Origin of the sequence: Citrobacter sp. wls706, from assembly GCF_005281305.1 — a bacterium.
Lineage (GTDB): Bacteria > Pseudomonadota > Gammaproteobacteria > Enterobacterales > Enterobacteriaceae > Citrobacter > Citrobacter werkmanii.
The window spans coordinates 228,524-459,209 of sequence record NZ_SZXG01000030.1 but is presented as its reverse complement, the minus strand read 5'-3'; the positions used below and the strand labels follow the sequence as shown (position 1 = coordinate 459,209).

222 protein-coding genes, 3 tRNA genes, 3 other RNA genes, 2 pseudogenes and 1 other annotated feature (1 of these 231 only partly in view) are annotated in these 230,686 nt (G+C 50.9%); of the genes and pseudogenes, 97 read left to right on the top strand and 133 right to left on the bottom strand.

Features of this window, described 5'->3' with window-relative positions; all coding sequences use genetic code 11:
• The 3 genes from aldA to hrpA all read right to left on the bottom strand — a co-directional run.
• A protein-coding gene (aldA, locus tag FDW92_RS10145; RefSeq protein WP_042308228.1) for an aldehyde dehydrogenase crosses the window boundary here: on the bottom strand, positions 1–1,225 show its 5' portion. 215 nt of this gene lie to the left of the window's left edge; 1,225 of the gene's 1,440 nt are visible here — the first part of the coding sequence; it begins with the start codon at positions 1,223–1,225; the stop codon falls past the left edge of the window.
• 199 nt (positions 1,226–1,424) lie between these two features.
• Positions 1,425–2,222 carry a YdcF family protein gene (locus tag FDW92_RS10140; protein WP_170976158.1) on the bottom strand — a complete coding sequence of 266 codons (798 nt, stop codon included), beginning with the start codon at positions 2,220–2,222 and terminating at the stop codon, positions 1,425–1,427.
• Positions 2,223–2,302: 80 nt separating this feature from the next.
• Entirely contained in the window at positions 2,303–6,205 is a 3,903-nt protein-coding gene (hrpA, locus tag FDW92_RS10135) for an ATP-dependent RNA helicase HrpA (protein WP_042308223.1), read from the bottom strand.
• A gap of 201 nt (positions 6,206–6,406) precedes the next feature.
• Here hrpA and azoR point away from each other — a divergent pair, with 201 nt between their 5' ends.
• A complete protein-coding gene (gene azoR, locus FDW92_RS10130) occupies positions 6,407–7,012 on the top strand; it encodes an FMN-dependent NADH-azoreductase (RefSeq protein ID WP_006684422.1) in 606 nt (201 codons plus the stop codon).
• Positions 7,013–7,054: 42 nt separating this feature from the next.
• On the opposite strand, the gene FDW92_RS10125 is transcribed toward azoR, so the two are convergent.
• From FDW92_RS10125 to FDW92_RS10060, 14 genes are all read right to left on the bottom strand, one after another.
• A complete protein-coding gene (locus FDW92_RS10125; protein ID WP_042308220.1) occupies positions 7,055–7,246 on the bottom strand; it encodes a hypothetical protein in 192 nt (63 codons plus the stop codon).
• A gap of 98 nt (positions 7,247–7,344) precedes the next feature.
• Positions 7,345–7,746 (bottom strand): hypothetical protein, encoded by a 402-nt coding sequence (locus tag FDW92_RS10120; protein ID WP_042308219.1) that lies wholly within the window; start codon positions 7,744–7,746, stop codon positions 7,345–7,347.
• Entirely contained in the window at positions 7,722–8,873 is a 1,152-nt protein-coding gene (locus FDW92_RS10115; RefSeq protein ID WP_042308217.1) for a phosphatase PAP2/dual specificity phosphatase family protein, read from the bottom strand. The genes FDW92_RS10120 and FDW92_RS10115 overlap by 25 nt, the downstream gene beginning before the upstream one ends.
• Positions 8,863–10,623, bottom strand: coding sequence for a bifunctional alpha/beta hydrolase/class I SAM-dependent methyltransferase (locus tag FDW92_RS10110; protein ID WP_042308215.1), 1,761 nt, complete (start codon positions 10,621–10,623; stop codon positions 8,863–8,865). Before FDW92_RS10110 ends, FDW92_RS10115 begins: the two co-directional genes overlap by 11 nt.
• Positions 10,616–11,257 (bottom strand): lysophospholipid acyltransferase family protein, encoded by a 642-nt coding sequence (locus FDW92_RS10105; RefSeq protein ID WP_042308214.1) that lies wholly within the window; start codon positions 11,255–11,257, stop codon positions 10,616–10,618. Before FDW92_RS10105 ends, FDW92_RS10110 begins: the two co-directional genes overlap by 8 nt.
• Positions 11,258–11,260: 3 nt before the next feature.
• Complete coding sequence (locus FDW92_RS10100) at positions 11,261–12,178, bottom strand: phosphatidate cytidylyltransferase (RefSeq protein ID WP_042308212.1); 918 nt, start codon at positions 12,176–12,178, stop codon at positions 11,261–11,263.
• On the bottom strand, positions 12,175–12,780 hold the full coding sequence (locus tag FDW92_RS10095) for a CDP-alcohol phosphatidyltransferase family protein (RefSeq protein WP_042308211.1): 606 nt from the start codon (positions 12,778–12,780) through the stop codon (positions 12,175–12,177). The genes FDW92_RS10100 and FDW92_RS10095 overlap by 4 nt, the downstream gene beginning before the upstream one ends.
• Positions 12,781–12,889: 109 nt before the next feature.
• Complete coding sequence (locus FDW92_RS10090) at positions 12,890–13,213, bottom strand: YdbL family protein (RefSeq protein ID WP_042308209.1); 324 nt, start codon at positions 13,211–13,213, stop codon at positions 12,890–12,892.
• 7 nt (positions 13,214–13,220) lie between these two features.
• Positions 13,221–13,412 (bottom strand): YnbE family lipoprotein, encoded by a 192-nt coding sequence (locus FDW92_RS10085; protein ID WP_042308207.1) that lies wholly within the window; start codon positions 13,410–13,412, stop codon positions 13,221–13,223.
• Positions 13,409–16,048, bottom strand: a complete 2,640-nt coding sequence (locus FDW92_RS10080; protein ID WP_042308205.1) for a YdbH family protein — start codon at positions 16,046–16,048, stop codon at positions 13,409–13,411. Before FDW92_RS10080 ends, FDW92_RS10085 begins: the two co-directional genes overlap by 4 nt.
• A 229-nt stretch (positions 16,049–16,277) precedes the next feature.
• Positions 16,278–16,613, bottom strand: coding sequence for a hypothetical protein (locus FDW92_RS10075; protein WP_042308203.1), 336 nt, complete (start codon positions 16,611–16,613; stop codon positions 16,278–16,280).
• A 10-nt stretch (positions 16,614–16,623) separates the two neighbouring features.
• Positions 16,624–17,076 (bottom strand): hypothetical protein, encoded by a 453-nt coding sequence (locus tag FDW92_RS10070; RefSeq protein WP_042308202.1) that lies wholly within the window; start codon positions 17,074–17,076, stop codon positions 16,624–16,626.
• A 3-nt stretch (positions 17,077–17,079) separates the two neighbouring features.
• Positions 17,080–18,459, bottom strand: a complete 1,380-nt coding sequence (locus tag FDW92_RS10065; RefSeq protein WP_072014742.1) for a DUF2272 domain-containing protein — start codon at positions 18,457–18,459, stop codon at positions 17,080–17,082.
• Between the two features lie 39 nt (positions 18,460–18,498).
• Complete coding sequence (locus FDW92_RS10060) at positions 18,499–19,446, bottom strand: hypothetical protein (RefSeq protein ID WP_042308200.1); 948 nt, start codon at positions 19,444–19,446, stop codon at positions 18,499–18,501.
• 313 nt (positions 19,447–19,759) lie between these two features.
• On the opposite strand from FDW92_RS10060, the gene FDW92_RS10055 reads away from it, so the two are divergent.
• A complete protein-coding gene (locus FDW92_RS10055) occupies positions 19,760–20,749 on the top strand; it encodes a 2-hydroxyacid dehydrogenase (protein ID WP_042308196.1) in 990 nt (329 codons plus the stop codon).
• 112 nt (positions 20,750–20,861) lie between these two features.
• Complete coding sequence (gene hslJ / locus FDW92_RS10050) at positions 20,862–21,281, top strand: heat shock protein HslJ (RefSeq protein WP_042308195.1); 420 nt, start codon at positions 20,862–20,864, stop codon at positions 21,279–21,281.
• 13 nt (positions 21,282–21,294) lie between these two features.
• Here hslJ and FDW92_RS10045 read toward each other — a convergent pair whose 3' ends face one another.
• Positions 21,295–21,561: a DUF333 domain-containing protein gene (locus FDW92_RS10045; RefSeq protein WP_003833199.1), complete on the bottom strand. Its 267-nt coding sequence runs from the start codon at positions 21,559–21,561 to the stop codon at positions 21,295–21,297.
• A 274-nt stretch (positions 21,562–21,835) separates the two neighbouring features.
• On the opposite strand from FDW92_RS10045, the gene nifJ reads away from it, so the two are divergent.
• From nifJ to ttcA, 5 genes are all read left to right on the top strand, one after another.
• Positions 21,836–25,360: a pyruvate:ferredoxin (flavodoxin) oxidoreductase gene (gene nifJ, locus FDW92_RS10040; protein WP_042308192.1), complete on the top strand. Its 3,525-nt coding sequence runs from the start codon at positions 21,836–21,838 to the stop codon at positions 25,358–25,360.
• A 367-nt stretch (positions 25,361–25,727) separates the two neighbouring features.
• Positions 25,728–26,882 (top strand): porin OmpC, encoded by a 1,155-nt coding sequence (gene ompC / locus FDW92_RS10035; protein WP_042308189.1) that lies wholly within the window; start codon positions 25,728–25,730, stop codon positions 26,880–26,882.
• A 146-nt stretch (positions 26,883–27,028) separates the two neighbouring features.
• On the top strand, positions 27,029–27,241 hold the full coding sequence (locus tag FDW92_RS10030; RefSeq protein ID WP_072014741.1) for a KTSC domain-containing protein: 213 nt from the start codon (positions 27,029–27,031) through the stop codon (positions 27,239–27,241).
• An 81-nt stretch (positions 27,242–27,322) separates the two neighbouring features.
• Positions 27,323–27,757 (top strand): universal stress protein UspF, encoded by a 435-nt coding sequence (uspF, locus tag FDW92_RS10025; RefSeq protein WP_006684401.1) that lies wholly within the window; start codon positions 27,323–27,325, stop codon positions 27,755–27,757.
• A gap of 197 nt (positions 27,758–27,954) precedes the next feature.
• A complete protein-coding gene (ttcA, locus tag FDW92_RS10020) occupies positions 27,955–28,890 on the top strand; it encodes a tRNA 2-thiocytidine(32) synthetase TtcA (RefSeq protein ID WP_042308186.1) in 936 nt (311 codons plus the stop codon).
• 48 nt (positions 28,891–28,938) lie between these two features.
• Here ttcA and dbpA read toward each other — a convergent pair whose 3' ends face one another.
• The 4 genes from dbpA to FDW92_RS10000 all read right to left on the bottom strand — a co-directional run bounded on the left by dbpA (position 28,939) and on the right by FDW92_RS10000 (position 33,047).
• A complete protein-coding gene (gene dbpA, locus FDW92_RS10015; protein WP_042308184.1) occupies positions 28,939–30,312 on the bottom strand; it encodes an ATP-dependent RNA helicase DbpA in 1,374 nt (457 codons plus the stop codon).
• 28 nt (positions 30,313–30,340) lie between these two features.
• On the bottom strand, positions 30,341–30,523 hold the full coding sequence (locus FDW92_RS10010; protein WP_072014740.1) for a hypothetical protein: 183 nt from the start codon (positions 30,521–30,523) through the stop codon (positions 30,341–30,343).
• Positions 30,524–30,797: 274 nt separating this feature from the next.
• On the bottom strand, positions 30,798–31,781 hold the full coding sequence (gene zntB / locus FDW92_RS10005) for a zinc transporter ZntB (protein WP_042308182.1): 984 nt from the start codon (positions 31,779–31,781) through the stop codon (positions 30,798–30,800).
• A gap of 156 nt (positions 31,782–31,937) precedes the next feature.
• Positions 31,938–33,047, bottom strand: a complete 1,110-nt coding sequence (locus FDW92_RS10000; RefSeq protein ID WP_042308181.1) for a methyl-accepting chemotaxis protein — start codon at positions 33,045–33,047, stop codon at positions 31,938–31,940.
• Positions 33,048–33,746: 699 nt separating this feature from the next.
• Here FDW92_RS10000 and FDW92_RS09995 point away from each other — a divergent pair.
• Positions 33,747–34,979: a sensor domain-containing diguanylate cyclase gene (locus tag FDW92_RS09995; protein ID WP_042308179.1), complete on the top strand. Its 1,233-nt coding sequence runs from the start codon at positions 33,747–33,749 to the stop codon at positions 34,977–34,979.
• Positions 34,980–34,991: 12 nt separating this feature from the next.
• Here FDW92_RS09995 and smrA read toward each other — a convergent pair whose 3' ends face one another.
• Complete coding sequence (smrA, locus tag FDW92_RS09990; RefSeq protein ID WP_042308178.1) at positions 34,992–35,555, bottom strand: DNA endonuclease SmrA; 564 nt, start codon at positions 35,553–35,555, stop codon at positions 34,992–34,994.
• Positions 35,556–35,769: 214 nt separating this feature from the next.
• Here smrA and ogt point away from each other — a divergent pair, with 214 nt between their 5' ends.
• The 3 genes from ogt (at position 35,770) to uspE (ending at position 38,334) form a co-directional block, all read left to right on the top strand.
• A complete protein-coding gene (gene ogt / locus FDW92_RS09985; RefSeq protein WP_038640835.1) occupies positions 35,770–36,285 on the top strand; it encodes a methylated-DNA--[protein]-cysteine S-methyltransferase in 516 nt (171 codons plus the stop codon).
• 194 nt (positions 36,286–36,479) lie between these two features.
• The gene (fnr, locus tag FDW92_RS09980; protein WP_003020397.1) at positions 36,480–37,232 is read left to right on the top strand and encodes a fumarate/nitrate reduction transcriptional regulator Fnr; all 753 of its coding nucleotides are present in this window, start codon (positions 36,480–36,482) and stop codon (positions 37,230–37,232) included.
• A gap of 151 nt (positions 37,233–37,383) precedes the next feature.
• Positions 37,384–38,334 carry a universal stress protein UspE gene (uspE, locus tag FDW92_RS09975; protein ID WP_042308175.1) on the top strand — a complete coding sequence of 317 codons (951 nt, stop codon included), beginning with the start codon at positions 37,384–37,386 and terminating at the stop codon, positions 38,332–38,334.
• 47 nt (positions 38,335–38,381) lie between these two features.
• Here the strand turns inward: uspE and FDW92_RS09970 are convergent, their stop codons facing one another.
• Positions 38,382–38,642 (bottom strand): DUF2534 family protein, encoded by a 261-nt coding sequence (locus FDW92_RS09970; RefSeq protein ID WP_042308173.1) that lies wholly within the window; start codon positions 38,640–38,642, stop codon positions 38,382–38,384.
• Positions 38,643–38,886: 244 nt separating this feature from the next.
• Here FDW92_RS09970 and FDW92_RS09965 point away from each other — a divergent pair, with 244 nt between their 5' ends.
• A complete protein-coding gene (locus FDW92_RS09965; protein WP_042308171.1) occupies positions 38,887–39,918 on the top strand; it encodes a mechanosensitive ion channel family protein in 1,032 nt (343 codons plus the stop codon).
• Positions 39,919–39,957: 39 nt separating this feature from the next.
• On the opposite strand, the gene FDW92_RS09960 is transcribed toward FDW92_RS09965, so the two are convergent.
• The 3 genes and pseudogenes from FDW92_RS09960 to FDW92_RS09950 all read right to left on the bottom strand — a co-directional run bounded on the left by FDW92_RS09960 (position 39,958) and on the right by FDW92_RS09950 (position 42,236).
• Positions 39,958–41,010, bottom strand: a complete 1,053-nt coding sequence (locus tag FDW92_RS09960) for an NAD(P)-dependent alcohol dehydrogenase (protein WP_137400612.1) — start codon at positions 41,008–41,010, stop codon at positions 39,958–39,960.
• Between the two features lie 40 nt (positions 41,011–41,050).
• A pseudogene (locus FDW92_RS09955) lies at positions 41,051–41,695 on the bottom strand (carboxymuconolactone decarboxylase family protein); the annotation flags it as partial.
• Positions 41,696–41,852: 157 nt separating this feature from the next.
• Positions 41,853–42,236 carry a VOC family protein gene (locus FDW92_RS09950; protein WP_042308166.1) on the bottom strand — a complete coding sequence of 128 codons (384 nt, stop codon included), beginning with the start codon at positions 42,234–42,236 and terminating at the stop codon, positions 41,853–41,855.
• A gap of 116 nt (positions 42,237–42,352) precedes the next feature.
• Here FDW92_RS09950 and FDW92_RS09945 point away from each other — a divergent pair, with 116 nt between their 5' ends.
• Positions 42,353–43,123, top strand: a complete 771-nt coding sequence (locus FDW92_RS09945) for a DeoR/GlpR family DNA-binding transcription regulator (RefSeq protein ID WP_042308165.1) — start codon at positions 42,353–42,355, stop codon at positions 43,121–43,123.
• Between the two features lie 29 nt (positions 43,124–43,152).
• On the opposite strand, the gene FDW92_RS09940 is transcribed toward FDW92_RS09945, so the two are convergent.
• Complete coding sequence (locus FDW92_RS09940; RefSeq protein WP_042308163.1) at positions 43,153–43,422, bottom strand: Rho-binding antiterminator; 270 nt, start codon at positions 43,420–43,422, stop codon at positions 43,153–43,155.
• Positions 43,423–43,488: 66 nt separating this feature from the next.
• On the bottom strand, positions 43,489–43,719 hold the full coding sequence (locus FDW92_RS09935; RefSeq protein WP_032939694.1) for a glutaredoxin domain-containing protein: 231 nt from the start codon (positions 43,717–43,719) through the stop codon (positions 43,489–43,491).
• A gap of 116 nt (positions 43,720–43,835) precedes the next feature.
• On the opposite strand from FDW92_RS09935, the gene FDW92_RS09930 reads away from it, so the two are divergent.
• On the top strand, positions 43,836–44,399 hold the full coding sequence (locus FDW92_RS09930; RefSeq protein WP_042308161.1) for a MarR family transcriptional regulator: 564 nt from the start codon (positions 43,836–43,838) through the stop codon (positions 44,397–44,399).
• An 85-nt stretch (positions 44,400–44,484) separates the two neighbouring features.
• Here the strand turns inward: FDW92_RS09930 and FDW92_RS09925 are convergent, their stop codons facing one another.
• From FDW92_RS09925 to FDW92_RS09915, 3 genes are all read right to left on the bottom strand, one after another.
• Positions 44,485–45,354 (bottom strand): aldo/keto reductase, encoded by an 870-nt coding sequence (locus FDW92_RS09925; RefSeq protein WP_042308158.1) that lies wholly within the window; start codon positions 45,352–45,354, stop codon positions 44,485–44,487.
• A 406-nt stretch (positions 45,355–45,760) separates the two neighbouring features.
• Positions 45,761–47,170: a hypothetical protein gene (locus FDW92_RS09920; RefSeq protein ID WP_042308156.1), complete on the bottom strand. Its 1,410-nt coding sequence runs from the start codon at positions 47,168–47,170 to the stop codon at positions 45,761–45,763.
• Between the two features lie 613 nt (positions 47,171–47,783).
• Positions 47,784–48,386 carry a helix-turn-helix transcriptional regulator gene (locus FDW92_RS09915; protein ID WP_038640863.1) on the bottom strand — a complete coding sequence of 201 codons (603 nt, stop codon included), beginning with the start codon at positions 48,384–48,386 and terminating at the stop codon, positions 47,784–47,786.
• 43 nt (positions 48,387–48,429) lie between these two features.
• Here FDW92_RS09915 and FDW92_RS09910 point away from each other — a divergent pair, with 43 nt between their 5' ends.
• Positions 48,430–49,125: a B3/4 domain-containing protein gene (locus FDW92_RS09910; protein WP_042308153.1), complete on the top strand. Its 696-nt coding sequence runs from the start codon at positions 48,430–48,432 to the stop codon at positions 49,123–49,125.
• 21 nt (positions 49,126–49,146) lie between these two features.
• Entirely contained in the window at positions 49,147–50,040 is an 894-nt protein-coding gene (locus FDW92_RS09905; protein WP_042308151.1) for a dihydrodipicolinate synthase family protein, read from the top strand.
• Between the two features lie 207 nt (positions 50,041–50,247).
• Here the strand turns inward: FDW92_RS09905 and mppA are convergent, their stop codons facing one another.
• Positions 50,248–51,861, bottom strand: a complete 1,614-nt coding sequence (gene mppA / locus FDW92_RS09900) for a murein tripeptide ABC transporter substrate-binding protein MppA (protein ID WP_042308149.1) — start codon at positions 51,859–51,861, stop codon at positions 50,248–50,250.
• A 184-nt stretch (positions 51,862–52,045) separates the two neighbouring features.
• Between mppA and mpaA the strand changes: the two genes are divergently transcribed.
• Positions 52,046–52,774, top strand: a complete 729-nt coding sequence (mpaA, locus tag FDW92_RS09895; protein ID WP_042308148.1) for a murein tripeptide amidase MpaA — start codon at positions 52,046–52,048, stop codon at positions 52,772–52,774.
• Here mpaA and ycjG read toward each other — a convergent pair.
• Positions 52,749–53,714 carry an L-Ala-D/L-Glu epimerase gene (gene ycjG, locus FDW92_RS09890; protein ID WP_042308147.1) on the bottom strand — a complete coding sequence of 322 codons (966 nt, stop codon included), beginning with the start codon at positions 53,712–53,714 and terminating at the stop codon, positions 52,749–52,751. The genes mpaA and ycjG overlap by 26 nt on opposite strands.
• A gap of 115 nt (positions 53,715–53,829) precedes the next feature.
• On the opposite strand from ycjG, the gene tpx reads away from it, so the two are divergent.
• Complete coding sequence (tpx, locus tag FDW92_RS09885; protein ID WP_042308146.1) at positions 53,830–54,336, top strand: thiol peroxidase; 507 nt, start codon at positions 53,830–53,832, stop codon at positions 54,334–54,336.
• Between the two features lie 53 nt (positions 54,337–54,389).
• Here the strand turns inward: tpx and tyrR are convergent, their stop codons facing one another.
• From tyrR to pspE, 4 genes are all read right to left on the bottom strand, one after another.
• A complete protein-coding gene (gene tyrR, locus FDW92_RS09880) occupies positions 54,390–55,934 on the bottom strand; it encodes a transcriptional regulator TyrR (protein ID WP_042308144.1) in 1,545 nt (514 codons plus the stop codon).
• A gap of 146 nt (positions 55,935–56,080) precedes the next feature.
• Positions 56,081–57,142 (bottom strand): YcjF family protein, encoded by a 1,062-nt coding sequence (locus FDW92_RS09875; protein WP_042308142.1) that lies wholly within the window; start codon positions 57,140–57,142, stop codon positions 56,081–56,083.
• The gene (locus FDW92_RS09870) at positions 57,139–58,536 is read right to left on the bottom strand and encodes a YcjX family protein (RefSeq protein ID WP_042308522.1); all 1,398 of its coding nucleotides are present in this window, start codon (positions 58,534–58,536) and stop codon (positions 57,139–57,141) included. The genes FDW92_RS09875 and FDW92_RS09870 overlap by 4 nt, the downstream gene beginning before the upstream one ends.
• 142 nt (positions 58,537–58,678) lie before the next feature.
• Positions 58,679–58,996: a thiosulfate sulfurtransferase PspE gene (gene pspE, locus FDW92_RS09865; RefSeq protein ID WP_042308140.1), complete on the bottom strand. Its 318-nt coding sequence runs from the start codon at positions 58,994–58,996 to the stop codon at positions 58,679–58,681.
• Positions 58,997–59,226: 230 nt separating this feature from the next.
• Here pspE and FDW92_RS09860 point away from each other — a divergent pair, with 230 nt between their 5' ends.
• Positions 59,227–60,237: a LacI family DNA-binding transcriptional regulator gene (locus FDW92_RS09860; protein ID WP_042308138.1), complete on the top strand. Its 1,011-nt coding sequence runs from the start codon at positions 59,227–59,229 to the stop codon at positions 60,235–60,237.
• A 31-nt stretch (positions 60,238–60,268) separates the two neighbouring features.
• On the opposite strand, the gene FDW92_RS09855 is transcribed toward FDW92_RS09860, so the two are convergent.
• The 15 genes from FDW92_RS09855 to pspA form a co-directional block, all read right to left on the bottom strand.
• Positions 60,269–61,174: an OmpG family monomeric porin gene (locus FDW92_RS09855; RefSeq protein WP_042308136.1), complete on the bottom strand. Its 906-nt coding sequence runs from the start codon at positions 61,172–61,174 to the stop codon at positions 60,269–60,271.
• 65 nt (positions 61,175–61,239) lie between these two features.
• On the bottom strand, positions 61,240–62,322 hold the full coding sequence (locus tag FDW92_RS09850) for an ABC transporter ATP-binding protein (protein WP_042308134.1): 1,083 nt from the start codon (positions 62,320–62,322) through the stop codon (positions 61,240–61,242).
• Positions 62,323–62,332: 10 nt separating this feature from the next.
• Positions 62,333–63,001, bottom strand: a complete 669-nt coding sequence (gene pgmB, locus FDW92_RS09845; protein WP_042308133.1) for a beta-phosphoglucomutase — start codon at positions 62,999–63,001, stop codon at positions 62,333–62,335.
• Complete coding sequence (locus FDW92_RS09840; protein ID WP_137400611.1) at positions 62,998–65,274, bottom strand: glycoside hydrolase family 65 protein; 2,277 nt, start codon at positions 65,272–65,274, stop codon at positions 62,998–63,000. The genes pgmB and FDW92_RS09840 overlap by 4 nt, the downstream gene beginning before the upstream one ends.
• Positions 65,271–66,326: a Gfo/Idh/MocA family oxidoreductase gene (locus FDW92_RS09835; RefSeq protein WP_042308130.1), complete on the bottom strand. Its 1,056-nt coding sequence runs from the start codon at positions 66,324–66,326 to the stop codon at positions 65,271–65,273. The genes FDW92_RS09840 and FDW92_RS09835 overlap by 4 nt, the downstream gene beginning before the upstream one ends.
• A 10-nt stretch (positions 66,327–66,336) precedes the next feature.
• Positions 66,337–67,125 (bottom strand): sugar phosphate isomerase/epimerase, encoded by a 789-nt coding sequence (locus FDW92_RS09830; protein WP_042308128.1) that lies wholly within the window; start codon positions 67,123–67,125, stop codon positions 66,337–66,339.
• Positions 67,126–67,141: 16 nt separating this feature from the next.
• Positions 67,142–68,194: a zinc-binding alcohol dehydrogenase gene (locus tag FDW92_RS09825; protein ID WP_042308127.1), complete on the bottom strand. Its 1,053-nt coding sequence runs from the start codon at positions 68,192–68,194 to the stop codon at positions 67,142–67,144.
• A gap of 27 nt (positions 68,195–68,221) precedes the next feature.
• Entirely contained in the window at positions 68,222–69,064 is an 843-nt protein-coding gene (locus FDW92_RS09820) for a carbohydrate ABC transporter permease (RefSeq protein WP_003020474.1), read from the bottom strand.
• On the bottom strand, positions 69,051–69,932 hold the full coding sequence (locus FDW92_RS09815; RefSeq protein WP_042308518.1) for a sugar ABC transporter permease: 882 nt from the start codon (positions 69,930–69,932) through the stop codon (positions 69,051–69,053). The genes FDW92_RS09820 and FDW92_RS09815 overlap by 14 nt, the downstream gene beginning before the upstream one ends.
• A gap of 20 nt (positions 69,933–69,952) precedes the next feature.
• Positions 69,953–71,245: an ABC transporter substrate-binding protein gene (locus FDW92_RS09810; protein ID WP_042308124.1), complete on the bottom strand. Its 1,293-nt coding sequence runs from the start codon at positions 71,243–71,245 to the stop codon at positions 69,953–69,955.
• Positions 71,246–71,258: 13 nt separating this feature from the next.
• Positions 71,259–72,968: a sugar phosphorylase gene (locus FDW92_RS09805; protein WP_042308122.1), complete on the bottom strand. Its 1,710-nt coding sequence runs from the start codon at positions 72,966–72,968 to the stop codon at positions 71,259–71,261.
• A 164-nt stretch (positions 72,969–73,132) separates the two neighbouring features.
• Positions 73,133–73,363 (bottom strand): phage shock protein PspD, encoded by a 231-nt coding sequence (pspD, locus tag FDW92_RS09800; RefSeq protein WP_038640914.1) that lies wholly within the window; start codon positions 73,361–73,363, stop codon positions 73,133–73,135.
• An 8-nt stretch (positions 73,364–73,371) separates the two neighbouring features.
• Positions 73,372–73,731 (bottom strand): envelope stress response membrane protein PspC, encoded by a 360-nt coding sequence (pspC, locus tag FDW92_RS09795; protein WP_004193243.1) that lies wholly within the window; start codon positions 73,729–73,731, stop codon positions 73,372–73,374.
• Positions 73,731–73,955: an envelope stress response membrane protein PspB gene (pspB, locus tag FDW92_RS09790; RefSeq protein ID WP_004193245.1), complete on the bottom strand. Its 225-nt coding sequence runs from the start codon at positions 73,953–73,955 to the stop codon at positions 73,731–73,733. The genes pspC and pspB overlap by 1 nt, the downstream gene beginning before the upstream one ends.
• Positions 73,956–74,009: 54 nt before the next feature.
• Positions 74,010–74,678 carry a phage shock protein PspA gene (pspA, locus tag FDW92_RS09785; protein WP_003020532.1) on the bottom strand — a complete coding sequence of 223 codons (669 nt, stop codon included), beginning with the start codon at positions 74,676–74,678 and terminating at the stop codon, positions 74,010–74,012.
• A gap of 155 nt (positions 74,679–74,833) precedes the next feature.
• Here pspA and pspF point away from each other — a divergent pair, with 155 nt between their 5' ends.
• Positions 74,834–75,823: a phage shock protein operon transcriptional activator gene (pspF, locus tag FDW92_RS09780; RefSeq protein WP_169742010.1), complete on the top strand. Its 990-nt coding sequence runs from the start codon at positions 74,834–74,836 to the stop codon at positions 75,821–75,823.
• Positions 75,824–75,905: 82 nt separating this feature from the next.
• The gene (locus FDW92_RS09775; RefSeq protein ID WP_042308119.1) at positions 75,906–76,550 is read left to right on the top strand and encodes a quinolone resistance pentapeptide repeat protein QnrB69; all 645 of its coding nucleotides are present in this window, start codon (positions 75,906–75,908) and stop codon (positions 76,548–76,550) included.
• A 95-nt stretch (positions 76,551–76,645) separates the two neighbouring features.
• On the opposite strand, the gene FDW92_RS09770 is transcribed toward FDW92_RS09775, so the two are convergent.
• The 4 genes from FDW92_RS09770 to FDW92_RS09755 form a co-directional block, all read right to left on the bottom strand.
• The gene (locus FDW92_RS09770; protein ID WP_042308117.1) at positions 76,646–77,554 is read right to left on the bottom strand and encodes an SDR family oxidoreductase; all 909 of its coding nucleotides are present in this window, start codon (positions 77,552–77,554) and stop codon (positions 76,646–76,648) included.
• Between the two features lie 176 nt (positions 77,555–77,730).
• A complete protein-coding gene (locus tag FDW92_RS09765) occupies positions 77,731–78,246 on the bottom strand; it encodes a 2-oxo-tetronate isomerase (protein ID WP_042308115.1) in 516 nt (171 codons plus the stop codon).
• A 10-nt stretch (positions 78,247–78,256) separates the two neighbouring features.
• A complete protein-coding gene (locus FDW92_RS09760) occupies positions 78,257–78,703 on the bottom strand; it encodes a YetF domain-containing protein (RefSeq protein WP_038640925.1) in 447 nt (148 codons plus the stop codon).
• Positions 78,704–78,712: 9 nt separating this feature from the next.
• Positions 78,713–79,216: a hypothetical protein gene (locus tag FDW92_RS09755; protein WP_042308111.1), complete on the bottom strand. Its 504-nt coding sequence runs from the start codon at positions 79,214–79,216 to the stop codon at positions 78,713–78,715.
• Positions 79,217–79,347: 131 nt separating this feature from the next.
• Here FDW92_RS09755 and FDW92_RS09750 point away from each other — a divergent pair, with 131 nt between their 5' ends.
• From FDW92_RS09750 to sapF, 6 genes are all read left to right on the top strand, one after another.
• Positions 79,348–79,740: a YdeI family stress tolerance OB fold protein gene (locus FDW92_RS09750; protein ID WP_042308109.1), complete on the top strand. Its 393-nt coding sequence runs from the start codon at positions 79,348–79,350 to the stop codon at positions 79,738–79,740.
• Positions 79,741–80,081: 341 nt separating this feature from the next.
• Positions 80,082–81,725: an ABC transporter substrate-binding protein SapA gene (gene sapA / locus FDW92_RS09745; RefSeq protein ID WP_042308107.1), complete on the top strand. Its 1,644-nt coding sequence runs from the start codon at positions 80,082–80,084 to the stop codon at positions 81,723–81,725.
• On the top strand, positions 81,722–82,687 hold the full coding sequence (gene sapB, locus FDW92_RS09740; protein ID WP_042308105.1) for a peptide ABC transporter permease SapB: 966 nt from the start codon (positions 81,722–81,724) through the stop codon (positions 82,685–82,687). The genes sapA and sapB overlap by 4 nt, the downstream gene beginning before the upstream one ends.
• Entirely contained in the window at positions 82,674–83,564 is an 891-nt protein-coding gene (gene sapC / locus FDW92_RS09735; RefSeq protein ID WP_016156640.1) for a peptide ABC transporter permease SapC, read from the top strand. The genes sapB and sapC overlap by 14 nt, the downstream gene beginning before the upstream one ends.
• On the top strand, positions 83,564–84,556 hold the full coding sequence (gene sapD / locus FDW92_RS09730) for a peptide ABC transporter ATP-binding protein SapD (protein ID WP_003020556.1): 993 nt from the start codon (positions 83,564–83,566) through the stop codon (positions 84,554–84,556). Before sapC ends, sapD begins: the two co-directional genes overlap by 1 nt.
• 1 nt (position 84,557) lies before the next feature.
• Entirely contained in the window at positions 84,558–85,364 is an 807-nt protein-coding gene (gene sapF / locus FDW92_RS09725; protein WP_042308101.1) for a peptide ABC transporter ATP-binding protein SapF, read from the top strand.
• Between the two features lie 40 nt (positions 85,365–85,404).
• Here sapF and FDW92_RS09720 read toward each other — a convergent pair whose 3' ends face one another.
• Complete coding sequence (locus FDW92_RS09720; protein ID WP_042308099.1) at positions 85,405–86,094, bottom strand: EAL domain-containing protein; 690 nt, start codon at positions 86,092–86,094, stop codon at positions 85,405–85,407.
• 443 nt (positions 86,095–86,537) lie between these two features.
• On the opposite strand from FDW92_RS09720, the gene fabI reads away from it, so the two are divergent.
• The 7 genes from fabI (at position 86,538) to osmB (ending at position 94,647) form a co-directional block, all read left to right on the top strand.
• Positions 86,538–87,326, top strand: coding sequence for an enoyl-ACP reductase FabI (gene fabI / locus FDW92_RS09715; RefSeq protein WP_042308097.1), 789 nt, complete (start codon positions 86,538–86,540; stop codon positions 87,324–87,326).
• Between the two features lie 211 nt (positions 87,327–87,537).
• On the top strand, positions 87,538–88,680 hold the full coding sequence (locus FDW92_RS09710; protein WP_042308095.1) for a carboxymuconolactone decarboxylase family protein: 1,143 nt from the start codon (positions 87,538–87,540) through the stop codon (positions 88,678–88,680).
• Positions 88,681–88,769: 89 nt separating this feature from the next.
• Entirely contained in the window at positions 88,770–90,704 is a 1,935-nt protein-coding gene (locus tag FDW92_RS09705; protein WP_042308094.1) for an exoribonuclease II, read from the top strand.
• A 264-nt stretch (positions 90,705–90,968) separates the two neighbouring features.
• A complete protein-coding gene (gene pdeR / locus FDW92_RS09695; RefSeq protein WP_042308093.1) occupies positions 90,969–92,960 on the top strand; it encodes a cyclic di-GMP phosphodiesterase in 1,992 nt (663 codons plus the stop codon).
• A 183-nt stretch (positions 92,961–93,143) separates the two neighbouring features.
• Positions 93,144–93,326 (top strand): hypothetical protein, encoded by a 183-nt coding sequence (locus FDW92_RS09685; RefSeq protein ID WP_042308514.1) that lies wholly within the window; start codon positions 93,144–93,146, stop codon positions 93,324–93,326.
• Positions 93,327–93,407: 81 nt separating this feature from the next.
• Positions 93,408–94,160, top strand: a complete 753-nt coding sequence (locus tag FDW92_RS09680) for a DNA-binding transcriptional regulator YciT (protein ID WP_042308090.1) — start codon at positions 93,408–93,410, stop codon at positions 94,158–94,160.
• 268 nt (positions 94,161–94,428) lie between these two features.
• Complete coding sequence (osmB, locus tag FDW92_RS09675; RefSeq protein ID WP_038640946.1) at positions 94,429–94,647, top strand: osmotically-inducible lipoprotein OsmB; 219 nt, start codon at positions 94,429–94,431, stop codon at positions 94,645–94,647.
• 88 nt (positions 94,648–94,735) lie between these two features.
• Here osmB and yciH read toward each other — a convergent pair whose 3' ends face one another.
• The 5 genes from yciH to pgpB all read right to left on the bottom strand — a co-directional run bounded on the left by yciH (position 94,736) and on the right by pgpB (position 98,388).
• Positions 94,736–95,062 (bottom strand): stress response translation initiation inhibitor YciH, encoded by a 327-nt coding sequence (gene yciH / locus FDW92_RS09670; RefSeq protein ID WP_042308087.1) that lies wholly within the window; start codon positions 95,060–95,062, stop codon positions 94,736–94,738.
• On the bottom strand, positions 95,063–95,800 hold the full coding sequence (gene pyrF / locus FDW92_RS09665) for an orotidine-5'-phosphate decarboxylase (RefSeq protein ID WP_137400616.1): 738 nt from the start codon (positions 95,798–95,800) through the stop codon (positions 95,063–95,065). It abuts the gene before it with no gap.
• A gap of 189 nt (positions 95,801–95,989) precedes the next feature.
• Complete coding sequence (lapB, locus tag FDW92_RS09660) at positions 95,990–97,159, bottom strand: lipopolysaccharide assembly protein LapB (protein ID WP_038640951.1); 1,170 nt, start codon at positions 97,157–97,159, stop codon at positions 95,990–95,992.
• 6 nt (positions 97,160–97,165) lie between these two features.
• Positions 97,166–97,474 carry a LapA family protein gene (locus FDW92_RS09655; protein WP_006684318.1) on the bottom strand — a complete coding sequence of 103 codons (309 nt, stop codon included), beginning with the start codon at positions 97,472–97,474 and terminating at the stop codon, positions 97,166–97,168.
• 149 nt (positions 97,475–97,623) lie between these two features.
• Positions 97,624–98,388: a phosphatidylglycerophosphatase B gene (gene pgpB, locus FDW92_RS09650; RefSeq protein ID WP_042308084.1), complete on the bottom strand. Its 765-nt coding sequence runs from the start codon at positions 98,386–98,388 to the stop codon at positions 97,624–97,626.
• Positions 98,389–98,589: 201 nt separating this feature from the next.
• Here pgpB and ribA point away from each other — a divergent pair, with 201 nt between their 5' ends.
• Complete coding sequence (ribA, locus tag FDW92_RS09645; protein ID WP_038640958.1) at positions 98,590–99,180, top strand: GTP cyclohydrolase II; 591 nt, start codon at positions 98,590–98,592, stop codon at positions 99,178–99,180.
• A gap of 52 nt (positions 99,181–99,232) precedes the next feature.
• Here the strand turns inward: ribA and acnA are convergent, their stop codons facing one another.
• From acnA to topA, 5 genes are all read right to left on the bottom strand, one after another.
• The gene (gene acnA, locus FDW92_RS09640) at positions 99,233–101,908 is read right to left on the bottom strand and encodes an aconitate hydratase AcnA (RefSeq protein ID WP_042308081.1); all 2,676 of its coding nucleotides are present in this window, start codon (positions 101,906–101,908) and stop codon (positions 99,233–99,235) included.
• 308 nt (positions 101,909–102,216) lie between these two features.
• The gene (locus FDW92_RS23045; protein WP_167371244.1) at positions 102,217–102,384 is read right to left on the bottom strand and encodes a hypothetical protein; all 168 of its coding nucleotides are present in this window, start codon (positions 102,382–102,384) and stop codon (positions 102,217–102,219) included.
• A gap of 3 nt (positions 102,385–102,387) precedes the next feature.
• Positions 102,388–102,528 (bottom strand): YmiA family putative membrane protein, encoded by a 141-nt coding sequence (locus FDW92_RS09635; RefSeq protein ID WP_213083790.1) that lies wholly within the window; start codon positions 102,526–102,528, stop codon positions 102,388–102,390.
• A gap of 314 nt (positions 102,529–102,842) precedes the next feature.
• Positions 102,843–103,817 (bottom strand): HTH-type transcriptional regulator CysB, encoded by a 975-nt coding sequence (gene cysB, locus FDW92_RS09630; protein ID WP_042308079.1) that lies wholly within the window; start codon positions 103,815–103,817, stop codon positions 102,843–102,845.
• A 208-nt stretch (positions 103,818–104,025) separates the two neighbouring features.
• The gene (gene topA / locus FDW92_RS09625) at positions 104,026–106,623 is read right to left on the bottom strand and encodes a type I DNA topoisomerase (protein WP_042308078.1); all 2,598 of its coding nucleotides are present in this window, start codon (positions 106,621–106,623) and stop codon (positions 104,026–104,028) included.
• 398 nt (positions 106,624–107,021) lie between these two features.
• Between topA and FDW92_RS09620 the strand changes: the two genes are divergently transcribed.
• Positions 107,022–107,273, top strand: coding sequence for a YciN family protein (locus FDW92_RS09620; RefSeq protein ID WP_003020616.1), 252 nt, complete (start codon positions 107,022–107,024; stop codon positions 107,271–107,273).
• A 54-nt stretch (positions 107,274–107,327) separates the two neighbouring features.
• Here the strand turns inward: FDW92_RS09620 and sohB are convergent, their stop codons facing one another.
• Entirely contained in the window at positions 107,328–108,374 is a 1,047-nt protein-coding gene (sohB, locus tag FDW92_RS09615; RefSeq protein WP_042308076.1) for a protease SohB, read from the bottom strand.
• 222 nt (positions 108,375–108,596) lie between these two features.
• On the opposite strand from sohB, the gene FDW92_RS09610 reads away from it, so the two are divergent.
• Positions 108,597–109,358 (top strand): YciK family oxidoreductase, encoded by a 762-nt coding sequence (locus FDW92_RS09610; protein WP_042308073.1) that lies wholly within the window; start codon positions 108,597–108,599, stop codon positions 109,356–109,358.
• On the top strand, positions 109,355–109,945 hold the full coding sequence (cobO, locus tag FDW92_RS09605; RefSeq protein WP_042308071.1) for a cob(I)yrinic acid a,c-diamide adenosyltransferase: 591 nt from the start codon (positions 109,355–109,357) through the stop codon (positions 109,943–109,945). The genes FDW92_RS09610 and cobO overlap by 4 nt, the downstream gene beginning before the upstream one ends.
• An 83-nt stretch (positions 109,946–110,028) precedes the next feature.
• On the opposite strand, the gene rluB is transcribed toward cobO, so the two are convergent.
• From rluB to rnm, 3 genes are all read right to left on the bottom strand, one after another.
• A complete protein-coding gene (rluB, locus tag FDW92_RS09600; protein WP_038640972.1) occupies positions 110,029–110,904 on the bottom strand; it encodes a 23S rRNA pseudouridine(2605) synthase RluB in 876 nt (291 codons plus the stop codon).
• Between the two features lie 100 nt (positions 110,905–111,004).
• Complete coding sequence (locus tag FDW92_RS09595; protein WP_042308069.1) at positions 111,005–111,625, bottom strand: L-threonylcarbamoyladenylate synthase; 621 nt, start codon at positions 111,623–111,625, stop codon at positions 111,005–111,007.
• Entirely contained in the window at positions 111,622–112,500 is an 879-nt protein-coding gene (rnm, locus tag FDW92_RS09590; protein WP_042308068.1) for an RNase AM, read from the bottom strand. Before rnm ends, FDW92_RS09595 begins: the two co-directional genes overlap by 4 nt.
• A gap of 135 nt (positions 112,501–112,635) precedes the next feature.
• Between rnm and trpL the strand changes: the two genes are divergently transcribed.
• From trpL to trpA, 6 genes are all read left to right on the top strand, one after another.
• Positions 112,636–112,680, top strand: coding sequence for a trp operon leader peptide (gene trpL, locus FDW92_RS09585; RefSeq protein WP_012905981.1), 45 nt, complete (start codon positions 112,636–112,638; stop codon positions 112,678–112,680).
• Positions 112,657–112,751 (top strand) — a sequence feature (Trp leader region). Its footprint overlaps the gene before it by 24 nt.
• A gap of 23 nt (positions 112,752–112,774) precedes the next feature.
• Entirely contained in the window at positions 112,775–114,337 is a 1,563-nt protein-coding gene (locus tag FDW92_RS09580; RefSeq protein ID WP_042308066.1) for an anthranilate synthase component 1, read from the top strand.
• Positions 114,337–115,932 (top strand): bifunctional anthranilate synthase glutamate amidotransferase component TrpG/anthranilate phosphoribosyltransferase TrpD, encoded by a 1,596-nt coding sequence (gene trpD, locus FDW92_RS09575; RefSeq protein ID WP_038640980.1) that lies wholly within the window; start codon positions 114,337–114,339, stop codon positions 115,930–115,932. The genes FDW92_RS09580 and trpD overlap by 1 nt, the downstream gene beginning before the upstream one ends.
• Positions 115,933–115,935: 3 nt before the next feature.
• Positions 115,936–117,294, top strand: a complete 1,359-nt coding sequence (gene trpCF / locus FDW92_RS09570; protein ID WP_042308511.1) for a bifunctional indole-3-glycerol-phosphate synthase TrpC/phosphoribosylanthranilate isomerase TrpF — start codon at positions 115,936–115,938, stop codon at positions 117,292–117,294.
• Between the two features lie 10 nt (positions 117,295–117,304).
• On the top strand, positions 117,305–118,498 hold the full coding sequence (gene trpB, locus FDW92_RS09565; protein WP_042308063.1) for a tryptophan synthase subunit beta: 1,194 nt from the start codon (positions 117,305–117,307) through the stop codon (positions 118,496–118,498).
• Positions 118,498–119,304: a tryptophan synthase subunit alpha gene (gene trpA / locus FDW92_RS09560; protein WP_042308062.1), complete on the top strand. Its 807-nt coding sequence runs from the start codon at positions 118,498–118,500 to the stop codon at positions 119,302–119,304. The genes trpB and trpA overlap by 1 nt, the downstream gene beginning before the upstream one ends.
• Positions 119,305–119,336: 32 nt before the next feature.
• Here the strand turns inward: trpA and FDW92_RS09555 are convergent, their stop codons facing one another.
• Both FDW92_RS09555 and FDW92_RS09550 read right to left on the bottom strand, forming a co-directional pair.
• The gene (locus FDW92_RS09555; RefSeq protein ID WP_042308061.1) at positions 119,337–120,809 is read right to left on the bottom strand and encodes a GGDEF domain-containing protein; all 1,473 of its coding nucleotides are present in this window, start codon (positions 120,807–120,809) and stop codon (positions 119,337–119,339) included.
• 194 nt (positions 120,810–121,003) lie between these two features.
• Entirely contained in the window at positions 121,004–121,276 is a 273-nt protein-coding gene (locus tag FDW92_RS09550) for a hypothetical protein (RefSeq protein WP_042308060.1), read from the bottom strand.
• Positions 121,277–121,975: 699 nt separating this feature from the next.
• On the opposite strand from FDW92_RS09550, the gene FDW92_RS09545 reads away from it, so the two are divergent.
• The gene (locus FDW92_RS09545) at positions 121,976–123,556 is read left to right on the top strand and encodes a phosphoethanolamine transferase (RefSeq protein ID WP_137400610.1); all 1,581 of its coding nucleotides are present in this window, start codon (positions 121,976–121,978) and stop codon (positions 123,554–123,556) included.
• 65 nt (positions 123,557–123,621) lie between these two features.
• Here the strand turns inward: FDW92_RS09545 and ompW are convergent, their stop codons facing one another.
• The gene (gene ompW / locus FDW92_RS09540; RefSeq protein ID WP_042308058.1) at positions 123,622–124,260 is read right to left on the bottom strand and encodes an outer membrane protein OmpW; all 639 of its coding nucleotides are present in this window, start codon (positions 124,258–124,260) and stop codon (positions 123,622–123,624) included.
• Positions 124,261–124,543: 283 nt separating this feature from the next.
• On the opposite strand from ompW, the pseudogene FDW92_RS23200 reads away from it, so the two are divergent.
• The 4 genes and pseudogenes from FDW92_RS23200 to yciA form a co-directional block, all read left to right on the top strand.
• Positions 124,544–124,630, top strand: a pseudogene (locus FDW92_RS23200) (YkgJ family cysteine cluster protein); the annotation flags it as partial.
• 28 nt (positions 124,631–124,658) lie between these two features.
• The gene (locus FDW92_RS09535; RefSeq protein WP_042308057.1) at positions 124,659–125,402 is read left to right on the top strand and encodes a YciC family protein; all 744 of its coding nucleotides are present in this window, start codon (positions 124,659–124,661) and stop codon (positions 125,400–125,402) included.
• A 54-nt stretch (positions 125,403–125,456) separates the two neighbouring features.
• On the top strand, positions 125,457–125,996 hold the full coding sequence (locus FDW92_RS09530; protein ID WP_042308056.1) for a septation protein A: 540 nt from the start codon (positions 125,457–125,459) through the stop codon (positions 125,994–125,996).
• Between the two features lie 164 nt (positions 125,997–126,160).
• Positions 126,161–126,562 (top strand): acyl-CoA thioester hydrolase YciA, encoded by a 402-nt coding sequence (gene yciA / locus FDW92_RS09525; protein WP_038640996.1) that lies wholly within the window; start codon positions 126,161–126,163, stop codon positions 126,560–126,562.
• An 87-nt stretch (positions 126,563–126,649) separates the two neighbouring features.
• Here yciA and tonB read toward each other — a convergent pair whose 3' ends face one another.
• Entirely contained in the window at positions 126,650–127,366 is a 717-nt protein-coding gene (gene tonB / locus FDW92_RS09520) for a TonB system transport protein TonB (protein WP_042308509.1), read from the bottom strand.
• A gap of 224 nt (positions 127,367–127,590) precedes the next feature.
• On the opposite strand from tonB, the gene FDW92_RS09515 reads away from it, so the two are divergent.
• Positions 127,591–127,887, top strand: coding sequence for a YciI family protein (locus tag FDW92_RS09515; RefSeq protein WP_042308055.1), 297 nt, complete (start codon positions 127,591–127,593; stop codon positions 127,885–127,887).
• A gap of 308 nt (positions 127,888–128,195) precedes the next feature.
• Complete coding sequence (locus tag FDW92_RS09510; protein ID WP_052511174.1) at positions 128,196–128,510, top strand: hypothetical protein; 315 nt, start codon at positions 128,196–128,198, stop codon at positions 128,508–128,510.
• Positions 128,511–128,577: 67 nt separating this feature from the next.
• Here FDW92_RS09510 and FDW92_RS23040 read toward each other — a convergent pair whose 3' ends face one another.
• Together FDW92_RS23040 and FDW92_RS09505 are read right to left on the bottom strand one after the other, a co-directional pair.
• Entirely contained in the window at positions 128,578–128,739 is a 162-nt protein-coding gene (locus tag FDW92_RS23040; protein ID WP_169742009.1) for a hypothetical protein, read from the bottom strand.
• Positions 128,740–128,962: 223 nt separating this feature from the next.
• Positions 128,963–129,136: a YciY family protein gene (locus FDW92_RS09505; protein WP_094301000.1), complete on the bottom strand. Its 174-nt coding sequence runs from the start codon at positions 129,134–129,136 to the stop codon at positions 128,963–128,965.
• Positions 129,137–129,278: 142 nt separating this feature from the next.
• Between FDW92_RS09505 and cls the strand changes: the two genes are divergently transcribed.
• Complete coding sequence (gene cls, locus FDW92_RS09500; RefSeq protein WP_042308054.1) at positions 129,279–130,739, top strand: cardiolipin synthase; 1,461 nt, start codon at positions 129,279–129,281, stop codon at positions 130,737–130,739.
• Positions 130,740–130,773: 34 nt separating this feature from the next.
• A complete protein-coding gene (locus FDW92_RS09495; RefSeq protein WP_003020691.1) occupies positions 130,774–131,103 on the top strand; it encodes an HI1450 family dsDNA-mimic protein in 330 nt (109 codons plus the stop codon).
• Positions 131,104–131,136: 33 nt separating this feature from the next.
• On the opposite strand, the gene FDW92_RS09490 is transcribed toward FDW92_RS09495, so the two are convergent.
• The 7 genes from FDW92_RS09490 to ychE all read right to left on the bottom strand — a co-directional run bounded on the left by FDW92_RS09490 (position 131,137) and on the right by ychE (position 139,064).
• Positions 131,137–131,973, bottom strand: coding sequence for an ion transporter (locus FDW92_RS09490; RefSeq protein WP_042308053.1), 837 nt, complete (start codon positions 131,971–131,973; stop codon positions 131,137–131,139).
• Between the two features lie 46 nt (positions 131,974–132,019).
• Complete coding sequence (gene oppF / locus FDW92_RS09485) at positions 132,020–133,024, bottom strand: murein tripeptide/oligopeptide ABC transporter ATP-binding protein OppF (protein WP_042308052.1); 1,005 nt, start codon at positions 133,022–133,024, stop codon at positions 132,020–132,022.
• The gene (gene oppD / locus FDW92_RS09480) at positions 133,021–134,034 is read right to left on the bottom strand and encodes a murein tripeptide/oligopeptide ABC transporter ATP-binding protein OppD (protein ID WP_042308051.1); all 1,014 of its coding nucleotides are present in this window, start codon (positions 134,032–134,034) and stop codon (positions 133,021–133,023) included. The genes oppF and oppD overlap by 4 nt, the downstream gene beginning before the upstream one ends.
• Before the next feature lie 11 nt (positions 134,035–134,045).
• Complete coding sequence (gene oppC / locus FDW92_RS09475; RefSeq protein WP_003020701.1) at positions 134,046–134,954, bottom strand: oligopeptide ABC transporter permease OppC; 909 nt, start codon at positions 134,952–134,954, stop codon at positions 134,046–134,048.
• A gap of 14 nt (positions 134,955–134,968) precedes the next feature.
• Positions 134,969–135,889: an oligopeptide ABC transporter permease OppB gene (gene oppB / locus FDW92_RS09470; protein ID WP_042308050.1), complete on the bottom strand. Its 921-nt coding sequence runs from the start codon at positions 135,887–135,889 to the stop codon at positions 134,969–134,971.
• Positions 135,890–136,010: 121 nt separating this feature from the next.
• On the bottom strand, positions 136,011–137,642 hold the full coding sequence (gene oppA, locus FDW92_RS09465) for an oligopeptide ABC transporter substrate-binding protein OppA (protein WP_042308049.1): 1,632 nt from the start codon (positions 137,640–137,642) through the stop codon (positions 136,011–136,013).
• Between the two features lie 774 nt (positions 137,643–138,416).
• Positions 138,417–139,064, bottom strand: coding sequence for an NAAT family transporter YchE (gene ychE / locus FDW92_RS09455; protein WP_042308505.1), 648 nt, complete (start codon positions 139,062–139,064; stop codon positions 138,417–138,419).
• Positions 139,065–139,551: 487 nt separating this feature from the next.
• Here ychE and adhE point away from each other — a divergent pair, with 487 nt between their 5' ends.
• Positions 139,552–142,230: a bifunctional acetaldehyde-CoA/alcohol dehydrogenase gene (adhE, locus tag FDW92_RS09450; protein ID WP_137400608.1), complete on the top strand. Its 2,679-nt coding sequence runs from the start codon at positions 139,552–139,554 to the stop codon at positions 142,228–142,230.
• Between the two features lie 239 nt (positions 142,231–142,469).
• Here adhE and tdk read toward each other — a convergent pair whose 3' ends face one another.
• Positions 142,470–143,087 carry a thymidine kinase gene (gene tdk / locus FDW92_RS09445; RefSeq protein ID WP_042308040.1) on the bottom strand — a complete coding sequence of 206 codons (618 nt, stop codon included), beginning with the start codon at positions 143,085–143,087 and terminating at the stop codon, positions 142,470–142,472.
• Between the two features lie 629 nt (positions 143,088–143,716).
• Here tdk and hns point away from each other — a divergent pair.
• Positions 143,717–144,130, top strand: coding sequence for a histone-like nucleoid-structuring protein H-NS (gene hns, locus FDW92_RS09440; RefSeq protein WP_003020723.1), 414 nt, complete (start codon positions 143,717–143,719; stop codon positions 144,128–144,130).
• 137 nt (positions 144,131–144,267) lie between these two features.
• Here the strand turns inward: hns and galU are convergent, their stop codons facing one another.
• From galU to rssA, 3 genes are all read right to left on the bottom strand, one after another.
• Positions 144,268–145,176: a UTP--glucose-1-phosphate uridylyltransferase GalU gene (gene galU, locus FDW92_RS09435; protein ID WP_038641107.1), complete on the bottom strand. Its 909-nt coding sequence runs from the start codon at positions 145,174–145,176 to the stop codon at positions 144,268–144,270.
• 204 nt (positions 145,177–145,380) lie between these two features.
• Positions 145,381–146,394, bottom strand: coding sequence for a two-component system response regulator RssB (rssB, locus tag FDW92_RS09430; protein ID WP_038641109.1), 1,014 nt, complete (start codon positions 146,392–146,394; stop codon positions 145,381–145,383).
• An 89-nt stretch (positions 146,395–146,483) separates the two neighbouring features.
• A complete protein-coding gene (gene rssA / locus FDW92_RS09425; RefSeq protein ID WP_042308038.1) occupies positions 146,484–147,395 on the bottom strand; it encodes a patatin-like phospholipase RssA in 912 nt (303 codons plus the stop codon).
• A 111-nt stretch (positions 147,396–147,506) separates the two neighbouring features.
• Here rssA and FDW92_RS09420 point away from each other — a divergent pair, with 111 nt between their 5' ends.
• The 8 genes from FDW92_RS09420 to FDW92_RS09385 all read left to right on the top strand — a co-directional run bounded on the left by FDW92_RS09420 (position 147,507) and on the right by FDW92_RS09385 (position 149,875).
• Positions 147,507–147,962 carry a YchJ family protein gene (locus FDW92_RS09420; RefSeq protein WP_042308037.1) on the top strand — a complete coding sequence of 152 codons (456 nt, stop codon included), beginning with the start codon at positions 147,507–147,509 and terminating at the stop codon, positions 147,960–147,962.
• Positions 147,963–148,017: 55 nt separating this feature from the next.
• Positions 148,018–148,860, top strand: coding sequence for a formyltetrahydrofolate deformylase (purU, locus tag FDW92_RS09415; RefSeq protein ID WP_003020737.1), 843 nt, complete (start codon positions 148,018–148,020; stop codon positions 148,858–148,860).
• 167 nt (positions 148,861–149,027) lie between these two features.
• A non-coding RNA gene (locus FDW92_RS09410) (RtT sRNA) lies at positions 149,028–149,165 on the top strand.
• A 33-nt stretch (positions 149,166–149,198) separates the two neighbouring features.
• Positions 149,199–149,283, top strand: a tRNA-Tyr gene (locus tag FDW92_RS09405).
• Positions 149,284–149,319: 36 nt separating this feature from the next.
• Positions 149,320–149,404, top strand: a tRNA-Tyr gene (locus FDW92_RS09400).
• Between the two features lie 36 nt (positions 149,405–149,440).
• Positions 149,441–149,525, top strand: a tRNA-Tyr gene (locus tag FDW92_RS09395).
• A 43-nt stretch (positions 149,526–149,568) separates the two neighbouring features.
• Positions 149,569–149,699: non-coding RNA, RtT sRNA (locus FDW92_RS09390), on the top strand.
• A 45-nt stretch (positions 149,700–149,744) separates the two neighbouring features.
• Positions 149,745–149,875: non-coding RNA, RtT sRNA (locus tag FDW92_RS09385), on the top strand.
• A 211-nt stretch (positions 149,876–150,086) separates the two neighbouring features.
• Here the strand turns inward: FDW92_RS09385 and narI are convergent.
• The 5 genes from narI to FDW92_RS09360 all read right to left on the bottom strand — a co-directional run bounded on the left by narI (position 150,087) and on the right by FDW92_RS09360 (position 158,655).
• Entirely contained in the window at positions 150,087–150,764 is a 678-nt protein-coding gene (gene narI, locus FDW92_RS09380) for a respiratory nitrate reductase subunit gamma (protein ID WP_038641116.1), read from the bottom strand.
• Complete coding sequence (gene narJ, locus FDW92_RS09375; RefSeq protein WP_042307968.1) at positions 150,764–151,474, bottom strand: nitrate reductase molybdenum cofactor assembly chaperone; 711 nt, start codon at positions 151,472–151,474, stop codon at positions 150,764–150,766. The genes narI and narJ overlap by 1 nt, the downstream gene beginning before the upstream one ends.
• Positions 151,471–153,009 carry a nitrate reductase subunit beta gene (gene narH, locus FDW92_RS09370; protein ID WP_042307967.1) on the bottom strand — a complete coding sequence of 513 codons (1,539 nt, stop codon included), beginning with the start codon at positions 153,007–153,009 and terminating at the stop codon, positions 151,471–151,473. Before narH ends, narJ begins: the two co-directional genes overlap by 4 nt.
• A complete protein-coding gene (locus tag FDW92_RS09365) occupies positions 153,006–156,749 on the bottom strand; it encodes a nitrate reductase subunit alpha (protein ID WP_042307966.1) in 3,744 nt (1,247 codons plus the stop codon). The genes narH and FDW92_RS09365 overlap by 4 nt, the downstream gene beginning before the upstream one ends.
• A 514-nt stretch (positions 156,750–157,263) precedes the next feature.
• The gene (locus FDW92_RS09360) at positions 157,264–158,655 is read right to left on the bottom strand and encodes a NarK family nitrate/nitrite MFS transporter (RefSeq protein WP_042307965.1); all 1,392 of its coding nucleotides are present in this window, start codon (positions 158,653–158,655) and stop codon (positions 157,264–157,266) included.
• A 339-nt stretch (positions 158,656–158,994) separates the two neighbouring features.
• On the opposite strand from FDW92_RS09360, the gene narX reads away from it, so the two are divergent.
• Positions 158,995–160,791 carry a nitrate/nitrite two-component system sensor histidine kinase NarX gene (narX, locus tag FDW92_RS09355; protein WP_042307964.1) on the top strand — a complete coding sequence of 599 codons (1,797 nt, stop codon included), beginning with the start codon at positions 158,995–158,997 and terminating at the stop codon, positions 160,789–160,791.
• Positions 160,784–161,434 (top strand): two-component system response regulator NarL, encoded by a 651-nt coding sequence (gene narL, locus FDW92_RS09350; protein ID WP_038641125.1) that lies wholly within the window; start codon positions 160,784–160,786, stop codon positions 161,432–161,434. The genes narX and narL overlap by 8 nt, the downstream gene beginning before the upstream one ends.
• 21 nt (positions 161,435–161,455) lie before the next feature.
• On the opposite strand, the gene FDW92_RS09345 is transcribed toward narL, so the two are convergent.
• A complete protein-coding gene (locus tag FDW92_RS09345) occupies positions 161,456–162,799 on the bottom strand; it encodes a YchO/YchP family invasin (protein WP_227255175.1) in 1,344 nt (447 codons plus the stop codon).
• A gap of 250 nt (positions 162,800–163,049) precedes the next feature.
• Between FDW92_RS09345 and FDW92_RS09340 the strand changes: the two genes are divergently transcribed.
• Together FDW92_RS09340 and FDW92_RS09335 are read left to right on the top strand one after the other, a co-directional pair.
• Complete coding sequence (locus FDW92_RS09340; RefSeq protein WP_042307957.1) at positions 163,050–163,403, top strand: DsrE/DsrF/TusD sulfur relay family protein; 354 nt, start codon at positions 163,050–163,052, stop codon at positions 163,401–163,403.
• A 260-nt stretch (positions 163,404–163,663) separates the two neighbouring features.
• Entirely contained in the window at positions 163,664–163,909 is a 246-nt protein-coding gene (locus FDW92_RS09335) for a DUF1883 domain-containing protein (protein WP_038641131.1), read from the top strand.
• A gap of 54 nt (positions 163,910–163,963) precedes the next feature.
• On the opposite strand, the gene FDW92_RS09330 is transcribed toward FDW92_RS09335, so the two are convergent.
• Positions 163,964–164,659: a gamma-glutamylcyclotransferase gene (locus tag FDW92_RS09330; RefSeq protein ID WP_042308012.1), complete on the bottom strand. Its 696-nt coding sequence runs from the start codon at positions 164,657–164,659 to the stop codon at positions 163,964–163,966.
• A gap of 196 nt (positions 164,660–164,855) precedes the next feature.
• Positions 164,856–165,086, bottom strand: a complete 231-nt coding sequence (gene chaB / locus FDW92_RS09325; RefSeq protein ID WP_038641135.1) for a putative cation transport regulator ChaB — start codon at positions 165,084–165,086, stop codon at positions 164,856–164,858.
• A 274-nt stretch (positions 165,087–165,360) separates the two neighbouring features.
• On the opposite strand from chaB, the gene chaA reads away from it, so the two are divergent.
• Positions 165,361–166,461 (top strand): sodium-potassium/proton antiporter ChaA, encoded by a 1,101-nt coding sequence (gene chaA, locus FDW92_RS09320; RefSeq protein WP_042307955.1) that lies wholly within the window; start codon positions 165,361–165,363, stop codon positions 166,459–166,461.
• A 56-nt stretch (positions 166,462–166,517) separates the two neighbouring features.
• Here the strand turns inward: chaA and FDW92_RS09315 are convergent, their stop codons facing one another.
• Together FDW92_RS09315 and FDW92_RS09310 are read right to left on the bottom strand one after the other, a co-directional pair.
• Positions 166,518–168,209 (bottom strand): amidohydrolase, encoded by a 1,692-nt coding sequence (locus FDW92_RS09315; protein ID WP_052511170.1) that lies wholly within the window; start codon positions 168,207–168,209, stop codon positions 166,518–166,520.
• Positions 168,210–168,237: 28 nt separating this feature from the next.
• Complete coding sequence (locus FDW92_RS09310) at positions 168,238–168,828, bottom strand: TetR/AcrR family transcriptional regulator (RefSeq protein WP_042307954.1); 591 nt, start codon at positions 168,826–168,828, stop codon at positions 168,238–168,240.
• Between the two features lie 72 nt (positions 168,829–168,900).
• Here FDW92_RS09310 and bdcA point away from each other — a divergent pair, with 72 nt between their 5' ends.
• Positions 168,901–169,614, top strand: a complete 714-nt coding sequence (gene bdcA / locus FDW92_RS09305) for an SDR family oxidoreductase (protein ID WP_042307952.1) — start codon at positions 168,901–168,903, stop codon at positions 169,612–169,614.
• Between the two features lie 46 nt (positions 169,615–169,660).
• Here the strand turns inward: bdcA and kdsA are convergent, their stop codons facing one another.
• From kdsA to hemA, 6 genes are read right to left on the bottom strand one after another with little or no spacing between them, the layout of a single operon-like run.
• The gene (gene kdsA, locus FDW92_RS09300; protein ID WP_038641145.1) at positions 169,661–170,515 is read right to left on the bottom strand and encodes a 3-deoxy-8-phosphooctulonate synthase; all 855 of its coding nucleotides are present in this window, start codon (positions 170,513–170,515) and stop codon (positions 169,661–169,663) included.
• Between the two features lie 35 nt (positions 170,516–170,550).
• A complete protein-coding gene (gene sirB1 / locus FDW92_RS09295; RefSeq protein ID WP_006684256.1) occupies positions 170,551–171,360 on the bottom strand; it encodes an invasion regulator SirB1 in 810 nt (269 codons plus the stop codon).
• Positions 171,361–171,363: 3 nt separating this feature from the next.
• Entirely contained in the window at positions 171,364–171,756 is a 393-nt protein-coding gene (gene sirB2 / locus FDW92_RS09290) for an invasion regulator SirB2 (RefSeq protein ID WP_042307950.1), read from the bottom strand.
• Positions 171,753–172,586, bottom strand: a complete 834-nt coding sequence (prmC, locus tag FDW92_RS09285) for a peptide chain release factor N(5)-glutamine methyltransferase (protein ID WP_042307948.1) — start codon at positions 172,584–172,586, stop codon at positions 171,753–171,755. Before prmC ends, sirB2 begins: the two co-directional genes overlap by 4 nt.
• Complete coding sequence (gene prfA, locus FDW92_RS09280; RefSeq protein WP_003020786.1) at positions 172,586–173,668, bottom strand: peptide chain release factor 1; 1,083 nt, start codon at positions 173,666–173,668, stop codon at positions 172,586–172,588. The genes prmC and prfA overlap by 1 nt, the downstream gene beginning before the upstream one ends.
• A 41-nt stretch (positions 173,669–173,709) precedes the next feature.
• Positions 173,710–174,966 carry a glutamyl-tRNA reductase gene (gene hemA / locus FDW92_RS09275; protein WP_042307946.1) on the bottom strand — a complete coding sequence of 419 codons (1,257 nt, stop codon included), beginning with the start codon at positions 174,964–174,966 and terminating at the stop codon, positions 173,710–173,712.
• Between the two features lie 211 nt (positions 174,967–175,177).
• On the opposite strand from hemA, the gene lolB reads away from it, so the two are divergent.
• The 4 genes from lolB (at position 175,178) to dauA (ending at position 179,669) form a co-directional block, all read left to right on the top strand.
• Positions 175,178–175,801, top strand: a complete 624-nt coding sequence (gene lolB, locus FDW92_RS09270; protein ID WP_003020792.1) for a lipoprotein insertase outer membrane protein LolB — start codon at positions 175,178–175,180, stop codon at positions 175,799–175,801.
• Positions 175,798–176,649 carry a 4-(cytidine 5'-diphospho)-2-C-methyl-D-erythritol kinase gene (gene ispE, locus FDW92_RS09265; protein WP_042307945.1) on the top strand — a complete coding sequence of 284 codons (852 nt, stop codon included), beginning with the start codon at positions 175,798–175,800 and terminating at the stop codon, positions 176,647–176,649. Before lolB ends, ispE begins: the two co-directional genes overlap by 4 nt.
• 265 nt (positions 176,650–176,914) lie before the next feature.
• Positions 176,915–177,862 carry a ribose-phosphate diphosphokinase gene (gene prs, locus FDW92_RS09260; RefSeq protein WP_001518537.1) on the top strand — a complete coding sequence of 316 codons (948 nt, stop codon included), beginning with the start codon at positions 176,915–176,917 and terminating at the stop codon, positions 177,860–177,862.
• A 124-nt stretch (positions 177,863–177,986) separates the two neighbouring features.
• The gene (gene dauA, locus FDW92_RS09255; protein WP_072014732.1) at positions 177,987–179,669 is read left to right on the top strand and encodes a C4-dicarboxylic acid transporter DauA; all 1,683 of its coding nucleotides are present in this window, start codon (positions 177,987–177,989) and stop codon (positions 179,667–179,669) included.
• 96 nt (positions 179,670–179,765) lie between these two features.
• On the opposite strand, the gene FDW92_RS09250 is transcribed toward dauA, so the two are convergent.
• The gene (locus tag FDW92_RS09250) at positions 179,766–181,238 is read right to left on the bottom strand and encodes an aspartate aminotransferase family protein (protein ID WP_169742007.1); all 1,473 of its coding nucleotides are present in this window, start codon (positions 181,236–181,238) and stop codon (positions 179,766–179,768) included.
• A gap of 6 nt (positions 181,239–181,244) precedes the next feature.
• Complete coding sequence (locus tag FDW92_RS09245; protein ID WP_042307938.1) at positions 181,245–182,630, bottom strand: diaminobutyrate--2-oxoglutarate transaminase; 1,386 nt, start codon at positions 182,628–182,630, stop codon at positions 181,245–181,247.
• Between the two features lie 608 nt (positions 182,631–183,238).
• On the opposite strand from FDW92_RS09245, the gene lysC reads away from it, so the two are divergent.
• Positions 183,239–184,600 (top strand): lysine-sensitive aspartokinase 3, encoded by a 1,362-nt coding sequence (lysC, locus tag FDW92_RS09240; protein ID WP_042307937.1) that lies wholly within the window; start codon positions 183,239–183,241, stop codon positions 184,598–184,600.
• 124 nt (positions 184,601–184,724) lie between these two features.
• Here the strand turns inward: lysC and ychH are convergent, their stop codons facing one another.
• Entirely contained in the window at positions 184,725–185,006 is a 282-nt protein-coding gene (gene ychH, locus FDW92_RS09235; protein ID WP_003833480.1) for a stress-induced protein YchH, read from the bottom strand.
• A gap of 274 nt (positions 185,007–185,280) precedes the next feature.
• Between ychH and pth the strand changes: the two genes are divergently transcribed.
• A complete protein-coding gene (gene pth, locus FDW92_RS09230; protein WP_042307935.1) occupies positions 185,281–185,865 on the top strand; it encodes an aminoacyl-tRNA hydrolase in 585 nt (194 codons plus the stop codon).
• A 115-nt stretch (positions 185,866–185,980) separates the two neighbouring features.
• Positions 185,981–187,075, top strand: a complete 1,095-nt coding sequence (gene ychF, locus FDW92_RS09225) for a redox-regulated ATPase YchF (RefSeq protein ID WP_042307933.1) — start codon at positions 185,981–185,983, stop codon at positions 187,073–187,075.
• Positions 187,076–187,165: 90 nt separating this feature from the next.
• Here the strand turns inward: ychF and FDW92_RS09220 are convergent, their stop codons facing one another.
• The 5 genes from FDW92_RS09220 to ycgZ all read right to left on the bottom strand — a co-directional run bounded on the left by FDW92_RS09220 (position 187,166) and on the right by ycgZ (position 188,939).
• Positions 187,166–187,714, bottom strand: coding sequence for a LuxR C-terminal-related transcriptional regulator (locus tag FDW92_RS09220; RefSeq protein WP_227255169.1), 549 nt, complete (start codon positions 187,712–187,714; stop codon positions 187,166–187,168).
• Positions 187,668–187,961, bottom strand: a complete 294-nt coding sequence (locus FDW92_RS09215) for a hypothetical protein (RefSeq protein ID WP_042307929.1) — start codon at positions 187,959–187,961, stop codon at positions 187,668–187,670. The genes FDW92_RS09220 and FDW92_RS09215 overlap by 47 nt, the downstream gene beginning before the upstream one ends.
• A 122-nt stretch (positions 187,962–188,083) precedes the next feature.
• Positions 188,084–188,350, bottom strand: a complete 267-nt coding sequence (locus FDW92_RS09210; RefSeq protein WP_042307927.1) for a biofilm/acid-resistance regulator YmgB/AriR — start codon at positions 188,348–188,350, stop codon at positions 188,084–188,086.
• 34 nt (positions 188,351–188,384) lie between these two features.
• A complete protein-coding gene (locus tag FDW92_RS09205) occupies positions 188,385–188,657 on the bottom strand; it encodes a hypothetical protein (RefSeq protein WP_042307926.1) in 273 nt (90 codons plus the stop codon).
• A gap of 45 nt (positions 188,658–188,702) precedes the next feature.
• Positions 188,703–188,939 carry a regulatory protein YcgZ gene (gene ycgZ / locus FDW92_RS09200; RefSeq protein ID WP_042307924.1) on the bottom strand — a complete coding sequence of 79 codons (237 nt, stop codon included), beginning with the start codon at positions 188,937–188,939 and terminating at the stop codon, positions 188,703–188,705.
• Between the two features lie 311 nt (positions 188,940–189,250).
• Here ycgZ and FDW92_RS09195 point away from each other — a divergent pair, with 311 nt between their 5' ends.
• The 3 genes from FDW92_RS09195 to FDW92_RS09185 all read left to right on the top strand — a co-directional run bounded on the left by FDW92_RS09195 (position 189,251) and on the right by FDW92_RS09185 (position 193,020).
• Complete coding sequence (locus tag FDW92_RS09195) at positions 189,251–190,462, top strand: diguanylate phosphodiesterase (protein ID WP_042307923.1); 1,212 nt, start codon at positions 189,251–189,253, stop codon at positions 190,460–190,462.
• A 221-nt stretch (positions 190,463–190,683) separates the two neighbouring features.
• Complete coding sequence (locus FDW92_RS09190) at positions 190,684–191,415, top strand: MerR family transcriptional regulator (protein ID WP_042307920.1); 732 nt, start codon at positions 190,684–190,686, stop codon at positions 191,413–191,415.
• A gap of 330 nt (positions 191,416–191,745) precedes the next feature.
• A complete protein-coding gene (locus FDW92_RS09185; protein WP_042307917.1) occupies positions 191,746–193,020 on the top strand; it encodes a Glu/Leu/Phe/Val dehydrogenase in 1,275 nt (424 codons plus the stop codon).
• Between the two features lie 48 nt (positions 193,021–193,068).
• On the opposite strand, the gene FDW92_RS09180 is transcribed toward FDW92_RS09185, so the two are convergent.
• The 6 genes from FDW92_RS09180 to FDW92_RS09155 are packed head-to-tail and all read right to left on the bottom strand — an operon-like array spanning position 193,069 to position 199,068.
• The gene (locus FDW92_RS09180) at positions 193,069–193,764 is read right to left on the bottom strand and encodes a helix-turn-helix transcriptional regulator (protein WP_042307915.1); all 696 of its coding nucleotides are present in this window, start codon (positions 193,762–193,764) and stop codon (positions 193,069–193,071) included.
• An 18-nt stretch (positions 193,765–193,782) separates the two neighbouring features.
• Entirely contained in the window at positions 193,783–194,298 is a 516-nt protein-coding gene (locus FDW92_RS09175) for a fimbrial protein (protein WP_042307914.1), read from the bottom strand.
• A 13-nt stretch (positions 194,299–194,311) separates the two neighbouring features.
• Positions 194,312–195,241, bottom strand: coding sequence for a fimbrial protein (locus FDW92_RS09170; RefSeq protein ID WP_042307912.1), 930 nt, complete (start codon positions 195,239–195,241; stop codon positions 194,312–194,314).
• Positions 195,242–195,268: 27 nt separating this feature from the next.
• Entirely contained in the window at positions 195,269–197,779 is a 2,511-nt protein-coding gene (locus FDW92_RS09165; RefSeq protein WP_042308009.1) for a fimbria/pilus outer membrane usher protein, read from the bottom strand.
• A gap of 29 nt (positions 197,780–197,808) precedes the next feature.
• The gene (locus FDW92_RS09160; RefSeq protein WP_042307910.1) at positions 197,809–198,486 is read right to left on the bottom strand and encodes a fimbria/pilus periplasmic chaperone; all 678 of its coding nucleotides are present in this window, start codon (positions 198,484–198,486) and stop codon (positions 197,809–197,811) included.
• Positions 198,487–198,537: 51 nt separating this feature from the next.
• Positions 198,538–199,068: a fimbrial protein gene (locus FDW92_RS09155; RefSeq protein WP_042307908.1), complete on the bottom strand. Its 531-nt coding sequence runs from the start codon at positions 199,066–199,068 to the stop codon at positions 198,538–198,540.
• Between the two features lie 357 nt (positions 199,069–199,425).
• Between FDW92_RS09155 and FDW92_RS09150 the strand changes: the two genes are divergently transcribed.
• From FDW92_RS09150 to FDW92_RS09125, 6 genes are all read left to right on the top strand, one after another.
• Positions 199,426–200,088, top strand: coding sequence for a winged helix-turn-helix transcriptional regulator (locus FDW92_RS09150; protein WP_042307907.1), 663 nt, complete (start codon positions 199,426–199,428; stop codon positions 200,086–200,088).
• Positions 200,089–200,127: 39 nt separating this feature from the next.
• The gene (locus tag FDW92_RS09145; protein WP_227255168.1) at positions 200,128–200,778 is read left to right on the top strand and encodes a winged helix-turn-helix transcriptional regulator; all 651 of its coding nucleotides are present in this window, start codon (positions 200,128–200,130) and stop codon (positions 200,776–200,778) included.
• A gap of 323 nt (positions 200,779–201,101) precedes the next feature.
• A complete protein-coding gene (dhaK, locus tag FDW92_RS09140; protein ID WP_042307903.1) occupies positions 201,102–202,172 on the top strand; it encodes a dihydroxyacetone kinase subunit DhaK in 1,071 nt (356 codons plus the stop codon).
• 11 nt (positions 202,173–202,183) lie between these two features.
• Complete coding sequence (gene dhaL, locus FDW92_RS09135) at positions 202,184–202,816, top strand: dihydroxyacetone kinase subunit DhaL (RefSeq protein WP_042307902.1); 633 nt, start codon at positions 202,184–202,186, stop codon at positions 202,814–202,816.
• Positions 202,817–202,826: 10 nt separating this feature from the next.
• Complete coding sequence (dhaM, locus tag FDW92_RS09130; RefSeq protein WP_042307901.1) at positions 202,827–204,257, top strand: dihydroxyacetone kinase phosphoryl donor subunit DhaM; 1,431 nt, start codon at positions 202,827–202,829, stop codon at positions 204,255–204,257.
• Between the two features lie 167 nt (positions 204,258–204,424).
• A complete protein-coding gene (locus FDW92_RS09125; RefSeq protein ID WP_042307899.1) occupies positions 204,425–206,137 on the top strand; it encodes an alpha,alpha-trehalase in 1,713 nt (570 codons plus the stop codon).
• Between the two features lie 45 nt (positions 206,138–206,182).
• On the opposite strand, the gene FDW92_RS09120 is transcribed toward FDW92_RS09125, so the two are convergent.
• On the bottom strand, positions 206,183–206,437 hold the full coding sequence (locus FDW92_RS09120; protein ID WP_006684222.1) for a GlsB/YeaQ/YmgE family stress response membrane protein: 255 nt from the start codon (positions 206,435–206,437) through the stop codon (positions 206,183–206,185).
• Positions 206,438–206,635: 198 nt separating this feature from the next.
• On the opposite strand from FDW92_RS09120, the gene FDW92_RS09115 reads away from it, so the two are divergent.
• Positions 206,636–207,370: a flagellar brake protein gene (locus FDW92_RS09115; RefSeq protein WP_042307898.1), complete on the top strand. Its 735-nt coding sequence runs from the start codon at positions 206,636–206,638 to the stop codon at positions 207,368–207,370.
• An 11-nt stretch (positions 207,371–207,381) separates the two neighbouring features.
• On the opposite strand, the gene emtA is transcribed toward FDW92_RS09115, so the two are convergent.
• Positions 207,382–207,993 carry a membrane-bound lytic murein transglycosylase EmtA gene (gene emtA, locus FDW92_RS09110; protein WP_042307896.1) on the bottom strand — a complete coding sequence of 204 codons (612 nt, stop codon included), beginning with the start codon at positions 207,991–207,993 and terminating at the stop codon, positions 207,382–207,384.
• A gap of 98 nt (positions 207,994–208,091) precedes the next feature.
• Between emtA and ldcA the strand changes: the two genes are divergently transcribed.
• Both ldcA and FDW92_RS09100 read left to right on the top strand, forming a co-directional pair.
• Positions 208,092–209,006, top strand: coding sequence for a muramoyltetrapeptide carboxypeptidase (gene ldcA / locus FDW92_RS09105; protein ID WP_042307895.1), 915 nt, complete (start codon positions 208,092–208,094; stop codon positions 209,004–209,006).
• A gap of 97 nt (positions 209,007–209,103) precedes the next feature.
• Complete coding sequence (locus tag FDW92_RS09100; protein ID WP_042307893.1) at positions 209,104–210,837, top strand: potassium/proton antiporter; 1,734 nt, start codon at positions 209,104–209,106, stop codon at positions 210,835–210,837.
• A gap of 101 nt (positions 210,838–210,938) precedes the next feature.
• Here the strand turns inward: FDW92_RS09100 and dadX are convergent, their stop codons facing one another.
• Entirely contained in the window at positions 210,939–212,009 is a 1,071-nt protein-coding gene (dadX, locus tag FDW92_RS09095) for a catabolic alanine racemase DadX (RefSeq protein WP_042307892.1), read from the bottom strand.
• A gap of 12 nt (positions 212,010–212,021) precedes the next feature.
• Entirely contained in the window at positions 212,022–213,320 is a 1,299-nt protein-coding gene (locus FDW92_RS09090; RefSeq protein WP_042307891.1) for a D-amino acid dehydrogenase, read from the bottom strand.
• 322 nt (positions 213,321–213,642) lie between these two features.
• Here FDW92_RS09090 and FDW92_RS09085 point away from each other — a divergent pair, with 322 nt between their 5' ends.
• Positions 213,643–215,175, top strand: a complete 1,533-nt coding sequence (locus FDW92_RS09085; RefSeq protein ID WP_006684212.1) for a SpoVR family protein — start codon at positions 213,643–213,645, stop codon at positions 215,173–215,175.
• Between the two features lie 31 nt (positions 215,176–215,206).
• On the opposite strand, the gene fadR is transcribed toward FDW92_RS09085, so the two are convergent.
• Positions 215,207–215,926, bottom strand: a complete 720-nt coding sequence (gene fadR / locus FDW92_RS09080; RefSeq protein WP_038641229.1) for a fatty acid metabolism transcriptional regulator FadR — start codon at positions 215,924–215,926, stop codon at positions 215,207–215,209.
• A gap of 236 nt (positions 215,927–216,162) precedes the next feature.
• Between fadR and nhaB the strand changes: the two genes are divergently transcribed.
• The 3 genes from nhaB (at position 216,163) to FDW92_RS09065 (ending at position 218,831) form a co-directional block, all read left to right on the top strand.
• Entirely contained in the window at positions 216,163–217,707 is a 1,545-nt protein-coding gene (gene nhaB / locus FDW92_RS09075) for a Na(+)/H(+) antiporter NhaB (RefSeq protein WP_042307887.1), read from the top strand.
• A 141-nt stretch (positions 217,708–217,848) separates the two neighbouring features.
• The gene (dsbB, locus tag FDW92_RS09070) at positions 217,849–218,379 is read left to right on the top strand and encodes a disulfide bond formation protein DsbB (protein WP_042307884.1); all 531 of its coding nucleotides are present in this window, start codon (positions 217,849–217,851) and stop codon (positions 218,377–218,379) included.
• Positions 218,380–218,489: 110 nt separating this feature from the next.
• Complete coding sequence (locus FDW92_RS09065) at positions 218,490–218,831, top strand: DUF1971 domain-containing protein (protein ID WP_042307882.1); 342 nt, start codon at positions 218,490–218,492, stop codon at positions 218,829–218,831.
• 29 nt (positions 218,832–218,860) lie between these two features.
• Here FDW92_RS09065 and FDW92_RS09060 read toward each other — a convergent pair whose 3' ends face one another.
• The 3 genes from FDW92_RS09060 to FDW92_RS09050 all read right to left on the bottom strand — a co-directional run bounded on the left by FDW92_RS09060 (position 218,861) and on the right by FDW92_RS09050 (position 220,422).
• Positions 218,861–219,307, bottom strand: a complete 447-nt coding sequence (locus tag FDW92_RS09060) for a YcgN family cysteine cluster protein (protein ID WP_003020944.1) — start codon at positions 219,305–219,307, stop codon at positions 218,861–218,863.
• Between the two features lie 92 nt (positions 219,308–219,399).
• Positions 219,400–220,059: a fumarylacetoacetate hydrolase family protein gene (locus tag FDW92_RS09055; protein ID WP_042307880.1), complete on the bottom strand. Its 660-nt coding sequence runs from the start codon at positions 220,057–220,059 to the stop codon at positions 219,400–219,402.
• 69 nt (positions 220,060–220,128) lie between these two features.
• A complete protein-coding gene (locus tag FDW92_RS09050) occupies positions 220,129–220,422 on the bottom strand; it encodes a YcgL domain-containing protein (protein ID WP_006684203.1) in 294 nt (97 codons plus the stop codon).
• A gap of 126 nt (positions 220,423–220,548) precedes the next feature.
• On the opposite strand from FDW92_RS09050, the gene minC reads away from it, so the two are divergent.
• Genes minC through minE form a run of 3 tightly spaced genes read left to right on the top strand, consistent with a single transcriptional unit; the run spans position 220,549 to position 222,362 of the window.
• Entirely contained in the window at positions 220,549–221,256 is a 708-nt protein-coding gene (gene minC, locus FDW92_RS09045) for a septum site-determining protein MinC (RefSeq protein ID WP_042307878.1), read from the top strand.
• Between the two features lie 23 nt (positions 221,257–221,279).
• A complete protein-coding gene (gene minD / locus FDW92_RS09040; protein ID WP_042307876.1) occupies positions 221,280–222,092 on the top strand; it encodes a septum site-determining protein MinD in 813 nt (270 codons plus the stop codon).
• Between the two features lie 3 nt (positions 222,093–222,095).
• Positions 222,096–222,362 carry a cell division topological specificity factor MinE gene (minE, locus tag FDW92_RS09035; RefSeq protein ID WP_003833739.1) on the top strand — a complete coding sequence of 89 codons (267 nt, stop codon included), beginning with the start codon at positions 222,096–222,098 and terminating at the stop codon, positions 222,360–222,362.
• A gap of 86 nt (positions 222,363–222,448) precedes the next feature.
• On the opposite strand, the gene FDW92_RS09030 is transcribed toward minE, so the two are convergent.
• Positions 222,449–223,366 carry a LysR family transcriptional regulator gene (locus FDW92_RS09030; RefSeq protein ID WP_042307874.1) on the bottom strand — a complete coding sequence of 306 codons (918 nt, stop codon included), beginning with the start codon at positions 223,364–223,366 and terminating at the stop codon, positions 222,449–222,451.
• A 103-nt stretch (positions 223,367–223,469) separates the two neighbouring features.
• On the opposite strand from FDW92_RS09030, the gene FDW92_RS09025 reads away from it, so the two are divergent.
• Positions 223,470–224,555, top strand: a complete 1,086-nt coding sequence (locus FDW92_RS09025; RefSeq protein WP_042307872.1) for a tartrate dehydrogenase — start codon at positions 223,470–223,472, stop codon at positions 224,553–224,555.
• Between the two features lie 48 nt (positions 224,556–224,603).
• On the opposite strand, the gene rnd is transcribed toward FDW92_RS09025, so the two are convergent.
• From rnd to FDW92_RS09000, 5 genes are all read right to left on the bottom strand, one after another.
• Entirely contained in the window at positions 224,604–225,719 is a 1,116-nt protein-coding gene (rnd, locus tag FDW92_RS09020; protein ID WP_042307871.1) for a ribonuclease D, read from the bottom strand.
• Between the two features lie 84 nt (positions 225,720–225,803).
• The gene (fadD, locus tag FDW92_RS09015) at positions 225,804–227,489 is read right to left on the bottom strand and encodes a long-chain-fatty-acid--CoA ligase FadD (RefSeq protein WP_123261005.1); all 1,686 of its coding nucleotides are present in this window, start codon (positions 227,487–227,489) and stop codon (positions 225,804–225,806) included.
• A gap of 204 nt (positions 227,490–227,693) precedes the next feature.
• On the bottom strand, positions 227,694–228,278 hold the full coding sequence (locus FDW92_RS09010; RefSeq protein WP_042307869.1) for a Slp family lipoprotein: 585 nt from the start codon (positions 228,276–228,278) through the stop codon (positions 227,694–227,696).
• 94 nt (positions 228,279–228,372) lie between these two features.
• Positions 228,373–229,068 carry a tRNA (adenosine(37)-N6)-threonylcarbamoyltransferase complex dimerization subunit type 1 TsaB gene (tsaB, locus tag FDW92_RS09005; protein ID WP_042307866.1) on the bottom strand — a complete coding sequence of 232 codons (696 nt, stop codon included), beginning with the start codon at positions 229,066–229,068 and terminating at the stop codon, positions 228,373–228,375.
• Between the two features lie 58 nt (positions 229,069–229,126).
• Positions 229,127–230,686: ATP-dependent DNA helicase (locus tag FDW92_RS09000; RefSeq protein WP_249357164.1), on the bottom strand; the 1,560-nt coding region annotated here is incomplete at its 5' end.

The following is a 230,686-nucleotide window of genomic DNA, read 5'->3' as shown; positions in this document are numbered from 1 at the left end:
AATCGCTGTCGTTGGCCATCGTCAACGCCTCTTCCAGCGTATTAAACGCCACCACAGGCAGCACCGGACCAAATGTCTCCTCGTGCATAATCGCCATCTCCTGGCGAACATCTAACAGTAATGTCGGTGGATAGTAATAGCCTTTGCCTTCTACCGCCTTACCGCCCAGCACCACTCTGGCCCCCTCCTGCACCGCTCGCGCAACTTTCTGCTCTACTCGTTCCAGCGCAGCGGCGTTAATCAACGGTCCCATCGCAATGTCATTGCGCTCAGCCGGATTGCCGAACTGTACGGCTTTCATCGCTTCCCCCAGGCGATTAACGAACTGGTCATAAATACCTTTCTGGACGTACACACGTTCGGCACAGTTGCATACCTGTCCGGTATTGATCACCCGTGAGTCAACAATTGCCTTCACGGCCAGTTCAAGGTCAGCATCATCCATCACGATCGCCGGGGCTTTCCCCCCCAGTTCCAGGCAGACTTTAGTGATGTTTTTGGCCGCTGCAGCCATAATTTTCTCGCCCGCGCCAACGCTACCGGTCATGCTGACCATTGCGACTTTCGGGTTTCCGGCCAGTTCCTGGCCGACCGTTTCACCGCGTCCAAGGACCAGATTAAATACCCCGCGCGGCAAGCCGATATCATCAACAATTTTGGCAAAAGCGATGGCATTGTTGGGCGTAAACTCACTCGGTTTAATAACAATGGTATTGCCCGTCAACAGCGCGGGGGCCAGTTTGCGAGCAATCAGGAAGAACGGAAAATTCCACGGTAGAATGCCCGTCGTCACGCCCAGAGCGCGCTTAAACAGCAGGATATTTTCGCCCGGGCGATCGCTTTGCAGGATCTCGCCTTCATAACGACGTGCCCACTCCGCCATGTAATCGATATAATCGGCGGTAAATGCGACTTCAACATCGGCCAGTTGCTGTATTTTCCCACCTTCAGCCACTATCAATGCGCTGATTTCGCTGGCGCGTTGACGGATACCCGCAGATATTTTGCGTAGCCAGTTCGCCCGTTCAATGGCAGGCAGCGCTTCCCATTCAGGCTGAGCGCGCTGGGCGGCGTCTATCGCTTTACGCGCATCTTCGGCACGTCCATCCGGAATACGTGAGATAACCTCTTCCGTGGCCGGATTGACGACATCAATCCAGGCGTCATCGTGCCAGGTCACAAACTGCCCATCGATATACATAGGATGTTGTACGGGTACTGACATGCGCTTCTCCTGTGATTGATTTGTTTTTAACAAGTAAAACTATTGTTAATTAATATCAATCATGCCTGACGAATTATCACGACAGTGACTGTTCTGTGAGCGGCTTCATAAAAGCGCCTGGCAAAGCGATAATGAAAGGAAAAAACGGGCGGGATTTATGCCCGTTTGCAGCAAAACGCTTACAAACGGGCAGCGGAGATCACAGAGAGCGGCTCTCCAGTAAGTCTGACAACGCGGTATCGCTTTTCAGTTGCTGCCAGGCTGCCTCAACGTTACCTGGAATATCCACATGCACGATAAAATCGCGGCCACAGGGACCATAGCCATTAACATCGTCCCGCAGGCGCGGCAACTCTCCGGTAATGAGCGAAAGATAGCGATCTACCGACCATAGTCCTTCGACCGTTGGCGCAAAGTCCACGCCGTCGCGCTGTTGGACCAACTCCGGGACGAATCCCGGGAAACCCAACCAGCGCGGTGCATGCGGCTCATCGCGGGTTACGCGCTGAAACGTGGCCATCGTGCGGCGTTGCATGGTCGGATCCTGTACCACAATGACGGTATGAATGCTTTCTGTCGCCTGGCTCAGTAACGCACAGCTAAATCGGGCATTCTCACCGCAGTTTGTTGACTGGTCTTCCACCCAAATCTTCTCCCCCGGAATGTGCCAGAACTGGTGAGCGATATCGGCAAGGATCGCCGCTTCTGCACGTCCGGTGGTTCGAATAATATTGTAGCGAGGATGTCGGGCAATCGCGTCATACAGAAAGCGCGTGGAATGGCCGATGCCCCCACTAATCAATAAGGGAACCTGTTGGTCTTTCGCGATCCGACAGGCGGCGTCGATGGTCGGGATCACCGCGTTCCCCGCCAGAATTACGCAATCTGACTGAACCGTGATGCCCCCCGTAAAATCGCTCTGCGCCAGCCATTGCCCTACAGTATTAATCGCCGCCAGCGTGGTCGCGGAAAGCGTCGGAAACTGACTCATATTCATGACTCCTGGTGTTTATTCTTTACCGGGTACAGAGGCCGGATGGCGGCTACGCCGTGTCCGGCCTACAGTCCCGCACAGCGTTATCCCGTGATCTGATCCATCGCCTGCAGAATACGTTTATCTGAAATAGGATACGGCGTACCAAGCTGCTGAGCAAAGTAGCTGACGCGCAGCTCTTCTATCATCCAGCGGATCTCTTTGACGTCGTCATCTTCACGGCGTGCAGGCGGCAGTTTATTGAACCATTGCTGCCAGGCCTGCTGCACACTATCCACTTTCAGCATCTGTGCGCGGTCGCGGTGTGGATCGATGGCCAGTTTTTCCAGACGCTTTTCAATAGCCTGCAAATAGCGCAACGTATCGCCGAGACGTTTGAAACCATTGCCGGTAACAAATCCGCGGTACACAAGCCCGCTCATTTGCGCTTTGATATCTGAAAGCCCTAACGCCATGGTCATATCCACACGCCCTTTCAGACGTTTATTGATATTAAACACCGCGGTCAGGATCTGTTCGACCTGCTTCGCGATATCCACCACCGTATCGTTCAGTTCAGCCCGCACCTTCTCATGCAACGCCGCAAAGCCCTCTTCCGTCCACACGGGACCACCATGGGCGTCGATCAACCGATCCACACCGCAGGAGATACAGTCGTCAATCAAATCCAGCACTTTGCCATACGGGTTAAAATACAGCCCCAGCTTGGCTTTGTTAGGCAACTTCTCGTGTAAGTATTTAATCGGCGAAGGAATATTTAACAGCAACAGGCGGCGTAAACCGCACCACATGGCCTGTTGCTGCTCCAGCGGATTATCAAACAATTTGATGGCAACGCTGTCACGCTCATCGACCAGCGCTGGCCACGCTTTTACCTTATAGTTGCCGCGTTTTTGCTCGTAACTTTCCGGAAGCTGCCCGAAGCTCCAGATATGCAACCCGCTCTGTTCGATACCGTCATCCGCCACCGCGGACAGCGTTTCCTGAACCTTACCCTTCAAGGCGTCTTTCAGATCCTGTAGCGAACGCCCTTCCTGTAGCTTCTTGTTCTTATCATCCACCACCCGGAAGGTAATTTTTAGGTGATCGGGTACCTGATCCCAATGCCAGTCATCGCGGTCAACGGTGACACCGGTCATCCGGCGCAGTTCACGTTCCAGCGCGTCCAGCAGCGGCAGTTCCAGCGGCGTCACGCGGCCTAAAAATGCCTCAGCATAGTTCGGAGCAGGCACAAAATTACGTCGTACCGGTTTCGGCAGCGACTTAATCAGGGCGATCACCAGCTCGCGGCGCAGGCCTGGAATTTGCCATTCAAAACCGCTTTCGTCGATCTGATTGAGCAGCGGCAGCGGAATATGCACGGTCACACCGTCCGCATCGGCTCCCGGTTCGAACTGGTAGCTCAAACGCAGTTTGAGATTGCCCTGGTGCCAGAAGTTCGGATAATCCAGCTTACTGATTTTTTCCGCGCCCTCTTTGATAAGCATGCTCTTTTCAAAGTTGAGCAGGTCCGGGGTCTCGCGGGAGACTTTCTTCCACCAGCTATCGAAGTGGCGGGCAGAAACCACATCATGGCTAATACGCTGGTCGTAAAACTCAAACAGCGTCTCATCATCGACCAGGATGTCGCGACGGCGCGATTTATGTTCTAACTCTTCCACCTCCGCCCGCAGCTTCAGGTTGTCACGGAAGAAAGCATGGCGCGTTTGCCAGTCCCCCTCCACCAGCGCATGACGAATGAACAGTTCACGTGACAGCGCCGGGTCGATCTGGCTGTAGTTCACCTTACGGGCGGCAACAATCGGTAAGCCGTAGACGGTGACCTTTTCTGTCGCCATGACCGCGCCCTGCGCGCGTTCCCAGTGCGGTTCGCTGTATGAACGTTTAATCAGATGCTGCGCAACTGGTTCCACCCACTCGGGATCGATACGTGCGGCAATACGTCCCCACAGGCGACTGGTTTCCACCAACTCCGCTACCATCGTCCACTTCGGCGGTTTTTTAAATAGACCGGAGCCCGGAAAGATCGAGAAGCGGGCGTTACGCGCACCGGTAAACTCCTGTTTATCGGCATCTTTCATCCCGATATGCGACAGTAAACCGGTCAACAATGCGACGTGGATTTCCCGGTATTCAGCAGGTTCGCTGTTAACCGGGATCCCTAACTCTTTTACCACCTGGCGCAGTTGCGTGTAGATATCCTGCCATTCACGTACGCGCAGATAATTAAGAAAGTCGACTTTACACTGACGGCGGAACTGGTTTGACGACAACGCTTTTTGCTGCTCGCCGAGGTAATTCCATAAGTTCACAAACGCCAGGAAATCAGACTCTTTGTCATGGAAGCGGCGGTGCTTCTCGTCGGAAGCTTGCTGCTTGTCCATTGGGCGCTCGCGCGGATCCTGAATGGACAGCGCCGAGGTGATGATCATTGCCTCACGCACACAGCCATGTTTTTGCGCTTCCAGCACCATACGCGCCAGACGCGGATCCACCGGCAGTTGCGACAGCTGACGGCCCAACGGCGTTAACTTATAAGCGGTTGCCTGTTCGTCGGTGGTTATCGCCCCCAGCTCTTCGAGCAGGCGCACCCCGTCCTGAATATTGCGTTTATCCGGCGCTTCAACAAACGGGAACGCCGCGATATCCCCCAGCCCCAGCGCGGTCATCTGCAAAATAACGGACGCCAGGTTGGTACGCAGGATCTCCGGATCGGTAAACTCCGGACGCGACAGGAAGTCGTCCTCAGAATACAGACGAATACAGATCCCTTCCGAAACACGACCGCAGCGGCCTTTACGTTGGTTAGCGGAAGCCTGTGACACCGGTTCAATCGGCAAACGCTGGACTTTAGTGCGGTAACTGTAACGACTAATACGCGCAGTGCCCGGGTCAATCACATACTTGATGCCCGGTACGGTCAGAGACGTTTCCGCCACGTTGGTGGCCAGCACAATACGACGACCGCTGTGTGACTGGAATACACGGTTCTGCTCGCTATTGGAGAGACGCGCATACAGTGGCAGCACTTCGGTGTGACGCAAATCCAGCTTATTCAGGGCATCGGCGGTGTCGCGGATTTCACGCTCGCCGCTCATGAAGATCAGTATGTCGCCCTGACTTTCACGCCCTAACTCGTCTACGGCATCAAAAATTGCCTGCAGTTGGTCACGTTCGGTATCATCTGCGTCTTCAACAATCGGTCGATAGCGTACTTCCACCGGATAGGTTCGGCCAGAGACTTCGATAATCGGCGCATTATTGAAATGCTTAGAAAAACGCTCCGGGTCGATAGTCGCCGAAGTGATGATAATCTTTAGATCCGGACGACGCGGCAGAAGTTCTTTCAGGTAGCCAAGCAGAAAATCAATGTTCAGGCTGCGTTCATGCGCTTCATCGATGATGATGGTGTCGTACTGCATTAGCAGCCGATCCTGCTGGATTTCTGCCAGCAGGATACCATCCGTCATCAGCTTAACCATGGTGTTGTCACTAACATGATCGCTAAAACGGACTTTATAACCGATACAGCCGCCCGGCTCGGTTTGCAGCTCTTCCGCGATACGGTTCGCCACAGTACGCGCCGCCAGACGACGCGGCTGGGTATGGCCGATCAGCCCTTTTACCCCGCGTCCCAGCTCCATACAGATTTTCGGCAACTGGGTGGTTTTACCTGAACCGGTCTCACCAGCCACAATCACCACCTGATGGTCGCGAATGGCTTCCAGAATATCCTGTTTTTTCTGGCTGACGGGCAGGTTTTCCGGGTAGCTGATGACCGGACGCGCCGCTTCACGCAGCACAACTTTACCGGCTGCCTGGTCGATCTCTTTTGCCATCTCCTGGTAAATGGCCTGTTGTGCATCAGGATTTTTAACCTTCTTCACGCCGTGCAAACGGCGCGCAAAACGCTGCCTGTCGCGCAGCATCAGCGAGTCCAGCTGTTGTTGCAGCATGTTGAAGGTTAATTTTGGTTGTTCTGTCATAGCGTTAAAAGGCAGAGTTCTGCCGGGTTAAATCTCTTTTAGATGATAGATATAGAGTACCACATCGGGGCTTTTTATGTGTTGTTCAATAATTTCGAACATAGGATTCGATATATTGCGCTATCACTGCGACAGGATTGTGAATAAAGTGTCAACAAGCAACGGGGCACTACCCCTTCAAACACATAAAAGGAAACACCCATGAGCAAGGTATTAGTTCTTAAATCCAGTATTCTGGCAGGGTACTCTCAGTCTGGTCAGTTGTCTGATTATTTTGTTGAACAGTGGCGTGAAAAGCACTCTGCTGATGAAATCACCGTCCGCGACCTGGCTGCAAATCCTGTTCCGGTGCTGGATGGCGAACTGGTGGGTGCGCTGCGCCCAAGCGATGCGCCGCTGACGCCGCGTCAGCAAGAAGCGCTGGCGCTGTCTGACGAGTTGATCGCTGAACTGAAAGCGCATGATGTGATTGTTATCGCCGCGCCGATGTATAACTTCAACATTCCGACGCAACTCAAAAACTACTTTGACCTGATTGCCCGTGCTGGCGTGACCTTCCGTTATACCGAGAAAGGTCCGGAAGGTCTGGTGACCGGTAAACGCGCAGTGGTGCTGACCAGCCGTGGTGGTATTCATAAAGATACGCCGACTGACCTGATCACACCGTACCTGAACGTGTTCCTGGGCTTTATCGGTATCACCGACGTGAACGTTGTCTTTGCTGAAGGTATCGCTTACGGCCCGGAAGTGGCATCTAAAGCACAGTCCGATGCGAAAGCCGCTATCGACAGCGTGGTTGCTGCCTGATAATTCACCCTCTCACCATCCGGTGGGAGGGATTCTCGGTACCTACTTCTTTGCCCGCACATGTACCTGCTTGCCGTGAATGCGATTAATATCACGCCAGATGGTGGCATATTCCCTGCACTTCGCCAGATTTTCTTCCCAGCAATGAAGTAAAAATTGTTCCGGCTCCGCGACATCCCGGCTTAACAGCTTGAACACCCAACGATTCCAGACATACCACTTGAGAAGCCACATGATTTCACTCCACGACGCGACCGGTGTTGAACTATATCAACATCAGTTTGATGCCGTGTGGCAACTATTGCGATGTCGATGAATAATCCGAATGAATGCTATACCAACTGCACGAGCCAGAAAGCCCACTGAACCGCAACCATGCAGAGCGTATGTCGATACTGTTTTAATGCGCCTGACTGGCGATCGGCCAGCGTGAGTGTCTTCAGTCGTTCACGTCGCCAGATAAAGTACAGCGCCTCTCCAGCCTGCGTATTGTTTTGTGCGGTGATCAGCGAAAAATAACGTTCGTCGAGCCATAATCGCCAACAGCCAAACCAGACTATGGCGCATAACAGGGCGATAACGGCTCGCAGTATTCCTGGCGGCGCGACAAAAAGCACCCACGCCAGCGGCGGCAGGGAAAAAAGCAGGATGAAGCGCCAGCTCGCTAACGTATGTCGCAACAAACCACTCTGAAGATCTTCACTTTCTGTTACGTCGTCACTTTCTGTTGCCATTGTTGCAGCATCTCCAGATGTTTATCTGTCAGTACCACCTGTGGCCGACTCGCCCGAATCTGCGCCACGGCGTGCCCTACCGTCGCCGCATGACCGTAACGTAACAACCACGCCGCAACCACCATCGCACTGCGCGAGAGACCTAAGGCACAGTGAACTAGCACCGCATTTTGCGCAGGCACGCTGTGCGGGTAACAGCCGAGATACACGCCAGCCACCACCGGGCTTATCGCAGGCAGACGTCGGGTAAACCAGCGCATCGACAGCCACATTCCCGCTCGCCACGGTAATGACAGCCAGTAAACGGCGGGAGGCAGTTGGCCCTGCGGATCTTTAGCCGTCACCGCTGCGCCGAATCCAGCGTAACCCCACGCAACCATCAGCAATGCCAGCGCAGGCCATAACAACCACGGCGTCAGCAATGCGGCGGTGATAAAACATAATGCTGATCCAAACAGATAACGACGCATCAGCCTCAGGCGAGCAGCATCCGGCTTACACCAGCGCCAGCGGTGTTGTTCCGGGACCAGCCAGTCAATCAGCATCCCTGTCGCCAGACCGGTAATAATATCGATAAAATGATGCTGCCAGGTGGTCAGCACGGATATAGCGATCAGTAAAAACCAGCTATCACATAGCCTGCGCCAGCCGCCGGACAGATAGCGACTGAAGTGCCGCCACAGCAGCCAGCAGAGTATGATATGCAGTGACGGCGACTGGTTATAGGGTAGATCGAACTGTTCCAGTTGTGCGAACAGCCACCCTGCCGCACCGGTCACCTCAGGACGCGTAAAACTAAACTGCAACGGAAACAGTAAAAAGCCGCCGCAGGCAATTATTGATGCCAGCACCAGCCGGAGCACCAGTCGACGCTGCTCGAAACGTGTAGTGCAAACAAACAGAGATAACCCGTAAAAAAGATCCAGACTCCAGTACGGGATGATGGTCCACGGAATAAAAGGAATGGCAGATTCCCAGGCAAAAACGATGCTGCCAACGTTGTGAAATTGAGCATCCTGCCAGGCGGTAAACTGATTCACCTTGCCGTACGTAAGGAAAAAAAAGGGGGCCAACAGCAGTAACCACCCCAGCGCCTGCCCCGTCACTTTACGCTGTTCAGGAAGCACGACGCACCGCCATGGAAACGGTAAAAATACCCCACTCATCAATCAGCTGCGCACACTTCTCAAAGCCCGCTTCGCGGACCAGCGCATCCATTTCACCCTGCGTACGCACACGCATAACCCACGCTTTACCGTCTTTATGACTGGTCAGCGACCAGGCTATCGTTTTAAGCTGCGGGTGCCAGGGCTGTCCGGTGTAAATCAATATTCCGCCCGGCGCTATCGCCTCAGCCAGCCCGGCCAGCGAATTTTTGACCAGTGAATTCTCAGGAAAAAGCTCATACAAACCGGAGACAATCCCCAGAGCAGGACGAGGTTCAAGCGCCGCCAGCTGTTCGCGGTTGAAGGCGTCGCCTTGTTCAAAACGAGCAATCTCAGCCATGCCTCTGCTGGCGATCATTTCCCGGCCTTTATTCACATTCAGTTCGCTGTAATCGCGCAGTAAAATTGAACGTACTGCCTTTTCTCCCTCCAGCGCGTCGAGCACATAACGTCCGTGTCCGGCAGCAATATCCACCACATGCACCGACATGCCCTGCTCCGCCAGCTGTGCAACCGCCTGACTAATCAGCATTTGCAGATGAATTTTACGCTGACGGATCCCTTTCCAGCCTACGCTGTTAAGGTAATTTTTATCGATTAAACGCCCCAGTGCGCTACTGCCCTGCGGCTGATTGCGATAGACGTAATCCAACGTGCTGCCAGAATCAAAACCGGTGTCAAACCCCAGACGAACACCTGCTGATTGCGTCCCCAACAGCTTCATGCCATAGCGCAAACCACGGTAGGCAATGTCGTCAAGAGAATATCGCGCAGGTCCCCCGCTGAGCATCCGCCAGGTATCTGCGCCAGGGCTCCAGCGATCTTCGTTACTGTAATCAAAACGCTGCGGCGGCATGGCGTATAGCGTAGAAATGAAGTCACGCATTTTATCGAACGCCAGATGCCGATCTTTTTCGCCCAGCGTGTCGTGGTAAAACCCCGGCAACACGTGCAGTTCCTTGAGGGGATTTCTCAGGCGCTGATAAAAATCAATTTGCGGCTGGCGATGCACAACGAAATCATCTCCGGACACCAGTAACTGCACTGGTAACGAAATGGCGGCAGCATCGCTGACAATGCGTTCCGCCGTTTTGTAGAGATCCAGCAAGATGTTCACCGCAATAGCCCGGGTGATCTGGGTATCAAGGTTAAAGCTCGCCACACGATCGACGTCATGCGTCAGGTATTTACCCTTAACATAAGAGTTGACGAAAAACAGGCCGCGCAACTGGTGCATCAATGCCAACCCCTGACGGGCAAACGGCACATACAATTTCACTTTGAAGGCCGGAGATGCCAGTACGAGTCCACGAATAGCGGGTGCGTAGTCATGTACCCAGATCGCGGCCAGTACCGCGCCAACGCTCTGCGCCACGACCACCACATCTTCCATTGCGGCATGGCTGTCTGCGGCGGCGAAACGCACAAACTCTTCGACATCCTGAACTGAACGCGCCAAAGAAGGACTATAGCCACGTTGGCCCGGAGAATGGCCATGACCTCGCGCATCCCAGGCATAAAATGTGGTATCCGGCATCGCTAACTCATCCACAATATGCTGTAGGCGCCCGGAATGTTCATGACCACGATGGAACATAACAATCACTTTTGATATCACGCCTGGGGCAGTTGCCGGCCAGTAGCGATAAAACAGTTCGGTACTGTCGCTGGTCAAAAAATGTCGTTCGTCTGGCACGCGTATATCACTCATGCAAATGTAATCCTTTAGTTTGTTGCGCCAACAGCAACAGTTGCTGTCTGAGTTCGTCCATGAAGAGAGATTTATCCCCATGAAAATACAAAGCACTGCCAATATTGACATCAATAAACAGCGGGAGCGGTATACGATTCCCTTTCGCCATGACAGATTCTGTGCCACGTAGCCAGACGGGAATAATCGGTACCTCAGGTACGTGCTGGCTCAGATGCCATAACCCTGACTTCAACGGCGATAATTTTCCAGGCTCTCCCCGCGTCCCTTCCGGAAAGAGGATCAGGATCTTTCCGTCGCGTAATGCCTGTTCACACTGCGCCAGCGGATTGGTTTCTCCGCCCTTTCGCGAGATAGGAATAATGTTGAGAATATTTAGCGCAAACCAGGCCATTGCTTTATTACGCAGGAAATAGTCAGCGGCAGCCACCGGATGAACCAATGACTGCCGGCGCAGCGGAAAGAGCGAAAGCAACGCAAACACATCCATATGGCTGTTGTGATTGGCGACAATAATTGCCGGTCCGCGGGTGGGCAAACGCTCCCGATGTCTGATACGCAGCCCCAGCCACAGCCAAATCACCGGCCAGACGATACACAGCGTAAACAGCGTTCGCAGAATTGAACTCAGCATAAGTTAGTAGCAAAAGTAGCGAATGAAATGGAAAAATACGGGGGCGGTGAAGATCAGAGAGTCAAGCCGATCGAGGATACCGCCATGGCCAGGCAGCAGTGTTCCACTGTCCTTCACGCCAATATCACGTTTGATAGCCGACATCACCACATCGCCACAAAAACCGCTAATACCGATAATAAAGCCAGCCAGTAGCGACAGCGGTATGCTTAGCGGCGTCATCAACGGTCCTAACAACGCGGCCAACAGCGTGGTGGTCGCTACGCCGCCAACCAGTCCCGCCAGCGTCTTATTAGGGCTGACTGTGGGCATCACTTTGATCCGCCCAATCGATTTGCCCCACAGGTACTGCGCGATATCGTTGAATTCCGTTAAGCCAACCAGGAACAGCACCAGCAATGCGCCGGTTTGTTTGCCGTCATCCGGCAGAACCAGCAAAAACGCGACATGGCTGAAGGCAAAAACGGTGGTCATCAGGCTCCAGTGGTGCTGCGAAGCGTAGCGCAAGAACCCCTGCGTATCGCCCGCAATGACCATTCGTACGGGTAAGAATAAGAATGCGTATACCGGGATAAACACCACAAACATGCCGTACCAATTGATGCCAATCAGCCAGTAGTTAATCGGGATAGCAATAAACATCCACAGCAGTGGCATGCGATCGGTTTGGCGCGAAGGCGTCAGCGTCAAAAACTCTTTTAGCGCCATAAAACTTACCAATGCGAAAAAAGTTAACGCCAGCCAGTTTGGGCTTAAAATAGCCAGAGAAAACAGTACGATGATTATCCACCAGGTGCGAATGCGTAGCGTCAGCTCCCGCCAGTCTTTGCCTGGACGTAGCCACACCAGCAAACCATTCACCGCTGTTGCGACCAACAACAGCGCGAAAATAACCGCGAGGGATTTTTCCAGCAGCATCATTTCACGCCCTCTTCGCGTAATGCACTTTTACAGCGGTTAATCACTGTCCAGATCAGCAAAAATATGGCTACCCCAAAGAGGATATTGTTCCACTGCACTAGCTGCGGCCAAAGCGAGAGCGCCAGCCCCCACGTACCAAATACCAGCGCTCTGTCGCTTTTACCCAACGGCCCGGCATAGCTGCGGACGCCATTAATCGTTTGCGCCAGAACGCCACAGAACTCCGTCATCACCGTACAGAACAGCATCACGATAACCATCAGTCCGTTGCTGCCTGGAAGCAGCATAAATGGCAGATAAAGCGCAAGATCGGAAAGAATATCTCCACTCTCATTAAGAATGGCCCCAAGGCGTGATTGTTGATTGCATTCACGCGCCAACATGCCGTCCAGCGCGTTAAGCGCCATCCGTATAAACAATACGCCAGGCAAGAGAATAAAATATTGAGGATGGGGAAAAACGACCAGCACGGCGCCGGTCACAATAGAAAGCGCCATCGCGGCAAGAGTAACGTGATTTGCTGTGACGCCTTTTTTATGAAGCCTGAACATTAATGGGCGTAAAAGCGCCTGAAAAGCGGGCTTTATCTGATAAAGCGTCATCATCACTCCTTGATAATAATTGAGTGAACTATAGTGTATTAATTAATCGCTGCCGCCTATTACTTTTTAGCGAGACAATTGAAAATCGGATTTTATAAACAACAATCCATTATTTTTTCAACCACTTACCGTTTATACCTTGCACATACTCCCCCGGTTTAGCGCGAGCAACTAACTTCTGCCCGGCCATTTTTGCCACTTCGTCTGGCGGAATATTATTGCTCTCAGCCAGCTGCTGATAACTGGCGCTTCGCGCCTTATTAATCTCACTCACCAGCGCCTGCGTTTCAGCATCGGTTTGTAATGCCACCAGATAACCATTAAGTGTTTCCCCCACCCGCCCCTGGGTTCTGGCTTCATTCAGGGTCAACGCCCACGCATTGCTGGTGATAAAACTCAGCGCCACCAGGATCGCTGCAAGCTGTTTTTTCATCATTACCTCAGAACAGATCGCTGCGCGATTTCAATAAGCTCTCAACGTCTTTATCAACTTTGATATGGATTTCATGCTCAATTTTGACGTTCATATTAATCGTGATCGGCTCTTTTGGCGCAGCCACTTCGATTCTTGGGGTACAACCTACCACCAGAGATGAAGCCAGCAAACTCAGCATGGCGGCTATCGTTTTCATTGTTGTTCCTCACATTCCTTGCCTTCCAGGCAATGGGTTTCCGGCAGCGCTGCATTTTGCTCAAGCCATGCCTGTAAATTGTCACCAAAACGCAAACTGCGCCATAGCGTAAAGATGTTTTCCTCGTGGGTGTAATTCAAATTAACCGTACCCACTTTGCCATCGACTCGACTATTGCCAGTAACGGTTGCCTGCATCGTTAAGACGCCCAGGTTATCCAGGTTTATTTTCGTCCAGGAATGGGTTATTTCCATATAGCGCAGCCAGTTAATTGCCGCGCCAGCCGCCATATTATCTTTAACGACGGCATCCGCCGTGTCTTTATCAATGCGCAGCGTCATTGGGCCTGGGTTGGTTAACCAGCCGTCTTTGATGATCCACTTTTCGTTATCTAACCATAATGGCAACGCGCCACTGACCGGACCCGACATGGCGAATTGCTTGGGGTTAACCGCGCTAATAAACTCGCTGGAGGAGATATTCTGCACCCGTAATAAGGCTGGGTCGTGCTGTGGCATCCGCAGTTGCTGCATGATGACTTTGCCTCCCAGCAGTTCGGCGCTGACATCGCTCAGCAGTAATGGATTGCCTTCACTCCAGGGGTACGCGCCCTGCAGATCGGCAGTAATATTTTTCACCGTCACCTGATTCACGACTTCCGCAATACGCAGTGAAACAGGCCCACGCGTACCCAGTTGCCATGCGCCTTCGCTAAACCGAAACGGCAAGATAAAATCGACGCCATTAATTTGGTTATCAGGCATCCAGGCGCTACCGCCTTTTAATACCCCATGACCGCCTGCTTCAAAGCCCTGTTCCGGCGCGGCCGAGAATGCGACCTGCGCATAGAGATCACCTTCACGCAGTTTCATTTTCCAGTCAGGCGGGATCAGCGGCTGGAACACGGTGAGTGATTGTTTTGGCCACCAGGCCTGCCCGCGCAGACGGATCCCGTCCCAACGACCATTTAGCTGTACGGGGCCAATCGCACCCGCATGAAGCTGGCCCTTGAACTGGAAAATCGTCGGGTCGCTGCCTTCCACGCTGAACTTTAGCGTTGAGGGAGGTAAGACGCTTCCGCCGGTGAAGACGGTTTTTCCTGCGTCCAGTGATAGTGCGCCGCTAAACGTCGGTTTGGTCGCGTCCCGTACCCAGACGATCGGCTCATCCATTACCAGGCGTGGATTTTCCACCGTCATGGTGCCGTATTGCAGGTGATCAAATCCGGTGGAGAGATCAAAGAGCTTCAGCGTGTTGTCATGCCATTCCCCCTTACCCGCCACGTCCCAGCGAGCATGCATCGGCGTAAAGCTGCCTTCGCCCCAGTAGCGCCATTGCCAACGACCGGCATCAGGAAGAAAATCATTTGCCAGACCATCCAGATGCAGTTCAAAGCCCCCCATCAGGTTTTCATGCGCACGCAAAATAGCCTGTAGACGGCCATCCACCCCGCGTTGTGTTACCTTTACGCCCGCCAACGGCCAACGAATCTCGTCAATATCCAGCGAATCAATTACCCGCCCCCGCGAACGCAACAGCGCCCCTGGCTCAAACGCCAGTTGTGGATCGTTCAGGCTACCGGTGAGTTTGGCGGGTAATTTTGCGTAGAAGATCAGATCGCCCTGTTTCGCTTCGCCGATCAGCTGTAACGGCATCTCGTTATTATCGATACCCAACTTACCTGGCCCCAGCGTTAAAACGGCATTTCCTTTACCTGCATCGCCTTGCGTCAGAATGTTCAGACGCCCGCTCACCACGGCGTTTTCCAGCCCTGCCTGCCAGTTTTCAACTTTCATGCCCAGCCGCCCGCTTAGCGGGAATCCCTGATAAGGCCAGTTCCAACGACCATCGCTGATGGTCAACTGCTGGCGGGTTATTTCCCACGGAAGATCGAGCAGTGGATCGGCACTATCCCGCGCCATGACGATCAGTTGTCCGCTGTTTTCTTGCCACTCCAGTTCGGCATCCACAAGCGTGGGTTCCTGCGGCAAGCTCAGCGTCGCAACGGCATGACCGCTCACTGGTAACCCATCCGGAACCAGCGGCATAGTAAATTCACCGACCAGTTTTACCGGCGGTTGCCCTTCAAATGCAGCGACATCCAGCTCATTTACCGTGAGATTTTGCCCATGCAGACGCCCCTGGAATTTAACCTTTTCACCCTGGTAGCGCAGTTGCTGAGTGGCGGGCGTTAGCGAAAGCGACAGTTTCCCCTGCCATTCCTGCCAGGGAGAAAGAATAAGTTTGTCGATGTTAATCCAGGTATTGGGCAGCATCGATTGCCATTCAGCCAGCGTTTTGGGTGCTGCCGGAGACGCTTCTGTCTGCGGTAATTTGGCCAGGCAAGCGGAATCCAGCTCAATTGTCCCAACATTGAGCAACCAGCGGCTGGGATGGGACAGGTCCGCCTGAGTAATGCGCGCCAGCGGGCAATCATCGACCAGATAGCGGAGTTCCGGGATATGCAGCCCATGCCGTGTCAGCCGTGGACTCTCATCCAGCGCGATACGTGTCCCCACAGGTAACCAGACGCCCACCAGGGTCGGGACCCACAAGCCAAGCGTCATCACCAGCGTCAGCGGCACGAGAATCAATAATAAAAGGAGTGCCAGAACGGCTTTATATTTACCCTTCATGGGTAGTTAATATCCTGATTTAGCAAAATTTAAGCCGGTTTAGGCCTGTATTGTGGCATGTTTAACTAAACATGCCCACCTTAAGAATAGATGCCATTGAAATATATGTAATATTTATAGGTTGTGGGTAATAAAAAATAGTGGTCTCTCAGGGAGGTACTCCTGTACCATATCCGTCAGTAACGCAGAAAACCGACCATTTTTTTCCCTATTCGTCCTATGCCGTGCCTCATTTCTGGTGAAAGGCAATGCCCAATAATTTGTCGAGTACAATATTAACCAGCGAAATAGCAATCTTCTCAACCTGAGCTCTTGCTGTAATTGCCACCGTATTTTTATATTGTCGCAGTAGTTGATCTCTGGCGTAGAGCAACGCCTCCAGTTCACTGTCACTCAGTTTTCCCTGCCCACGAAGACGCAGCCAGTATGCAACTTTCTTACCGGTATCGTTTATTACCTCATTCGTATCTTTTGCAGCTGAGAGCAAGAGCGCTTTCAGTTGTTCTTTAATGGATTCAGCAACCTCATTTTTAATCGCATTCATGGCATCATCAATATCTGACATTTTTCATCCCCTATTTTACAACAGACCCCACGCGGGAGCTTTCTCCCCGAATGGCCAGATCGTAGTTCAACTTAACTACATCGATTTTTTCGTTCACATAGGCGACGCTAAATAACTTTTTATCCTTCATCGCCATTCGGCAATCACTCTCAAAGACATTATCGAGGTAATGAATAGCCCGTACACGTGAGTCATCATGCTTGCCTGCAGCATATTCAGTCGCTTCACGGAACTTGAGGTCCCCGGTATCGCAGGTAGCCTTTACCTTAGTTTCATCAAAGGTATTCCCGGGTTTAGCTGTATTATCTTCGAGAAATTTAAGGTGGAACGCCTTCAAATTTGTGAAGTTCTGGTACGCTCCTGCATCGTAGTGTGAAACGAATAAGGCACACCCACTCAGTAAAAGGAAAGTGCACAACATCATCCGGGCAGCGGAATTAAGCACTATATTAGATCGTTTCATTTTTCACTCTCCGCGATACCCCATGATGGCAAACAGCGTTTCCCCTCCTTGTACATCGCTGGCAAGGAACCCGTCGGCGGTGAGCGCCAACGGGCGTCGCGTCACCGAATTACCAACATTACCGCCAATAATTTCAATCTCATTAGTGCCAACGGAAACAACTAAGTCGGTGTGACTACTGTAGTTGCCCAGATGCTGATGATCGTAATCAACGACTTTGTCGGGATCTCTGTCCCAACAGACTAAATCCCCCACCTGCGGTTTATGCTCATTCAGCCTGTATCCCCAGTACAACGCTTTGGCATTGCCCTGATTTCTGTCGCGAATCGATTTGCTGATGTACGTCGCATGCGAAGCGGAGTAGGAAAAACGCTCCCCCGCGCCAGCCTGACGCATGGCCCATGAAATAAACGCCGCCGACCACGGCCAGTCATGATCTCGCCCGTCCAGATCGTCCCGCCCGATTTTTGCCCAATACAGGCCAACACGTTGCCACCAGCCATCCTCACCCTCTTTGTGTCCGGAATGAAGAAGGCCACCATTGCGGTTGTAGCGCTGCTCGCCAAAAAACAGCCACTCGTCAGTTGCGATCGACGCGGCGTTATCCGCAAAACCAGAGACGGGTGTTTCCTCGCCAAAATACGGAACGCTGGGTTGTTCCACCGGAGGTAGCGACGTCTGAGTGATTGATATATCAGGTGATGGCCCGACGAGTATACCGTTGGCATTAATGGGGACCTGTGAAAGATCCCAGTTGCCGCGATCTATTTCAAATCGCAAACATTTTGTACGATAAACGGTAGGATGAAGTTCGGGGTTGCTATGGTTGGCTAACCATGAATTTCTCACTTCAACATACTGGGAAATCCAGGTATGTTCATCACCCCCGCTGGCTGGAGGCACTTCACGAAACTGGGCGCGCAAGAACGTCAAAATAGCGCCGCTATGAACAAATGAGTCATAGATGACCAGAAGTGAAAGCGCATCTTTAAAACCAAAGTCCTGTGCCCATTTCAGCGCAGGCAGATAGTAGCGCTCATCAAAGAACCGATCCTGTACCGATTTCATTATCGGATCATCGCGCCCTGCTCGTCGTAATAAGTCTTTAAACGGTTCATTGTCAACCAGTGCGATATTACCTATCTTTGGAACAAACGGAGCAATATCGGCACTGAATCGCCCATTTTCATTAACGTAACGGGTCACCAGATCCTGCAATTTGCTGTATTCCGTAGTTTGTGAACGACCGTAAGTGATCTGCCTGATCCCGTGAGGGCCATCATGGAATATCGCGATAGCCGAGTAATCACCTTCGGCCGAGCCGGTTTCAAACGCATTCAGGACTCGTTCACAGAGACTTTTCTGTGCTGGCGTAAGTATCATAAAACCACCCTTTATCGATATTAATGGCTGTTCTTACCGCTATTTTTTCGTACTGTCGGGTTTATCCGGTTCCGCTGGCTTTGGCCCAGTGGAACGGACCTGCATTACGCGTTGAAGAATGTCGAACCAGAAAGGACCGCCGAGAGAGACAGCGAAAACAGTGATCAGTAAACCCACGACTTTCGTAAGCCAGGCCTTCCAATCGTCCGGCCACGTCTTCCATCCCAGTTCGAGTCCAGCAGATTTCAAATCTGCAACGGCATCGTCATATTTTTTAGAGGCTGTTTTTACTGCTGCTGTTGGCAGTTGTGTACAGTAATCCGTCATGTTGTTATTCACGCATTGAGTTTGTTTTTTTGCCTCATCGACTTTTTGTTGGGCGAGTGTCACCAATTTTTCTCGTACTGCAGAATCGGAGGCCAGCACCATCGAAAGATTCAGGCTGTCAATATTTCCGCCTGCCACGAGGAGTACAGCGATGATGAAAGTCATGAATTGAGTTCTGCGTTTGTACCAGCCGGAGGAACGGTCCATTACCGCATCAAACTGTTTTGCAACCGCATCGCGAAAGCTGACTGCATCATTGCCTGCCTGAGCCACCAATGTTTCGAGAATGCCTTTAATACGATTACTTTCCGCAGTACCCGGCAGTGAACTGATTCCGGAAGAAATCGTTGTCATTGCGTTTTTCCCCACCACCAACGCTTCCACAACCCGGGCAACTATTTCAGAGGGAATATAAGAAGGACGCCCATGTTTGCCTTGGCTAAGCGATTGAACCATTGGATGCTCAAAAAATTGGGTAATAAATTGCTCATCAGGCGCTAACTCTCCTGAAAACAATTCATCCAGTGCCGCGACAAGGTTTTTACTACGCAGATTGGTCCAGGCTGAAATCGCTTCAACAATGGCGGTGCATGCTATTGCAAAGACGAAATAAATGGTCATCAACCCAATCAGAACATCGAGTGTCTCAAGCCCAAACATACCGTTTTCCTCACTACCACAAGTGTCAGGTCAACCGGAAGCTGAAAGTCGCGCAGATTCCTCCCTGAGAATATGGCTCTCATGCGGTGAATGATCGGTAAGAGGTTCGTCGTAAATGAAGATGACAAATCACTCAGAAGTCGCACGCCGTCCGGGGAAGTAAAAACAGTTGTTGAAATCGCGTAACCTGCCCACACTAACAAAAGATACGCTTCCAACATTCATTACTTCTATGACTATCAATAACTTTTTAGATTTTGTAAAATAATTTGAATTGAACTAATGTGACGTCAAAATCACTGGAGAAAGTCTTATGAAACTCGCCATCTATAGTACAAAACAGTACGACAAAAAGTATCTGCAGCAGGTTAACGAGGCTTTTGGTTTTGAACTTGAATTTTTTGACTTTCTGCTGACGGAGAAAACAGCTAAAACAGCCCATGGTTGCGAAGCGGTATGCATCTTCGTCAACGATGATGGCAGCCGACCGGTTCTGGAAGAACTGAAAAAGCTGGGTGTGAAATATATCGCCCTGCGCTGTGCCGGGTTCAATAACGTCGATCTCGACGCGGCAAAAGAGCTGGGTCTGCAGGTGGTACGCGTCCCGGCCTATTCGCCTGAAGCCGTCGCTGAGCATGCGATTGGCATGATGATGACCCTGAACCGCCGTATTCATCGCGCGTATCAACGTACCCGTGATGCCAACTTCTCTCTTGAAGGGCTGACCGGCTTTACCATGTATGGCAAAACGGCTGGGGTGATCGGTACCGGTAAAATCGGTATTGCTGCGCTGCGGATCCTGAAAGGTTTTGGTATGCGCCTGCTGGCGTTCGATCCCTACCCAAGCGCCGCGGCTCTGGAATTAGGCGTGGAATATGTCGATCTTAAAACGCTGTTTGCTGAGTCCGACGTTATCTCCCTGCACTGCCCGTTAACGCCGGAAAATTATCATCTGCTCAATCAGGAAGCCTTTGAGCAAATGAAAAACGGCGTGATGATTATTAACACCAGTCGTGGGGCGCTGATCGATTCACAAGCGGCTATCGATGCTCTGAAAAACCAGAAAATTGGCTCTTTGGGAATGGACGTATATGAAAACGAACGCGACCTGTTCTTTGAAGATAAATCCAATGATGTGATACAGGATGATGTGTTCCGCCGTCTGTCAGCCTGTCATAACGTGCTATTTACCGGGCATCAGGCGTTTCTGACCGCCGAAGCGTTGACCAGCATTTCTGAAACGACTCTGCAAAATCTGAAACAAATCGCCAAAGGCGAAACCTGTCCAAATGCCCTCTTCTAATCCTTGTGCCCCCCTGGCTTTAGGGGGGCATTTTCAGATAATTGCCGATGATAAAATAGTCAGTATCATTATTATATTAAATGTATTCCGGTCACGAACTTAGAGAATTTTAATGAAGAAAGTTGTCACGTTAATTGCCCTCAGCACGCTGATGGCCGGCTGTGTGAACAGTGGAAAAGTTTCCGTCAATCGCGACCAGTTACAGCATCACCGTTTCGTTTTGCAGAGCGTGAATGGTAAAGCTGTTACCGTCGCCAACAACCCACCCGAATTGAGTTTTGGCGAAAACATGACGGTATCGGGAAAGATGTGTAATCAATTCCACGGTCAGGGCAAGCTGTCCGACGGCGAGTTGAAAGTGAAAGATATGGCAATGACCCGCATGATGTGCGCCGATCCACAGCTTAACGCGCTCGACGGCATCGTCAGCGAAATGTTTAAGCAAGGCGCACAGGTCGATTTGACTGCTGACCAGTTGACACTGGCGACGGCAGAACAAACGCTGACGTATAAACTTGCGGATTTAATGTAATAAACGCGGTGGCTCAATAGCTCCCGCAGCTTCCGGCGGCAAGCGACTGTTCACTACAGCGTTTGCCGTTGGGTAGCGCACACATCCCGATGGCTGAGCCATCCAGTTGACGGGCCACGGAGAGCGAACCACCAATCATGGCGCAATTTGCCTCTCCGGAACTGGACATTGCTGCCTTCATGCCCGGTGCGACATGTGCTGCGGTTGCCTGCTGAACAGGTTCACTGCTACACGCCGATAATAATAACGCGGCACACCCTACCCAAAACGCTGCGCGCATCTTACTCCCCTCTGAATATTAACCAAACGACACAGCCATAAATAATAGGCAGCAGACACACTGCCGTCGAGAGGCAAACCACGCATTTATGCGCGCTGTTTACATTTTCTGGCAATTTTTTGCCTGCTCCTTTGATCAAATCATTCATTCTCTTTATTCCAGGGACACAAAAGCGAAAATGCGCCTGAATGGCTTTTGCTAAAATAGAAGGATAATTACAGGATTCGCCGCTGTTACGCGAGTCCCTCTTTTTGCGCAATGTAAGGGTGTCAGTATGCAAACAATTGACGGTAATGGTGCGGTTGCTTCGGTCGCATTTCGTACCAGCGAAGTTATCGCCATCTACCCGATTACGCCCAGTTCGACGATGGCTGAACAGGCGGATGCCTGGGCTGGAAATGGGCTGAAAAACGTATGGGGGGATACTCCTCGCGTCGTAGAAATGCAGTCAGAAGGCGGTGCGATTGCGACCGTTCACGGCGCGTTGCAGACCGGTGCGCTCTCTACGTCCTTTACCTCATCGCAGGGCCTGTTACTCATGATCCCAACGCTGTACAAACTGGCCGGTCAGTTGACCCCGTTTGTACTGCACGTTGCGGCACGTACGATTGCGACTCACGCGTTATCGATCTTTGGCGATCATTCCGACGTGATGGCGGTACGTCAGACGGGATGCGCGATGCTGTGCGCCAGCAGTGTTCAGGAAGCACAGGACTTTGCGCTAATTTCGCAAATGGCCACCCTCAAAAGCCGGGTCCCGTTTATTCATTTCTTTGATGGTTTCCGTACATCGCATGAGATCAACAAAATTGTGCCGCTGGCCGATGACACGATCCTCGGACTGATGCCTCAGGCGGAGATCGATGCTCACCGCGCTCGGGCGCTAAATCCAGAGCATCCGGTTATCCGCGGTACATCAGCGAATCCGGACACCTACTTCCAGTCACGCGAAGCGACCAACCCGTGGTACAACGCGGTTTACGATCATGTAGAACAGGCGATGAACGACTTCGCCGCAGCAACGGGTCGCCAGTACCAGCCATTTGAATATTACGGCCATCCGCAGGCAGAACGCGTCATTATTTTGATGGGCTCGGCGATTGGCACCTGTGAAGAAGTCGTCGAAGAACTGCTGGCTCGCGGCGAGAAAGTTGGCGTGCTGAAAGTGCGCCTGTTCCGCCCATTCTCTGCCAGACATTTGCTGCGCGCCCTGCCGGAAACCGTACGGAGCATCGCCGTTCTGGATCGCACCAAAGAACCCGGCGCGCAGGCAGAACCATTATACCTGGATGTCATGACCGCACTGGCGGAAGCGTTTAACTGCGGCGCGCGAGAAACCTTACCGCGAGTGATTGGCGGACGCTATGGTCTTTCGTCCAAAGAGTTTGGACCCGACTGCGTCATGGCGGTCTTTAATGAGCTGAATAGCGCGAAACCAAAACCACGCTTCACGGTCGGTATCTATGATGATGTCACCAACCTGTCATTGCCTTTGCCAGAAAACACCCTGCCCGGCACCGCTAAGCTCGAAGCGCTGTTTTACGGCCTGGGTAGCGATGGCAGCGTGTCGGCCACCAAAAACAATATCAAGATTATCGGTAACTCTACGCCGTGGTATGCGCAGGGTTATTTCGTCTATGACTCGAAAAAAGCAGGCGGCCTGACCGTTTCCCACCTGCGCGTCAGCGAACATCCCATTCGCTCAGCGTATCTGGTTTCACAAGCCGATTTTGTCGGCTGCCACCAGTTGCAATTTATCGATAAGTATCAAATGGCCGAGCGCCTGAAACCAGGCGGTATCTTCCTGCTTAATACCCCGTATAACGTGGATGAAGTCTGGTCGCGTTTGCCGCAGGAAGTTCAGGCTGTACTGAATCAAAAGAAAGCCCGTTTCTACGTCATTAATGCGGCCAAAATCGCCCGTGAGTGTGGTCTGGCGGCGCGTATAAACACCGTGATGCAAATGGCGTTCTTCCACCTGACGCAAATCTTACCCGGCGACAGCGCGTTGATCGAATTGCAGGGTGCGATTGCGAAAAGCTACAGCAGTAAAGGACAGGATCTGGTCGAACGTAACTGGCAGGCATTGGCTCTGGCGCGTGAATCCGTCGCCGAAGTGGTCCTGCAGCCGGTTGATCCGCATAGCGCCAACCGCCCACCGGTGGTTTCTGATGCCGCACCAGATTTCGTGAAAACCGTCACCGCAGCAATGCTCGCCGGTCTGGGTGATGCGCTTCCCGTTTCCGCGCTGCCGCCAGACGGTACCTGGCCAATGGGCACCACGCGTTGGGAAAAACGTAATATCGCCGAAGAGATCCCCATCTGGAAAGAAGAGCTGTGTACGCAATGTAACCACTGCGTTGCCGCTTGCCCGCACTCGGCAATCCGCGCCAAAGTGGTTTCCCCAGAAGCGATGGAAAACGCCCCTGCCAGCCTGCACTCTCTGGATGTGAAATCACGCGATATGCGTGGTCAGAAATATGTTCTGCAGGTCGCGCCAGAGGATTGCACCGGTTGTAATCTGTGCGTCGAAGTGTGCCCGGCGAAAGATCGTCAAAATCCAGAAATCAAGGCCATCAATATGATGTCGCGCCTTGAGCATGTTGAAGAAGAAAAAGTTAACTATGACTTCTTCCTCGATCTGCCGGAAATTGATCGCACCAAACTGGAACGTATTGATATTCGCACCTCGCAGCTGATTACGCCGTTATTTGAATATTCCGGCGCCTGCTCTGGCTGTGGTGAAACGCCGTATATCAAACTACTCACTCAGCTGTACGGTGACCGGATGTTGATTGCGAATGCCACCGGGTGTTCATCAATTTATGGCGGTAACCTGCCCTCAACGCCCTACACCACAGACGCCAATGGGCGTGGGCCAGCATGGGCAAACTCGCTGTTTGAAGATAACGCCGAGTTTGGCCTGGGCTTCCGTCTGACGGTGGATCAACACCGAGTGCGCGTTATGCGTCTGCTGGAGCAGTTTGCCGATAACATCCCGGCTGAACTGAATGACGCGCTGCATGCAGAAGCCACGCCGGAGGTTCGTCGTGAGCAAGTAGCGGCCCTGCGCCAGCACCTGAAAGATGTCGAAGGCGCACAGCAGTTGTTAACCGATGCCGACGCGCTGGTTGAGAAATCCATCTGGCTGATTGGCGGTGATGGCTGGGCCTACGATATTGGCTTCGGCGGGCTGGATCACGTCCTGAGTCTGACCGAGAACGTCAATATTCTGGTGCTGGATACCCAGTGTTACTCCAACACGGGCGGACAAGCATCAAAAGCCACGCCTCTTGGGGCTGTCACTAAATTTGGGGAGCACGGCAAACGTAAGGCTCGTAAAGATCTTGGTGTCAGTATGATGATGTACGGGCATGTTTATGTCGCGCAGATTTCCCTGGGTGCCCAGTTGAACCAGACGGTGAAAGCTATTCAGGAAGCGGAATCCTATCCGGGGCCGTCGCTGATTATCGCGTATAGCCCTTGCGAGGAGCATGGTTATGATCTCGCGTTGAGCCACGATCAGATGCGTCAGCTCACGGCAACCGGATTCTGGCCGCTGTATCGCTTTGATCCGCGTCGTGCTGACGAAGGTAAACTGCCGTTGGCGCTGGATTCTCGCCCGCCGTCAGATGCACTGGCTGAAACTTTACTTAACGAGCAGCGCTTCCGCCGCTTAAATGCCCAACAGCCTGAAGTCGCTGAACAGCTGTGGAAAGACGCAACAGCCGATCTGCAAAAACGCTACGATTTCCTGGCGCAACTGGCAGGTAAAGCGGAAAAGAGCGGAACCGAGTAATACGCTTAGCTCAGCGTTAAAGTGGAACGAAAAAAAAGCCCGAACAGTTGTTCGGGCTTGTCAATTTATTCGCTGGCTAATTAATATTGGCTATCAATACGTCAACGAAAAAATAAAACGTGACAATAAAGGCATATAACACGCGCAGAATAGCTCAACAAAATTCACTTGTATAATTTTTATTTTATATATTTTTAATAAACACATTCATTGAAATTATCACTGTTTCTGTGGAATTATTTATTTAAGGTTTTACTTAAGACGTAACAATTCATATTTATCTCTTTACGGAACTTCTCCTTTAGCATGCTTTTACTCCCTACATGGGTAGTCACAGGTTAAATAAAAAAACTAAAGGATTATTTCAATGAACAGAAAAGTACTGGCTCTCGTAATTCCTGCCCTGCTGGCTGCAGGCGCGGCTCACGCTGCTGAAGTTTATAATAAAGACGGCAACAAATTAGACCTGTATGGCAAAGTAGACGGTCTGCATTACTTCTCTGACGACGCGAACAGCGATGGCGATCAGACTTATATGCGTATGGGCTTCAAAGGCGAAACCCAGGTTAACGATATGATCACCGGCTATGGCCAGTGGGAATATCAGGTGCAGGCTAATACCACAGAAAATGATAAAGGTAACTCCTGGACTCGTCTGGCCTTCGCAGGTATTAAAGTTGGTGACTATGGCTCATTTGACTACGGTCGTAACTACGGCGTACTGTACGACGTAGAAGCCTGGACCGATATGCTGCCAGAATTCGGCGGTGACTCCTACACCAAAGCGGATAACTTCATGACCGGTCGTGCGAACGGCGTAGCGACCTACCGTAACACCGACTTCTTCGGTCTGGTTGACGGTCTGAACGTTGCGCTGCAGTACCAGGGTGCCAACGAAAATCAGGTTACCAACGAGCAGGAAGGCACCAATAACGGTGGCGACCGTAATGTGAAGAATTCCAACGGTGACGGTTTCGGTATCTCCTCTACCTACGATCTGGGTATGGGCGTAAGCTTCGGTGCTGCCTATACCTCTTCTGACCGTACCAACGAGCAGGTGAACCATTCTACCGCAGGCGGCGATAAAGCTGACGCGTGGACTGCTGGCCTGAAATACGATGCGAATAACATCTACCTGGCAACCATGTACTCCGAAACCCGTAATATGACCCCGTACGGCGGCTCTAACGGTAGTGATTACACTATTGCCAACAAAACTCAGAACTTTGAAGTTACTGCGCAATACCAATTCGATTTCGGTCTGCGTCCGGAAGTGTCTTTCCTGATGTCTAAGGGTAAAGATCTGAATATGCCTGGTAATGCTGCAAGCCCTGCTGGAACTACTGGCGATAAAGATCTGGTTAAATATGCTTCCGTTGGTGCTACTTACTTCTTCAACAAAAACTTCTCCACCTATGTTGATTACAAAATCAACCTGCTGGACGAAGACGACAGCTTCTATGCTGGCAATGACATCTCTACCGATGACACTGTAGCTCTGGGTATGGTTTACCAGTTCTAATTTTGTCAGCCCGCCGGCAACGGCGGGCTTTCTTTCTGTTATCGCAATTCTGTTTTATCCAGATCAAAACATTATATCTGTTGCTTCAAAACACATCCCTGATAGATGATATATTGCATAAAGACCTGTAGTAGAGGATACCTGCAATGAATCATCACCCTGTAAAATCATCCCGTATTGCATCCGTCGGTTATGACGAATCCTCTCACACGCTTGAAATTCGCTTTCATCAATTGTCTACCCTGCAATACCAGCATGTTCCTGCCCGTATTTTTCGTGATTTCCTGAGCGTCGTCTCTAAAGGTCGATTTTATGATGGGGTAATAAAAGGAAAATTCCCTGAAATCAAAATAAAGTGATGCCAAAATGTGATCTTTGTCATTGTACATAAAGTGCCATTACGCGGTAAGCTTTAGATGGATACTTAAACAGGAGGTTTTATGAACAGAACGATTCTTGTACCCATCGATATTTCAGACTCAGAATTAACTCAACGCGTTATTGCCCATGTTGAAGCAGAAGCAAAAATTGACGATGCGCAGGTCCATTTTTTGACCGTTATTCCGTCACTGCCCTATTATGCTTCCCTGGGACTGGCCTACTCGGCAGAGTTGCCGGCCATGGACGATCTGAAAGCCGAAGCGAAATCTCAACTGGAAGAGATTATCAAGAAGTTCAATATCCCAACGGACAGAGTGCACGTTCATGTCGCGGAAGGTGCGCCGAAAGATAAAATTCTGGAGATGGCTAAAAAATTACCGGCTGATATGGTCATTATCGCTTCTCACCGACCTGACATCACCACTTACCTGCTGGGTTCTAACGCCGCAGCCGTGGTGCGTCATGCGGAGTGTTCAGTTCTGGTTGTCCGCTAAGCTGTCTGGCCCGCACATCGTGGCGGGCTTTTTGTTTTCCCCTTCATACCCCACGATTCCTGTCCTAAATGTGCTGACATTTTTCCCGCTTATCCGTACCATACACGCCACAGTTTTTATATCAGACTTCTTTTGCCGGACTATCCGGCGTGATGCATACTCTTCTGATGCCACAATATGAATTGAGCCTCTATTAAATGTCGCAAAATCAAGATATTAGCAAGAAAGAACAATACAACCTGAACAAATTGCAAAAACGTCTGCGTCGCAACGTGGGCGAAGCGATTGCCGACTTCAATATGATCGAAGACGGCGATCGCATTATGGTGTGCCTTTCCGGAGGGAAAGACAGCTATACCATGCTGGAGATCCTGCGTAATTTGCAGCAAAGCGCGCCGATCAGTTTTTCCTTAGTTGCGGTTAACCTCGATCAGAAACAACCTGGCTTCCCGGAGCATATTCTGCCGGAGTATCTGCAACAGTTGGGCGTTGAGTATAAAATCGTCGAAGAAAATACCTACGGGATCGTCAAAGATAAAATTCCTGAAGGTAAAACGACCTGCTCGCTCTGCTCTCGCCTGCGTCGCGGCATTCTGTACCGCACGGCAACCGAGTTAGGCGCCACCAAGATTGCGCTCGGCCACCATCGTGATGACATCCTGCAAACACTGTTTTTAAACATGTTCTACGGCGGGAAAATGAAAGGTATGCCGCCGAAGCTGATGAGTGATGATGGTAAGCACATCGTGATCCGTCCACTGGCCTACTGCCGTGAGAAAGATATTGAGCGTTTCTCTGAAGCGAAAGGTTTCCCGATTATTCCGTGTAACCTGTGTGGCTCACAGCCTAACCTGCAACGTCAGGTCATCGCCGACATGCTACGCGACTGGGACAAACGCTATCCAGGCCGCATTGAAACCATGTTCAGCGCAATGCAGAACGTTGTACCTTCTCATTTGAGTGATATCAATCTGTTCGATTTTAAAGGCATTAAACACGGCTCAGAAGTTGTGGACGGTGGTGATTTAGCGTTTGACCGCGAAGAGATCCCGCTGCAACCCGCGGGCTGGCAGCCAGAAGAGGATGATACCCAACTGGATGAGTTGCGCCTGAACGTTGTGGAAGTGAAGTAACTTATCATGCCAGATAAGCGGAGCGCCATCGGGCGCTCCAACGCGCATTTATTTCAATAAACGAACGCGGCAGGTCTTGCCTTTAATCTTTCCGTTTTGCAATTTTTTCCATGCCTTATGCGCCACAGTCTGGCGTACTGCGACATAGACATGCGCCGGATGGACGGCGATTTTGCCGATATCAGCCCCATCCAGACCAATGTCGCCGGTCAGAGCGCCGAGAACATCGCCGGGACGCATTTTAGCCTTTTTACCGCCATCAATGCACAACGTAGCCATCTCAGCTTCCAGCGGCAGGATTGAACCATTGCCTGGCGCAGGCAACCAGTTCAGTTTGAGTTGCAGCATTTCAGCCAGGATATTGGCACGTTGCGCTTCTTCCGGCGCGCAGAAACTAATCGCCAGACCGCTGTTACCAGCGCGAGCAGTACGTCCAATACGATGGACATGGACTTCAGGATCCCACGCCAGCTCGAAGTTAACCACCAGTTCCAACGACTTGATATCCAGACCACGCGCGGCCACATCGGTAGCAACCAGTACACGTGCGCTACCGTTGGCAAAACGTACCAGCGTCTGATCGCGATCGCGCTGTTCAAGATCACCATGCAACGAGAGTGCGCTTTGCCCTGCCGCATTCAGTGCGTCGCAAACGGCCTGGCAATCTTTTTTGGTATTACAAAAAACCACGCAGGATGCGGGCTGATGCTGACTGAGCAATTTTTGCAGTAGCGGGATTTTACCGTGGCTGGACGTTTCAAAAAATTGCTGTTCAATCGCCGGCAGCGCATCCACCGTATCAATTTCGATCGTGAGCGGATCTTTCTGTACCCGACCGCTGATGGCGGCAATCGCCTCCGGCCAGGTCGCAGAAAACAGTAACGTCTGACGTGATGCTGGTGCAAAGCGAATCACCTCATCAATCGCATCGCTAAAGCCCATATCCAGCATGCGGTCGGCTTCATCCATCACCAGCGTATTCAGAGCGTCCAGAGAAACGGTGCCCTTTTGCAGGTGGTCAAGTAAACGCCCCGGCGTGGCGACAATAATATGTGGCGCATGTTGTAGGGAGTCACGCTGTGCGCCAAAGGGCTGCCCGCCGCACAGGGTTAAGATCTTGGTATTTGGCAGAAAGCGCGCTAAACGACGCAGTTCCCCTGCCACCTGGTCGGCAAGCTCACGCGTTGGGCACAGCACCAGAGACTGCGTCTGAAACAGCGCGGCATCAATATGCTGCAACAATCCAAGACCAAAAGCAGCCGTTTTGCCACTGCCGGTTTTAGCCTGCACGCGAACATCTCTCCCCGCCAGGATTGCCGGTAACGCAGCAGCCTGAACAGGCGTCATTTCAAGGTAGCCCAGCTCGTTGAGGTTCTCGAGTTGGGCGGCAGGTAAAACATTCAGGGTCGAAAAAGCGGTCACAATTTAATCTCGCGGTAAAAACTCACATTCAGCAGGCGCGTATCCTCGCAGATCTGCGCTCGCGATGCGACAATTTAATCGGCTCTTCATCCGGTGGCGGATCCGGCATAGGCTGCGGACGAGGTAGCGGATCGGGAACAGGAACCGGGTCGGTGGGTAGCGAATCAGCGTTTAGTACTTGCCGCTGTAGCATTGCAATCAGACAGGTCATATAGCCCTCCAGTCATCAGGTTGACTCTTTTAGGGTAGACGCTGATTTCCTGCAGGCAAAAAAAAGCCGACTAATCTAAGTCGGCGTCGTACGAATCAATTGTGCTATGCAGTAATTCAAAAAAGGAAGTAAGACAATATGGAGCGCAACGCCCATCGCTTGACGTTGCATTCACCTGCGAGTGAGATATTGCCCCGAATAGGTAGATGGTTTATTGACTTCGCTCAAAAACCTGGCCGTTTTCATGCGCAAAAGTCGCTAAAAAATGTTGTTGTTACAACCATTTACTACGATGCAACCATAAAGTAACACCACCAATCAGGACCACTAACAGAATACAGAAAAGTGAGAAGCCAAACTGCCAGCCTCCGCCGGGGATACCACCGAGGTTAACGCCAAATAGCCCGGTTAAAAATGTACTGGGTAGAAAAACCATCGCCATCAAGGACATTGTATAGGTGCGGCGCGCCAGAGACTCCTGCATAACCTGCGCAATTTCGTCCGCCATGATACCGGTCCGGGCGATACAGGCGTCTATCTCATCCAGCCCTCTTCCCAGCCTGTCGGCGATATCCTGCATCCGTCGCCGATGATCGTCGGTCATCCAGGCTAAACGCTCACTCGCCAGGCGCGCATAGACATCCCGCTGAGGAGCCATATAGCGGCGCATCACAATCAGTTGCTTGCGCAGTAATGCCAGGAATCCGCGTGGGGGGATTTGCTGATCGAGCAGGTTATCTTCCAGGTCTATAATCTTGTCGTGCAGTTGCTCGATAAACTCGCTGGCATGATCGGTTAACGCATCGCAGACATCCACCAGCCAGCTACCGCAGTCAGCCGGCCCTGTACCTTCCTGGAGATCGCTGACCACATCATCCAGTGCCAGTACTTTGCGCTGGCGCGTTGAGACAATCAGACGTTCATCCATATATAGGCGCATAGCGACCAGCTGATCAGGTCGCTCGTCGGTGCTGCCATTAATACAGCGCAGCGTGATCAACGTACCTTCCCCGACTCTGCTTACGCGTGGACGCGTACTTTCACCCGCCAGCGCATCACGCACATTATTAGGAAGCAGAGGCGTGGTCGCCAGCCATTGCGCACTTTCAGAATGGGTATAATTAAGATGCAGCCAGCAGGGATGCTGAGCGTCGATAACATCGTTATTTTCCAGCGGTTTCACCCCACCACGGCCATCCAGCAGCCAGGCAAACACGGCATCTGGCACATTAACATCCGTTCCCTTAATGGCTTCCACAACGCCTCCACAAACATTCAGCTTTTTTCGATAGTCTAGCCGTCAGAATAGGTTAAGCAATATCTCATTGTCCCATTGCGCTGAAATGATTCATAAAAGTATCCGATAACAGAAAAAGCGTCGACGAATGCGACGCTTGTGGTGAGAGAGATCCTGTTATGCTCGCTGGTGTATTGCGGGCTCAAGTGTCTTACTTAAGCGAAATTGATGGGTCCGGGACTGGAGATCAATAACCTGGTTTTTCAGGATGCCAGAGGAATCAGAAAGCTCATCCACCATAACGGCATTACTTTGCGTTACGTTCTCCAGTTCGGCCAGAGCATGCGTGATCCTGATGATCCCTTTCTCCTGCTCCTGGGTAGTTGTTAATATCTCGCCCATTAACTGGCTTAATTGCCCGGCGCCCCCGACGATATCCTGCATATTTTTTTCTGCTTCGCGTACGATAGCCGCGCCTTGCTGAACATTTTGATGAGTCTGGGCAATCAGCTGTTTAATATTTTTAGCTGCATCTGCGCTACGGTGCGCCAGCTTTCTTACCTCACCAGCCACCACGGAAAACCCTTTGCCATGTTCCCCGGCCCTCGCCGCTTCCACAGCTGCATTCAATGCCAGAATATTTGTCTGGAATGCGATACCATCTATCAGCGTAATAATTTCAGTCATCTGTTCCGCGCATTCGGTAATTGATCGCATATTTGTCGCCACCTGCACCATTAATTCGCCCCCCTGTCGGGCGCACTGCGTAGCAATTGTCGCCTGGGCGCTGGCTATTTGCGTGTTATCAGCATTGTTTCGCGTATTCACCGCGATCTCATCCATGTTGGCAGCCGTCTGCATTAATGCTCCGGATTGCTGTTCTGTTTTCACTGAAAGCTCGGCGCTACGTTCTGCAAGCTGTTCTGAGAGCGCCATCGCCGTTTGTGAAGATATCCTTATCTCATTCACAAGTGTTGAAATATTATTGGATAAGCTATTGATGCCCGGAATAAGTCTACCCGCGCAGTTATTACCAAATTCTGGAATGCTGATCGCCAGATTCCCGGATGTAACCTCTTCAATACTTCTTTTAACCGTATTAATCGGCATCACCAGATATTTGGTCATGTATCCCCACAGACATACTATAGAAATAAAGCTTACTAAGTTGGCACCAATAATAACATCAACGCTAGCTGAAAGTATTATTTCCACCACATTGAGAGCCACTGCCGTAATCACCAAAAATAAAACAATAAAGGTCCTGACGCTAATATCATTTAACATTTTAGCCCTGTTTACCAAGAAAACGAGGAGAATATTATTTTTTATAGCACCTGCAATATAAATTGCCATAGCTCGGATACGAAAAATGAATATTCAATAAGAGTCGATAACCTTTTTACTTAAAGCACACAATGGCGCTATTTATTTGCCTTAATCCAGTGATTTACTCCACCAAAGGTGATGGCCAGGTATGTTATCAGATTATTGTGATGGTGAGCACGCAGCGAATGTAAAACGTACAGAGTTATAATTATCATGAATACATATATAAGCACTATTGCAGCATTCTTAATATTTTGTGGTTCTAACTAATACACAGTGTAAAAATATGAGTACAGTCAAGGTGGCGATCTCTGGCTGACATTGAGCTGCCTTCTGGCGATTATCTGGTGGCGTGACCCAATGTATGGGATCACCATTTTTGTTGATGATTCCAGCCCGATTCATTCAAATATATTGATGTTGAAACCGCGTCTGGCACTAGAATTAAAAATTGAAAGTATATTTTAGCGATAACGGTAAACATGCCAAAATAGTGTCTACTATTATTGGCATAGCCAGTACCATGAATTGCAACCAACATCAAAAAAAACCAGTTGTACCCCCTTGTCTCACCGACAATCAAAACATTATGAGACGGTAATATAAAAAATTCGCCATTAAATGGGCAACACAGCAGATAAGATAACGGGATTATCGATGAATATAACCGCGCTGCATTCACTGGATTTATTAACTCTTCCGGTTTGGATAGTTTCACCACATACCGAAGAACTTGTGTTCGCAAATGCCGTTGCACGGGAGCTAATGCAGGATCCCTGTTTTTCTCCACTGCGAAAAGGCATATTCTCAACATATGCACAAAATGATTTAACCATGTATCTCAGCGACTTGAAAAATCATCACTATATTGTGGAAATTCTCACGGTTTATCGCAACGGTGAGGAAGCTGCGATGGCCAGCCGCCTGTCCATTAACTCGCTCCCGGATATTGGCGATATCATCGTTTTCGAAGGCATTGAAACACCGACCGCGCAGGGACTGAAAGCCAGCCGTTCTGCGAACTATCAGCGAAACAAGCAGGGATTTTACGCGCGCTTCTTCCAGACTAATTCCGCGCCGATGTTACTTATCGATCCATCTCGAGATGGTTTGATCGTCGATGCGAATCTCAGTGCCCTGAATTTTTATGGTTACAGCCATGATGTGATGTGCCAGAAACATACATGGGAAATCAACATGCTGGGCCGTCATATCCTACCAGTGATGCATGAAATCGCCCATCTGCCCGGCGGCCATAAGCCCTTGCATTTTGTTCATAAGCTTGCTGATGGTTCCTCACGTCACGTACAAACTTATGCCGGGCCGATCGAAATCTATGGCAATAAGCTCATGCTGTGCATCATTCATGACATTACCGAACAAAAAAGGCTGGAGCAGGAACTTGAACAAGCGGCCCTGCGTGATGCCCTGACCGGATTACTGAACCGCCGACATTTTTATCAGGTAACCGAACCGCAACAGACGCACGCGATGTCATTAACGCAGGACTACAGCCTGCTGTTAATCGACACCGATCGCTTTAAAAGCATTAACGATCTCTTCGGTCATTTAAGAGGTGACGATGTGCTTTGCGCTCTGGCACGAACGCTGGAGTCCTGTGCAAGAAAGGACGACCTGATTTTTCGCTGGGGAGGTGAAGAATTTGTGCTCCTTCTGCCACGAACCTCACTGGAGGTTGCCCTTAATCTCGCAGAAGTAATACGCGCGGCGGTGGCCAAGGTGACGCTCCCTGGCCTTCCCCGCTTTACCGTCAGCATCGGCGTTGCGCGGCACGAAACGAATGAAAGCATCGATGAGCTATTCAAACGCGTTGACGACGCGCTGTACAAAGCCAAAAACGAAGGGCGGAACCGGGTGCTGGCCGCCTGATGTTTATGTCGGTCAGCGACTGCGCTTAGCGTGACGCTCCCAGTTATCCTGTTTTGCCTGCGCGGTTTTACGTAATGCCACATAGCATGCCCCGCTGCCGCCGTGATGCGGCAGTGCGGCGCAGTAGGCTTGTACATCTTCAAATTCCGTCAGCCAACGCGCTACATAGCTGCGAACAATGTTGGCATGAGAGTTATCGTCGCGCCCCTTGCCGTGTATCACCAGCACGTTACGCAATCCTTCTTGCTGTGCCTGCAGAATAAAACTGAAGAGCATCTGACGGCAGGTTTCAACGGGCTGACGGACGAGATTGAGACTCGCCTGCTGCGGATATTTGCCGGTTCGTAGCTTGTCAGTCACGCCGTGCTGCAAACCTTCGCGACGAAATTCCAATGGTACGCTTAACGGGACAATATCGAGAAAACCCGTCGAGAGAAAATTATCCAATTGGAGCGTATCAATACGTGCCGGAGCGCGGAGATTGCGCGTGGGCTGCCAGTGCACCTCGGTGCAGCCTTTCAGCGGTTGAACATCCCCCATCGCGTCAAGAAACAACGATGCGTCATCAAGGTTCATGTTTCATCCTCCAGCGTATTACGACGGGTCTTATCATAACCGCGCACTGTTATACCGACAACGGTTTACGATTATTTCCAATAATTCACCAGATTCACGCCGTGAAAGCGATCTACTTCCAACAAACTGATATCCATTTTTAGAGGTATAGCTGCGACGATAACTGGCGTGATAATGTGTCACCTTGCCTGTAATGCTGTAATGAGAGAAACGGATGCTGAACTTACTGGAAGACACCATCGCCACACCGTTGGGCCCGCTGTGGATTATTTGCGATGAGCAATTTCGTCTGCGCGCGGTCGAATGGGATCAACACAGCGATCGTATGGTGCAGTTGCTGGACATTCATTATCGCGCTGAAGGTTATCAGCGTATCGCTGCCAAAAACCCTGGCGGATTGAGTGATAAGCTGGCTGAATATTTTGCCGGAAACCTTAGCATTATTGACACACTGGAAACCGCCACCGCGGGGACACCTTTCCAGCGTGAAGTCTGGCAAGCGTTACGTACCATTCCCTGTGGACAGGTCATGCATTATGGTCAACTGGCCGAACAACTGGGACGTCCTGGTGCTGCCAGAGCCGTCGGGGCGGCGAATGGATCAAACCCGGTAAGCATTGTCGTCCCTTGTCATCGCGTCATTGGGCGTAACGGTACCATGACCGGATATGCCGGTGGTGTGCAACGAAAAGAGTGGCTATTGCGTCATGAGGGCTATTTGCTACTCTAGAATCTAGGCAATTAATGCCTTATTCATCACACTTCCACATAATACAGCCTTAAATAAAGTGCGGTTAATCAGGTAGATACAAACATTCAACCCAGTTATGCCTGAATTATTCTCTATTGGGAGTAGCTCAGGCTTACGTGCTCACCAAAAAGATGTTAAAATTGACAAATATCAATTACGGCTTGAGCAGACCTATGATCCCGGAAAAGCGAATTATACGGCGCATTCAGTCTGGCGGTTGTGCTATCCATTGCCAGGATTGCAGCATCAGCCAGCTTTGCATCCCGTTCACACTTAACGAGCATGAGCTTGACCAGCTCGATAACATCATCGAGCGCAAAAAGCCTATCCAAAAGGGGCAGACGCTCTTTAAAGCAGGTGATGAGCTTAAATCACTTTATGCTATCCGCTCCGGAACGATTAAAAGCTATACCATTACCGAGCAAGGCGATGAGCAAATCACCGGTTTCCATCTGGCAGGTGACCTGGTAGGTTTTGACGCGATTGGCAGCGGTCATCACCCCAGCTTTGCCCAGGCGCTGGAAACCTCAATGGTATGCGAGATTCCTTTCGAAACTCTGGATGACCTGTCCGGCAAAATGCCGAATCTGCGTCAACAGATGATGCGTCTGATGAGTGGCGAAATCAAAGGCGACCAGGACATGATCCTGCTGTTGTCGAAGAAAAACGCTGAAGAACGCCTGGCGGCCTTTATCTACAATTTGTCCCGCCGCTTCGCCCAGCGTGGATTCTCGCCTCGTGAATTCCGCCTGACCATGACCCGTGGCGACATCGGTAACTACCTCGGTCTGACGGTTGAAACAATTAGCCGTCTGCTGGGTCGTTTCCAGAAAAGCGGTATGCTGGCGGTAAAAGGCAAATATATCACTATTGAGAATAGCGACGCTCTGGCAGTTCTTGCTGGTCACACGCGTAACGTTGCATAATCGTTCTGCAAATATCTCTGTTATCCTTCTGTCAAATCACTAAATTTTCCCGATTTATTGATCTGGCAGGAGGTTCTCCCCTGTTTCAATCCACATTATTGGGTTACTCTTTTAATTACAAACTGCGATGACAGTTGTAAGGAGACCCTGTATGGCTATGTATAAAAATATGCTGGTCGTCATCGACCCTAACCAGGACGATCAACCAGCATTACGGCGAGCTGTTTATTTGCATCAACGGATTGGTGGCAAAATTAAAGCCTTTTTGCCGATCTACGACTTTTCCTATGAGATGACCACCCTGCTGTCGCCCGATGAGCGTACGGCAATGCGTCAGGGTGTCATCAGCCAGCGAACGGCGTGGATACGTGAACAAGCGAAATACTACATCGAAGCAGGGATCCCTCTTGAGATAAAAGTAGTCTGGCACAACCGCCCCTTTGAAGCCATCATCCAGGAAGTCATCAGCGCCAGGCATGATCTGGTGCTAAAAATGGCGCACCAACACGACCGTCTGGAAGCCGTGATTTTCACCCCGACCGACTGGCATTTATTGCGTAAATGTCCAAGCCCGGTGTGGATGGTTAAAGACCAGCCGTGGCCTGAGGGCGGTAAAGCGCTGGTTGCGGTGAACCTCGCCAGTGAAGAGGCCTATCACAACTCCCTCAATGAAAAACTGGTTAAAGAAACGCTGCAACTGGCGGAACAGGTTAACCATACCGAAGTGCATTTGGTTGGCGCCTACCCTGTTACCCCCATCAACATTGCGATTGAACTCCCTGAATTTGATCCCAGCGTATATAACGATGCGATCCGTGGACAGCATCTGCTGGCCATGAAAGCCTTACGCCAGAAATTCAGTATCGATGAGAAAGTAACGCATGTTGAAAAGGGATTACCTGAAGAGGTTATTCCTGATTTAGCCGAACACTTACAGGCGGGCATCGTGGTCCTGGGCACCGTTGGACGTACCGGCATCTCTGCCGCGTTCCTGGGAAATACCGCGGAACAGGTTATCGATCATCTACGCTGTGACCTGCTGGTTATCAAGCCGGATCAGTATCAGACGCCCGTTGAGCTGGACGACGACGAAGACGACTAACCACACCATACAATGCCGGATGGATATTCATCCGGCATAACAAATAATTAGTGTTTCTCGTCGCCACCGAGGAAGTAGATGCCCAGAGGGATGGCAAGCAGAATGGTAAACACCATGCTGTAGACACAAATCATTGCAGATTGAATGGCATACATTGAGGCGGTCCAGTCGGATAGCGGAATGCCATACTGTTCAATAACGCCGCCGATCGTCGCTCGCGTGACTACCGATGCAGCGATAATAAACACCCCAAGCAGGCACAACAAAAACTTTCGTCCCTTCGCTGTCTTCAGCTTAGCCATGATCATAGTACTGTCCTTTTGCAGATGAAAAGCTTGTTACTTTGCGCTAACAATACCATGACATCAACTTACTGTCTGCCACATAACGCTCCTTCACGAGTGACACCTGCGCGATTGCGCTGAAATTAGCGCTGATTGCATTATTTCTCTCGCCCTTTGGTTAATGATCTGAGCGCCAAAACTGCGTAAAATATCCGATGAGCAGAATGTCAGATGATATTTAGCAACCACGGAGCTGCCAGGAAGGATCATGATCGCTGAACTGTTTATGAATAATGCGTTTAATTTGACGGTAATTCTCAGTTGTTTTACCGCACTGGTGCTGATGAGCGTTTGGTTTCACCGTGGCGAAAGACGTTGCAAAGGATTCATATTTCATGCGGCACAATTTTTCGTCTATGCCATTATCATTGGAACGTTCGGCAGTATTGCCAATAACGTGATCGAGAGTTACAACCTGAAATTTATCTCTCCCAGCGTAGTCGATTTTATCTGCACCTCGTTGATTGCGCTGATTCTGACGATCAAACTCTTTCTGGTGATTAATCAGTTTGAAAAAACGCAGATTAATAAAGGCAGAGATATTACCAGCGCGAGGATCCTGTCGCGGATCATTAAGATTACCATCGTGGTCGCCATCATTTTGCTGTATGGCGAACATTTCGGCATGAGCTTATCTGGTCTGCTAACCTTTGGCGGCATCGGTGGTATCGCTGTAGGTATGGCAGGTAAAGACATCCTGAGCAATTTTTTCTCCGGCATTATGCTCTATTTCGACAGACCGTTTAGCATCGGCGACTGGATCCGTTCCCCGGACCGTAATATTGAAGGCACTGTGACAGAAATTGGCTGGCGAATGACCAAAATTAACACCTTCGATCATCGTCCGTTATATGTACCCAACTCGATTTTCTCCTCTATCAGCGTAGAAAATCCAGGGCGTATGACCAACAGAAGAATCAAAACGGTGATCGGGTTACGATATGAAGATGCCGATAAAATTGAGGCTGTTGTCGAGGCGGTCAGGCAAATGCTGCAAAATCATCCAGGGATAGACCAGAAGCAAACGCTACTGGTCTATTTCAATGAATTTGCAGATTCATCATTAAATATCATGGTGTATTGCTTCACGAAAACTACCGTATGGCAGGAATGGCTTACAGTACAACAAGACGTTTATTTGAAAATTATTTCGATAGTCCAGGCAAACGGCGCCGACTTTGCATTCCCCAGCCAGACGCTGTATATGGATAATCCTGAAGTATCGCCATCGGCACACTAACAAAAAGTAAAGACGCGGAAATCCGCGTCTTTTTTACCGTTATTTCAGCGAGGCAATATCAATTACAAAGCGGTATTTCACATCGCTTTTCAACATCCGCTGCCAGGCGTTATTAATATCCTGAATATTGATCACTTCGACATCGGCTGTAATACCGTGCTGGCCGCAAAAATCCAACATCTCCTGCGTTTCTGCAATCCCGCCGATAACCGACCCCGCAACAGATTTCCGCCCGAGAATCAGGGGAACCGTATTCAGGAACGGATCCAACGCGCCCAGATAGCCAACCAGCACCAGCGTACCGCTTAGCGCCAACGTTGGGATATAGGGATTCAGGTCATGAACGTACGGGACAGTATCAATAATCAGGTCAAACTGATTAGCTGCGGCCTTCATCTGCTCAGGGTCAGTGGAAAGCACAACGTGACTGGCACCCAGACGTCTGGCATCTGCTTCTTTGCCCTGCGAACGCGTGAACAGCGTAACTTCAGCCCCCAACGCATTAGCGAGTTTGATGGCCATATGCCCAAGGCCGCCCAACCCAACAACCGCGACTTTACTGCCCTCACCAACCTGCCAGTGACGCAGCGGCGACCATGTGGTGATCCCGGCACAAAGCAGCGGCGCGGCACCGCGTAAATCTATCCCTTCTGGCACCTTCACCACAAACTTTTCGGTAACGACAATCTTGTCGGAATAGCCCCCGAAGGTAGGCAGCCCGTCATGACGATCGATATCGTTATACGTGAGCGTGTTACCCTCTTCGCAATATTGCTCCAGCCCCTGTTTGCAGGCGCTACAATGCTGGCATGAGTCAACCATACAGCCAACCCCGGCGAGATCGCCTACGGCAAATTTGGTCACCGACTTCCCGACATGCACCACACGGCCAATGATTTCGTGTCCCGGAACCATCGGATACTTAGCGCTGCCCCAGTCATTATAGGCGTTGTGGATATCTGAGTGGCAAACACCGCTATACAAGATATCAATCACCACATCATCTTCGCGCGGATCGCGACGAACAAAGCTGTGTGGAACTAAATCTTCTTTCACCGCCAGAGCGGCATAACCCTTCACGTTCATGACCATTATGATTTCCTCAGGGATTAGGTACTACCTTAACCAGCATTCATAAGCGACATTCATCAAGAACCGCGCGGGCATTAGTCGCGATCTCAGCACCACAATGCTGTTCAAGTATTGCAATAAATTCAATCAGTTGATCAGTAGTCATACCGATATTCAGACTGATAGCAAAATGGCTCTTCAGTTGACTGTTCACACCGCCTAATACCGCTAACGCAGAAACCGTCGCCAGCTCCCGCATCTTCCAGTTAAGGACGTCACGCTGAAAAATATCGCCAAATAAATGTGCCTTTAGCCAGACATCAATGACAGGGGCAAAGTCGAACAGCGGCCCACTGACCTGATGCCCAACGAGCTGGGTCTGTGTGCGACTCCCCGCCTGGAAGCTGTCCCAGCCCTCCGTCGGCGGCGTGGCCGGATTTCCCTCTGCGTCGGTAATTCCTCTTTCTCTACGGCGTTTAACCACAGACATTAAACAAGCAAGTCCGTTCAGGCTGCGGGGGAAACCGCAGTAAGCATAAAGCTGTTGTAGAATTTCCTTCACTTCATTGAGGGTGAGTCCCGCATCCAGCCCGGCATTCAACGCCGCGTCCAGGTTTTCGCCCTGGCCTGTAGCGGTAAACGCGGCAATAGGTATGATTGCCTGCTGTCTGGCATCCAGTTGATGTTGCATGTATGACTCTCCAAAATAACGCCAGCGTACTGCCGCCGGATACTGAAAACAGTAAAATTATAGAGGCCTAACGCACCGCTGATTAGAGGATTAAATAAGAACGAACCTATGAACAATACTCATCAATGATCAGTCCCCGATGCCATTTATCAGCAGGGAAATTTGTACAACGTTAGGCAACAATCTCAATTAAATTGCCGTCAGGATCTTGTATTACCGCTTCGTAATAGCCATCACCGGTGGTTCGTGGAGCAGAAATTAAAATCCCCTGTTCCTGCGCGAGTCTCGCGATGGCATCAACTTTTTCCGCGCAGCCTGCGGAGAGCGCAAGGTGTACCCATCCACAGGTGTTATTGTCTGGCTGTCGTCTTGTAAGGCCCGGTTTGGTCATTATTTCAATCGCAACCTCATCGCCAATACGAACAAAATAAGATTCAAATCCAGGATTGGTTTTACTGCAGTATTTTTCGTTAATCTTGCCGTCAAAGAACGTGACCCAGAAACGAGCTTGCTGCTCGAGATCCTGTGTCCATAAAGCCATATGCGCAATCTTCATCACGAACCTCTTCTCGTAGTATTCCGAACAATACGTTCTCAAGGGTGTTGACATCGTTAATCATCATGCACGATCATGCTCATTATTGCTCGTTATTTGTTTTATCTGGAGTATTTATGCTTGATTATGCTGCCTTCCCGGAACAGCGCCAGGCGCTTATCTATCAGATCTTGCAGGAAAACGGCAGAGTCATTTGTTCCGAGCTCGCCAGTCGGCTAGGCGTTTCTGAACATACGATCCGCCGCGACCTACATGAGCTAAGTAAAGATGGCGTGTGTAAAAAGGTTTATGGCGGCGCGGTCATTGCCCTTCCTGAATCCGAAGACATCGCCGTACGCAAGAACATTAATGTGGCGAAAAAAAACAGTATCGCGCAGAGGTGCGCCCGGTTGGTCAAATCCGGCAGCTGCATTTTTATCGACACGGGCAGCACAAATTTAGCGATGGCTGAAGCTCTGCCCGCCGAACTGGCGTTAACCGTAGTGACCAACTCCCCAGAGATTGCCGCCGTTTTGCTGGAAAAACCGCTGTTTGAGGTCATCATGTTAGGCGGCGCGGTACAGAGATCCTCGGGTGGATGTGTGGGGGCCGCCGCCATCGCCCAAGTGCAGAACATCTTATTCGATCAGGGTTTTATTGGCGGTTGCGCGATGTCGCCAGAATCCGGCTTAACCGGATTTGATTATGCGGATTGCGAGTTCAAAAAAGCGGTAATCAAACAGTGCAATGAAACTATCGTCGCACTGACGGCGGAAAAGATCCCAGCCGTCGCCCGCTATGTCGTCGCCGAAAGCAGCAATATTGATGTGATTGTCGTGGAGGAAAATATCAGCAAAGAGTATGCCACGGCTTTCCAGGCGCATGACATTCGTATTTATACCGTATAACAGCGGCGGCGCGTTCGTTGCGTCGTTACTCAACGAAAGCTGACGACGCTAAACGTCGCCCCGGCCGTCAGCGCGGCGATCGCAGACAAACGATCCAGACGAATTTTTAGCGGATTGCCATTGTATTCCACCACCAGAAACTCTTCTTTATCTCTGGTGGTGCAGGTCGTCAACGCTGTGGCATTCATACACGAGCCATCGGTTAGCTCAATACGTAACCAATAATGGTACAGACAGGCGATCTCCAGATAATCGTGAAGTTCGCAATCTATAGGATGGTATTTTCCCGTCACATTCATAACGCCTCTTCCTTATTGCCGCGGATGTTCGGGAAATTGCTTACGCCACTTCCCGAACGCACCAGGTTATTTCAGCGCTTCAATGGGCGCGCCAAAATTGATATGCAGCACATTGCCGTCGATCACCAGCGCCGGAACGGACTTCACGCCAGCCTGTTCTGCTTCCGTAACCCGGCCAGGTTGCTCTCCCAGGTGAATAACATCGATTTCAACATCGGAGGACAGATGCTGAAGCAGCGCTTGTTCTGCGGAAACGCAAACCGGGCAACCGGCATGATAAAAACGGGCTTTAGTCATGATATATCTCCTTTTAAATTATGGTATCGATTCGATACTATAATTGATGCTATGCCACTTTTATGCTTTGTCAATATAGTTTTTAATCGATACTATATGTCGAGGAGGAAGTTGTTATGCACGACATGTCACTTTTCGATGTCCTGGACAGGCTTTCCAGCCTGACACGGATGTGGTTTCGCCAACATCCATTACTGGCGGATCTGCAACCGGTACAACTCAGCGCGTTAATGTATCTGGCCCGTTGCAACCGTTATTCCAATACGCCGCTTGGCGTAACGGACTACCTCGGCCTCACCAAAGGCACCGTATCGCAATCGCTGAAGCTGCTGGAAAGCAAAGGACTGATTGTTCGTAAGCAGGATGCCCGCGATAAACGCAGCGTACATTTACAGTTAACTGAATCAGCCGGTACGTTACTGGACGCCCTGCTCCCGCCAACGTTTTTGGTGGCGGGTGAAACGGCGATGGGTGAACGCGCGACTGTACTTAAGGAGCTACTGCTTGAACTTTTACGTGGGATCCAGCGGACCAACAATGTGCCTGGCTTTGGACTTTGCCATAGCTGTCGCTTCCACCAAAAAACGGGTGGTCAGGGATATTGTAATCTGACGAAAGAGAGATTGAGTGAAGAGGATGCGTTGCTGATTTGCCGGGAGCACCAGCCCCCGGAAACTTAAAATGGCTGGAGGAAAATCACACCAGCCATTTTAACGTAGGTAAAAAAGTTGTCCGTTTTACGAGCTCGCGACGTTTTCTCCAAGCTCAGTCATGGATTTTAACGCCAAGGCAGCCGCGAACGAATTCAGGGTTAAAGTGCTTCACCGCCTCACCCACATAGCCTAAATCCAGCGCACTGATTTGCGCCATTTCGCTATCCGTGAGTGAGAAATCCCAGATGGCAAAATTCTCTGCAATACGCTCCTGCCGGGTGGATTTAGGAATCACCGTGACGCCGCGCTGCACGTTCCAGCGCAGAACGACCTGAGCAACGGTTTTTTGGTGGGCATCCGCAATCCCCTGGAGCATTTCATCTTCATACGGTTTATGCCTGCCACCGCCTAACGGCGCCCAGGCTTCAGGCTGAACGTTGTAGCGCTTCATGGTTTCGATAGCTACAGGTTGCGCAAAGTAAGGATGTAATTCGACCTGGTTCACCATCGGCTTAATTCTGACGGTTTCACAGAAGTTAGCTAATACATGCGCATAGAAGTTGGAGACGCCAATGGCCTTCAGTTTACCGACTTCATAAGCCTCTTCCAGCGCGCGCCAGGCGCTGAAATAATCGCCCATGGCCTGATGCAATAAATAAAGATCAAAATATTCCAGGCCCGATTTTTTCAGCGACGCCTCAATACCGGCTTTAGCCATATCGTAGTTGGCCATATCCTGGACCCACAGCTTAGAAGTGATAAATAACTCCTCGCGGGTACACAGACCTTCGGCAATGGCTGCACGAACCGCCTCACCCACGGCATCTTCATTGCTGTACACGGCTGCGGTATCGATGAGGCGGTAACCGGTACGAATAGCGCTTAATACCGACTGCTTACACTCTTCTTTATCGGTGACCTTAAAAACGCCAAAACCAACCATCGGCATTTTGCGGTTGTTACTTAGTACTGAGTATTCCACGGCCAAGCCCCTGTCATGTTAAAACACCATATTAGGCCAGAACCCCCGCCGTGATTAGCCTGTAATCTCTGATTTGACCTATGCATGGAATTCATTAATACAGACGAGGTTGTTCTGTTAAAGATGAGGATAAGAAAGGATAAAGGCTGCGATATCAGACTCTATAACGCATCAGGACAGGACTACTCTACGGAACCAACATGGCATATGAACCTAATTCATGGTTTCGGACATAGCTCCTTCAGGTCGACACTATAAATTCTGAGTAATGTTGTAGTCTGCATAACAGACTACAACATTCAGGTGAGATCAAACTAATGATGCCACCTTTAATGGTGGCACCTGATCTGTAATACGTAACCATCAGCCATCGTCTGTATCCGTTTAAAGGATCCAGATGATGGTTTTACTGATTAAATCTTTCTTTAATGTGATTATCGCTTTTAACAAAAAAGTAGCACATCCCCATTACAACAAATATGAAACCGGAGCCGACGACCCAGTAACCGGGACCAAAGGCCTGGGGGTTCAGTATCATGTATATCAGGGATCCAATAGAGCAAAGCAAGACACCTGTGCGTAAAACCCATTGGATAAGTTTTGTCTGTTCATCCTTCAGCAGATGCTGGGCAAACAACATAACAACCATAATAGCCGGAAATAATATCAAACTGACATCAAGATGCAGCATGCGGAATGCAAAACCATACTCCCCTAGTGGCACAGGGTTAGCTGAGTTATAAAGATCGGCTCGATACTCTTCCAGGAACCCCATACCTGCTACGGTAATCACTATGCTACACCATGTAAGGAAGATCCCCATAAGAGTGTACTTGCTGGATTCGTTTAGTTTGACGCCATTTTTCCCTTTTCCGAAAAGTATTGAGCCAATCAGAAGTAAACCGCCACATAAAATAAAGGTACCGATTGTAAAATCACCTAAATCAATACCAGCCACACTATGGCCTCTGGGTTCAAAGAATCCTTTTTCTGTAAAAATATGAGGGATCTGTAAAAGAGGACCACCGAAACCTGATACTACTAAAATAATAACAACAGCAACCAGCCCCAAAATAACCAGCCATTCACCAGTTGCTTTTATCTTTGCAGCATATCCGGATAAATATCTCCCGTATCTCCAGGTCACTGCCGACAGTATAAGACCAATGACAGCCACTACCATCATGTCAGAGTGAGAGCGTAGTAAATTGTCCTGCCATTCCGGTAGGGTATAACCAATCTTACCAGCATACCAACCTAATATTCCCAGCCAGTCGCCAAAATCAAGAATGAACCCGGCTAAATCGCCAATCAGTGCGGCAATGACAGCTGTGCAGGATGCGGCTATAACCAGATAATATGTTCGTGATGACTTTAATTCTTTATTTTTTGACAGAATAAGTCCTGATAACATTGTTATCAGTATCACATCAAGCGATAAAAAAGAAAGAATTTGGTACCACAATGCAAGCTTGCTGGATTCCATAGAACGATTGATCGCACCACCACTTACACTAATTAAAATTGTGGCGATTGTGCAATAGAAAATAATTTTTTTGAATTTTCCGTCAAGACCATAAATCTGACTAACCAGTAGAGCAGTCAGACCAGCAAGACCTACAGACAAGCCATGAAAATACATTATTCTTGAGTAATCTACGGGAGTTACTCTGTCCACAAAAATAGAAAAAGGATTTGAAATAAAAACACTGCATACTGCATAAATGACCAGAATGATGAGTAGCCATTTGATTACCTGTGGCCAGCTATGTTTCCCCAGACCTGGTTCAGGTTCATAGTCCGTTGGTTTTATCATGTATGTTATCTCTGTTATGGCTTTTGCTGAGATTTTTGAACACGTGCCAGTGAGTCAAACTGACAGAGCAGTAAGGCCAGTGGCCGCGTTTTCTTCTTCAAATTGCCTTATTAGTCCAAATATCTTTGTATAAAGTACCTTGATCCTGGGGTTCAGCCAGTGTGATCGTCAGGATCTGCCGGTCATATCATTGGCATAATAAGGTCATTATATTGACCAAGATCTATAAATCTTTTGAAAGGTGAACCCAAAAAACGCAGATTATGTATGTATGACTCAGCAAGTCAGAGACGCTAATGACAGAATAGGTATAACGATGAAAATCTATAAAATCAGATGGTTATATTCATCATCACAGCTATAAGGGAGGTACTGTTGTCTGAGGATAGTCAAAACAAAGCAGGTCAGTGATTGAACAGCATCGCTATGCGATGAAAATGCCCGAGAGGCTGGTATCCTTCACCAGCCTTCAGTTTCCGGAGATAACAAAGCACGGGATCTGACAGACAGGTATATCGGGAACAAAGTTAGCCCGTAGTTATCTCTGAGAAATAGATCTTGAGCATATGTCCGGACGATTTTTATCCCTACACATCTCACTCTTACGAGTTACTCAGGATGCTTTCTCATTCACTGTCATGATAAATATCAGTGGGCTCTCACCCCGGTTTTCATAGAAATGAGGGACATCCGTTCTGGCCGTTGCAGAACAACCGGAATTAACCAGATACAGATGCTCTTGTACGCCAAGCGTGAGCGTCCCCGTTTGTACATAAAACAATTCAAGTGTTCCCGTAGAGTGACCGGGAGAAGCAAACTTTTCTCCTGGCTGCATTTCCCACATCCAGAGCTCTGTCATATCCGGCCCCCCGGAACCAGCAAGAAGCCTTGCTCTTCCTCCTTTGTCGCCTTTCCAGAGTTCAGGGATCTCACCTTCAGCAATAAGATGGACGGTTGGTTTTGTCCCTACATCGACAAAATCAGCCACCGATACCCCCATTGCGGCTGCCAGACGGCATAACAGCGCAATACTGGGATTGGCCTTACATCCTTCAATCTCGACCAGCGCTCCCTTACTGACATTTGCCTGCCTGGACAGCTCATCAAGCGACATTTTTTTTTGTTTACGGTACTGCTTAATTCGCTGCGAAACAGCTTCATTGACGGTGCTGACATCCGCACCCGCATCGGTCATTAAGTTGACTTTTTTGGTCATTGGTCGATATCATAAAATAAATTGGTCATTACAGGATTATCCCGTGTTAACACATTCTCCGTCAATTGCCCCGGAAGTTTATCGTACTGCTCCCTGTTTTCGAGCGCTTAGTATCTACGTAAAAGCCGCGCCGGTACTGAATCCTGACGTTGGCAGGGCCGCCTTGCTGGAAGCTTGTGAGGCGGTTCTGGCAGGCAGACCGGAATGGGCGGAGTCTCATCTGGCCGCATGGGCTGGCGTTTTTCAATCATTTGGCGCCAAACCAAAGCGTACGCCTTGTTCAGCTGATGCGCTACGTAAGCGCGTGCTTCGTGATGGCATGATGCCAGCACTGGATCCTGTTGTTGATCTTTATAACGCCGTCAGCCTCCGCTATGCCGTTCCGGTTGGTGGCGAGAATATTTCCGCTTACCAGGGTATTCCGCGTCTGACCATTGCGGAAGGTACCGAGCCCTTTGACACGATGAAAGAAGGCGCACCTGTTATCGAGTATCCCTCCCCCGGAGAGGTTATCTGGCGTGACAATGCTGGCGTCACCTGCCGTCGCTGGAACTGGAGGCAAGGGATAAGGACACGTTTAAATGTTGAAGCGCAGCAAATGTGGTTTATTCTGGAAAGTCTGCCACAGATGCCGCTGGAAAAGCTTCATGAAGCAGGAAGAATGCTGACTGACGGTCTGGAAGAAATGATGCCGGGTCTGTGGTTTGAAATTACTCTCATCGAAGATCAGCACCAGTAATCTTATTCAGGACAAACACCTATGTTTACTGGCTTGTCTGCGTTTCCCTTAACTCCAGTTACCACCAGCGGCGTGGATGAAAAGGGCTTCAGTCATATTCTTTCTCGCCTAACAGAAGCCCAGGTTGATTCTATGGGTATCCTGGGATCAACCGGAAGCTACGCTTATCTGACCCGAGAGCAACGCAAGCGCATCGCGATTCTGGCAACACAGCACGCCGGAGAGATCCCTGTCATGGTGTGTGTGGGTGCTGTCAGCACGGAAGCCATCCTGCATCTGTCAGACGATGCGCAAGCCGCGGGCGCAAATGCCCTGCTGCTCCCGGCTGTCAGCTACCAGCCGCTCCGTGACGAAGAAGTCTTCGCACTATTTGAGACCGTTACCCGACACGCGTCTGTGCCGGTGTGCATCTATGATAACCCGGGCACCACACATTTTACCTTTACGGATGAACTGCACGGGCGTCTATCCTCACTGGAGGGGGTTCGCTCGGTCAAGCTCCCTGGTGTCCCGGATAGCCCGACTGCAGCGAGAGAGCGGGTAGAGGCATTGCGTCAACACCTGCTCCCTGACGTAACCATCGGTATCAGTGGGGATGCTTATGCCGGGCTGGGATTAAACGCCGGCTGTGAAGTGTGGTACTCCGTTAGCGGTGGTTTGTTTCCGGTGATGGCGAAACAAATTACTGACGCAGCGGCGGCGAACGATCATGAACGCGTTACTGCCCTGACAACGCGCCTTGAGCCATTGTGGGCGCTTTTCCGTAAACATGGCGGAAGCGTCCGCGTTATTGCTGCTGCCGCAGGCGTGCTTGGACTTACCGATACGGACTGCCTCCCTCGCCCCCTGCAGCCTTTGTCAGCAGGTGATATCGCGGATATTGCCAGTGTGATAACCACACTGGAGTTGAAATAACCGCCCTTGAGGACCGGCTGTCTGCCGGTCCTTATGAAACCTGACCGGGCAATAACCTTCATGACGATCCTTCGGTGTACAAACGCTCCTGCAAAGGCAACTCTCGCACGCTATGCTCTGGCCGTAACGACCAGCGGGTCACCGCCTGACCGCCCTCAATACAGAAAACCTTCTCCCCGATAAGCAATTCCCGCTATTTCACCAAGTTTAGTGCTTCACAATATACATTGTGCGACTGTATGCGACATCTTCCGGGTTAGTAATCGGGTACCCTTTCAGCCACGGTTTAATTAACCGCCCGTTGGTATACTGATAAATTGGCGCAATAGGTGCCTGTTCCATCAGAATTTTCTCTGCCGTATTATAATCCGCATTCCGCGCCTTCTCGGTATTTTCCAACGTAGCCTGAGTTAAAACTTTATCGTATGCCGGATTATTAAAGCGGGAGATATTGCCCGTATGGGTCGATGTTAATAGCGACAGGAACGTCGAAGGCTCATTGTAGTCCCCCACCCAGGAAGCGCGGATCACATCAAAATTGCCGGTATTACGGCTGTCGATATAGGTTTTCCACTCCTGATTCTGCAGTTTTACGTCAACGCCGAGATTCTTCTTCCACATAGAAGCCACAGCGATAGCAATCTTTTGGTGGTTTTCAGAGGTGTTGTACAGCAGCGTCAGTTTCAGCGGCTTCTGCGGACCATAGCCTGCCGCACGCAACAGCGTTTTCGCCTGAGCATTCAACTCTTCCTGACTCATTTGCTCAAACGGAGAAGGTTCAGGTACAAATCCTGCCGTAACATCCGGCGTAAAATGCCATGCGGGCTTCTCGCCGGTACCCAATACTTTCTCCGCCATCAAACGACGATCGATCGTCATGCTGAGCGCCAGACGCACGCGGGAATCAGCAGTCGGTCCCTTCTGGGTATTGAAGGCATAATAGTAAGTGCCAAGCTGAGGCGGGGTATAAACCTGGCCCGGAATATCCTTCAACAGTTTCTGATACATGTTTTTCGGAAAGGATTCAGTGATATCAATATCACCCGCAAGGTAGCGCTTGGTGGCTGCCGATTCCTGATTAATGGGCAGGAAGGTAACTTTCTGCAGAACCGTTTTGCCGTTGTCCCAGTAATGCATATTCGGTACAACGACCAGTTTTTCATTTACGACGCGATCTTTGAGCACATAGGCGCCGTTACCAATCAAATTCCCCGGTTTGGTCCACTCTTTGCCGCTTTCGACGTTGGCTTTTTGTACCGGATAAAATGCAAAACTTGCCGTCAGGTTGGCAAACCAGGGGAGCGGTTTATCCAGCTGAACTTTCAATGTACGCGCATCGACTGCGCTAACGCCAAGCTTATCAGGCGTTGCTTTGCCATCGATGATCGCCTGAGCATTGCTAATACCCGCCAGCGCAGCAAACCACGCAAACGGTGATAGTGTTTTGGGATCAACCAGACGCTGCCAGCTGTAGACAAAATCCTGCGCCGTTACCGGTGTACCATCGGACCATTGCGCGTTGTCGCGTAGCGTAAACGTCCAGATGCGGTTATCGTTACTTTTCCATTGGGTGGCGACGCCAGGAACAATTTCTCCCTTCTCATTCTGATTGACCAACCCTTCAAATAAATCACGAATAACCTGAATTTCAGGAAGTCCGACGGCCTTTGCCGGATCAAGTGACGCCGGTTCATCTTTTATATGCCGCACCAGTTCTTGTTTCTCTGCCAGTACCGTTCCGCTGGGAACATCAGCAGCCCAGGATAAGGAAATGCTGCTAACCAACAGCGCACAACAGGTTACTGAAACAGAATGCTGCATAAAATACCCTCAATTCCGGCTACTAAGTGAATGTGTAATTATTTGTATCGCCAGCAGGAAATGCAATTAACTTCCGACAAGAAAGTGATATTACACCTGAAAAGATAAGTGTGTGAAAACGATTTGATTATCCATACATTTTGCACAACACTGCGAGTAACTATTCGAGCATTCAGAGATGACTATGACCGCTACCCGTCCCCGTGCCGAGCGCGGCGCATTTCCGCCAGGAACCGAACATTACGGACGTTCATCGTTAGGCGCACCGCTAATCTGGTTTCCTGCGCTGGCAGCCGATCGTGAAAGCGGCCTGATACTGGCAGGTACACACGGTGATGAAAACTCATCGGTCGTCACCCTTTCCTGCGCATTGCGTACGCTTAACCCTTCCCTGCGTCGTCATCATGTTGTGCTGGCGGTGAACCCCGACGGTTGCCAGCTTGGGCTACGCGCAAATGCTAACGGCGTAGATCTTAACCGTAACTTTCCTGCCGCAAACTGGAAAGCGGGTGAAACGGTGTATCGCTGGAACAGTAGCGCAGAAGAACGCGACGTGGTATTGCTGACCGGCGAGCATCCGGGGTCAGAACCGGAAACCCAGGCGCTGTGTCAGCTTATTCACCGGATTCATCCCGCCTGGGTGGTGTCTTTCCACGATCCGCTGGCCTGTATTGAAGATCCCAGACGCAGCGAATTGGGCGCGTGGCTGGCGCAGTCATTTGAGTTGCCCCTGGTTACCAGCGTAGGTTATGAAACGCCCGGCTCGTTTGGTAGCTGGTGCGCCGATCTGAACTTGCACTGTATCACCGCCGAATTCCCGCCCATTTCATCCGATGAAGCGAGCGAGAAATACCTGCTGGCCATGTCCAATCTCCTGCGTTGGCACCCTAGAGATGAAGCTGTCCGGTCGTAAAATGCAGGGCTGGCTCCGCATCGCTGGCAAGCCAGGTAGGTCCATCGAGATCGGCAAAACTGACCTGCGGCGTGAGGGGTAACGCCGCACCAATCGCCCGGGATGTACACAGCATGCAGCCCAGCATCAGCGCAAATCCTTGTTCGCGAGCATCAACGGCCAGCGCCAGCGCTTCGGTCAGGCCACCCGTTTTATCCAGTTTGATATTGACCATTTCATAGCGCCCGTGCAGCGCTTTCAGGCTGCTGCGGGTGTGGCAGCTTTCATCTGCGCAGATCGGTAGCGGATGCACAAAATTCTCCAGCGCGGCATCATCCTGCGCCGGGAGCGGTTGTTCCAGCATCGCAACCCCTAAATCAGCCAGAAGCTGACAGCGCGCGGCCAGCCCCTCTGCCCGCCAGGATTCGTTAGCGTCGACAATGATCGTGGCATCAGGAACAGCCGCACGAATGGCAACCATCCGTTCGCTTATTAAACGCTCATCCAGTTTGACTTTCAGCAGTCTCGCCCCCTTCTCCCACAGTGCTGCCGCGCTCGCCGCCATCTGTTCGGGCGTTCCAATCACCACCGTTTGCGCTGTCGTCACCACCTCCGCCAATTCGCAACCCACCAGTTCAGCCAGAGACTGCTGCTGTTGACGCGCACTCAGATCCCACAACGCACAGTCCACGGCGTTACGCGCCGCTCCCGCTGGCAACAGCTTTTGCAGTTCTTCGCGCGTCAGTCCATTTTCCAGTTGTGGCGCAATGCTCATAATTTGCGCCAGCACTGAGGCATCACTTTCACCGTAGCGCGGATAAGGCGTACACTCTCCGATGCCTGTGACGCCATTTTCTTCCACTTCGACAACCACCACATGCGCTTCGGTTCTGCTCCCACGGGCAATAACAAAGGGAGTGTGCAGCGGCCAGGCTTCCTCATATACCTTTACTGTTCTCATTCGTTTTCCTTAGTGCAGTCCCTGAAGCGGATATCCACAAATAGCGTTTGCCGTGTTAACTGCTGATAGCATAAACTAGCCTCGACGTTAACTATATGTAAACAGGAAGATAACCATGTCACAAACCGTTCATTTCCAGGGCAACCCGGTTGCAGTCGCTGGCTCCATTCCTCAGGCAGGAAGCAAAGCTCAGGCTTTTACCCTTGTGGCTAAAGATCTGTCTGACGTTACGCTGGGCCAGTTTGCAGGCAAGCGCAAAGTACTGAATATTTTCCCAAGCATCGATACTGGCGTTTGCGCGGCATCGGTACGTAAGTTTAACCAACTGGCGACAGAAATCGACAATACCGTCGTACTGTGCATTTCAGCCGACCTGCCATTTGCCCACTCACGTTTTTGCGGTGCGGAAGGTCTGAGCAACGTTATCACGCTGTCCACCCTGCGCAATGCAGAATTCCTGAAAAACTACGGCGTTGAAATCGCTGAAGGCCCGCTGAAAGGCCTGGCCGCTCGTGCCGTGGTCGTTATCGATGAGAATGACAACGTCGTTTTCAGCCAGTTAGTTAATGAAATCACCAACGAGCCGGACTATGATGCGGCGCTGGACGTACTGAAAGCTTAAGCTGCGTCTGCATACAGAAATGCCTCCAGATGGAGGCATTTTCATTATCATCGTTACTCTTCGCTTTTTTTCTGCTGGCTCAGGCCATACTCGCGCAGTTTATTGGCTATTGCGGTATGGGAAACGCCAAGCCTTTTCGCCAGTTTGCGCGTGCTGGGATAGTTCATATACAGCTGCGTCAGCACCGAGCGTTCAAAGCGGCTGGTAATTTCATCCAGCGAGCCTTCCATCACATCTTCTCCGACCGCAACCGTTGCCGCATCGTAATCCGGCAATAAAATATCCTGTGGCCGCAGCTCATAACCCTCTAACTGGGTCAACGCCCGATAGATGGCATTTTTAAGCTGGCGTACGTTACCTGGCCAGCCGTAGCGGGTTAATACCGTACTGAGATCGGCGGACAGTTTCGGACGCGGTACGCCCTGTTCGTCGGCAAAACGCGCCACAAACAGTTCGGTAAGCGGCATGATATCTTGCGGACAATCGCGCAGCGGCGGCAGATTGAGGGTCAGCACATTCAGACGATAATACAGATCTTCACGGAACAGTCCTTTCTGCACCAGCTCCACCAGGTTCTTTTGCGTGGCGCAAATCACACGTACATCGACATGGACTTCATGATCTTCGCCAACCCGGCGGAAGGTCCCGTCATTGAGGAAACGCAACAATTTGGTCTGCATGCTCGGCGACATTTCGCCAATCTCATCCAGCAACACCGAGCCGCCGTTAGCCTGCTCGAAGAACCCTTTTTTACCTTCCCCTGCGTGACCAAACAGCTCGCTTTCGACCGCGTCTTCAGGGATCGACGCACAGTTCAGCGCCAAATACGGCTTCGCCGCGCGCGGGCTCGCCAGATGACAGGCGTGGGCAAAGAGATCCTTACCCGTACCGGTATTACCGGTGATTAGCAGGGGTGCGCTCAGCGTCGCCAACTTACGGGCCTGTTCTACGACATGCTTCATTTTGGCGCTGACGGCAATAATCTGGCTAAACGCGCTCAGATCCTGCGTGGTCATATTTTGCAGCTGACGCCCCATCCGGATGGTGGAACGCAGCATAACGACGGCTCCCGTCAGCATTTGCTCCTGATTTTCACCCTGCAAATGGACTGGCGTAATTTCCATCAGGAAATTCTGTCCGTTAATCACGACATGCTCGCTATGCGAATCCTGCGGATTGCTTTCGAGCCAGCGCTGGAAGTTAAAGCCATTGATTAACTGGGCGGCCGTATGATTACGCATCCGCTCCTGAGTGTGAGCAAAAAGCTGGCAGCTCGCAGGGTTCGCCATCTCAATTTTGCTTTTCATATCCAGAGAAAGAACGGGTTCAGGCAATGCCTCAAGCAGCGCGCTCAGTGCCAGATGTTCACGTTCGGAAGGCATCCAGGGCACGGTACGTACATCCGTAACCCCTGAAATACGGCGGATTTCAGCCATCAGGCTACTGAAGTTGGTGAACTCCAGTTCCGCAAAATTAAGGTAAATACGCCCGATGGGGTCAATCTCGATACCGCGTAAATCAATGCTTCTCAGCACCAGTAAATCGAGCAATTCGCGGGTCAGACCAAGTCGGTCTTCACAAAAGACTTCCAAACGCATAGGAACCTTCACCTGGACAAGGGATTATGTGTTAAATGATAAGACAGTATTTGGTTTGCAGGAAGAACTCTGTCAACAAATATTGACAGCACGCCGGAAAATAGGGGGCCGCGGCGTAAAGTTATACGATCGGCACCCTCTTCTGGCTAACTTTCACGCGGAGACTTGTTCTTTTGTAAGGTCTCTTTGACCTGACCAATCAACTGGCGGCGAAAATCCCCAAGGCGTGGTTTATCGTCATCGATCCACGGGAGCGGACGGCAGAGTTCCATCGCTTTAATACCCAGACGCGCCGTTAACAGCCCGGCACCAATACCCTGCGCAGCACGTGTGGATAAGCGCGCCGCCAGATCTTGCGACATCCAGTCCATGCCAACCTCGCGGACCAATTCGCTGGCGCCGGCAAAGGCGATATTCAGCAGCACCAGCCGGAACAGACGCAGACGACTGTAATACCCGAGCTCAATGCCATATAGCGAGGCGATACGATTAATCAGCCGCAGATTGCGCCAGGCGATAAATGCCATATCCACCAGCGCCAGCGGGCTGACGGCAATCATCAGCGTGGACTCCGCCGCAGAACGACTGATCTCTCGTCGCGCCTGCGCGTCCAGCACAGGTTGCACAAGATGGGCATACAGGCTGACGACTTCACGATCGTTTTGCGTTTCGTGGATAGAGGCATACCAGCGCTGTAAAGCCGGATGCGACTGATCGATACCCGCCTGCTGCGCCAGCTTTTCACAAAATGCGCGCCCTTTTCCGGTTCCATGGCTGTGAAGCAGGTCTCGCGCTTCATCACGTTCATGAGCTCGCTGGCGCAAACGCCACAACCTGCGCCACTCGGTCGCCACTGAACCCACGCCCGCGCCGACGATCAGCGCACCCGCTGCGCACCCTCCCAACGCGACCCAGTCCTGAGTCTGCCAGGCGTTCATAGTCCACTGTACGCCCTGTGCGACAACGCTCACGCCAAACAGCGCCAGCCCGCCCATCACCATTTTACGCCACAGACTGCGTTTAGGACGCAAGGCAGCATCAATCACCGCTTCTGCCTGACCTTCGTCTTCCAGAGGCTCATCCAGTGTCGCCGGAGCAAAGGTCTGCGCTTCCGTTTCATTGAACATTTGCTGCGCTTTAAACGCCGGGTTTTGTTCCACGTCCAGCGGACCTGAGAAATCGATACGCGGTTTTAACGGCTCGCTCATCGCAATTTATCTCCTATTAAAAACTCCAGCGCGGCATCAAGACGGATATGCGGTAAGGGTTTATCAACATCCATCACCTGCGGGCGAAATGCTTCAAACTGAAATCCCTGGCTGTCCCAGAATGCCTGTCCTGGCAGTCGTGCGGGCACTTCACCAGGATAGACGGTCAGCGGTTCGCCATCGCTCAGGCGATTGCCACGCAGCGCCGGGATCTTTTCGCCTTTCACATCAATCAGGCCGCTGGTGGTTGCCTGTACCGATGCCAGGCCCAGACAATCCATGCTAATACCTTCGAACGCGGCGTTTTGCCAGGCATCCTGAATCAGTTGCTGGAGCAACGACACCATATTGGCGTGCTGATCGACCGTGACATGGTCAGCTTTGGTGGCGGCAAACAGCAGTTTGTCGATCACCGGAGAGAACAGCCGACGAAACAGCGTACGCTGCCCGTAATGGAAGCTTTGCATCAATTGGGTCAGCGCCAGACGCATATCATTGAACGCCTGTGGCCCGCTGTTGAGCGGTTGCAGGCAATCCACCAGTACAATCTGGCGATCAAAACGCAGGAAGTGATTCTTATAAAAGCCCTTCACAACCTTTTCGCAATAGTAATTAAACCGCTCGCGCAACATGCCTGCGTTGGTGTGTTTGTCCGCCTGCGCCAGCTTAGATTCGCCATATTCTTCCACATCCGGCCACGGGAAGAATTGCAGCGCGGGCGCACCCGCCATATCTCCCGGCAGGACAAAGCGTCCTGGTTGAATAAAATGCAGTCCCTGCTGTTTGCACTGATGCAAATACTCCGTCCACGCGGCGGCGATTTCCGCCAGACGGTTTTCATCGGCAGGCGCTAACGGATCTAATCCTTGACTGAGCTGTCGCCATCTGGTCGACCATTCGCCCCGCTGACCTTGTAATAATCCGGTCATTTGCCGCGACCAGCTCAGGTAATCCTGCGCCAGCATCGGTAGATCGAGCAGCCACTCGCCCGGATAATCAACGATCTCCAGGTACAGCGTGGAAGTGTCTTTGAAGTGGCGCAGCAAAGAGTCATTTGACTTATAGCGCAGGGCCAGGCGAATCTCACTCACCCCGCGCGTTGGTGTCGGCCAGGCTGGCGGAGAACCATACAGCTGAGCCAGTCCCTCATCATAGGTAAAGCGCGGAATGCCAAAATCACGTTGAGGAACCCGTTTAACGCCGAGCAGACGCTCTTCGCGCACGCAGCTGAGCAACGGCAGGCGCGCACCGGCATGAATATTGAGTAACTGGTTTACCATCGCGGTGATAAACGCCGTCTTACCGCTACGGCTAAGCCCGGTGACAGCCAGGCGCAAATGTCGATCTACACCGCGATTAACCAGCGAATTGAGTTCATTTTTAAGTCGCTTCATCGCCATCCCGTTATGCTGAAGGAACCGAAGAAATTATAACAAACAGGAAGTAAAGATTGGGGGCAATTCTTATTTATCAACTACCTGAGCGGTGTCAGACGGCATTATTCCTGCCGCCTGTTGCAGAAGAAATGCGGGTGGTTTAGTTCTTCTCTACTTTTGGCAGCGCAATCTGGTTGATCCCACCTTCATTCGTCACCTGCGTGTAGCCCATTTCAACAAGCATATCCTTCGCCTGTCCCGATTGACGCCCGGAGTTACAATACAGCTTCACGGTGTCGGTCTTATCAGGCACTTCTGTTGCGATACGCGCCTTCATCTCTTTTAACGGAATGTTGACGGCACCCTGAATATGCTGCTGTTGGTATTGCTCAGGAACACGAACATCAATCCAGTGTTCGGCAGCGTAAACCGGCATACCAATGACCAGTGCCAACGCTAATACGCCTTTTTTAAACATAATATCTTCCTGATCGAGAGTTGGATTTCACTACAACACTATACGCTAGTTCTTAAGAAAATATTGCGACTCCATTATCATCGCACACGCCAGCAGATCACATTGCTCTTCAGGTAACACATTGTGCGGTGTGCCTTTTGATTTTTCTGTCTGCATTCCGTGATTGTTGTCATTCGGCAGTGAACTCCATAATATGTCCGCCATTGACTCTCGGACGGAGCTTGGGATCTATGTCTCCTACCATTTATGATATTGCACGAGCCGCTGGCGTATCAAAATCTACGGTATCGCGCGTGCTGAATAAGCAAACCAACATCTCGCCGGAAGCGCTGGAAAAAGTGCTGCGTGCGATTGATGAGTTACAGTATCAGCCTAATAAACTGGCTCGGGCACTCACCTCTTCCGGCTTTGACGCAATAATGGTGATATCGACTCGTTCTGCCAAAACAACCGCCGGTAATCCCTTTTTCTCTGAAGTGCTGCATGCTATTACGGCCAAAGCCGAAGAAGTTGGTTTTGATGTCATATTACAGACGTCGCGAAGCACCGAAGATGATTTACAAAAATGTGAGAGTAAAATTAAGCAAAAATTGATCAAAGGCATCATTATGCTGAGTTCTCCCGCTGATGAATCATTTTTTGCAAGACTGGATAAATACAACGTTCCGGTCGTGGTTATTGGTAAAGTGGAAGGTGAGTACGCCAATGTCTATTCTGTAGACACTGATAATTATCGCGACAGCATTACATTGACAAATGCGCTTATTGAGAGCGGCCACAGTAATATTGCCTGTTTACATGCCCCGCTTGACGTTCATGTTTCCATTGATCGCGTCAATGGATATAAAGCCAGCCTTCAGGAACATAACATTCAAATACGCGATGAGTGGATTATTGATGGGGGTTATACTCATGAAACAGCCCTGCTCGCTTCGCGGAAATTACTGAGTCAACAACCGTTACCCGACGCAGTATTTGCCACCGACAGTTTAAAATTAATGAGTTTATATCGCGTGGCGGCTGAGAAAAATATCGCCATTCCGCAACAGCTTGCCGTTGTAGGCTACAGTAATGAACTGCTGTCATTTATGCTGACACCCGTGCCGGGAGGCATTGATGTCCCAACTCAGCAGCTCGGCGAACAAAGCTGTAATTTATTATTTAATCTGATTGCCGGTGAGAAAGGATTGCAGAACATCACCGTGAGCACGCAAATATCGTTAGCCGACTCACTGGTGTAAAAACAGGGGCATAACAATGCCCCTGCACATTTTAGAATGCGTAATTCACACCAATACCCGCATAATGGAATCTGTCGCTTTCACCTTCGTCATGATCTTCCCATTCATAGGCATATTCCAGGGTCATTGATAAACCATTCTGGAAATCATAGGCATACAGTAAACCAAGACGATTGAAATCATGCCCTTCGCGTTCCGGATCATCCTGCCAGTCCCAGTTTGACCAACGATCAAGTCCAATACGGGTGTACGGCGTCAGGGTGGTATTGCCGAAAGATAACGGTAAGTAAGCACGAATTTCCTGGGTTGAGAACTCACCATTATTACGCGATTCCGCCAGATTAAAGCCGCGTTCGAGATAATAGTTGACCGTTAAGCCCACCGTATCGTTGAAGGTATAATTCAGACCGGTTTCGCTTTCAACGCGACTATCGGAGTAACCTGTGGTACTCAAGTCATTGACGAATTGATACATTGCCAACCAGCCGCTAAAACGCAAATCGTCAGTAAGTTTAATATCCCAGTCCGGCTGAACTTTCCAGCGCTGCATATTTGCAGTGTCTTTTCCTGGTTCATTAACATAGTGATAGCCGTAATTACGGAAACCACCGGTCAATCCGAAATTAACATCCTCGCTTTCGAGGAATTGATAGCGAACTTCCAGTTCCGGGCGATCAAACCAGGTACCGCGTTTACCCTCGCTATAATCAACCGGGCCTTCCTGATAATAGGCCAGAGATATTTTCCATGGCCCATTGGACGCATTAAAATAGACAGACGGCTCAGCCAGTCCATCCATATCTTCGCCCTGACCTTCAACGTTTTCTATTTCGTACATGGCACCAATATTAAAGTGCCACTCATTCTTTTCAGCGGCCTGCGCGCAGGCCACTCCTGCGCTCATCATCAGCGCAGTAGCGGACAGTAGGGTTTTCATTATTATTCCTTGTTAAAATACTCGCAAAAATGCCCCAAGGTTTGGGGGGGTATCCCCCCGGAGTTTTATTGAATAGCCACTTCAGTTTCAGCATCAAAGAAATGGCATTTCGCCATATCAAAATGAATAGTGATATTTTCTCCTGCGTGATAATCATTCACTGCCCCGGCACGGACCACCAACTCATGCCCCCCAATAACGGTATAAAGCATAAACTCAGCGCCAGTTAGTTCTGCCACACTAATTTTTGCCGATACATTATTTTCATTATTAAGCTGCGGATGTATATCTTCAGGACGAATACCCAGTATAACGGCCTGATGCTCATAACCCTGAGCTTTTAACTGTGCTAATTTATTTTCGGGAATGGTTAACTTCAGCGTTTCGGTAACAAATTTATTACCATCAATCGCGCCACGAATAAAATTCATGGCCGGTGAACCAATAAATCCGGCGACGAACATATTTGCCGGGTGGTTATAAACCGTTTTAGGTGCGCCAACCTGTTGAACAATGCCATCCTTCATAATCACAATACGCGTTGCCATCGTCATGGCTTCGGTTTGATCATGGGTAACATATATCATGGTGGTATTCAGTTTCTGATGCAGTTTGCTAATTTCTGCCCGCATCTGCACGCGAAGTTTGGCATCGAGATTCGATAAAGGCTCATCCATCAGGAAGACCCCAGCCTCACGAACAATCGCACGTCCCAGCGCCACGCGCTGACGCTGACCGCCAGATAACGCGCCAGGTTTACGCTGCAGATAATCGCGCAGGCCAAGGATTTGCGCCGCCCAGTTCACGCGCTCCTCAATCACCGCCGGAGCAATTTTCTGCATCTTCAGGCCAAACGCCATATTGTCATAGACGGTCATGTGCGGGTACAACGCGTAGTTCTGAAAAACCATCGCAATATTGCGCGATTTCGCCGGCACATCATTCATCCGTTTACCGTCAATCAGCAGATCGCCGCCGCTGATCTCTTCCAGGCCGGCGATCATGCGCAACGTCGTTGACTTCCCGCAACCGGAAGGCCCAACAAAAACAATAAACTCTTTGTCTTCAATTTCCAGATTGAAGTCTTTAACGACGTGCACCTGGTTGTCGTAAATTTTTTGAATATGCTGCAACGAAAGCTGTGCCATGTTGAATCCTTTACTTGTCGTGTTGCCAGAAAGCCGATAAGCACGGCCACGTCAAAAATTCGGTTGAAGGAAGCTGCAAGCTTGCCCCGTTCAGCCCCGTACCGATGCCAACGGAGAGCATGCCGCAGGCGTTGATCGCATCAACGCCCGCTTGTGCATCTTCTATGCCAATGCACTGCTGCGGGTCAACGCCAAGCCCCGCACAGGCCGCCAGAAATATTTCCGGATCCGGTTTTGAATGGGTTATCAGCGCTGCATCCGCACAAAAGTCAAAACAAGCGCTAAGATCAAGCGCCTGTAAAATAGTGGGCGCATTGAGCGACACTGAGGCCAACCCAACCGGAATCCGCTCTTCCCGTAACGTCATTAACAGCTCGCGAATCCCAGGCAATACTGAGTCGACCGTTAACTGGCGCAAAGAATGGACGTACAGCCGGTTCTTTCTCTCAGCCAATTGTGCGCAAGTCTCCGGAGTAAACTCCCCCGCCTTCCCGCCGTGGTGCAAAATACGTTGCAGTGATTCGCTGCGACTAATCCCTTTCAGGCTGTCATTAAATGCTTCGTCGATCGCAATCCCTACTTCGTTGGCTACCTGCCGCCATGCCAGAAAATGCAAATGTGCGGTATCGGTAATCACGCCGTCCAAATCAAAAATGATGGCCTGTGGTTTGAGTATCATTCATCATCCCTTTTTGTGGTAGCGGTCCCATAAATAGACGTAATAACACCGTCATAAGTAATCGCTGACGCCCCCTGGACGGCGATCTTTTCGCCATTAACCCACAAGGTAATACGCTCAGTGGTGCTAATGCGGATTTCAGCTTTATTGATAGTGACCTGCATATCAACGCCCTGCCAACGCAGTGGGAAAGACAGAGTTTGCCAATGCTCAGGTAATACAGGGGTAAGATGTAACTCCCCGTGGCGAACATTCACTCCGGCAAATCCCTGGATTGCACCCAGCCAGATGGCCCCCGTCGCCGCTGCGTGAATACCGTCATCACAGCTATGTGGATCGTCTCCGAGATCGATAAGCGATCCTTCACGCCAGAAGCGATATCCCTGCTCTGAATCACCACAACGCGCAGCCACAATCCCATGGATAGTCTTACTCAAAGACGAGTCATGAATGGTGCGCGGCTCGTAAAACCGCAGGTTCGCCAGACAGATTTGCGGGGTAAATTGCTCCGGCAGCATATAGGTCAGCATCACCACATCGGCCTGTTTGAGAATTTGCATCTCATTGACCTCTGCGCGGGAGTAATCGAGCAAAATCGTCTGCTTGCCCGCTTTCGCTTTGTAACTGGACAGATCGATAACCGGTTTGCTCAGGAAGGTGTCATCCTGAGGTAACACACCATCGGACAACGCTTCCGGACGCCAGAGATGGCGTAAAAAATGCTCAGCACGATGAATAAAGGTCTCATCGTTACAGCCCAGGCGACGCGCAAAATCCAACGCCTGCTCCACGTTGTACCAGGCCATGTAGTTGGTGAACGCATTATTGTTCACATGCTCGGTGTATTCATCCGGGCCAATAACATCGTGGATCTCTAAACGGTCATTAACCATGACGGCTCTGCTGATCCAGAACTTTGCTGTTTCCAGAAGCAGCGTTATACCTTCACGGGACATAAAGTTCATATCCCCGGTGGTATGCCAGTAATTGATCACCGCCCAGGCAATATCCGCCACGAGATGATGCTCAGCCTGTGCGGAGGCCACTTTCTGCCGCAGCCCGGTGCGGATGTTGATCGCCGCGAATTCAGGCGTCTCCTCCTCACCGCTGCGCGCGCTCTCCCAGGGAAACAGCGCCCCCTGCCAACCGTTGCGGCGGGCTTTCTCACGCGCGCCCGACAAATTATGCCAGCGGTAACGCAATAAACTTCTTGCGGTTTTCGGCTCGGTGAAGAGATGGAACGGTAACAGAAAGACTTCGGTATCCCAGAAAACGTGGCCTTTATACCCTTCTCCCGTCAGACCTTTCGCCGCAATACTACTGCGCTCATCGTGATCTGGCGTCATTACACGCAAATGATAGAGCGCATAATCCAGCGCTCGCTGATCGCTCATATCATTACTGGTGACCTGAACACGATGGCTTTGCCACCAGGCATGCCAGTTGGCGGTCGATTCCGCCAGCAGCGCGTCATATCCCTGCTGGGCGCACGCTTCCAGATTACGCAGCGACTGGCGTCCCCAGGTTTCCAGCGACAGGCTGCGCTCGCTCGCCCAGTCGATCCAGCTAATTTTCGTCAGCGTAACGCGTTGTCCGGTTTTCGCCTGCACGCTATTGTGTTGTAACAACCGACGTTCTTTCGCGGTGAAGCAGCGCTGCGCCGCACCGTCTACGTCGCAAAACGTCGTGATCGCGATATCGTTGCGATTGTCCTGGGTGGTGTAAATGCCTTGCAGAAGATGCTGACCAAATACCCGGACCTGCGTTTCATCCAGATGCTGACGTCCGTGATTGGTGATCGTGGCATCAATCCCGGTTGAGATGCCAATGCAGGCATCACCATCCAATGGGGTAACGGCAACTTCCATAGCAAACAGCGGCAATTTTTGCGCCGAGACAAACCGCCGACTCTCAATGGCAAAACGTGCGCCGCCAGACGCTCGCCAGACCAGGGCACGGCGTAATTCACCGCTGGTAAAATCCAGTTCTCGGTGCCAGCTCTCAATCACGCCGCTGGTTAGCGAGAAAATCTCGCCATTAAGCGTAATCTCCACGCCCACGACATCCGGCAGATTAACCAGTTCATTAATTTCGCCTTTCCCTGCCCGATGATACAGTCCCGCAATATACATGCCGCGAGTCTGTAAAGTGTAGGCTTCTTCATGGCTGGCGCGAATTCCCATATAACCGTTGCCGGTCGTCATGAGTGAAGCGAATTTATTCAGACTGTGTGGGCAAAAAGCCGGTTCGGTTAGCATTACTGGCTTCGTCATAAGTCTACATATGTTCCTGTTTCAGCCGATTCATACAGTGCGGCAACCAGTTGTTGAATAACGACGCCCTGCTCTGCGTCCGCAATAGCGACAGGCTCGCCCTGTACGTGATTTACGAAAGACTCCATGCTGCGAAAGTGACGATTGTCATCGGCTATTTCGCGCTGGAACAGCACATCCAGCGTTCCGTCACGATCGGTATAGACCTGCGCCGGAAATAAGGTCGCCCCGGCAAGATCGCCACAGAAATTGACGTTCATAATCGATTGTTCAGGAATATTCAGCGCGAAAGAGGTCTCAAGGCGCAGGATCCCGCCGTTATGAAATTCGATCGTGCCGAACAGAGAATCCTCAACGGTGTACGTCGCGGGATCCCATGCCCCAAACTGGCCGCTGCTCTTACGTGTGCCAATACGCTGATAGCTGTGCGCGTTAACGCGCTTTACCGCCGGGAAGCCCAACACATACATCGCGGCATCAAGCATATGGATACCGATATCAATCAGCGGCCCGCCGCCCTGCAGTTCCTTGTTGGTAAAAACACCCCAGCCGGGTACGCCGCAGCGGCGCAAGGCGCGGACATTAGTGACATAGATTTCACCCAGCACGCCGCTCATTACCTGTTCGCGAAGCAATTGTGTATCCAGTGCGAAACGATGATGAAAATCGTAAGCCAGTACCTTCCCCATCCGCCGCGCCGTTTGACACATCTCCAGCGCCTCGTCTGGCGTCATGGCTGGGGGCTTTTCGCACATCACATGGCAGCCAGCGTTCAGCGCCAACATGGTGTGTTCATAATGAAAACGATTGGGCGAACAGATGCTGACGATATCTGGCTTAGCCTCGCGTAACATCGTCTGAGGATCGTCCCAAACCTGCGGATTACCATATTTCTCTGCCAGCACCTGCGCCTGTGACAGGCGGCTGTCACAGACAGCCACCAGTTCCAGATCGTTGCGGGTGCAGTAGTACGAAGCATGAACTTTATCCGCTACCTGCCCGGCGCCGATAATGGCGACACGTAGCGGAGCGCTTGTCAGTGCACTTTTCACGGAAATCCTCTTAGCAGGTACGCAGCCAGGCCAGCGACTGACGGTATGCTTCCGGCAGGTTCTCCGCCCGTACGCGCCCTTCATACACTACATAGCCCTGATAATTATCTTCACGCAGTTGGTCAAAAAGCGCAGAGAAATCCAGCGTACCGCTCCCCGGCTGATAACGATGGTTATCCGCAATATGCACGTGTCCCAACAGATCGCGATTGTCATGCAGCGCCTGTGCCATATCGTCTTCTTCGATATTCATATGGTAAAAATCACCAATGATTTGCACATGCTTCAGGTTGTTTTCCACGATATAGCGGCGAGCATCCGACAGGGTGTTGATCATATGATCCTGATAGCGGTTGAGCGGCTCGAGATACACCACCGTCCCCGTACGCTCGGCAACTTTATCGAGATAAATCAATGAATCACTGACGGCTTTGCGATCGCCGTCCAGGCTACGCGGAGAGGTCATCGGCGGTAGGCGGAAGGTAAACATGCCCCAGGCGGCAGGGACAATAATGCCTTGCCCGCCTACTTCGGACAGCGCTTCGAGAATGCGTGTAATCTGCTGTAAACCATTCAAACGACGTTCTTCGATAAAATCACCGATCCAACCGTCATACCCCCCGCAGGCGGTGGTCACGGGCAGACCCGTTTCTTTGATCGCCGCTTTCACTTCCTCAAGATTGTTGACCAGCAATTTGCCGTCAATTTCAAAACCGTCAAAACCCATCTCTTTGATGTAACGGAATTTCTCGAGAATATTTTCCGGGAAAAAAGCCTGATTCTGTGTTCCGATTTTCATTTTCTGTATTCCTTAATTAAAACGTCACGCCCATTTTGATGCTCTGTTCCGGATGGCGATCGACATACTGCATATAGCTTTCCGGGCTGCTGGCGAAGGTGACTACCGGATCGATAAGCTCTTCACAGTTCAGATAACCGTTCATCAACAGTTCCCAGCAGGTCTCCTCAATGCGCTTGCGATTCCAGCGCGGATAATCTGGATTTGGTTCACTGCAGGCGCGGGAGAAGACGATTTTGGCGTTGTTGAAGTGCGCTTCACGGCCCAGGTTAAACCCTTCAGCAAAAGGTTTGGCGAAGGCGACATAGGAAATGGTTCCGCCATAGGCCAGACCGCGTAGCGCCGATTGCAGCGCATCCGCATAGCCGCTGGTTTCGATAATCACATCCGCGCCCTGTTTGCCGGTCAGCTTTTTAATTTCCATGCCCACGTCGGTGCCAATCGGATCCAGACAGAAATCAGCCCCATGGCGACGCGCGATATCACAACGATGGGCAATCGGATCCACGCCAATAACCACTGACGCACCCCCTTTCTTAGCCAGTTGTACGGCGATCTGGCCAATTGCCCCTAATCCGACGATGACAACAAAGTCGCCGACGCGCACATTGGCATCGCGCACACCGCTCATGGCGAACTGTGCAGGGTCATAGCACACGGCATTTTTCCACGAACTACCTTCTGGCATTTTGCGCAGTTTGTAGTTGTTTACGGCGTTAAAGATTACCGTTTCTGCCAGTGGGCCGTAGCCGCATACAGAATCGCCGACGGCGTAATCGGTCACATCACTACCACACTCAATGACATCGCCCACCACCATGTTGCCAAGCTGGAACTTACCGAACTCAATTCCGCGCGGCGCCCCTTCCGGACGCGGCATAAACATTTGCCATTCGCCGTTAAAATCTTCATCAATAAACGGACTGGCCGCGCGAAAATCGACGACTTCCGTGCCATGTTTCGGCGCGCCAAAGCGAACGCGAACTTTCACTTCATTGGCGGAAACTGCTCTGTCTTCATATTCCACCAGCGCCGCAACGCGCGGTTCTGTGGCAACTAACTTCTTCATTTACAACTCCTTAATTAAACTGGCCGCTTAGCCTTTCACGCCGCCTGCGGTCAAGCCACTTTTAATAAAACGTTCGGAAAGCGCATACATAATGACCACCGGCAATGCGGTGACTAACGATGCGGCCATCATGCGTCCCCAGATATAGTCAGGCGTACTGAACAGCGCGTTCAGACCGACCGGTAAGGTAAAATTGCTGGCGCTGGAGAGGAAAATCGAGGCGAACAGATAGTCATTCCACGCAACCATAAAGCAGTACACAAAGACTGAAACCAGACCGGACATGGCCAACGGCACGGTGATGCGAAAGATAATTTGCAGACGATTTAATCCATCCATCATCGCGGCCTCTTCTATCTCATCCGGAATGGTGTCGAAGTAGCTTTTCAGCATAAACACGGCTGTCGGCAGCGTTTGGGTCACCATGGTGATAATCAACGCCATTTCGGTGTCATAAATGCCGAGGGCCGTAATGATTTTGAACAACGGCACCACCAGCAAAATCCCCGAAAACATGTACACCGTGTAAAAACTGGCATTGATGGTCATCCGTCCCTTAAAACGCAGACGGGAAAGCGCATACGCCCCAAGCACGCCGAGAAACACCGCCACCACCGATGACGTGACCGATACCACCAGGCTATTACGGAAGTAGTCAACAAACGGGAAGATCATCGGGTTAAAAATGTCGATGTAATGTTCCAGCGTCCATTGCTGAGGTAACAGCGTGGGATGCAGCGAGATCGCCTCTTTTGCGCTTTTGAATGAGGTCATCAGCATCACAAAAAACGGAAATAACGTGATGCCCAGGAAGACAATTAATCCACAGTAAAAGCCGATGCGGCCAAGCGTGCGTTTATTTGTTGCCATTGAGGTTCACCCGTTTTCTGGTCAGCAGGATAACAGCGAAAATGATGACGAAGAGGACGACAGAAATAGCGGCCGCTTTGCCTAAGTCATTAAATGCAAACGCTGTTTTATAGAGATAGACCCCGAGAATATCGACTTTAGTGGTCAGCAGATAAACATCGGCGAACATATAGAACATCCAGATCGTACGCAGCGTGACTACGGTCGCCAGCACCGGCATGATCGCTGGCAGCGTGACGATACGAAACCGTTGCCAGGCGTTCGCGCCATCCATTTCCGCCGCTTCATACAGCGATTTATCAATAGTCTGTAAAATCGCCAGAAACGAGATAAAGGCATACGGAAAGTAGCGCCAGATGGCGAACAGCACGACCAGTGCGAAGCTGCTGCCTGGATTGTCGAACCATAACGGCGCCTGCTCAAACAGATGCAGCAGATCAACGCCGAGATAGTTCACAATGCCGTAGCCGTTGTTGAACATGTATTTCCAGGCAAACACCAGCGAAATAGATGGCGTTACGTAAGAGAGGATCACCAGTGAGCGCGCCGTTTTCCGCAGACGAAACTCACGGTTAAAAAACATCGCCACTCCCAGCCCCAGCACCGTGCTCCCGGCAACAACCAGCGCGGTATACCAGACCGTCATCCACAGCGAATGCCAGAATCCGGGATCGGTTAAGATACGGATATAGTTACTCAGGCCGACAAATGTTGACTCAATTTGCGGATTGAGCGGCAGACGCATAAAGCTGATTTCGATGTTAGATATCATCGGCCACGCAACTAAACCACCCAGCAAGAGCAAACTGGGCGCCAGCAGCAGCATGGCAAATGGCATATCCGATCGACCTGAAAAGAACTTATTCATCACGGCTTTCCATTTCCCCATTAGCGCTGTTCAACAAGGTCATCCAGTTTGGTCTGGCTGGCCTTCATCGTCGTTGAAAGGTCAGCTTTTCCTACCGTGACGTTGTGCACCATGGTGCTTATGACGCCGGAACCCGTAACGTCACCCATGCGGGTAAAGTTCTTATCGCCGACTGCGCCGAAGACCTGAATATTCGGCAGTTCGGCAATCAGCTGATTGGGTAACTCACCCAGCGCTTTAATGACGGCGTTATCTTTCCACGTTGAGGTGTTCACCACCGCTTTATTAACCGGGAGCGCGGCACCTGGGGACATCATTACCCAGTCAGCAATGTTGTCGGCCTGCTCCATAAAGGTGACAAATTTTTCTGCGGCTTCTGTCTCTTCGGTTTTTTGTCCTGCGGTTATGGTCAGCGACGTCAACATGCCATATACAGCAGAGGTTTTTTCCGTCGGTACCATAAAGCCAACATTTTGAGGATCCCCCTCCTTAATCACCGCCGGGAGGATATAGGTGGAATAAATAGCCATTGGTGCAGTGCCGTTCATGAAAGCGTCTTTGACCTCCATGATGTCGTTAGAACCCGGCATCGTGTTTGCCGCAAGCGAGCGATAGTATTCCAGCGCCTGCGCCATCTCTGGCGTATCAAGGGTTATCTTTCCCTGCGCATCGAAAACGTTAGCCTGGTTAGAAAGCGCGAACTGGGAGAAGGACTGTTCGGTCAATACGCTTTCCGCCGTAGGGAGCGCAATACCATATTTTTTGCTGGCAGGATTGTTTAGCTTTTGCGCCACGTCGAGCAATTGCTGCCAGTCTTTCGGTTCTTCAAGGCCTGCTTTTGCCAGTACATCTTTGCGATACCAGACCCCGCCAATCCAGGCGCTGACCGGAACCCCGGTCCATGCAGAGCCATCTTCGGTGCGTACAATACGCAGTACGCCATCATAAAACGCGTCTTCACCTACACCGTTAATGACCTGCGCCACCGCTTTACGATCGATAAGCGATTCTTTGTCCATGACTTTCGCGTAGTCATGGCTGGTTTCAATAACTTCCGGAAGTGAACCGCTACGCGCGAGGGTAATCACTTTGGTGTTGTAAGCATCCTCTTCAACAGGAACCTGTTTGACGCTGATACCGGGGTTCTCTTTTTCAAAGCGCTCAATCAGTTTGGCAATAACCGCCTGCCGCTCCTGCTCTACAGAAGAGTGCATAAATTCAATTGCGACAGAGGATTTTTTATCATCCTTACACCCAGAAACCAGGGCGCAGGACACCAGTGCTGAAATCAGCACAATTTTAGCTTTAAGCATGAAATGTTCCTTTTTATTTCTTAACCCACATAACCTGCCAGGCGTGTAGTGTTAATTCCTTACCCGAAATACTTTCTTCGCTAATCAAATCAAATCCATTTTCAATATCAATATTAATGGTTTGTGTCTGACCGCTGACATTAAATAAACCGGTAATTTCTTCGCCTGTCTCTGCCGTACGCTTAATTTGCATAACGGCCGGTGTAACACTGTAAATCTTAAAATTACTATCAGGATGGAATGCTTTATTATTACGTCGTAGAACAATCAATCGGGATAACTCATGGTAAACGGCGTGACGCAAACAGGTTTCATCAGCCAGTTCCGTTTCTATTTGTCTGATATGATATTTTTTACGGTTGATCGCCCGGTTATACCCCAGTTCCTCCACACCTTTATAGTCATTACGTGACCCGAGGATACTTTGAATGTAAATCGCCGGTACGCCTGGAAAACTCAGCAAAATGGCATGGGCGAGAATAAAGCGGGCAAATCTTTCAGTATTACTGCTATTACCCGGCGTTAACGCATCCATATACGTGACGTTAATTTCATACGGACTTCGACTACCATCAGGATTATTCTTCCAGTTAACCAGGGCGCCTTCTTGTTGTAATTCCGTCACCAGTCGCATGATTTCATCTTCAGGTAACAGGCCCCGTAACGGGTTGAGGCCAATTCCGTCATGCGATGCGAGGAAATTAAACCATGTGGTCTCAGTCGATGGCAGTTCCAGTGATTGCGCCCACTGACACAATGTCGTTGTATCCTGGCGTTGTACCGCATGCAGCACCAGCGGCGGCAGCGAGAACTGGTACACCATGTGAGCCTCATCGCGGCCATTACCGTAATAGGAAATGTTATCCTTATGCGGAACGTTCGTTTCAGTAATGATCGCTGTACCAGGTGCCGCGCAATCAGCAATAGCGCGGAACAGTTTGATAAGCTGATGCGTTTTTTCCAGGTGAATACAGGTTGTCCCTGGCTCTTTCCACATAAAACCAACCGCATCCAGGCGGACATAATCAGCGCCCTGCTCCAGGTAACTCAGTAGTACATCGATCATCGCCAGTAATACTAATGGATTGGCATAGTTGAGATCGATCTGGTCGTCGCTGAACGTCGTCCAGAGATGACGCACTGTATTATCTTTCAACGTAAACGGGGTCAGTAACGGTAATGCGCGCGGGCGCGTGACGTTGCTCAGGTCCGTATCAGGATCCATCGCAATAAAGAAATCTTCATAACCGTCAAGCTGTTGCAAATAGTTATTAAACCATTCGCTTTTAGCTGACATATGGTTACAAACAAAATCAAACATCAGTCGACTGGATTCAGCTAATTGCTTAATATCATTCCAGTCACCGGTTTCTTCGGCAACCTGATAGTAATTAATTACTGAAAAACCATCATCCGATGACCACGGATAAAATGGCAACAGGTGCACATGAGAAAATATCGACTTAAGCCATTCATTATAAAACTGATTAAACGTTGGCAGCGGTTTTTTATCTTCCGCGTAAAATTGATCGGCGTAAGTGATCAGAACGACATCGCCCTCATCCCAATGCGCTTTACGGTTTTTTTTAATTAATTTTCGTGCTTTTTCTAAACGTGCAACCAGCGCTTCATAGTGAAGTGAAGAAAATGTGTCTCCATAGACTTCACTCAGACATTTTTGGATTTTTTGGTTCACCTTCATTTCTCGTGGTAGCGGTCCCATGACGCAAGAGACTACTCTGCCGGAAATAAGCTGTCAATCAGCTGAGGTGGCCTGGAGGGGGGTTATAAAAGAATTTTGGCAGCCAAAAAATCGTATTTGTGAGCTGCCGCAAATTAACTGAGGGAATGTTGATTAATTGTTGCTTGCTTTTGTTGTTTCGGATATCAGGGTTGATTACCTGAATAGCGTTTCGACAATTTTGTCGCTGCCCGGCTCAACAAAGGTTCAAGTACTAACGCCAGCAACATTTTTAGCGGACGTCGGGCCACGGACTTCACCGCCCACCCTGCTACCCCTGCCGGGCCATAGCGCAGCGCAGTCAGCAGCACCAGCTTACCTGCTATTTTAAAGCCCGGCTTTACCTTTTGCCCGGCACGTTGCCAGCGATTATTCATTTTTAACCTCACAATTGGCGGAAGCGGCTGCGTAATGTGAAGGTATCAGATGTCACATAACGCTCCATCTCACGCAAACGCTTTTCACTTGCAGCCAGCTCACGATCGACAGCATCCAACAGCTCACCGCTTGATGGCTGCTGTTCTCCGGAAACCACGTTGTCCGGCATCGGATCCAACACAAACGTCAGTACGATGTAGGCGACAAAGGTGAAAAAGGCCAGACCAAAAAAGATGGACAGTACCACCAGGATCCGCACCAGTTTCACAGGAACATCGAGATAATGCGCAATACCCGCGCAAACCCCTTTCACCATGCCCTGCTGCGGTATACGCCACAGTTTTTTATTCAGATTAACGCCCCCCATTAGCGGTCCCTCCAGTTTGGATGTTCAGCATCAAGGATATCTTCCAGCGCTTGAATGCGCTCACGCATCCTCTGTGCATCCTGGTTAAGTTCTACCAGACGCTGTTGTTCACTTTGCGCCAGCTCGCCGCGACTGGAACGATTGCTGTAATGCAGCCAGAGCCAAATCGGTAAGACGAAAAGCACAAAGATGGTTAACGGGATGGCCAGAAATAGCGCGCTCATGAGTACTCCTTACAGGTGATGAACGGCGGCGCGTTCGGGCACCGCCAGATATTATTATTGCTTGTCTTGCTGCATTTTGGCTTTCAATTGCGCCAACTGCTCGCTGATTTCATCATCTGCTTTCAGGTCAGCAAATTGCTGATCCAGAGACTTCTGCTTACCGAAGTTATGGCTTTCAGCTTCAGCTTCCATTTGATCGATACGGCGCTCAAAAGATTCAAAGCGCGCCATCGCTTCATCCAGTTTGCCGCTGTCCAGTTGACGACGAACATCACGGGAAGAACTCGCCGCCTGGTGGCGCAGCATCAACGCCTGCTGACGAGCACGGGTTTCACTAAGTTTGTTTTCCAGCTCACCGATCTCTTTTTTCATACGCGCCAGCGTATCGTCAACCAGCGTCACCTCATGCTCCAGCGAGGCAATCAGATCAGTCAGTTTCTGTTTTTCGATTAACGCAGAACGCGCCAAATCTTCTTTTTCTTTACGCAGCGCCAGCTCTGCTTTTTCCTGCCACTCTGCCTGTTGGGCGCTGGCCTGTTCGATACGACGCGATAACTGTTTCTTTTCTGCCAGAGCGCGTGCGGAGTTGGAGCGCACCTCAACCAGCGTGTCTTCCATTTCCTGGATCATCAACCGCACCAGCTTCTGCGGATCTTCAGCCTTTTCCAGCAACGCATTAATGTTGGCGTTCACGATGTCGGCAAAACGAGAAAAAATACCCATAATGTAATCCTCACTTACTGTTCTGATATCGGGCAATGCCCTGCTGCTGTTCTAATGCACTTCGCATGCCAACTTTTTAATTCATTGAATTATATGAAAATATCCAATTTTACCTGCCGGGATAAATAGGGTAAATTGGTGAATAACACTAACAAATGGTGAATTTCATCATGGCAGGATACAAAGATAATCTTCTGGGCGAAGCGAACAGCTTTATTGAAGTTCTGGAGCAGGTTTCTCATCTCGCGCCGCTGGATAAACCTGTGCTGGTCATTGGGGAACGCGGTACGGGGAAAGAGCTTATCGCCAACCGCCTGCACTATCTCTCCACCCGCTGGCAAGGCCCGTTTATTTCACTTAACTGCGCGGCGCTCAACGAAAATTTACTCGATTCTGAACTCTTCGGTCACGAAGCTGGCGCCTTTACTGGCGCACAGAAACGTCATCCGGGTCGTTTCGAGCGCGCCGATGGCGGCACGCTGTTTCTTGATGAACTGGCGACCGCCCCGATGCTGGTACAGGAAAAACTGCTGCGCGTTATTGAGTACGGAGAGCTGGAACGCGTAGGCGGTAGCCAGCCGCTGCAGGTCAACGTACGACTGGTTTGTGCAACCAATGCCGACCTGCCGCGCATGGTGAATGAAGGCACGTTCCGCGCCGACCTGCTGGATCGTCTGGCTTTTGATGTGGTGCAACTCCCACCGTTACGCGAACGTCAAAGCGATATCATGCTAATGGCTGAACATTTTGCCATTCAGATGTGCCGTGAGATCGGGTTACCGTTGTTTCCAGGGTTCACCGACGAGGCCAAAGAAACGCTCCTCCACTACCGTTGGCCGGGCAATATTCGTGAGCTGAAAAACGTCGTGGAGCGTTCAGTTTACCGACACGGGACCAGCGATTACCCGCTGAATGAGATTGTGATTGACCCGTTCAGGCGTCACACCACACCGCCGCTGGTGCAAGAAACCAGACACACATCAGTAGCCTTACCGCTGGATCTGCGTGAATTCCAACAGCAGCAGGAAAAGGAATTTTTGCAAACCAGCTTACAGCAAGCGAAATTTAATCAGAAAAAAGCCGCTGAATTATTAGGTCTGACCTACCATCAGCTCCGTGCGTTACTCAAGAAACACCAAATTTAGCGTACAGGGGCAGACGTTGGACGCGAGGGTTAAAACAGTTTACCATGTTGCAATCACTGTATAAAAAAACAGGTTAATCATGATGACTCTGGCGTTAGTTGGCGAAAAAATTGACAGAAACAGGTTCACCGGTGAGAAAGTCGAAAATAGCACATTTTTCAACTGTGATTTTTCGGGTGCCGACCTTAGCGGTACTGAGTTTATTGGCTGCCAATTTTATGATCGAGAGAGCCAGAAAGGGTGTAATTTTAGCCGCGCTATCCTGAAAGATGCCATTTTCAAAAGTTGCGATCTCTCCATGGCGGATTTCAGGAATGTGAGTGCGCTGGGAATCGAAATTCGCCACTGCCGTGCACAAGGTTCAGATTTTCGCGGCGCAAGCTTTATGAATATGATTACCACACGCACCTGGTTTTGTAGCGCCTATATCACCAATACCAACTTAAGCTACGCCAACTTTTCAAAAGTCGTACTGGAAAAGTGCGAGCTGTGGGAAAACCGCTGGATGGGTACTCAGGTACTTGGCGCAACGTTCAGTGGATCGGACCTCTCTGGCGGCGAGTTTTCATCGTTCGACTGGCGGGCAGCAAACTTTACGCACTGTGATTTGACCAATTCAGAACTGGGCGATCTCGATGTCCGGGGTGTTGATTTGCAAGGCGTTAAACTGGACAGCTACCAGGCATCGTTGATCCTGGAACGTCTTGGCATCGCTGTCATTGGTTAATATTCAGGGAGCGGTACATGCCGCCCCCTGCCCTTATACAGTATTGTCCGCGCTGGTTTTCCCCCGCGGACGTTTCGACTCAGCGAACATAGACGTCAGAGGGTTCCGGTCCCCCCGTCAGAACACCATACCTGACCGGATGTATAGCTATTCTCTTCAGCCGCTAAAGTGACATACAGCGGAGCAATTTCTACCGGTTGGCCTGGCCGACCGAGCGGCGCATTTGCGCCAAATTTCTCAATTTTTTCCTGTGGTTGGCCGCCGCAACACTGCAATACCGTCCAGTACGGTCCAGGCGCGACAGCATTCACACGGATCCCTTTGGGTGCCAGTTGCTTTGCCAGCGATTTAGTAAATGCCACTATCGCCGCCTTGGTCTGAGCATAATCAAGCAGGATCTCACTTGGCTCATAAGCCTGTACCGACGAGGTGTTAATAATCACGCTGTCTCGTGAGAAATGAGGAACAGCCGCTTTGGTGATCCAAAACATGGCGTAGACATTGGTCTTGAATGTCGCATCAAACTCTTCTGTGGTGAGGTCTTCGATCGATTCGCAAAATTGCTGACGACCGGCGTTATTCACCAGAATATCCAACCCTCCCAGCGCTTCTACCGCCTGTTTTACCAGATGGTTACAGAAAGTTTCGTCACGAATATCACCGGGAATCGCCGCGACTTGTCTCCCTGTTTTTTTTATCAATTCGACAACTTCGCGCGCATCGTCCTCTTCTTCAGGTAAGTAATTAATCGCGACATCGGCGCCTTCGCGGGCATAAGCAATGGCAACTGCACGCCCAATACCTGAATCACCTCCGGTAATTAATACCTTGCGACCATTTAACCTGCCGCTTCCCTGATAGCTTTCTTCGCCATGATCGGGACGCGGTTGCATTTTTCCAGCCAGACCCGGAAAAGGTTGTTTTTGATGTGGAAAAGGCGGCTGCGGAAAACGTTCTGAATTAGTTTTATTGGTGGTCTGTTTTCCTTTATTTAGGTCAGTCATTCAATCACCTCTCATGAGTCATCATTCATCGCAAAGACTAATAAGCGTAGAACAAAATGAATGACATGACCTTTATAATTTACCCACAACTTCATTTTTGCCAAATATTAACCTGGTCCTTACGATGATAACTTCACATTGCGTTGAGATATTTACTCGGATAAGTCCTGGTTTATTTATTTGTTCTTCCAGACTGAAACTTCTTCAACCAATACCGCCAGGCTAAAACGTACCGCCTTTTCTATAACGTCCTGGCAATCACCGGAAAAATATTCCCGTTTTGTTATTATCCGCCCGCGGAAATTCCACGCAAACCACACCGTTCCTGCGGGAGTACCATCCTCCCCACCCTCCGGCCCCGCATATCCGCTAATGGCTATGCTGATATCGGTTCCGGCTTGCTCACGTATCCCTACAGACATCTCACTTACCGTTTGCTCACTAACGGCGCTATATTTCTCCAGCGTACTGGCCCGCACGCCGAGCATTTTCTGCTTGGCACGATCGCTAAAGGTTATAACGCCGATATCATAAAATTCTGCGGTATCCGCCTGTGCACAAAGCGCGGCGGCCAAGTTTCCTCCTGTACAAGATTCTGCGGTAGTCAACGTTAAACCGCGATCAATAAGCGTTTTTGCAACCCGTTTCGTCAGTTCATTGCGTGTTTTTGCGTCATTGTACTCCGTGTTCATTACCGCCTCGCTAATTCTCTTCAGGAATGACAGAAATATGTCCGTTACGTTCCAGAATGGCATACTTGATTTTACTGGATTCGGTAATCCCCTGATTTTGTCGTGCAGCGACTAATATATCGTCAAGAGAAACATCCACTTTCTTCATTTTATCCAACAAAGGTATCCCGTGATCAAGCAGGATAACCGGAGAGCCATCCAGCACGGATTCTGCCCCACCTACCTTTTTCTTAATGAAACCAAACAGAATATCAATAGTAACCAGTGTGACAATCGTGATCATGGCGCCGGTTAGCGAAAAATCATTACCCAATAAGGCTTGTTGAGTTGCTTCACTGATAATCAGTAATAAAATCAGATCGAAGCTGGTCATTTGTAACAATGCCCGGCGACCTGCAATTTTGAAAACTACCAGCAAAATAAGGTAAATGGCTAATGCCCGGAAGACCATCTCCATACTCACCTCCTAGGGATAAATAAATTGTCTGAAGCGGATTTCAGGTTCGCCATTTAGCTGGAGAAAACTCATTACACTTCCTGGCTTCACGGGCGTAACCTGCAGCCAGATAGTAAAGTCCTGCGTTGCTTCAGAATCATTGTAGACAAGGTAAAGATCATTACCCTTGCTGTACATGCTGTCTGGCTGCGGCCAAATATTTTCCATCTCATAAAATTTGTTGAAATCGCCGCCAATGCGCAACGTCTTGTTCACAGAATCATACTTTTGTGCAGAGATGTTAATTTTAAATTCCGTTTGCAAACGCCCAAACCTTTCGTATTGTAACTCTGTTGTCTTTAAGCTATTTTTTCTCGTTACCTCACTTAAATATCCCTTGGAAAACGATCCCTCCATAGCAAGTAAAACAATGCAGAGCAAACAGATAAAACCAATCTTGTGAAAGCCAGATTCAAAATTCAGAAAACGCTGGCTCTCTTTTACGCCTTGCAAATGGGCTTTCTCTCTGTTCATCTCCCCGCCTCGCTTATATAACACCAAGCCGTTGTTTTATTGAAAAATTACAATTTGAGACTTATCCCACTCGCCAAATTAATAAATAGCTACAAAACTTAATAAGTCAAATCAATTTTAATGGAGGCTCTATGAAAATATCTCTCGCCCCCTTACTGTGTTGTTTTTTATTGCCCACAGCGTTTGCCGATGATAATGGCGGATTAAAAAAAGATACCGCCCCGCCACCTGCGCACGCACTGGATGAAGGGTATCGTGGCACTGAAGATGCAAGAATCATGACCGTCCAACAAGCTAAAACCATGCATGACGGTGCGACCATCTCTTTACGAGGTAATCTCATTGAGGCTCAAGGAGGAGATAAGTTTATCTTCCGGGACAAAACCGGCACTATCAATACGCTAATCCCGCTTGCCGTCTTTGATGGCCGAACGGTAAAACCCGATCAAATGATCAGGATTAACGGTAGCCTTGACGCTAAAATGCAACCGCCGGTGGTACGCGTTAATAAAATCCAGAAGTAATTCGACATCCGGGAAGATATTCACTCTTCCCGGCCTCATTCTTGTTACTTTTCCGCTGATTCTCTGGACGCCCCCTTCCATTCAACAGATTCATTTTTCCCGTCAGACACCTCACATAATCTCTCTCCCAGTGAATCCGGCGTTTAAGCGAGTCAGAGGGGCCATGAAAATGCTAAGATAGCTAATAGAGTATATGCAAAGTGGATAGCAGGTATGAATTTTGACCAACTGACGATGTTGAATTCGCGGTCATCACCCCTGCAGCCCCAAACACAAACGGTAATGGCAAATGTCATTAAGTATTAGTAAGATAGCTTCTTTATATATAACCCTTTAAAATTATGCGCCTGGTTTTATCATCTCTGATCGTGATGGCTGGATTTCTGAGTGGTCAGGCTGTAGCTGCGCCTGAGCAGGCCCCGTACGCTGATATTCGTGACAGTGGCTTTGTCTATTGCGTTAGTGGGCAGGTCAATACGTTCAATCCACAAAAAGCGAGCAGCGGTCTCATCGTAGACACATTAGCGGCCCAATTGTATGACCGACTACTTGATGTCGATCCCTATACCTATCGCCTGGTGCCAGAACTGGCTGAAAGCTGGGAAGTCATGGATAACGGCGCAACCTACCGCTTTCATTTACGTCGCGATGTTCCGTTTCAAAAGACAGCCTGGTTCACGCCCACCCGCAAACTGAATGCGGACGATGTGGTATTTACCTTCGAGCGCATCTTTGATCGCCAGCATCCGTGGCACAATGTCAATGGCAGCAGTTTTCCTTATTTTGACAGCCTGCAGTTCGCCGATAACGTCCAAAGCGTGCGCAAGCTGGACAACAACACCGTTGAATTTCGCTTAAATCAACCCGACGCTTCTTTCTTGTGGCACCTTGCCACACATTATGCCTCTGTGATGTCGGCTGAATATGCTGCCAAATTAGCAAAACAGGATCGCCAGGAATTACTCGACAGACAACCCGTCGGCACTGGACCGTACCAACTTTCAGAAAATCGTGCAGGCCAATATATTCGCCTACAACGGCATGAAAAATTCTGGCGTGGTACCCCCTTGATGCCGCAGGTCGTGGTGGATCTCGGCTCTGGCGGAACCGGACGTTTATCGAAATTACTGACCGGCGAGTGCGATGTCCTGGCCTGGCCCGCTGCCAGCCAGCTCAGCATATTGCGTGATGATCCTCGACTGCGTCTGACGCTGCGTCCGGGGATGAATATCGCCTATCTGGCGTTCAACACGGATAAACCGCCGTTGAACAATCCTGCCGTACGACATGCGTTAGCGCTGGCTATTAACAACCAACGGTTAATGCAATCTATTTACTACGGTACGGCGGAAACCGCGGCATCTATTTTGCCTCGCGCCTCGTGGGCTTATGACAACGAAGCTAAAATTACCGAGTACAATCCGGAAAAATCGCGCGAGCAGCTAAAAGCGCTGGGGTTGGAAAACCTGACGTTACAACTTTGGGTCCCCACCAGCTCTCAGGCCTGGAACCCCAGTCCCCTGAAAACCGCGGAGCTGATTCAGGCTGATATGGCTCAGGTGGGTGTGAAAGTGAAGATCATCCCGGTAGAGGGTCGTTTTCAGGAGGCGCGATTAATGGATATGAATCATGATCTGACGTTGTCCGGTTGGGCAACTGACAGTAACGATCCTGACAGTTTTTTCCGACCGATGCTCAGTTGTGCCGCCATTAACTCACAGACCAACTTTGCCCACTGGTGCAATCCGGAGTTTGACAGCATTTTGCGCAAAGCCCTCTCTTCGCAACAACTCTCCTCGCGGATTGATGCCTACGACGAAGCACAAAATATTCTCGCACGCGAGTTGCCGATCCTGCCGCTGGCCTCTTCGCTCCGTTTGCAGGCTTACCGCTATGACATCAAAGGGCTGGTGCTCAGTCCATTCGGCAACGCTTCTTTTGCCGGGGTTTCCAGGGAAAAGGCTGAAGAGGTGAAAAAACCATGATTATCTTCACCCTGCGCCGATTTTTATTACTGCTGGTCACCCTGTTCTTCCTGACTTTTATTGGGTTCAGCCTGAGCTACTTCACACCTCATGCGCCGTTACAGGGCGCATCGCTGTGGAACGCCTGGGTATTCTGGTTCAATGGCCTGATTCACTGGGATTTTGGTGTGTCCAGTATTAACGGCCAGTTAATCTCAGAACAACTCAAAGAGGTGTTTCCGGCGACGATGGAGCTGTGCATTCTGGCCTTTGGTTTTGCACTGATGGTCGGGATCCCGATAGGCATGTTAGCGGGCATAACACGTAATAAATGGCAGGACCGTTGCATCAGCGCATTGGCTCTGATGGGCTTTTCTATTCCGGTTTTTTGGCTGGCGCTGCTGCTGACGTTGCTCTTCTCACTGACCCTCGGCTGGCTGCCCGTTTCCGGGCGTTTTGATCTGCTCTACGAAGTTAAGCCCGTTACCGGATTTGCCATTATTGATGCGTGGATCACCGACTCGCCCTGGCGCGATGAAATGCTGGTCAGTGCGATCCGTCATATGGTGCTTCCGGTATTAACGCTCTCCGTGGCACCGACGACGGAAGTTATTCGTCTGATGCGTATCAGCACCATTGAGGTCTTTGATCAAAACTATGTTAAAGCGGCGGCTACTCGTGGTCTGTCACGGTTAACGATTTTACGCCGTCACGTACTGCACAACGCACTTCCACCGGTTATCCCGCGCCTGGGTTTACAGTTTTCCACCATGCTGACGCTGGCGATGATCACCGAGATGGTCTTTAGCTGGCCAGGTCTTGGCCGTTGGCTGATTAACGCGATTCGCCAGCAAGATTACGCGGCTATTTCGGCGGGTGTGATGATAATAGGCTCATTGGTTATCATTGTTAACGTCATCTCTGATATTTTGGGTGCTATGGCTAACCCTCTGAAACATAAGGAATGGTATGCCTTACGATAGCGTCTACAGCGAAAAGCGCCCGCCTGGTACGCTGCGCACCGCATGGCGCAATTTTTACGGCGATGCAACCGCAATGATCGGCCTGTATGGCTGTGCGGGACTGGCGATTCTGTGTATTTTTGGTGGTTGGTTCGCGCCTTATGGCATCGACCAACAGTTTCTCGGCTACCAGCTTTTGCCACCGTCATGGTCGCGCTATGGCGAAGTCTCTTTCTTCCTCGGGACTGATGATCTGGGGCGTGATGTTTTAAGCCGCCTGCTCAGCGGTGCGGCCCCAACCGTGGGCGGCGCGTTTGTCGTCACCCTTGCCGCCACGCTGTGTGGTTTATTGCTTGGCGTGGTTGCCGGGGCAACACACGGTTTGCGTTCCGCGGTGCTCAATCACATTCTGGACACCCTGCTGTCGATCCCTTCACTGTTGTTGGCGATTATTGTGGTGGCTTTTGCCGGTCCGCATCTGACTCACGCGATGTTTGCCGTCTGGCTGGCGCTGCTGCCGCGGATGGTTCGTTCCGTCTACAGCATGGTGCATGACGAACTGGAAAAAGAGTATGTCATTGCCGCTCGCCTTGATGGCGCAACCACGCTCAATATCCTGTGGTTCGCCGTTCTGCCCAATATTACCGCCGGGCTTATCACTGAAATTACCCGTGCGCTGTCGATGGCGATTCTGGATATCGCCGCGCTGGGTTTTCTCGACCTGGGCGCACAATTGCCATCACCGGAATGGGGAGCCATGCTCGGCGACGCGCTGGAACTGATTTATGTCGCACCGTGGACTGTCATGCTGCCAGGGGCGGCGATCATGATAAGCGTGCTGTTGGTTAACCTGCTGGGTGATGGCGTGCGCCGCGCAATTATTGCGGGGGTGGAATAATGCCATTACTCGATATTCGCAACCTGACCATTGAATTCAGAACCGGTGACGACTGGGTAAAAGCAGTTGACCGCGTCAGCATGACCCTCAATGAGGGTGAAATCCGCGGACTGGTTGGCGAGTCTGGCTCCGGCAAGAGCCTGATCGCCAAGGCCATTTGCGGCGTCGCTAAAGATAACTGGCGCGTAACCGCCGACCGTATGCGCTTTGATGATATCGATCTCCTGCGCCTTTCCGCGCGTGAACGACGCAAGCTGGTCGGTCATAACGTTTCCATGATCTTTCAGGAACCGCAATCGTGTCTTGATCCGTCCGAGCGTATTGGACGACAGCTGATGCAAAATATTCCAGCCTGGACCTACAAGGGCCGCTGGTGGCAGCGCATCGGCTGGCGTAAACGCCGGGCGATTGAGCTTTTGCACCGCGTCGGGATAAAAGACCATAAAGATGCCATGCGCAGCTTCCCGTATGAACTGACCGACGGCGAGTGTCAGAAGGTAATGATCGCTATCGCACTGGCTAATCAGCCGCGCTTGCTGATTGCTGATGAGCCGACGAACGCGATGGAGCCAACGACCCAGGCGCAAATATTTCGCCTGCTGACCCGGCTGAACCAAAATAGCAATACCACCATTTTGTTGATCAGCCATGACCTGCAAATGCTCAGCCAGTGGGCAGACAAAATCAACGTAATGTACTGCGGACAAACGGTGGAAACCGCGCCCAGTAAAGATCTGGTGACGATTCCACATCATCCTTATACGCAGGCGTTGATCCGCGCCATTCCTGATTTTGGTAGCGCCATGCCGCATAAAAGTCGTTTGAATACCATGCCAGGAGCGATTCCATTGCTGGAACAATTACCCATCGGCTGCCGTCTGGGGCCGCGCTGCCCTTATGCTCAACGTGAATGTATTGAAACCCCACGACTGACCGGAGCAAAGAATCATCTCTACGCCTGTCATTTCCCGCTGAATATGGAGAGAGAGTGAGATGGTAGAAACCCTGCTCGAAGTTCGCAATCTGAGCAAAACCTTTCGCTACCGGACGGGTTTATTTCGCCGACAGACCGTTGAGGCCGTTAAACCACTCAGCTTTACCCTGCGCGAACGTCAGACGCTCGCCGTCATTGGCGAGAATGGTTCCGGTAAGTCCACGCTGGCAAAGATGTTAGCTGGCATGATTGAACCCACCAGCGGTGAACTGCTGATTGACGATCACCCGCTAAAGTATGGTGATTACTCATTCCGTAGTCAGCGGATCCGCATGATTTTTCAGGATCCGTCAACATCGCTTAACCCTCGTCAGCGTATTTCACAGATCCTCGATTTCCCGCTGCGTCTGAACACCGACCTGGAACCTGAACAGCGTCGCAAACAGATAATAGAAACGATGCGCATGGTCGGCCTGCTGCCTGACCATGTGAGCTATTACCCGCATATGTTAGCGCCGGGGCAAAAACAGCGCCTGGGGCTTGCCCGCGCGCTCATTTTGCGACCTAAAGTGATTATCGCCGACGAAGCCCTTGCCTCTCTCGACATGTCGATGCGTTCGCAGCTCATCAATTTGATGCTGGAATTACAGGAAAAACAGGGGATTTCATATATCTATGTGACTCAGCATATCGGCATGATGAAGCACATTAGCGATCAAGTATTAGTCATGCATAAGGGGGAAGTTGTTGAGCGCGGCAGTACCGCGGATGTTCTGGCCTCCCCACTACATGAGCTGACTCGTCGTCTGATTGCAGGGCATTTTGGCGAGGCGCTTACCGCGGACGCCTGGCGGAAAGATCGCTAATAAAGCCGCAGCCCTCCGTAGCCGGAGGGCAATTACGCCATCAGTGACAAACACCGGGTAAGAGCAGAGTCTCAACCTCGTTAAACACGACTGACGGAAAAACGCTCCCCTGTATCGCCCAGACACCTGCGGCGCTGACGTCATTGATAAGTCGTGATGTTTCGACCCCCTCCACCGCAATGCGATCGCAATATTCCCGAATGTTTTTGATAAGCACCGGAAACATCGGCTTTTCTACCTGTTCAAGGAAAAAACCGCGATCCAATTTAACCACGTCAAAATGACCGCAAACCAGTGGAGTTGCCCCGACGTTACCGGAGCCGAGATCGCCCAGCCATAGCGCGTTTGGGCCATCACAGAGTGAATTAATCAGCAGATTATTCAGGCAAATCGTACTCGACAGAAAACGCTCTGACAGCTCCAGTGCAATAAAGGGCATTGCGTGTAGGGCCGACTTGATGACCGGATCACCTATCGCCAGAAGCGCCATTTCATCAATAAGATGAAGGGTGCAGAGCAGATTGTTGCTCTCAAACCAATCACGCTTTTCGGCAATTAATTGAATTTGCTTGAGCATGAAATTACGCTTTTGTTCGCTATCCCACGCTGAAACGATGATATCTGCATGCAATGGGCGAACCGTATCTGCAGCAAACCGGGCGATCATCTCCACACCCAGCAACTTATTTGTTGTGTCTCTCATCGGTTCCGCGATGAAATGATAGTGCATAAGACCACTCCAATTGATCATAACTTCCTGATAATGCACTTTTAATCACAATCAATCAATAATATCGATCAATGTATCGATATTGATCGATAAAAACAATATATCATAACAATCTGAATATATGCATGTTTTTTGTTTTAAGAAAGTTCTTACCTTGCTATGTTTATTAACATCAGCTAGCGCCTTAATAATACCATTTTAATGCCTTTAAATCCTTGTATTTTCTCATTGTCTTCAATGGAATACGGGTCGGGCAAGGCACAACCAGGGGAAGTAATATCCTCGCCATTTGCAATGAATGGCAAGAGTCATTTAGGGTTGATAACCATTCAAAAAGGAACAATGAGTAGGATATAATTTCAGACCAATTTCGCGCGTTTTTGAGATGGCAATCATCACGCATTGATTGCTACGAAGAAGCACTGATCATAAGGATTAAAGCTATGGGTTTTCTTTCCGGTAAGCGTATTCTGGTGACGGGTCTTGCCAGTAAATTGTCCATTGCCTGGGGAATCGCTCAGGCCATGCATCGCGAAGGCGCTGAGCTGGCGTTCACCTACCAGAACGACAAACTAAAAGGCCGTGTGGAAGAATTTGCCGCTCAACTGGGGTCCAGCATCGTACTACAATGTGATGTTGCCGAAGACGCCAGCATCGATGCGATGTTCGCTGAACTGAGCCAGTCCTGGCCGAAATTCGACGGATTCGTGCATTCCATCGGTTTCGCGCCTGCTGACCAGTTGGATGGCGACTATGTGAATGCGGTCACCCGCGAAGGTTTTAAAATTGCTCATGACATCAGCGCTTACAGCTTTGTTGCGATGGCAAAAGCTTGCCGCTCTATGCTGAACCCAGGCTCTGCGCTACTGACGCTATCCTACCTGGGCGCAGAACGCGCGATCCCTAACTACAACGTGATGGGTCTGGCAAAAGCCTCTCTGGAGGCAAACGTCCGTTACATGGCTAACGCAATGGGTCCTGAAGGTGTACGAGTGAACGCCATTTCCGCAGGTCCTATCCGCACTCTTGCCGCTTCCGGCATTAAAGATTTCCGTAAAATGCTGGCGCATTGTGAAGCGGTGACGCCGATTCGCCGCACCGTGACGATTGAAGATGTGGGCAATTCCGCAGCATTCCTGTGCTCCGATCTGTCTGCCGGCATCTCTGGTGAAGTCGTTCACGTTGATGGTGGCTTCAGCATTGCAGCGATGAACGAGCTGGATCTGAAATAATCGTTTAGTCCTCTATGGGCGGCCTACCGTCGCCCATGATTTTCACCGCCTCCGCTACTGCCCAGCGCCATATATACTTTTCCGATATTTATTATCACGTAACAATCTTTCATCCCCCCATCGGCTTACGTCAGGATATTGCAGCGCAAACGATCCGGCGCAGGTGTATGACGACGTGTCCGGGTCGCCACTTTTAGACCAAGGAACGCCCATGGAACAACGCCGAATTGTAGGCAAAAGCCACTGGTATCATGAGACGCAATCCAGCACGTATCCGCAAGATGTTCTGCCGCTGGTGCCGGAGGCCGCTCATGTTGACGACAGCTTTTTACTGGACCTGGCGATATCTCATGACGTACTTTTACCCTTTCAATCCTGGTTAACCCCTGCCCGTAAACTTGCCCAACTTCTTTTCCCTGCTCATGTCGTACTGGATCGGATGCATACGTTCAGCGCCTATGAACGGATGAGTACCGCCCTGACCGTCGCTCAGGTGTATGGTGTGCAGCGATTGTGTAATCACTATGCCGCACGTTTAACGCCGCTACCGGGTCCTGATTCGTCTCGTGAAAGTAATCACCGACTGGCGCAAATCACCCAATATGCGCGCCAGCTCGCCAGTTCACCTGCCGTGATCGGCGAGCGTGATCGTCAGCACCTTGATGCGGTCGGGCTGACCACCTGCGATAACATACTGATGAATCAAATCATCGGCTTTGTTGGTTTTCAGGCGCGGGTAGTCGCATTACTTCAGGCCTGGTGCGCCCACCCGGTACGTCGAATACCGGGTCTGGATATACAGCAATTCGCGCACGCTTCGCCATTTAGCGCCGCAAACTCAATCTGGCACCCTGCGCCATTATCGCTCGAAAAACAGTATGCCTCCGTTAAACCAATAGCGGGTTACCCCAACGAACTGCACGCGCTGCTCCCCTTGCTAACACATTCACCTGACGTATTAGATGTACTCAGTTCACTGATTTCCAGCATACAACGCAGCGATAAGCCGGCGCGGGCATTTTCTCTGACGACACTGATGACATCACGCATTAACGGCAGCGTGGCCTGCTTTAATGAACACGCGCATACCGCACATGAATTAACTGACATCATCACTGTCCTTCGTCAGGATGAACGTGAATTGCAGCGCTGGGAACAACGACATCCGGTTGAGCGCGTCACCCTGCAGGCGGTACAATGGCTTACCCGAGCGCCCGACCGCTTTAGCGCCGCACTGTTAACACCGTTGTTCGATCAGGGTATCTCTTCAGAACAGGCGATTAACCTGCTGGCCTGGAGTGGATTATGCGGATGGTTAAATCGCTTGAAAATCGCGCTGGGCGAGACGTATTAACCGATCCACTTACTTAAAGAGCGCTTGCTGCAACTGGCAGAATCGCGTAAAACTGTCAGCCGCTCTTTTAGCCACGAAAATAGACAATTATGCTTCAGGACAACCCGCTGCTAGCGCAGCTTAAACAGCAACTACATTCCCAGACGCCGCGTGCTGAAGGGGTGGTAAAAGCCACGGAAAAAGGCTTTGGCTTCCTGGAAGTCGATGCACAAAAAAGCTATTTTATTCCACCGCCGCAGATGAAAAAAGTCATGCATGGGGACCGTATTGTTGCGGTGATCCATACGGAAAAAGATCGTGAGTCTGCGGAGCCGGAAGAACTTATCGAACCCTTCCTGACGCGCTTCGTGGGTAAAATTCAGGGTAAAAATGACCGTCTGTCGATTGTGCCGGATCATCCGTTACTGAAAGATGCGATCCCTTGTCGCGCCGCCCGTGGCGTTGAACATGAATTTAAAGAAGGTGACTGGGCCGTGGCAGAAATGCGCCGCCATCCGCTAAAAGGCGATCGCACCTTCTACGCTGAATTAACCCAATTTATCACCTTTGCGGACGATCACTTTGTCCCGTGGTGGGTCACGCTGGCGCGCCATAATCTCGAAAAAGAAGCCCCGGACGGCGTAGCGACTGAAATGCTGGACGAAGGTCTGGTGCGTCAGGACTTGACCGCCCTCAATTTCGTCACCATCGACAGCGCCAGCACCGAAGATATGGACGATGCGCTGTATGCCGAAGAACTGGCCGATGGCACGCTACAGTTAACCGTCGCTATTGCCGATCCTACCGCCTGGATTGCAGAAGGCAGCAAACTGGATAAAACGGCGAGAATTCGTGCCTTTACCAACTATCTTCCGGGGTTCAATATCCCGATGCTGCCACGTGAGCTGTCTGACGATCTGTGCTCTCTGCGCGCTAACGAAGTGCGCCCGGTTCTGGCTTGCCGTATGAGCATTACCGCCGACGGTACGATTGAGGATAACATCACCTTCTTTGCAGCGACTATCGAGTCTAAAGCGAAGCTGGCCTATGATAACGTCTCTGACTGGCTGGAAGGCACCGGCGACTGGCAGCCTGAAAATGACGCAATTGCTGAACAAATCCGTCTACTGCATCGTATTTGTCTGAGCCGTGGTGAATGGCGTCACAACCACGCGTTGGTATTTAAAGATCGTCCGGATTACCGTTTTGTCCTCGGTGAAAAAGGCGAAGTGCTGGATATTGTGGCGGAACCGCGTCGCATAGCTAACCGTATCGTGGAAGAGTCAATGATTGCGGCAAATATTTGTGCTGCACGCGTACTTCGCGACACGCTGGGCTTCGGCATTTATAACGTCCATATGGGATTTGATCCGGCAAACGCCGACGCACTGGCTGCGCTGCTGAAAACCCATGGTATGCACGTAGATGCCGAAGAGGTTCTGACGCTGGAAGGCTTCTGCAAACTGCGCCGCGAACTGGATGCGCAGCCTTCCGGTTTCCTCGATAGCCGTATTCGCCGGTTCCAGTCGTATGCTGAAATCAGTACCGAGCCAGGTCCGCACTTTGGGCTGGGTCTGGAAGCCTATGCCACCTGGACCTCTCCTATTCGTAAGTATGGCGACATGATCAACCACCGTCTGCTTAAGGCGGTCATCAAAGGCGAAACGATTGCCCGTCCGCAGGATGATACGACCCTGCAAATGGCCGAACGTCGTCGCCTGAACCGCATGGCCGAACGCGATGTGGGTGACTGGTTATACGCCCGCTTCCTGAGCGACAAAGCAGGCACCGACGCCCGCTTCGCTGCCGAGATCGTTGACGTCAGCCGCGGCGGTATGCGAGTGCGTTTAGTGGATAATGGTGCAGTCGCATTTATTCCAGCCCCGTTCCTGCATGCTGTTCGTGACGAACTGGTATGCAGCCAGGAAAGCGGTACCGTACAAATCAAAGGTGAAGTGGTTTACAAAGTCACAGATGTGATTGATGTCACCATTGCTGAAGTGCGGATGGAAACCCGCAGCGTTATCGCTCGTCCAGCCGCGTAACATCGATGAAGCTAACGGCCTTTCTCTTCTTGTGAAAGGTCGTTTTCTTTTCTCTCCCAAATCTCCACCACGCACTACACTTCTTTCATCCGGTCTAATTTATTTTTTTACTATTTTCAGTTCCGCTAGCTTTGCTTTTTTTAGATTCTGGATTACATATCAATATATAAATAAAACAATACGTTCAGCCATAATCACCCTGTATGAATCATGGCTACCTATACTTTTGAGGCTCTATGCGCTTTAAGCGGGATAGTACACATCATGAAAGACGTCCGGGAGCGGGTTACGTTGTATAGCTATGTGGGCACTCATAACCCCTACTGGCGCCTGTCAGAGGATTGCAACATCCTGCATTTCTCTATCGACGAAGCGTCAGCAGCCGATCAGACCGTCGAATTGTCAGTTGAGCAAGCCGACCGCATTCGTGAAATGACTGTGATTACGTCGAGCCTGTTGATGACACTCCCCATTGAAGATGACGACATTCCCGTCCATCTGGTCGGCAGGAAAATCAATAAGCGCGAATGGGCCGGTAGCGCATCCGCCTGGGATGACACCCCTTCCGTCGCGCGCGACCTGGCTCACGGCCTCTCCTTCGCTGAGCAGGTTGTTTCTGAAGCTAACGCCGTCATTGTCATTCTTGACCGTATGGGCAACATCCAGCGCTTTAATCGCCTGTGCGAAGAGTACACCGGTCTCAAAGAGCGTGAAGTGATTGGCCAAAGCGTTTTCACGCTATTTATGAGCCGGCGCGAAGCCGCAGCCTCAAGACGCAACATTGAGGTGTTTTTTCGCGATGGTAATTCTTATGAGGTCGAACGTTGGGTTAAAACCTGCAAAGGCCAGCGTCTGTTTCTGTTCCGCAATAAGTTTGTGCATAACGGTAGCGGTAAGAACGAAATATTTCTGATCTGTTCCGGTACCGATATCACTGAAGAGCGCCGCGCGCAGGAACGTCTACGGGTGTTGGCAAATACCGACTCCATCACCGGTTTACCGAATCGCAACGCAATTCACGAGCTGATCAGCAACGCCATCGAAAACGCGGGTGAAACCCAGGTCGGGATTGTATATCTCGATTTAGATAACTTTAAAAAAGTTAATGATGCCTACGGACATATGTTTGGCGATCAGCTGTTACAGAGTGTATCGCTGGCAATCCTCAGTTGCCTCGACGACAACCAACTACTGGCAAGATTTGGCGGTGATGAATTTATTGTCCTTGCCACCGAAACGTCTCAGGGCGCGCTGGAGGCTACGGCATCGCGTATTCTGACGCGCCTGCGTCAACCTTTTCGCATTGGACTAATAGAGGTCTATACCGGATGTTCAATCGGTATTTCTCTCGCACCACAGCATGGACAGGATGGCGAGAGCGTCATCCGTAACGCGGATACGGCCATGTATACGGCAAAAGAAGGCGGTCGTGGTCAGTTTTGCGTCTTCTCTCCGGAAATGAATCAGCGGGTTTTTGAATATCTGTGGCTGGATACCAATCTGCGTAAGGCGCTGGAAAACGATCAACTGGTTATCCACTATCAGCCCAAGATAACCTGGCGCGGTGAAGTACGGAGTCTTGAGGCTTTAGTTCGTTGGCAGTCCCCGGAACGTGGCCTCATACCGCCGTTAGAGTTTATCTCTTACGCCGAAGAATCAGGGCTCATTGTTCCACTCGGCCGATGGGTTATTCTGGACGTTGTGCGCCAGGTGGCAAAATGGCGTGCCAAGGGAATAAATCTACGCGTGGCGGTAAACGTGTCTGCGCGCCAGCTCGCCGACCAGACGCTTTTTACCGCTCTCAAGCAGGTGCTTCACGATCTCAACTTTGAATACTGCCCCATCGATGTTGAATTAACGGAAAGCAGTTTGATTGAAAATGAGCAGTTGGCGCTATCCGTCATTCAGCAATTTAGCCAGTTGGGGGCACAAATCCATTTGGATGATTTTGGCACCGGCTATTCGTCGCTGTCTCAACTGGCCCGCTTCCCGCTTGATGCCATAAAACTGGATCAAACCTTTGTCAGAGATGTGCACAAGCAACCTATTTCGCAGTCGCTGGTGCGGGCCATTGTCGCGGTTGCGCAGGCGCTCAACCTACAGGTCATCGCCGAAGGCGTTGAAAGTGCAAAAGAGGATGCGTTTCTGACCAAGAATGGCGTCAATGAGCGTCAGGGATTTTTATTCGCCAAGCCCATGCCTGCAGCGGCGTTTGAACGATGGTATCGACGACACCTGAACAAAAATACGCGATAATGCAGAAAGATTAATCGAGGAAAATAGCCATAAATGGACAATTCGTGATGTTCCTATCTGTATGTAATCACAGAATATATAATATTCTTCAATCATTCAGGTTAATACTATTTTTCCCTTCTCTTTTGCCATGAAATTCTGCATCATGAAATTCAAACTCTATTTGCCCTTTGGATGATGATCATGTCTGATATCGACGCTCAGCGTCTGGCCGAACGCATTGATACCGTGCTGGATATCCTCGTTGCAGGTGATTACCACTCAGCCATCCACAATCTCGAAATTCTGAAGGCTGAACTGTTAAACACGGTCAAAGAAGATACTCAATCTTTGTCAACAAAACAGAAAGCTCCGTGGGAGATCTGATGACATCGCTCTCTTGATGTTACTGCTATCAGCAGACTTCCGTTTATTTTCCGATACGACATTGCTATAAAAATTAATACTATGAATTCCCGACAACAATCTATTTTGCAGATGGTGACCGATAAAGGTCAGATGAGCGTCGCCGATCTGGCAAAGATCACCGGCGTTTCAGAAGTGACGATTCGACAGGATCTGAATACGCTGGAAAAACAGAGTTATTTACGCCGTGCGCACGGATTTGCTGTTTCGTTAAACAGCGATGATGTGGAAACGCGTATGATGACCAATTTCACGCTAAAACGTGAGCTGGCTGAATTCGCTGCATCGCTGGTCAGCCCCGGCGAGTCTGTATTCATTGAGAACGGCAGCAGCAACGCGCTCCTGGCCAGAACGCTGGCGGAGCAAAAAGATGTCACTATCATTACGGTGAGCAGCTACATCGCTCACCTGCTCAAAGAAACGCCCTGTGAAGTGATTCTCCTTGGTGGGATTTATCAGAAAAAAAGTGAGAGCATGGTCGGCCCCTTAACTCGCCAGTTTATCCAGCAGGTACACTTCAGTAAGGCCTTTATCGGCATTGATGGCTGGCAGGCAGATACCGGCTTCACCGGACGCGATATGATGCGTTCTGATGTGGTTAATGCGGTACTGGAAAAAGGCGCAGAGGTTATTGTGCTTACCGACAGCTCAAAATTCGACGCTATTCACCCTTACACCCTGGGGCCTTTAGAGCGGTTCAGCCGCGTCGTGACGGACTCTAAGCTCAGCGCCAGCGTACAAATGCAGCTTGAGCATTCAGGATTAACCGTCAATATCATTGATACCAACGCATAATACCTGCGCAAGATGATTTGTCGGCAGGCAAATCATCTCTTCTCTGAGAGTTATCTGACAACCCAATTAAGACTTTTTACCTGTTGTTAACAGGATAAACTCGTAAAATTAATGTTAGCGATATAACAGGAGCGAACATCCAACTGCAGGATATTGGTTGTCATGCTTTCGCTAAACGGTTACACGGAAATATCTTTGATAGTCACGATTTAGCGCTATCCTTAAAGAACACTGGATTCCGTGAATCAATAATTCAGGAGAAAGTATTATGTTAGTAACGAGCAAAAAAATGACCGCAGCCATTCTGGCGCTTACTCTGGCAATGTCTCTGAGCGCCTGCTCTAACTGGTCCAAACGCGACCGTAACACCGCTATCGGGGCTGGTGCGGGTGCAGTAGGTGGTGCAGTCCTGACGGATGGCAGCGCGCTGGGTACGCTGGGTGGTGCTGCTGTCGGTGGTATTATTGGCCATCAGGTAGGTAAATAATTTACGGTTGACCAGCTCGATATAATTAAACGTTTACTTTTTCAGCTCTGTATTTTAAAAAGCCACGGATTATCTCCGTGGCTTTTTATTAACCGCCAGCCAGTTTAACTTTCATGCCTTTGGCTTCCAGCAATGATTTTATCAGGTCACGTTTATCGCCCTGAATTTCAATCACACCATCTTTTACCGCCCCACCGCAACCACATTTTTTTTTCAGTTCCGCGGCTAATTTAGCCAGTTCAGCATCATCCTGATCAATACCGATAATCAGGCACACGCCCTTCCCTTTGCGGCCACTGGTCTGGCGTTGAATGCGGACAATACCATCACCCTTTGGACGCTCAGGGGCGGCCTTCGGTTCTTCAATTCGCCCGGAGTCGGTTGAATAGACCAGGCGAGAGTTTGAATCGCTCATTTACACACCTCTTTTCAGAGAGGCATTGATCATCTTCAGCGTCTGCGCCGGGTCAGCAGACTGCGTGACCGGACGACCAATCACCATGTAATCCACACCGGCTAACTGCGCCTGCTCTGGCGTCATAATACGACGCTGATCGCCCGCTTCGCTGCCTTCAGGGCGAATACCCGGCGTCACTAACTTAAATGCCTGTCCAAACGCCTGTTTGAATAGTACCGCTTCCTGCGCTGAGCATACGACACCGTCCAGCCCGCAATGTTGAGTTAAACGCGCCAGTCTTTCAGCATGCTCTGCTGGTGACAACGTCACACCGAGATCGGCGAGATCGCTGGCTTCCATGCTGGTCAGAACCGTCACAGCAATTAGCAATGGCGCATCCTTACCAAAAGGCTCCAGGGCCTCACGGGCAGCCGTCATCATGCGCGCCCCGCCAGAGGCGTGTACGTTAACCATCCACACGCCGAGGTCGGCAGCTGCAGCTACGGCATGTGCAGTTGTATTGGGAATATCATGAAATTTCAAATCAAGAAAGACATCAAAACCACGTTGTTGTAGTTCACGAACCAACTGAGGTCCACAAAGCGTGAACATCTCTTTGCCCACTTTCAAACGGCAATCACGAGGATCAATTCTGTCGACAAAAGCTAATGCTTTATCACGATTTGCGTAATCAAGAGCGACAACGACAGGAGAATCAGTAACAGCACGAGAAGAAGATGAAGCAGTAAACGTCATGACCAGACCTTCCTGAGGATGGGCGCCACCGGTGGCGCAAAATGGGTAAACGGCGTGCATTCTACCTGCGGCAATAGAAAATTAACAGGCACGATTACATTTCTGCCCGGCGAGCTGGCAGCGGAGGTTGATGATGGGATGGTTATACTTCATTAGGATGTTGTAACTAAATTGAATGTTTTTTAAAAATTACAGTCCATCAAGCCCGCGAATAGGTTTAATGGTTGACCATGAACGACAGGATGGACAATGCCAGTACAGCGTATAAGCCGTGAACCCGCATTTCTGACAGCGATAGCGCGGCTTACTACGTACCTGCTCCCCGACCATATCGCGCAGCACCATCAGGCTCTCTTTGGCACGCCCTTCTTCCGCTTCGTTAAGATGATAATCCATCAGCTTGTGGAATACACGCATCGTAGGATGGCGTTGCAGCTGACGAGTGATATAAACCTGAGCGGTATCAGTCCCCTCACGCGCCTCAAGGATATCTGCAAGCATCAGTTCAGCGGCGGCACCTGTGTTTTCCTCAACCGCACGGCGTAAAAACTCTGCCCACTCATCGTTTTTGCCCAAATGCTGGTAGCAGCTTTGCAGCATTTCCAGCGTTTCACTGACCAGCTCTTTATCCTGAGAAATCACCCGTTGCAGACTTTCAACCGCCCTGGAGTAATCGCCGTTCAGCATATATACGCGCCCCATCATGATGGAAACGCGGGCGCTGTTTTTGTCTGCTGCCGCCCCTTTTTTCAACAGCGTCATGGCACGATCCATATCGTCGTTGCCCATTTGCTGTAACGCCAGTTCGCAGTAAAAATGCGCTATCTCAATGCGTTGTTTGTCTTTGCCAAGCTTTACCAGACGCTCTGCAACGTCAATGGCTTTTTGCCATTCGCTGGTTGCCTGATAAATTTGCAGCAACTGCTGTAATGCGCCAACGCGAAAATCGGTTTCATCGGTCAGCTGATTGAACATATCTTCCGCACGGTCATACAGGCCGGCGGCCATGTAATCGCGGCCCAGTTGTTGCACTGCCAGCAAACGCTGTTCGTAGGTCAGCGAGGCGCTTTCCATAAGGGTTTGGTGGATGCGGATTGCACGATCGACTTCACCGCGCGAACGGAACAGGTTTCCGAGGGTGAGATGAGCCTCAACGGTGCCCGTATCCTCTTTCAGCATATCGAGGAACAGATCCACCGCTTTATCTTGTTGGTTGCTCAGGAGGAAGTTAACCCCGGCGACATAGTCACGGGAAAGTCGGTTAGCTTCATCCTGCTTTGTTTGTTGCGCACTTCTGCGACCCATATACCACCCATAGGCAGCGGCTACAGGTAAAAGCAGAAACAACAACTCCAACATAAATAATTATTCCTTTACAACCGACGAATCGGCGGATACCGCAACGTCGGTCGCAGGCGCAAGCTGGTTTTCCAGTCGTTTGATTTTACGTTCGGCGCGCGCAAGAGACACTCGAACCTTCAGCCAGAAAAGGCCGCAAATTAGCCAACCAATCGCAAAACCTGCGGCAAACAATACAGCAAGCAGCGTAGAGATACGATACTCACCCTGAGCCAGCAGGTAATTAAACGTAACCTGTTGATCGTTTTGCGCACCTAATGTCACCGAAATAACAAAAATCGCCAACACCAGTAAGAAAATGAGTAAATATTTCACATTACTTCCCGTTATGTGGTTTGAGCGAATAAATCGTGTCCAACTTACCGCGTTGAGCCCTTTAAATTACCATTTTCACACCGAGTGCGAAATGGAAAAGCGCTTTATGCCTTCTGATTTAAGGGCAAAATTCGAAAAATCAATCATAGCTAACTTTCTTGTTCACGCTGCGCAATTTCTTTTGTCTCCTGTACTGGCGGTGTTAAAGGCCCGCATATCCGCTGCGCAAGCCAGGTTGCCAGGGTCACCAACAGCCAGGAAATCAGCGTTGCGACCACCAAATCACGGGGCCAGTGCATTCCGAGCAGCAAACGGCTCCCCATCACACCCGTTGCCCAGATGAGCAAGAATGCAATAGTCAGCGTACGTCTGCGTGGCCACAGCAATCCTACCGCCAACAAAGCCCAACTGGCAGCAAACATCGTATGTCCGGATGGAAAAGCAAACCCTGTTTCTTTTTGCCAGTGCTTACGTAGGAACGTTGGCACGTCCCGCTGTTCGGCTAATTGTTCTTTGACTAAGTTCCCACGATCTTTACGTTTTAAAGTGTAGAACTCATCAACCGGAATATGGTGCGTTTTTTCCAGCCATACGACAAATGGCCGCGGTTCCTGCACCCTGTCTTTAACCCAGGACTTCACGCCCTGCCCAACTAAAATCGCTGCTGCCAAGATCGCAAACAGCATTACCGCTGCTTTCAGACGAAAACGCAAACACCACAAAAACCATGCACAGAGCGCTACATGAGTGATAATTCCCCATGGCTGTGTCACCGTTTCCGTTACCCAGTACAAGGATTTTAACCACCAGACATTATGCCCTGGTTGCCAACTCCAACCTGATACCCATACAGCAACCGGCATGATAAGCAGCAGCCCGGCGCCGACTGCGGTGCGCTTTGCAATTGAAAGCATTGCCTCTCCTTTCGTCGATAAGTCTCACAATCATAACTGAAAAATGCGCACGCCGGAAAAATTGACAATTTTGTGCCATTCCAAAAGCGAATCCGTTGTCGCAATTAGGTGAACATCGCTGGCTTATGGCAAAATAGTGCAATACAGAACAGAAGCCAACAGGCGACGGCACGACAGTGCCAGCATAATCTGGAGAATTACATGCAGCTTAAACGTGTGGCAGAAGCCAAACTGCCAACCCCCTGGGGCGATTTCCTGATGGTGGGATTTGAAGAACTGGCAACCGGACACGATCATGTCGCGCTGATTTTTGGCGATATTACAGGCCAAACGCCTGTCCTGGCGCGTGTCCACTCTGAGTGTCTGACTGGCGATGCGCTGTTTAGCCTACGTTGCGATTGCGGTTTCCAGCTCGAAGCGGCCCTGTCCCACATTGCTGAAGAAGGGCGTGGCATTCTACTCTATCATCGTCAGGAAGGACGCAACATTGGCCTGCTAAATAAAATCCGCGCCTATGCGTTGCAGGACCAGGGTTATGATACGGTTGAAGCCAATCATCAGTTAGGATTTGCGGCAGACGAGCGTGATTTCACGCTGTGTGCGGACATGTTCAAGCTGCTGGGCGTTGACGAGGTACGTTTGTTGACCAATAACCCGAAGAAAGTGGAAATTCTGACCGAAGCGGGTATCAATATCGTTGAACGCGTACCGCTGATTGTGGGTCGTAATCCGAATAATGAACATTATCTGGATACCAAAGCCGCGAAGATGGGCCATTTGTTAAATAAATAATTTCCGTTTACCTGGCACATAAAAAAGCCTGCTAACGCAGGCTTTTTATATGTTATTTCAACATATTACGAATGACATAGTGCAGAATACCGTCGTTCTGATAGTAAGTTAACTCCGTCGCGGTATCGATGCGGCAACGACACAAAATCACCTCTTTACGCCCATCAGTCCGAGACAAACTCACCGGAACTGTCGCCCCCGGTTTAATGTTTTGCAGGTCCGTAATATCAATCGCTTCCTCACCGGTTAATCCCAGCGTTTTACGCGTAATCCCCTGAGGGAACTCAAGCGGTAGAATCCCCATGCCGATCAGGTTAGAACGGTGAATTCGCTCAAAGGACTCAGCAATAACCACGCGCACCCCCAGCAAGCGTGGGCCTTTCGCAGCCCAGTCACGACTGGAGCCAGAACCATATTCCTTACCGGCAATGATCGCCAGTGGAACATTCTCCTGTTGATACTGCATGGCGGCATCATAGATTGCCACCACTTCCGTCCCCGGTAAATGCCGCGTCATCCCGCCTTCCACGCCTGGCACCATCTCATTACGAATACGAATATTGGCAAAAGTACCGCGCATCATCACTTCATGGTTTCCGCGTCGGGAGCCGTAGGAGTTAAAGTCTTTGCGCTCAACGCCGTGGCTTTGCAAATACCGACCGGCCGGGCTATCCGCTTTAATGCTACCTGCCGGAGAAATATGGTCGGTGGTCACCGAGTCGCCTAACATCGCCAGAATGCGGGCGCCATGAATGTCCTGCACCGGATCCGGCGTAGCCTGCATACCATCAAAGAACGGCGACAAACGGATATAGGTCGAGTCCGACTGCCAGCCATAGGTGTCAGCCCGATCAACTTGAATCGCTTTCCATTCCGGCGTGCCTTCAAACACTTCGGCATACTCTTTATGGAACATAGCGGTAGACACCTGCTCAACGGCTCGGGCGATTTCCTGCGCAGTTGGCCAGATATCTTTCAAGTAAACGGGATCGCCTTTTCTGTCATGACCTAACGGATCTTTCGTCAGGTTGATATTCATATTCCCCGCCAGCGCGTAAGCTACTACCAGCGGCGGAGACGCCAACCAGTTCGTCTTGACGAGCGGATGGATGCGTCCTTCAAAGTTACGGTTGCCGGAAAGCACTGCGCCAACCGTGAGATCGCCTTTTTTGATGGCCGTCTCAATCGGGTCTGGCAACGGCCCGGAGTTACCTATACAGGTGGTACAGCCATAACCCACGAGGTTAAAGCCCAACTCATCCAGATACGGTGTGAACCCCGCCTGCGCCAGATAGTCAGAAACTACTTTGGAGCCAGGCGCCAGCGAGGCTTTAACCCACGGCTGACGTTTCAGACCAAGCGTAACCGCTTTCTTCGCCAGCAGCCCCGCCGCCATCAATACGCTTGGGTTAGAGGTGTTGGTACAGGAGGTGATCGCCGCAATCACTACCGCGCCATCCGGCAACTGGTATTGATGCCCGTTCATGGTATAGTCCACTGGCTGACGATCTTTTAGCGAGCTATTCACTTCAAGCTCGTTACTCGCCGAGAACGCTTTCGGGACATCAGCGAGTGCAACCCGATCCTGCGGACGTTTCGGCCCGGCAAGGCTCGCCTCCACACTCCCCATATCCAGCTCCAGCGAGCTGGTAAATACGGGTTCATCGCCTGGGTTACGCCACATCCCCTGCGCTTTAGCATAAGCGCCGACCAGTTCGACCTGTTCCTCACTGCGTCCGCTCAGGCGCATATATTCAAGAGTGATGTCATCAATCGGGAAGAAACCACAGGTTGCGCCATATTCCGGCGACATGTTCGCAATGGTTGCCCGATCGGCCAGAGGTAAGGTGTCCAGACCATCGCCATAGAATTCAACAAATTTCCCAACCACACCGTGCTTACGCAGCATTTGGGTGACGGTCAGCACCAGATCGGTTGCGGTGATACCTTCCCGCAGTTTACCTACCAGCTTGAAGCCCACCACGTCAGGGATAAGCATTGAGACCGGCTGGCCCAGCATCGCGGCTTCGGCTTCAATGCCCCCGACGCCCCAGCCCAGCACACCGAGACCATTTATCATCGTAGTATGGGAATCGGTACCGACCAGTGTATCCGGATAAGCCACCCATTCACCGTTTTGTAATTCGCTCCAGACAGCTTTACCCAAATATTCAAGGTTAACCTGGTGGCAAATCCCCGTTCCCGGCGGCACAACGCTGAAGCGACTGAATGCTTGCTGTCCCCATTTCAGGAACACATAGCGCTCATGGTTACGTTCCATTTCCAGACGGACGTTCTCTTCGAAAGCGTCATCATCACCGAAACGATCCACCGTTACGGAGTGGTCTATCACAAGATCCACTGGCGAAAGCGGATTCACTTTTGCCGTATCCCCGCCCAAACGTTTTACCGCTTCGCGCATAGCGGCCAGATCGACCACTGCGGGTACGCCGGTAAAGTCCTGCATCAAAACGCGAGCGGGTCGATAGGCAATCTCACGATCGGCATGCGCGGTTTCCAGCCAACGCGCCAGGGCATGAATATCGTCTTCGGTAACGGTATTTTCGTCCTGCCAGCGAAGCAGGTTCTCCAGCAAAACTTTTAACGATTTAGGCAGGCGGGTGATATCACCCAGTGTTTGTGCGGCCAGAGGCAAGCTGTAGTAACGGTAGGTTTTATCATTAACCTGCAATGTGTCCTTACTGGCTTCGCGTAGGGTCGACGACATAGCTCCTCCTTAAATGACAGGGTTGGATCCCCTGATTTTCTTCAGGGTTAGTATTAAAGATAACACAAACAAAATGTAACGCTTTGATAACAACTCAAATTGATAAAAGTGGAGAACATAGGAAAAGCGGAGTGTGGCGTAAATTACGAGGAGAAGGTTCGAGAGCGAAGGCTATGAGGCTTAATGTGTAACAGGTATGTATGCAATCGATAATATGCTGATTAGCGGGGACATCGCGATTGCATGTAATAAGTCATACGAAGTATCAGACAGAGGGCGAATAATAATGACAATAAAATTCGTATTAATTACTGTTTCTGTTCATCATCAGTAAACAGATCAATAAACGCGCGTTGTTCCGGGGAAAGCGTCCAGGAGGTGGGGATTTCCGGCCCATTCTCTGCGCCGCTCTTGCTCTCTTGTTCATTTTCATGAGGAGATGGCGTTACGGTGGCGTGTTGTTCCGGTGCGGACATGACCTACCCCCACACTTGCCAGACCACGAGCGCGACGACAATCCAGAACACAGCGGAGCCGAGAAAAACAGCAAACCAGGCTTTACGTTTCATCGCGGGATCCCTGCGTGCAGGCTGGTTTCCTGAAGGCATCGCTAACCTCATACTATCGAAATCACTTATCATTTAGGCACCAAACAATCGGTACAATTAATCATCAGATAGGAGAAATCCTAATAAAAAAGGCGAAAAAAAGCCAGTTAATTTTCTGACTCGTCCTGATAAATAAATCGATTGTTTGATCGGTTATAAATATTTGAAAGGAATTTTTGGCAAGCTGACTAATTTGAAACTACTTTAGAGAACCTTTTCCATAAACTATATATGGTTAATTTATTCACTGTAAATTATCAATTAGTTCAGTGTTTCCCGTCGGTATCGCTTTATGCCGGAGGATACCGACGAGGTAACAGCTGGTATTATTTCTCAGGCAATTTAATATCTTTAAACATGGCTTCGATATCATCATTAGAACGCAGCGCCACCGCAGTATCCACCACATCTCGCGTCAGATGTGGCGCGAAACGTTGAATAAAATCATACATGTAACTGCGTAAAAACGTGCTGCGACGAAAACCAATTTTGGTGGTGCTATGACTGAAGATATCGTGCGCGTCAACACGTACAAGATCAGGGTCGGAGACGGGATCAACCGCCATGCTGGCAATCACCCCCACGCCGAGGCCCAGACGCACATAGGTTTTAATGACATCGGCATCGGTAGCGGTAAAAACTATCCGCGGCTCCAGACCCGCACGATTAAACGCGGTATCCAGTTCCGAACGCCCGGTAAAACCGAAGGTGTAGGTGACCAGCGGATACTGCGCTAACTCTTCAATAGAAACGGACGCTTTTCCCGCCAGCGGATGATCCGGCGTCACGACGATCGAGCGGTTCCAGTGATAGCAAGGCAGCATCACCAGATCGTCATACAGATGCAGGGCTTCTGTCGCAATGGCAAAGTCTGCATTCCCTTTCGAAACGGCTTCGGCGATTTGCGTCGGCGATCCCTGGTGCATGTGCAAAGAGACGCGAGGGTATCGCTCAATAAAACCTTTAATCACGTTTGGCAGTGCGTAACGTGCTTGTGTGTGGGTCGTCGCGATGTATAACGAGCCTTTGTCCGGCCAGGTATGTTCGCCGGCAACGGACTTAATGGCATCCACCTTCGACAGTACCTCACGCGCAATACGGATGACTTCCTGCCCCGCTGGCGTAACCTGCGTCAGGTGCTTACCGCTACGGGCAAAAATCTGGATGCCAAGTTCATCTTCAAGCATACGAACTTGCTTACTGATGCCTGGCTGGGAGGTATAAAGCCCTTCCGCCGTTGAGGAGACATTAAGGTTGTGGTTCACCACCTCAACAATGTAGCGAAGCTGCTGTAATTTCATGTTAAGCCATCCCGATTTATGCCATCAGATCATCGTTTCAAAGCAGGCTCGTTAGCGCTGCTAATACGATTTAATAATAAAAAACGTGTTAACTATAACCACTATATCATTTCTATGTAAGCTGTATAGGCATGACAAAAAATAATACGCCAGAAACAAAAAGGGTCGCATACGCGACCCTTTAAGGAGAAATTCAGGCGGAATGCCGTTATTTCTTCCCTTCAACCCATTTACCGTCAACAAAAAACGCGGACCAGCCGGTCGCCTTACCGTCTTTCTCAGCGGCAACGTATTGCTGCTTGGTTTTACGGCTGAAACGGACCATGGACTTGTTGCCGTCCGGGTCCGTCTGCGGCGCGTCTGCCAGATAACGCAGTTTTTCCGGCAGACGATCGCGGAAGCGGTACAGCTCTTCCACTAACGGCGCGCGGGTCTCACGTGATTTCGGGAACGTATTTGCCGCCAGGAAGATACCTGCAGCGCCATCACGTAACACAAAATACGCGTCAGATTTTTCACACGGCAGTTCCGGCAGCGGAACCGGATCCTCTTTCGGCGGAGCGACTTCACCGTTACGCAGGATCTTACGGGTGTTTTTGCACTCATCGTTGGTACACGCCATGTACTTACCGAAACGCCCCATTTTCAGGTGCATTTCAGAGCCACATTTCTCGCACTCAACGATAGGACCGTCATAACCCTTGATACGGAATTCACCCTCTTCGATCTCATAGCCGTCGCAGGTAGGGTTATTACCACATACATGCAGCTTACGCTTAGGATCGATAAGATAGCTGTCCATCGCCGTGCCGCACTTCTGGCAACGACGTTTGGCGCGCAGAGCGTTCGTTTCCGCGTCGTCGCCTTCCAGCACGTTCAGCACTTCGTTTTCCGGCACCAAGTTAATGGTGGTTTTGCAGCGCTCTTTCGGCGACAGCGCATAGCCGGAACAGCCGAGGAAAACGCCGGTGCTGGCGGTACGAATACCCATCTTGCGTCCGCAGGTCGGGCAATCAATGCTGGTCAGCACCATCTGATTCGGACGCATACCGCCTTCTTCAGGGTCTTTCTCAGCTTTATCCAGTTGCTGAGTAAAATCGGTGAAGAAGTTGTCGAGTACGCCTTTCCATTCGGCTTCGTGATTTGCCACCTGGTCGAGGCTGTCTTCCATCTGCGCGGTAAAATCGTAGTTCATCAGTTCGCGGAAGTTTTCTTCCAGACGATCGGTGACAATTTCACCCATTTTTTCAGCATAGAAGCGACGGTTCTCAACGCGAACATAGCCGCGATCCTGAATCGTGGAAATAATCGACGCATACGTTGATGGACGACCAATACCACGCTTTTCAAGCTCTTTAACCAGCGAGGCTTCACTGAAACGAGCAGGCGGTTTGGTAAAGTGTTGCGCTGGCGTCAGTTCGACAAGCGTCAACGTATCGCCTTTATCCACCGCCGGTAAGATACGGTCTTCATCGCCCTTACGCAGCGCAGGCATCACTTTGGTCCAGCCATCGAAACGCAGAATACGACCACGCGCTTTCAGGCGGAAATCACCCGCGCCCACGGTTAAGGTGGTGGAATCGTATTTCGCCGGCGTCATCTGGCAGGCAACAAACTGGCGCCAGATCAACTGGTACAGTTTCTGCGCATCAGCTTCCATGTCTTTCAGTGATTCCGCCTGTACGGCGACATCGGAGGGACGGATAGCTTCGTGCGCTTCCTGAGAGTTCTCTTTGCTGGCGTACTGGTTTGCGCTCTCCGGCAGATATTTTTTACCAAACTTATCGCTGATGTAATCGCGAACCATGGTGACGGCGTCCTGACTCAGGTTTGTTGAGTCCGTACGCATATAGGTGATGTAACCCGCTTCGTACAAGCGCTGTGCCATCATCATGGTTTTCTTCACGCCAAAGCCCAGACGCGTGCTCGCAGCCTGCTGTAGCGTGGAGGTAATAAACGGCGCGCCCGGCTTGCTGCTGGTCGGTTTATCTTCACGTTCCAGAACGCTATAGCGCGCTTTTTCCAACAGGCTAACAGCGGCAAGCGTTTGTTCCCGGTTGACCGGGCGGAACGGTTTATCATTCTGATGCGTCACCTCAAGCGGCAAAGCATCGCCACCAGGCGTGGTCGTGTCAGCACCAATTTCCCAGAACTCTTCTGGGACAAATGCTTTGATTTCACGTTCACGCTCAACCACCAGACGTACAGCAACCGACTGTACGCGGCCTGCAGACAAACCACGCGCAATTTTTTTCCACAGCAGCGGCGACACCATATAGCCCACCACGCGGTCCATAAAGCGGCGCGCCTGTTGCGCGTTAACCCGGTCGATGTTCAGTTCGCCCGGTTTTTCGAACGCCTGACGAATAGCGTTCTTGGTAATTTCGTTAAACACCACGCGGCTGTAGCGGGTGTCATCGCCGCCGATCACTTCCCGCAGGTGCCATGCAATGGCTTCCCCTTCGCGGTCAAGGTCGGTTGCGAGATAGATGTGGTCGGCTTTTTCAGCCAGTTGCTTCAGTTCAGAAACAACTTTCTCTTTACCAGGCAGCACTTCATAGCGCGCATCCCAGTTGTGCCACGGGTCAACACCCATGCGGTTGACGAGAGCGCCACGTTCATCCTTTTTGGGCTTTTTAGCCGTTTTGGTGGAGGTTGAGTCGGCGCTCTTTTTAGTTGCTGAGCCACTGGTCGGCAAATCACGGATATGACCGACGCTGGATTTCACCACGTAGTCATTACCCAGATACTTGTTGATCGTTTTGGCTTTTGCCGGGGACTCAACGATGACAAGAGCTTTACCCATATTCACCTTTACCTAATTTGATTCTTCCAGAATGCGTCGCACGTTGATTCACCTTCCACTGGCGACGAGACATCGATATGGTCTCTGCGTCGGCGGATATCAACCCCTTAAACTGATTCGCGCTTGTAATGTAACTCTCATGTAACTGAGTTGACAGGCTTTTTTGCTCACAAACGCTATAGCACGACGAAGTATTGGTCGAATGTCAAGCAAATCTGTTGCCAGATTGACGAAAGCGTCACACTGTACCTGATAAAATGCGTTACGCAACTTTATTAGCATGCAAAAACAAATCTCGCCAGTTGCAACCCTGACGTAAGACCTTCATTTATGTCAGGGAATATTTGCCCATAAGCCGGGCTCGGCGTAGACTAATGTCCTTGTTTAAGGAGTAAATAATGCATAAAGACACGCAACCTATCGATCGCGAAACGCTGCTGATTGAAGCCAACAAAATCATTCGTGAGCATGAGGACACGCTGGCGGGGATTGTCGCCACCGGCGTTACGCAGCGAAATGGCGTGCTGGTTTTCAGCGGCGATTACTTTTTAGACGAGCAAGGGCTTCCGACGCCCAAAAGTACGGCAGTGTTTAATATGTTTAAGCACCTGGCGCACGTACTTTCTGAAAAGTATCACTTGATCGATTAATACAAGAAATGATTTGCCGGATGGCGATGTTCACGCCATCCGGCAATGACAATTTTACATCAGCGGTTTCTGTCCCCGCTGCCACCAGCGCAGCAGCAAACGATCGGCGCTCTCAGCCGCACTCCCGGTAAAGCGATCCATCAGTTTTTTGCGCTGCATATAGCGAACGCTCAACACTTCGCGCCCTTCCATTAGCCCGAGGATCACTTCATCACTGGTATTGATTTCATCCACCAGCCCGTTCGCCAGCGCCTGTTGCCCAAACCAGTGTTCGCCGGTGGCAACCTGCTCAATGTCCAGAGTCGGACGCATGCGCTGCACAAAATCCTTAAACAGGTGATGGGTTTCATTCAGATCTTCGCGGAATTTCTGCCGCCCTTCTTCCGTGTTTTCACCCAGCAGTGTCAGCGTACGCTTGTACTGTCCGGCGGTGTGCAGTTCGATATCAATATCCTTCCCTTTCAGAAAGCGGTTAAAGTTCGGGATCTGCGCCACGACGCCAATCGACCCGACGATAGCAAACGGTGCCGAGACAATTTTATCGGCTACGCAGGCCATCATATACCCACCGCTCGCGGCGACTTTATCCACCGTTACGGTCAACGGGATCTGCTTATCGCGCAGACGCTGTAACTGCGATGCAGCCAGGCCATAACCATGAACCACACCGCCCGGGCTTTCCAGGCGAACCACCACTTGATCCTGCGGTTTAACCACTGCCAGCACCGCCGTCACTTCCTCACGTAACGCGCTGACCTCATGGGCGTCCATGCTGCCTTTAAAATCCAGCACCCATACACGTGGTTTATCAGATGACGTACTGTCTCCCAGTTTCGCTTTTGCCTTGGCTGCCTTCGCTTCCAGTTTCTGTTTCTTTTTCTGCGCCTTATGCCAGAATTTTTGCTGATGCCCGTCCAGTAATGCCAGCGACAGATCATCCTTCATCTCTTTATATTGCTCGCTGAGGTTAACAACCCGCAGCTCCCCGCGCTGACGCTTGCGTTGTGTCGCGTTCACAATCAGCATCACAATTACCGCAATAGCCACCACGACAGTGACAATTTTTGCCAAAAACAGCCCATATTCAGACAACAATTCCACGAGACCCACCTTGGTTAAACAACGCTATTCCCGCTCAGTGTACAACAGGCTGCTTAACCCGTCTTGCTTCATCCATCCTGGTGCTGAATCAGCAAAAAGCATGACAAAGCGTTAATTTTGCGGTGTTATTGCCTTTGGCTGATTGAAAAAGAACAGGGTTTAAGGCATAAAGCCCAAAAGTTATTGCGAACGAGATGGCCAGGGCGTCGCCGAGGAGTAGCCGTGCATTACCAACCTAAACAAGACCTTTTACAGGGCCGCATTATTCTTGTCACCGGTGCCAGCGATGGTATCGGACGCGAAGCCGCGCAGACCTATGCACGCTATGGCGCGACCGTTATCCTGCTTGGGCGTAACGAAGAAAAACTGCGTCAGGTTGCCCGCACTATCGCCGATGAAAACGGAACACACCCACAGTGGTTTACACTGGATTTACTGACCTGTACCTCTGAAGAATGTCACCAGCTTGCGCAGCGCATTGCCGCACAATTCCCGCGTCTGGATGGCGTACTGCATAACGCCGGATTACTCGGCGATATTTGCCCAATGAGTGAACAAAATCCGCAGATCTGGCAAGATGTCATGCAGGTAAATGTGAATGCCACCTTTATGCTGACCCAGGCATTGCTGCCGCTATTGCTGAAATCCGATGCCGGATCGCTGGTCTTTACCTCTTCCAGCGTCGGTCGCCAGGGACGCGCCAATTGGGGCGCATATGCTACCTCCAAATTCGCTACCGAAGGCATGATGCAGGTTCTGGCAGATGAATATCAGAACCGTCACCTGCGCGTAAACTGTATCAATCCAGGCGGTACGCGTACCGGGATGCGAGCCAGTGCATTTCCAACTGAAGATCCGCAAAAATTGAAAACCCCCGCCGATATTATGCCGCTCTACCTGTGGCTGATGGGCGATGACAGCCGCCGTAAAACCGGTATGACTTTCGATGCCCAGCCGGGCCGTAAACCAGGAATAGCTCAATGAGTGAAGAACGCTACCAGCAGCGCCAGCAGCGCGTTAAAGAGCGGGTTGATGCCCGCGTTGCCGCTGCAAAGGATGAACGCGGGATCATTATCGTATTCACCGGAAACGGTAAGGGTAAAACCACCGCTGCGTTCGGGACCGCCACGCGCGCGGTGGGCCATGGTAAAAAAGTCGGCGTGGTGCAGTTTATTAAAGGTACCTGGCCAAACGGTGAACGAAACTTACTCGAACCCCATGGCGTAGAGTTTCAGGTTATGGCGACAGGATTTACCTGGGACACGCAAAACCGCGAGTCGGATACCGCAGCCTGTATGGCCGTATGGGAACATGGAAAGCGAATGCTGGCTGATGCTGAACTGGATATGGTTATCCTGGACGAACTGACCTATATGGTTGCGTACGACTATCTGCCGCTTGAAGAGGTTATCAATGCCTTAAATACGCGTCCTGCCCATCAGACGGTGATTATCACCGGTCGGGGATGTCATCGCGATATTCTGGAGTTAGCAGATACGGTGAGCGAACTGCGCCCGGTTAAGCACGCGTTTGAAGCAGGCGTGAAGGCTCAGATGGGAATTGATTACTGACACCAGGCCGGATAAGGCGCTTTTGCCGCATCCGGCTCCACGCTAACGCCTGATGGCGCTTTGCTTATCAGGCCTGGTCATGATTAACCGTTGTTGCTGCGACCACCCGGACGACGGCTGCTGCCGACCTGTGAGTGGCGCTTCACCGCACGACGGATCTGGTTCGCCTTCATACGACGACGATCTTTCTCGACGGCAACTTTAGAGGTCGTTTCCGGCTTCAGCTCCACCAGTTCACGTAAATAGTTGGTCTGCGCAAGATCAAGCTCCGTCCAGCCGCCACGCGGCAGGCCTTTCGGCAGCGGGATATCGCCGTAACGGACACGGATAAGACGACTTACCTGCACGCCTACAGCTTCCCACAGGCGACGTACTTCACGGTTACGTCCTTCAGTCAGCGTGACGTTGTACCACTGGTTGATCCCTTCACCACCGCTGAACTTGATTGTTTTAAACGCCGCCGGACCATCTTCCAGCTGTACGCCACGACTCAGATCGCGCAGTTTCGCGTCATCAACCTGACCAAACACACGCACCGCATATTCACGCTCAACTTCACGGCTTGGATGCATCAGACGGTTTGCCAGTTCACCGTCGGTAGTGAACAGCAATAAACCGCAGGTATTCACATCCAGACGCCCCACGGCAATCCAGCGCGCATCGCGCAGTTTTGGCAGACGATCAAATACGGTCGGACGACCTTCCGGGTCGTTACGGGTACACAGTTCACCCTCTGGTTTGTAATAGGCCAGAACGCGACAGATTTGTTCCGCAGACTCTTTAACTGAAATCAGATGACCGTCGATACGGATTTTCAGACCCGGCGTCACTTCAACGCGATCGCCGAGCGTGGCAATTTTGCCATCAACGCTCACACGGCCCGCGGCAATAATGGTTTCAATTTCACGGCGAGAACCGTGGCCGGCGCGCGCCAGCACTTTTTGTAACTTTTCGCTCATAGAGCTTCCTTTAGATGTCGCCTTCACAGGCGTCGAACAGGAGAATCAACGGCACCAGTCAGCGCCATTTTAAGGCCGCGTAGTATAGCGGTTCGCGCCCTTATAAGAAAGGTTTAACGTCGCCGACGCCTTCACGCAAGACCACCGGAGAATCGTCAGTTAAATCGATGACCGTGGTCGGCTGCTGGCCGAGATAGCCGCCGTGGATAATCAGCTCCACCTGCTTCTCCAGACGATCCTTAATCTCTTCCGGGTCAGACTCGGTAAATTCACTGCCCGGCAGCATCAGCGATGTAGAGAGCATCGGCTCGCCCAGTGCTTCCAGCAGCGCCAGCGCAATCGGATTCGACGGCACACGCAGGCCGATGGTCTTACGTTTTTCCTGCAACAAACGGCGCGGCACTTCTTTCGTCCCTTTCAGGATGAAGGTGTAGTTGCCTGGCGTATTATTTTTAATCAAACGAAAAGCCACGTTATCGACAAACGAATAGGTCGACAGTTCGGACAGGTCACGGCACATCAGCGTAAAGTTGTGCCCATCCGGCAGGTGACGAATGCGACAAATGCGCTCCATCGCGCCTTTATCTTCAATTTTGCAGCCCAACGCATAGCCGGAATCGGTTGGATAGACGATCACCCCACCTTTACGCACGATTTCAACGGCCTGATTGATCAGTCGCTGTTGTGGGTTTTCGGGATGAATATAAAAAAACTGGCTCATACTTTCCTCTCTGTGGTCTCGGGCTGTTCCCAGAGTTGCCAGACGCCTTCTACGCCCGCGGGCAACCAGAGTTTACGACCCAGTTCAATCCACGGGCAGGGCTGATGAAAATCAGATCCCTGCGATGCCCACAATTGATGCTGGCGCGCAAGCGTCGCCAGATGGGTGCGTTCATTGGGAGACTGTTGGCACTGCGCCACTTCCATCGCGTCACCACGGTGTTCAGCGAAGTATGCAACCAGTCTTTTCAGCCACTTAGCGCTAAGATCGTACCGCCCAGGATGAGCCAGAACTGCCTTACCGCCAGAATGATGAATGACATCAATAGCTTGTTCTATTGTACACCACTGCGGCGGAACGTAACCGGTTTTCCCACGGGCAAGGTATTTTTTAAAAACATCCGCGATTGTCGTGGCTTTTCCGCACTCCACCAGAAAACGCGCAAAATGACCCCGAGTGACCGCCCCGCCATCAGCCAGACGCAACGCGCCTTCCCATGCGCCGGGAATATGCGCTTTATCGAGTCGTTCAGCAATCAGGCGCGCGCGCTGCTGACGACGTTCCGTTTGTTGCGCCAAAAACTCGCACATCAGTGGATGAGAAATATCAATATTCAGACCCACAATATGGATCTCATGATTTTCCCACACCGTAGAAATCTCAACACCTGAGATCAGATTTAACGCTAAACCCGAACGTGAAATTTCTTCTCTTGCCGCGGCAATACCAGCCGTGGTGTCATGATCGGTGATCGCCAGTGTACCGACTCGCATCTCTACCGCACGGTGTACTAAGGCTTCAGGGGTTAATCGCCCATCAGAGGCTGTAGTATGACTGTGCAGGTCATAAATCACTGCGTAATTCGTGTCGCTCAAGGCGGCTCCCGTTTAAATAAATGTCGTAACGCGCCCATCATAGCGGTTTCGACAAATTTACTGAAATCAGGTGTTGACTTTACTCCATCGAACTAGTTAACTAGTACGCAAGTTCACATGAAGAAGGTATCTGAGATGAAAGCAACATTTGTCCTGCACGGTTGGTGGCGCACTTCCTGATTTCGGGCAGTGTCTTACGTCTGCAATATGCAACCAGATACCCGGCCCGCCAACTGAGCGGGCTTTTTTTTGAACAAAATTAATGAGAACAACGATGCAAACACAAAAACCGACACTCGAACTGCTTACCTGCGATGCCGCCTACCGTGAGAATCCAACAGCGCTGTTTCATCAGGTGTGTGGCGCGCGTCCAGCGACGCTGCTGCTTGAATCCGCAGATATTAATAGCAAAGATGATCTGAAGAGCTTGTTGCTGGTCGACAGCGCGTTGCGCATCACCGCTCTGGGTGACACTGTCACTATCAAGGCCCTATCCGCGAACGGCGCATCGCTGCTACCCCTGCTGGATGCTGCGCTGCCTGCTGGCGTTGAAAACGAACAACAGCCGAACATTCGCCATTTGAAATTTCCCAATGTAAGCCCGTTGCTGGATGAGGACGCCCGCTTATGTTCCCTTTCCGTATTTGACGCTTTTCGTTTATTACAGGAACTGGTCAATGTCCCTGCGCAAGAACGTGAAGCGATGTTCTTCGGCGGTCTGTTTTCCTATGACCTGGTCGCCGGTTTTGAGGATTTACCTCAACTTGAGGCTGGCAATCGTTGCCCGGACTACTGCTTTTATCTGGCAGAGACGCTGATGGTCATCGACCACCAGAAGAAAAGTACCCGCATTCAGGCCAGCGTGTTTACCCCCAGCGATGGCGAAAAACAGCGTCTGAACGCTCGTCTGGCGCAACTGAGTCAGCAGCTTACCGAGCCTGCGCCGCCGCTGCCCGTGACAGAAATTCCGCAGATGCGCTGCGAATGTAACCAGAGCGATGAAGAATTTGGCGCTGTGGTGCGCGGGATGCAAAAAGCCATTCGCGCAGGCGAGATTTTCCAGGTAGTTCCGTCCCGCCGTTTCTCATTGCCCTGCCCGTCACCGCTGGCGGCCTACTATGTGCTGAAGAAAAGTAATCCCAGCCCGTATATGTTTTTCATGCAGGACAACGATTTCACGCTGTTCGGCGCCTCTCCGGAAAGCTCGCTGAAATATGATGCCACCAGCCGGCAGATTGAGATCTACCCGATTGCCGGAACGCGTCCGCGCGGTCGCCGGGCGGATGGCTCGCTGGACCGCGATCTCGACAGCCGTATCGAGCTGGAGATGCGTACCGATCATAAAGAACTTTCCGAGCACCTGATGCTGGTTGACCTTGCGCGTAACGACCTGGCGCGCATCTGCACGCCGGGTAGCCGCTACGTTGCAGACCTCACCAAAGTGGATCGGTACTCCTTCGTGATGCACCTGGTTTCCCGCGTAGTCGGCGAACTGCGTAGCGATCTGGATGTGCTGCATGCGTACCGCGCCTGTATGAATATGGGCACGCTAAGCGGTGCGCCGAAAGTTCGCGCCATGCAGCTTATCGCCGAGGCCGAAGGTCGTCGCCGTGGCAGCTATGGCGGCGCGGTAGGCTACTTTACCGCCCATGGCGATCTGGATACCTGTATTGTGATTCGTTCCGCCCTCGTGGAAGACGGTATTGCCACCGTACAAGCCGGTGCCGGGATTGTTCTGGATTCTGTTCCGCAGTCTGAAGCCGATGAAACCCGTAATAAAGCGCGTGCGGTTTTGCGTGCTATCGCCACCGCGCACCACGCACAGGAGACTTTCTAATGGCTGACATTCTGCTGCTCGATAACATCGACTCATTTACCTATAACCTGGCGGATCAGCTGCGTACTAACGGTCATAACGTGGTGATTTACCGCAACCATATTCCGGCCCAGACGTTAATTGACCGCTTAGCAACCATGAAAAACCCGGTGCTGATGCTCTCTCCGGGGCCCGGTGCGCCAAGCGAAGCGGGCTGCATGCCGGAGCTGTTAACTCGCCTGCGCGGCAAGCTGCCGATTATCGGTATTTGTCTGGGGCATCAGGCGATTGTTGAAGCCTACGGCGGCTATGTCGGTCAGGCAGGCGAGATCCTGCACGGTAAAGCGTCCAGCATTGAACACGACGGTCAGGCAATGTTCAGCGGTCTGGCGAATCCATTGCCGGTAGCGCGTTACCACTCGCTTGTAGGCAGCAACGTTCCGGCCGGATTGACCATCAACGCCCACTTTAACGGCATGGTGATGGCGGTCCGTCACGATACCGATCGCGTGTGTGGCTTCCAGTTCCATCCGGAATCGATCCTCACCACCCAGGGCGCGCTTCTGCTGGAGCAAACGCTGGCCTGGGCGCAACAGAAACTCGAGCAGACCAATACGCTGCAACCTATTCTGGAGAAACTGTATCAGGCTCAGACGCTGTCCCAACAGGAAAGCCACCAGCTGTTCTCTGCCGTAGTACGCGGTGAACTGAAGCCGGAACAACTCGCTGCGGCCCTGGTGAGCATGAAAATTCGTGGCGAACACCCGCATGAAATTGCCGGTGCGGCAACCGCGCTGCTGGAAAACGCCGCCCCGTTCCCGCGCCCTGATTATCTGTTTGCCGATATTGTCGGTACCGGCGGTGACGGTAGTAACAGTATCAATATCTCCACGGCCAGCGCTTTCGTTGCGGCGGCCTGTGGACTGAAAGTGGCCAAACACGGCAACCGCAGCGTCTCCAGCAAATCTGGCTCTTCGGATCTGTTGGCGGCATTTGGCATTAATCTGGACATGAACGCCGATAAATCCCGTCAGGCGCTTGACGATCTTGGTGTGTGCTTCTTGTTTGCACCGAAATACCACACCGGTTTTCGCCACGCCATGCCGGTACGCCAACAGTTGAAAACCCGCACGCTGTTTAACGTACTCGGTCCGTTGATTAACCCGGCGCATCCACCGCTGGCGCTGATCGGCGTTTACAGCCCGGAACTGGTGCTGCCGATTGCCGAAACGCTGCGCGTATTGGGATATCAGCGTGCCGCGGTCGTACATAGCGGCGGCATGGATGAGGTTTCGCTGCATGCGCCGACTATTGTGGCAGAGCTGCATGATGGCGAAATCAAGAGCTATCAACTGACGGCGGAAGACTTTGGCCTGACGCCTTACCATCAGGAACAGCTGGCGGGCGGCACGCCGGAAGAAAACCGTGACATTCTTAGTCGCTTGTTACAAGGTAAAGGTGAAGCCGCTCATGAAGCAGCCGTTGCCGCGAATGTCGCCATGTTAATGCGCCTGCACGGTGAAGAAGATTTAAAAACCAATGCGCAAACCGTGATTAATGTGCTGCGTAGCGGCGCGGCCTATGACCGTGTCACTGCGCTGGCAGCAAGAGGGTAAATGATGCAAACCGTTTTAGCGAAAATTGTCGCTGACAAGGCGATTTGGGTAGAAGCCCGGAAACAACAACAACCGCTGGCCAGCTTTCAAAATGACGTACAACCCAGCGCTCGTGATTTCTACGATGCGCTGCAAGGCGCGCGTACCGCCTTTATTCTGGAGTGCAAAAAAGCCTCACCATCGAAAGGCGTGATTCGTGATGACTTCGACCCGGCACTGATTGCGGACGTGTATAAACATTATGCATCTGCGATTTCCGTACTGACCGATGAAAAATATTTCCAGGGCAGCTTTGATTTCCTGCCCATCGTCAGCCGTATCGCGTCGCAGCCCATCCTGTGTAAGGACTTTATTATCGATCCTTACCAGATTTACCTGGCGCGTTTCTACCAGGCGGACGCCTGCCTGCTGATGCTGTCAGTGCTGGACGATGAGCAATATCGTCAACTCGCCGCCGTGGCCCATAGTCTGAAGATGGGTGTTCTGACCGAAGTCAGTAACGAAGAAGAGCTGGAGCGTGCTATCGCTCTGGGCGCCAAAGTCGTTGGTATCAATAACCGTGATTTACGCGATCTGTCGATTGACCTGAACCGCACCCGCCAACTGGCGCCGCGACTGGGTCATGGCGTAACCGTCATCAGCGAGTCCGGTATTAATACCTACGGCCAGGTACGCGAACTTAGCCACTTCGCCAACGGTTTTCTGATTGGCTCTGCGCTGATGTCGCATGATGACCTGCACGCCGCCGTGCGTCGGGTTCTGCTTGGTGAGAACAAAGTCTGCGGTTTGACCCGGGCTCAGGATGCAAACGCGGCATATGAAGCGGGTGCCATATATGGCGGGTTGATTTTCGTGCCCTCATCTCCGCGCGCGGTTAGCGTTGAGCAGGCGCGAGAAGTGATAAGCGGTGCGCCATTGCAGTATGTCGGCGTGTTCCGTAACACCGAGATTACCGAGGTGTGCGACAAAGCGTTGGCCCTGGGACTGAGTGCAGTGCAACTGCATGGGAGCGAAGATCAGACCTATGTTGACGCCCTGCGCGATGCGCTGCCCAAACAGGTGCAAATCTGGAAAGCGCTGAGCGTGAGCGAAACGTTGCCAGCCAGGGATTATCAGCATGTCGATAAGTACGTGTTCGACAACGGCCAGGGCGGTAGCGGTCAACGATTCGACTGGTCGCTTTTAGGCGGGCAATCGCTGGATAACGTTTTACTGGCTGGCGGACTTGGCGCCGATAACTGTGTCAACGCGGCAAAAACCGGCTGTGCCGGGCTCGATTTTAATTCTGGCGTAGAGTCACAGCCGGGCATCAAAGATGCACGACTCCTGGCTTCGGTCTTTCAGACGCTGCGCGCATATTAAGGAAAAGGACATGACAACATTACTCAATCCGTACTTTGGTGAATTTGGCGGTATGTATGTGCCACAAATTCTGATGCCTGCCCTGCGTCAACTGGAAGAAGCTTTCGTCAGCGCGCAAAAAGATCCTGAGTTTCAGGCGCAGTTTACCGATCTGCTGAAAAACTATGCTGGTCGTCCAACCGCGCTGACCAAATGCCAGAACATTACTAACGGGACCAACACCACGCTGTATCTTAAGCGTGAAGATTTATTGCACGGCGGTGCGCACAAAACTAACCAGGTGTTGGGTCAGGCGTTACTGGCGAAGCGTATGGGGAAAACGGAAATCATCGCCGAAACCGGCGCGGGTCAGCACGGCGTTGCATCGGCGCTGGCCAGTGCATTGCTGGGGCTGAAATGTCGTATTTATATGGGTGCGAAAGACGTTGAGCGTCAGTCGCCTAACGTTTTCCGTATGCGTCTGATGGGAGCAGAAGTCATTCCTGTTCATAGCGGTTCTGCAACGCTGAAAGACGCCTGTAACGAAGCCCTGCGCGACTGGTCTGGCAGCTACGATACCGCGCACTATATGCTCGGGACAGCGGCGGGACCGCATCCCTTCCCGACCATTGTACGTGAGTTCCAGCGCATGATCGGCGAAGAAACGAAAGCGCAGATTCTGGAAAAAGAAGGTCGTTTGCCGGACGCTGTTATCGCCTGCGTGGGCGGTGGTTCTAACGCCATCGGCATGTTTGCCGATTTTATTAATGAAACCAGCGTCGGTCTGATTGGCGTAGAGCCAGGCGGTCACGGGATCGAATCCGGTGAACACGGCGCACCGCTGAAACATGGTCGTGTCGGGATTTACTTTGGCATGAAATCCCCGATGATGCAGACTGAAGAAGGACAAATTGAAGAGTCTTACTCTGTTTCCGCAGGTCTGGATTTCCCGTCTGTCGGGCCGCAGCATGCCTACCTGAACAGCATCGGTCGCGCCGATTATGTTTCAATCACTGACGATGAAGCGTTGGAAGCCTTTAAAACGCTGTGTCTGCACGAGGGGATCATCCCGGCGCTGGAATCCTCCCATGCCCTGGCACACGCCCTGAAAATGATGCGTGAGAATCCGGAAAAAGAGCAGTTACTGGTGGTTAATCTCTCCGGTCGCGGCGACAAAGACATTTTCACCGTACACGATATTCTGAAAGCGCGAGGGGAAATCTGATGGAACGTTACGAAAATCTTTTTGCACAGCTGAAGGACCGCAAAGAAGGTGCTTTTGTCCCCTTCGTAACCCTGGGCGATCCGTCGGTCGAACAGTCACTGAAAATCATTGATACGCTGATTGAAGCTGGCGCTGATGCGCTTGAACTCGGCATTCCGTTCTCCGATCCGCTGGCGGACGGTCCGACCATACAGGAAGCTACACTGCGGGCATTTGCCGCGGGCGTGACACCGTCACAATGCTTTGAGATGCTGGCATTGATTCGTCAGAAACACCCCACCATTCCAATTGGTCTGCTGATGTATGCCAACCTGGTGTTCAGTAAGGGTATTGACGAATTCTACGCTCAGTGCGAGAAAGTCGGCGTGGATTCTGTTTTGGTGGCAGATGTGCCTGTTGAGGAGTCTGCGCCATTCAGAGCTGCGGCGCTCCGCCACAACATTGCGCCTATTTTTATCTGCCCGCCGAACGCTGATGAAGAACTGCTGCGCCAGATTGCCTCTTACGGTCGCGGCTATACCTATCTGCTTTCGCGTGCCGGCGTGACTGGCGCTGAAAATCGTGCGGCGTTACCGCTGCATCATCTGGTCCAAAAGCTGAAAGAATATGGTGCTCCTCCGTCATTACAGGGCTTTGGTATCTCTGCACCTGACCAGGTGACCGGCGCGATTGAAGCCGGTGCTGCCGGGGCAATTTCCGGTTCAGCGATTGTGAAAATCATTGAGAAGAATGTTGCCGCGCCTGAGCAGATGCTGGCGGAGCTGAAAGCCTTTGTCAGCGCGATGAAAGCGGCCACGCCTTACTAAGCTAAATCAACCGCCAGAGACTCCTGGCGGTTTTACCCTTCTTTCTTGTGCTTCATTTTATACATGGCGTTATCCGCATTCTGAATTGCCACATCCAACTCGCCGTTCACTTCCGCAATCCCCCACGATACTGACAATGGCACAGTATGACCGTCCACCACAAACACATGACTGGTCACCTGCCCGCTAATGCGTTGCGCAATTGCCGTAGCGTCACTTGCCTGCGAGCGAAACAACAGGATCATAAACTCATCCCCGCCGGTACGAATCACGATATCGTGACTGGTTCGAGTGTTAGACAGCATTCTGTTAGCGATAATTTGCAGCGCCCGATCGCCTGCCGCATGACCCCAGGTATCATTTACAGTCTTGAACTTATTGCAATCCAGTAGCACCACCGAGCAGTGCGATAAATCACGACGTTTGATGATATCGAGAATTCGGCGGTTAAAGCAGCCGGTCAGCGTGTCTATATAAACCTTGAGGTCGCTTTCATTCAGCCAGGATTTTAGTGAGAAACTGATCATGATGAAAAAGAACGGCGCCAGCAGAATCACGATCCCAGCCTGTGTGTCGCGTGTCATAAAACGGCCTAATGACAGCGAATAGTGCAATGCATATTTATCTGATAACTTGCGCACCATCAGGCGCGTTTTATCCACGCATTTACCGGATAAACAGAGGCTTTCATTGTTGGTTAAATTCACCAGCGCCACGTTCAGACTCTGTGGCATTTGATAGTCAAATGCATTAGCCAGCGCCTCCTGCAACTCAGGCTTTGAATGGTCATAGACCAGATAGGCCACGATTTGATCTGATATTTCTTTGCCAGACAGATCGTAGATATAGCTCACCACGCTGTAAGCTTTTTCGCCGGTAATTTTATCGGTATAGAAGTTCGTGGAGCTAAGGGCTTTGTTTTTGACGTTTTTTTGCAACAGTCGGGTATAGAAATCGACGGGCGGATAGAAAAAGTTGGTGATATCCCGCGCCATGTCAGAACTGGAGAAGCTGAAATGGCGCGAGTCAGACGCCATGAACCAGTAAAAATAATCCGAGTTTTTAGCAATGATGTAACGATGCGCATCAAAACTGCCCGGGTTTAACTCATTCACCATGCCACGTATAAACTCCGCCGCCGCATACATACACAAAGCGCCACGGCTGGTTTGCTGGGTAATGATTGTCCCCGTTGCCGAATGCACCCGCTTTGGGTCGGCGTTAATTCCCCATTCATCTTTATTCCTGGGGGTGAATTGCGATATATCGCCACATTGATCGTCGTTTTTGATGTGATGATAACGTTCACCAATCGCATCAGCGATCAGTTCATTGTCATTGAAAATATCCAGCATCCGAGCTTGCAGGCGGTTAATGCCTTCACTGGTGGTGGCTATACGCTGTTCGTAGATGATAAACAGAAACAACGAGGTAAATACCAGAGTAATCAGCCCCGATACCAGCAGTGCCTGCCTGTTTCTGAGCTTATCCTGCACAATCTTCACGAGCCCACCCTGATAGTTAACAGTATTGCCAAACCGGTTATCCGATTATGTTGCTGCATAACGATGCTGTATGTTGATAGAGAATGTTAACCTTCCTGAGACTAATGATGATTTGAAATAGCGTCGCTCTTGGGCGTGAATTAAAGTTACAACCTTATACAATAAAAGCACATTTTTGTTAACATAAATGCAAACTAATCCTCCCCTTCAATAGGATACCCTGCCCGACGAATAGCCTCTCTACAGTCGTTCACACCGGCGGCATACCCTGCTTCGATCTCACAAACTGGACTGGCGCTGCAATAGGGCAGTTTAACCGGAGTGGCAATACGTTTCTCTATAATCTCAATTTTATTCATGCAATTCAGCAACTCACGCGCCACAGTCAGGGCAAACTCAGCCGTATCATCGCCGGTGAATGATTCCAGAAGTGTGATTTTTTGCTGGAGCTGATGGCGGGTTAACATCGTCAATACTCTCAAAGCCAGTTTGCTTAAAGAATAGCATTACATCGAAAAGGAGAAGCACGCACTGACGATTCTGGCGGCAAATCTTGACCACAGCCATAGTTATGGCTGTGACCGAGCGCGGCTTCCTCATGCTTTTAAGGTCCATATCCGCAGGTAGCGAATGACTCTGGCCCAACCCACATTTGATCTCAGATGCGGTCGTTGTTTTTAATGTGTAAGAGATGAGCATAGAAACGCTGACGCAGCAATATCATAAAGTTTTGGTGATGATTTGCAGGTAAATCATATTAAATATGAATATTGCATTGGCTCATCAAGGCTAAAATCATTATAGTGTCAGAGTTATGCAGTTATTTTTTACAAGGCCGTCATAATTTCAGTTAGGTCATGTTACCAAATCGTAAATTAATTGTTATGCAGAAATAAAGCGTAGCAAACGCTATTTTTACTTAACTCAAATCTACTCCGTACAATTTTCAATAGCCAAAGGAATCAAACCACAGGACAACGACTAAATAGCATTGAATAAAGCGACATAAAGGCAATCACACCCTGGACAGGTCTGTGAGGTTGCCACATGTAACTTATTTACCCTTAATAATTACATGAATAAACAATAAAAGCGCATAAGAAGGAAATTCTTATGCTTAAAAATATTTTCTTTGCCAGGATATTTGGGTCCGTAAATTAAAAATCATGTCTATCCAGCTTAACCTTCAAATGGTCAGAAGTGGTTTGCGCCCACTTAATATTACCCCGCTAATCATGTCCGTTTTAATTATTGCAGTCGTTAATGTTTTGAGTGCAAAATATAACGCTGTAATTAATCGGACGCTTGTGTTTTTCATGATCATGCTTTCATTGCGATGCATACAGTATGTCTTTTTCAGAAATATTCTGGCCGCTTTAATTTTAATACCCGTCGCAGGTGATATTACTCTTCAACTGCATGCCTGGAATAATTACAGTTCAGAATTTAGTTATGGATTTGCGTTAAGTATTTTGAATACAACGCCCAGCGAAGCAGTGGCGATGCTGAGATTATATTGGCGTGACTGTGTTACGTTCTTTACACTTGTAATATTTTTTATTTACTCTATAAACACTGGCGCGAGACCTGTACCCTATCGATTTCGCCACTACCCAATGGTTATTTTGGGCTTAATAATTTTTCTTTTATTTTCGCAAGCTTATCTCCACCAGATAAGAAAAAGTAATGTTGAAAGTTTGGTACAACGAGTGATCCGTTCCACTCCGGTAAGTACCGGAAAAGAGTTTATGCAGGCGATGCAAGATAACGCCATAATTTCTGATATCGGTACAAACATTCCCAATTATAAGATAACAGTAACTGATACAGGAATCGAAAACTATATATTGATAATCGGGGAATCTGCGCGTACGTTAAACATGGGGATTTATGGATACGCAAGGGATACCACACCTGAACTTATCAAACAAAAGCAGCAACTTTTACTGTTTCAGAACGCGATTGCGCCTGCACCGGTAACAATCATGGCCGTCCCCCTGGCACTTACTGCTGACTCAGTGCAAACCCGTAACCCTCGTAACTACAGCGATAATATTATTAATATCACAAACCAGGCTGGCTATGATACATACTGGTACAGTCGCCAGGGAAATGGAGGTGCGCATAACAATATAATTACCGGGATTGCCATGAATGCACATCAACATGAATGGGTAGAATATGGCTATGATGAGGCCTTGCTACCGTTATTGCATCAGGCATTACAGAAACCAGGTAAGAAACTTATTGTCCTGCATTTATATGGCAGTCATGAGCCTTCCTGTCAACGTTTTCCAGAAAGTGATACTGTCTTATTTGGTCAAAGCAAAGCCGATGACTGTTATGACAATTCAATTCGCTATACCGATAAACTTATGGGTAATATATTCAATGAACTGGAAAACACTCGCTCATCAGTAATGTATTTTTCCGACCATGCGCTGATCCGCGATCCTGCACGCTCTGTGGTTTATTCCCACGGTGGTGTCAGACCGCCTAAAGAGGCATTACAAATCCCCATGTATATTTGGTACAGCCAGTTAGTTGATGAAAAAACAAAGTTCACCGGAGATTATAATACTCCGTGGTCTTCCGATGATCTTAATTCGCTTGCAGAATTGTGGCTTGGCATCCATCGTCAGGGTAATGCGAAAAAGTCTATGAAATCCTGGTTAATAAACTACAAAAAGGAGATTTTCGTCATGGATACCACAGGAAAAAAATACAACTGGAATGATGTTCGTTAATGCTGAAGAGTTAGCAAAACTGGTCGTAAAACGACCAGTTTTGCAGAATGGCTTTACAGAAAAATTTAAAAACGATAACCCGCAGAGAACATAAACACCCACGGATCGAGGCGTACGCTGTCTCGCTGCTGGACGCCACCCAGTTTGTAACTTGCTGTGGTATCGATATCCATGTACCAGACCGACATGTTAATCAGCCAGTCGCGGTTAATCAGATAGTCCATACCGACTTGCCCTGCCGCACCCCAGGAATCTTTCAGACTCAGGTCCGATAAGCCGGTTTTTTTGCCGTTATCATTAAAGCCCTCATCGAAGAAGGTGGTGTAGTTCACACCGACGCCAACGTAAGGACGCAGTTTGCTGCTGGAGTCGCCGAAGTACCATTGTGCCATTAACGTCGGCGGTAAGTGGTGCACAGTGGCAATATCGCCCGTCGTGGCAGTCCCAATTTTATGACGGAAGGGCGTCGCAGCCAGTAATTCAACACCGATATTGTCGGTTGCCATGTAAGTGAATGTTAGCCCCAACTGGGTGTTATTACTGACATCAAAGCCGCCTAAACTTCCCAGCGTTCCCCCCGCACCTTCCGTCGGCCTGACGGTGGCAGAACCCGCACGAATGAAGAATTCTCCAGCCTCATGCGCGAATGCGTTACCAGAGAGAAGAGTTGTTAAAGCCAATGCTGCAACTGTTAATTTTTTCATGTCCGCTCCATCGTTATGGTTATAAAAGCGGAACAAATATACCCACATTGGAGTAATAAGTGATCTTACCTGGATCACATTGACTTTGATAATTTAACATTTATTGATCCAGATTAAGTTAGAACTTGCATTCAAAATCCTGGTTAAATTAATTCAGATCAATTTTGATATATTTTCGCCATGCAAGTGTCCGACACCCGCTGATGATAAGCGTTGCTTATTTGCTCATGATGGGCAGAGAACAACCAGCGTTCTTGCATAACGCTGAAGTCATAGCCAAAAATTACCGGAGCTTTACAAAGATATGCCTTTCCATACATCGTGCGATGCTGCCACTGTAGAGTTATCCAGGGTACAATTGCCCGCAAATGAACACCTGCAAAACTCAAGGAGAGTGCATGTCTATCACGGCGAAATCCGTTTACCGTGACACGGGAAACTTTTTCCGTAATCAATTCATTACCATCTTGCTGGTATCGTTGTTGTGCGCGTTTATCACAGTGGTGTTAGGGCATGCCTTTTCTCCCACCGACGCCCAAATTGCGCAACTCAGTGAAGGGGATCAGTTAACCAGTAGCGTGGGTCTGTTTGATCTGGTACAAAATATGACCCCGGAGCAACAGCAAATTCTGCTACGCGCTTCCGCGGCGTCGACATTTTCAGGCCTGATTGGTAATGCCATCCTCGCGGGAGGTATCATCCTGATGATTCAGCTGATTTCAGCAGGTCATCGGGTCAGCGCGTTACGCGCCATCGGCGCCAGTGCGCCAGTACTGCCTAAGCTGTTTATTCTGATTTTTCTGACTACTCTGCTGGTACAAATCGGTATTATGCTGGTGGTTGTGCCCGGTATTCTGCTGGCCATCCTGTTAGCACTCGCACCGGTGATGTTGGTACAGGATAAAATGGGTGTCTTTGCCGCTATGCGCAACAGTGTGCGTCTGGCATGGTCTAATATGCGACTGGTAGCGCCGGCAGTGATCGGTTGGCTGCTGGCAAAAACGCTGCTGTTGCTTTTTGCGCCAAGTTTTGCGGTACTTACGCCGAACGTAGGCGCGGTATTGGCGAATACGCTGAGCAATATGATCTCCGCCGTGTTGCTGATCTATTTGTTCCGCCTGTACATGCTGATTCGCCAATAAACCCTGAACGCATACCGGGCGCATGCCTGGTGCTTTTGATGACGGAATCGATGAATGAAGCAGTTTCTTGATTTTTTACCGCTGGTTGTCTTTTTTGCTTTTTATAAGCTTTACGACATCTACGCGGCGACCTCGGCACTGATTGTTGCGACGGCTGTGGTTCTGATTTACAGCTGGGTTCGCTATCGCAAGGTCGAGAAGATGGCGTTAATCACCTTTGTTCTGGTGGCCGTATTCGGCGGCCTGACTATCTTCTTCCACAACGATGAATTCATTAAGTGGAAAGTTACGGTGATTTACGGACTGTTTGCCGGTGCGCTGCTGGTTAGCCAGTGGGTGATGAAAAAGCCGCTAATTCAGCGGATGTTAGGCAAAGAGCTTACCCTGCCGCAGCCAGTGTGGTCGAAGCTTAATGTAGCCTGGGCCATCTTTTTCATTCTGTGTGGTCTGGCGAATATCTATATCGCTTTTTGGCTGCCGCAGAATATTTGGGTCAACTTTAAAGTATTCGGCCTGACAGCCCTGACCTTATTGTTCACGCTGCTGAGCGGTGTCTATATTTACCGCCATCTGCCGCAGGAAGATAAATCGTAATACTTGCTCGCCAGATCAACCGATCTGGCGAATTTTTATCCCCTCACGTTCCTCATTGCCATTAACCCGGCTAACTTCCGCTCCGCACGCCGCATCCCTCTGTTCTCAACGCGCAAATTCTAGTAGCATCGCGCCTGTAATCTTTCTCTATAGTCGGTTCAACAATGACAACAACGAATAATACTCCCCAGGGTGAACTGGTTTTACGCACTCTGGCTATGCCTGCCGATACCAACGCGAACGGTGATATTTTTGGCGGCTGGCTGATGTCACAAATGGATATAGGTGGCGCTATTCAGGCCAAAGAGATCGCGCATGGTCGTGTGGTAACGGTGCGCGTTGAAGGAATGAGCTTTTTACGCCCGGTTGCCGTAGGTGATGTGGTTTGTTGCTATGCGCGCTGCGTGAAGCGCGGGACGACTTCGATCAGCATTAATATTGAAGTCTGGGTGAAGAAAGTTGCTTCAGAACCTATCGGCCAGCGCTATAAAGCCACCGAAGCCCTGTTTATCTATGTTGCCGTTGATAAAGACGGTAAGCCTCGCCCAATCCCTACCCTGGGCTGATAAGTCACGATAGCATCGCCATCCGGCAATCTCACAATTCATTGCTTATTGCCGGATGGCGGCGAACCGCCAAATCCGGCTTGCGCCTTATTCGATCTGCGTTGCGCCGTTCAGACGGAACACGATATTCACTACCAGTCCGGAACCTGGTTTACCGGCTTCATAGCGCCATCTGCGCATCGCATTTTTTACTTCACGCTCAAACATATTCGCCGGCTGCGCGGACAGTATTTCCACATTTTCAACACGCCCGTCTGGTGTAACGTCAAATTTGACTTTGACGCGCCCCTCTATGCGCAACGCCTGTGCTCGCGCCGGATACTGTGGCTGATTTCGGCTTAAAGCGCGTGGGCCTGCTGGCGCACTTACCGCCAGTTTACTGGTTGCCGGCGCGCTACTGGTCGTTGGACGCGCTAGCGCCGTGTTTTCAAACGGGGACGCCGGACGCGGCTCTGCTGGTTTAGCATCACGTTTGGGCTGCTCTACCACTTTTTTCACCGGTTTTGGCTTCGGTTTAGGCTTGGGCTTCGGTTTTTCAATCACTACCGGCGCCTCTTTTGGCGGCTCCGGGATCGGCTCAGGTTCCGGTTCAGGCTCGACGACGGGTTCCGGCGGCGGCTGAACGGCCTGAGGTGGTTCGAGATCGGCAGGCGCGACCATCGTAACGGAGATCGGCTGCGCTGGCGCAGGCAGTTCAATAACCTGATGTACCGAGGTATACAATAGACCCGCCACTACAGCACCATGGATGCCGACGGAGAGTAACGTTGGCCAGGGAAAGCGACGAGGTAAATCAAGGGTCATTGAAGTCATAATCGTTTCAGTTAAAAAACCAGGCCCTGATTTTAAATGCAAATAGCAATCATATTCAATAAGGTCTGGACGGTAAGCTGCATTTAAAACACGATTTTATGTAAAAAAACCTTCATGACAATATGGTCTTAACAAATCCGTTATCTTTACGTTGCAGTTGACATGCCTTTCAAATAACGTAATTAACGACTTTTACCGATTAAGGAGCTCTACCCGTGCTGTACGTTATTTATGCTCAAGATATCGCAGACTCTCTCGACAAACGCCTTTCCGTGCGCCCTGCTCATCTGGCCCGTCTGCAACTCCTGCATGACGAAGGACGACTGCTCACGGCAGGACCGATGCCAGCCGTTGACAGTAACGATCCAGGTGTCGCGGGTTTTACCGGCTCGACGGTGATAGCAGAATTTGAATCTATCGAGGCCGCGCAGGCGTGGGCAGAAGCCGACCCCTATGTGGCTGCTGGCGTGTACGCGCAGGTTTCTGTGAAACCCTATAAGAAGGTTTTTTAACCTCCCGGCTTACCGAAATATTAATAAGCTGGGTGACTATCCCTCCGCTTATCATTTTCCATGGGTGCATTCGAATATATCATAATCAATGCACCTTTATTATTTGCGTAGCCAACACCATATCCCATGCAATACCAAATGATTACACCTGCGGATTATCAGGCATAACATTGTGCGGCGAAGCATTTTATGTATAATGCCAGAGTTTTAGCATAGATAAATGATGACTGGAAACAGATAAGATTATTTTAGCAGGGTCTTTTTCGCCATCGTTTTCTCACGGACTTCACACTCTACAAGGATATTCGATGCGTTATTTAAGCCTCATCCTCGCCCCCTTATTAAGCGCTTGCAGCTTTAGTTTTATGCAATTTGATAATAACCCAATTGTTCAGGCCACGTACGCGTCAGATACCACACCAGAGAAAATCATTGCAGCAGGCGGGAACCCGGACAGCGAAATGCATGTTGCTGAAATCAATGGAAAATGCATGAATTACACGCTAAAACAAGGAGATGCAACAACACCTTTTTATGTTGCGTTTGATGGCAACGGGCAGCGCAAGCATTATGGCTATATCACCTGTCAGGAGGCGAAAGCCCGGGGAATATTTAAGTCATAATTATTTTCTGCCGTGTCAAGCACCACGTCTGAGATTCTTTCAGACGTGGTATTGTCGGGTTTACCTCTTAATAACCTGCAGCTTTATTGGCTGCATTTATTCGCTTGGTCCTGGCATCTTTTTGATTTTTATCTGTGGCCTGCATTATTCCACCAGCCGCATTAATCCAGTCGCCGGCTGTGCACCCAGACAGAGCGAAACTCAGCATGAGCGCCACTATATATTTCATCTTAACTCCATTTTTGAATTACAACGAGAAAATACAAATAATAATTTATAATTTTTAGACACTTCCTGAGTATTGTTACAAACATTCTCAGTACGAGCAATCAATAAATCAGGAAGCATTATGGCAGGGACGCTGTGACATAGCATGAATATAAGAAGAACGAAAAAAAGGATGGTGTTTGCTCAAGTACTCATTGGGCACCACCAGCAGTGCCCTTTTGAGATCAGATACTGTGGATTGCAAACAGCAACGAGTTACGTTGATGATTCAGAATACACTTTCTGATGGTGTGGATACGCATGTTACGACGCGATTGTCCTTCAAGCCAACGTGCTTTACGGCGGCTAGCCTGACGCTGCATCCGCCAGCGTCCCACTTCCGTTCTACTACGCTTCATGTTAACTACTCTTCCAGTCACTGAGCGGCCATTATAACGCCACACCGAATGCAGACCAGAGGTTTTCCCGTGTTTTTATTTGCCAGATTTATCCTGATGCGTAAACTCTTAACAATACGCTTTCAAAAGGATTTTTAAATTTATGACAACCTTCTACACCGTGGTGAGTTGGCTGGTCATTCTGGGTTACTGGGTACTCATTGCTGGCGTCACATTACGCATTCTAATGAAGCGACGCGCAGTGCCCTCCGCAATGGCATGGCTGTTGATCATCTATATACTGCCATTGGTAGGGATCATAGCTTATCTGTCCTTCGGTGAACTCCACCTGGGTAAACGCCGCGCCGAACGCGCCCGGGCAATGTGGCCTTCCACGGCCAAATGGCTGAACGACCTCAAAGCCTGTGAACATATTTTTGCGCAGGAAAACAGCAGCGTTGCTTCTTCATTATTTAAGCTGTGCGAGCGTCGTCAGGGAATCGCCGGCGTTAAGGGGAATCAACTGCAACTGCTCACCAGTTCCGATGACGTGATGCAGGCGCTGATCCGTGATATTCAACTGGCGCGTCATAACATCGAGATGGTGTTCTACATCTGGCAACCGGGTGGTATGGCCGATCAGGTTGCCGAATCGTTAATGGCGGCCGCCAGAAGAGGCGTTCACTGCCGCCTGATGCTGGACTCTGCCGGCAGCGTGACATTCTTCCGTAGCCCGTGGGCGGCGATGATGCGTAATGCGGGTATTGAAGTTGTCGAAGCCCTCAAGGTTAACCTGATGCGTGTGTTTTTGCGCCGAATGGACCTGCGCCAGCACCGTAAGATGGTGATGATCGACAACTATATTGCTTATACCGGCAGCATGAACATGGTCGACCCGCGCTTCTTTAAGCAGGATGCGGGCGTGGGGCAATGGGTCGATTTGATGGCGAGAATGGAAGGACCTGTTGCCACCGCGATGGGCATCGTCTACTCCTGCGACTGGGAAATTGAAACCGGGAAACGCATTTTACCCCCGCCGCCGGACGTCAATATCATGCCGTTTGAGCAGGCCAGCGGTCACACCATTCACACTATCGCCTCGGGTCCTGGTTTCCCTGAAGATTTGATCCATCAGGCGCTATTAACTGCTGCTTATTCGGCGCGTGAATATTTAATTATGACCACGCCCTATTTCGTCCCCAGCGATGATTTACTACATGCGATCTGTACAGCAGCACAGCGTGGGGTCGACGTCAGTATCATTCTTCCGCGGAAGAATGATTCCCTGCTGGTTGGCTGGGCAAGCCGGGCCTTTTTCACCGAACTGCTGGCCGCGGGCGTCAAAATATATCAGTTCGAAGGCGGCTTGCTGCACACCAAGAGCGTACTGGTTGATGGCGAACTGAGCCTGGTCGGTACCGTTAACCTGGATATGCGCAGTTTGTGGCTGAATTTTGAAATCACGCTGGTTATTGATGACGCAGGATTCGGGGGCGACCTCGCCGCAGTGCAGGATGATTATATTTCTCGTTCACGCCTTCTTGACGCTCGTTTGTGGGTAAAACGACCACTCTGGCAGCGGATTGCCGAGCGACTGTTTTACTTCTTTAGTCCGTTGCTGTAAAACGTGCCAATCAGACAGTAAACAGGTAGTCATTATGGATATGGATTTGAACAACCGCCTGACCGAAGACGAAACGCTTGAGCAGGCTTACGATATTTTTCTCGAACTGGCTGCGGACAACCTCGATCCGGCAGATATCATTCTGTTCAATTTGCAGTTTGAAGAGCGCGGCGGTGCAGAATTATTTGACCCGGCAGAGGACTGGCAGGAACACGTCGATTTTGACCTGAATCCTGACTTCTTTGCCGAAGTGGTGATTGGTCTGGCAGATACAGAAGACGGCGAGATTAACGATATTTTTGCCCGCGTTCTGTTGTGTCGCGAAAAAGATCACAAGCTCTGCCACATTCTCTGGCGCGAATAATTAAAAAAAGCTGCTCTCGCAGCTTTTTTACTTTTAGCCCGGTAATTTGCTTCCGCACCGGTTACAAAACTGCGCGCTGTGCTCATGCTGACTTTGCTGACACTGCGGACATTTACGCTGATTCTGCCGATGCTGGAACGCACTGCTCATATGCGTCGTTATCAAACCAGTCGGGATCGCAATCACGGAATAACCAATCAAAATCAGCACTGACGCTACCATGCGCCCGAGCGGCGTGTGGGGAGTAATATCACCATAGCCGACGGTGGTTACCGTGACAATGGCCCAATACACTGACGCATTCAGCGTACTAAAGCCATATTTGGGCCCTTCTATCAGATACATCAGCGCGCCGAAAACAATCATCAGAATGGCAATAAATGAATAGAACAGGATTAGCTGATGACGGGCGCTTTTTATTGCGCTCCAGAATATACGCAGAGAAGGCATAAAGCGCAGCAATTTGAGAATTCGCAGTACGCGCAGGACACGCATCGCCCGCCAGGCGAAAACATAACTCAGACTGATTTCCGGCCATAACCACATCACATACAGTGGCAAAATGGTGGCAAGATCGATAATCCCCCAGAAGCTAAAGACATATTTAGCGGGATTGGCCCAGCAGCATAATCGCAGCAGATATTCGATAGTAAAGACCAGAGTGATAAAGACTTCCAGCCAGACAAATACGCGCCATTCCTCAAAGGTCAAATGGTATTGCGTCCCGACCCCGGACTCAACGAAGATAACAATCACGCTGAGCAGCGCGAACAGTGCGCACATACCTTCAAAACGGCGCCCCGAGCGTGTGTCTAAATCAAATAATGTACGATAAAGCGTACGGCGAACAGAAGAAACTAAGCCAGACACAAATACCTCACCAAAAAGAAGGGCTGACCTTTGTCAGCCCTCACGATTATAGCGGGTCTACTTTCAGGCAGGAAACGGCGTGTCGAAAACTGCCTTCGAGAACCGGGCGTGTTTTTGCACACTCTGGTCCGGCAATCGGGCAGCGCGTACGGAACACACAGCCCGAAGGAGGATTAATCGGCGACGGCAACTCGCCTTCCAGCAGTTGGATAACTTTGTTCCTTTCCATATCCGGATCGGGGATCGGCACAGCAGACATTAGCGCTTTGGTATAAGGATGTAGCGGATTATGGTACACCTCGTCATAGGTGCCTAATTCCACCGCGTGTCCGAGATACATCACCAGTACGCGATCGGAGATATGCTTAACCACCGCCAGGTCGTGGGCAATGAAAATTAATGACAGCCCCATTTCACGCTGTAGCTGCTGCAAGAGGTTAACGACCTGGGCCTGAATGGATACGTCCAGCGCAGAAACTGGCTCGTCGCAGATAATCAGCTTCGGTTCGAGAATCAGCGCGCGGGCAATACCGATACGCTGACATTGGCCGCCGGAAAACTCATGCGGGTAACGGTTAATCAGGTTTGGCAGCAACCCAACCTTCATCATCATTGCCTTCACACGGTCGCGGACTTCCTGACCCGGCAGGTTTGGATGATAAGTCCGCAGCGGTTCGGCGATGATTTCACCAATGGTCATACGCGGGTTTAATGATGCCAGCGGATCCTGGAAAATCATCTGGATATCACTGCGCACCTCGCGCCATTCATCGGGTTTCATACCCAGCAAATCTTTACCCAACCAGGCGACCTTTCCATCAGTCGCTTTCACCAGACCGATAATCGCCCGAGCAAAGGTCGATTTTCCGCAGCCGGACTCCCCCACCACGCCTAAGGTTTCACCTTCATACAGTCGCAGGGTTACGCCATCAACTGCCTTCAGGGTTTTAGACGGTTGCCAGAACCACTGTTTGCCATCTTTAATGTCGAAATGGACTTTAAGATCGGCAATCTCCAGGAGCACTTTTCGTTGTTCGGTGACCGCATTCATACCAGTTCCTCCACCGGTTTAAAGCAGGCGCGCAGGCGGCCCGGGCTAAACTCTTCCAGTGGCGGAGCACTGCTACAGATTTCCATCGCATGCGGGCAGCGGGGCTGGAATGGACAGCCTTTTGGCAGACGCAGCAGGTTCGGTGGGTTGCCCGGGATAGTCAACATCTCTTCCCCTTCAGCGTCCAGACGAGGTACGGCATTCAGCAAACCAATTGAATACGGATGAACGGGCTTATAAAAGACATCCCGTGCGCTGCCATATTCCATGGTTCGTCCGGCGTACATCACCAGCACTTTGTCACAAATACCGGCGACAACCCCCAGATCGTGGGTGATCATGATAATTGCGGTGTTAAATTCACTTTTCAGTTCATTCAGCAGCGTCATAATTTGCGCCTGTACCGTAACATCGAGCGCGGTAGTCGGCTCATCGGCGATCAATAATTTTGGTCTGCACAGCAGCGCCATGGCGATCATTACGCGCTGACGCATTCCGCCAGAGAATTCATGCGGATACATCTTCATGCGCTTGCGCGCTTCCGGCATTTTCACCGCATCCAGCATTTTTACTGACTCTTCAAACGCTTCTGCTTTACTCATGCCTTTATGCAGCATGAGAACTTCCATCAGTTGTTCTCCGACCCGCATGTACGGATTCAGAGAGGTCATCGGATCCTGAAAAATCATTGAGATTTGCTCGGCGCGCAGTTTGTTCAGCTCGTGCTCCGGTAAATTCAATATTTCACGCCCGTTAAACGTAGCGGAACCTCCGATACGGCCATTCGCCGCCAGCAGCCCCATCAGGGCAAACGCGGTTTGCGATTTGCCCGAACCGGACTCACCCACAATACCCAACGTTTCTCCGGCTCGCAGAGAAAAATTTAAATCGTTTACTGCGGTAACATCGCCATCGGGGGTGGCAAACGTCACGCGCAGATCCTGTACGTTCAGCAGTGCATTAGCCTGTTGTTGCGCGAGCGGCGCGGTTGCGGTCTCAATTACGCTCATGGCGGCGCTCCTTAACGGTCTTTCGGGTCGAGGGCATCACGCAGGCCATCGCCGATAAAGTTAAAACAGAACAAAGTAACCACCAGGAAACCGGCCGGGAACAGCAGCAGCCATGGCGATACTTCCATTGAGTTGGCACCATCACTCAGCAGTGCGCCCCAGCTACTTAACGGCTCCTGCGTCCCTAGGCCCAGAAAACTCAGGAAGGATTCAAACAGAATCATGCTGGGCACCAGCAACGAAGCATATACCACCACTACGCCCAGCACGTTTGGCACAATATGGCGGATAACGATGCGCACGGTAGACACCCCGCCGACTTGCGCCGCTTCAATAAACTCTTTGCGCTTCAGGCTCAGCGTTTGTCCACGCACGATACGTGCCATATCCAGCCAGGAAACCATCCCGATAGCGACAAAAATCAGCAGAATGTTTTGCCCAAAGAAGGTCACCAGCAGAATCACGAAGAACATGAACGGGAAGGAGTTGAGGATTTCCAACAGGCGCATCATCACCGAGTCGATTTTACCGCCGAGATAACCCGACAGAGAGCCGTACAGCGTACCGACGACTACCGCCACCAGCGCCGCGGCAATGCCGACCATCAGCGAGATACGCCCGCCAATCGCCACACGAACCAGCAGGTCACGACCCGACGAGTCGGTGCCAAAGTAGTGTCCGGACTCCGTATCCGGCGCGCTGGACATCATGCCCCAGTCGGTATCGAAGTAGGTAAACTGCGACAGCATCGGCGCCAGCGTCACAAACAACGCAATAATCACCAGCACCACCAGGCTTGCTACCGCCGCGCGGTTATGCATAAAGCGTCGACGCGCGTCTTGCCACAGGCTGCGGCCTTCGACCTCCAGCTTTTCACTGAAATTCTCCAGCGCTTCGCTGTTTTTCTTACTTAACATCATAGCGAGCTCCAGTATCAGTAACGAATTTTCGGGTCGATAACGGCATACAGCACATCGACAATCGCGTTAAACACGATGGTCAGCGTACCCACCAGAATGGTCAGGCTCAGCACCAGCGAATAGTCGCGGTTTAACGCGCCATTGACGAACAATTGGCCAATGCCCGGCAAACCATAGATGGTTTCAATAACCATCGAACCGGTGATAATGCCGACAAACGCGGGCCCCATATAGGACAGCACGGGCAACAGCGCAGGTTTTAACGCATGGCGGAAAATAATCCGCCGCATCGGCAGCCCTTTAGCGCGTGCGGTACGAATAAAGTTAGAGTGCAGTACTTCAATCATCGAGCCGCGAGTAATACGGGCGATACTGGCGATATAGGCGAGCGATAACGCCACCATCGGCAGGATCATAAATTTCAGCGCCCCACCGTTCCAGCCACCGCCGGGCAGCCATTTCAACGTTATGGCAAATATCATGACCAATAAGGGAGCTACGACGAAACTGGGGATAACCACCCCGGTCATCGCTACCCCCATTACCGTGTAGTCCCAGCGCGTATTTTGCTTCAGCGCGGCGATTACCCCAGCGCTAACGCCCACGATCACCGCCAGAATAAAAGCCGCAGCGCCAAGCTTCGCTGACACCGGAAAACTTGAAGCGACAAGGTCGTTAACCGTGTAATCTTTATATTTAAAGGATGGCCCAAAATCGCCATGCGCCAGCTGCTTCAGATAGCTGAAGTACTGCGTCGAGATAGGATCATTCAGATGATATTTCGCTTCAATATTTGCCAGTACCTCTGGCGGTAACGCGCGTTCTCCGGTAAATGGGCTTCCCGGTGCAAGGCGCATCATAAAGAATGAAATTGTAATAAGAATAAACAGCGTCGGAATCGCTTCCAGACAGCGACGTAATATGAATTTTAACATTGCCCGTACCTTCTGGCGTGTGCCTTTATACCCCTTCTGCCCCGACGTTCAGGTAAAGCGGTATTAATAGTTCGAAGAAAAAGACACTGTGGGGCAACCTTGATTGCCCCACGTCTTGCCATTAATGCTTGATAATATACAAGTCTTTTACATGGATATTATCCATCGGGTCTTTACCGGAGTATCCGCCAACCCATGGTTTCACCAGGCGGGCGTTAACATAGTAATAAACCGGTACAATCGCAGAATCTTTATCCAGTTGCTGCTCCGCTTTCGAATACAGCTCACTACGCTGCGCTTCATCTGTCACTTTCAGGGTGTCTGCAATCAGCTTGTCAAATGCAGGGCTCTTATAGTGAACCGTGTTGTTGGAGCTGTCGGACAGCACCATATTCAGGAAGGAAGTTGGTTCGTTGTAATCCGCGCACCAGCCCGCACGTGAAACATCATAGTTGCCCTGATGGCGCGTATCGAGGAATGTTTTCCACTCCTGGTTTTCCAGCTTGACGTTAGCGCCCAGATTTTTCTTCCAGATAGATGCCGCGGCGATAGCCAGTTTCTTGTGCAGGTCTGAGGTGTTATACAGCAAGTCAAAGGTCAACGGTTTTTCAGCGGTATAACCGGCTTCAGCCAGCAGTTTTTTCGCTTCTTCGTTGCGTTTTTCCTGTGACCATTTGAACCACTCTGGCTCAACCAGTTTCGCGCCATCGGTGTAAGGAGGGGTAAAGCTATAAGCAGGCAGGTCACCCTGGTTTTTCACTTTGTTGACGATGATGTCACGATCCATCGCCAGCTTCAGAGCCGTACGAACACGAACATCGTTGAACGGTGCTTTCTGGTTGTTGATTTCGTAATAATAGGTGCACAGATACGGGTCAACGTGAACTTCGTTCGGGATCTCTTTTTTCAGTTTCTGGAATAACTCGATCGGCATGTTGTTATAGGTCATGTCGATTTCACCGCTGCGATAGCGGTTAACGTCAGTCACTTCAGAAGAAATTGGCAGGTAGGTTACCTGGTTAATAATGGTTTTGGCGTTGTCCCAGTAGTTGGTATTACGCTCAAGCACAATGCGCTCGTTAACCACCCAGTCCTTCAGTTTATACGCGCCGTTAGTGACAATGTTAGTGGGCTGGGTCCACTTATCACCGTATTTTTCCACGGCGGCTTTAGGAACCGGAGAAACGGAAGAGTGCACAAGCAGTTTGTAGAAATAAGGAACAGGTTCGCTCAGGGTGACTTCAAAAGTATGATCGTCAATCGCTTTCACACCGAGATCGGTGACCGGCTTTTTACCGGCGATGATGTCATCAATGTTGACGATATGACCGTACTGCAAATAACTGGCGTAAGGTGAGGCAGTATTTGGGTTCGCCAAACGTTGCCAGCTATACACAAAATCTTGCGCGGTAACAGGCGTACCGTCAGACCATTTAGCATCTTTACGCAGATGGAATGTCCAGACTTTAAAATCTTTATTATCCCATTTTTCAGCCACGCCCGGCGATGGTTTGCCATCGACATCGCTGATTAATAAACCTTCAAACAGGTCCCGGCTAATGTTGGATTCCGGCACACCTTCAATTTTATGAGGATCGAGAGACTGAACTTCCGAACCGTTATTACGCACCAGAGTCTGCTTTTCAGCAAGCTGCACACCCGCTGGCACAACTGCCGCCGTGGCCACATTTCCAGCGATTAGCGCAGTGAGGATCCCCGCAGCGACTAAACTTTTTTTAGTGATGATCGTCATTGTGTTTGTACTCCCTCATTATTATGGCTGGTTTTTTAACCAGACTGTTAATCCTGTCAGGATCCCTGTACGGCACCGGAGATTTTCTGCCGTCAGGTGGTTTATTGTTTTTACTGCTTGCTATCACCGACTTTATTTATTCTGGCGATTCGTACGACCGCCTTGCGTCGATTATCTACGTGTCTCCCCTGCCGGAAACACGCTATTACCCTGTTGAGAGAAGGCAACTGAAAATCATTCTCATCAACGTCAATTCTTCTGCCAAATACCTGGCCGGAAAGTACCAAATGCGTTTCTTCACCGCCAATACATTTTACAAATTTGTTAACCAATTCTCTTTTATTAGAAATAAATGTCACTGGCAAAGGCTTACGAATGAAAACCTATAATAATAAAACATTAATAATCAACTAATTGTCTGATTAGCATGGTTGACTCCCCTGTCCGGTCTCAACCCCATGCCAAAATGCACATAAATTTAACAATTGGTTGTTAATTAGCACATTCATCTAAAAAAAACGCTGAAATAACTAATAACATTTCGATAATCCCACAGCAAGCCCCAGAGTATGATGTTAATAAAATAACAGCAATATCGTGCTCCGCCTGACGCAGCGCTGAGTGTTATATCCATAAAATCAATGAATAACTAAATCGTTAACTATCAGCATTTTTCATTATTGTTATGCTGATTATCAACTTTAGTGAGAAGTTTTACTGATAATGAAAGGAAGCGGAGCCTGCAGCGGCTCCGCTTGTACTGAAGAAGGAATATCAGGCAAGCAAACCGGGGAAAATGGATTTGATACCAGTAACAATAAATTCAATCCCTAAGGCCATGAGTAACAGCCCCATAATACGCGTAATGACGTTGATACCCGTTTGGCCCAGCAAGCGCACTAGCCACGGTGCCATGCGAAACAGCCCCCAGCAACACAAGGCAAATAACGCAATCGCGATAAAAAAGCCAAACAGGTTAATTGCACTGTGGTAACGCGTCCCCCAAACGATAGTCGAGCTAATTGCCCCCGGCCCCGCCATCAACGGCAATGCCAACGGCACCACGCCAATGCTTTCACGAATGGCCGTTTCTGATTTTTCCTGTTTGTTCTGCTTATCTTCACCAAGTTTTCCGCTAATCATCGACATCGCGATGGTCACAACCAGAATACCGCCAGCAATCCTGAACGAATCTATAGAGATACCGAAAAGTTGCAGAATACCGTCCCCCAGGAACAGCGAAGTCCACAGGATGATCGCGACCGACAGGTTTGCCGTGAGATTGGTTTTATTTCGCGCAGCCGCAGTTTGATAGCTGGTCATACTGATAAAGACAGGGATGATCCCTACCGGGTTGACTAGGGCAAATAACCCAACAAAAAATTTAAAATAAACAGGAAAATCAAATAGCGTTTGGATCACGGTTAGCTCCGAAGCGTTAGCCGGATAAAATGAGTCATAAAAAGTGATAAAATCCGCGCTGAAGATACGCCTTTTGTCAGCATACTTCACCTCCTATCTGCGTATATCTACGTAAATACGCTACTAATACTTAGTGTTATTAATATGTATTAAATATGCTAATGTGATTAGCATTCACCACACCAATTTTTTAACACTTACCGATAAACGCTAAAAGGGCCTGCTGAAAGGTGTCAGCTTTGCGAAATTTTGATCCAGATCACGCAATTACTACTCAGAAGTGAGTAACCTTGCTTACGTCCCCTGGAGGTAAAGCGTGAGAGTTAACTGGCGCTTGCGTATAAGCTCTTTTAGTAAATCAAGGTAAAGTGGGCGTTAATTAACCGTTTGATTTTCAAACCGTTACACAAATTTTCGTCGGTCTGTCTATACTCTCGTATCGAGCAGATGATTTACTAAAAAAGTTTAACATTATCAGGAGAGCATTATGGCTGTTACTAATGTCGCTGAACTTAACGCACTTGTAGAGCGCGTAAAAGAAGCCCAGCGTGAATATGCCAGTTTCACTCAAGAACAGGTTGACAAAATCTTCCGCGCCGCCGCTCTGGCTGCCGCAGACGCTCGAATCCCTCTCGCGAAAATGGCCGTTGCCGAATCTGGCATGGGCATCGTCGAAGATAAAGTGATTAAAAACCACTTTGCTTCTGAATACATTTACAACGCTTACAAAGATGAAAAAACTTGTGGTGTGCTGTCTGAAGACGACACTTTCGGTACCATTACTATTGCTGAACCGATTGGTATCATCTGCGGTATCGTTCCAACCACTAACCCGACTTCTACTGCTATCTTCAAATCGCTGATCAGCCTGAAGACCCGTAACGCCATCATCTTCTCTCCGCATCCGCGTGCTAAAGATGCCACTAACAAAGCTGCTGACATCGTTCTGCAAGCGGCAATCGCTGCTGGCGCGCCGAAAGACTTGATCGGCTGGATCGATCAACCTTCCGTAGAACTGTCTAACGCACTGATGCACCACCCGGACATCAACCTGATCCTTGCGACCGGTGGTCCAGGCATGGTTAAAGCGGCATACAGCTCCGGTAAACCGGCAATCGGCGTAGGCGCAGGTAACACCCCTGTTGTTATCGACGAAACCGCTGATATCAAACGCGCTGTTGCATCTGTTCTGATGTCTAAAACCTTCGATAACGGCGTAATCTGTGCTTCTGAACAGTCTGTTGTCGTGGTTGACTCTGTATACGACGCAGTACGTGAGCGTTTTGCCACTCACGGCGGCTACCTGCTGCAGGGCAAAGAGTTGAAAGCTGTTCAGGACGTTATCCTGAAAAATGGCGCGCTGAACGCCGCTATTGTTGGTCAGCCAGCCTACAAAATTGCTGAGCTGGCAGGCTTCTCCGTACCAGAAACCACTAAGATTCTGATCGGTGAAGTTAAGGTTGTTGACGAAAGCGAACCGTTTGCTCACGAAAAACTGTCTCCGACACTGGCTATGTATCGTGCGAAAGACTTCGAAGACGCAGTGGACAAAGCTGAGAAACTGGTTGCGATGGGCGGTATCGGTCATACCTCTTGCCTGTACACCGACCAGGATAACCAGCCAGAACGCGTTGCTTACTTCGGTCAGATGATGAAAACCGCGCGTATCCTGATCAACACCCCTGCTTCTCAGGGTGGTATCGGTGACCTGTACAACTTCAAACTCGCACCTTCCCTGACTCTGGGTTGTGGTTCCTGGGGTGGTAACTCCATCTCTGAAAACGTTGGTCCTAAGCACCTGATCAACAAGAAAACCGTTGCTAAGCGAGCTGAAAACATGTTGTGGCACAAACTTCCGAAATCTATCTACTTCCGTCGTGGCTCTCTGCCAATCGCGCTGGATGAAGTGATTACTGATGGTCACAAACGTGCGCTGATCGTGACCGACCGCTTCCTGTTCAATAATGGTTATGCTGACCAGATCACCTCTGTGCTGAAAGCGGCTGGCGTTGAAACCGAAGTGTTCTTCGAAGTTGAAGCTGACCCGACTCTGAGCGTTGTGCGCAAAGGCGCTGAGCTGGCTAACTCCTTCAAACCAGATGTGATTATCGCGCTGGGTGGTGGTTCCCCGATGGACGCCGCGAAAATTATGTGGGTTATGTACGAACATCCGGAAACCCACTTCGAAGAACTGGCGCTGCGCTTTATGGACATCCGTAAACGTATCTACAAGTTCCCGAAAATGGGCGTGAAAGCGAAAATGATCGCCGTCACCACCACTTCCGGTACCGGTTCTGAAGTAACACCGTTTGCGGTAGTAACCGACGACGCAACCGGCCAGAAATACCCGCTGGCTGACTACGCGCTGACCCCGGATATGGCGATTGTCGATGCCAACCTGGTGATGGATATGCCGAAGTCCCTGTGTGCGTTCGGTGGTCTGGATGCCGTCACTCACGCTCTGGAAGCTTACGTTTCCGTACTGGCCTCTGAGTTCTCTGACGGTCAGGCTCTGCAGGCGCTGAAACTGCTGAAAGAAAACCTGCCGGCGTCCTACCACGAAGGTTCCAAGAACCCGGTAGCCCGTGAGCGTGTACACAGTGCAGCGACCATCGCCGGTATCGCGTTTGCGAACGCCTTCCTGGGTGTATGTCACTCTATGGCGCACAAGCTGGGTTCTCAGTTCCACATTCCTCACGGTCTGGCGAACGCCCTGCTGATTAGCAACGTTATTCGTTACAACGCGAACGACAACCCGACTAAACAGACAGCATTCAGCCAGTACGACCGTCCTCAGGCACGTCGTCGCTACGCTGAAATTGCTGACCACCTGGGTCTGAGCGCACCGGGCGACCGTACTGCCGCGAAAATCCAGAAACTGCTGGGCTGGCTGGACGAAATCAAAGCTGAACTGGGTATTCCTAAGTCTATCCGTGAAGCTGGCGTGCAGGAAGCTGACTTCCTGGCACACGTTGACAAACTGTCTGAAGATGCGTTTGACGACCAGTGTACTGGTGCTAACCCGCGTTATCCGCTGATTGCTGAGCTGAAGCAGATTCTGCTGGATACCTACTACGGCCGTGAGTACACCGAAGGTGAAACCACTGCTAAGCCTGAAGTAGCAGCTGCACCGAAAGCTGAGAAAAAAGCGAAGAAATCCGCTTAATTCGTTCAGATAAGTTTTAGTCTGACTCTAAACGGTCCCTTTTCGGGACCGTTTTTTTTGTGCCTTACGCTATAAAAATGAGGTAATACCTGACTCGGCCACTTGCGAGATATGGCCTGATGAAGATTACATGCAGGGAAGAAGCCAGAATAGCGTCAGAAGAGCGTGTGACAGGGTAGAGAACTCGTATGAATAGTTGTGCCTACCCTGTACTTATAAGCGCCCAGAAGCGCATAGGGTTAATCGTGGCTGTGTCGTTCTTGTATTGCCGTCAGAGAGCCTTCAGACTGCGCCTGCTTATAATGCTTACGGCATACCGACACATAGCGCTCGTTTCCGCCTATAACCACCTGCTCGCCCTCGTTAAACGGTCTTCCTGCCTGATCAAGACGTAACACCATGCTGGCCTTACGGCCACAGAAGCAAATAGTTTTTAATTCAACCAGCTTATCTGACCATGCAAGCAGGTATTCACTGCCGCCGAATAGCTCACCACGAAAATCGGTGCGTAAGCCGTAACACAACACGGGAATATCCAGCCGATCGACAACTTCAGATAATTCATAAACCTGTTGTCGCGTCAGAAACTGAGACTCATCAACCAGTACGCAGTGAATTCTTTGCTGCTCATTGTCGGCGCGAATCTCTTCGAACAATGATGAATTTTGGTTAAACAATTTTGCAGGTGACGACAGACCTATACGTGAACTTACTTTTCCAGTGCCAAAACGGTCATCAATTTCCGCTGTATATACAACAGCGCGCATTCCACGCTCTTGATAATTGTACGAAGATTGCAGCAATGCAGTCGACTTACCGGCATTCATTGCAGAATAGTAAAAATATAGCTGTGCCATTGACCGTAGACCCTCATCTGGGGAAATAAATATGGGCTGGATTGTATCATATTTCACGAACATGTCGGTGCAGCGTTGTCCCGAAAGACGTATAAAGGCGCGTACTGACTCGCTCAGTGCCGCCTTAATAACCAGAAAATGCAGGTGCCCTTTATGGGTGGGAGTATGATAGCGCGGCGTCTTAGCCCAAACAGCCGGAGCCGTACCGTATATACACATTCTTTCACAAATAGTGCTCATGAAATTTATCAGTCTCGCTTATCAAGCGTCGACAATTAAGAAACCGTTCCCTTATTGTTATTGAATCTCTCCACTGCCGCCATCTAATAGCGAATTCACGTAAGCAAAACTAATACAAAAGGTTGAAATCACTGCAAAGTGATACTATTTGCACACGATAAAATGTGACCTGAATCTTGAATTTTTACTCTCAGCCGTTGAGAAGCCCCCCCACCAATAAGCCTTTTTTATGCCCAACATCGCTGAGAATTTAAGACAGAGGAATTAATTCTGATACTAAATAAAGCGCAATTTTGAATTCCTTACATTCCTGGCTATTGCACAACTGAAATTATCGCTCTATTATTAGCTCAACAAACCACCCCCAATATAAGTTTGAGATTACTACAATGAGCGAAGCACTTAAAATTCTGAACAACATCCGTACTCTTCGTGCGCAGGCAAGAGAATGTACTCTGGAAACGCTTGAAGAAATGCTGGAAAAATTAGAAGTTGTAGTTAGCGAGCGTCGTGAAGAAGAAAGCGCTGCCGCTGCTGAAGTTGAAGAACGTACTCGTAAACTGCAACAATATCGTGAAATGCTGATTGCTGACGGCATTGATCCGAACGAACTGTTGAATAGCATGGCTGCTGTTAAATCTGGCACCAAAGCTAAACGCGCTGCGCGTCCGGCTAAATATAGCTATGTTGACGAAAACGGTGAAACTAAAACCTGGACTGGCCAGGGTCGTACACCGGCTGTGATCAAAAAAGCGATGGAAGAACAAGGTAAGCAACTGGACGATTTCCTGATCAAGGAATAATTCAGAAATAGTTTGCTTAAAATCCCGCCGCTGGCGGGATTTTTTTTACCTGTACTTCGCATAGCCCCTACCCGGATTAGGTATAAAAAAACGGCGCTGGATTAACAGCACCGTTCTGACCTGATAATTACTGGTGGTTACTTCTTAATACCCATCTCTTCTTCCAGCCAGGCCTTAAATTCAGCGCCGAGGGTATTATGGCGAATACCATATTCAACGAACGCCTGCATATAGCCCAGTTTATTACCGCAGTCATGGCTTTTGCCCTTCATGTGATAGGCTTCAACCGTTTCTTTTTCAATCAGCATATCGATAGCGTCAGTCAGCTGAATTTCGTCGCCCGCTCCCGGAGGCGTTTTTGCCAGCAGAGGCCAGATATCCGCACTGAGAACATAACGACCCACAACCGCCAAATTAGACGGCGCTACATTAGCTTTTGGCTTTTCAACAACGCCAACCATCGGCACGCTTTCGCCCGGCGCTAATTCAACGCCTTTACAATCCACTACGCCATAAGCGGTAACATCTTCTACGGGTTCAACCATAATCTGGCTGCTACCAGTTTCATCAAAACGATGAATCATTTCGGCCAGGTTTTCGCGGGATAAATCTGATTCGTATTCATCCAGAATTACGTCTGGCAGGATAACCGCAACCGGTTCATCGCCAACAACCGGGTGCGCGCACAATACTGCGTGTCCCAGACCTTTAGCCAGTCCCTGACGTACCTGCATAATAGTGACATGCGGTGGACAAATAGATTGCACTTCTTCCAGCAGCTGACGTTTTACACGTTTTTCCAGCATAGCTTCTAGCTCAAAGCTGGTATCAAAGTGGTTTTCAATGGAATTTTTAGACGAGTGAGTTACAAGTACAATTTCAGTGATACCCGCAGCAATACATTCGTTTACCACGTACTGAATTAATGGCTTATCAACCAACGGTAGCATCTCTTTCGGGATTGCCTTCGTAGCCGGTAACATCCTGGTTCCTAATCCCGCAACCGGGATAACGGCCTTTTTGACTTTTGAATTAATAGCAGCCATTTAAAACTCTCCTGGACTGTTCATGTATTGAACGTGTTCATCAATCTGTATCGCATCCAAGTATATCAGTACAGCGGTAAGCCTCTGGTCTGAAAAGGACGCACGTCGGTATAATTAAGACAAATACGAATAAATCTGGCGCTGATAGTAGCACTCGCAGCATGAGGGAGGTGAAGCAATTTCATTCCTCCCCCGCTCAATTGTTCATTCCGCAGACAACATCAGGCGCAGGCGACCACCCGCCCCCCAAATTTGGCACTGCCATGACTCGCAGCGCTGGCTCAACTGATTAAGATAGGTATTGCCGAGCGTTCCCAGCGGTACGCCATTGCTGATTTGTACCTGATGGGAACCCGTATTTAATGTCGCATTCAGTCCTGCTGATACCAGAATCAGGTTTTTTAACCCGCTGTGGTAATACCCTACCAGCAAAGGAAACTGGCCGGGTAAATTAGCCTGACGCAGCAAATGGTTCACCTGTTTCAATAACGCACCTAACTCTGGCAACCGCTGATTTTGTTGCGTCAGCTGCTCCTGCAGCAAGCCGTTAAATAAGGCTCGCAGTAATAATGCGGCCAGCACGCCATTATCCCCTGCCCGCGTGACATCCAGACAATAAAAAGCAAGGTCGTGATCCGACAGCGGCGCAATATCCAGCACCAGTCCCGGTTGATCGGCGGCAACCAATTGCCGATAGTTTATGCGACATTGTGAAATCACTTGCGATACTGGAGGCTGTAACTCCTGCAGCAGCTTAGCTGCAGCAGCAGGATCGTCCACCATGGCATCCCAGTCGCGAAACAGCCGCTCTTCTTCTTCAACCCGTGAATTGAACATATTAGGATACAGGCACGCAAAAACCGTTTCTCGCAGGCGATTAAGATCCTTCACCGGTTTCAGAAGAACGTCGTCGACACCGAGTCGCAGCGCTTTGGCTATATCAGACATGTTTTCCGTCGCTGAAATCACCAGTATCGGCGTTTGATCGCCCCGATTGCGTAAATACTCAACCAGTTTAAGACCGTTCATTCGCGGCATAGCCAGATCGCAGATCATTAAGTCAGGCGTAAAGTGACCTAGTAAGTCCAGTGCTTCAAGCCCATCGCCGGCCACCGCTGTTGTCGCTCCCAAAGAGGAAAACCATGAGTCCATGAGTGAGCGGAATACCGGCTCATCCTCAACGATAAGAATCTGTTTTCCGACCAATGGCTGCGTCATATTCTCCCCCCTGACTGGCTTTAATAAATAGTGGCATGCTATTGCTACTCACGCCTGTCAGATTTAACTTAAGTATTGATAAAAAGTGCCTAGACGTTGGTCTTCACCAGAGGTAGAAGCTCATCCATTTTCTTCTCAACCGCCAACTGCCCGGCAGCAATTGCTGCACTGGCGCGGTGGAAATCCAGCGTGGATATTTGCGGACAAAACGGCTGAATCAGGATATCAGGCGGGTCGCCAGCCATACGGTTACGTTTCAGACGGTTTTCCAGAACCTGAATAGAGGTCGTCATGATCTCCATCGCCGTCGGCGCGGTCACTGTCCGCCTCGCCGTAATGTTGCTCAGACGCTCTTTCAGACGGCCATGCCATGAGAGTTCGTCAGCGCCATCACCTGATGCAGCATCGCTACTGACGTTGAAGGAGAGTAAATCTTGCTGCATCAGGTGCGCATCGTGTTGCAGATCGACCGCAATAACGATATCGGCGCCCAGCGCACGCGTCAGGGAAACGGGCACGGGATTCACCACCGCGCCATCGACCAACCAGTAGCCATTATGCGCTACGGGGGACATCAGACCAGGAATACTGCAGGATGCCCGGACAGCCAGGTGCAAATCACCTTCGGTGAACCAGAGTTCCCGGCCCGTACTTAAATTGGTTGCAACAGTTGCAAAGCGGCGTGTGCATTGTTCAATCGATTCTACCGGCATGACATTACGGTACTGGTTGAACACCCGTTCTCCGCGCAATAGTCCTCCCCTGCGCCACGAGAGATCCATCAGGCGTAAGACGTCCCAATAACTAAATGAACAAACCCACTGTTCGAGTGCAGGCAATTTATTGCAGGCGTAGGCCGCGCCAACCAGCGAACCAATGGAGCACCCTGCCACAATATCTACATCAATCCCCATATGCTTAAGGGCTTTAATTACGCCAATATGCGACCAGCCGCGCGCAGCGCCGGAACCTAGCGCCAGCCCAATTTTAATTTTTCTCATTGTACGTACAAACTTCCCCTGGCTTGCAGACGTAGCAACATCGCTACCGCTCAGTTAACATAGTGCCACCGTGGCGTTTTTACGCCGTTTTTTTATTCCAGGGAGTACTTTGTGTCTCAGCTTTGTCCCTGTGGTAGCGCTGTCGAGTATAGCCTATGTTGCTACCGTTATGTGTCCGGCGCGCAAGTAGCACCTACGCCGTCACACCTCATGCGTTCTCGTTACTGCGCTTTTGTGATGAAAGACGCAGATTACCTTATCAAGACCTGGCATGCGGACTGCCATGCCGCTGCGTTTCGTGACGACATTATCGCAGGATTTACGCATACCGAATGGCTGGGACTGACCGTTTTTGAGCAACAGACGGTAGATTCAGAAAATATCGGCTACGTCAGTTTTGTCGCGCGGTTTTCTGAACAGGGAAAAACTGGCGCCATTATTGAACGCTCTCGTTTTTTAAAAGAAAACGGTCAGTGGTACTATATAGACGGTACACGCCCTCAAATTGGACGAAACGACACCTGCCCTTGTGGCTCGGGTAAAAAATTTAAGAAGTGCTGCGGCTAGTCAACGCCCGACAGTATCAATTTTGCAAACATTCTCAACAGGATCACCGCTGCAAATGCATTCATTACAACGAAAAGTGCTGCGTACTATTTGCCCGGACCAAAAAGGTCTGATCGCACGCATTACAAATATCTGTTACAAGCATGAATTGAATATCGTGCAGAACAATGAGTTCGTGGACCACCGTACCGGGCGCTTTTTTATGCGTACCGAACTGGAGGGCATTTTTAACGACGTCACGCTGCTTGCCGATCTTGATAGCGCCTTACCCGAAGGATCTATTCGTGAATTAACGCCAGCAGGACGCCGCCGTATCGTCATTTTGGTCACCAAGGAAGCACATTGCCTGGGCGATCTGTTAATGAAAGCGAATTATGGCGGACTGGATGTTGAAATCGCTGCGGTGATCGGCAACCACGAGACGCTGCGTCCTTTGGTTGAGCGCTTTGATATTCCGTTTGAGCTGGTTAGCCACGAGGGTTTAACCCGCGATGAACATGATCAGAAAATGGCCGATGCTATCGACGCGCACCAACCAGACTATGTTGTGCTGGCAAAATATATGCGCGTTCTGACGCCGACCTTTGTTTCACGCTTCCCGAATAAGATTATCAATATTCACCATTCATTCCTGCCGGCGTTTATTGGCGCTCGCCCATACCACCAGGCTTACGAGCGCGGGGTGAAGATCATTGGCGCAACGGCCCACTATGTGAATGATAACCTGGATGAAGGCCCTATCATTATGCAGGACGTAATTCACGTTGATCACACCTACACCGCAGAAGACATGATGCGTGCCGGCCGTGACGTTGAAAAAAATGTATTAAGCCGCGCGCTGTATCAGGTTCTGGCTCAACGCGTTTTTGTTTACGGTAACCGAACGATTATTCTGTAATCGATTGATAATATAATTGGTTACCTTTACATCTTAACGCGTAAAAATCAGGCAACCAGTTCTTTTTTATCAACGGAATACTTTACAGGGGCGCATCATCTGATATGATGCGCCCCGCTTCCAAAGGAAGCAGGCCAGTAATTAGCATTACCCCGTGGTGGGGTTCCCGAGCGATCATAAGGGAGCTGACTGCAAATCTGCCGTCATCGACTTCAAGGTTCGACTCGAGCGATAGTGAGAGAACGTTGCCGCAGGCAACGGCCCGAAGGGTGAGGAGCTTTAGCTACGAATAATCCTTACCGCTATAGAATGCAAGCAGCATAATGAATTTACCCTGTGGTGGGGTTCCCGAGCGGCCAAAGGGAGCAGACTGTAAATCTGCCGTCATCGACTTCGAAGGTTCGAATCCTTCCCCCACCACCATTCATTCCTGTAGATTCATAAAATTAGTATACCCCTGGTGGGGTTCCCGAGCGGCCAAAGGGAGCAGACTGTAAATCTGCCGTCATCGACTTCGAAGGTTCGAATCCTTCCCCCACCACCATTCATTCCTGTAGATTCATAAAATTAGTATACCCCTGGTGGGGTTCCCGAGCGGCCAAAGGGAGCAGACTGTAAATCTGCCGTCATCGACTTCGAAGGTTCGAATCCTTCCCCCACCACCATCATTTCATAAAGCAACACACCCAATTCATCTGCAATGCCCTATATTCTGCCCATGCGGGAAGGATGAGAAGCTTCGACTAAGGTTCGATTCGAGCGTAGCGAGAAAGCGTTGCCAACGGCAACGACCCGAAGGGCGAAGCGCGCAGCGCTGAGTCATCCTTCCCCCACCACCATCACTTCATAAAGCATCAACCCCCAATTTAACTGTAATGCCCTATATTCTGCCCATGCTGGAAGGATGAGAATCTTCGACTAAGGTTCGATTCGAGCGTCAGCGAGAAAGCGTTGCTGCAGGCAACGACCCGAAGGGCGAAGCGCACAGCGCTGAGTCATCCTTCCCCCACCACCATTACTTCATAAAGCATCAACACCCAATCCAACTGCAATGCCCTATATTCTGCCCTTGATACGTGCCCGCAATAGGCCTGATGCGCTGCGCTTATCAGGCATACAGAGAGCTGACGCCTGCGTAGGCCGGATAAGGCGGTTACGCCGCCATCCGGCAAACAGGCATAAAAAAACCCCGCCGGAGCAGGGTCTTATCTTACACAGATAACCGCTTAGTGACGCGCACGAACGATCTGGTATTTGCGGGTCAGGTATTCAACTGGAACGCTCCAGATGTGCACCAGACGCGAGAACGGGAACAGCAGGAACAGCGTCATACCCAGCACCAGGTGCATACGGAAGATAAACGCCACGCCATCCAGATATTCAGATGCACCGCCGTGGAATGTCACCACGGTTTGCGCCCAGTTCACCAGTTTCATCATCTCGCTACCGTCCATATGCTGAGCGGAGAACGGAATGGTCAGCAGGCCAAGGGCACACTGGATAACCAGAATGGACAGCACCAGAATATCCGCACCGGTAGTGGTGGCCCGAACGCGTGGGCTGAACAAACGACGTTTCAGCAGCAGCACGCCGCCGACCAGACACATCACGCCTGAGGCGCCGCCCGCGAACATGGCCATCTTTTGTTTCACTTCAAGCGGTAGCCACGCCTCATACATCCAGTGCGGCGTCAGCATGCCCAGAAAGTGCCCGGCAAAAATGCCCAGGATACCGATATGAAACAGGTTTGACGCCAGGTTCATCCCTTTGCGATCCAGCATCTGGCTGGACGCCGCGCGCCAGGTATATTGCCCGTAGTCATAACGCAGCCAACTGCCGATCAGAAAGACAGAACCCGCGATGTACGGATAGATGTCAAAGAAGAACGTATTCAGGAAGTGCATTATTGCTGTCCTCCGGTGGTGATATTCAGATACTGCGGCGCAACGGCCCCGGCAAAACGACGCTGGTGAGCGGAGATTTCCGACTCGCCGCACCCCTGATCGGCGAAGAATTTCACCTGCTCTTCTTCCCAGACCGCATCCAGTGCCTGCGGGGTATCATCACGCGCTTCATCCGCAATTTTTTCAGCCACTTTGTCGCTGTCGATAACGGTATTCGCCTGTTTTAGCAGCAGATCAAACAGCACCGCATAACGGCTGTCACGCTGTTGCAAGCGAGCGCTGAGCAAAGCCAGAATCGGCGCGATATCCTGTAAACCACCTAACGCTTCGCTTTTCGGCAACTGCGCAAGGTATTCCAGATACAGCGGCAGATGATCGGGAAGTTCGCGGCTGTCGAGCTGCAAACCGTGCTGTTCATACTGTGCCATCAGGTCAACCATCGCCTGACCACGATCGCGGGATTCACCGTGTACATGTTCAAACAGCAGCAGCGATGTGGCACGGCCACGGTCAAACAGTTCGCTATAAGCGGCCTGTACATCCAGCATGTCTTGCGCGGTTAGATCGCGCAGGAAAACGCCCAGGGTCTGGGCATCCTCTTTATCCAGGTTCTCAGATGACGCGAGTGCATCGAAAAGCTCCTGCTGATGCTGCCATAAGGCAGCATCCGGGTACTCGAGCAGACGCGAAACAATGACGAGTTCAATCATTGGTGCGGCTCCGTTTTGCTGGTCACATCAACAGCGTCGATGCGGCGGCTGTTGAACAGATTGAATTTGGTATCAGAACCGTGGCAACCATCGCCGAAGGTAAAGCCACAACCGCTTTTCTCCGGGAATGCCTCACGCGCCAGTTCACGATGGCTGCTTGGCACCACGAAACGATCTTCGTAATTAGCAATCGCCAGGTATCGATACATTTCCTGTGCCTGCGCTTCGCTTAATCCCACCTCTTCCAGCGCACGGGTATCAATTTTTCCGTCAACAGTTTCCGCACGTTTGTAGTGACGCATTGCCAGCATACGTTTCAGCGCCAACAGTACCGGCTGAGTGTCGCCAGCGGTCAACAGGTTCGCCAGGTACTGAACCGGGATACGCAGACTGTCAACGTCCGGCAGAATACCGTTGCTGCCAAGCTCACCCGCATCGGCGGCAGACTGAATCGGTGACAAAGGCGGCACGTACCAAACCATCGGTAGCGTGCGGTATTCCGGATGCAGCGGCAGCGCCAGCTTCCAGTCCATCGCCATTTTGTAAACCGGAGACTGCTGTGCAGCATCGATGACGCTCAGTGGAATACCATCTTTTAGCGCCTGTTCAATGACTGCCGGATCGTTCGGATCGAGGAACACGTCCAGTTGGCGCTGGTACAGATCTTTTTCGTGCTCGGTGCTGGCCGCGCTTTCGATCGCATCGGCGTCATACAGCAGTACGCCGAGATAACGGATACGGCCAACACAGGTTTCGGAGCAAACGGTCGGTTGACCCGCTTCGATACGCGGGTAGCAGAAGATGCACTTCTCGGACTTCCCGCTCTTCCAGTTGAAGTAAATCTTCTTGTACGGGCAGCCGGTGATGCACATACGCCAGCCGCGGCACTTGTCCTGGTCGATCAGCACGATGCCATCTTCTTCACGCTTGTAGATAGCACCGCTTGGGCAGGTCGCCACACACGCCGGGTTAAGGCAATGCTCACACAGGCGCGGCAGGTACATCATGAAGGTGTTTTCGAACTGGCCGTACATCGCCTTCTGCATGTTTTCGAAGTTCTGGTCTTTGGCGCGTTTTTCGAATTCGCCGCCCAGAATTTCCTCCCAGTTCGGACCGCTGGTAATTTTGTCCATCCGCTGACCGGTAATCAACGAGCGCGGACGGGCAATCGGCTGCGCTTTGCTGCCTTCCGGCGCGGTGTGCAGATTCTGATAGTCGAAATCAAACGGCTCGTAGTAGTCATCCATACCCGGTAGATGCGGGTTAGCAAAGATTTTTCCCAGCAGCAGCGCACGGTTACCCATGCGCGGTTGCAGTTTACCGTTGATTTTACGGATCCAGCCGCCCTTCCATTTTTCCTGATTTTCCCAGTCATTCGGGAAACCGACGCCAGGCTTACTTTCCACGTTATTGAACCAGGCGTATTCCATACCTTCACGGCTGGTCCAGACGTTTTTACAGGTCACTGAACAGGTGTGGCAGCCGATGCACTTATCGAGATTCAGCACCATGCCGACTTGTGAACGAATTTTCATTTTACGCTCTCCTGTACCTGGTCATTGCCTTCGCCATCCAACCAGTTAATGTTCTTCATCTTACGTACAACCACGAACTCATCACGGTTTGAACCGACGGTACCGTAGTAGTTAAAGCCGTAGGCCAGCTGCGCATAGCCGCCGATCATATGGGTCGGTTTCGGCGTAATACGGGTCACCGAGTTGTGGATCCCGCCGCGCTGCTGGGTAATTTCTGAACCCGGCAGGTTAACGATACGTTCCTGCGCGTGGTACATCATGGTCATCCCGGCCGGTACACGCTGGCTGACAACTGCACGCGCCGTCAGCGCGCCGTTGCTGTTGAAGACTTCGATCCAGTCGTTATCTTCGATTCCCAGGTCTTTCGCATCGACTTCGCTCATCCACACAATCGGACCACCACGTGACAGCGTCAGCATCAGCAAGTTGTCGCTGTAGGTGGAGTGGATACCCCATTTCTGGTGCGGCGTCAGGAAGTTGAGCGCTTTTTCCGGGTTACCGTTAGACTTCTCGCCGATCACCGCTTTCACTGAACGGGTATCGATTGGCGGACGGTAAACCAGCAGGCTTTCACCGAAATCACGCATCCACTGGTGATCCTGATACAACTGCTGGCGACCAGACAGCGTACGCCATGGGATCAGCTCATGAACGTTGGTATAACCGGCGTTATAAGACACATGTTCATCTTCCAGGCCTGACCATGTCGGGCTGGAGATAATTTTGCGCGGCTGCGCCTGTATATCGCGGAAACGAATTTTTTCGTCTTCTTTATTCAGCGCCAGATGCGTATGGTCACGACCGGTAAATTCACTCAGCGCAGCCCAGGCTTTAACGGCTACCTGACCGTTAGTTTCCGGCGCCAGGGTGAGGATCATCTCGGCGGCATCAATGGCGGTATTAAGCCAGGGCTGGCCTTTCGCCGGGCCTTCAGCCTTGGTGTAGTTGAGCTTACGCAGCAGATCCATTTCGCTCTGGGTATTCCAGGCAATCCCTTTCCCGCCGTTACCGATTTTTTCCATCAGCGGGCCGATGGAGGTAAAGCGTTCATAGGTTGCCGGATAATCACGCTCTACGGTCATGATGTGCGGCGCGGTAACGCCAGGAATCAGGTCGCACTCACCTTTTTTCCAGTCCTTCACGTCCAGCGGCTGCGCCAGCTCAGCGGCGGAATCGTGCTGAATCGGCAGCGTAACAACGTCAGTTTCTTTACCGAGGTGGCCCACGCACACTTCAGAGAATTTCTTCGCGATGGCTTTATAGATTTCCCAGTCGCTCTTCGATTCCCAGGCCGGGTCAACGGCGGCAGACAACGGATGAATAAACGGATGCATATCCGAGGTATTCATGTCGTCTTTTTCATACCAGGTTGCGGTCGGCAGCACGATATCGGAATACAGACAGGTACTCGACAGACGGAAGTCCAGCGTCACCACCAGATCCAGCTTGCCGTCCAGTCCGTTGTCCTGCCATTCCACTTCTTCTGGCTTCACGCCGCTCTGCTGGCCGAGATCTTTCCCCTGAATACCGTGTTCAGTACCCAGCAGGTACTTCAGCATGTACTCGTGGCCCTTACCGGAAGATCCGAGCAGGTTGGAACGCCAGATAAACAGGTTACGCGGATGGTTTTTGCCGTTTTCCGGCTGTTCCGCCGCAAAGCGAAGAGAACCGTCTTTCAGAGATTTCACGGTGTAGTCCACCGGCGTCATGCCGGCTTTCTGCGCTTCTTCAGCGATACGCAACGGGTTAGTCCCTAACTGCGGTGCAGACGGTAACCACCCCATACGTTCAGCGCGAACGTTAAAGTCAATCAAATGACCGCTGTAACGGGATTTGTCTGCCATCGGGGACAGCAATTCCTGTGCGGTAACCGTCTCATAGCGCCATTGGCTGGAGTGGTTATAGAAGTAAGAGGTACTGTTCATATGACGAGGCGGACGCTGCCAGTCCAGCGCAAACGCCAGCGGCTGCCAGCCGGTTTGCGGGCGCAGTTTTTCCTGCCCGACATAGTGGGCCCAACCGCCACCGCTCTGGCCGATACAGCCGCAGAACACCAGCATATTGATCAGGCCGCGATAGTTCATATCGAGGTGGTACCAGTGGTTCAGACCCGCACCGACGATAATCATCGAACGGCCGTGCGTTTTATCGGCGTTATCCGCAAATTCGCGGGCGATGCGCACGATTTGAGCGCGCGATACACCGGTAATTTTTTCTGCCCATGCCGGCGTATACGCTTTCAGGTCATCGTAGCTGGTTGCACAGTTTTCATCGTTCAGACCACGTTCCAGACCGTAGTTGGCCATGGTCAGATCGTAAACGGTCGTCACCAGCGCGGTAGAACCGTCGGCAAGTTGCAGACGTTTAACCGGCAATTTGTGCAGCAGAATGTTTTCCAGTTCAACTTTATTGAAATGTTCGGTACCTTCGCCACCAAAATACGGGAAGCCGACTTCCGCGATGTCATCCTGGCTACCCAGCAGACTGAGCTGTAGTTCGGTTTCATCACCCGACAAGCCGTCGCGCTGCTCGAGGTTCCATTTGCCTTTTTCACCCCAACGGAAACCAATTGAACCGTTTGGCGCAACCATTTCACCATTGCTGTTGATAGCGACGGTTTTCCATTCCGGGTTATTTTCCTGGCCCAGAGAGTCAACCAGATCCGCTGCACGCAGCATACGACCAGCAGCATAATAGCCGTCGCGCTCTTCGAGCATCACCAGCATTGGCATATCGGTATAACGACGAACGTAGTCGGTGAAGTACTGGCTCGGATTATCGAGGTGGAACTCACGCAGCATGACGTGGCCCATCGCCATTGCCATCGCCGCATCGGTCCCTTGCTTTGGCGCCAGCCACAGGTCGCACAGTTTGGCGATTTCCGCGTAGTCCGGAGTAATCGCTACCGTTTTGGTGCCTTTATAGCGAACTTCAGTAAAGAAGTGCGCATCCGGAGTACGGGTCTGCGGTACGTTAGAACCCCATGCAAGAATGTAGCTGGAGTTATACCAGTCAGCGGATTCAGGGACGTCGGTCTGTTCGCCCCAGGTCTGCGGAGAAGCCGGTGGCAGGTCGCAGTACCAGTCATAGAAGCTCAGGCAGGTACCGCCTATCAGCGACATATAGCGTGCGCCGGACGCGTAAGAAACCATCGACATCGCCGGGATCGGAGAGAAGCCTGCAACGCGGTCAGGACCATAGGTTTTGATGGTGTACACGTTAGAAGCGGCAATCAGTTCATTCACTTCCTGCCAGGAAGAACGAACAAACCCACCACGACCACGCGCTTGTTTGAAGCTTTTTGCTTTGTCGGCATCTTCGATGATGGATGCCCAGGCATCTACCGGATCGCTGTGCAGTTTTTTGGCTTCACGCCACATCTTCATCAGACGTTTGCGCATCAATGGGTATTTCAGACGGTTAGCGCTGTAGAGATACCAGGAATAGCTCGCACCACGCGGGCAGCCGCGAGGCTCGTGGTTTGGCATATCTGGACGGGTGCGTGGGTAGTCAGTTTGCTGGGTTTCCCAGGTCACCAGACCATTTTTCACATAGATTTTCCAGCTGCATGAACCGGTGCAGTTTACACCATGGGTTGAACGCACGACTTTGTCATGCTGCCAACGCTGGCGATATCCATCCTCCCAGTCCCTGTTGGTATTGAGAAGCTGGCCGTGCCCATCGGCAAAGGTTTCGCCCTTCTGCTTGAAGTAGCGAAACCGGTCCAGGAATTTACTCATCGGTTTTCTCCTGTAGGAGCCTGACGGCTCTCTGATAAATCGACATTGCTTGATTGAGAGCGAAGGTAACGCTCTGAAAGGGCGTGAGAATTGATAACGATCAAGGCAGGCAGGGATGAAAAATGAGGGTAAATTTTCACATACCCCCTAAGTGGGATATCAGAAAACAAATTAACATCATGAATTTAAATAACTTTTTCAAATTCACTTTTCATACAAATGTTAAATTCTTTATAAGTGGGTATTAAGGGGTATCCCCCCTGCCAGGCATATTATCAGCACCGTTTTCACAGACTTTCGTCGTGAGTTTATATATAAGTATGTTGTAACTAATTCAGAGCAAAAAAAAGCGCGGTCTAACGCCGCGCAATGGATAATCAACCTACACTTCATCCTTCAAACTGCCTCTGCGTTGGTGCGCTCGTTCTCCCCAGTCACTTACTACAGTAAGCTCCTGGGGATTTCTCACTTGCCGCCTTGATGCAATTCGAATGATTTTGTGTATACCACTTTTTTACTTTTTAGAATGACGTCCGTACACCGCCCAGGTGATAACCACGCAGGCGACATAGAAGATCACAAAGACTTTCATCGCATCAACAGGTGATCCCGTTAACGCCAGGGAAGTACCAAATGCTTTGGGGATAAAGAAGCCGCCAATCGCGCCAATGGCTGAGATAAAACCGAGCGCTGCCGCAGTGTCGGTTGCCGCTTCACGCATCGCCTTCTCTTCTGACCCGCCTTCCGCTTTCACTCTGTCCATCGTCAGCTTGCGGAAGATAACGGAGATCATCTGGAAGGTTGAACCACTGCCCAGACCGGCCGTCAGGAACAACGCCAGGAACACCGCGAAGAAAGCGGTAAAGTTGCCCCCTACGCCATTAGTTGGCAGCGTCAGGAACAGCAAGGCACTAAAGAGAGCCATCAGCACAAAGTTCACCAGCGTCACGCGAGTTCCGCCCAGACGGTCAGAAATTGCACCGCCAGCGGAACGCGCCAGCGCGCCAATCAGCGGGCCAAAAAAGGCGTAATGCAGGATCTGTACCTCAGGAAACTGCGTTTTTGACAGCATCGCGAAACCGGCTGAGAAGCCGATAAATGAACCGAAGGTTGCCAGATACAGCAGGCTCATGATCCACAGGTGCCCGCGTTTAAGCACCGGCAATTGCGCTTTCAGTGACGCTTTTGAGGTTGCCAGTTCGTTCATACCAAACCATGCAGCCAGCGTCAGCACAGCCAGGAACGGAACCCAAATCCATGCGGCGTTCGCCAGATACAACTGCGTACCATCCGGTTGTTCAACCCCGTGGCTACCAAATGCAGCAAAGATTGACAGTGAGACCACCAGCGGAGCAACCAACTGCATTACGCTGACACCCATATTGCCCAGACCACCGTTCAGACCCAGCGCACCGCCCTGCTTTTGTTTTGGAAAGAAGAAGCTGATATTCGCCATGCTTGATGCAAAGTTCGCACCGGCAAAACCGCACAGCAAGGAGATAATAATAAAGGTACTAAATGGCGTGGTGGTATCCTGCACCGCAAAACCTAACCATACGCATGGGATGATCAGGATGCCGGTGCTGAATGCTGTCCAGCGACGTCCACCAAACAGGGGAACCATAAAGGAGTACGGCACACGCAGCAGCGCGCCGGAAACCGACGGCAACGCCGTCAACATGAACAATTGCTCCGTGGTGAAATTAAAGCCAACTTTCGGTAAGTTCACCGCCACGGCGCTAAATAACATCCACACGCAAAACGCCAGCAGTAAGCAAGGGACGGAAATCCACAGATTACGGCTGGCGATTCGTTGACCACGCTGTTGCCAGAAGACAGGATCTTCCGGCCGCCATTCTGTAATTACAGCTCCAGATGCCCTTTCCGGGGCAGATGAGTGACTCATAGACACCTCTGATACTTGTTTCGATGCCTGCAACCTTAGGGTTTACAGCTGGAAGTAAGTTGATATAAATCAAAGGAAAAGGTGTCATTATTCATGCCTAAAATTTGTCATCACCCTAAATGAGTACATTACTTCGGTAAAAAAGATGTGGTTTTTCACGCTTCTGTCGTCTTCTACTCCCCCTGACCCATGACCTCCCCCTCAGCTGGCAATTAAGAGGTAGCCCGTTTGAGGTATGGGTATACTCCAGTGTATCGCCGAGAATAACGCCACTGCCTGCAGCAGAACCGTTATTCAAAAGGGTTTCTGTTCTACGAAGACCCGAAGGAACAAGTCACCATGTTTAAACGTTGTCTCTCCCCGCTTACGCTGGTCAACCAGGTGGCGCTGATTGTTTTATTGTCTACTGCCATCGGCGTGGCAGGTATGGCTGTCTCCGGTTGGCTGGTTCAGGGCGTTCAGGGTAGCGCCCATGCAATTAACAAAGCCGGCTCGCTGCGTATGCAGAGTTATCGTCTGCTGGCGGCGGTACCCCTGGAAGCCGACGATCAACCGCTACTGGATGAAATGGAGAAAACGGCGTTTAGTCCAGAGTTAACGCGGGCCGCACAGCGCGATGGACAACAGGCGCAGTTAAAAGCATTACAGGATTACTGGCACACTGAGCTGGCGCCAGGGCTTGCCCACGCGCAAACGCCTGATGCGGTGGCGCAAGATGTAACGCGCTTTGTCGTTGGGCTGGATAAGCTGGTTACCGCCTTCGACCATACCACCGAATTGCGGATTGAACGCGTCGTCCTGTTACATCGCCTGATGGCGGCATTTATGGCCTTACTGCTGGTCTTCACTATTATCTGGCTACGCGTACGCCTGCTGGAGCCGTGGAAACAGCTATTGGCGATGGCGCGAGCCGTCAGCCAACGTGATTTTACCCAACGTGCGCATATCAGCGGGCGTAATGAGATGGCGGCTCTGGGCTCGGCGCTGAATAATATGTCGGAAGAGCTGGCTGAAAGTTATGCGGTACTGGAACAGCGGGTGCAGGAGAAAACGGCCGGGCTGGAGCATAAAAATCAGATCCTCTCTTTTCTGTGGCAAGCCAACCGCCGCCTGCATTCTCAGGTGCCATTGTGCGAACGCCTCTCTCCGGTGCTGAACGGCCTGCAAAATTTGACCCTGCTGCATGATATTGAGCTGCGGGTTTATGATCTGGAAGATGAAGATAATCATCAGGAATTTACCTGTCAGTCCAATGTCAGTTGCGATGAGAAAGGATGTCATCTGTGCCCACGCGGTACGCTGCCCGCGATAGACGGTGGTATCACGCTGAAATGGCGGCTGACCGACGCGCATACCCAGTATGGTATCCTGCTCGCTACGTTGCCGAACGGACGCCATCTCAGCCACGATCAGCAACAACTGGTCGATACCCTGGTTGAGCAACTGACCGCAACGCTGGCGCTCGACAGGCATCAGGAGCGTCAACAGCAGTTGATCGTGATGGAAGAGCGTGCCACCATTGCGCGCGAACTCCATGATTCTATTGCACAATCGCTTTCATGCATGAAGATGCAGGTTAGCTGTTTGCAGATGCAGGGCGATGCGCTGCCCGAGAATAGCCGCGAACTGCTTAGCCAGATTCGTAATGAACTGAACGCCTCGTGGGCGCAACTGCGTGAGCTGTTAACGACCTTCCGTTTACAGCTCACCGAACCCGGATTGCGACCCGCGCTGGAAGCCAGCTGTCAGGAATACAGTGCCCGCTTCGGTTTTGCGGTTAAGCTGGATTATCAGTTGCCACCGCGCCTGGTCCCTTCGCATCAGGCGATTCACTTATTACAAATTGCTCGTGAAGCCCTGAGCAACGCCCTGAAGCACTCCCATGCCGATGAAGTTGTCGTGACGGTGGTGCAAAATGGTAAGCAGATCAAACTCACTGTACAAGATAACGGCTGCGGCGTACCGGAAAACGCCGAACGCAGTAACCACTACGGCATGATAATAATGCGCGACCGTGCGCAGAGCTTGCGCGGCGATTGCCGTGTACGCCGTCGTGAGACAGGCGGTACTGAAGTTACTGTCACTTTTATTCCCGAAACAAACTTCACAGAAGTCCAAGGAGATACCCATGAGTAATCTGGAACCGGCAACCATCCTGTTGATCGACGATCATCCGATGCTGCGAACCGGTGTAAAACAGCTTGTCAGCATGGCGCAGGATATCACCGTTGTCGGTGAAGCCAGCAATGGCGAACAGGGTATCGAGCTGGCTGAATCTCTTGATCCCGATCTGATCCTGCTGGATCTCAACATGCCTGGTATGAACGGTCTGGAAACCCTCGACAAGCTGCGTGAAAAGTCCCTGTCTGGCCGCATCGTGGTGTTTAGCGTATCCAATCATGAAGAAGATGTCGTTACCGCACTGAAACGCGGCGCGGATGGTTACCTGCTGAAAGATATGGAGCCGGAAGATTTACTGAAAGCATTACAGCAGGCCGCCGCTGGTGAAATGGTGCTGAGTGAAGCCTTAACGCCGGTTCTGGCCGCCAGCCTGCGCGCCAACCGCGCAACGTCTGACCGTGATGTCACCCAGTTGACGCCGCGCGAGCGCGATATTCTCAAGCTTATTGCCCAGGGCCTGCCTAACAAGATGATTGCCCGCCGCCTGGACATCACCGAAAGCACGGTAAAAGTTCATGTGAAGCACATGCTGAAGAAAATGAAGCTCAAATCACGCGTAGAAGCGGCGGTTTGGGTGCATCAGGAACGCATTTTCTGATAACGCAGTCGTGCATCATGGTTAACGAGGATCATTTGCCGAAACGCTGATAAACGGTTCGGTCAGTGATAGCGTGATCTCATTGGAAGAGACACGCTGGCCCAGTTCATCTTCTACCACTACCGACAGCCGCCAGCGGTTTGTCGCCCCTTCTCTACTGTCCCACTTCGGCATAATAATCGTCCAGCCCTGTGCGCTTCGGGTACTGCTGCCAGCGGTTAAGCTCAGCGCCTGAGTATCACCCTGCCATGCAAGATGGCGAATCCCATGCAGGCTGCGCACTTGTACCTTCAGCGCCACCGTTTCTCCAGGCTTGAGATCCCAGGGCGGCGTGGCCAAAAATACCGACAGGGTTTTACGCTGGCGATACTCCAGCGTCGGCAAACTATTTCGCTGCGGATCGTCATAACGACTGCCGCGCAGCGAGCGGCTGTTTGCCACTTCGCTAACCATCAGCTGTTTTTTTAACGGAACACCGAAACGATAATTCAGCGTTAATCCAACGTTATTCTGACTGACGCCATTTTCACCCTGCTTATGCTGGGCAGTCATCGTAATCAGCGGTACCGGCGTATAACTCAGCCCGAGGTTCACCGCCACCGGATTGTGATACCCTGTGCCAGAATGAAACAGATCCACCTGGTCGCCGAAATACTGTTCAACGCTGACGCTGGTATTGAGATGTTGATAGAACGGCATCCGCATTTGCGCGGTCAGATCGTAGCCGCGGGCCATCCGTTGTTCCTGCGTGGTGGAACGATCCTGCCATGAGGAAAACGGTTGATAGTAGTTAGCGGATAAACGTAAATACTCGCCCCACGCTTCTGCACCTAAGCCGCCCCGGGGCAGATTTTCATCCAACAGATTGTCATAAAACGTGTTGTAACCCAGTAGCCAGCCGTCGTGTACCCAGCGCTGCCCAATTCCCGCATTACTGACTAAGCCCTCATCCTGTTGCGTTAAGCCTAACTGGCTCCAGGTAAGATAGCGTTGATTGTCCTGCCACGGAATAAACCAACTTCCCCGACTGCCGGTAAAGCTGCCCTCTTTATCAACCTGCAACCCGACGCTGGCGTTTCCCCAGGGAGAGAGCCAGGATTCCAGTTGTTGATTCACCTGTTCGCTAACCGTGTCACGTACCTGACCAAACGCGAACTGCTTCGCCTGTTCGCCGGTATCAAGGCCGTTATCGGTCATACTGGCTTCACCAAATGCTTTCACCATTTCGGCAAAATGCTTTTCGCCTGCTCGCGATTCCGGCGCCATACCGAGATCGGGCAAGCCATCGCTATTGTTATCGAATGGGTTTTCAGCCTGGTGAACAAAAGAGGATTGTGCGTTGGCATTACCCCCTGCCAGTGGCAAGAGTGCAAATACGGCGAGAGGAAAATAAATAATACGGCTCAAATCGTTAGTTATTTCTTAAATCAATTAATTAGGCACACTTAACCTAAACCATAACGTCTTCAGCAATTAATTGCAGCTTTTATCCCTGTTTTCGGGATTTTCTGACCCGAATAATAAGGGGCCCTCACATGCTTTCTTTTCGATATCTGGTACAGGGAGTACCATACACACCAGGAATTATCCCTCCCATCCGACAACAGGAGTCAAAATGCAAAATATAGTGATCGTCGCGAACGGTGCGGCCTATGGAAGCGAATCGTTATTTAACAGCCTGCGTCTGGCCATCGCCTTGCGTGAACAAGAAGCCTGTCTCGATCTGCGTCTGTTTTTAATGTCGGATGCGGTTACGGCGGGATTACGCGGTCAGAAACCGGCGGAAGGATACAATATCCAGCAAATGCTGGAGATCCTGACAGCGCAAAATGTTCCGGTAAAACTGTGCAAAACCTGCACTGATGGCCGTGGGATCACCGACCTGCCTTTAATTGATGGTGTAGCCGTGGGCACGCTGCCAGAACTAGCCCAATGGACGCTGGCTGCAGATAAAGTATTGACCTTCTGACAGCGCTTGCAGGCACGCGCACTGAAAGTGCCGGAAATTTCCGGATTTAATCTTAGATGGGCGCGGTTTCGTTGAACGTTAGCACGCCCTTTCAACCGTTTTGAGGAATTTTGTCACTTTTGTTTAATCGTTATGCCATTTTTTGATCAAAATCAGCATCCTGTTGCTCCCCCTTTGGTGTTATGCAATGAGTGAAATGTGAACAACATCACGCAGCACTTTCGACAGAAAGTACGTTGTTTTCAAGAACGGGGTGAAAAATGGCATTAGTGAAAGCGAGTTTAAAGTTATTTGGTGGCGATACGGTGGTAGTGCGCTGTTCCGAGCGCTGCCACATCCACCTGATGAGCGAGAAAAATCACGTCAAAGACACGCAGTCCGACATCTTAAGCGTGCAGGATCGTGATAACGCATGGTTGACCGTACCTTATACCGGCGTCTGGAACGTGCTGATCGACAGCCACAGTCAGTCGCTTGAGCATTCGATTAGTTTTATTGCAGCGTAATCGTGAAATGCCCGATAAGCACCTGGCTGTCGGGCACACTACACTCCGCCGACGCTATGCAAAATCTGGTCGTATAATCCCTTCCGGCAGGTTCTCTCCCAACAACCGTTTGACCGTAATCACCAGATCGTTAAGACAATCATCCTGCATTCCCAGCTTCACCAGTTCTTGTTCCAGCGAGAACAGATATTGGGCATTGGTGCCTAAAGGTCCACTGGCCGCAGCGATAAGCGGCGCAATCACCTGCGCGCGTGTATCCGACTCAAACAGCGGATGGCGCGGATCCATAATAAAGACCAGCGCGTTCACCGTCCGTCCGTCATCCAGCGCCAACTGACACCAGGTCGGCAGGTAGCAACCGGTGATCATTTCACGCTTCCACAACAGAGAAAGTTCTTGTTCCAGCGACGCGTCCGGTAAGCGATAAGCCACACCGGTCGTGCGTCCGCCCTCTTTCAGGGCCAGCATCCGTCCCGGCTGACAGGCCGTTCCACGCCCCGCCGTCAGACGCAGGCAAAATGCACGGTGCCAACCGACCAATGTCCCGGTACAGGACTCTTCAAATTCTAAGGCCGGGTTCCACATCAACGATCCATAACCGAAGATCCACACCGGTCCATCATCTGGTCGACAAGCAAGCGTGGCGGCCAGTGAGGCTGCCCGTTGTTCCGCTGACCAGAGTAGTGATTCTTCAATAGCGCCAAATGCCGTCTTACAGTCGGCATTCAATAAAAAATCACGCGTTAACACCTTACACCTCCGCCACTGCTGCTTCCCTGCGACAACTTTTTTGACGCCTTCCGGGCCTTTTTGCTGCTCATTTTGAAACCAATAGCTGGACAATAGGCAATTCACCGCTCGCTTGCAAGCCAGCAGCGACGCGGTGTAGCACGATTCGCTAACGGCTGATTCGGGCTAATTGATAAAGGCATTATAATTGATACTGTTACGTCTTTTTATGCCATTTATCATCATCACCTTTTTGATAATCATTTTTCACCGCGGCCCACGCCACCTTGTGCGCCGTCTCTTCGCGCGTGGCATCATCGCGACGGTCAGATTTATCTTTGTACTGTTCCCAGGCGCTGTTGAAGGCTTCTTTATAGATGTCCTGAGCATGGGATGGCAGAACATGCTGTACGCTGTCAGGCAGATCGCTTTTCGATTTATAGGGCATTGTGAACTCCTCTTTTTGGGCTAAACCTTAAGTGTGGTTAACAATGCTGCGATGCGCCAATAATGAACATTTTTAAAATATTTTCTCATCTAACCTTCTGTTAATTAAATACTCTATAAACAAGAAGTTTGTTTTTGACCGCTTAGAGGAGAAAAATAAGCGATGCGGTAAAATTTCGTAAAATGTCACCTACAAAACCGCTTTTTCTGTTATTTTTTACATTCTTTAATACTTTTATAATTATAAATACCTGCAGAGATGGAGAATTAGCTTAATGACACAAGTACATGAGGCGGTAAAAACCCGCCACAAGGAGACCTCTCTCGTCTTCCCGATTTTGGCGCTGGTAGTACTGTTCTTATGGGGGAGCAGTCAGTCACTACCAGTGGTCATCGGCATTAATGCGCTTGCCCTTATTGGTATATTAAGTAGCGCATTCAGCGTTGTCCGTCATGCGGACGTATTAGCACATCGACTTGGCGAACCCTACGGCTCGCTGATCCTCAGTCTGTCCGTTGTTATTCTTGAAGTCAGTTTAATTTCCGCATTAATGGCGACCGGCGATGCCGCGCCTACGCTAATGCGCGACACGCTGTATTCGATCATTATGATCGTCACCGGCGGTTTAGTCGGTTTTTCATTACTGCTGGGCGGCCGCAAATTTGCCACTCAGTATATGAACCTGTTTGGTATTAAGCAGTATTTAATCGCCCTGTTTCCGCTGGCCATTATTGTGCTGGTGTTTCCAATGGCGTTACCGGGAGCCAATTTTACTACCGCCCAGGCGCTACTGGTGGCACTCATTTCTGCGGCAATGTACGGCGTTTTTTTGCTGATTCAAACAAAAACGCACCAAAGCCTGTTCATTTACGAGCATGAAGATGAGGGTGACGACGACGACCCGCATCACGGTAAGCCGTCGGCGCACAGCAATATATGGCACGCAGCCTGGCTCATCATTCACCTGATCGCCGTTATCGCCGTCACCAAGATGAACGCCAGTCCGCTGGAAACCTTGCTGACTGAACTCAATGCCCCCGTGGCATTTACCGGTTTCCTGGTGGCGCTGTTGATCCTCTCGCCTGAAGGGCTGGGGGCGCTGAAAGCGGTTCTGAACAATCAGGTACAGCGGGCAATGAATTTGTTCTTCGGTTCAGTATTAGCCACTATTTCACTCACCGTACCGGTAGTGACGCTGATCGCCTGGGCAACAGGCAATGATTTGGTGTTTGCTTTGGGCGCGCCAGAGATGATTGTCATGGTCTCGTCGCTGGTACTGTGCCATATCTCTTTCTCCACCGGACGTACCAATGTACTTAACGGTGCGGCGCATCTGGCACTATTTATCGCCTATCTGATGACGATATTTGCCTGATTATCATTTTAGCGGAACCTACGGCCCTGCTTCAGGGCCGTTTTCTTTTACCGCGTTTATTGCTCCGGATAAACCTGTTGGCCATCGACAAACGTTAATAACGATTCCGTTTGATGCAATTTGTCTGGCGGAATAGCCATAATATCTTGATTCAGCACCGCAAAATCGGCGAGCTTACCGGCCCGCAAACTTCCCCGTTGCTGTTCGGCAAAAGCGAGCCAGGCGGCATTTCGGGTATACATTTTTAACGCATCTTCCCGGCTTAACTGGCGCGAGTCATGGCGTATCGAGCCGTCGAGTGCTTTACCTGTGACATGATATTCAATGGCATGCCACACTCCCGCAACGCCAATCCGCGTCGCATCTGTACCGCCGGCAACGATTACCCCCTGCTCTAACGCGGGTTGAACTGGCGATGAGAGTGCCGCCACCGTTTTATCATTTGCGCGTTCGATGGCGGGAGATTCAAAATATGGCCCCATCTGGACAGAATAGGCCAAGCCGAGTTTCTTCATGCGGGTAATTGTTTCTGGCGTACCGGTATTGAGATGCGCAATAGACCAGCGTAACGGAGCAATGTCATACGATTTAGCCACCTCGCTAATGAGATCTAAAATCGCATCTGCACTGTCATCGGTATAGGCATGTATTTCTACGGCAACCCCTTCCTGGGCGGCAAGCTGGAGCACCTTAAATTGTTCTTGTTGGGATTGTGCAGAAGACTTAAATCCAGATGACATCCGTACGCCGTCATTCATTGCCATCACCAGGCTTTCACCGAAGCCCAGAAAGGCTATTCTGCCGTCATCGTGTATTGCCGGGCGAAATGCCAGACGTTGTTTAAACCATTCCGTTTCATTACCAGGCGGTGCGGATAAACGATATCCAACGCGTATCCTGAGAGGTTGCTGCTGCTGAAGTTTAAAGAAATCACGATAAGCTTGCTCATGCCCGGCAGAAGGATCGATAAACCCGACCACACCGCGTTTATTTAAATAACGAACAAAGGCGTTAAGGTTCTTTTCAACATCGGAAGTCTCGCTAATCTGGGCGAAAAGCTGGTTAAAACTGCCAATGGTCCCGCGCAATTTCCCCGTTGCCAGCCCTTTGTCATCGCGTTCTATCACGATCCCTGCCGGAACATCCGGCTGTGGACTATTAAGTTTTAGGGTCTCGATAGCCTTTTGATTTAACAAGGCATAGTCATAAAGACTTTGTATATACGCAGGATGATGAGGCACCGCCTGATTCAGTTCATGAACCGTCGGATCCCGTTTTTCAGCAAATTGTTCAGGTATCCATGAGCCAGCCACCGCCACCCATTGCGCAGTATTTTTCTGTGCCGCAGATTGCGACAATTTATTTAACGCATCGGGTATATTTTTAGTATCAAACCAGTAGGTTTCAAATAAAAACGTCCTCCCACCCCGAATGCCATGCAGATGCGCATCAATTAATCCCGGAATAACGGTTTTCCCCGTAAGATTGATTTCCTTCGTGTTCGGTCCGGACCATTTTTTCACCGTTTCATTATTACCCACCGCAATAATATGCCGCCCTTTTACCGCCAGCGCCTGCGCGTTGGGTTGTTGTTCATCCATGGTAATCAGCTTGCCGTTATACAAAATAACATCGGCCTTGTCCTGAGAATGCACCAGAAATGAAGTTCCAATCAGAATTGCGGCCAACGTTGCTTTGCGAATAGCCGGAGGGGGAGTATTAAAGCGGAGTCCCAGTTTACCCATCATATTTATCTACCTTTTCACGTGATGAAAATCAGGAAAGCTGATGCAGCACCGCCAGGCTGGCGATGTGTGCGCTGGATAGCAAACGTTCGAGCGTATGCCCGCAACGGGCTTTTCCCGACAGGCCGAGCATCGTGGTACTGACATAATCGGTCAGGCTGTCAGCCACTTCGGGATGGCGCGCGGCGATAAAGTCATGAATTTTACATTCCGCAACCGAGTAGAAAGTCCTTGCCACCTGCCGCGCCTGCGGATCGTTGCTATGCGTGCCCTCCAGAACCAAACAACCTGGCGCATGCGGATCCGCGGCATAGCGTCGCGCCGCCTCTTCAAGCAATGCAGCAAGGCACTCGGCAACCGGCCTATCAGAACGCAAAATGTCATCAAACGGGATCGCATCGGTTTGTACATAGCGACCAAGCACGCGTTCATAAAGACCGATTTTGTTCCCAAAAGCGGCATAGAAACTCGGGGGCTTGATGTTCAGGGCCTGCGTAACATCCGCTACGCTCACAGCGTCGTATCCATGCGCGTGAAATAAGGGCTGTACTTTGGCAACAGCCAGTTCCGGATCAAAATTACGTGGTCGCCCTGGGGCGCGCGAACATTTTGTAGTGCTCATTACAAATCCATTGACAGAAAACCATGCGCCCATTATATATCGATCACTACATAATTGTTCAAGGAGTATCTCATGTCCCCATTTAACGGCAAGTCAGTTCTGGTTCTTGGCGGCAGTCGTGGGATTGGCGCGGCTATTGTGCGCCGTTTCGCCGCAGATGGCGCAGCGGTGACCTTTACCTATTCAGGCTCAGCAGACGCAGCAAAAGCGCTTGCGGATGAAACAGGGGCCCACACGGCGCAAACCGATAGCGCCGATCGCGATGCCGTCATTAGCCGGGTACGGGAAAGCGGCCCGCTGGATGTGTTAGTGGTGAATGCAGGAATTGTACTGTTCGGCGACGCACTGGAGCAGGATCCCGATGACGTTGAGCGCCTGTTCCGCATTAATATCCATGCCCCCTGGTACGCGGCAGTCGAGGCGGCACGACAAATGCCTGACGGCGGGCGGATTATCATTATTGGTTCAGTGAACGGCGATCGTATGCCAATTGCCGGTATGGCTTCCTACGCGTTAAGTAAGTCTGCTCTGCAAGGCCTGGCACGAGGGCTGGCGCGTGATTTCGGCGCACGCGGTATTACGGTCAACGTGGTGCAACCGGGTCCCATTGATACTGACGCTAATCCAGCAGAAGGTCCATTGAAAGAGCTGATGCACAGCTTTATGGCGCTAAAACGACACGGTCGACCAGAAGAAGTGGCCGGAATGGTTGCCTGGTTGGCAGGTCCGGAGGCCGGGTTTGTGACGGGAGCTATGCATACCATTGATGGGGCGTTTGGCGCCTGACAGTAATAACAGGCCGGAGACAAATGCCCCGGCCTGTTCAGCTGTCTTAGTTCTCAGTATCGAGCTCGTCGAAGCTTTTCACCAGGTCATCAATCGCTTTAATCTGCGTGAGGAACTGTTCCAGTTTCGCCAGCGGCAGTGCGGATGGGCCATCGCATTTCGCATTGGCTGGATCCGGATGCGCTTCAATAAACAGGCCTGCCAGACCTACCGCCATGCCCGCGCGCGCCAGTTCAGTCACCTGACCACGACGGCCGCCGCTTGCGGCGCCAAACGGGTCGCGGCACTGCAGCGCATGGGTGACGTCGAAAATCACCGGCGAGTTGCCTGAGACCTTTTTCATCACGCTAAAGCCCAGCATATCCACGACCAGGTTGTCATAACCAAAGTTCGCGCCACGGTCACACAGGATAACCTTATCGTTACCGCCTTCATGGAATTTATCCACGATATTACCCATCTGACCCGGGCTTACGAACTGCGGTTTTTTCACGTTGATAACAGCGCCGGTTTTCGCCATCGCTTCCACCAGATCGGTCTGGCGAGCGAGGAATGCCGGCAGTTGAATCACATCCACCACATCAGCAACAGGCTGTGCCTGGCTGGCTTCGTGAACGTCGGTGATCACTTTTACGCCAAAAGTTTGCTTCAGTTCCTGGAAGATTTTCATCCCTTCTTCAAGGCCCGGTCCACGGTAAGAGTGGATGGAAGAACGGTTGGCTTTATCAAAGGAGGCTTTGAACACGTAAGGGATACCCAGTTTTTGAGTAACGGTTACGTAGTGCTCACAAATGCGCATCGCCAGGTCGCGGGATTCCAGCACGTTCATTCCGCCAAACAGCACGAACGGCAGGTCATTTGCCACGTTGATGTCGCCAATGCTAACCACTTTTTGTTTCATAGGATCGCCTTAAACGGTAGGTAAAGTGTCATAAATCAATGCAATACAATTTGTTTGTGCGAAATGGTATTAATCTGCGCACGAATCATTTCGCTGATCGGGTCTTCCGGACACTGCTCAACGAAATAACTTAAATCTGTCAGCGCAACATGTTCACACTCCAGTTGCGCATATATCAATCCCCGATCGCGTATTTCATACGGGTCTTCAGGATTAAACTGTAATAATGCTTCACTGGCTCGCAGCGCCAGTTCCATTTGCCGCTCTTCCATCAGCGATGATTTCAGCGTGTCGAGCAGTTTGCGGATCACTTCTGCGTTATCCGCTTCATCCAGATCTTCATTAAACAGTTCCGCGACCGGGCTGATGTTCCCCTTCAGCCACACTTCCAGCGTGTGTTCATTTAACGTTTCGCCATTGAACGGATTGATTAGCCACATTTCGCCATCGAGCGATTCAATGCGCAGGATGAGTTGTGTCGGGAAAATCACCGGTACCAGCGGCAGATCCAGTCGGTTGGCAATCCACAATAAGATCGCGCCCAACGACACCGCACTGCCCTGACGATTTTTCAGAACCTGGTCGAGCCATAGTGCATCAGAAAGACGATAGACGCCGTGGGTATCCGTAAATCCCCATTCGCCGTAAAAAAGTGCCAGCAGTTTTTCCAGTTGCTCATCCTGAGACAGGAGCTGGCTAATTTCTTCTTGCGCCAGACTGACCAGACGTTCCAGTTCGTCATAGACAGTTTGTGTTGGAAAATCCAGACGGATAGACTCCGACGCCAGGATCATCCCATCACACAATGGCGCTTTATTAAATTCGAAATCAGCTAACGACCTCATGACTTACCCCAGTAACGGTATTTTTGTGGTGGCGAGTTTAATGATGATGTACAGCACCACCAACGCCAGCGGAAATGCGACTAATCGCGCCTGCTGGCTGCGCGCCCGACGGTAATCGAGCGCAATAAAACCCAAAACGATGTAAATGATAACCCCAAACAGCTTTTCAGTCAGCCATGTCCCTTGTTCGGTGAATGGCAGGACGTGCGTTTTCACCATTAACGCTACACCGCTGAGTAATAAAACGGTATCCACCACCGGCGGCACAATGCGCGTCCAGCGGGCACGGGCTAGACGCGCGTCGGTGTAACGCCACCAAAAACGCAGCGTCAGCAGACTAACAGAAAGCGCAATGCTGATGAGATGAACGTTGAGTAACAGACTGATGGTACTCATGATGGGAGGCGTCCAAGCGTAATTCGCTCGTTACCGCCGTAATCACGGCAGGTTTCAACCGCCAGATAACCCGCGCGAGTAAAGGCATCGCGCACGGCCTCGCCCTGCTGCCAGCCATGTTCCAGCAAAAGATAGCCGCCGGGCGTTAACACGTGCTGAGACTGGTCAATAATATGTACGATATCCGCCAGCCCCTGATCGCCCGCCACCAGCGCCGACAGCGGTTCAAAGCGCACATCGCCCTGTGCCAAATGCGGATCCTGTTCGTCGATGTACGGCGGATTGCTGACAATCATGTCAAACTGCTGCCCCTGCAAAGCGCTAAACCAGTCGCTTTGCAGCACGTTAACATTGTCGATAGCCAGGTGCTGTGTATTGCGCATAGCCAGCGCCACGGCATCCGGCATCCGATCAACCGCCGTCACCGCGCAATCCGGACGCTCGGTTGCCAGCGCCAGCGCAATCGCGCCCGTACCGGTTCCCAGATCGAGAATGCGACATGCAGAGGATGGCAGGCGAGCCAGCGCCTGCTCCACCAGACACTCGGTATCCGGACGCGGAATCAGCGTGGCCGGCGATACAAACAGCGGCAGCGACCAGAACTCGCGCACGCCGGTTAAGTGCGCCACGGGTTCGCCCCGCTGACGCCGCTCCAGTAACGTATTGAGCTGCTGACGCTGCGCCTCGGTTAACAGCGTTTCACCGAAAGCCAGAATAAAGGTGCGCCCCTTGCCGGTAACGAACTCGAGTAAAATCTCGGCGTCACGGCGCGGGCTTTCGCTTGCCTGTAATTGGCTTATCGCTTCACGCAGCCAGTGCTGATAGTCCATTAATCCTGCTCGGACAACGCCGCCAGTTGATCGGCCTGGTATTCCTGGACAATTGGCTCAATGAGCATATCCAGTTTACCTTCCATCGCTTCATCCAGACGGTAGAGCGTCAGGTTAATGCGGTGATCGGTTACGCGCCCCTGCGGGAAGTTATAGGTGCGGTTGCGATCGCTGCGATCGCCGCTGCCCAGCAGGTTACGACGCTCAGAGGCTTCCGCCTGTTGACGCCTTGCCACTTCGGCCGCACGAATGCGCGCTCCCAGCACCGACATTGCTTTCGCTTTGTTTTTATGCTGTGAACGTTCGTCCTGACATTCCACCACGATGCCGGTTGGCAAGTGGGTAATACGGATTGCAGAATCGGTGGTGTTAACGTGCTGCCCCCCTGCGCCAGATGAGCGGAAGGTATCAATACGCAGATCGGCCGGGTTGATGTCCGGCAGTTCAGCATCCGGCAGTTCCGGCATGACCGCGACCGTACAGGCGGAGGTATGAATACGGCCCTGTGATTCCGTCGCCGGTACGCGCTGCACGCGATGACCGCCGGACTCAAATTTCAGTCGGCCGTAAACGCCTTCGCCGCTGATCTTGGCAATAACTTCTTTAAAACCGCCATGCTCGCCTTCGCTGGCGCTCATGATCTCAACCCGCCAGCGGCGCGATTCAGCGTAACGGCTGTACATGCGGAACAGATCGCCAGCAAACAGCGCGGCTTCATCACCGCCGGTTCCCGCCCGCACTTCAAGGAAGGCGTTACGTTCGTCATCAGGATCTTTCGGTAACAGCAGAACCTGCAGATGTTGTTCCAGCTGTTCACATTTCTCTTTTGCTTCGCGCAGTTCATCCTGCGCCATTTCACGCATTTCAGGATCGTCGAGCATCATCTGAGCTGTCTCGATATCTTCCTGAACCTGTTGCCAGTCCGTAAAACAGCGCGATACATCGCTTAATTGCGCATATTCGCGCGACAGTGCACGAAAGCGGTCCTGGTCTGCGATAGTACCCGCATCGCCGAGCAGCGCCTGAACTTCTTCATGACGTTCATGCAGGGCTTCCAGTTTGGCAACGATAGAAGGCTTCATAGGCGTAAATGCACCCTGTAAAAAATAAGATTGGTGTGTTGCTACTCCAGCCCGAGGCTGTCGCGCAGAATATTCAGGCGTTCACTATCCCCGTCACGGGCGGCCTGTTGAAGTGATTTGGTTGGTGCGTGGATCAGGCGGTTAGTCAGTTTCCAGGCCAGATCCTGCATAATAGCTTGCGCATCACCGCCCTGTTGAAGAGCGGCCAACGCTTTGGCGGTCAGTTCATCACGGATCTGTTCTGACTGACTGCGATACTCGCGGATAGTGTCGCTTGCGCCCTGGGCACGCAGCCAGGCCATAAACTCGCTGGTTTCCTGCGCCACGATCGTTTCGGCTTCCACGGCCGCCGCTTTGCGCTGGGCCAGGTTATGCGAAATGATGCTTTGCAGATCGTCAACGCTGTACAAGTAGGCGTTGGACAATTTGCCCACTTCCGGCTCGACATCGCGCGGTACGGCGATATCCACCAGCAGCATAGGCTGGTTACGACGGTTTTTAAGCGCACGCTCTACCATTCCTTTACCGATAATCGGCAGCGGACTGGCGGTTGAACTGATAATGATATCGGCATCCTGCAAGCGGGCGTCGATATCGCTCAATGAAATCACTTCGGCGCCGACTTCATCCGCCAGCACCTGCGCGCGTTCACGCGTACGGTTAGCGATGATCATCTTCTTCACTTTGTGTTCGCGCAAATGACGCGCGACCAATTCGATGGTCTCGCCTGCGCCGACTAACAGCACGGTTACCGTGGAGAGCGATTCAAAGATCTGCCGCGCCAGCGTACAAGCGGCAAAAGCCACGGAAACAGCGCTGGCGCCGATATCAGTTTCGGTACGGACACGTTTAGCGACAGAGAACGATTTCTGGAACATGCGCTCCAGCGCACTGGCGTTCTGGTGGCCTTTCTGCGAATCCGCAAAGGCTTTTTTAACCTGTCCCAAAATCTGCGGCTCGCCGAGCACCAGCGAATCCAGACCACTGGCAACGCGCATCAGATGGCTGACGGCGTCATTGTCCTGGTGCCAGTACAGGCTATTGCGCAGGTCTTCTTCATTAAGATTATGGTATTCGCACAACCAGCGAATCAGCGCTTCTTGCAGGTTGTCCTGCTCTTCCACGCTGAGGTAAATCTCTGTGCGGTTACACGTCGACAGCACTACCCCGCCCTGCACCATTGGCAGCGCTTGCAGGCTGTCCAACGCCTGATCGAGCGTATCCGGCGAAAACGTTACGCGTTCTCGCAGCGATACAGGTGCCGTTTTATGGTTAATACCAAGCGCTAAAAGGGTCATGTGAGCGGAAATAGTACCAGCGTTGATAAGGTTAGACTGGGTGCATCATACAGGATGCGTGCGGTCAATAAAAGAGACTGCCCCCTTTTGGAGTAATAGCTTAGCGCACAAATTTAAGCGATTTAAGATAACTTGAACGTAGACGATGTCAGATGGTGGCGCTAGCATTGAGAGTTATAACTGCAACGTATCTCAAGGATTTGTCATCATTATGACCCTGCCTGATTTTCGCCTGATTCGCCTGCTGCCCCTTGCAGCCCTGGTTCTTAGTGCCTGTACCCTCAACGCGCCGAAAGGTCCCGGCAAAAGCCCCGATTCCCCACAGTGGCGCCAGCACCAGCAGGAAGTACGCGCCCTGAACCAATATCAGACGCGCGGTGCGTTCGCTTATATCTCCGATCAACAGAAAGTGTATGCCCGCTTTTTCTGGCAGCAAACCGGACAGGATCGCTATCGTCTGCTGCTGACCAACCCGCTGGGCAGCACGGAACTGGAACTCAACGCGCAGCCGGGCAACGTTGAACTTGTCGATAACAAAGGTAAGCACTACACCGCCGACGACGCCGAAGAGATGATTGGTAAACTGACCGGCATGCCTATTCCGTTGAACAGTCTGCGCCAGTGGATCCTTGGTCTGCCAGGTGACGCCACCGATTACAAGCTCGATGACCAATATCGTCTGAGTGAGGTGAACTACAGCAAAGACGGTAAAAGCTGGAAAGTGGTCTATAGCGCCTACGATAGCAAAACGCAGCCTGCGATGCCGGCCAATATGGAGCTGTCCGACGGCTCCCAGCGTATTAAGCTGAAAATGGATAACTGGATTGTGAAATGATGAGCCATTGGCCCTCTCCGGCAAAACTGAATCTGTTTTTATATATCACCGGGCAGCGTGCGGACGGTTACCACACGCTACAGACGTTATTCCAGTTTCTCGACTATGGCGACGAGATTGGCATCAATCTGCGCCACGATGGCGAAATACACCTCCTAACCCCGGTGGAAGGCGTTACGCATGAAGATAACCTGATCGTGCGCGCGGCGCGTTTGCTGATGAAGACAGCGTCGACAAGCGATCGCCTGCCCGCAGGAAGCGGCGCGGACATCAGTATCGAAAAGCGTCTGCCGATGGGTGGCGGCCTGGGCGGCGGTTCGTCAAATGCGGCCACCGTTCTGGTGGCGTTGAATCATCTCTGGCGGTGTGGGCTTTCGGTTGATGAACTGGCGGCAATCGGCTTGACGCTGGGGGCGGATGTTCCCGTGTTCGTGCGCGGCCACGCGGCTTTTGCCGAAGGCGTGGGAGAAATTCTGACGCCGGTCGATCCACCTGAAAAATGGTATCTGGTCGCTCATCCGGGAGTCAGTATTCCAACGCCGGTCATTTTTAACGATCCTGACCTCCCGCGTAACACGCCAAAAAGGTCAATAAAAACGTTACTAAAATGTGAATTCGGCAATGATTGCGAGGTTATCGCAAGAAAACGTTTTCGCGAGGTTGATGCGGCGCTTTCCTGGCTGTTAGAATACGCGCCGTCGCGCCTGACTGGTACAGGGGCTTGTGTCTTTGCTGAATTTGACACAGAGTCTCGTGCTCGCCAGGTGCTTGAGCAAGCCCCGGAATGGCTCAAAGGCTTTGTGGCGAAAGGCGTCAACCTCTCCCCTTTGCATAGAGCGTTACTCTAAATCATTCGGGTTTCAGGAAGATGGCGAGATGACGGAACACCTGGCGCATACAACAGTATGTGCTGGTGTGAGGAATTAACGCCAACGCACATGAAACCCGAAGGATGAAGAGTAAACCGGGCAAGCTGAGTTGCGGTGACAACGTCACCCTGTTCCAGACGTTGCATCGCGCTCTTTAATACACCGCATGGAGAGGATACTGCCTGGCCCGCACAGTTTTCGGCAGATTCTTTCCACCAATGGACGCATGCCTGAGGTTCTTCTCGTGCCTGATATGAAGCTTTTTGCTGGTAACGCCACCCCGGAACTAGCACAACGTATTGCCAACCGCCTGTACACTTCACTCGGCGACGCCGCTGTAGGTCGCTTTAGCGACGGCGAAGTCAGCGTACAAATTAATGAAAATGTACGCGGTGGTGATATTTTCATCATCCAGTCCACTTGTGCCCCTACTAACGACAACCTGATGGAATTGGTCGTTATGGTTGATGCGCTGCGCCGTGCTTCCGCAGGCCGTATCACCGCCGTTATTCCTTACTTCGGCTATGCACGTCAGGATCGTCGCGTACGTTCCGCTCGTGTACCGATTACCGCTAAAGTCGTCGCTGATTTCCTGTCCAGCGTTGGCGTTGACCGCGTCCTCACCGTTGACCTGCATGCTGAACAGATCCAGGGCTTCTTTGACGTACCGGTTGATAACGTATTCGGTAGCCCGATCCTGTTAGAAGACATGCTGCAACTGAACCTGGACAACCCGATCGTGGTTTCTCCGGACATCGGTGGCGTCGTGCGTGCCCGTGCTATCGCTAAACTGCTGAACGATACCGATATGGCTATCATCGACAAACGTCGTCCGCGTGCGAACGTTTCTCAGGTGATGCACATCATTGGTGACGTTGCAGGTCGTGACTGCGTGCTGGTTGATGACATGATCGATACCGGCGGTACGCTGTGTAAAGCAGCAGAAGCACTGAAAGAACGTGGTGCAAAACGCGTATTTGCTTACGCAACCCACCCGATCTTCTCAGGTAATGCGGCAAACAACCTGCGCAACTCAGTGATTGATGAAGTCGTTGTCTGTGACACTATTCCACTGACTGACGAAATCAAAGCGCTGCCAAACGTGCGTACATTGACCCTGTCGGGTATGCTGGCCGAAGCGATTCGTCGTATCAGCAACGAAGAATCCATCTCTGCTATGTTCGAGCATTAATCGAGCCCGGCTCAAAAACCCGCTGCGGCGGGTTTTTTTATCTGTAATACTTATTTGTATGACTTTTGCCTACTTCACCTGCCATTTAGTTGACAGATGATGCGCTCATGGATGAAACATTATTGTGAACAGATTATTTTCCTCACATGTGATGCCTTTCCGCGCCCTCATCGACGCTTGTTGGAAAGAAAAATATACCGCTTCTCGCTTTACCCGTGACCTGATCGCCGGGATAACGGTGGGGATCATTGCCATTCCGCTGGCAATGGCCCTGGCAATAGGGAGTGGCGTTGCGCCGCAGTACGGTCTGTATACCTCCGCCGTCGCTGGGATTGTTATCGCCCTCACCGGGGGGTCGCGCTTTAGCGTCTCTGGCCCAACCGCCGCTTTCGTGGTGATCCTGTATCCGGTCTCGCAACAGTTTGGGCTGGCAGGCCTGCTGGTTGCCACGCTCATGTCCGGGATATTTCTGATCCTTTTCGGCCTCGCCCGCTTTGGTCGCCTGATCGAATATATTCCCGTGTCGGTTACGTTAGGCTTTACGTCGGGTATTGGTATCACCATCGGTACCATGCAGATTAAAGATTTTCTTGGCCTGCAAATGGCCCATGTACCGGAGCACTACCTGCAAAAAGTTGGTGCGCTGTTTATGGCCTTGCCGACCATCAACTTCGGCGATGCCGCCATTGGCGTTGTAACGCTGGGGATCCTGATTTTCTGGCCTCGTTTGGGGATCCGACTACCGGGCCACCTTCCTGCACTGCTGGCAGGCTGTGCGGTAATGGGGATTGTGAACCTGACCGGTGGTCACGTTGCGACCATCGGTTCCCAGTTCCACTACATTCTGGCTGACGGCTCACAGGGTAACGGTATCCCGCAGTTGCTGCCGCAACTGGTATTACCGTGGAATATGCCCGAGTCAAACTTTACCCTGAGCTGGAGTTCGTTACAGGCGCTGTTACCGGCAGCCTTCTCGATGGCGATGCTGGGGGCGATTGAATCCCTGCTGTGCGCCGTCGTACTCGACGGGATGACCGGTACCAAGCATAAAGCCAACAGCGAGCTGATTGGTCAGGGGCTGGGTAACATCGTCGCGCCGTTCTTTGGCGGTATCACCGCCACGGCGGCAATTGCCCGTTCTGCGGCCAACGTCCGCGCCGGGGCAACCTCACCCATTTCGGCGGTCATCCACGCGATTCTGGTGATCCTGGCGCTATTGGTTTTAGCACCGCTGCTTTCCTGGCTACCGCTTTCCGCCATGGCCGCCCTGCTGCTGATGGTGGCATGGAACATGAGTGAAGCCCACAAAGTGGTGGATCTGCTGCGTCATGCGCCAAAAGACGACATCATCGTCATGCTGATGTGTATGTCGCTGACGGTGTTGTTCGACATGGTTATCGCCATCAGCGTCGGGATCGTTCTCGCTTCTCTGCTGTTTATGCGTCGAATTGCGCGCATGACGCGGCTGGCACCGGTCAACGTTGATGTAGCAGACGATGTTCTTGTGCTACGCGTCATCGGCCCGCTGTTCTTTGCCGCGGCGGAGGGATTATTTACCGATCTCGAGTCGCGCATTGCGGGTAAACGCATTGTGGTCTTGAAGTGGGACGCAGTTCCGGTACTGGATGCTGGTGGTCTGGACGCCTTCCAACGTTTTGTAAAACGTCTGCCGGAAGGTTGCGAATTACGTATCAGTAACCTGGAGTTCCAGCCGCTACGTACCATGGCCCGCGCGGGTATTCAGCCTATTCCAGGACGCCTGACGTTCTTCCCGAATAAAGACGCCGCACTGGCGGACATCAGCTGACATCCAGCCCACCCCGGCGAAGCGCCTCGGGCTACACATGACAGGCAATAAAATGGCTCCTACACACGGGAGCCATTTTTATAACAAGCTTATGGCTTACGCTTTCAGCAGTTGCTCAGCCGTCGCCTTCACGCTCGCCAGCAGGACTTTCACATCCTCCAGGCACACGGTAGGGTTCAGCAGCGTCAGCTTCAGGCAGGTGACGCCATCCGCTTCGGTGACGCCGACGTTGGCGCTACCGGAAGCCAGCAGCACGTCGCCAATACGCTGGTTCAGCAGCGCAACGAACGCGATGTCATCGCTTTGCGGACGGAAGCGGAACAGCACGCTTGCCAGCTGCGGCTCCATCACCAGTTCCAGATGCGGCTGGGTTTTGACAAACTCAGCCGCATCGCGGGCCAGCGTCACGCCGTTATCGATGATTTCGGCATACTGCTTTTTGCCCAGCGCTTCGAGGCCCATCCACAGCTTGAGCGCGTCGAAACGACGCGTGGTCTGCAGCGACTTCGATACCAGGTTCGGTACGCCGTGTTCTTCATCGAAATCAGAGTTCAGGTACGCCGCCTGATAGCGCATCAGCTCATAGTGACGCGCGTCTTTTAACAGGAACGCGCCGCAGCTGATGGTCTGGAAGAACTGCTTGTGGAAGTCCAGGGTAACGGAATCCGCTAGCTCAAGGCCGTTCAGGAAGTGACGATACTTCTCAGACAGCAGTAACGCCCCGCCCCATGCCGCATCCACGTGCATCCAGATCTGGTGCTCTGCCGCCAGCGCCGCAATATCCGCTAACGGATCGATAGCGCCTGCGTCGGTGGTGCCGGCCGTGGCGACAATCGCCATCACCTGCTCGCCGTTGGCTTGCGCCTGGGCCAGCTTGGCTTTCAGGTCAGCCAGGTCCATGCGTGAGAACGCATCGGTCTTCACCTGAGTAACGGAACGGTAGCCCAGCCCCATCAATGCCATGTTTTTCTGTACGGAGAAGTGCGCGCTTTCAGAGCAAAACACTTTGATTTTGCTCAGGTCGCCGGTCAGACCATTCTGCTGAATGGAGTGTCCCTGGCGAGCAAAGAACGCGTCGCGCGCTAGCATCAACCCCATCAGGTTACTCTGGGTGCCGCCGCTGGTGAACACGCCCGCGTCGCCCGCCGCATAACCTACCTGCTCACGCAGCCATTCGATCAGTTTGATCTCAATGATAGTCGCGGATGGGCTCTGGTCCCAGGAGTCCATGCTCTGGTTGGTGGCGTTGATCAGCACTTCCGCCGCCTGGCTAATCACCAGGCTCGGGCAGTGCAGGTGCGCCACGCACTGCGCATGGTGAACCAACAGGCTGTCTTTGAGAAAGTATTCAACCGCACGCTCAATAGCGGCCTGGTTGCCCAGGCCCTGAGACGTAAAATTCAGGTTGATACGTTCGCGCAGCTGTTCAACGGTTTTGCCCTGATACATCTCAGGCTGCTTCAACCATTCAACGACCGCTTGCGTACTCTGCTCGATAGCGTCCTGGTAGGCAGCAATGCTCTGCGCCGAGCCGGACAGAATCGGGTTTACGTCTGACATTCGATCCAACTCCGTTTAAACCGGCTTTACGCCAGCGCCCAACAGGGCGTTTTCGAATTTATCGAGGAACACTTCCAGCTCAGCGTTAGTGATCAGCAGAGACGGCAGCAGGCGCAGTACACAACCGTTACGGCCGCCACGCTCCAGAATCAGCCCGTTTTCGAAGCATTTTTTCTGCAGCAGCGCGGACAGTTCGCCATCGGCCGGGTAGCAGCCCATGTGATCCTGCGCTTCGTTCGGCTTAACAATTTCAATACCGATCATCAGACCCAGACCGCGTACCTGGCCAATCACCGGATAGCGTTTCTGCAGGTCGGTCAGTTTGCCTTTCAGCCACTCGCCCTGAGCGGCAACTTTATCGGCAATCTTGTCGTCTTTGAGGATTTTCAGTGTTGTCAGACCGGTGGCCATCGCCAGCTGGTTGCCGCGGAAGGTACCGGTATGGTGGCCCGGAGCCCACGCATCGAACTGCTTTTTAATGCCCAGTACCGCCAGCGGCAGACCGCCGCCAACCGCTTTGGACATCACGATGATGTCTGGCTCAATACCGGCGTGTTCAAAGGCGAACAGCTTACCGGTACGCGCGAAGCCAGCCTGAACTTCATCGATGATCAGCAGAATGCCGTGTTCCTGAGTCACTTTACGAATACGCTGTAACCATTCGACCGGCGCCGGGTTCACGCCGCCCTCGCCCTGCACGGCTTCGAGGATCACCGCAGCCGGTTTACGCACGCCGCTTTCAACGTCGTTGATCAGGTTTTCGAAGTAGTAAGTTAATGCTTTCACGCCAGCTTCACCGCCAATACCCAGCGGGCAGCGGTACTGATGCGGATACGGCATAAACTGCACTTCCGCCATCATATTGCTGACGGCTTCTTTCGGCGACAGGTTGCCAGTCACGGACAGCGCGCCGTGGGTCATCCCATGGTAGCCGCCGGAGAAGCTGATAATGCTGGAACGGCCGGTCACTTTCTTCGCCAGCTTCAGCGCCGCTTCAACGGCATCTGCGCCAGACGGCCCGGTGAACTGCAGGCAATACTCTTTGCCCTGGCCCGGCAATAAAGACAGTAAATAAGATGAAAATTCATCTTTTAACGGCGTGGTAAGATCAAGCGTATGTAACGGTAAGCCGCTTGTGATGACACTTTGAATGCTCTGGAGCACTTCAGGATGATTGTGACCGAGCGCCAGGGTACCGGCACCTGCAAGACAATCAAGATATTGATTATTTTCTACGTCAGTAATCCAGACGCCCTGCGCTTTCGCAATCGCTAATGGCAGTTTACGCGGATAGCTGCGGACATTAGATTCAAACTCAGCCTGTCTTGCTAAAAAGGTATCATTGCTCTGCGGTAATGAATTAGCACTTAAAGTATCAATACGGACTTTATCCGTCATCATATCACTCCTACAACCAGGTGTAGATTAACGCCTGATTGAATAAATGGTTATAAGGATTACCTGTAAAAAAGCGCGGCTAATATATGTTGTTTTAGCACTGGACTCAATCATTTATTTTACGTCGCCTTAAATGAGCATTTTTACCTTAAAATTCAAAGCATAAAGCACATCCCGCATTACGAAATCATAAACAAATATAGCTATTTATTTTACAATGCTGTAGCCAGTTGCAACCTGTACGATGTAATAGAAACCATGAGGTTTTCATGTTTTTATTATTTTTTTACATGTTTTTACTATTAATAATGTGCGCGTTTTTTCTTTACGACATGATTTTTCACTTATTTTTCGATAAATCGAATAAAAAAGTCGATCCCTAAATATAAATCACTTAGTATGGCGCGCTTATTTACAGGCTATGTAGATAAATTTAATGCGCAGCACCCGGTAACGCGTACAGGCGACACGCGTTATCGACAACAGGAATTCCCTGGGTTGTCAGCAGAAATGTTCGCGGGCGGACATTTCGTAAGGCGAACGTCGTTCCCTTATGCCGAGAATGAAAATTTTCTAGCCATACTTTTATGGCGCCCTGATATGAGATTGTTATGACTCGCATTTATCCACCATCCGTCGTTGCCAAATTTGGCGGCACCAGCGTCGCTGATTTTGATGCGATGAACCGCAGCGCCAGCATTGTTCTTGCTGATCAAGATGTCCGTTTAGTCGTTCTGTCTGCTTCAGCAGGCGTGACAAACTTACTGGTCGAGCTTTCTGAAGGTCTGGAAACACATCAACGATTAGATAAGCTTGAGACGTTACGCGCCATCCAATACAACATTATTTCCCGCCTGAAGCAGCCGTCCGTTATCAGCACGGAAATCGATAATCTTCTCAACAATATACGCCGCCTTGCAGAAACGGCGACGGTTTCACCGTCCGATGCACTAAGCGATGAGTTAGTCAGCCACGGCGAACTGATGTCCTCTTTGTTGTTTACTGAAGTATTACGTGAACGGCACGCCGAAGCCGGGTGGTTTGACGCCCGCAGCGTGATGCGTACCAATTCGAACTACGGCTGCGCTGAGCCGGATCTCAGCACCCTGCACCACCAGGTGGAGACTCATCTGCGCCCGCGTCTTGAGCAGGCTATTATGGTTACCCAGGGATTTATTGGCCGCGATGCAGGCGGACATACCACGACGCTGGGACGCGGCGGGAGTGATTACACCGCCACGCTACTTGGTGAAGCACTGCACGCCGCACGTGTGGACATCTGGACCGACGTTGCCGGGATCTACACCACAGATCCGCGCATTGCGCCACGGGCCAAACGGATCGACCATATCTCATTTTCCGAGGCCAGCGATATGGCCGCCTACGGTGCGAAGGTTCTTCACCCGGCTACACTGCTCCCGGCAATGCGGAAAAGCATTCCGGTCTTTGTTGGCTCAAGTAAAGATACGGCCGCCGGTGGTACGCTGGTGCACAACACCACCGATAATCCACCGCGTTATCGGGCGCTCGCCGTGCGCCGTAAACAGACGCTATTGCGATTACACAGTCTGCAGACACAACCGCCCTGTGCTTTTCTGGCGCAGGTATTTACTATTTTATCCCACCATGCGGTGGCTGTGGATTTGGTCACGACATCAGAAAATTGTATTGCGCTGGCGCTGGACGCCACTCATGCGACATCGGGTGAGGACCATATACTAACCACGGCATTGTTTACCGCATTGTCCTCCCACTGTCGGGTGGAAGTGGAAACCGGACTGGCATTAGTCACTTTGGTGGGCAATAAACTAACCCAGGCTGCGGGGGTGTGCAAAGACGTTTTTGCCTGGCTCGAAGAGCATACGGTTCGCATGATTTGCCACGGCGCATCAAACGATAACCTGTGCATTCTGTTACCGGCTGACGCGGCGGATAGCGTGGTTAAGACGTTACATTATCGATTATTCGAATAATCGCCTCTTCAATTGCGCAGCGATGATGAGTGCATTTTATCCGGGATATGCGTGAACAAGCAGAGGACTGGTTTTCAACCAGGACTCTGCCTGCAAACAGTGGCACTCGCAGCGGAGAGACTATTTAGTTGTGACGATGATTGGTATCACCGCGACGGCAGCGTTTGTCATAATGACGTACCCACCAGTAACGGTCACTGATTTGTTCGTGTCCGCCGACTCTGGCACCCGCTAACCAGAGAACACCGCCGACAAAAATACTGAGCACAGCACCATGCGCGAAAAACTGTGGCAGATTAAATTGCGGCAGTTGGTTTAAAATAGAGTAACCAACACCACCCACCATCACCACCAACCCTAAAGCCATGAGCACGTTACCGAGTAACGAAGCGTTTTTGCGTTTCATGTGTCACCTCCGGAACTTTGGGTTGTTACAGGGAATACCCCTAATCCTTATGTGTAAAGTATAGACAACACTGCCGTTCGCAAGTGCGGGAGCGATCACAATTACAAACACCCGCGCAACAAAACTTTACAAATAAGCTACTGAACACACTCAATTTCTAATAGTCCAGTTTCGCAATTATTCGATTTTCGAGGATAAGCATGCTGTTTTTTGTCAAGCGCAGCGCCAGACAGTAAACTACCCGTCGTTTATAGATACACTCAGGACAAAACACGTGACGATTAAATTGATTGTCGGTCTGGCGAACCCCGGCGCAGAGTATGCGGCAACGCGGCACAACGCCGGCGCATGGTATGTTGATCTACTGGCAGAGAGATTACGCGCTCCCCTGCGCGATGAGCCGAAATTCTTCGGCTACACCTCCAGGGTTACGCTAGAAGGCGAAGATGTCCGCCTGCTGGTGCCGACCACATTTATGAATCTGAGCGGCAAGGCCGTTGGCGCGATGGCTAGTTTTTATCGCATCAATCCCGATGAAATTTTAGTTGCACATGACGAACTAGACCTACCGCCAGGTATTGCCAAATTTAAGCTTGGCGGTGGTCATGGCGGACATAATGGCCTGAAGGACATCATCAGCAAGTTAGGCAATAACCCTAACTTTCATCGTTTACGCGTTGGAATTGGTCATCCGGGCGATAAAAACAAAGTTGTCGGGTTTGTTTTAGGCAAACCACCTGTTTCTGAACAGAAGTTAATTGATGAAGCGATTGACGAAGCGGCCCGTTGTACCGAGATTTTGTTCAAAGATGGCCTGACAAAAGCAACGAGCCGGTTACATACCTTTAAAGCGCAATAAGCAGCGATGTGCGGCATTTTGCTCGCGTGCTGTGTATAATAGGCAGAGTTATTTACTTTTCTACAATCTGTTTTCTATAACAGATTGAATATCAAAAGATTAAGGTGATTTAAACATGGGATTCAAATGCGGTATCGTCGGTTTGCCAAACGTAGGCAAATCCACCCTGTTCAACGCGCTCACAAAAGCGGGTATTGAAGCGGCAAACTTCCCGTTCTGTACTATCGAGCCGAACACGGGTGTTGTCCCGATGCCCGATCCGCGTCTGGATCAGCTGGCCGAAATCGTCAAACCGCAGCGTATCCTGCCGACCACGATGGAATTCGTTGATATCGCGGGCCTGGTAAAAGGCGCCTCCAAAGGTGAAGGTCTGGGTAACCAGTTCCTGACTAACATCCGCGAGACCGAAGCGATCGGCCACGTGGTGCGCTGCTTCGAAAACGACAACATCATCCACGTTAATAACAAAGTGGATCCGGCTGACGATATCGATGTTATCAATACCGAACTGGCGCTGTCCGATCTGGATACCTGTGAACGCGCTATTCACCGCGTACAGAAGAAAGCCAAAGGCGGCGACAAAGACGCTAAAGCAGAACTGGCTGCCCTGGAAAAATGTCTGCCACAGTTGGAAAACGCTGGCATGCTGCGCGCGTTGAAAAATCTGACTGACGAAGATAAAGCGGCCATCAAATACCTGAGCTTCCTGACGCTGAAGCCGACCATGTATATCGCCAACGTCAACGAAGACGGTTTTGAAAATAACCCGTACCTCGACAAGGTGCGTGAAATCGCCGCTGCCGAAGGTTCCGTGGTGGTAGCTGTTTGCGCCGCCGTTGAAGCCGACATCGCTGAGCTGGACGACGCCGAACGTGAAGAGTTCATGGCCGAGCTGGGTCTGGAAGAGCCGGGGCTAAACCGCGTGATCCGCGCAGGCTATGAGCTGCTGAATCTGCAGACCTACTTCACCGCGGGCGTGAAAGAAGTACGTGCATGGACCATCCCTGTCGGCGCTACCGCTCCGCAGGCGGCAGGTAAAATCCACACCGATTTCGAGAAAGGATTCATCCGTGCACAGACTATCGCATTTGAAGACTTCATCACCTACAAAGGTGAGCAAGGCGCGAAAGAAGCCGGTAAGATGCGTGCGGAAGGGAAAGATTACATCGTGAAAGATGGAGATGTGATGAACTTCCTGTTCAACGTCTAATTCACGTTTAACTCTGTAATTCCAAAATCCACGCCACGGCGTGGATTTTTCATTTTATGGATTTTTTAGAGTTCACATCCTGTGATTTACTCAGGCATGTTTCAGCCAGTTCCTGAATATTGGGGTTTGCAGTATTCCCTGAAAATCAATCAACCCCGAACAGCCAAGTTTCTTGATCAGATTTTGCCTGCTCAGGTAAATCGTTTTTAAGTGCAGGTTCAGCAAGCCAGAAATTTCAGAAATAGTCCGCCCTTCCCCTAATTGCGTTAAGATAAATTTATCCCGTTCAGTCAGGACGATATTTATTTCAGATTGCTGGTCGTGTTCAGTATCAATGCTGATAATTTCAGCGATAAATTTTTTGATTGAGGCTACGCCACTGTCTACAGGAAGTCTGTAGAACGAAAGTTCATTGAGATACTGATACAGATGACCATCAATCAGAAGCACCAGCCGATGCGTCCTGAGATCATAGTTTTGCTTTTTGACAGTGTTGAAGTAGTTAATCGTAAAGAATACAAGACGCACGTTCTTATCTTTATATTCTATATCAGCGAGAATAATCTCCAGGCCTTGTCTGATATAGACATCATCAATCCACAATTCTGCATGTCTGGCGTGTTCCTGAACTGTATTCATTATTTATGACCTCTAAAAAATCACAATTAATCTGACGGGGTTCAGAACGAATACCTGGTTGAAGGTGACGCATAATCTGCATATAGAGATCGGTTAATATAGCATTCTTCTCATTCTTCAGCTGTACACTAAGTGCCTGAACAAGAATGTCATCACTGACATAACCCATTTTCAACATCACATTGCGCTCTAAATTCTTGTATAAAGCGCACTGGAAAATATAATTTTCCGGAATTGAATTAATCATATCAAGCCCATAATAATGCAGTCTAAGAATGAGAAGATGCTATGTGTAGTCTTAATTTAAAGTATGCGAATACTCAGCATATACTATGGATGCTGGAGCTTCATGATTATAAAATTATTTTATTAGACGTCGTCAGCGGTATAGCGCAACACTATTTCCAGTGTTTTCCTGATGATATCAGCCTGAACAACATCGGTTGTCGATTCCAGTGAAGCGATCAGGCTTAAAATGATATTTTTATTATTAACATTATCACCAGCTAAAATCACATTTGTTACTGCCTGTCCCAATACAACGGATTCATCTGCTAATAGCTCACCGGCATTACGGAAGTAACTCGACAAAGCCTTATCTACTATTGCTCTGTGAACATTCATTTCCTGAAGCATAGTCACCTCGCTTGTATAGTATGGAAAATGGTCTCTAATGTAATTTAGGCTTTTTACTGCCACTGAATACACTCTCATCACCAGTTCTTTCCGGTTTGGGGTTCATCCTTGCCGGATTAGAATCTGTGAAATCATGAATTATGCTGTCAATAAGATGTCTACGCCCGGCATCCGCTTCACTCACCTTCATAAGACGTAATTGCTTAATCAATGCGGGTAGTGATATTGCCGTGTTCATGCGCAAAATCTGTATAACAGCTAAACCTGTAATTTCGTGTTTCAAGCGTTCATGGTCAGTTTTCTTCATAACTACTTCACTACTTTCCCCATTTAGATGTTTTAGGGCATCCCTTTATTCGAAGAGCAGGCCGATTAAGGCATTGTAATGCTTCTGTTCATCCTCTCCGGATGCTTTTTCAAGACGGTTCAGAAGCTTGGCACAGAGTGACTTTCGGCTCAGGTTACGTCCATCTTTCAATATCTCAGTGACGATCTCTCCCAATGTTTCCTGCTGTGTAGGAAGATGCGCTTTTGCAAAGTAACGAGAGATTGCGTGTGCGGAATCAGTGAGAACTCTGTGCTGCTGCATATGTTGCTCCTGTAACAAAATGCTGGTGAGTATTAAGTTTTATAACAGTAGCAAAGTTGTACCAAAAATGTGTACATAGAGATAAGGCAAATTTTAACATAAAGTGCTATACCTTATTTATCAATATGTTACAAAGAAAAAGAGAAACACGATATCTCCACCCATTGTACAACCTCTATGAACCAGGGCAGTTACGATTTTTGTTGAACCTTATTATGTAAAATTACAGTTAAAATAATGTATTGAAAATCAGGACATAACCGCGTTTGTCTGATACTGTCCTCACCTCATCCCTTAATCCCGGACTTTCCATGCTCACGACCATTATTTACCGTAGCCATCTACGTGATGACGCCCCCCTCTATGCGATTGAGGATATGGTGGTGGCCGCAAATCTGAAAAACAGGCGATCTGATGTTACGGGGATCTTGCTCTTTAACGGTCGGCATTTTTTCCAACTACTTGAAGGCCCAGAGGAGCAGGTGAAGGAGATTTATCGTTGTATTTGTAACGACCCACGGCACTACAATATTGTCGAACTGATGTGCGATTATGCCCCAGCGCGCCGGTTCGGGAAGGTCGGGATGGAGTTATTTGATTTACAAAAACATGAACGGGCTGAGGTCTTACAAGCTGTACTGAATCAGGGAACGTCAAAATTCCAGCTCACGTATGATGACCGGGCATTGCAGTTTTTCCGGACATTCGTACTGGCGACAGAAAAATCGACTTATTTCGAAATCCCTGCTGCCAATTTCTGGGATTTTATTACTGATAATAGTGGTACCACCCTTAATAAAGCAGAGCTTGCGTCAAATACCGACTACACCTTTGCCTTTCAACCAATTATCGATCCTCTCTCACAACGCGTTATCGCTCTGGAAGCGCTGATTCGTGGTAAAGATGGGGAAACTCCGGCAGCGTACTTTGACAAATTAAGCACGGAAGAGATGTACACAGCGGATCTGGAAAGTAAAAAGACGGCATTTGCCATGGCCAGCGCGCTGAACCTTGGTGAAAAAATGTTGTCAGTCAACCTGTTACCCATGACGCTGGTGAACAGACCCGACGCTGTTAACTTTCTGATTCATGAAATAGCCGCAAATGGGCTGGTCCCTGAACAAATCATCGTGGAATTTACCGAGAGCGAAGTCATCTCACGCTTTGATGCTTTTGCACAGGCGGTAAAATCACTTAAAGCATCGGGGATTTGTGTGGCAGTTGATCATTTCGGCGCGGGTTATGCCGGGCTATTGCTCCTGTCTCGTTTCCAGCCGGACAGAATAAAGATAAGCCGTGAACTCATTGCAGATGTCCATAAAAGTGGCCCGAGGCAAGCTATCATTCAGGCGATCATTAAATGCTGTACTTCACTTGAGATTCAACTTTCCGCCGTTGGCATTGAAAAACCCGAAGAATGGATGTGGCTTGAATCCGCCGGGATCGAGCTTTTCCAGGGTAACTTATTTGCAGCAGCCTTGCTGAATGGTACCCCTTCAGTAGCATGGCCTGAGAAAAAATAAACTCGCTTAGAGTAAGCTGTAACTTAATGACATTATGAAAAAATTTTGTTACCCCGCTCCGCTATTTGATGTTGAATGCAGTAAGATTCTCACGCGTGATAGTAAAGTAAATCTTAATTTTGCTAGAATGCTCTGTATGTTTTGTACAATTTTATGCATGTTGTACAAAGTGACAGGAACCGCATATCGGTGACGGAGAATCAGGCGTGTTGGGGGGAACTATGGCTTATTACAGCATTGGCGACGTCGCAGAGCGTTGCGGGATAAATCCTGTGACCCTTCGGGCATGGCAACGACGCTACGGTTTACTCAAACCTCAACGAAGTGAAGGCGGCCATCGACTCTTTGATGAAGAGGATATTCAACGTATTGAAGAAATCAAACGTTGGATTAGCAATGGTACGCCTGTTGGGAAAGTTAAAGCATTACTGGAAACCAGTACCCGTGAAACTGACGATGACTGGAATCAGCTGCAGGAAGAGATGATGAGCATTCTGCGGATGGCGCATCCGCCGAAACTGCGGGCCAAAATGCTCTCTCTTGGCCGCGCGTATCCGGTAGATGCGTTGATTGACCGAGTCTATCTCCCTGTACGTCAGCGGCTCATACTTGATCATAATACCTCTCGCATAATGAACAGTATGCTTGACGGCGCGCTGATTGAATATGTTGCGGTACTCCTGTCGGAAACGCGTCGCAAGTCAGGGAAAGATGCCATTCTGATGGCCTGGGATGTTGAAGACAGAACCCGCTTATGGCTGGAGGCCTGGCGCTTATCGCAATCCGGGTGGCATATCGCCATTCTTGCAGAACCTATTGAAACACCACGTCCTGAGCTATTCCCCGGACAAACACTTTTTGTCTGGACCGGTACGACGCCAACCAGAAGACAAAATGAACTGCTGCAACACTGGAATGAGCAAGGATACAAAGTCATTTTCCACGGGCCTTGACCCGACAGACGCCCAGCTCGACGCAATAAAGCAAATACATTTTATTATCATATTGTTTACTTTTAGAGGTGCGTCATAAATCTGACAAAATGTGTTTTTTGCAAAACCCGCATATCAAATCACCCATACCGCAATAAAAACCGCAAAATAGTTAAAGAAAAGCATAATTATTCATTTTCCAGATAAAGCCCATACTATCCATACCGATAAGCCGTGTTGGCTGGACAGGCCACCTGTCGAAAAAAATGTTAAATTTAGGTTTATATGGTGAGATTCACTGTATACCACGGCCAAATTAAGAACATATTACTTTTATAACTAAGGTTTATCATGGATAAGTTATCTTACGCTTCAGATAGCAGCACATCTGCCTGGAATACCTACCTGCAACAAATCGAGCGTGTGGCCCCTTACCTGGGCGAACTTTCCCATTGGGTGGATACCCTGCGTCACCCAAAACGCGCATTGATTGTCGATATCCCGGTACAAATGGATGACGGGACTATCCGTCATTTTGAAGGGTATCGTGTGCAACATAACCTTTCGCGCGGTCCGGGCAAAGGTGGTGTGCGTTTTCATCCTGATGTTGATCTTAATGAAGTGATGGCCCTGTCCGCATGGATGACCATCAAATGCGCGGCATTGAATCTGCCGTACGGCGGTGCCAAAGGGGGTGTGCGCGTCGATCCGTTTTCACTGTCTGAGGGCGAACTGGAGCGTTTGACCCGTCGCTATACCAGCGAAATCGGCATTATTATAGGACCGCAGAAAGACATACCTGCGCCGGATGTGGGTACAAACGGTAAAGTGATGGCCTGGATGATGGATACCTATTCCATGAACCACGGCACCACCGTGACCAGTGTTGTCACCGGTAAACCTATTCACCTTGGCGGCTCGTTAGGCCGTGATAAAGCCACCGGTCGCGGCGTTTTTGTCAGCGGTCTGGAAGTGGCTCGTCGTGCTAATATCGAAGTTGAAGGCGCTCGTGTTGCAGTGCAAGGTTTTGGTAACGTCGGCAGTGAAGCCGCCCGTCTTTTCGCGGCAGCAGGCGCACGTGTCGTTGCTATTCAGGATCACACCGCGACGCTGTTTAACGCTACCGGTATCGACATGTCCGCGCTGTCAGCCTGGCAACTGGAACACAAGCAGATTGCAGGTTTCCCGGGAGCTGAAACCATCGCCAGCGAGGCGTTCTGGAGCCTGGAGATGGACATACTGATCCCTGCAGCGCTCGAAGGTCAGATCACGCGTCACCGCGCTGAAACGCTAACCTGTAAACTAGTACTCGAAGGCGCCAACGGTCCAACCTATCCTGATGCAGATGATGTTCTGGCTAGCCGTGGTATTGTGGTTGTACCTGACGTGGTTTGTAACGCTGGGGGCGTTACCGTCAGCTACTTCGAATGGGTTCAGGACATGGCAAGCTTCTTCTGGAGCGAAGAAGAGATCAACCAACGCATGGATAAAATCATGACCGATGCGATGGTACACGTATGGGAAAAAGCGGCCGAGAAATCCTGCTCTCTGCGTACCGCCGCCTATATTGTTGCCTGCGAGCGTATTTTGTTGGCACGTAAAGATCGCGGAATTTATCCGGGCTAAGACCCTGAGTAATCTTGAGCATAAGCCACCTGCTAAGCAGGTGGCTTCCTATCTGCTGCTCACCGGGAGCATGTACAATTCTGCATCAGGTGCAATTGGCCGTGTTATTGTTTCTTCACTCGCTGCTGGTATCTCCGCGCTGAACACCCTCTTTTCCTGCGCAGCGATGAGGAATTGTAATAATTCGCAATCCGACCTCAACCTAAATTTATTCATTAAGGCTCGACGGTGCGCCAGCACAGTTTTCTGACAAATATGCATATGCAAACCAATTTGCTTTGATGTGAGCCCTGACAATAATAAACGAATTAACTGATGCTGCTGCGCTGTGAATGTTTTATGTGGGCAACCCAAGCAAGAGCGCCCCTTATTGGTAAAATTTGCATTTTTCACTAAGGACCAGTGATGTTTAATCACCGCCCCCATCTGACTGGCCGAAGTATCGTGTGGAATAAAAATAATATGGTTGATACATGAAGGCACTTCGCCACGCGCAGGAATATGCTCCCTGTCAATTAAACCCACAATAAGCCCTGGCGATCGTGTAAAGAACTCTGAATGGCAAAGATAATGTTCACCGGGGCTGAGCATTAAAATCATCACATCATCAGTTGCCCTATTTTTAGAGTCAAAATTGTGAATACTCAGCGTTTGCCTGCCCAATTCCAGTGAAAATATTTCTCTAAGTAATGCGATTAATCCCAATTTATACATATTGTCATCACAGCGGATGCTGATGTTCATTAAGGCGCCTGCTTTAGTTTATTGGTAGGTCATAGAAATAGTAATCGCAGAGTTGATGGTTCCAGGTGTTACCTGCCCTTGCTCACTATAAATTCTGGCGCGCAAACGCCATGTATAACGCTGATTGGAAATATTTGCAGTTAATGATTTTCCGTCGCCAAGGGGCACGCCATCGCTCGCCTGTAACTGGATTGCGACGGGTGAGGCGGTACCGGTATTCCGGTACATATCATTGGGATGGTCACTATCGGCGTTGCCGTTAAACAATACCGTAACGCGACTTGTCCCGGCAGGACACTGTTCAACACTTAACTCAAAAGCGACCCACGGCGTGGTCGAACTCGCGGTGTATAACGATGAAGCGGTAACAGATTGCCCAGGCGTTAAATCAACAGTTTTGGTCACACTGTCACTGCTCACCTGACAGGGCGCAGTTTTGACATTGCCGTTGATATTGAGCGTCACCGGATCGCCTATGCCCCATGCCGGTGATGCGAGTACCATCGCTATGGCCGTCCTTTTTCCAGGTAACATTCTTTATTCCCTGTTATTGGTAAGTAATATTCAGCGTCGCGGTTGCATTGGCGCTTCCCGGTCTGACGACCGACCTGGTCTGGTAGTAACGCGCCACCAGCGGAAATGTTTCCTGCCCGCCCGCTGAACGCTTCAACACAATGCGATTATTCAGTTGCAACGGAACGTTGTTATAAAGCATTTGTATCCCTACCCCGTCTGCAGTTCCCGGCGTTCCCTGACCGTTCAGCGCCAACACGCTCGTATCGCCTGTCACATCGGGGTTTTGCGTACCCATGAGTTCCACGTTAATGTTGGCGGACGCATCACAGTTAAGTCCAAGGTTCTGGCTATCGCTACGCGGCGGATTAAACCCCGATTGGTTAGAGAATTCACCGGCATTAATGTCGCCAAGGTTAAAATTCAGCGTCTGGCTGGAAACAGAGCATGCTAATACCGTTACCTGAGTATTTGCATCGAGGGAAATTTGCGTAAAGTAATTATCTGGTGTGACGAACCATCCCTGCATTATTACTCCCGGCGTTAAATATCCAGGGGTTATTTTCCCGGTTTTAATTAACATCACATCGTAAAAACCGAGATTATAAACGTAAGCCGTACCGTTGGATGGCAGCACAAAGCTACCAGGTGAAACTGATACGCGTATCCCCACACCATCGAGGTTAGTGTTAAATACATTATTTATTGGCGAGTTTGTTGCCGATAAGTAATTAAACGTATAACCGCCACTGCATGACGTTGGCTTGTCGGGAGCATCCACTTCAAGCTTTGCATACCCGGAAAGTCTGGCCCGCGCAATTTCGCTACCTACCGGCGCATCGCGTTGCACGAGAATATTGCCCATGGTAACAGTGCCAAATAGCGTCGCATTGACGGAACAATTATCAGCATAGCTTAAACCGGGGAGTAACAATAAAATACACAGAACGTAAATTCGGTTCATCTTAATAGACTCAATAAATAAAGTGAGTTACCGACACAGACTGTCAGTCACGGTAATACCACGATAATTTTCTTCGCTGTTCAGAGTATATTTAGCCGTACAGTGCTGTTGGTTGTCATTGCCCCAGACAACGTCCAGTATGCTTTGTGGCTGCATGCCGCTTAAATAAACCTGGCCGTCATCCCCTACAATGAAGCTTTGCCCCTGAACACCTCTGACCGTCACCATCGCACCAAATGGCACAGGCTTTCCGTTATCACGGCGTAACGTGAGCAATACACGCAATCCTACATTGGCCACAAAATCTGTGCGAACTATCGCGCCACGTGTCGGCACCACGGTTTTATTAGTCAGTTCCAGCTCAACGTCATCTGCTACAGTTGCCGTCTCCAGTCCGATATCATTTTTGCGATAGGGAGAGACGTTACTGGCAACGGTGTATCCACGAAAATCAGTGCGTACGCCACTTTGGTTTTTTATACCGACATTCGCAGCGCCCGGCGCTTTAATCAAGACGTTGGTTTCACCCAATGGCTGTGAAAATGTGACACCATCCGCGTGGGCGAGTACGCCCCCCGCTAGCGAATAATTCACCCGTTGCAGGTTGCGATCGTAACTGTAACCCCCGCTGACTTCAGCGTACCCGCCTTTATAATCAGCGTTCAGGCTGCCGGTATAACCAGCATCCTCAGAACCATAACCCTGCCGAATACTCCAGTTCAGAGCATTTCCCTCCAGCGCCATCCCGCTCAAGCCGACGCTGTGCGTTGTCCCGCTGTTACGACTGGTATTCATGCTATAGCTGGCCCAGGAATTGTTCGAAAAGCATTCCAGTGGAAGGCTAATATTCAGTGCCACCAAACGCTCGCTGTCGTAGCGAGCATTGCTGCCCGAATAACCGTTTTTACTCTGCGTCCAGCCAATCCCATAGCTTATTCCGTGCCAGGTGTTGTTATAACTCAGGCTCCATGACTGCAATGGTTTTGCGTAATGCCAGTAATCTTCCCGCACCGCGCTGAGCGAAAGGGAGCCACCTGACGCCCCCAGAGACTGGTTGATGGTCGCCTCCATGCGATTACGGCGTTTCTCTATCGATGAGCTGCTGGTCCCATAAGAATCAAACGTGTCTTGCATCCTGGAATAGCCAGCCGTTGAATAACGATACCCGGCAATCGAAAAGTTTGTCCCGGTTACCACGCTGTTTTTGCTGTAACGAATGCGCCAGGATTGTCCCTGCTGTTGCCACGTATTCTGTGGCTGGGACCAGGACTGGCTAACATCAGCCGAAACCGCCCCCACCACGCCAAGATTTTTCCCGATACCTACTGCAACAGAACGATAATTATCTGCCCCCTGGACGCCGCCATAAGCCGTGAATCCTGCCGGCAAACCATAAATTAGCGTTCCCTGAACAAAGGATGTCTGCTCAACCCGACTGTCATATGAGCGATAACGCCCAGCGGTCAATGCATATTTAAGACGCCCTTCCCGCTGCAGTACGGGCAATGAAGCAAACGGAACGGTAAAATGTTGTTCATTACCGTCTGCTTCTTTGATACTCACGTCGAGATCGCCCGCGCCTCCTGTCGGGTACATATCGGTTATTTCAAACGCACCTGGGGAGACGTAGTTTTGATAAATTTGATAACCATTTTGTCGAATGATCACCTGCGCGTTTGTACGGGCGATTCCTCGCACCACCGGCGCATAGCCTTTCAGCGAATCTGGGATCATCTCATCATCAGAGGCAAGCTGGCCGCCGCGAAAAGGAATACTGTCAAAAACGTCGGCTGGCGAAGAACTGTCGCCCAGCACCAGTTGCGCTTTCAGCGGAATAATATTGCGCTGTACGTAGCTATAGACGGTGTCCCAGTGAGCATTTCCCTGGCTGTCTTTATTCCAGGTGCTGTAGTTACGTAACCGCCATGGGCCAATGTTAATTCCCGGACGCAGGTTAACGTACTGACTGTTGCTGTTGTTTCCTGTGTCTTTTGTCCGGCTGTTATCCCCACTGAGACTGTAATTGAGCATCATGGCTGTAATACCTTCATCCCACTGTTCTGGCGCAACATAACCGCGCGCCGGTGAAGAAAGCGCGGCCTGCGGAATACTCAATAACAACTTCTGGGAAGAAAATAACAGTTCGCTGGAAGCCTGAGGAATAGCGGATAGATCAGCGCAATTCTCGTTCCTGACAAGCCCTGGATATAACGCTGTCTTCACACCGTAGCCCTCCAATAACTCTGTAGAAAGACACGGTTCCAGCATTCCCCCTTCCCGTCTGGTAAACACTACATCACGGGTATCAACATTCTCTCCATTAAGAAGAATATCAACATGATATGTTCCTTCCGCCTGTTGTCCTGTCTCAAAGCCGGAAAGATCAACATCGCCATTTGTGGATCCTGTACGCTCCAGCAACGCAGGGTTAAAATACTCACGACCTTTTACTTCATTAAGTACATTGGCGACGGTTAAAAAAATACACAGCAACAATCGGACCGGAGGCGGATTAGATATCATTTTGGCTATCATCATTGACATAATCTTCCCGTCCGGACTGAGTTTTAGAGTGAAGCGTGATACACCTCACTTATTCCGCCGTAATCATTAATAATTCTGTAGGTTATTACTCCACCGGTAATACCTGTCGGTAGTGCGAAACTCGCGCTGCGTCCGGGCGCGACAAACGTGACGTCTTCGATTCTTTTACCTGCCACGGTAATTTCATTAAAATTAATAAAGTATGCGGATGGGTTCGTCACCTGAATATATTTACCGTTCGATTTCCAGTGTAGTTTTTCTACCTGCGCATCTGGTGTTGACTGGGTTAATCCTGGCGGCCTGTAGATCAGTTTTATTCGCGTTTTGATAGCTATTTGTAATGTATTATCTTTACGTTCAGCCGACGGTATCGATTTAATATTGAGCCAGAACAGAGATTCTTTATCTTCTGGCAAATTACCTGCGCGAATAATGCGCATTACGTTTCGCTGTCCTTTATCCAACCGATAAAGCGGTGGAGTAATGATAAACGGTGCTTTTGCCACGTCGTTGCTTTGCGTTTCAATCCACGATTGAATTAAGTAAGGAACCGCATCAGGGTTATTAACGCTCAGCGAAGCCTCTTTCTTTCCGCCATCGTAAATGACTCGGGTACCACCGATTGAAACACCCGCATGCGCAGTAGTAATACCGATCGCCACAACAACCAGGGGCAACATACAAAAACGTAATACTCTCATCATAAACCTCTGAAAGGGCCGTTTGCCGGCCCTTAAAACTGCACAGGTAAATCAGTTGTAGTTAACAGTGAAATTAGCCACCGCGTTAGCCGCGCCAGGAAGAACAGGCACAACGGTTGCCACATAGGCGGCATAGAAATCCAGATTATTATCCGCGGTACTGGATAACATGTAGGTATAACCGTTGTCCTGATTAAGTCCCAAGTTCATACTGTCTGCCGTCTTAAGACGTATTGCCACGCCGCTTGCCGCCCCGGAACCTTGAGTGATGGCCAACAAGCTACTGTCATTACCGTCATGTGCACCGTCAAATTTCACCTTTGCTGCGGCCACGCTGGCCGGGCAATCTTTCAGCCGTAGCGTAAACTTTGTGGTGGATGCTTCATCGCCAGTACTGGCGAATGCTGTTTTAGAGACACGTCCCAGGTCGACCATCAACGTATTGCTACTACCAATATCAACGGTACAGGCCGAATCGAGGATTTCACCATTAAAAATAACCGTACCATCATAGGCCATTACGTTTGAGGCCATGAGAATGGCCGCAGCAGACAACGTCTTCGCTATCACATTCTTATTCATAATTGCTTTCCTTAACTTTTATTTATAGTGCTGCATCGTTATTTACCCTGATGCAAATAACGCCCCATGCTTTATTATTGCCATCACTTTGAAAGCATTGAGAGAAATAACAATTAGCGCAAATTAACAAGGATTGGATTAGGCCTCCAGGTGAGGAAGGCCGATCCTTATTAGATGCTATTGCTCTTCTGCTTATGGGCAATTTTGATATAGATACACATATTTGCTCAAGTTATTTTTCGGTGTAATTTTACACCGTGCAATGGATTCCATTACCTTCCTCTCATTACCATAATTATTAAAACCAACAACATCTTATGTTGTTTTTAGCAGCATATTTATTGAGGAGGGCGACTTATGCCTGAAACAAAAATAATCATTGAATCAAGTATGTATCATGCCTTACCGATAAAGCCGGTGGAACACATAATAAATATTATTGAAAAACTAAAGCCAAACACCAACATTTATGAAACAAAATACAGACAAGTAATTAACTACAAGAGCAATAATTCTCATCAATGTTATTTGCTATTGAATGGCACGATTGCCATCTTCAGGCAACGCGACGGCTTTATGCTCAATTCTGAAGTCGCGCCATTTATCTTCGGGCTAAGCAATCAGCTTGCAGAATCGGAATATCTCTTTATGCGGTGTGAAGAGTGCTCAACCGTAGCGGTCATTCCTCTGGAAACAGCTAATGAGATTATTGCCAATGAGGATTTGTGGGAGAGTCTGTCCAGGTTACTCATTTATACGGCCGGGCGTGTTTATGACCATTGTACTCGCATTTCCGCCCCGACCTCTTACGATATTATTCGCTCACAACTTTATGAGTTGATGCGCGAATCTGACGAGTTTCGGCAGCACATTACCGCTGCAAACTATATTCAGAGCCGCACGTTTCTGTCACGGAGCAGTATCATGAAAATTCTGGCCGAATTAAAAAAAGGCGGTTATATCGTTACCGAGCGCGGCGTATTGAAACAAATACAGCAAAATATTCCCCTGAAGTATTAACGGTACGCTATGCTGCACAACGTAAACGAATGAAAATCTATGCGGGATAACCCCATCATGCCTTATGAATCGCCGATAAACCTGCTCAAACAACCCTCGCCCTATGCTCCGGAATTGTTGCGACAATTGGCAGAAGAATGCGAGTTCAGGCGCTACCCCAAAGGTAGCCGCTTTGTATTTATCCAATCTGGAGAACATATGTGTCAGTTTATCCGCCAGGGTACGGTAAGTATTGAAAACCTGGAGAATAATCTGGCCTTAGGCATCGCTTCTGCGCCAGTGTCTCTCGGCTTCACCAGTGCATTATCAGAGAAACTATTGCTCCGCGCCCTTGAGGAATGTGAAGTTGCGACTGTCCCGCTGGAAACCGTTATGGCACGCATTGAAGCAAAACAGCTTTGGGAGCTCATGGCCCGGCATATGATCATCGTGACAAATAAACTGTTTATTCAAAATGAGATGGTAGCGGCCCCCACCACTTATGATGTGCTGTGCTATCAACTACAGGCTCTGGCCAAAGAATCAGACAACATTCGCCAGCAGATTGCCGCCTACCAGTACATTCTGGACAGGACGCACCTTTCACGTAGTAGTGTGATGAAAATGCTCGCAGCCTTAAAAAAAGGGGGATATATCGAACTTGATCAAGGAAAACTGGTGGCGATCAACCACCTGCCTGCGCGGTTTTAACTTTCATCCTCCGCTTCCTGTTCGTTCACGCCCTTTATTCTGATGAAGCTGCCTGTCACCCCTTTCTGCGGCCCCTAAAACAAAAGGATGCCCAACGTCGCATTTTTGGCGAATTTCACGCCACATCGTTTCAATATGGAACATATTGAGGTGGCAATGTTTCGTATTGAAACGCTAACTCACACAATTTTTTTTTGCATACCTGTGTGCAAAATTACCTTATCGGCAGCGAGCGGTCGCCGTAGCGTTGTACAAACCGATACCCTACATCAGATGGCTGCAGAATTTTGGCAGCATCCAGGACTGTCTGCGGAGCATAAATAATGAAAAAATTGATTAACCGTGTTGAAGACGTACTGAATGAACAACTCGCCGGACTGGCGAAAGCTTACCCTTCCCTGGCCTTGCATCAGGACCCGGTCTATGTCACTCGCGCAGATGCGCCGGTGATGGGCAAAGTGGCACTACTCTCCGGCGGCGGCAGCGGACATGAACCAATGCACTGCGGTTATATTGGGCAGGGCATGCTCGCCGGGGCCTGCCCGGGTGAAATTTTTACCTCACCTACGCCGGATAAAATGTTCGAATGCGCCATGCAAATTGACGGCGGTGAAGGCGTCCTGCTGATCATCAAGAATTACACCGGTGACATTCTTAACTTCGAAACCGCCACCGAGTTGCTGCACGACAGCGGTATAAAAGTCACGACCATAGTGGTGGATGACGACGTCGCGGTGAAAGACAGTTTGTATACCGCCGGTCGTCGTGGCGTGGCGAATACCGTATTGATAGAAAAACTGGTCGGCGCGGCCGCCGAACGCGGTGACTCGCTGGAAGCCTGTGCGGCACTCGGGCGTCAACTGAATAACCAGGGGCACTCCATTGGGATCGCCATTGGTGCCTGTACCGTTCCGGCCGCCGGGCAACCGTCGTTCACGCTGCAGGATAACGAAATGGAATTTGGCGTGGGTATCCACGGGGAACCGGGCATTGACCGCCGAGCCTTCACGTCTCTCGACCAAACCGTAGATGAAATGTTCAACACGCTGCTGGAAAACGGCAACTATAGCCGCACGCTGCGTCATTGGGACAACGTCCAGGGCGCATGGCAGGAAGGCAAAGAAAGCAAACGGGCGTTGCAAAGCGGCGATCGCGTCATTGCGCTGGTCAATAATCTCGGTGCAACGCCGTTGTCAGAACTCTTCGGCGTGTATAACCGCCTCGAAAGCCGTTGCCAGGATGCGGGGATCGTCATTGAGCGCAACCTGATCGGTTCTTACTGCACCTCTCTGGATATGACCGGCTTCTCAATCACCCTGTTACAGGTGGATGACGAAACGCTGAATTTATGGGATGCACCGGTTCACACCCCTGCTCTCAACTGGGGTAAATAAGGAGATTCATGATGTCCCTCACCAGAACGCAAATTGTTAACTGGCTCTATCACTGCGGCGAAATATTCACTACCGAAAGTGATTTTCTCACCGGACTGGACCGGGAAATCGGCGATGCCGACCACGGTCTGAATATGCACCGTGGCTTTAGTAAAGTGGTCGAAAAACTGCCGTCCATCGCCGATAAAGACATCGGTTTTATTTTAAAAAATACCGGCATGGTATTGCTCTCAAGCGTTGGCGGAGCCAGCGGCCCGCTGTTCGGTACCTTTTTCATCCGCGCCGCCCAGGTCACTCAAGCCCACCAGAGCCTGACGCTGGACGAGTTGTATCAAATGATCCGCGATGGCGCAGAAGGCGTCATTAGCCGTGGTAAAGCTGAGCCTGGCGACAAAACCATGTGCGACGTCTGGCTACCGGTGGTCGAATCTTTACGTCAGTCCTGCGAGCAAAAGTTAAGCGTACAGGCAGCGCTGGAAGCTGCAAGCCAACAAGCGGAAGCTGCGGCGCAAAGCACCATCACCATGCAGGCACGCAAAGGCCGCGCCAGCTACCTTGGTGAACGCAGCATTGGCCATCAGGATCCTGGCGCAACGTCCGTCATGTTTATGATGCAAATGCTGGCTCAGGCGTCCAGAGAGTAAGGATAAAGCGATGGTAAACCTGGTTATTGTGTCTCACAGCGCCCAACTGGGCGAAGGCGTCGGCGCGTTAGCCCGACAAATGTTAATGGGCGATGGCTGCAAACTCGCTATTGCCGCAGGCATTGACGATCCCGAGAATCCGATTGGCACCGATCCTATTAAGGTGATGGAAGCCATCGAGTCCGTGGCTGATACGGATCACGTGTTAGTGATGATGGATATCGGCAGCGCGTTACTGAGTGCGGAAACCGCCCTTGAGCTGCTTGACCCTGGTATCGCCGCGAAAGTCCGTCTGTGCGCCGCCCCGCTGGTTGAAGGCACGCTGGCCGCGACGGTTAGCGCCGCTGCGGGTGCCGATATCGAGCGGGTCATCCGTGATGCCATGAACGCCCTCGACGCCAAATGTGAGCAACTGGGTTTACCTTCGCCCTCGGCAGCAAAGTCCACTTCTGCTGAACACTCCCCCGACACAGATGCCCGTTCGATTGCCATTGTGGTGAAAAACCCCAACGGCATCCACGTTCGTCCGGCCTCGCGACTGGTATCTACGCTGTCTGGCTTTAATGCCGAGATGTGGCTGGAGAAAAACGGCAAGTGCATCGTCCCTGATAGCCTCAATCAGATAGCCTTACTGCAGGTGCGTTGTAACGACACGCTGCGCCTGATTGCCAAAGGAGAACAGGCAGAAGATGCGCTGGCCGCATTCAAACAGCTGGCGGCAGAGAATTTTGGCGAATCGCTTGAGCCAACGCAGGCGAAAAACGCGGCGACTCAGGTCCCGTCACGAGCGACGGGGACGGTATTTTGTTACGCGCCATTCTCACCCGAAATAAGCCAGCAGCCTGCTGCATCATTGCAGACTGAGCAGCAGCGATTACAGGCCGCCATCCAGAGCACGCTGAACGATTTAAGCGAGCTAACCGCGCTTGCTGAAGAGAAGTATTCCGCCGATATCGCCGCGATCTTCTCCGGTCACCACACGCTGTTGGACGATCCTGAGCTGTTCGATATGGCCTGCGACGTAATGCGTGAAAAGCAGTGTAGCGCCGCCTGGGCCTGGCAGCAGGTGCTGAGCGAACTCAGCCAGCAGTATTTACAGCTCGATGATCCCTACTTACAAGCACGATACATCGACATTGAAGATTTACTGTCTCGTTCGCTGCAGCATTTGACTGGAGTGACGGCGCAAATCCCGACGTTCACCCGCCCGACAATCCTGGTCGCTGACGTCATTTATCCGTCTACGGTATTGCAACTCGATCCGCTGACCATCAAAGGGATCTGCCTGCGTGCCGGTAGCGAGGCTTCTCACCCGGCGATTATCGCCCATGAAATGGGACTTTGCTGGATGTGTCAGCAAGGGGAGACACTCGATAGCATAAAGATGGGAGATACCCTCACTCTTGACTGCGTGGCACATCGGATAACCCATACAGGTTAATGTCATCAGCACACCCTTCTCGACAGGGTGTGCATCTTCTGCGTTCGTAGGGAAATGTCTGTTTATTCGCAAAATGGGGAGCCGATCACGCGCAACGGTCGATCCTGAACTAAGGTTTTCTCATGGTAAATGCCGCTGCTTCGGCACGCCGCTAAGGAGATTAACCGATGATAACACCAGAAATTCGCCATCCCGGCCTGCTTTCTGTCGCGATAAAACTGACGCTTGCCAGTACCCTTTTTGCCTTTACCTCTTTTACCGTCAATGCGGAGGACGCGCCAGCAACGACACCGCAACCGCCTGATATTCTGCTTGGCCCTTTGTTTAACGATGTACAAACGGCCAAACTTTTCCCTGACCAGAAAACCTTTGCTGACGCGGTTCCCAATAGTGATCCGTTAATGATCCTCGCCGATTATCGAATGCAAAAGAATCAATCTGGATTCGATTTACGTCATTTTGTCGGGGTGAATTTTACCTTACCGAAAGAAGGTGAGAAATACGTCCCACCAGCCGGGCAATCGCTGCGCGAGCATATTGATGGGCTGTGGCCAGTGCTAACCCGCTCGACAACCGATGCTGAAAAATGGGACTCGCTGCTACCGCTTCCGGAGCCATATGTGGTACCAGGCGGACGTTTTCGCGAAATATATTATTGGGACAGCTATTTCACCATGCTGGGGCTTGCCGAAAGTAATCACTGGGACAAGGTTTCCGACATGGTGGCAAACTTCGCTTACGAGATTGATGCCTGGGGACATATTCCAAATGGCAACCGCACCTATTATCTGAGCCGTTCTCAACCGCCGTTCTTTGCCTTTATGGTTGAACTGCTGGCGCAACACGACGGGGATGATGCGCTGAAAAAATACCTTCCACAAATGCTCAAAGAGTACACCTACTGGATGGAAGGCGTCGAAACGCTCCAGCCCGGTCAGCAAAATAAGCGCGTGGTTAAGCTGGATGACGGCACCATTTTGAACCGCTACTGGGATGACCGCGATACACCGAGGCCAGAGTCATGGGTGGAGGATATCGCCACCGCCAAAAGTAACCCGAACCGCCCGGCTACCGAAATCTACCGCGACCTGCGTTCCGCCGCCGCATCTGGCTGGGATTTTAGCTCCCGCTGGATGGATAACCCCAACCAGCTAGGCACCTTGCGTACCACCAGCATCGTGCCGGTCGATCTCAATGCGCTGATGTACAAAATGGAAAAAATGATCGCCCTCGCCAGTAAAGCCGCCGGCGATGATGCCAAAGCCGCGCAGTACGAAGGCTTCGCCAATGACCGGCAAAAAGGGATCGAAAAACACCTGTGGAATGACAAAGAGGGCTGGTATGCCGACTACGATCTGAAGAGCCATAAAGTACGTAATCAGCTTACTGCCGCCGCCCTGTTCCCGCTGTACGTTAATGCGGCGGCAAAAGATCGCGCCAGTAAGGTCGCCGCGGCAACCCAGGCGCATCTACTGCAGCCCGGCGGTCTTGCTACCACCTCGGTGAAAAGCGGCCAGCAATGGGATGCGCCAAACGGTTGGGCCCCGCTCCAGTGGGTCGCAGCATCCGGGTTACAGAATTACGGTCAGGATAACGTCGCCATGGACGTCACCTGGCGATTCCTCACCAACGTGCAGCACACTTACGATCGCGAAAAAAAGCTGGTTGAAAAGTATGACGTGAGCACCACTGGCACTGGCGGTGGCGGCGGTGAATATCCGTTGCAGGATGGGTTCGGCTGGACCAACGGCGTAACCCTAAAAATGCTCGACCTGATTTGCGCCAAAGAAAAACCGTGTGACAGCGTCCCCGCATCGCGTCCAACCCCGGCTGGGGCAGCATCAACTGAGCCTCAAAAGCAGACGCAACCGACGCCATAACGAACTTTCTATTACAAAGAAACGGCCCCCGCAGGGGCCGTTCAGTTAATCTCGTCGCACAAGCCGGAAAACACCCAGCACAACAATCGCGCCGACTACGGCCACCAGGAAGCTGTGGAGATTAAATCCGCTGACATCACCGCCGATACCAAACATCGTTGCCAGCCATCCGCCGACCACAGCACCGACGATACCGAGGATACAGGTCAGGATAAAACCGCCGCCATCGCGCCCCGGCATAATCAGTTTGGCGATAACACCCGCAATCAGACCAAAAACAATCCAGGCAATAATTCCCATTTTCAGGCCCTCTTTCCAGTGAATGTGCGCTCGTTATTCCCGCGCCAGTGCATTAAGTATAGGCAAGCTGTTGGATGACGCTTTTACGCGTAGACTTAATTCATTGGCTTTAGTAAAAAATTTCATCCATTTGTCTTAAGTTCTGTCGTTTGATGCCGATAATCCAACGATAAACCCGGCATCCAGGAGTCATTAGGTGTGAGTATCTACAATGAGCAGTTCCTGAAGCAAAATCCGTTAGCGGTGTTAGGCGTACTCAGGGACTTAAATTCGCAGCAGGTTCCACTGCGTATCTCCTGGTCAGGTGGCCAGTTCATCAGCAAAATACTGGCTGTCAGCCCGGACGAACTGGTCATGGACTTTGGCAGTCAGGAATATGAAAACCAGGCCGTGCAGCGGGCCAGCCAGATCTCAGTTATCGCCGAAACGCAGGGTGCCAAAGTGGAATTCACCCTGCCACAGCTTAAAAAAGGCGAGTATCAGCGGCTACCGGCATTTATCTCAACGCTGCCGCCTTCACTGTGGTTTATTCAGCGCCGGGAATATTTCCGTATCGGTGCGCCGCTGCATCCCCCCTATCGCTGCGCGGCAAAGATGCCGGACAACAGCATTCTGCATTTTCGCCTGTTCGATTTGTCTCTCGGCGGCATGGGTGGACTGTTAGAAACGGCAAAGCCAGAGGGACTGGTAGAAGGCATGCGCTTCTCACACGTTGAACTGAACATGGCGCAATGGGGGGTGTACCACGTTGACGCCCAGCTCATTTCTATTAGCGAGCGCAAAGTTATCGACAGCAAAAACGAAACCATTACCACTCCCCGCCTGAGCTTTCGTTTTCTTAACGTCGGCCCGGCGGTGGAGCGGAACTTACAGCGGATTATTTTTTCCCTTGAGCGCGAAGCCCGGGAAAAAGCAAATAAGGTGCGCGATTAAAATCACCTGAATTACATCGCATCCAGCGCTTGTTGAAGCTTCCAGATATAGCGTGGAGCCTGCGGCGCCGGATGATTATCAGCCACATAATCGATAAATTCATCCGGACTGAGATCGTTGATCTTATTGATCGCTTTTTTCCTGTCGGAGGAGAACGTTCGCAGCAGAGCGCCCGCCCCGTTGGCGTACGACACCACCACCGCATATTGCATCACCTGCGGATCTTCAATTCCGGCCAGCGGTCCGGTTTCGAGAATACTCAGGTAGGCGGCGCCCATCGAAATATTACGCTCAGGATTTTTCAGCTCGCTGGTCGACGGCTCTCCACTCCATCCCATGCGACGATAAACATCGCGCCCTGACGTAGACGCTTTTAGCTGCATCAGACCAATCGCATTCGATTTACTGACCGCATTCGGATTTCCGCCAGATTCAATGGCGATGATAGCGGTAATCAATTGTGGGCTGACACCCCAGGCCGCACCGGCTTTTTCACTGATCGGCATCCATTGCATTGCGCGTTTGACCGGAACTTCAGCATTCCATGGCGGATTTTTGTAATCCTGTTTTGAACTACAGCCCGCAAGTAATACAACCAAAAAAGCAAACCATCTCAATTTCACGTCATCTATCCTTATAGCCGGAACCTGTCGCTGAGGTGACAACGACATACCTACGCGGCATGATATACATTTGGTTTTAGTTGTAGCAAGGAAATGCCATGTCCCGGTTTCACTTAATTGCCCCTTCGGGCTACTGTATCAACCAGCAGGCTGCATTACGTGGGCTTGCGCGGCTTACTGAGGCCGGTCATCAGGTCGAGAATTCGGCGGTCATTACGCGCCGCTGCCAGCGTTTTGCAGGCACCGAAGCAGAGCGTCTGGCTGATGTGAACTCGCTCGTAAATCTGCAAACGCCCGATACCATTGTCATGGCGGTACGCGGAGGCTATGGCGCCAGCCGTTTACTGGAAGGTATCGACTGGCAGGGGCTGGCTGCCCGTCAGCAGCAAAACCCGCTGTTGCTCTGCGGGCACAGCGATTTTACGGCGATTCAGTGCGGTTTGCTGGCGCAAGGGAATGTGATTACCTTCAGCGGCCCAATGCTGGCGGCTAACTTCGGTGCCGAGGAGATGAACACGTTTACCGAGTACCATTTCTGGCAGGCTTTGCGTCATCCCCAATTTACCCTCGAATGGCAGAGTAACGGCCCGGCATGTACGACCGAAGGTACGCTATGGGGCGGAAATCTGGCGATGATCATTTCGCTGATGGGCACGCCGTGGATGCCCGCTATCGAAAACGGTGTGTTGGTGCTGGAAGACATTAATGAGCACCCATTCCGTATTGAACGCATGCTGCTGCAACTATACCACGCAGGAATTCTGGCGCGGCAGAACGCCATCATTCTTGGCAGTTTTAGCGGCAGTGCGCCCAATGACTATGACGACGGTTACAGCCTTGATTCGGTTTGCGCTTTTCTCCGCGCCAGATTGTCAGTTCCGTTAATCAGCGGTCTCGATTTTGGTCATGAACAGCGCACCGTCACCCTGCCTTTGGGGGCGAATGCGATGCTGAAAAACGATAAAAATGGCGCTCAGCTCACCATAAATGGTCATCCGGTACTTAAATCGTAAAAAAAGCCACTAACAGGGCTAAGTAAAACACTGTTTCTGTCGTTATTATGTTAGGGTTTGTTAATACGAAACAGCGTAATTCAGGAGTAAACGAACGTTGGATGCCGCAGCAATTATTAGCCTTTTTATTTTGGGTTCCGTTCTCGTCACCTGCAGTATCTTACTCAGTTCATTCTCATCACGTCTTGGCATCCCTATTCTGGTGATATTTCTCGCTATCGGGATGTTAGCCGGTGTGGACGGTGTCGGCGGTATTCCTTTTGACAACTACCCTTTTGCCTACATGGTGAGTAACCTGGCGCTGGCGGTTATCCTGCTCGACGGCGGCATGCGCACCCAGGCCAGCTCTTTTCGCGTCGCGCTGGGTCCGGCACTATCACTGGCGACCGTCGGGGTACTGATTACCTCCGGACTTACCGGCATGATGGCCGCATGGTTGTTTAATCTGGATCTCATCGAGGGACTATTGATTGGCGCGATAGTCGGTTCCACCGACGCGGCGGCGGTCTTTTCCCTGCTTGGCGGTAAGGGGCTTAACGAACGTGTTGGCTCCACACTGGAAATTGAATCCGGGAGTAATGACCCGATGGCGGTGTTTTTGACTATCACGCTTATCGCCATGATCCAAAACCACGAGACCGGTTTAAGCTGGATGTTCGCGGTGCATATTCTCCAACAGTTTGGCTTAGGGATTGTGCTGGGACTCGGCGGCGGCTACCTGCTGCAGCAAATGATTAACCGCATTTCGTTGCCTGCCGGGCTGTATCCGTTACTGGCCTTAAGCGGCGGGATCCTCATTTTTGCTCTGACTACCGCGCTGGAAGGCAGCGGTATTCTGGCGGTTTATCTGTGCGGTTTCCTGCTGGGTAATCGCCCGATCCGCAACCGATTTGGTATTCTGCAAAACTTCGATGGCCTGGCCTGGCTGGCGCAAATCGCCATGTTCCTGGTGCTGGGGCTACTGGTCACACCGTCCGACCTGCTGCCTATCGCGATTCCGGCGCTGATTTTGTCCGCGTGGATGATTTTCGTGGCACGTCCGCTGTCGGTCTTCGCCGGACTGCTGCCGTTCCGTGGCTTCAATCTGCGCGAGCGTATTTTTATCAGTTGGGTGGGCTTGCGCGGGGCGGTGCCGATCATCCTTGCCGTCTTCCCGATGATGGCGGGCCTGGAGAATGCGCGTCTGTTCTTTAATGTGGCCTTCTTCGTGGTTCTGATCTCCCTGCTGTTTCAGGGAACGTCGCTTTCCTGGGCGGCTAAAAAGGCCAAAGTGGTGGTTCCGCCGGTCGGCTGGCCCGTTTCGCGTATTGGTCTGGATATTCACCCGGATAACCCTTGGGAGCAGTTTGTTTATCAGCTCAGCGCGGATAAGTGGTGTGTGGGAGCCGCATTGCGCGATCTGCATATGCCGGAAGAAACGCGAATTGCCGCCCTGTTTCGTGACAATGTATTGTTTCATCCGTCGGGCAGCACGCGCCTGCGTGAAGGCGACGTGTTGTGCGTCATTGGTCGCGAGCGCGATCTCCCCGCTCTCGGCAAGCTATTCAGCCAGTCGCCGCCGGTATCGTTAGACCAGCGCTTCTTTGGGGATTTTATTCTCGAAGCCAGCGCAAAATATGCCGACGTGGCGCTGATATATGGCCTCGACGATGGCACAGAGTATCGCGATAAACAGCAAACGCTGGGTGAAATTGTTCAGCACCTGTTAGGCGCCGCGCCGGTCGTCGGTGACCAGGTGGAATTTGCTGGCATGATCTGGACGGTGGCCGAGAAAGAAGATAATGCGGTGCTGAAGGTTGGTGTTCGCGTTGCTGAAGATGAGGATGAGTAACGTAGCTGTTTTTGCCGGGTGGAGGCTGCGCCTACCCGGCATACAAAATACACTGCTTCTCCAGGCCTGAAAGCTGCGCGCCATCAGGCAATTTCACAAAGTTACACCGTCACAACCGGTACGCGCAGCGCCAGCGAACACATCAGCTCGTAGCCCACCGTACCCGCAGCAGCGGCCACATCGTCAATTTTAATCTCTTTGCCCCACAGCTCTACCGGCGTGCCGATCCCCGCCTGAGGACATGGCGTTAGGTCAACCGCCAGCATATCCATTGAGACCGTTCCGACCGTTTTGGTGCGCACGCCGTCCACCAGCACTGGCGTGCCGCTCGGCGCATGGCGCGGATAACCATCTGCATACCCGGTCGCCACAATGCCGATGCGTTGCTCTCCACTGGCAGTGTAACGCCCACCGTAACCGACCCGATCGCCGGCTTTCAGCGTTTGTATGCCTATAATTTCGCTGCTTAACGTCATCACAGGTTTGAGACCTGTATTCGCGATGTCTCGCCACTGTCCAGACGGCGATGCACCGTACAAGATGATGCCAGGGCGAACCCAGTCATAATGCGCTTCAGGATGCCACAGCGTGGCAGCTGAATTGGACAGTGATCGTCTGCACTCCAGCCCTTCTGTCGCCTGCGCAATACGCGTCATCGCTTCCTGAATGCCATCCGGGTGTTCTGCATCCGCGAAGTGCGACATCAGCGTCATTTCACCGACGTTGGGCATTGCCCGCAGCTGTTGCCAGACCGTGGAAACTCTGTCCGGTAAGAAACCCAGACGGTTCATGCCACTGTTCACCTTCAGATAAACATCGAGCGGTGCATTCAGACGCGCATTCTGCAATGCTTTAAGCTGCCAGTTACTATGCACACACGTTGTCAGACGATATTTGTCATATACCGTCAGGTCGTCGGCGTGGAAAAAACCCTCCAGCATTAATATCGGGCCTTTCCATCCCCGCTCGCGCAGGGTTATCGCCTCTTCAAGATTGAGCATGGCAAAACCGTCGGTTGTGCCCAGCGCATTCCATACTCGTTCAATGCCGTGTCCGTAGGCATTGGCTTTCACTACCGACCAGACACGGGCGTCCGGTGCGGCCTGGCGCGTAATGGCCAGATTTTGTTTCAACGCCTGCAGGTCAATGCTGGCCAGTATCGGGCGGGTCATCTCTCGTCCTTATCAGTTATGTGCGCCGTGTAAATGCCGTGGACGAGAGGGGGTAAACCCCGGACTGTAACGCGCCACGCTCAAATCGTCGTAAGGAATGGCTGGGGTACGGCCAGACAAAATATCGCTCAGTAACTGGCCGGATCCACAGGCCATGGTCCAGCCCAGCGTGCCATGACCGGTATTGAGTAGCAGATTCTTAAAGCGGGTTCGTCCCACGACCGGCGTACCGTCCGGGGTCATCGGGCGCAGTCCGGTCCAGAATGTGGCCTGTTCCACATGACCGCCGCGCGGGAAAAGATCACGTACGACCATCTCCAGCGTTTCGCGGCGTGGCTGCAGCAATTCGGTATTGAAGCCAACAATCTCCGCCATGCCGCCAACGCGAATGCGGTTATCAAAGCGAGTAATGGCGATCTTGTAAGTTTCATCAAGGATAGTAGAAACCGGTGCCCCGTCATCCTGCGCCACTGGAATGGTCAAGGAATAACCTTTCAGCGGATAGACCGGAATATCCACGATCCCTTTGAGCATCGCCGTGGAGTAAGAGCCAAACGCCATCACATAAGCATCGGCTTTAATGATTTCCTCGCCACACTGAACGCCATATATTTGCTCACCTTCGCTGAGCAGCTTATCAACTGGGGTGTTAAAGCGGAACGTAACGCCCGCTTGCTCGGCCATCTGCGCCAGGCGCTGGGTAAACAGTTGGCAGTCACCGGTTTCGTCGTTCGGTAAACGCAGACCGCCGGTCAGCTTGTGCGCGACTTCTGCCAGTGCCGGTTCGACTTCAGCCAGGCGGTTTGCTTCCAGCAACTGATATGGCACGCCCGCGTCTTCGAGCACGGCGATATCGCGGGTGGCGTTCTCATACTGTTGAGCCGTACGGAACAGCTGTAACGTTCCGCCCTGACGTCCTTCATACTCAATGCCGGTAGAAGCGCGCAGCGCTTTCAGACAATCACGGCTGTATTCCGCCAGCCGCACCATGCGTCCTTTGTTTTCCATGTAGTGGCTGGTGTCGCAGTTGCGCAGCATTTGCCACATCCATTTCAACTGGAACTGGGTCCCGTCGAGACGGACGGCCAGCGGGGCATGGCGCTGAAACATCCATTTAATTGCTTTAAGCGGTACGCCTGGCGCCGCCCATGGTGCTGCATAACCTGGCGAGATTTGTCCGGCATTTGCCGCACTGGTTTCCAGTGCCGGACCGGGCTCACGATCAATGACGGTGACATCGTGTCCAGCCTGACTTAAGTACCAGGCGCTGGTCACGCCAACGACACCACTTCCCAGTATGACAACTCGCATAGCCACTCCGTTAACAGTAAAAGAACAATCATCTAATTACATCTTGATAACTCAGTTGAAAATATTATTCAACATATGGCTTTTTTATGGTGACTTATCTCACATATAGCGGTGATTGTAGGGAACTCACTGCTTTGGAATCTCATGCTGTGCGTTATTTTTATCCAGCATAAAATTTTGCGGACATGCCTTTTTTCCACGCCTCGCTATCGTGAAATCGCAAAGAAAAAATTTCTGCCACAGCACGTTTTTTAACACCATGATCTATGCTTGAAATGAGGTACTCCAGACAGAGAGTGCCGCCAACAATGAGGGTGCGCGAATGGCTACGATTGATTCCATGAACAAGGACAGCACACGGTTAAGCGATGGACCCGACTGGACGTTTGATCTGCTGGATGTCTATCTGGCGGAAATAGACCGCGTGGCGAAACTCTACAGACTGGATACCTACCCGCACCAAATCGAGGTGATCACCTCCGAACAGATGATGGATGCCTACTCCAGCGTCGGGATGCCAATCAACTATCCGCACTGGTCGTTTGGTAAGAAGTTTATTGAAACCGAGCGCTTGTATAAGCATGGTCAGCAGGGACTGGCCTATGAAATCGTCATTAACTCCAATCCATGTATCGCGTATCTGATGGAAGAGAACACTATCACCATGCAGGCGCTGGTGATGGCGCATGCCTGCTACGGACATAACTCTTTCTTCAAAAATAACTACCTGTTCCGTAGCTGGACGGATGCCAGTTCCATTGTCGACTATCTGATCTTCGCACGAAACTACATTACCCAGTGTGAAGAGCGTTACGGTGTAGATGAAGTCGAAAAGCTCCTCGACTCCTGTCATGCGCTGATGAACTACGGTGTGGACCGTTACAAACGACCACAAAAAATCTCGCTACAGGAAGAGAAAGCCCGGCAGAAAAGCCGTGAAGAGTATCTGCAAAGCCAGGTGAATATGCTGTGGCGCACGCTTCCGAAGAAAGAGGAAGAGAAAACCATTTCCGAAGCTCGGCGATATCCTTCCGAGCCGCAAGAAAACCTGCTGTATTTTATGGAGAAAAACGCGCCGCTGCTGGAATCCTGGCAGCGTGAGGTGTTACGCATCGTGCGCAAGGTCAGTCAGTATTTTTATCCGCAGAAACAAACGCAGGTGATGAACGAAGGCTGGGCCACCTTCTGGCATTACACCATCCTGAACCACCTTTATGATGAAGGTAAAGTTACCGAACGTTTTATGCTGGAGTTTCTGCATAGCCACACCAACGTGGTATTCCAGCCGCCATACAATAGCCCGTGGTATAGCGGGATAAACCCTTACGCGCTGGGCTTTGCGATGTTCCAGGATATCAAGCGTATCTGTCAGTCCCCCACCGAGGAAGACAGATACTGGTTCCCGGATATTGCCGGTTCCGACTGGCTGGAAACCCTGCATTTCGCGATGCGCGATTTTAAAGATGAGAGCTTTATCAGTCAGTTCCTGTCACCAAAAGTGATGCGCGATTTCCGCCTGTTCACCGTGCTGGATGACGATCGCCACAATTACCTGGAGATTTCCGCTATCCATAATGAGGAAGGATATCGTGAAATTCGTAGCCGACTGTCGTCGCAATATAACCTCAGCAATCTGGAGCCGAATATTCAAATCTGGAATGTTGATCTGCGTGGCGACCGGTCACTCACCTTGCGTTATATTCCGCATAACCGCGCCCCGCTGGATAAAGGCCGCAAAGAGGTGCTGAAACATGTGCACCGGTTATGGGGTTTTGACGTGATGCTGGAGCAGCAGAATGAAGATGGCAGCGTGGAGCTGCTGGAGCGTTGCCCGCCGAGGATGAACGGTCTGTAAAAACAAAACCCCTCGAATGAGGGGTTTTTAATTAGCGTCCCTGAATAGCTAAATCGCCCGGCAGGTTCTTCTGCATGCGATGCCAAATCTCGCCGCTATCGTGACCGTAGCGGCGCACCGTTTCATAAACCTGCTCATGAGCACCCTGCTCGCACAGTTCTGACAGCTTACGATAGAAGCTCAGCGCCAGACCACGCGCTTCTGGATTGGCAAAATAATGACGACCAATGCGGGTATATAACCCTTTCATTCCGTTGAGGATCAGACCGTAAATCGGATTACCGGACGCAAATGCCAGACCGCGGAAAATGTTATAGTCCAGATCGGCGAACGCATCAGCATGGTCAGCTACCTGATTAGCTGTCGCCAACACCTCTTGCGCTTTATCAGGATGCTGGCGAAACGCGGTGCGGATAAAGATGGTTGAAATGTTGGTGCGCACAGACAGCAGATTATCGATCAACTGCGGTACGCTCTCGTGATCGAGACGCGCCAGCGTTTCAAGGATATTCAGCCCAGAGGTTTCCCAGAAGTTATTCACCTTCGTCGGTTTGCCGTGTTGAATGGTCAACCAGCCGTCCCGCGCCAGACGCTGTAATACTTCGCGCAACGTAGTACGTGTCACTCCGATCAGTTCAGAGAGTTCACGTTCAGCGGGCAAAATAGTGCCAGGTGGGAAGCGGTTATTCCAGATACTCTCAATGATGTACTCTTCCGCGAACCCCGCCGGGCTTTGCGCCTTAATGACCATAGTAATAATTCCATTACACAGCAAAACATAGTTACAGTTATCATACCAGACGGGTTTCATAGCTGATAGCTGACGAAATGAAGAAAAAGTGGATCAAGGCTTCATTTTACAGATAACGCTGATGCACACTCACCCTTGCCATTCACGTGAAGAGCTTGCCTGTGCTCCCTCCTCCCGCTAAGCTTTGCGGTCAAACATAACAACATGATTTCATTTTTAAAGGTAGGGAAATCACCATGGAGCTATCATGGGGCCGCGCTATGTGGCGCAATTTTTTAGGCCAGTCGCCAGACTGGTACAAACTTGCACTGCTCGTCTTCTTAGTCGTTAACCCGATTATCTTTTTCATCAATCCCTTTATTGCTGGCTGGCTGTTGGTGGCCGAGTTCATTTTTACGCTGGCGATGGCACTCAAGTGTTATCCGTTGCTGCCGGGTGGGCTGTTAGCCATTGAAGCCGTCATCATTGGCATGACCAGCGCCGCGCATGTGCGCGAAGAAGTTGCCGCCAACCTTGAGGTGTTATTGCTGCTGATGTTTATGGTGGCAGGCATCTACTTTATGAAGCAGCTGCTGTTGTTTATTTTCACCCGTCTTCTGCTCAGCATTCGTTCCAAGTCACTGCTGTCGCTCTCCTTTTGTATTGCTGCCGCTTTCCTCTCCGCGTTCCTTGACGCGTTGACCGTCGTTGCCGTGGTGATAAGCGTAGCGGTCGGTTTTTATGGCATCTACCATCGCGTGGCCTCTTCCCGAGGGGAAGATAACAATATGCTCGATGACAGCCATATCGATCAGCACAATAAGGTCGTTCTGGAGCAGTTCCGTGGTTTTCTGCGTAGTCTGATGATGCACGCAGGCGTCGGTACAGCGTTAGGCGGCGTAATGACCATGGTTGGCGAACCGCAAAACCTGATTATCGCCAAAGCAGCTGGCTGGCACTTTGGCGACTTCTTCCTGCGCATGTCGCCAGTCACCGTTCCGGTACTGATTTGCGGTCTGCTAACCTGCGTGCTGGTCGAGAAGTTACGTTGGTTTGGCTATGGCGAAACGCTGCCGGAGACCGTCCGCGATGTCCTGCAAAAATTTGACGATCAGAGCCGTCAGCAGAGAACCCGCCAGGACAAGATCAAACTGATTATCCAGGCGATTATCGGCGTCTGGCTGGTGGTCGCCCTGGCACTGCATCTGGCGGAAGTGGGATTAATTGGTCTGTCAGTGATTATTCTGGCAACATCGTTAACCGGCGTTACCGACGAACATGCTATTGGCAAAGCCTTTACCGAGTCGCTGCCCTTCACCGCCCTGCTGACCGTGTTCTTCTCTGTTGTTGCGGTGATCATCGATCAGCAGCTCTTTTCTCCGATTATTCAGTTCGTTTTACAAGCCTCTGAGCACGCGCAATTAACGCTGTTCTATCTGTTTAACGGTCTGCTGTCGTCTATTTCTGATAACGTTTTTGTCGGCACTATCTACATCAACGAAGCCAAAGCAGCCCTGGAGCATGGGACCATCAGCCTTAATCAGTATGAACTGTTAGCGGTGGCGATTAACACCGGGACCAACCTGCCTTCCGTGGCCACGCCAAACGGTCAGGCGGCGTTCCTGTTTCTGCTGACTTCCGCCCTGGCACCGTTGATTCGCCTCTCTTATGGTCGCATGGTATGGATGGCTCTGCCTTATACCCTTGTCCTGACGCTCGTCGGGTTGCTTTGCGTGGAGTTCACGCTTGTACCAATGACAGAATGGATGACCCAGTCGGGCTGGTTAGCTACACTTTCATAACAATTAGCCGGGCAAATCACTGCCCGGTTTGACTTTTTGCATGATAATTATCCGATTACGCAAATTTTCAATTCCCGCTAGTGGCGCATAAAGTGAATTGGTTTAAACTGCGGTCTCTACGCATGTTGCAGGGAAATTATTATGTTGCGATTTTTAAACCAGTGTTCCCGTGGTCGTGGAGCATGGTTATTGTTGGCGTTTACCGCCTTTGCGCTGGAACTCGTCGCGCTGTGGTTCCAGCACGTCATGCTGCTAAAACCTTGCGTGTTGTGTATTTACGAACGTAGCGCATTATTTGGCGTGATGGGTGCGGGACTGGTGGGGGCTATCGCGCCAAAAACACCGCTGCGCTATGTGGCGATGGTTATCTGGATTTACAGTGCCTGGCGCGGTCTTCAGTTAGCATATGAGCACACCATGATTCAGCTTCACCCGTCACCATTTATGACCTGTGATTTTGCCGCGCGCTTCCCGAGCTGGTTACCGCTGGATAAATGGCTGCCGCAGGTGTTTGTGGCGTCCGGCGACTGCGCTGAGCGTCAGTGGTCGTTTTTAACCCTCGAAATGCCGCAGTGGCTGCTAGGGATCTTCGCCGCATATCTTGTTGTGGCAATACTGGTCGTCATAGCACAACCGTTCAAACCGAAAAAACGTGACCTTTTCGGTCGCTAACAGAGACGCTCCTCCGGGAGCGTTTTTTTTGCCTTAAATCCATTGCCTGCTGGCATCTATAAGATGTATATTAAATACATCTTATAGATGCCACATGAAGGAGATGTCTTATGTCCCATTTACGCATCCCAGCAAACTGGAAAGTGAAACGTTCTACTCCCTTCTTCACCAAAGACAACGTCCCGGCAGCACTTCTTTCTCACCATAACACCGCAGCAGGCGTGTTTGGTCAGCTCTGCGTGATGGAAGGAACGGTAACGTATTATGGCTTTGCCAATGAAGACGCAAAAGAGCCCGAAGTGAAGGTAGTGATTAATGCCGGTCAGTTCGCGACCAGCCCACCGCAGTACTGGCATCGCGTTGAATTAAGCGACGATGCGCAGTTCAACATCAATTTTTGGGTTGAAGACGACAACCATGGAGATGAGATGTATCAGGCGAAAAAGGCTTAACCCTTAACACCTGCTAATCGATGGGCGGCTCAGTCCGCCCATGAAGGTTTGTTCAAAATATGATCCTGCCAGTCACGCACTTCTGATTCTTTCACCGCTATATGACGTACCGAAATACGTTCGCCATGCATTGCCGCTTTCGACCCGGTCAGCAACGGATGCCATTCTGGCAACCCTTTTCCTTCCGCCAGCAGACGATAGGCGCAGGTCATCGGCAACCATTCAAAGGTAGGCAGATTATCACGCGTGAGCTTGATGCAGTCCGGCTCGTATTCGAACCGACGTTCGTAGTTACGGCACTGACAGGTTTTAATATTGAGCTGCTTACAGGCGACGTTGGTAAAATAGATTTCGTCGGTGTCTTCATCCATCAGCTTATGCAGGCAGCATTGACCACACCCATCACATAATGACTCCCACTCGGCATCGGTCATTTCATCAAGGGTTTTACTTTGCCAGAAAGGTATGTCGCTCATCAGGGTATCCGCTATCGTAATAAAGCTGCACCTTATAACCAGTCTGGCACGCTGATGCAAGTTTTGCCGCCCAAAAAGGCGGCAAGCAGAGATTACAGCACGCGGGTGGTCAGAGTTTGTCCGTGGAAACTGATAGCCAGTTCATCACCACTGCTTAACGGCCCAACACCTGCTGGCGTCCCCGTCAGCACAACATCGCCCGCTTTGAGCGTAAAGAAACGGCTCATATAGGCAATCAAAGGAACAATGGGATGGATCATATCTGCCGTCGAGCCGTGCTGGCGCGTTTCGCCGTTTACCGTCAGGCCGAGCATCGTATCCTGCGGATCACCATCAAATTCCGCCACAGGGATAAATCCTGACAGCGGACAAGAGTTATCAAAGCCCTTGGCTTTTTCCCACGGCTGCCCGGCTTTCTTCATTTTCCCCTGAATATCGCGCAGAGTCAGATCCAGCGCTACACCATAGCCAGCAATGGCTTTACGCACATGTTCTTCGGTCGCCTGACGCAAGGTCGCGCCAATCAGTACGGCCAGCTCAACCTCATGGTGAACCGCCCCCATATCGGATGGGATCACCAGCGGTTGACGCAAATCACACAGCGCAGTTTCCGGTTTGATAAACAGTACCGGCTCTTCCGGGGTGGTTCCCCCCATCTCTTTTATATGGTTGGCATAGTTACTGCCTACACAAACCACCTTACTCACCGGATAATCCAGCAGAGCACCATGCCAGTTGTGATGTTGATACATTACTTTCCCCTAACGTAGTCATAGATTTCAGGTACTGCATCGATGGAACGTGCTGCTGCCGGATGCAGTTTAACGTTTAGCGTCTGATGTATTTTGTTTGGCCGCAGCCAGATGCTGTTTGAGTAAATCTTCTGGCGGTGGCGGTATTTGTAAATAATAGCCCTGCTCGGTTAGCGCCTGTTTTACTTTTTCAAGATCGGCATTAACCAGTTTTTTTCGACCATCAAGTGGCAGCATCATCGCCAGCGTTGGCTGCCCAAATCCTTTCATCAGTTCTTCAGGAACTCGCGAGAAATCGTCTTTTTTTTCGACATATAAATAAGTCTGGTCACGTTTGCTGCTTCGGTAGATCACACAAAACATATCTTTTACTCTGAATTCACGGAATGGTGGCTTGCCTCAATATAATACTGACTATAACATGCCTTATAGTCTTCGGAATATCACCCCGCGCTGGGGATGATTAATAGCAAATTGAGTAAGGCCAGGATGTCAAACACGCCAATCGAGCTTAAAGGCAGTAGCTTCACCTTATCAGTGGTTCATTTACATGAAGCAGAACCCGAGGTTATTCGTCAGGCGTTGGAAGACAAAATCGCGCAGGCACCTGCATTTTTAAAACATGCTCCCGTGGTGATTAACGTGAGTGGTCTCGAAAGCCCGGTAAACTGGTCGGCGCTGCAGGAAGTTGTCGCGTCTACCGGCTTGCGCATTATCGGCGTTAGCGGATGCAAAGACGCCCGATTAAAGGCTGAAATTGACGAAATGGGACTTCCTTTACTGACTGAAGGTAAAGAAAAAGCTCTTCGTCCCGCGCCTGTTGAGGCTCCCGTTCCCGTCCCGCCGCCGCAAAACGTTACTCCCGTCACAAAAACACGATTAATAAATGTACCGGTTCGTTCCGGTCAGCGCATTTATGCTCCACAATGTGATCTGATTGTTACAAGCCACGTCAGTGCGGGCGCAGAGCTTATCGCTGATGGCAATATTCATGTTTATGGGATGATGAGGGGCCGTGCGCTGGCAGGCGCAAGCGGTGACCGGGAAGCGCAAATTTTTTGTACCCATCTGACGGCAGAACTGGTGTCTATCGCAGGTGTTTATTGGCTGAGTGATAAAATCCCAGCAGAATTTTATGGCAAAGCGGCTCGTCTGCAATTAGCAGAGAACGCTTTGACAGTTCAACCGTTGAATTGATCCCTTTTTAACAAGGAATTTCTATGGCACGCATTATTGTTGTTACTTCGGGTAAAGGGGGCGTTGGCAAAACCACCTCCAGCGCGGCCATCGCTACAGGTTTGGCCCAGAAGGGAAAGAAAACTGTCGTTATTGATTTTGATATCGGCCTGCGTAACCTTGATCTGATTATGGGTTGTGAACGCCGCGTCGTTTACGACTTCGTCAACGTTATTCAGGGCGATGCGTCGTTAAATCAGGCGTTAATCAAAGATAAGCGTACCGAGAATCTCTTTATTCTTCCGGCCTCACAGACTCGCGATAAAGACGCGCTGACGCGTGAAGGCGTCGCAAAAGTTCTTGACGATCTGAAAGCAATGGACTTTGACTTCATCGTCTGCGATTCCCCGGCGGGTATTGAAACCGGCGCGCTGATGGCCCTGTATTTTGCCGATGAAGCCATTATCACCACTAACCCGGAAGTCTCTTCTGTACGTGACTCTGACCGTATTCTGGGTATTCTGGCGTCGAAATCCCGTCGCGCAGAAAACAGTGAAGAGCCGATTAAAGAACATCTGTTGCTTACGCGCTACAACCCTGGCCGCGTAAATAAAGGTGACATGCTGAGCATGGAAGACGTACTGGAAATTCTGCGAATCAAGTTGGTTGGCGTGATTCCTGAAGATCAGTCAGTCCTGCGCGCGTCTAACCAGGGTGAGCCGGTTATTCTCGACATCAATGCTGATGCCGGTAAAGCCTATGCTGATACCGTAGACCGTCTGTTGGGAGAAGAACGTCCTTTCCGCTTCATTGAAGAAGAGAAGAAAGGTTTCCTCAAACGCCTGTTCGGAGGATAAGTTATGGCATTACTGGATTTTTTTCTCTCGCGGAAAAAGAGCACAGCAAACATCGCTAAAGAGCGACTGCAGATTATTGTTGCGGAACGCCGTCGTAGTGACGCCGAGCCACATTATTTACCGCAGCTGAGGAAGGATATTCTCGACGTTATCTGCAAGTATGTACAAATCGATCCAGAAATGGTCACCGTACAGCTTGAACAAAAAGACGGCGATATTTCGATCCTTGAACTCAACGTGACATTACCGGAAGCAGAAGAGTCTAAATAACCTTTTGTGTAACTGCGTCATGATTGCAAAAAAGGCAGAGTATTCTGCCTTTTTTAATTTCAGTCCTTTGCCAACCTGCAACACATTTATTCCAAAGTAAACTTCGGGTAGTTTTCGGCAAAATAGCGACGTAAATACTCAACGGTAATACGGATTTTTGCCGACGTCGCCAGTCGGGAGACATAAACCGCCCAAATATTTGCTGGTTGATAATACTCAGGCAATATGTGTATCAGATGTCCGCTGGCAATGTTGTTACAGACATCCCACCACGAACGCAGAGCAATTCCCTGGCCGTCAAGACACCATTGATGCACCACTTCGCCATGATTAGATGACAGAGGTCCCGTGACTTTGATTGAGTGAGTCCCCTCTTTATTGCGCATTTGCCAGATACCAAACGGATGGTCACGCTCTTTAATGACCAGACAGGGAAAAGTAGAGAGATCGTTCAGTTGCTTCGGCATTCCATGCTGCGCCACAAACTCCGGCGAGGCGCATAGAATGCGATAGTTTGTCGCCAGTTTACGGGCAATCAGATTAGGTGCGATATCATCCCCGATACGAATATCGAGATCGACGCCCTCATTCACCAGATCCACCAGACGGTCTTCAACATCGAACCTCAGCTCCAGCTGTGGGTACTCTTTCGCCAGCGCAGACAACGCAGGAGCCACCACCCGGCGGCCAAAACCAAAGCTACTGATAATACGTAACATCCCTTGCGGGATCTGCCTGACATCGGACAGCTCATCCATCATCTGATCGACATCCTGCAGGATCCGCTGCGCCCATTCGTATATCCGCTCTCCCTCTTCTGTGATGGTCACCCGCCGTGTTGTCCGGTGTAACAGCACCACGTTCAGCGTCAGCTCCAGCATCGCTACACGCTTACTGATATAAGCCGGTGATACACCCAACTCTTCGGCGACGGCAGCAAAACCCGCGCGACGCGCAACTAGCATAAAGACGCGCAAATCATTTAACAGCGGCAGATTATTCATGATCTGTGTTTTATGTTTCACCAGTTAGGGGGATTAACTATCGTTCAGTCAATTATAGGATGAGGGGAAAGTCAATTTTGATGGCGTACAAGTGAGAGCTGCTATGAAGAAAACCTGTCGTATTGCCGCTATCCCCGGAGATGGCATTGGTAAAGAAGTCCTGCCTGAAGGCATTCATGTGTTACAGGCAGCCGCCGAACGCTGGGGTTTGTCGCTCAGCTTTGAACAAATGGAATGGGCCAGTTGCGAATACTATGCACATCACGGCAAGATGATGCCGGATGACTGGCGTGAACAGTTGCAATCCTTCGATGCTATCTATTTTGGTGCCGTGGGCTGGCCGGACACCGTCCCGGACCACATCTCACTCTGGGGTTCACTGCTTAAGTTTCGCCGCGAATTCGATCAGTACGTTAACCTGCGCCCGGTGCGGCTGTTCCCCGGCGTCCCTTGTCCGCTGGCAGGCAAAAAGCCGGGCGACATTGATTTCTATGTCGTGCGTGAGAACACCGAGGGGGAGTACTCTTCCCTCGGCGGACGCGTGAGCGAAGGTACCGAACACGAGATGGTGATCCAGGAGTCGGTCTTCACTCGTCGTGGTGTCGACCGTATACTGCGTTACGCCTTTGAACTGGCGCAAAGCCGCCCGCGCAAAACGCTAACTTCAGCGACTAAATCAAACGGTCTTGCCATCAGCATGCCCTACTGGGACGAGCGTGTCGAAGCGATGGCGGCTAACTATCCCGAGATCCGCTGGGATAAACAGCATATTGATATTCTCTGTGCCCGCTTTGTGATGCAGCCGGAACGTTTTGACGTCGTAGTTGCTTCCAATCTGTTTGGCGATATTCTCTCCGATCTCGGTCCGGCCTGTACCGGTACAATTGGCATTGCGCCATCTGCCAACTTAAACCCGGAACGCACCTTTCCGTCACTGTTCGAGCCGGTACATGGTTCAGCCCCTGATATCTACGGTAAAAATATCGCCAACCCAATCGCGACAATCTGGGCTGGCGCGATGATGCTCGACTTTCTTGGCAACGGTGATGCCAACTATAAGGCCGCCCACGACGGCATTCTGGCGGCAATTGAGCAAGTTATTGCCAGCGGTCCGAAAACGCCAGATATGAAAGGTAACGCCACCACACAGCAGGTTGGCGAGGCCATTAGTCGGGCACTGCGCGGTTAACCTCCGTGCCATTAAAAACGGGAGCACCTGGCTCCCGTTTTAGCTTGCTTACTGCGGATACTCCAACAGCAGCGCGTTGAGACGCTCAGCCATCAGTTTGCCACGCCAGCCGGAAATCAGCTCAGGCAGGGATTGCTGCGGCTTTAATTTCCAGTGCCAGTTGAGCAACTGGTTGATCTGGCGGCGTGAAGCCAGCAGTTCGACGCTGAGATTTTGCTCCGCACTGACTTCGGCAACCAGCGCCTTAATGGCTTTGAACGCCTTGCGGTAGCCTGGCATATCCATCAAATTCAGTAGCGGTTGCGGCAGCGACGCTTCCGGTAAAGCCTGTGCTTTCTCGACAAGAGAAATCAGCGTCTTGCCGTGGAAGCGAATTTCGCTGCCCGAAAGACCCAGGCTGTCCAGTTCGCCCAGACTGCCCGGCATATAACGCGCCACCGCCCATAAGTGTTCTTCACGCACCACAAAGTTTACCGCCAGATCGCGCTCGCGCGCTTTACGCAGCCGCCAGTCGGCAAGCAGTTGCAGACAGGCCAACTGACGGGTACGCAGTTGCCAGGCGTTGGTGATCTCGCGCCAGGCATCCTCGGGTGCCAGAATCTCCTGGCGACGCTGCTGCATTAAGCGACATTCGTCCAGCGCGGCGGGCAGCCAACCGCTGGCTTCGGTTTCAGCCATCAGCGTTGTGGTGATCGGTAACAGATACCAGACGTCAGCCGCCGCATATTCACACTGGCGCTCGGTCAGCGGCCTGGCCAGCCAGTCGGTACGGGATTCGCTTTTGTCCAGGGCTATGCCGGTAAACTCTTCCACCATCGCGGCAAACCCCCACGACAGCGGACGACCGCAAAAAGCGGCGAGGATTTGTGTGTCAATCAATGGCTGAGGGAGTTCCCCAAAGGCATTGAGAAACACCTCCAGATCTTCACTACCGGCATGCAGAAACTTGGTTATCGCCGTATCACGTAAAATATCGCGTAGTGGTGACCAGTCAGTGATCCCCTGTGGGTCAATCAGAGCAACGTGTTTGCCATCAAACAGCTGGATCAACCCCAACTGCGGATAATAGGTACGCGTGCGAACAAATTCGGTATCCAGGGCTATCGCCGGAAATTCACGGACGGCTTCGCACAGCGTGGCCAACGCGTCGTCCGTAGTGATCATTTGATAATTCAAATCGTGCTCTCTTAGGTTTACGCCAAAAAAAACGCCGGATTACCCGGCGTTTTCTGCTGGCTGACTTAACGCTCAGCCTTTATTGTCCACTTTGGCGCGTGCTTCGTCACGTAATTCTCGTCGCAAAATCTTACCAACGTTAGATTTTGGCAACTCATCACGAAACTCCACCAGCTTCGGTACTTTATAGCCCGTCAGATGGCGACGACAAAAAGTGACCAGCGCTTCTTCGGTTAATGAGGCATCTTTCTTCACCACGAAGATTTTTACCGCCTCACCGCTGCTGCCCGATGGAACGCCAACCGCAGCGACTTCCTGTACGCCAGAATGTTGCATCACTACGTCTTCAATTTCATTCGGATAAACGTTAAAGCCTGACACCAGGATCATATCTTTCTTACGATCGACAATCCGCAGGAAGCCTTCATCATCCATCACCGCAATATCGCCAGTGTGCAACCAGCCGTCTTTGACGATTTCATCGGTCGCATCCGGTCGCTGCCAGTAACCCAGCATCACCTGTGGGCCTTTCACGCACAGTTCGCCCGGCTCACCCGGCGGCACTTCGTTATCGTCGTCATCCACCAGCTTGACCTCAGTGGAAGGAACCGGTAAACCGATACTGCCGCTGTGATAGTCGATATCGTGAGGGTTAACACTCACCAGCGGGGCGCACTCCGTCAGGCCATAGCCTTCCAGCAGATACTGACCCGTCAGCTTCACCCAACGCTCGGCCACCGCCTGTTGAACCGGCATGCCGCCGCCTGCCGAAAGATGTAGCGAGGAGAAATCCAGTTGCTGGAACTCTTTGTTATTCAGCAGCGCGTTAAACAGCGTGTTGACGCCGGTCATCGCGGTGAAGGGGTATTTCGCCAGCTCTTTTACCAGTCCCGGAATATCACGCGGATTAGTAATCAGCAGGTTTTGACCACCCAGCTCAATAAACAGCAGGCAGTTCATTGTCAGCGCGAAAATGTGATACAGCGGTAAGGCCGTTACCACCAACTCTTTACCCGGATGCAGCAACGGTCCATAGGTGGCGTTAACCTGTTCAAGGTTAGCCAGCATGTTGCGGTGCGTGAGCATCGCGCCTTTCGCCACACCGGTTGTCCCGCCGGTATATTGCAGGAACGCCAGATCTTCCGACACCACTTCGGGCTTCACATACTGCATGCGATAACCGTTTTGCAGTGCACTGCGAAACGAGATGGCATCCGGCAGGTGATATTTTGGCACCAGGCGCTTAATGTACTTCACGACAAAGTTAACCAGCGTCCCTTTGGCGGTAGAAAGTTGATCGCCCATACGCGTCAGGATCACGTGTTGCACCGACGTTTTATCGACCACCTTCTCCAGCGTGTGAGCAAAGTTAGACACGATGACAATCGCCGACGCGCCGCTGTCATTGAGCTGGTGTTCCAGCTCGCGAGGCGTGTACAGGGGGTTCACGTTCACGACAATCATGCCGGCACGTAAAATCCCAAACAGGGCGACCGGATATTGCAGCAGGTTCGGCATCATCAGCGCGACGCGATCGCCCTTTTTCAGCCCGAGCCCTTGTTGCAAATAGGCCGCAAACGCCCGGCTGCGCTCTTCAAGCTTGCGGAAGGTCATCACCTCCCCCATGTTTACAAACGCGGGCTGATCGGCATAGCGCCTTACTGAGTGTTCAAAGAGTTCCACCAGGGATTGATAACGGTCAGGATTGATCTCCGCAGGGACACCAGCGGGATAACGGTTAAGCCAAACCTTTTTCAATACATCACCTCTAAAATGCATATTCGTCGTCATCACAACCCCAGGCAATAAACAAACTGTTAACATAATATTAACTCAGCGTACCAGTTTGTTTATTACACAACGACAAGGTTGCGAAGCACGTCACTATTTATTTTTCTTATATCCACGTTAATGCAGAAACAGCGGACGAGCCGCTGTTTCTTTTACTAATAAAACAAAGAGTTACTCGGTTACTATGGTCTGAACCTGTGCCGGGCCGGGATTGTACCATCCCCAGCCGCCGTAGCCACCGTAAGGCCAGCCACGCGCACCGTAGAACCAGGGGTCGATCGGCTGAGGCGGCATAATAATCTGCTGAGTAATATGCCAGCGTTTATAACCGGTTACCTGCATCAGCATGAATTTATACGGCGTACTGCCAATTTTTCCGTCCACTGTACCGCTAATCGGACCGACGACGGTAACCAGTTGACCCCGGAAATCCACCGGGTCGAGAAAGCCGTTTACATCAGCATAAATTCGCCCGCGAGAGGCTTCGCCCAGCACGGGTCGCGCACCGCTATCGAGAGGCACGGTGGCGATTTCCAGACGGGATTTCCCCTGCTGGTTCTGAATATCCACCACTTTGCCGCCGAAGCGCGCTTCCTGTCCGACATACAGCTGCGGCGCATTCATCACCCGCACCAGATCCTGCTGCGGCGTAGGGCTTGAGCCTTTGATCGCATCCGGGATGGTGACGCAGCCACTTAGCATTAACGCCAATACGCCCGCCAACACACCTTTCACTACCTGCTTTTGCACCGCCATATTGCGACTCCCTCTTCTTAGCGCCTGCCCCGGGAAACTCACAATGCGGGTCACTGACGACTGCGCGAATTAACCGGGGATGTACTACTAAGATTCATTCTTTACCGGGAAGTTTCTTCCACGCTACGGTGTTACGTAAATAAACCGGTTCAGCATGTTCAACCGCCACGGTCTTACCGGCAGCCAGCATTTGCGTGGCGACAGGCAGCATGTCTTCAGCCGCCGGCAGCAGAACACCGCCATCGCTCAGCGTCAGGCCGCTGTCTTTACCGAGTTCAGGCCAGGCAGGCCAGCCCGTCCCGACAGTGACCCATTGGCCAGATAGTTGCAGCAAGCGTTCATGTACTTGTTCAGGCGTTAACACGGCTTCAGTTTCTTCACCGCGCCAGATGCCATTTTCATCACGCTGGTATTCGGCCCAGTAAACCTCGCCCATTCGCGCATCAATCGCCGCCAGTACGCGGGTGGCGCCAGACTTACGCCAGGCCCCCTGCGCCATGGTCGCCAGGGTGGAGACGCCGATCATCGGTAAATTCGCGCCTAGCGCCAACCCCTGAGCAATGCCAATTCCGATACGTACGCCGGTGAAACTGCCGGGACCGCGACCAAACGCCAGGGCGTCGATATCGGATAAGGCTAATTCGCCAGCGGACAGGATCTCCTGAACCATCGGTAAAATTCGTTGGGTATGTTCTCGTGGGCAAAGCTCGAAATGAGTCTTGATAGTACCGTCATTCCACAGGGCAACAGAGCACGCCTCTGTGGCGGTATCGATAGCCAGAATTCGCATGGGTGTTTGTGATCAGATCAATAAATTTGGCGCGCATCTTACCACACTCCGTAACAAATTACTCAGTCGATGGTATGGCAAGAAAACGAACCGCGCGCGCAATGTCACGCGTTCGTGGCGCAGGCGGAAGACTCGCCAGGAAGGTAGCACCATAGGGCCGCATCACCAGGCGGTTGTCGCAAATTACCAGCACACCGCGATCGTCTGCGTCACGAATCAGTCGCCCTACCCCCTGTTTCAGGGTGATCACCGCATCCGGGAGTTGAACCTCGTCGAAGGGATCGCCGCCACGCAGGCGACAGTCTTCCATCCGGGCTTTTAACAGCGGGTCATCCGGCGAAGTGAACGGCAGTTTATCGATAATCACCAGCGACAGCGTATCGCCACGCACGTCTACCCCCTCCCAGAAACTGCTGGTGGCAACCAGTAACGCATTCCCTGCGCTGACAAACTGCTGTAACAGTTGCCCTTTACTGGTTTCACCCTGCAACAGGACCGGCAGCGTCATGGTGGCGCGAAATTGTTCTGCCAGATCGCGCATCATCGCGTGTGAGGTACACAGCATAAAGCAGCGACCATTGTTTGCTTCGATAATGGGACGCAGCATAGACGCTAACTGGCGCGCGGCTCCCGGCTGGTTGGTTTGCGGAAGATTGCGCGGCACGCAGAGCAACGCCTGACGTGTGTAATCAAAAGGACTCGGCAACAGCATCGATTCGGCGTCATCTATACCCAGCCGCGCGGTGAAATGATGAAGATCATCGTTTACCGACAGCGTCGCGGAGGTAAAAATCCAGCAGCCCGGCTTTTGTTCCATCACTTCTTTGAATTTATCCGCCACGGTGAGCGGCGTCAGCGCGAGGGTGAAATGGCGGGAGGTGCATTCATACCAATAGCTGAAGCCTGGCTGGTTAATCTCTTTCAGGCGCTTCAAACGGGTGCGATAAAGCGTGGCGCGCTCAAACGCGGCATCCAACAACGCCGAACGCCCAAGAGACAGTTTCGCCACGTCGTAACACAGTTCCAGCGTGTCATCGAGCAGCAAAAACGCGCGCTGTACGCGCTGGTCAGCCAGCAGTTCGCGCAGATTGCCGCGATAGCCCGGCTCGCCAAGTTGCAGGCGGAAATCCTGGGCGCTTTGCGCCAGGCGGTCGGCGCATTTCTGCAACTGCTGAGTGTCTTTCAGCTCGGTGCGATAGGCAATGGTGATGTCTTTCGCCAGGTCTAACAGCTGACGACTGGAGAGCGATTGACCAAAATACTGGCTGGCGATATCCGGTAACTGATGCGCTTCATCGAAAATCATCACGTCAGCTTCGGGGATCAGTTCGCCAAACCCGTTCTCTTTCACCACCATATCAGCGAGAAACAGATGGTGATTGACCACTACCACATCTGCATCCATCGCTTTTTTACGCGCTTTGACGACAAAACACTCTTTGTACAGTGGGCAGTCGCTGCCCAGACAATTGTCGTTAGTGCTGGTTACCAGCGGCCAGGCTTGAGAATCCTCCGCCACGCTGACGCAGGTACTGATGTCGCCATCAAGGGTTTGATTTGACCAGGAGCGCAGCAGGATGACGTCGCTTAAAGTTTGTACCGGCAGGTCGCCGCCCGC

Coding starts and splice junctions, on each gene's coding strand:
- FDW92_RS09165 (WP_042308009.1), bottom strand. CDS start 197,779: ATGATGATAGCCAAAATGATATCTAATCCGCCTCCGGTCCGATTGTTG.
- narH (WP_042307967.1), bottom strand. CDS start 153,009: ATGAAAATTCGTTCACAAGTCGGCATGGTGCTGAATCTCGATAAGTGC.
- FDW92_RS09365 (WP_042307966.1), bottom strand. CDS start 156,749: ATGAGTAAATTCCTGGACCGGTTTCGCTACTTCAAGCAGAAGGGCGAA.
- adhE (WP_137400608.1), top strand. CDS start 139,552: ATGGCTGTTACTAATGTCGCTGAACTTAACGCACTTGTAGAGCGCGTA.
- FDW92_RS09805 (WP_042308122.1), bottom strand. CDS start 72,968: ATGGGACCGCTACCACGAGAAATGAAGGTGAACCAAAAAATCCAAAAA.
- FDW92_RS09775 (WP_042308119.1), top strand. CDS start 75,906: ATGACTCTGGCGTTAGTTGGCGAAAAAATTGACAGAAACAGGTTCACC.
- dhaL (WP_042307902.1), top strand. CDS start 202,184: ATGTCCCTCACCAGAACGCAAATTGTTAACTGGCTCTATCACTGCGGC.
- pyrF (WP_137400616.1), bottom strand. CDS start 95,800: ATGACGTTTACTGCTTCATCTTCTTCTCGTGCTGTTACTGATTCTCCT.
- FDW92_RS10030 (WP_072014741.1), top strand. CDS start 27,029: ATGAATCATCACCCTGTAAAATCATCCCGTATTGCATCCGTCGGTTAT.
- FDW92_RS09550 (WP_042308060.1), bottom strand. CDS start 121,276: ATGTTAACCCGCCATCAGCTCCAGCAAAAAATCACACTTCTGGAATCA.
- FDW92_RS09495 (WP_003020691.1), top strand. CDS start 130,774: ATGGATATGGATTTGAACAACCGCCTGACCGAAGACGAAACGCTTGAG.
- FDW92_RS09340 (WP_042307957.1), top strand. CDS start 163,050: ATGCAAAATATAGTGATCGTCGCGAACGGTGCGGCCTATGGAAGCGAA.
- FDW92_RS09335 (WP_038641131.1), top strand. CDS start 163,664: ATGGCATTAGTGAAAGCGAGTTTAAAGTTATTTGGTGGCGATACGGTG.
- FDW92_RS09180 (WP_042307915.1), bottom strand. CDS start 193,764: ATGAACATCAGCATCCGCTGTGATGACAATATGTATAAATTGGGATTA.
- mppA (WP_042308149.1), bottom strand. CDS start 51,861: ATGCAGCATTCTGTTTCAGTAACCTGTTGTGCGCTGTTGGTTAGCAGC.
- ldcA (WP_042307895.1), top strand. CDS start 208,092: ATGTCCCGGTTTCACTTAATTGCCCCTTCGGGCTACTGTATCAACCAG.
- FDW92_RS09995 (WP_042308179.1), top strand. CDS start 33,747: ATGAATATAACCGCGCTGCATTCACTGGATTTATTAACTCTTCCGGTT.
- trpB (WP_042308063.1), top strand. CDS start 117,305: ATGACAACATTACTCAATCCGTACTTTGGTGAATTTGGCGGTATGTAT.
- tpx (WP_042308146.1), top strand. CDS start 53,830: ATGTCACAAACCGTTCATTTCCAGGGCAACCCGGTTGCAGTCGCTGGC.
- FDW92_RS09185 (WP_042307917.1), top strand. CDS start 191,746: ATGGATAAGTTATCTTACGCTTCAGATAGCAGCACATCTGCCTGGAAT.
- FDW92_RS09755 (WP_042308111.1), bottom strand. CDS start 79,216: ATGAACAGAGAGAAAGCCCATTTGCAAGGCGTAAAAGAGAGCCAGCGT.
- purU (WP_003020737.1), top strand. CDS start 148,018: ATGCATTCATTACAACGAAAAGTGCTGCGTACTATTTGCCCGGACCAA.
- nhaB (WP_042307887.1), top strand. CDS start 216,163: ATGGAGCTATCATGGGGCCGCGCTATGTGGCGCAATTTTTTAGGCCAG.
- hslJ (WP_042308195.1), top strand. CDS start 20,862: ATGAAGAAAGTTGTCACGTTAATTGCCCTCAGCACGCTGATGGCCGGC.
- FDW92_RS09905 (WP_042308151.1), top strand. CDS start 49,147: ATGTTTACTGGCTTGTCTGCGTTTCCCTTAACTCCAGTTACCACCAGC.
- FDW92_RS09945 (WP_042308165.1), top strand. CDS start 42,353: ATGCTTGATTATGCTGCCTTCCCGGAACAGCGCCAGGCGCTTATCTAT.
- FDW92_RS10095 (WP_042308211.1), bottom strand. CDS start 12,780: ATGACGCTTTATCAGATAAAGCCCGCTTTTCAGGCGCTTTTACGCCCA.
- FDW92_RS10075 (WP_042308203.1), bottom strand. CDS start 16,613: ATGTCAGATATTGATGATGCCATGAATGCGATTAAAAATGAGGTTGCT.
- hemA (WP_042307946.1), bottom strand. CDS start 174,966: ATGACCCTTTTAGCGCTTGGTATTAACCATAAAACGGCACCTGTATCG.
- FDW92_RS09815 (WP_042308518.1), bottom strand. CDS start 69,932: ATGAATAAGTTCTTTTCAGGTCGATCGGATATGCCATTTGCCATGCTG.
- sirB2 (WP_042307950.1), bottom strand. CDS start 171,756: ATGAGTACCATCAGTCTGTTACTCAACGTTCATCTCATCAGCATTGCG.
- FDW92_RS09510 (WP_052511174.1), top strand. CDS start 128,196: ATGCGTTATTTAAGCCTCATCCTCGCCCCCTTATTAAGCGCTTGCAGC.
- cysB (WP_042308079.1), bottom strand. CDS start 103,817: ATGAAATTACAGCAGCTTCGCTACATTGTTGAGGTGGTGAACCACAAC.
- uspE (WP_042308175.1), top strand. CDS start 37,384: ATGGCTATGTATAAAAATATGCTGGTCGTCATCGACCCTAACCAGGAC.
- ispE (WP_042307945.1), top strand. CDS start 175,798: ATGATGAGCCATTGGCCCTCTCCGGCAAAACTGAATCTGTTTTTATAT.
- FDW92_RS09535 (WP_042308057.1), top strand. CDS start 124,659: ATGTCTATCACGGCGAAATCCGTTTACCGTGACACGGGAAACTTTTTC.
- FDW92_RS09705 (WP_042308094.1), top strand. CDS start 88,770: ATGCTTCAGGACAACCCGCTGCTAGCGCAGCTTAAACAGCAACTACAT.
- FDW92_RS09875 (WP_042308142.1), bottom strand. CDS start 57,142: ATGAGCGAGCCGTTAAAACCGCGTATCGATTTCTCAGGTCCGCTGGAC.
- FDW92_RS09915 (WP_038640863.1), bottom strand. CDS start 48,386: ATGACCAAAAAAGTCAACTTAATGACCGATGCGGGTGCGGATGTCAGC.
- oppF (WP_042308052.1), bottom strand. CDS start 133,024: ATGAATGCGGTCACCGAACAACGAAAAGTGCTCCTGGAGATTGCCGAT.
- FDW92_RS09145 (WP_227255168.1), top strand. CDS start 200,128: ATGCGGGATAACCCCATCATGCCTTATGAATCGCCGATAAACCTGCTC.
- tonB (WP_042308509.1), bottom strand. CDS start 127,366: ATGACCCTTGATTTACCTCGTCGCTTTCCCTGGCCAACGTTACTCTCC.
- topA (WP_042308078.1), bottom strand. CDS start 106,623: ATGGGTAAAGCTCTTGTCATCGTTGAGTCCCCGGCAAAAGCCAAAACG.
- FDW92_RS09090 (WP_042307891.1), bottom strand. CDS start 213,320: ATGCGAGTTGTCATACTGGGAAGTGGTGTCGTTGGCGTGACCAGCGCC.
- tyrR (WP_042308144.1), bottom strand. CDS start 55,934: ATGCGTTTGGAAGTCTTTTGTGAAGACCGACTTGGTCTGACCCGCGAA.
- FDW92_RS10105 (WP_042308214.1), bottom strand. CDS start 11,257: ATGCTGAGTTCAATTCTGCGAACGCTGTTTACGCTGTGTATCGTCTGG.
- rssB (WP_038641109.1), bottom strand. CDS start 146,394: ATGACGCAGCCATTGGTCGGAAAACAGATTCTTATCGTTGAGGATGAG.
- dhaM (WP_042307901.1), top strand. CDS start 202,827: ATGGTAAACCTGGTTATTGTGTCTCACAGCGCCCAACTGGGCGAAGGC.
- FDW92_RS09950 (WP_042308166.1), bottom strand. CDS start 42,236: ATGAAGATTGCGCATATGGCTTTATGGACACAGGATCTCGAGCAGCAA.
- narI (WP_038641116.1), bottom strand. CDS start 150,764: ATGCACTTCCTGAATACGTTCTTCTTTGACATCTATCCGTACATCGCG.
- fabI (WP_042308097.1), top strand. CDS start 86,538: ATGGGTTTTCTTTCCGGTAAGCGTATTCTGGTGACGGGTCTTGCCAGT.
- FDW92_RS09160 (WP_042307910.1), bottom strand. CDS start 198,486: ATGAGAGTATTACGTTTTTGTATGTTGCCCCTGGTTGTTGTGGCGATC.
- minD (WP_042307876.1), top strand. CDS start 221,280: ATGGCACGCATTATTGTTGTTACTTCGGGTAAAGGGGGCGTTGGCAAA.
- ycjG (WP_042308147.1), bottom strand. CDS start 53,714: ATGAGAACAGTAAAGGTATATGAGGAAGCCTGGCCGCTGCACACTCCC.
- FDW92_RS10110 (WP_042308215.1), bottom strand. CDS start 10,623: ATGAGTGATATACGCGTGCCAGACGAACGACATTTTTTGACCAGCGAC.
- FDW92_RS09175 (WP_042307914.1), bottom strand. CDS start 194,298: ATGTTACCTGGAAAAAGGACGGCCATAGCGATGGTACTCGCATCACCG.
- FDW92_RS09680 (WP_042308090.1), top strand. CDS start 93,408: ATGAATTCCCGACAACAATCTATTTTGCAGATGGTGACCGATAAAGGT.
- fadR (WP_038641229.1), bottom strand. CDS start 215,926: ATGGTCATTAAGGCGCAAAGCCCGGCGGGGTTCGCGGAAGAGTACATC.
- narL (WP_038641125.1), top strand. CDS start 160,784: ATGAGTAATCTGGAACCGGCAACCATCCTGTTGATCGACGATCATCCG.
- trpCF (WP_042308511.1), top strand. CDS start 115,936: ATGCAAACCGTTTTAGCGAAAATTGTCGCTGACAAGGCGATTTGGGTA.
- FDW92_RS09190 (WP_042307920.1), top strand. CDS start 190,684: ATGGCTTATTACAGCATTGGCGACGTCGCAGAGCGTTGCGGGATAAAT.
- FDW92_RS10000 (WP_042308181.1), bottom strand. CDS start 33,047: ATGTTAAATGATATTAGCGTCAGGACCTTTATTGTTTTATTTTTGGTG.
- FDW92_RS10080 (WP_042308205.1), bottom strand. CDS start 16,048: ATGAAGGGTAAATATAAAGCCGTTCTGGCACTCCTTTTATTATTGATT.
- lapB (WP_038640951.1), bottom strand. CDS start 97,159: ATGTTGGAGTTGTTGTTTCTGCTTTTACCTGTAGCCGCTGCCTATGGG.
- FDW92_RS09870 (WP_042308522.1), bottom strand. CDS start 58,536: ATGAAGCGACTTAAAAATGAACTCAATTCGCTGGTTAATCGCGGTGTA.
- FDW92_RS09685 (WP_042308514.1), top strand. CDS start 93,144: ATGTCTGATATCGACGCTCAGCGTCTGGCCGAACGCATTGATACCGTG.
- FDW92_RS10045 (WP_003833199.1), bottom strand. CDS start 21,561: ATGCGCGCAGCGTTTTGGGTAGGGTGTGCCGCGTTATTATTATCGGCG.
- nifJ (WP_042308192.1), top strand. CDS start 21,836: ATGCAAACAATTGACGGTAATGGTGCGGTTGCTTCGGTCGCATTTCGT.
- yciA (WP_038640996.1), top strand. CDS start 126,161: ATGACAACAACGAATAATACTCCCCAGGGTGAACTGGTTTTACGCACT.
- FDW92_RS09970 (WP_042308173.1), bottom strand. CDS start 38,642: ATGATCATGGCTAAGCTGAAGACAGCGAAGGGACGAAAGTTTTTGTTG.
- FDW92_RS09850 (WP_042308134.1), bottom strand. CDS start 62,322: ATGGCACAGCTTTCGTTGCAGCATATTCAAAAAATTTACGACAACCAG.
- dsbB (WP_042307884.1), top strand. CDS start 217,849: ATGTTGCGATTTTTAAACCAGTGTTCCCGTGGTCGTGGAGCATGGTTA.
- FDW92_RS09210 (WP_042307927.1), bottom strand. CDS start 188,350: ATGCTTCAGGAAATGAATGTTCACAGAGCAATAGTAGATAAGGCTTTG.
- FDW92_RS09840 (WP_137400611.1), bottom strand. CDS start 65,274: ATGACGAAGCCAGTAATGCTAACCGAACCGGCTTTTTGCCCACACAGT.
- FDW92_RS09150 (WP_042307907.1), top strand. CDS start 199,426: ATGCCTGAAACAAAAATAATCATTGAATCAAGTATGTATCATGCCTTA.
- FDW92_RS09720 (WP_042308099.1), bottom strand. CDS start 86,094: ATGCACTATCATTTCATCGCGGAACCGATGAGAGACACAACAAATAAG.
- hns (WP_003020723.1), top strand. CDS start 143,717: ATGAGCGAAGCACTTAAAATTCTGAACAACATCCGTACTCTTCGTGCG.
- FDW92_RS09505 (WP_094301000.1), bottom strand. CDS start 129,136: ATGAAGCGTAGTAGAACGGAAGTGGGACGCTGGCGGATGCAGCGTCAG.
- minE (WP_003833739.1), top strand. CDS start 222,096: ATGGCATTACTGGATTTTTTTCTCTCGCGGAAAAAGAGCACAGCAAAC.
- fnr (WP_003020397.1), top strand. CDS start 36,480: ATGATCCCGGAAAAGCGAATTATACGGCGCATTCAGTCTGGCGGTTGT.
- ycgZ (WP_042307924.1), bottom strand. CDS start 188,939: ATGCAGCAGCACAGAGTTCTCACTGATTCCGCACACGCAATCTCTCGT.
- acnA (WP_042308081.1), bottom strand. CDS start 101,908: ATGTCGTCGACCCTACGCGAAGCCAGTAAGGACACATTGCAGGTTAAT.
- FDW92_RS09860 (WP_042308138.1), top strand. CDS start 59,227: ATGTCTCCTACCATTTATGATATTGCACGAGCCGCTGGCGTATCAAAA.
- FDW92_RS09055 (WP_042307880.1), bottom strand. CDS start 220,059: ATGTATCAACATCACAACTGGCATGGTGCTCTGCTGGATTATCCGGTG.
- FDW92_RS10085 (WP_042308207.1), bottom strand. CDS start 13,412: ATGAAAACGATAGCCGCCATGCTGAGTTTGCTGGCTTCATCTCTGGTG.
- FDW92_RS10090 (WP_042308209.1), bottom strand. CDS start 13,213: ATGAAAAAACAGCTTGCAGCGATCCTGGTGGCGCTGAGTTTTATCACC.
- FDW92_RS09595 (WP_042308069.1), bottom strand. CDS start 111,625: ATGAGCCAGTTTTTTTATATTCATCCCGAAAACCCACAACAGCGACTG.
- prmC (WP_042307948.1), bottom strand. CDS start 172,586: ATGGACTATCAGCACTGGCTGCGTGAAGCGATAAGCCAATTACAGGCA.
- FDW92_RS09245 (WP_042307938.1), bottom strand. CDS start 182,630: ATGATGACGGATAAAGTCCGTATTGATACTTTAAGTGCTAATTCATTA.
- FDW92_RS23045 (WP_167371244.1), bottom strand. CDS start 102,384: ATGTCCGCACCGGAACAACACGCCACCGTAACGCCATCTCCTCATGAA.
- FDW92_RS10125 (WP_042308220.1), bottom strand. CDS start 7,246: ATGTGGCTTCTCAAGTGGTATGTCTGGAATCGTTGGGTGTTCAAGCTG.
- FDW92_RS09760 (WP_038640925.1), bottom strand. CDS start 78,703: ATGGAGATGGTCTTCCGGGCATTAGCCATTTACCTTATTTTGCTGGTA.
- ribA (WP_038640958.1), top strand. CDS start 98,590: ATGCAGCTTAAACGTGTGGCAGAAGCCAAACTGCCAACCCCCTGGGGC.
- ompW (WP_042308058.1), bottom strand. CDS start 124,260: ATGAAAAAATTAACAGTTGCAGCATTGGCTTTAACAACTCTTCTCTCT.
- FDW92_RS09935 (WP_032939694.1), bottom strand. CDS start 43,719: ATGACTAAAGCCCGTTTTTATCATGCCGGTTGCCCGGTTTGCGTTTCC.
- kdsA (WP_038641145.1), bottom strand. CDS start 170,515: ATGAAACAAAAAGTGGTTAGCATTGGCGACATCAACGTGGCAAATGAC.
- FDW92_RS09530 (WP_042308056.1), top strand. CDS start 125,457: ATGAAGCAGTTTCTTGATTTTTTACCGCTGGTTGTCTTTTTTGCTTTT.
- narX (WP_042307964.1), top strand. CDS start 158,995: ATGTTTAAACGTTGTCTCTCCCCGCTTACGCTGGTCAACCAGGTGGCG.
- FDW92_RS09635 (WP_213083790.1), bottom strand. CDS start 102,528: ATGAGGTTAGCGATGCCTTCAGGAAACCAGCCTGCACGCAGGGATCCC.
- rnd (WP_042307871.1), bottom strand. CDS start 225,719: ATGATCACTACGGACGACGCGTTGGCCACGCTGTGCGAAGCCGTCCGT.
- pspE (WP_042308140.1), bottom strand. CDS start 58,996: ATGTTTAAAAAAGGCGTATTAGCGTTGGCACTGGTCATTGGTATGCCG.
- osmB (WP_038640946.1), top strand. CDS start 94,429: ATGTTAGTAACGAGCAAAAAAATGACCGCAGCCATTCTGGCGCTTACT.
- lysC (WP_042307937.1), top strand. CDS start 183,239: ATGACTCGCATTTATCCACCATCCGTCGTTGCCAAATTTGGCGGCACC.
- smrA (WP_042308178.1), bottom strand. CDS start 35,555: ATGAACCTTGATGACGCATCGTTGTTTCTTGACGCGATGGGGGATGTT.
- FDW92_RS10060 (WP_042308200.1), bottom strand. CDS start 19,446: ATGTTTGGGCTTGAGACACTCGATGTTCTGATTGGGTTGATGACCATT.
- pspD (WP_038640914.1), bottom strand. CDS start 73,363: ATGAATAATCGCTGGCAACGTGCCGGGCAAAAGGTAAAGCCGGGCTTT.
- trpD (WP_038640980.1), top strand. CDS start 114,337: ATGGCTGACATTCTGCTGCTCGATAACATCGACTCATTTACCTATAAC.
- oppB (WP_042308050.1), bottom strand. CDS start 135,889: ATGTTAAAATTCATATTACGTCGCTGTCTGGAAGCGATTCCGACGCTG.
- FDW92_RS10120 (WP_042308219.1), bottom strand. CDS start 7,746: ATGGCAACAGAAAGTGACGACGTAACAGAAAGTGAAGATCTTCAGAGT.
- FDW92_RS09315 (WP_052511170.1), bottom strand. CDS start 168,209: ATGATGGGTAAACTGGGACTCCGCTTTAATACTCCCCCTCCGGCTATT.
- pspC (WP_004193243.1), bottom strand. CDS start 73,731: ATGGGGGGCGTTAATCTGAATAAAAAACTGTGGCGTATACCGCAGCAG.
- FDW92_RS10140 (WP_170976158.1), bottom strand. CDS start 2,222: ATGAATATGAGTCAGTTTCCGACGCTTTCCGCGACCACGCTGGCGGCG.
- ompC (WP_042308189.1), top strand. CDS start 25,728: ATGAACAGAAAAGTACTGGCTCTCGTAATTCCTGCCCTGCTGGCTGCA.
- FDW92_RS10055 (WP_042308196.1), top strand. CDS start 19,760: ATGAAACTCGCCATCTATAGTACAAAACAGTACGACAAAAAGTATCTG.
- ychH (WP_003833480.1), bottom strand. CDS start 185,006: ATGAAACGCAAAAACGCTTCGTTACTCGGTAACGTGCTCATGGCTTTA.
- bdcA (WP_042307952.1), top strand. CDS start 168,901: ATGTCCCCATTTAACGGCAAGTCAGTTCTGGTTCTTGGCGGCAGTCGT.
- pspB (WP_004193245.1), bottom strand. CDS start 73,955: ATGAGCGCGCTATTTCTGGCCATCCCGTTAACCATCTTTGTGCTTTTC.
- FDW92_RS09765 (WP_042308115.1), bottom strand. CDS start 78,246: ATGAACACGGAGTACAATGACGCAAAAACACGCAATGAACTGACGAAA.
- FDW92_RS09120 (WP_006684222.1), bottom strand. CDS start 206,437: ATGGGAATTATTGCCTGGATTGTTTTTGGTCTGATTGCGGGTGTTATC.
- mpaA (WP_042308148.1), top strand. CDS start 52,046: ATGACCGCTACCCGTCCCCGTGCCGAGCGCGGCGCATTTCCGCCAGGA.
- prfA (WP_003020786.1), bottom strand. CDS start 173,668: ATGAAGCCTTCTATCGTTGCCAAACTGGAAGCCCTGCATGAACGTCAT.
- rluB (WP_038640972.1), bottom strand. CDS start 110,904: ATGAGCGAAAAGTTACAAAAAGTGCTGGCGCGCGCCGGCCACGGTTCT.
- FDW92_RS10010 (WP_072014740.1), bottom strand. CDS start 30,523: ATGACCTGTCTGATTGCAATGCTACAGCGGCAAGTACTAAACGCTGAT.
- FDW92_RS09310 (WP_042307954.1), bottom strand. CDS start 168,828: ATGAGCACTACAAAATGTTCGCGCGCCCCAGGGCGACCACGTAATTTT.
- tdk (WP_042308040.1), bottom strand. CDS start 143,087: ATGGCACAGCTATATTTTTACTATTCTGCAATGAATGCCGGTAAGTCG.
- pgmB (WP_042308133.1), bottom strand. CDS start 63,001: ATGATACTCAAACCACAGGCCATCATTTTTGATTTGGACGGCGTGATT.
- azoR (WP_006684422.1), top strand. CDS start 6,407: ATGAGCAAGGTATTAGTTCTTAAATCCAGTATTCTGGCAGGGTACTCT.
- FDW92_RS09125 (WP_042307899.1), top strand. CDS start 204,425: ATGATAACACCAGAAATTCGCCATCCCGGCCTGCTTTCTGTCGCGATA.
- FDW92_RS09360 (WP_042307965.1), bottom strand. CDS start 158,655: ATGAGTCACTCATCTGCCCCGGAAAGGGCATCTGGAGCTGTAATTACA.
- oppC (WP_003020701.1), bottom strand. CDS start 134,954: ATGATGTTAAGTAAGAAAAACAGCGAAGCGCTGGAGAATTTCAGTGAA.
- FDW92_RS09820 (WP_003020474.1), bottom strand. CDS start 69,064: ATGGCAACAAATAAACGCACGCTTGGCCGCATCGGCTTTTACTGTGGA.
- FDW92_RS09060 (WP_003020944.1), bottom strand. CDS start 219,307: ATGAGCGACATACCTTTCTGGCAAAGTAAAACCCTTGATGAAATGACC.
- FDW92_RS09810 (WP_042308124.1), bottom strand. CDS start 71,245: ATGCTTAAAGCTAAAATTGTGCTGATTTCAGCACTGGTGTCCTGCGCC.
- FDW92_RS09770 (WP_042308117.1), bottom strand. CDS start 77,554: ATGACTGACCTAAATAAAGGAAAACAGACCACCAATAAAACTAATTCA.
- trpA (WP_042308062.1), top strand. CDS start 118,498: ATGGAACGTTACGAAAATCTTTTTGCACAGCTGAAGGACCGCAAAGAA.
- FDW92_RS09545 (WP_137400610.1), top strand. CDS start 121,976: ATGTCTATCCAGCTTAACCTTCAAATGGTCAGAAGTGGTTTGCGCCCA.
- dadX (WP_042307892.1), bottom strand. CDS start 212,009: ATGACCCGCCCGATACTGGCCAGCATTGACCTGCAGGCGTTGAAACAA.
- ogt (WP_038640835.1), top strand. CDS start 35,770: ATGCTGAACTTACTGGAAGACACCATCGCCACACCGTTGGGCCCGCTG.
- pspA (WP_003020532.1), bottom strand. CDS start 74,678: ATGGGTATTTTTTCTCGTTTTGCCGACATCGTGAACGCCAACATTAAT.
- pgpB (WP_042308084.1), bottom strand. CDS start 98,388: ATGCTTTCAATTGCAAAGCGCACCGCAGTCGGCGCCGGGCTGCTGCTT.
- FDW92_RS09195 (WP_042307923.1), top strand. CDS start 189,251: ATGCTCACGACCATTATTTACCGTAGCCATCTACGTGATGACGCCCCC.
- narJ (WP_042307968.1), bottom strand. CDS start 151,474: ATGATTGAACTCGTCATTGTTTCGCGTCTGCTCGAGTACCCGGATGCT.
- cls (WP_042308054.1), top strand. CDS start 129,279: ATGACAACCTTCTACACCGTGGTGAGTTGGCTGGTCATTCTGGGTTAC.
- FDW92_RS09930 (WP_042308161.1), top strand. CDS start 43,836: ATGCACGACATGTCACTTTTCGATGTCCTGGACAGGCTTTCCAGCCTG.
- FDW92_RS09220 (WP_227255169.1), bottom strand. CDS start 187,714: ATGAATACAGTTCAGGAACACGCCAGACATGCAGAATTGTGGATTGAT.
- FDW92_RS09205 (WP_042307926.1), bottom strand. CDS start 188,657: ATGAAGAAAACTGACCATGAACGCTTGAAACACGAAATTACAGGTTTA.
- FDW92_RS09825 (WP_042308127.1), bottom strand. CDS start 68,194: ATGAAGAAGTTAGTTGCCACAGAACCGCGCGTTGCGGCGCTGGTGGAA.
- dhaK (WP_042307903.1), top strand. CDS start 201,102: ATGAAAAAATTGATTAACCGTGTTGAAGACGTACTGAATGAACAACTC.
- yciH (WP_042308087.1), bottom strand. CDS start 95,062: ATGAGCGATTCAAACTCTCGCCTGGTCTATTCAACCGACTCCGGGCGA.
- pspF (WP_169742010.1), top strand. CDS start 74,834: ATGGTGAATTTCATCATGGCAGGATACAAAGATAATCTTCTGGGCGAA.
- FDW92_RS09940 (WP_042308163.1), bottom strand. CDS start 43,422: ATGAATGTGACGGGAAAATACCATCCTATAGATTGCGAACTTCACGAT.
- ttcA (WP_042308186.1), top strand. CDS start 27,955: ATGTCGCAAAATCAAGATATTAGCAAGAAAGAACAATACAACCTGAAC.
- galU (WP_038641107.1), bottom strand. CDS start 145,176: ATGGCTGCTATTAATTCAAAAGTCAAAAAGGCCGTTATCCCGGTTGCG.
- sapA (WP_042308107.1), top strand. CDS start 80,082: ATGCGCCTGGTTTTATCATCTCTGATCGTGATGGCTGGATTTCTGAGT.
- FDW92_RS10070 (WP_042308202.1), bottom strand. CDS start 17,076: ATGAAACGATCTAATATAGTGCTTAATTCCGCTGCCCGGATGATGTTG.
- sapB (WP_042308105.1), top strand. CDS start 81,722: ATGATTATCTTCACCCTGCGCCGATTTTTATTACTGCTGGTCACCCTG.
- rssA (WP_042308038.1), bottom strand. CDS start 147,395: ATGAGAAAAATTAAAATTGGGCTGGCGCTAGGTTCCGGCGCTGCGCGC.
- FDW92_RS09750 (WP_042308109.1), top strand. CDS start 79,348: ATGAAAATATCTCTCGCCCCCTTACTGTGTTGTTTTTTATTGCCCACA.
- hrpA (WP_042308223.1), bottom strand. CDS start 6,205: ATGACAGAACAACCAAAATTAACCTTCAACATGCTGCAACAACAGCTG.
- FDW92_RS09170 (WP_042307912.1), bottom strand. CDS start 195,241: ATGAACCGAATTTACGTTCTGTGTATTTTATTGTTACTCCCCGGTTTA.
- oppA (WP_042308049.1), bottom strand. CDS start 137,642: ATGACGATCATCACTAAAAAAAGTTTAGTCGCTGCGGGGATCCTCACT.
- sapD (WP_003020556.1), top strand. CDS start 83,564: ATGCCATTACTCGATATTCGCAACCTGACCATTGAATTCAGAACCGGT.
- FDW92_RS09855 (WP_042308136.1), bottom strand. CDS start 61,174: ATGAAAACCCTACTGTCCGCTACTGCGCTGATGATGAGCGCAGGAGTG.
- uspF (WP_006684401.1), top strand. CDS start 27,323: ATGAACAGAACGATTCTTGTACCCATCGATATTTCAGACTCAGAATTA.
- FDW92_RS09965 (WP_042308171.1), top strand. CDS start 38,887: ATGATCGCTGAACTGTTTATGAATAATGCGTTTAATTTGACGGTAATT.
- FDW92_RS10065 (WP_072014742.1), bottom strand. CDS start 18,459: ATGATACTTACGCCAGCACAGAAAAGTCTCTGTGAACGAGTCCTGAAT.
- FDW92_RS09920 (WP_042308156.1), bottom strand. CDS start 47,170: ATGATAAAACCAACGGACTATGAACCTGAACCAGGTCTGGGGAAACAT.
- FDW92_RS09155 (WP_042307908.1), bottom strand. CDS start 199,068: ATGAATAAGAATGTGATAGCGAAGACGTTGTCTGCTGCGGCCATTCTC.
- FDW92_RS09065 (WP_042307882.1), top strand. CDS start 218,490: ATGTCCCATTTACGCATCCCAGCAAACTGGAAAGTGAAACGTTCTACT.
- FDW92_RS09085 (WP_006684212.1), top strand. CDS start 213,643: ATGGCTACGATTGATTCCATGAACAAGGACAGCACACGGTTAAGCGAT.
- cobO (WP_042308071.1), top strand. CDS start 109,355: ATGAGTGAAGAACGCTACCAGCAGCGCCAGCAGCGCGTTAAAGAGCGG.
- FDW92_RS09010 (WP_042307869.1), bottom strand. CDS start 228,278: ATGGCGGTGCAAAAGCAGGTAGTGAAAGGTGTGTTGGCGGGCGTATTG.
- FDW92_RS09620 (WP_003020616.1), top strand. CDS start 107,022: ATGCATAAAGACACGCAACCTATCGATCGCGAAACGCTGCTGATTGAA.
- FDW92_RS09030 (WP_042307874.1), bottom strand. CDS start 223,366: ATGAATAATCTGCCGCTGTTAAATGATTTGCGCGTCTTTATGCTAGTT.
- sapF (WP_042308101.1), top strand. CDS start 84,558: ATGGTAGAAACCCTGCTCGAAGTTCGCAATCTGAGCAAAACCTTTCGC.
- ychF (WP_042307933.1), top strand. CDS start 185,981: ATGGGATTCAAATGCGGTATCGTCGGTTTGCCAAACGTAGGCAAATCC.
- FDW92_RS09215 (WP_042307929.1), bottom strand. CDS start 187,961: ATGATTAATTCAATTCCGGAAAATTATATTTTCCAGTGCGCTTTATAC.
- FDW92_RS09025 (WP_042307872.1), top strand. CDS start 223,470: ATGAAGAAAACCTGTCGTATTGCCGCTATCCCCGGAGATGGCATTGGT.
- lolB (WP_003020792.1), top strand. CDS start 175,178: ATGACCCTGCCTGATTTTCGCCTGATTCGCCTGCTGCCCCTTGCAGCC.
- chaA (WP_042307955.1), top strand. CDS start 165,361: ATGACACAAGTACATGAGGCGGTAAAAACCCGCCACAAGGAGACCTCT.
- chaB (WP_038641135.1), bottom strand. CDS start 165,086: ATGCCCTATAAATCGAAAAGCGATCTGCCTGACAGCGTACAGCATGTT.
- oppD (WP_042308051.1), bottom strand. CDS start 134,034: ATGAGCGTAATTGAGACCGCAACCGCGCCGCTCGCGCAACAACAGGCT.
- FDW92_RS10100 (WP_042308212.1), bottom strand. CDS start 12,178: ATGATGCTGCTGGAAAAATCCCTCGCGGTTATTTTCGCGCTGTTGTTG.
- FDW92_RS09050 (WP_006684203.1), bottom strand. CDS start 220,422: ATGTTTTGTGTGATCTACCGAAGCAGCAAACGTGACCAGACTTATTTA.
- FDW92_RS09710 (WP_042308095.1), top strand. CDS start 87,538: ATGGAACAACGCCGAATTGTAGGCAAAAGCCACTGGTATCATGAGACG.
- tsaB (WP_042307866.1), bottom strand. CDS start 229,068: ATGCGAATTCTGGCTATCGATACCGCCACAGAGGCGTGCTCTGTTGCC.
- FDW92_RS09830 (WP_042308128.1), bottom strand. CDS start 67,125: ATGAAAATCGGAACACAGAATCAGGCTTTTTTCCCGGAAAATATTCTC.
- FDW92_RS09960 (WP_137400612.1), bottom strand. CDS start 41,010: ATGGTCATGAACGTGAAGGGTTATGCCGCTCTGGCGGTGAAAGAAGAT.
- pdeR (WP_042308093.1), top strand. CDS start 90,969: ATGAAAGACGTCCGGGAGCGGGTTACGTTGTATAGCTATGTGGGCACT.
- FDW92_RS09580 (WP_042308066.1), top strand. CDS start 112,775: ATGCAAACACAAAAACCGACACTCGAACTGCTTACCTGCGATGCCGCC.
- FDW92_RS23040 (WP_169742009.1), bottom strand. CDS start 128,739: ATGAAATATATAGTGGCGCTCATGCTGAGTTTCGCTCTGTCTGGGTGC.
- minC (WP_042307878.1), top strand. CDS start 220,549: ATGTCAAACACGCCAATCGAGCTTAAAGGCAGTAGCTTCACCTTATCA.
- sapC (WP_016156640.1), top strand. CDS start 82,674: ATGCCTTACGATAGCGTCTACAGCGAAAAGCGCCCGCCTGGTACGCTG.
- sirB1 (WP_006684256.1), bottom strand. CDS start 171,360: ATGAGGTCGTTAGCTGATTTCGAATTTAATAAAGCGCCATTGTGTGAT.